Origin of the sequence: Paraburkholderia sp. 35.1 (genome assembly GCF_050436525.1) — a bacterium.
GTDB lineage: Bacteria > Pseudomonadota > Gammaproteobacteria > Burkholderiales > Burkholderiaceae > Paraburkholderia > Paraburkholderia tuberum.
Genome location: NZ_JBNDMJ010000002.1, coordinates 2,698,856 through 2,928,224 on the forward strand (window position 1 = coordinate 2,698,856; position 229,369 = coordinate 2,928,224).

Consider the following 229,369-nt stretch of genomic DNA (forward strand, 5'->3'; position numbering starts at 1 on the left):
TGACGATCAGCGTCGCGCCCGTATCGTGAGAATGCAGAACCGCGACGCGCGCGGTGCCGGAGAACACCCAGTCGTCGATCGTCAAGGACAAGCGTCGCTGCGGTGACGCGCCTATCGACAACACTGAACTGTTCATCTGAACGATGGACAATTGCGGCGCGGTAGACGGACCCAGTTGCAGAGGATTCGAAGCATTTTGCGCGGCAGGTTTTGCGCCCGGTTCGGACACCGGTGCGAACTCCGGTCCGGACGACACCAATGCCTTCGCAGTGCCGAGCTGGACATCGCGCGTCACGTCCACACTATAGTAATTCTCCATTTGCGCGAAGAACGGCTTGCCCTGATCCCCGTGATACTCCATCGCATAGCGCTGCTGCTCGAAGTAGTGCCGAGGCTCGGGAATCGGCGGCACGACTTCGACGGGCGACGCGACGATGTTGGCGACCATCATCGCTTGCGGCACATCGCCGAAGGGGCCGCCCGCAAACGCGTAGCCGCTCACCAAGACGAGTACCGCTCCGACAATCCTCTCGTTTTGGCACGTCATCGCATGCCTCCAGTGAAGGAATTGAAATGTCACATGACACGGCGCTCCCGTCGAACCGAGCGCCTTGCAGCGTCGCTTGCACTCAGACATTGTAGTCAGTCATTGGCGTACTGGTAGGTCAAAGTGTGGGGTATCTCGCGTGTGCGGCGAGCGCATGCGCCTTCGCGACTCAGCGCTGGAGTCGACGTCGAAGTGGACCGATTGAGAATGATTCCTGGCAACGCTCTCCGGCCTCGAAGACCGGCAAGAGCTTCTGGCGCAAGCCTCGTGAGTCGGTCGAACCCGGCAACTCTTGCGAGGTTTCGCAATCAACTACGCGGTTCGATCGGATACCTGCACCTTCAACCGTTGCAGCGTCAACGTTCGCGCTCGCGTGGGTCAGTCGACTCGTGTCGGCCGGCCATTGAATGCCGGCGCGATCTGCAAAACGATCGTTCGAATGCGCTTTCGCCAGGCGCGCGGCCATGCGAGAACGGCATCCGGCATGAAGCGCGCGACGAGCAGCAGCAACGCGAGCAGCGCTGGACACCAGCGCAGATCGGTCGGCACCGGTTCGCGGCGAGCGAAGCGCGCATCGAGCAGCGCATCGCCGAACGACGTCACGTTCAGCAGGCGCCGGTAGTCGAGGCCAGTCTGCCCCGCCACCGACGCAAGGTACTCGCCGTGCAATTCGGACAACTCCTCGTGCGTTTGCGCCTCGACACCGGAGCCTGGCGTCGGCGGCAGCTGGATCACGTCGTCGGCCTGCCAGTAGCCGATCCGGTTACCGTCGGCGTCGGTCTTCGGAATCGCTGCGGGCTGGTCGCCCCCAACGCCGATCAGCCAGCCCCTGATTCGCGCGGCATTGATGCCCTCCATCAGCGGGCGCGACGCCGATACCGGCGGCGCCTCCTGACCATCGGTGACGAACGCGATGGCCGCGCCGCCGCCGACCTCCTGCGCGACCCGCACGGCCGAATACACACCGCCCTCGGCAATGCGGCTCCAGTTGGTCCAGCGCATGCGCCCGTCGATGCCCTCGAGCGACACCAGCAGCGCGTCGTAGTTGCCACAGACTTCGAGCGGCGCCATCAGCAGCAACACCCGCTGCCCCGTGAACACGCTCCAGCCGACCTTCGAGCCGCACGGCAAGCGCCCGAGCGCGTCGCGCATCGCGGCCTGCGCGAATTTGAGCCGGCTGACCGGAGCGCCGTCGAACACCACGTCCTCGACGTCCATGCTTTGCGTGATATCGAACGTCACGAGGTAGTTAAACGTGTTGCGCGGCAAAGTGACGTCCGGCATCGCAACCGCCGCGATCAATGCGACGAGCGCGAGCGGCGTCAACGCGTGGCGCCATCTTGCGAAGCCGCGCTCGCGCGAGACGCCGCTCATGGCAAGTCCTGGCTCTGCGGGTCACGCAGCTTGACGTTGTGCTGCTCTTTCACATCGGGCCCGGCGAGCGCGGACGGCGTTTCCGGCGCAAGCCACAGCGCGCGCTCGAGGTTGTAGCGCGCGTCCCAATCGTCGGGCGCCGCGCGCAGCGCGAGCCGGTAGCGCGCCTTGGCCTCACCGATCATCGCGAGAGACCTGACCGTCTGCGCCGTGTCGCCGCTGCCTTCGCGCAGGTACAGGTTGCCGAGATCGAACAGCGCCGCGCGGCCGACTTCGTCAGGCGGGCTGCCCTCGGGGATCAGACCGTTATAGAGCCGCGCCGCCGCGTCATACGCGCCCGCTTTCGACAGCGCTATCGCGCGGGCCAGTTGGACCTCGCGCGCGTCGTCGCCGGCAGCCTGGTCGCGCGCAGCGGCGTTCGTCGCGAGAATGGCCTGATCGACGCGCTCCGCGTGCTGCAGACGAACGAAGCCAGACGCGGCCCACGCGGCGCAACCGATCGCCACGGTGCCGAACAGCGTGTGGATCAGCGTGCGCTTCATGCCCAGCTCCTGACCTGCAACTGGTGCAGCAGCACCAGCAGCGCCGAACAGAACAGCGCGAGCGCGAAACAGTACAGACTCAGGTCCTGGCGAGGCAGATGCTCGACGAACGTCGTCGTCGCGTTCTGCTGCCGGTTGATCTCCGCGATCGCCGCCATCATCGCCTTCGGGTCTTCGGCCTGAAACAGCCTATACGGTGTCCTGAGCGCCAGAAAGAAGCGATGCAGCTGCGCTTCGGCCGAGGTTCCGCTGACGGGCTGCGTCGCGTTCAGATCGGGACTGAAGACGCTGCTGCGCAAGTAGATGAAGTACAGGGCGATCCGGTTGCGTCGCAGTCCCGCCTCGATGCGCCGTTGCATCGTTTCGTCGAGCAACGCGCCGCCATCGGAGACCAGCACGATCGCGCGGCGGCCCGACGACAAGCGCCCGTCGAACTGCGCGATCGCCGCGAGCATGCCGCGATCGAGCTCGGTGTCCGGCATGCCACGGCCAATCGCCGTCGCCGCGACAGCGGCCTCGATCACGCGATGGTTGTACGTGAACGGCATCGCCAGCACGGGGTTGGTGCCGAACATCATGAACGCGAGCCGGTCGTTGGGCCGCTGCTCGACGAAGCGCGTCAACGCGGCGCGCGCCACGTGGTTCTTGGAGTCGCCGCGCGGCGCCTCGACGCCCTTGCTGCCCATCGGCTCGTCCATGCTCGCGCTGCGGTCCATCAGGATCAGGATCTGCGCGCCGCTGCCGGTGCGCAGCACCTGCAACTGCGAGCGCCCCGGCCCCGCCAGCCCGACGACGATCGCGGCGATCGCCAGTGCCGCGCCGCCGCGTACGAGCCAGCCGGCCGCGCGCCCGAGATCGTCGGCGGGCAGCCACGCGACGCTCGAAAACACCAGCGTGTCGCTGCGTCGCCGCAGCAGCGGCAGCGCGGCGAGCGGCAGCAGCACCAGCATCCACGGCAGGGCGAAATCGAGGCTCATGGTCATCGCTGATGGCGCCTCTCCGCCCGATACAACGCACGGCACAGCGCGTGCAACGAAAGCTCGCCGGGATTCCCGACGGCCTTCGGCGCCGGTGTGAAAAAGCGCTCGGACGACGCCAGATAGAAACGTTCGAGCTGCGCGCGCAGCGGTTGCAGATAGGGCGCGCGCGCGAGCAACGCGGATAGCGAAGCCGCATGCACGACCTGGCCGGCGGTTTCGTTCAGTGCGCGATGCAGGCAGACCCACGCATCGTTCGATGAAGCAGCGGGCGCCTCCGGCAGCCGCTGCATCTGCCGCCATGCACGCGCGAACGGCAGCCGTGCCGCCTCGCGTCGGTTGCGCGCCCACCACCAGCTCGCCCACGCGAGCAGGGTCGCGAGCAGCAGGCCGAGCGCCCACGCGATCTGCCGACGCCAGCCGGCCGTGCCCAGCATGGGTGCCTGACGATCGGGCCGCAGCGGCTGCAAATCCCCTGCGGCGAACGCCGTTTGCGGCGTCAACGGTCCGATGCTCGCCGGCCATTCGGCGACCTGCAATTGCGTGCCCGCCGCCGACGTCAACGTCAACGCGGGCAACGTGATCTGCGTGAGCGTCTGCGGCGCGTTGACGACCTGATACGCGATCACCATCCACTTGCGGCCGTTGGCATCGGTTTCGAGCGTCACGGGCCGGCGTTCGAGCCACACGCCCGTGCGTCCGACCGAAGGCGGCGTGACCGCGCCGATGTCCCGATCGTTGGCCTCCAGCAGCACGCGCTGCGTCAGCACATCGCCGAGCACATAGCCGAACGCGCGCGGCTCCTGAACGAGCGCGGTCGCCACGGCGGCGCTGGCCGTCGCGCTCGCGGCGCCGCAGAGCGACGTGATCAGCATAAGCAGCGCCGCCCGACGAGCGACGCCACCGCGCACACCGCGCGCGCTCATACCGTCATCTCCAGAAAGTAGCGCGACATCGCTTCCGGTTCGAACGCGCCTTCGACATAGAACGGCCGGATGCCGCGCGCGCCGAACCCCGCGACGAGTTCGTCGCGACGGCGCGCGACGCCCTCGCGCCAGCGCTCGCGCACATCGCGGGAAAGCCACACGCGACGCTCCTCGCCAGACTCCGCATCGTTGACGGCCAGCAGCGAGGCGTGCTGCGGCGGCGTGATCTCGGCGGCGTCCCACACGACCATCGGCACCACGCACGCATGCACCAGCATGTCGAGTACCGACGACAGTCGCGCGAGCGGCCAGTGGAAATCGGACACGACGAACACGAGCGCCTGGCGTCCAGCGATACGGATCGCGCAACGCCGCAATCCTTCGACGGCCGCGCGTCCGGCCTGACGTCCGGCCTGACGTTCTGCCTGACTATTCGCCCGACGATCAGCCGTTTCACCGGCGCGTTCGCGCAGCATGCTCGCGAGCAGCGAGCCCGTGCCCCGCCCCGTGCGCGCCGGCATGAACAGATCGTCGCGTTCGCCGCCATCGAAGGCCAGCATGCCGAGCCGGTCGCCGACCCGGAACGCGCTATGGCCGAGCGCTTCGACGAAATCGGCGGCGACCTCCAGCTTCGTTTTACGGCTGCCGAACCGCATCGACGCCGATACGTCGACGATCACGAACACCGGCACCGCGACGCGCTGCAAATGCACGCGCACGAGCCACTCGTCGCGCGCCGCGCGCAAGCTCGCGCGCAGATCGAGCCGGCGCGGGTCCGGGTAGTCGAACAACCGGCCGTGCATCGCGAACTGCTGACCCGAGCCGAAGCTCGAGCCCGGATGCGAGCCGGGCCGCGCGCCGGCCGCGCGCATCGGCAGACGGTAGTGGAATTCCGCGGTGTCGTTCATCGTGGTGCGCGCGCCGCCGGTCAGCGAGGCACGGCGACGTTCGCGACGATCCGCGCGATCAGCGCCTCGGCCAGCTCCTGGCGGCGCAGCTCGTAGATCGGCGTGAAGAACACGCGATGCCCCAGCGCCGGCAGCAGCACTTCGTGAATATCCTCCGGAAGCAGATGCGTGCGTCCCGCGAGCCACGCGACCACGCGCGCGGCCCGCAGCAGCGCGCTCATGCCGCGCGGACTTGCGCCCGCGAGAATCAGCTGCTCCATGTCGACGCCGTCGAGCGCGATGCCGAAGCGCGCCGGCGTTTCCGTCGCCTGCCAGATGTCGTGCACGTAGCGCTCGATCGTCTCGCTCGCCTGCACGCCCTGCTGGATCGCCGCGCCGATCCGGTTCAACTGTTCCCACGGCACGATCGACGGTGTCAGTTGCGCGAGCAGGCCGTCGACGTCATGGAACCTCGTGTCGAAGACGAGGCTGCGCCGCGCGTCCTCGTCGGTCGGCGTCGGCATGTTCAGCTCGAACAGGAAGCGGTCGCGCGCCGCCGACGCGAGCTCGAAGGTCTCTTCCTTCTCGACCTTGTTGCGGTCGGCGTATACGGTCATGTGCGGAAAGCGGTGCTCACGGTCGAACGCCCACACGGAACGTTCGGCCATCGCGCGCAACAGCAGCGATTGGACCTGCGGACGCGCGCGATTGATCTCGTTGAAGAAGAAGGTGGTCAGCTGCTCGCCGTGGCGCAGCAGCGGGCCCGGTTCGATGCGGGGCTTGCCGTCGGCATCGACGTAGGTGTGATAGACGAGGTCGCCCGGCATCAGATCGATCGTCCCTTCGACGCGCTCGAAGTCGCCGCCGACCACGCGCGCGAACGCCCGCAACACGGTCGTCTTGCCGACCCCGACGCCGCCTTCGAGCAGCACGTGGCCGCGTGCGAACAACGCGACGTTGATGAGTCTCAGCGTTTGCTGCTGACCGACGACGACTCTCGCGACTTCGTTTTCGATCCGCTGGGCGTGAGAACGCCAGTCCTGAAGCTGCTCGCCGGAAACCATCGCTGCGATCCCCTTCCGTGGTGGCTGGCGTTTATTTGCACGACGCTCGAACGTCGACGCGCTTCAAGGCTCGCCAGCCTTCCGTTCAAGCATGGTTTATGCCGATCGTGAGCACGGGACCCAGGAGTTAAATCGAATGCGAAAAGTTGGCAGCCTGTCACGACAGCCGGGTACAGACTGTGCCATCGACGCTGGCTGGGACGCGTCGTTCACCAGCAAGCCGACGAGCGCATGACGCTACCGCTGCGCGCCGACCGGCGGTTTCGCAAACACCCCGGCAAATTGCGCATATTCCTGCTCCAGATGCACAGCCGCATGCTCGAGCAGAAACTGCCGGAACATCATGCTGGTCGGCGAAAGCTGCTTCGTGCGCAGATGCACGACCTGCCACGCGCGTTCGATCGGCGTGCCGTTCACGTCGAGCAGCGCGATCTCGCCGGTGCGCAACTCCAGCTGCAACGTATGCAGCGAGATCAGACTCACGCCCATGCCCGCCATCACCGCCTGCTTGATCGTTTCGTTGCTGCCGAGCGTGATGGTTTTCGCGGGTGTGAACAGATGCTGCCGGAACATCGCCTCGGCGGCCATGCGCGTACCCGAGCCCGGCTCGCGCAGCAGGAAGGTGTCGCGGCGCAACTCCTGCAGATCGAAGCGGCGCGCGCCGCACAGCGGATGATCGAGCGGCGCGATCACCACCTGAGGATGACTCGCGAGCGGCTCGGCCGTCGTATCGAGTTCGGGCGGCGGGCGGCCCATGATCGCGAGATCGATCGCGTTGTCCTGCAACAGACGCAGCAACGCGTCGCGATTGCCGACCGAGAAGTGCACGTCGACCTTCGGGTATAGGTGCGAGTACATCGCCAGCAGTTTCGGCGCGAAGTAGGTCGCCGAACTGACGATGCCCACGTTGATCGAGCCGCTGTCGGCCTGCTTCAGCGACATCATCGCGTCTTCGGTGTCCTTGATTTCGCCGAGAATGCGGCTCGCGTGATGGGTCAGCACCTCGCCCGCTTCGGTCAGCGTGAGCTTGCGCGCGATGCGCTCGAACAGCCGCAGGCCGACCGCCTCTTCGAGCTGATGAATCTGCATCGACACCGCCGGCTGCGTCAGATGCAGCTCCTCGGCCGCGCGCGCGAAACTCGTATAGCGGCTCGCGACGACGAAAATCTGCAACTGCCGCAGGGTCAGCGTGCGAACGAAATTCAGCTTGACCCGGTTCGTCGCGAAACTCGCGTTCTGCATTTGATTCAGCGACTCGCTCGCGGCGCATTCGATGACGGTTTCGCCGGCGCCTTGCCCGAGGGCAACTTGTTCAGTGCCGATTGAAAGCTCAACGACTCCGTATGCGCCGGATGCGCAAAGTCGTTGTTGGGGCCCGGCACGTCGGTGCGGATCTGCACGACCTGGCCCGGCACGCCGTCGGCGAGCAGGAACGTGTAGCGCTTGCCCGTGTATTGCGCGAAGCGCTCCGCGTTCGGATCGTTCAGATAAGGCTGCACGACGATGCGCCGCGCGCTGACCGGCTTGCCGCCGACCTCGCTCGGCACGCTCTCGATCTGCGGCCCCGCGGCGAGCGCGAGACGTAGACGCTGCTGGAAATAGCGGCGCTGCCCGCCGGTGAGACCCTGCATCTCCGCGATGTCGTGTTCGAGAAAATAAATGATTGCCGGATTGCACTGCAGGCCGCCGATCGGCAGGTTCACGCTGCCGCTATGGTCGGACACCTGTGCGTCGCCTTTCGCGTTGTTCTCGCTCAGCACCAGCACCTTGACGACGTCGGCGCTGCGAGACGGTTGCCCGGAATCGATCAGCGCGTAGTCGAGTTCGGTCTGCGCGGCGACGCCGTGCAGATGATCGGTCAGAAAAATCAGCCGCTCGGCCGGCGTGATCTCGTCGCCGCCCGGCGCCGACGCCGGACTCGCCGCACACGCGGCGGCTGGCGCGAGGCACAGCACACACAGCGTCCCCATCAGCGCGGCGCGTGCCGCGCGCAGCCAGGCGCCGCCCGCGCGCGTCATTGCGACGCGTCGCCAGGCTTGCCCGCCGGCGCGTCGACCGGTTTGAGCATCGGCACCTGGTAGGTCGCGAGGATGCTGTCGATCTTGTCGTGATTCGCGCCGATCCATTGATCCACCTTGTCCTTCCAGTCCTTCTCGCCGTAGCGCACACCCATCGAAATCGTGTAGTCGAAGCGGATGCCCGGCCCCGGCGGGAACGGCACGAGTCTGACCGAATCACCGGCGCGCTTCGCGAAGTAGCCGGCGATCGGCCCCCACAGAAACACCACGTCGACCTTGCCCGCGCGCAGGTCGTGTTCGATCATCTGGCCCGGGTACACGGCCGGATCGCCGCTTTGCACCTGGTACGACACCGCCTGGTCGATCAGGTTGTGGCCGAGCAGCCAGTCCACCGCGGGGGTTTGCGAAAAGATGCCGAAGCGCAGCTTGTGCAGTTGATCGGGCGGCAGCTTCAGCAGGTCGTCGGGCGTCTTGATGCTCGCGAACTCGGGGCGGTTCGGCAGCACCATTGCGTAGGTCGAGCGCAGATACGGCTGCGTCGTCGACGTCATGTCATAGCCCTTCGGCACGCCGATGATCAGGTCGCACCGATAGCGCTCGCTGCCGTCCTCCTTCTCGCGCAGCGTGTGGCGCACGAAGCCCATGCGCTGTGGAAAGTACGTGTATTCAAGCTTGTAGCCGAAGTCGCTCGCCATCTGGGCCGCGATGCGGTTCTCGTAGCCCTCGCCCTTGTCGTTCGACAACGGCATGTTGTTCGGGTCCGCGCACACCCTGAGCACGCCATCCGCGCCGTCGTTGTTCGGCAGCGCGGGGCCGTCCGCCCGGACCGCGGCGCTCGCGAGCGCCGCGCCACACAACGCGGCCGCGATCACGCTGACATGCACGGACATGCTTCTCTTATCACGCATCGTGAGCCTCCGGAAGAATGACGGCACGGCGTTACTTGGCGTCGATGGCCTTCAGATCGCCCGGCTTGATCTGTCCATCGGAGCGCCCTTTCAGGTACGCGTAGAGGTTTTCCCAGTTCTTCTGCATCATCTGGCTCGTGCTGAAATCGGGCATGCCCTTGTCCACCCGGCCGCCGAACACCGTGCGATGAAACTCCGTCTTGTCCAGCGTCTTGAACGCGTCGATCAGCGACGGCCCGACCATGCCCTGCTGCTGCGCGCCGTGGCAGCGTTCGCAGGCGAGCGCGCGCCACGTCTTCCAGCCCAGCAGCGTATTACTGTCCACCTTGGTGCCGTCGACCACCTTGTACGCGACCTGCGCAATCGAAGGATTGTTCTGCGCGTATCCGACGGGCAGCACGACGAGCGCTGCGGGCAACACCGTGAGCAACAGGATAGATCGGCCTTTCATGCACATGTCTCCATCTGGGAATAAGCCGCGCCCCGATGCGTTTCATCGACGCATCCACCAACGGGCGCGATCCGGGGGTGAGTCAATGCTTGCGCGAGGCTGACGGGGCGGCCGTGCCTGTTCAAGCCGCCCCGCTGATTCAGCCTTTCATTTCAGCCGTTCGTTCAGCTCTTTTCGCCAGGAATCGCGAACACGAACAGCGTGCCGCCGAGCGCGGTGTACTTCGCGAGATCTTTGTAGCCGCCGACCGCACCCAGACCTTCGGTCGGCTTCTCCAGACCTGCCGCCATGCCGATGCCGGCCCAGCCGCCGATGCCCGAATACACGCCGACGTACTGCTTGCCCTGATACTCATACGTGAAGACGTTGCCGATGATTCCCGACGGCGTCTTGAAGCGCCACAGTTCCTTGCCGTCCTTGATGCGCACCGCCTTCAGGTAGCCTTCCAGCGTGCCGTAGAACGCGATGCCGCCCCCGGTCGCCAGCACACCCGACCACACCGAGAACCTCTCCGGCTTCGAGTAGACGATCTTGCCCTTGCTCGCATCCCACGCGATGAAGTTGCCCATCGCGTTGCCCTCGTTCGGGCCCGGATACATCGACAGCGTGGCGCCGACATACGGCTGTCCCGACACGTAGTCGACATCGAACGGCTCGTAGTCCATACAGACGTGGTTGGTCGGCACGAGGAACAGGTGCGAGTTCGGATCGTATGCCGCCGGTTGCTGGTCCTTCGAACCGAGTGCCGCCGGGCAGATGCCCTTCACGTTGTGATCGGAGCCGGCCGCCTGCGTCGAGTACGCCGCATTGCGAATCGGCAGGCCGCTTTGCAGGTCGACACGGTCGGCCCAGTTCACCGCCGGGTCGTACTTCTGCGCGACCAGCAGCTGTCCGGTTACGCGATTGAGCGTATAGCCGAAGCCGTTCCGGTCGAAGTGCACGATCGCGGGCACCTGCTTGCCGTTGATCGTCAGATCGGACAGGATCATTTCGTTGACGCCGTCATAGTCCCATTCGTCGTGCGGCGTCATCTGGTAGACCCATTTGGCCATGCCGGTATTCAGGTCGCGCGCGAAGATCGACATCGACCATTTGTTGTCGCCCGGACGTTGCGTCGGGTTCCATGTGCCCGGATTGCCGGTACCGTAGTACACAAGGTTGAGTTTCGGATCCCACGCATACCAGCCCCACGTGGTGCCGCCGCCGAGCTTCCACTGATCGCCCTTCCATGACTTCAGCGACGAATCCGCGCCCACCGGCACCATCTGGCCGTTGGAGTACGTCATCGTCTTTTGCGGGTCGAGCAGCATATCGTTGTCGGAGCCCGTGCTGTACGCGGTCCAGGCCGGTTTGCCGGTCTTGATGTCGTACGCGATCAGACGACCGCGCACGCCGAACTCGCCGCCCGAGATCCCGGTCAGCACCTTGTCGCCGAATACGTGCGGCGCGTTGGTGTTGGTTTCGCCGGCTTTCGGATTGCCGTTCTGCGCGGTCCACACCACGTCGCCCGTCTTCGCGTTCAGCGCGACGAGCTTGGTGTCGGCCTGCTGCAGGAAGATCTTGCCGTCGCCGTACGCGAGACCGCGATTGACGGTGTCGCAGCACATCACGGAGACGACCTGTTCATCCTGTTTCGGCTGATACTGCCAGAGGAACGTCTGATCCTTCAGATTGACCGCAAAGACCTTGTTCGGAAACGGGGAGTGGACATACATCGTGTCGCCGATCACGAGCGGCGAGCCTTCATGGCCGCGTAGCACCCCGGTCGACATGGTCCATGCGACCTGCAGTTTGCCGACGTTGTTCTCGTTGATCTGCTTGAGCGGGCTGTAGCGGTGATTCGCATAATCGCCCGCCTGGGCCGCCCAGTTGGCTGGATTTTTCATCAGCGCGTCGAGCTGCGAATCGGCCTGCGCAGCCAGAGAGCCAAAGGCTGCGGATGCGAGGATCGCGAGCCCAAGAACTACAGTGCGTAAGTTCATGTCTCCTCCAGAATTGTCCTGCTGTTCAACTCACGAATGACCCACGCTACCTCATCGCATCGTGCGCGCCTTCTCGAGTGCAGGTAACGATTAACGCGCTATCCCGATTCGATGTCGGGCTTCGCGACGCATGAACGGCCGACGCACATTCCATGCCGGAATAGCGGCAACGTTTGCCGCTATTGGCTGCGCTGGCCCGGCGACTCGGCACGCGCGAGGTGTCGCGGCACTCGGGCGTTGCACGCCGATGCTTGCATGGCGGTAAGCTGAAGGGCCTGCGTCACGCGATGCGGCACATACTGTGTCACTTGCGTGATACGAATCGTGTCCTTTGCGAATCACACGCCGCGGCACGGGCCTGTCACTTGCAACGATGCTTCGTTCGGCGATCGATTCGCGCATTCGAGGAGCAACAGCCATGGCAAACACCGAGCACGTCTATACCGACGAAGAGATCCAGCAGCGCCTCGTCGGTCCGCTGCAGCACTGGTATCTGGAAGATGGCTGGCTGCGGCGCAAATACCGCACCGAGGGCTGGAAGGGAACGCTGATGGTGGTCAACACCGTGGGCCACCTCGCGGAAGCCGCCTGGCACCACCCCGATCTGACGGTCTCGTACGCATTCGTGACCGTGAAGCTGAAGACGCACAGCGCCAAGGGCATCACCGACAAGGACTTCGCGCTCGCGACGAAGATCGAATCGGTGGTCCACTGGCAGCCCGGCCTCGAGGACGGTCCGCTCGAAGGCACGCCCGCCGACGATCAGCGCTTCCGCTATATCAAGTACGACGCGCCCAAACCCGCGCAAGGCAGTTGACACGCGTTCCTGTCGCCGGATGAAACAGCGCGTGACACAGTGCGCCTTCGGCGTCACACAGCGTCCATGCGGCGGCGAAACCGCGTGGGCGCGGCGTGCCCGTTTCGCGGTTCCAGTGGGCCAAACTCGCGGCGGCGGCCGTTGCGCGTGCCTGGTACGGCTTTCGCTTGACGTCGCCGGGCGCACTATCGCAGGAACCCGCGACGCGTTGCGGACGCCCCGCGGCCGAACCCGGTCTTGCGCACCCGCAAGGACACCTGAGGACACTCGAGATGCCGCTTCAGCTCCGCCGCCTGCCGCCACGCGCCCCCATCACGATCGATGCGCCCGCGCGGCTGCATCTGGGCTTTCTCGATCCGAACGCGTCGCTCGGGCGTGCGTTCGGCAGCCTGGGGCTCGTCATCGATACGCACGGCACGCGGATCGAAGCGCGGCTCGCCGAACGCGAGCAGATCGGCGGCGTGGTCAGCGAGGCCGAGCGCGAGCGCATCGCGCTGAGTCTCGCGCGGCTGCAGGCCGCCTATGGACCGGCGACACTCGCGATCGACGTGCTGGAGGCACCGCGCGCGCACACCGGCCTCGGCTCCGGCACGCAGCTGGCGCTGGCGGTCGGCACCGCGTTCGCGCGCCTCGTCGGCCAGCCGGCGAGGAGCGCCGAGCTCGCGAGTCTGCTCGGGCGCGGCGCCCGCTCCGGCATCGGCATACTCGGCTTCGAGTGCGGCGGCCTGCTGCTCGATGGCGGCCCGCCCGGCGATCTGCGCCAGAGCATGCCGCCGCTGCTGTCGCGCCAGCCGTTTCCGCAGCCGTGGCGCGTGCTGCTCGTCAGCGACAACAGCCGCGAGGGCTTGCATGGTACCGAGGAACGCAGCGCGCTCGCATCGCTCGCGCCGTTTCCGCAGCGGCTCGCCGCGCATCTGTGCCACCTGGTGCTGATGCAGATCCTGCCCGGCGCCGCCGAACATAACTTCGCGCCGTTCGCGCACGGCCTCACCGAGCTGCAGCAGACCATCGGCGAATATTTCGCGAGCGCGCAAGGCGGCGTGTTCGCGAGTCCCGACGTCGAGCACGTACTGCGCGCGGTCGCCGCCGAACGCACCGCCGGCATCGGCCAGACCTCGTGGGGCCCGACTGGCTTCGCGGTGCTCGCGAGCGCGCGCGAGGCCGACCGCGCGCTCGCGACCGCGCGCGCCGTCGCGAGCGCGCTGCCGCATATCGAATGCAGCGTCGTCGCGGGCCGTAATAGCGGCGCGGCGATCAGCGGCGCCGAGGCGCGCGCGCCGCACATCGACGCCGCATGATGCGCTGCACCTCTCAGGCCGCCGCTTACATAAGGCGCTGCCACGCGCGGCGCGGCCTTGCCTTGCGCCCCGTCCCCGAGATTGCCACTAAAACGAGCCCCTGCCATGTCAGAAACCCTTGAAAGGCCCTACATCCTGCACATGTTCACGGCCACGCCGCAGATGAGTCCGTTCGACGTCAACATGGCCGCCGACGCCGGCTATCAGGTCATCGTGCCGTATTGCAACGTCGAAGCGGGCATGGTCGCGAATCTGACGCAGGACGCGATCTTCTCGCGCGGCCCGAAAGGGGTGTCGCGCACCGGCATCTTCATCGGCGGACGGGACGTGATGCAGGCCGCCGACATGCTCGACACCGCGCGCCGCGCGATGGTCCCGCCGTTCGAGGTCTCGGTGTTCGCCGATCCGAGCGGTTCGTACACGACCGCGGCCGCGCTCGTCGCGCTGGTCGAGCGGCATCTGGGCAAACAGCACGGCGTGGAGCTGGGCGGCAAGCGCGTGCTGATTCTCGGCGGAACGGGCGCGGTCGGGCGCATCGCGGCGGCGATCGCCGCGTCGCGCGGCGCCGACGTGACGATCGCGAGCCACCACGACCGCAATCGCGCGCTCGGGGCCTCGGCCGAAGTCAACGAGCGCTTCGGCATCTTCACGAACGGCATCAGCGCCACGACGCCCGCCGAACTGCGCGGCGCGCTCGCCGACGCGGAAATCGTGCTCGCCACCGCCGTCGCGGGCGCGCAGGTGGTCGGCAGGGACGACCTCGTGCATGCGAAGCGCCTGCTCGTCGCCGCCGACGTCAACGCGGTGCCGCCCGAAGGGATCGCCGGCGTGAATGTGATGAACGACGGCAAGCCGATCGACGGCGTGCCGAACGCGGGCGCGGTCGGCATCGGCGCGCTGGCGATCGGCAACGTCAAATATCAGGTCGAGCATCGCCTCTTCGTGCGCATGCGCACGGGTGGTAAGCCGGTCTACCTGGGATTCCCGGAAGCCTACGACGAGGCCCGCGCGGTCGCGGCCGGTCTCGGCTGAGCGCGGTCGTCATGAAGTCGCACCGCCCGCTCATGCATGCGCCGTTGGTCGCGGTCGTCGGGCAGTCCGCGCGCTTGCTCGCGCAGTCCGCGGCGCGCGCCGGCCTGCATGTCGCCGCGCTCGATGTCTTCGGCGACCGCGACACGCGCGAGGCCGCCGAGCTATGGTTCGACATCGGCCGTGGTGATGGCGCGCTCGGGATCGACCGGGCGCGGCTCGTCGATGCGCTTGCGCGTGTCGCGCGCTTGCCGGGTTTGCTTGGCTGGATCGGCGGCAGCGGGCTCGAAGCTTTGATGCCTCAGTTGTGCCGCGAATCCGGCTTGCCGCGCTTTCTCGGCAACGCTGCCGAGGCGATCGCGGCCGTGCGCGAGCCGCGGCGTTTTTTCGCGCTGCTCGACGCGTTGCGGATTGCGCATCCGGCTGTGTCGTTCGAGCGGCCCGCGACAGCCGAGGGCTGGCTGTTCAAGCAGGCGGATGGTTGTGGCGGTACGCATATCGAGGCGGCCGACTCGTTCCATTTGACGACCGACTCCGCGCACGGCTACTTCCAGCGCATTGGCCAAGGCCGCTCGCTGTCGGCGCTTTTCATCGGCGCGCACGGCAGCGCGCATCTGATCGGTTTCGCTGAGCAATTCACGTGCGCGATCGGCGATCTGCGCTTCGTGCATGCCGGCTCGATCGGGCCGATCGACTTGCCGCCAGCGTTCATCGCGCGCGTGCAGCAAGCGCTCGAGGCGCTGTGCGCAAACACCGGCCTCGTCGGCATCAACAGCTGCGACTTCCTGTCGGACGGCGCCTCGTTCGACGTGCTCGAAATCAACCCGCGCCCTTCGTCGACGATGGCGCTCTACGAAACCGCGTCGCCCGATGCATGGCCGGCCGGCCTGCTCGCCTGCCACCTCGACGCGTGCCGCCACGGCCGCGCGCCGTCGGCCGCGAGCCTCGCGCTCGCCCGCGCGCCGCGCTGGCGCGCCGGTCAGCGCGTGCTGTTCGCGCAGCGGCCGTTCAGCGTCTCGGCCGCGTTCTCCGACGCCTGCCTGCGCGATCCGCAATGCCGCGACGTACCGATGCCGGGCACCCGCATCGACACAGGGCAGCCGGTCTGCACGCTGCAAGTGCGAGCGGCATCGGTGGACGCGGTGCTCACCGCGCTCGACGCGCAGCACGAACGCGTCGTCCAACGAATCGAAACCTGCGATGAACCCGACCATGCCTGCCTCCACGCCCACAGCTGAGACTTCCGCGCCCGCCGCGTTGCCGAGCGTGAACGCGCTTTCAGAGCGCCTCGTAGCACGGCTCGTCGATCAAGCGGCACAGCTCGGCGTCGCACTGACGCGCACGCGCGATGGCACCGTGATCGCCGACGCCGGCGTCGACGCGCGCGGCGGCCTCGACGCCGGCGTGCTGATCGCGCGCATCTGCATGGGCGGTCTCGGCCGCGTCGCGGTACGCGCGAACTTCGACGCCGCGCCGCTGTGGCCGACGATGCTCGAGGTCAGCACGTCGTCGCCGGTGCTCGCCTGTCTCGGCAGCCAGTACGCGGGCTGGAGCCTGTCGGCGACCAGGGAGCAGACCGGTGGCAAGAAATTCTTTTCGCTCGGCTCGGGGCCCGCGCGCGCGCTCGCGGTCAAGGAGCCGCTATTCGACGAACTCGGCTATCGCGACCGCCACGAGCGCGGCGCGCTGGTGCTCGAAGTGGACCGCCTGCCGCCGCAGGTCGTGATCGACAAGGTGCTGCACGATTGCGGCCTCGCGCCCGAACACCTGACGCTGATCGTCACGCCGACACACTCTGTCGCGGGAACGGTACAGGTCGTCGCCCGCGTGGTCGAAGTTGCGCTGCACAAGGTGCACGTGCTCGGCGTACCGCTCGATGAGATCGTCGCGGGGACGGGCTCGGCGCCGCTGCCGCCGCCCGCGCCCGACGGCATTCAGGCGATGGGCCGCACCAACGACGCGATCCTGTACGGCGGCCGCGTGCACCTGAGCGTCCAGCACGACGAGATCGCGCAACGTCTCGCCGACACCCTCCCCTCCGCCAATTCGCGCGACTACGGCCGGCCGTTCGCGGACGTCTTCACGGCCGTCAACTTCGACTTCTATCAGATCGATCCCGCGCTGTTCGCGCCCGCCGAGGTGTGGGTCAGCAGCCTCGAAAGCGGCACGACCTATCATGGCGGCCGGCTCGACGGCGGCCTGCTGCGCAAACAGTGGGGCGGCGAGTCCGTCGCGCGATGATGATCACATCAGGCGTGCGCATCGCGATCATGACCGACGAGACCGGCTGGCACACCGGCCGGCTGAAAAAGGCGTTCCGCGCGCGCGGCGCCGAAGCGCGTTGCGTCGATCTCGCGGATTGCCGCATCGACACCACGTGGCTGCCGCACGGCCTCGCGATCCCGGGCTTCGGCCGCACGCTGCCGGACGCGGTGTTCGTACGCGGCATCGCCGGCGGCAGCTTCGAGCAGGTGACGCTGCGGCTCGGCATCCTGCACGCGCTGCGTGAATCTGGCGTGCCGGTGTACAACGACGCGCGCGCGATCGAGCGCAGCGTCGACAAGTCGATGACGAGCTTCCTGCTGCATCGCGCGGGCGTGCCGACACCGGCCACCTGGGCCGGCGAATCCGCCGCGTTCGCGCAACGCGTACTGATGCGCGAAGCGGCCGCCGGCCGTCAGGTCGTGCTCAAGCCGCTGTTCGGCTCGCAAGGCCACGGGCTCAAACGGCTCGGCGCGCGCGGCGGGCTGCTCGCGCCATTGCCGTCGCTCGCGCGTTATCGGCAGGTCGCTTATCTGCAGCGCTTCGTCGCGAGTGGCCGGCCCGGTTTCGACTGGCGCGTGCTCGTGATCGGCGGTAAGGCGGTCGCGGCGATGCGGCGCAGCGGCGGCAAGGGCTGGATTCACAACGTCGCGCAAGGCGCGCGCTGCGAGCCCGCCGAGCTCACGGTCCCGCTCGCACAGACGGCAGTGCGCGCAACCGCCGCGCTCGGGCTCGACTACGCGGGCGTGGACCTGATCCCGAATGCCGACGACGCCGCGCTGCCCCTCGTGCTCGAAGTCAACGGCGTGGCCGCGTGGCGCGGTTTGCAGTCGGTCGTGCCGCTCGATGTCGCGGCGGCGCTCGTCGACGATCTGCTCGATCGCAGGCTGGCCGAGCAAGCCGCTAGCGCCGGGTTGCCTGAGCAGTCTCCGCAGCGCCGGGCTTGAGCGCGATGCCCGACACTCATGCGATTCCCGTCGAGCACGCGCGCGCGGCCTTCCTCGAAGCCTGCGCGCTCGACGTCACCACGCCGAAACCCGGCAACGTCAGCACCCAAAGCCCCGGCCACGGCATGCACGCGGCCCAGTTCCTCGCCAGCGCGGACGCGTCGCTCGACGCGCTATTCGCGCGCGGCGAGCGCGTCGGACAGCGCATTCTCGACGCGGTCAAGGGCACGCGCGCGGCCGTCGGCTGCAATACGAATCTCGGCATCGTGCTGCTGGTCGCGCCGCTCGCCGCGGCCCTCGACGAAACCGGCGAACCGCCGGTGTCGGCGCAAGCGTGGCGCGCGGCCGTCGGCGACGTGCTGAGCCGGCTCGACGTCGAAGACGCTCGGCTTGCTTACCGCGCGATCGCGCTCGCCAATCCCGGCGGCCTCGGCGACGCGCCCGAGCAATCGGTCCACGCACCGCCGACGATCGGCCTGCGCGACGCGATGCGGCTCGCCAGCGAGCGCGACAGCATCGCGCGGCAGTACGCGAACGGTTTCGCCGACCTGTTCGACACCGGCCTCGCCGCCTACTTCGAAGCCTCGAAACCAACGCCCGAACCCGCGCCCGCCGATCCAGGCGAAATCGCGATGCTCAACGTGTTTCTCGCGTTCCTCGGCGGCTGGCCCGACTCTCACATTGTGCGCAAGCACGGCCTCGCGCTGGCGCAGAGTGTCACGCTCGCGGCACGCGAACAGCGCGCGCGCTGGCGCCAAGCGCGATCCGCCGCGCGCTGCTCGGCAAGCGATCCGCAACTCGATGCTTGGGACGCCGAATTGAAGGCACGCGCGATCAATCCCGGCACCAGCGCTGACCTCGCGGTGGCCACGCTGTTTCTTGCGCGCTGCGTCGAAGGGCGCGGTTAACCCTGAATCGTCTGGACTGAAGAAGACCCGAACAGCCGCGTCAGCAGGCCTTTAGCGAGAACTGGCACGGAACCTGTTAGTTAGTACCGCCGTGCATTCCCGCACCGCTCTCGCGATGCTGATCCGGACGATCGCGGGCGGCGCCTCGTCAGCAGGTCCATACCTACTCTTTTGGAGGAACAGAATGGCCAAGATCAACCGCGTCATGATCGGTGAGTCGCTCGTCGGCGACGGCAACGAGGTCGCGCACATCGACTTGCTGATCGGACCGCGAGGTTCGGCTGCGGAAACCGCGTTCTGCAACGCCCTCACCAACAACAAGGACGGCTTCACGTCGCTGCTCGCCGTCGTCGCGCCCAATCTCATCACGAAGCCCAATACGATCCTGTTCAACAAGGTGACGATCAAAGGCGCCAAGCAGGCCGTGCAGATGTTCGGCCCGGCGCAGCACGCGGTCGCGCTCGCGGTGGCCGACAGTGTCGAGGACGGCACGATCCCGCAGGAAGAAGCCGACGATCTGTTCCTCTGCGTCGGCGTGTTCATTCACTGGCAGGCCGAGGACGACAAGAAGATCCAGCAGTTCAACTATCAGGCGACGCGCGAGGCCATCAAGCGCGCGGTCAGCGGCGACCCGAGCGCGGCTGAAGTGCTGGCGAAGAAGGGCAGCGTCGCGCATCCGTTCGCGCCGAACTGACGGCGCATGCAAGCGCAGGAGACGCGGCGCCGTTGCCGGCCCCGCCTCCTCGCGCATCCCGTCGCCTCGCGGCCGCAAGGCACGCATCTCGCGCAGCGGTTCGCGAAGCAGGCTCAATGCTTTCGCAGAGGCATTCAATGACCAACAGATGTCGCGCGCTTCTCGCCTTTACCTCGCTCCTGCTCGCCGCGCCGCTCGCGTGGGCGGGCGGCTACAACTATCCGACCGAGGGTCGCGTCGAATACGTGCTCAGTTGCATGGACGATAACGGCCACGATTTCGCGAACGTCTACAAGTGCTCGTGCGTGATCGACAAGATGGCCGCGTCGTTGCCCTACGACGAATTCGTCGACCAGTCGACCTTCTCGAAGTACGCGACGCTAGGCGGCGAAGGCGGCGCGGAATTCCGCGTCGACCACGCCAAGGCGCAAACCAGGCGCTTCCGCGCGCTGCAAACCAGCGCATATCAGGCGTGCGGACTCGGTCCGCAGAAGACGTCGACCGTGGCGAAATGACCACGGCCTGAAACGCGCCGTGCCCGGCTGGGCGCCCCCCTCAATTCGGCACCAGCCCCTCGCCCAGCGACGCGTACCGCGCGAGACCCACGGCCGCCGCCGAGCCATCGCCGCGACGCCGCTCGATCTGCACGCCGACAGCCGCGAGGTCGGCGAACTTGGCCGGCTTCGCGAGCGACACGCGCACCCAGTGCGCGCCGAAGTCGGCGATCAACAGTTGCGCGATCGTCTCGGCAAGCGCCTCCAGCAGCCGCACGCGATGCGACGCGAACAGATCGAGCAGCGCCTCGCGCACGGCCGCGTAGTTGACCGTATCTTCGATCCGGTCCGTCGCGCAGGCGCGGATCGCTGGCACGCCGATAGCCAGGTTCACACGCACCGGTTGCGCAACATGCAACTCACTGCTATCGATACCGATGACCGTCTGGCCGATGAAATTCTCGATGAATACGATGTCCAGGCGCTCGGGCAACGCGCCGACTTGCGGGCCGGGATTGGCGCCGAGGCTGGAAAATGCGGCAAGGCGAATAGTATCGAAACGATCCATGATTTGATCTCCGCCGCGGCGCGGCCCAGGATTGAACAGGCTGTGATGACGAGCGAAACGATGCAACAGTAGAACAGCAGAACTGAACGACGCGCGGCACACTCTGTGCCGAAGCTGCGACAGGCATGCAACCTGCAACCCGTTTAACGCGTCGCGCATCGAGAAAAGCAAAATCCGGGCACAGTGAGGTAAACCCAGTGTGACTTTCTGTTGAACCAATCCTGCATCGGGCGTACAGTTTTCAACACCCGCCTCGTAATAGGGCCGGTCGGGAGGGCGCAGGCGAACCGAGATTGCGCCGCGCCAGGGGCAGGCAGGCTTGATAAAGCGGCATTCGCGGCGTGCGAAGCAGTCACGCTTGCGAAATGACGCAACGGAGGCAAATCCCATGTCGTTGCTCGCTGACAGCAGTACGCACGTCCGGGAAGTTCTGAACGTGGTCAACCATCAGTTGACCACGCGCCCGACAAGCGAACCCGTAGCTCAGTCGTGGACGCGCTGCATCAACGAATTCCAGCTGGACCCCGCGCGTTTCGTGCCGCCGCCGGTGCTCACCGAGTACGAACTCAGCGCGCGCCGTGAGGCGCTCGGCGATCTGATCGCGTGTTCGAAGCTCGAGATGACGACGCTCTATCAGCAACTGGCCGATCCCGAGCTCGCGGTCGTGCTCGTCGATTCTGGCGGCGTGATCGTGCATCAGGTGTCGTCCGTGCCGTTCGCCGAGGCGGTCGCCGTCGACGGCTTTCGCGTCGGCGCACTGTGGAGCGAACGCGAAGCCGGCACCAACGGCATGGGCACCTGCCTCGCGGAGCGCGACTGCATCGCCGTCTGTCAGCACGAGCATTTCTATCCGCGCTATACGTCGCTGACGTGCTCGGCCGCGCCGATCTTCGACGACGGCGGCGAAATCGCCGGCGTGCTCGACGTCACGAGCCGCTCGAAGCTGCTGCAGCAGCACTCGCTGGTGCTGGTCGGCATGTCGCGGCAGATGATCGAAAACCGTCTGCTCGATGCGCGCTACCGGCACGCCAACATGATCCATTTCCACAGCCGCCCGGAATTCGTCGGCACGCTGCACGGCGGCAAGCTCGCGGTCGGCGACGACAGCACCGTGCTCGCCGCGAATCGCAGCGCGCTGTTCCAGCTGGGCTTCCGTTCGCTGAGCGAGCTGCGCGGCCGGCGCATCGAGGAAGCATTCAACGCGTCGCTCGAAGACATGATCGCGCGCAGCATTCGCGGCTCGTTCCATCCGGTCACCGTCTACAGCGCAAACGCGACGAACCGCTTTTTCCTCGTCGCGCAGACGCCGCAAAACGCCACGGGGCGCGTGACGCGCGTGCTCGTCCCCGACTCCGCCATGCGCGCCAACGCCGCCGAAAAACACGAGAAGCACGACAAACATCGGCCGGAGCCGAAGCTCGACGAGATCGCGCACCTCGAATTCGGCGACCCGCGCATGGCCTCGCAGATCCAGTTGGCCGCGCGAGTGATCCAGCGCAAGATTCCGATCGTGCTGCGCGGCCAGACCGGCACCGGCAAGGAAGTCTTCGCGCAGGCCTTGCATAGCATCAGCCCGCACGCCGACGGTCTGTTCGTGCCGGTCAACTGCGCGTCGCTGCCGGAGAACCTGATCGAGAGCGAGCTGTTCGGCTACCGCGCGGGCGCGTTTACCGGCGCGCAGCGCGAAGGACGGCGCGGCAAGATCGTGCAGGCCAACGGCGGCACGCTGTTTCTCGACGAGATCGGCGACATGCCGCTCGTGTTGCAGGCACGCCTGCTGCGCGTGATCGAGGAACACGAGGTCACGCCGCTCGGCGCCGAGACCACCGTCAAGGTCAATTTCCAGCTGATCAGCGCGAGCCACCGCAATCTGCTCGAACTCGTGCAAAGCGGGCAATTCCGCGAGGATCTGTACTACCGGCTCAAGGGCGTCGAGCTGAATCTGCCGGCGCTGCGCGAGCGCGTCGACAAGCTGCCGCTGATCCATCATCTGCTCGCGAACGAAATCGACGATCCGCCCGATCTGACGCCGGAAGCCGAACACGCGCTGCTCACCTACGCGTGGCCCGGCAACATCCGTCAGCTGCGTCACGTGTTGCAGATGGCCATCGCGCTGTCCGACGGCGAGCCGATCCGCTGCGAGCATCTGCCGCCCGAGGTCACGCAACGCACGTCGGCGGTCGACCTGCCGATCGCGCTGCGCCTCGCGAACGCGGACATGGACGGGCATCTCGCCGACGAGGCGGACATTTCTTCGCTGAACGCGATCCAGCTGAACGAGCGCGAAACGGTGCTGTCGCTGCTCGACGAGCACCGCTGGAACGTCAGCAACGTCGCGAAGGCGCTCGGCATCAGCCGCAATACGCTGTATCGCAAGATGCGCCGGCTGCATATCCGGCTGTCGCATGAAGGCTCGCCGGCCGACGGCATGCCGTTCGATCTCGACGCATGACCGGGTCGTCCCTCAGGTCCCCTAGCGAGTCTGCTCGCAAGGGCGCCCGCGATCTCGCCGACTTCAAGCCGGATGCGCACTTCGCGTGGTGCGTGACCGGCTCCGGTCATATGCTCGAAGAATCGATCGCGCTCGCGCGGCGCTTGCCGCGCGTCGATCTGTTTCTGTCCGCGGCGGCCGAGGAAGTGCTGCCGCTCTATGGCTGGTCGCTCGACAAGCTGCGCGAACAGTTTCGCGTACTGCGCGACAACAGCGCGAGCGGCGTGCCGGTCGGCATGCTGTATCACGGCGTGTATCACACGGTCGTGATCGCACCCGCCACCAGCAACACGGTCGCCAAATGTGCTTACGGCATCTCGGATACGCTGCCGACCAATATGTACGCGCAGGCCGGCAAGCAATGCATCCCCGGCATCGTCTTTGCGTGCGACACCGAACCGAGCGTGATCACGCATAGCCCGGACGAATGGGTCGAACTGCGGCCACGGGCGATCGAACTCGACAACGTCGAGCGTCTGGCGCGCTTCGAATACACGACGCTCGCGCGCTCGCTCGACGAACTCGAAGCGGCGCTCACCCAACGCCTCGCGACCCTCGACCTCGCATGGACCACCTCCTCTTCCTGACCGGCCGGCTTGCCGAACCGAGCCTGCGGCGCGTGCTCGACGGCATGGCGCCGACGCCGTTCAGTTGGGAGGTGCGCGAAATCGGCCTGCAAGTGGCCGGGTTGATGACCGCCGACCTGATCCAGCGCCGCGTGAGCGCGCCGCTCGCCGCCCAGCGCGTGATCGTGCCGGGCCGCTGCCGTGGCGATCTCGACGCGCTGAGCGCGCACTACGGCGTACCGTTCGAACGCGGTCCCGAGGAGGTCAAGGACTTGCCGCAATTTTTCGGCCGCAAGGCGAAGCCGTTCGATCTGAGCCGCTACGACACGGAGATTTTCGCGGAGATCGTCGATGCGCCGCGCCTCGACCTCGACAGCATCGCGGCAAGGGCGCGCGAGTATGCGGCCCAAGGCGCGGACGTGATCGACATCGGCTGCCTGCCGGACACGGCGTTTGCGCATCTCGAAGACGCGGTGCGGCGGCTGAAGGCCGAAGGCTATCGCGTCAGCGTCGATTCGATGCGCAACGACGAACTGCTGCGCGGCGGCCGCGCGGGCGCCGACTATCTGATGAGCCTGAACCTCGACACGCTATGGATCGCCGACGAAGTGCCGTCGACGCCGATCCTCGTCGCGCGCGAACCGGCCGACCCCGCTTCGCTCGACGCCGCGATCGACGCGCTGTCCGCGCGCGGCCGCGCGTTTCTCGCCGATCCGATTCTGGATCCGATTCCGTTCGGGCTGGCCGCGTCGATTGCGCGCTATGTGCGTTTGCGCGAGCGCTATCCCGACATCGCGATCATGATGGGCATCGGCAACGTGACCGAACTGACCGAGGCCGACACGAGCGGCATCAACGCGGTGCTGCTCGGCATGGCGGCTGAATTGCGCGTTGGCGCGGTGCTGGCGACGTCGGTGAGCCAGCATGCGCGGCGCGCGTTGCGCGAAGCCGATGTCGCGCGCCGCGTGATGCATGCCGCGCGCGATGCTCAGGTGCTGCCGAAGGGCATCAGCACCGAACTCGCGACGGTCCACGCGAAACGGCCGTTTCCGTACAGCGCCGAAGAAATCGACGAATTCGCGCGCGGCGTGCGCGACCCGAATTTCCGCGTGCAGATCAGCGCCGACGGCATTCACGTGTACAACCGCGACGGCCATCGTCGCGGCGACGATCCGTTCGCGCTGTACCCGCAGTTGAACCTCGAAACAGACGGCGGCCACGCGTTCTATATGGGCGTGCAGCTTGCGCGCGCCGAGATTGCATGGCGGCTCGGCAAGCGCTTCGATCAGGACCAGCCGCTCGACTGGGGCTGCGCGGTCGACCGGCCTGAAGAAGATCTCAGCGCATGGTGCGCGCCGGGCGAGACGATGAAAAAGCGCTGAAACAGCAGCGCCATCACTGCATGGCGGCCACCCCCGCGGGTTCGTCGACAGTAGCCAGTTCGCCGCGCATGCCGCGGATCGCCTGCGCGCGATCGCCCGCACCGAACACGGCCGAGCCGGCAACGAACACGTCCGCGCCCGCCGTGGCGACGCGCGCGATGTTCGACGCCTTCACGCCGCCGTCCACTTCGATCAGCAAGGGCCGCCCGGTGCGCTGCATCGTCGTGTCGACGCGCGCGCGCAGCAGCCGCAGCTTGTCGAGCGTTTCGGCGATGAATGCCTGGCCGCCGAAGCCCGGATTCACCGACATCACCAGCACGACGTCGAGCATCTCCAGCACGTGATCGAGCGCCGCGAGCGGCGTCGCCGGATTCAGCGCCAGCCCCGCGCGCGCACCGTGCGAGCGGATCAGGTCGATGGTCCGATGCACGTGCAGCGTCGCCTCCGGATGAAAACTGATCAGGTTTGCGCCGGCCTCGGCAAACGCCGGCACCAGCGGATCGACGGGCGTGGTCATCAGATGCACGTCGAACGGCAGCGTCGTGTACGGCCGGATCGCCGAGCACACGAGTGGGCCGACTGTCAGGTTCGGCACGTAGTGGTTGTCCATCACGTCCAGATGAATCCAGTCCGCGCCGGCCGCCGTCACGTCGCGAATCTCGTCGGCGAGCCGGGCAAAATCCGCCGACAGCAGCGACGGCGCAATCAGGAATTCGCGCATTGCGTTCTCCGTGGCAGTGGCGTTAGTGGTAGCGGCTCGCCATCGTGTCGAGCGGCAGCGGCTTGATGCGCGCCGCCTGACCCGCGCAACCGAACGCCTCGAATCGCTCGACGCAGATCGCGCTCGCCGCGGCGGTGGCGGCCTTTAATGCCGCGCGCGGATCGAACTCCGCGCGCGCATTGGCGAGCGACTTGCGCATGGCGCCGCTCATCGCGAGACGGATGTCGGTGTCGATGTTGACCTTGCGCACGCCATTCGCGATACCTCGGCGGATTTCGTCAACGGGCACGCCGTAGGTGGTCGGAATCTCGCCGCCATATTCGCGGATCACCGCGAGCCATTCCTGCGGCACCGACGACGAACCGTGCATCACCAGATGCGTGTTCGGAATGCGCGCATGGATATCGGCGATCCGGTCGATCGCGAGGATGTCGCCGGTCGGCTCGCGGCTGAACTTGTACGCGCCGTGTGAAGTACCGATCGCGATCGCGAGCGCATCGACGCCGGTCGCGTCGACGAAGCGCCGCGCTTCGTCCGGATCGGTCAGCAGGTGCTCGCGTGTGAGCTTGCCTTGTGCGCCGACGCCGTCCTCTTCGCCTGCCGTGCCGGTTTCGAGCGAACCGAGACAGCCGAGTTCGCCTTCCACCGACACGCCGACCGCATGCGCGGCGTCCACCACGCGCCGGCTCACGTCGACGTTGTAGTCGTACGCGGCGGGGGTTTTCTGATCGGGCAGCAGCGAGCCATCCATCATCACCGACGTGAAGCCCGAGCGGATCGCCTGCTGACACACCGCGGGGCTCGCGCCGTGATCCTGATGCAGCACGAGCGGAATGTCCGGGTGCGCTTCGAGCGCGGCGAGCACCAGATGGCGCAGATACGGCTCGCCGGCGTACTTGCGCGCGCCGGCCGACGCCTGCAGGATCACCGGGCTATCGGTGGCCTCGGCCGCGCGCATGATCGCGTGAATCTGCTCCATGTTGTTGACGTTGAACGCGGGCACGCCGTAGTCGTGTTCGGCCGCGTGATCCAGCAGTTGCCGCAGGGTGATGAAGGCCATTGCGTGCTCCTCGATATGAAATGAAATCTTGGCGAACGGCGGGCTCAACGCGCGCGGTCGGCGACGCGCCGCGCTTCGTCGAGCGCGAGCATGCGCAGCGCGTCGGCCATCGAGCGCGTGGCGGGTGCGTGAAGCGGTTGCGCGACTGCACTCATCGAATCTCTCCTTGCGAAATGAACCTCGGTATCCGTCTGGTGCCGCTCAGGCGCGCGAGCGTCGGTCGATCAGTTGCAAAATCATCGGCGTGAAGATCAGCTGCATCGCGAGTCCCATCTTGCCGCCCGGCACGACGATCACGTTCGGGCGCGACATGAACGAGTCGTGCAGCATCGTCAGCAGATACTGGAAGTCGATACCCTTCGGCCGCGCGAAGCGGATCACGACGAAGCTCTCGTCCGGTTGCGGAATCTCGCGGGCAGTAAACGGATTCGACGTGTCCACGGTCGGCACGCGCTGGAAGTTCACATGCGTGCGCGAGAACTGCGGGCAGATGTAGTTCACGTAGTCGGGCATGCGCCGCAAGATCGTGTCGACCACCGCTTCGTGCGTGTAGCCGCGCATCGTCTGATCGCGGTGCAGCTTCTGGATCCATTCGAGGTTGATGATCGGCACGACGCCGATCAGCAGATCCGCATGCCGCGCGATATCGACCTTCTCGGTCACCGCCGCGCCATGCAGCCCTTCGTAGAACATCAGGTCGGTATTGGGCGCGACCTCCTCCCACGGCGTGAAGGTGCCGCCGTCCTGCTTGTACAGTTGCGCTTCGCCCGCGTCGTGCACGTAGTGGCGAAACTGCCCGCTGCCGTTTTCGCCGTAGCGCGTGAACAGCGCTTCGAGTTCTTCGAGCAGATTCGCTTCCGGCCCGAAGTGGCTGAAATTCGGCACACCGTCGCGTTCGCGCTCCTGCATCGCCGCGCGCGCGCCGTTGCGGTCGTAGCGATGGAACGCGTCGCCTTCGACGATCTGCGCATTGATGTGCTCGCGTCTGAAGATATGCGTGAAACTCTTCATGACGGTGGTGGTGCCGGCGCCGCTCGAGCCGGTCACCGCGATGATCGGATGTTTGACTGACATGCGTTTGTCTCCGGATGACTGTGTTCTGTGCGCTGAGCGCGCCGTCGGTCGCCGATCACGCCGTGAAATCCGGCAGGAACAACGAGCGCGTGCCGAACAGCGGCGACGTGAACGGCTTGTCCTCGCCGCGGTCGTATTCGCCGTGATAGCGCGCAATACGCTCGACCTCGTTCTTCGAGCCGAGAATCACCGGCACGCGGCCATGCAGCGCGCGCGGCGCGACGTCGAGAATGCGTTCCCGGCCGGTGATCGAGAGACCGCCCGCCTGCTCGACCAGGAAGCTCATCGGGTTCGCTTCGTAGAGCAGGCGCAGGCGTCCTTCCATCGCCGGCGTTTTCGAGTCGCGCGGATACATGAACACGCCGCCGCGCATCAGGATGCGATGCACTTCCGCGACCATCGACGCGATCCAGCGCATGTTGAAGTCGCGCGCGCGGCAACCGCTGCGGCCGTCCTTGCACTCCTGCACGTAGCGGCGCACGGGCGGCTCCCAGAAGCGCTCGTTCGATGCGTTGATCGCGAACTCGCCGGTTTCCTCCGGAATCCGGATGTTCGAATGCGTGAGCACGAAGTTGCCGATGTCGCGCTCCAGTGTGAAGCCATGCGTGCCATTGCCGACCGACAGCACCAGCATCGTCGACGGTCCATACACGGCATAGCCGGCCGCGACCTGTTCGCAGCCCGGCCGCAGGAACGCGGCTTCGCTGGTTGCATCCTCTGCCGGGTCGCGCGTGCGCAGCACCGAAAAGATCGAGCCGACCACGCCGTTGATGTCGATATTCGACGAGCCGTCGAGCGGATCGAACGCGAGCAGATACTCGCCGCGCGGATAGTCCGGCGGAATCGCGTAGACGTGCTCCATTTCCTCGGACACCATCGCGGCCAGCAAGCCGTCCCACTCGCATTGCTGCACGAAGATCTCGTTGGTCGAGACGTCGAGCTTCTTCTGTTGCTCGCCGTGCGTGTTGAGCGTTTGCGCGGAACCGTAGTTGCCGCCTAGCGCGCCCTTGGTCAGCATCGCCGAGATCGACTTGATGGCCGCCGCTACGTCGATCAGCAGCGCGGAGAGTCCTGCAGTGTCGCGCGTGTCGTCCGTACACGGCGGGCGATCGAGCGTGTCGATCAGGAACTTCGAAAGTGTCGTGCGTCCGTCCTGCATGGCGTTCTCCGTCGATGGTGTCGTGATTCAGCCCGGCGGCGCCGTGACGGCGCGCGCGGTGGAAGGCGAATGCGAGGACTGCGGCGGCGCGTCGAACACGCGGCTCGCGCGCACGTCGGCGGCATCGATCAGCGTCAGCGTGGCGGCGTCGATCGGCTCGCCGCCTTGCAAGGCGCTCGCGAACAGGCGATTCGCCTGGCGCAGCCGCGCGCGGTCGAGCGCGTTGCGCACCGAGCGCGCGTTGGCGAAATTCGGTTGACGGATGCGGCGCGCCAGATAGTCGGCGAACGCGCGGCGCGACGTGGCATCGAAGCGGTAATGCATGGTGCCGAGCATCCGTTCGGCGATTTCGAGCAACTCCGTTTCCTCGTAATCGGGAAACGTAATGTGATGCGCGATGCGCGAGCGGAAACCCGGATTGCTCTCGAAGAACACTTCCATTCGCGACGCGTAGCCGGCCAGAATCACGACCAGGTCGCTACGCTGGTTCTCCATCGTCTGCAACAGAATTTCGATCGCTTCCTGCCCGTAGTCGCGCTCGTTCTCCGGGCGATACAGGTAATACGCTTCGTCGATGAACAGCACGCCGCCCATCGCGCGCTTGAGCACATCGCGCGTTTTCGGCGCAGTGTGGCCGATGTACTGGCCGACCAGATCGTCGCGTGTGACCGACACCAGATGATTGCGGCGAATGTAGCCAAGCCGGTGCAACACTTCCGCCATGCGCAGCGCAACCGTCGTCTTGCCGGTGCCGGGGTTGCCGGAGAAGCACATATGCAAGGTCGGCGCGCCGCCCGCGAGACCCAGCGAAGCCCGCGCGCGCTCGACCAGCAGATGCGCGGCGACTTCGCGAATGCGCGTTTTCACGGGCGCGAGCCCGACCAGATCGCGATCGAGTTCGCCGAGCACGTCGCCGATGCCCGAGTCGCGGTACAGTGCCGCGAGGTCGATGTGGGGCGCGGCGGCGTCGCTGAGCGCGGTGGACGCGGGCAGTGCGTCCACGATGGCGGCGTCTGTCATGGTTCCTCCTCGCTGCGGGTCGTCGTGTGCGTTGTTGCGCGATCAGCGGCGTCAGGCCGCCGCGCCGTAACGCTCGCCCGCTGGCCGGTCGCCCGCGTAGCCCGTCATGCTGTAGCGCTGCGTGCGCCCCTGCGCGTCCTGCCGCAATAGCCGGAAGCCCGGCTCCCCGTCCGGCCGGTTGACGATGAACGACAGGCGCATCGTCTCGAAGGTGCGCACCGAGTCGAACGCGTTGACCTTGATGTAGTGCTGCGGCCGCGCCTCGCGGCAAGCCCTGACCTCCTGCAACACGCCGGCCGCGTCGTGCAGGTCGAACATCGGCAGACCCCACATTTCCCAATACGTGTTGCGCGGATGCGGGTCGTCGGTGAATTCGACCGAACAGGCCCAGCCCTGGCGCAGCGCGTAGTCGATCTGCAGGCCGATTTCCTCGTCGGTCAGCTCGGGCAGAAAAGAAAACGTTCCTTGAGTAATACGCATGACGAACCTCGTGGATGGATGTCGCGTTCGGAACGGCGTCAACGGTGCCCCGCGCGGTGCCGTTGCACCGCGTTGCGGATGCGCTCGTGAGGCGCTCGCGGGAAAGGCTCGGTGTGGCTAGGCCGCCGTCGGCGTGGCGGCGAAATCGGGCGTATCGGTCGATGCGTAGTTGAAGCTCACGTCGCGCCAGGTATCGAGCGCCTGCTTGAGCGGCGTGCACCAGCGCGCGGCGGCTTCGAGCACGTCGGGCCCTTCGCGCAGAATGTCGCGGCCCTCGTTGCGCGCCTTCACCATCGCTTCGAGTGCGACGCGGTTCGCGGTCGCGCCGGCCTGGATGCCGGCCGGATGGCCGATCGTGCCGCCGCCGAACTGCAGGATCGCGTCGTCGCCGAACAGGTCGAGCAGCTGATGCATCTGCCCCGCGTGAATCCCGCCCGAGGCGACCGGCATCACCTTGCGCAAGCCGGCCCACGGCTGGTCGAAGAAAATGCCGCGCGACAGATCGACCGCGTTGTGCGCGTCGCGGCACACGTTGTAGTAGCCCTGCACCGACAGCGGATCGCCTTCGAGCTTGCCGACCGCGGTGCCCGCATGCGCGTGATCGACGCCCGCCATGCGCAGCCATTTGGCGATCACGCGAAACGAGATGCCGTGGTTGCGTTGCCGCGTGTAGGTGCCATGCCCCGCGCGATGCAGATGCAGGATCATGTCGTGCCTGCGGGCCCAGCGCGACATCGACTGGATCGCGGTCCAGCCGATCACGAGGTCGATCATCACGATGCACGAGCCGAGCTCCTTCGCGAATTCGGCGCGCTCGTACATGTCCTCCATCGTGCCGGCCGTCACGTTCAGGTAGTGCCCTTTGAGCTCGCCAGTCTCCGCCTGGGCGCGGTTCACCGCCTCCATCGCGAACAGGAAGCGGTCGCGCCAGTGCATGAACGCCTGCGAGTTGATGTTCTCGTCGTCCTTCAGAAAATCGAGGCCGCCGCGCAGGCCTTCGTAGACCACCCGTCCATAGTTTTTGCCCGACAGACCGAGCTTCGGCTTGACCGTGGCGCCGAGCAGCGGCCGGCCATACTTGTCGAGCCGTTCGCGCTCGACGACGATGCCGGTCGGCGGCCCCTGAAACGTCTTCAGATACGCGACGGGAATGCGCATGTCTTCGAGCCGCAATGCCTTCAGCGGCTTGAAGCCGAACACGTTGCCGATGATCGACGCGGTCAGGTTCGCGACCGAGCCCTCTTCGAACAGATCGAGTTCGTAAGCGATATACGCGAAGTACTGCGGCTCGTCGGCGCGAGACACCGGCACCGGCTCGACGCGATACGCCTTCGCGCGATACATGTCGCAGGCGGTGAGCCGGTCGGTCCACACCACCGTCCACGTCGCGGTCGACGATTCGCCGGCCACCGCGGCCGCCGCTTCCTCGGGTTCGACACCGGCTTGCGGCGTGATGCGAAACAGCGCGATCACGTCGGTGTCTTTCGGTTCGTAGTCCGGTTGCCAGTACCCCATCTCGCGGTATTTCATCACGCCCGCCGCGTACCGTTCGCGCGGATTGTGCGGATCGCGCGCTTGAGGTTCGGGCTGGATCGGCGGTTGACTGAAATCGTTCATGACGTGTCCTCGAAGGTGGCAAGCGCACTGCCGGAAGAACGAAGCGCTTGAGTTGCACTGTAGGCACGGACACGCCCAAGGTGAATTCACGATTTTATTTGGCAGACTTAACGGATCGGTTATCGCTATCACATCGTGAGGTTCTTTTTCGAGCCGTGCGACGCGAATCGGAGCAGAATGTGTCGGTGAGCGAGGCGGGCGCGGCGTGACAGCGCAATCGAATTAGCGAATCGCGATGGCACACTTTGCTTCGTTTTCGCCACACCGCGCGGCTCTTTGCGTCTGGCAACCCGCGCGAGCGCCACGGCGTGGCGCAATTCGCCGGGTGCTGTATTGGCCGTCGAATGCACGCACGCCTGGCCGGCCGGAACGCGCATGGGCACGGAGCTTGCATGATGCCGGCTGCCGTCGACACCGGGCATCACGCCGGGCCGGCGGCGCAACGCTGTTCCACCCGCTGTTTCAACCGAAGGAGAAAGCACGTATGCAATGGACGACTCCGAGCTACACCGACGTACGCCTCGGTTTTGAAATCGTGATGTATGTCGCTACGCGTTAAGCCCGCAACCGGGCCGCACGCCGCGGCCCCTTTGCGGTTCCCGTTTGTGTTCGACCTCTGCTGACGGCCGGCCTTCCGGCGCTGTCGGGACACACGTTCCCAGCCATGATCCACGAAACGATCGTCACCACGGCAGCGTGCGATGGCCGTCCTCATATCGCGCCAATGGGCGCGCGCTACGAGGGTGAGCGCATCATCCTTGCGCCGTTCCGCCCGTCGGTCACGCTCGACAACGTGATCGCGACGCGCGCGGCGGTGCTGAACTTCACCATCGACGTGCGTATCTTCGCGGGCTGCGTCACGCACTGCGCGACCGATTGGCCGACCGTGGCCGCGAGCCGCGTGCCGAGCGTACGTCTGGCCGAGTCGCTGGCCCACGCCGAGCTCGAACTCGACGAGCTGCGCGACGACGCGGAGCGCCCGGTGCTGGTGATGAAATGCGTGCACCGTGAAAACCACGCGCCGTTCGCGGGCTTCAATCGCGCGCAGTCGGCGGTAGTGGAAGGCGCGATTCTGGTGAGCCGGCTCTTCATGCTGCCGGCCGACAAGGTCGATCGAGAAATGGCGTATCTGCAGATCGCGATCGACAAAACCGCCGGCGACAACGAGCGCACCGCATGGAGCTGGCTCGTCGCCGCGATCGCGCGATATCGCGCGAGCCTCGCAGACGCGGCGCATCAGGCCGCCGCTTCGGCCCATCACTGAAAACCCTTTCTTCCGCGGAGAACCCCGATGACCGCATTGCTCGCGAGCGTCCGCTCGGCTGACGAAGCATTCGACGCCGCCCGCGCCGGCGCCGAGCTGATCGACCTGAAAGAGCCGGACGACGGCGCGCTCGGCGGCCTGTCGATCGGCGCCATCACGACCATCGCGCAGCAACTTCGCGCGCGCTACCCGGTCAAGCCGATCAGCGCGGCGATCGGCGACGTGCCGGCCGACGCGTTCGACGAGATCGCCGCGCGCGTGATCGACGTCAGCGATGCCGGCGTCGACTATGTGAAGGTCGGCGTCGCGCGCGGACCGGCCGCGCGCCGCTGCATCGAGCAGCTCGCGAATCTGCCGGCTAGCGTCGTGCCGGTGCTGCTATGCGACGGCGGCATGGACGACGAACTGGTCAGCCACACCGCGGCGCTCGGCTTCGCCGGCCTGATGTTCGATACCGCGAGCAAGGACGGCGGCACGCTGTTCGATCACGTCGATGTCGACTCGCTCGCGCGCTGGTTGCGGCTCGCGCGTCAGCGCGGCGCGATGGCGGGCATCGCCGGTGCGCTCGGCTGGGCGCAACTGCCGCAGATCCGCGCGCTGGCGCCCGACGTGGCCGGTTTTCGCACCGCGCTGTGCGCCGACGGGCGCCGCTCGCGGCTCGACCCCGAGCGCGTCGCGCAATGGGCGAGCGCGTTGCATCGGCCGGCTGGAGAGATTCGCGTCGATGGCGGCGCGCCGTTGCCGGGCTCGACGAACGCGACGCGGCTGTAGCAGCCGCTCACATCACCGGAATATTCAGCAAACGGTCGCGCATCAGCGCGACGTTGCTCTTGTCGAGCAATTCGACCACATAGTTCGCATCGTTCACGTAGTCGACGAACTTGCGGTCGATCACCCCCGACGCGGCCAGCGTTTCGAGCGGATCGTCGACGGCGATCGGACAGGATTTGACGACGACCAGCCGCTCCGCGTTGAGCATCGTCGATAGCCAGGCGGCGAGGCTGTCCGAGGTCGTGTCCCAGTTGCTCATCGCGTCGGGCGTGTCGCGCATCAGCGCGGTCGGCGCCCACACGGCCACATGACCGTCACGCAGGGTGCGGCGAATCTTCGCCTCGCTCGACGCGATTACCAGTTCGGGCGAAACGCCCTGCATCAGCAGCGCATATTGCGTCATCGCGAGCAGACACATGTTGTGCGCGGCCAGATCGTCGAAGTTCCACTCGCCCTGGTACTGGCGGACCTTGTCCGCGAAATCGCCGCCGCCGGGCACGATCACGACCCGTCCGCCGCCGACTTCGCATAGCTCACTGAGCCAGTGGCGCAGTGCCGGGTCGTGACTCAGGCTGCCTCCGATCTTGACCACCCACATGACTGTTGCCCTCGTGTCCAGTTGAGTGCCCGGCCGGGTCGCGTCGTTTCGCAACCTCGTTCATCACCGAACTTGTCCCGCTCGCCATATCGTGTCCCCTGCCCCTCTTTGCGCTACTCGTGCGCCGGCGCGCCGCGTCCCCGGATTGCGCGCCGCGAGCAGCGCGACCGCCACGCTCGGCGCGCAGGTCGCCGCCCATGCCGCGCAAGCATCGGGCACGCCCGCCAACGCGCCGAAGTCGATATAGCCGCGCGCCTCGTCGCGCGCCAATGCGGCGACGAGGAAGCGGCCGCAGCCGGCGCCCACCAGCGGCGCGGCCGCGAGCACCGGCTGCGCGGCGACCACCCGCATCAGGTTCGCGCCGATTTCGCGCACCTGCAGCGCGCGCCAGCGCCGCGCAAAGTGCAGCCATTCGACGTCCGACGCGTCGTGCGCGTCGTGCCCGATCATGCGCGCGAGCCGCGCGCGGCTCGCCGCCTGCGTCTTCGGCCCCTGGTCGGCGCTCGGCTGCACGTCGTGCAGCGGGTCCAGTTCGCCGGTCAGCCGGTAGACGTCGGCGGTCGTCGCAAACCATTCGTTCATCACGTTCAGCATGGCGCCGCCGAATTCGATCCGCTGCGCGACGCCGCACAACGGCGTGCGCACGACGCCGTGATACACGAGTTCGCCGGTCGCGAGCCGGCCCGCATCGGTCGCGGCACGCGCGACGACGCGGCCGTCGACGATCGGAATGATGTCGGTGGTGGTGCTGCCGATGTCGATCAGCAGCGCGTTCGCCATGCAGGTAGCGACCCAGCTCGCGGTCGCGAGCCAGTTCGCCGACGCGACGTGACGCCAGCCGGCCGCGCAGTCGGCGGCGGCGAGCCAGCCGGCGGCGCCGGCGTAGAAACGCAGTGATGGACCGAGCCGCTGCGCGAGCGCGGCCACGATCGCGCGCACGCCTTCGGCGCGATCCGCGAACAGGTCGACCATCTCGCCGGTCATCGTCACCGCATGCTGCGCGGCGTCCGTACGGGCCTGCGGCCAGCGCTCGAAAACGAGGTCGATCGTGCGGTGCAGATGGTCGAGCCCCTGCCAAAGCGGACACGGCCATTGCACGACGTCCAGCACGGCGTCGCCGCCGTCGACGAGCGACACCTTCACGTGCGCGCCGCCGACGTCCCAGCCGAACCGCGCCGCCGGGTTCGAACGGGCGGGGCTCAAGGGCGCACCTCGTACGTCGGCGAATTGGCGCGCGCCGCGCCGCAGCGCTCGATGCGCACGCCATGCGCGGCCAGCAGCGCGCGCGTCAGACCACTGCCGCGCGCCGCCGACAGCCCCGCATAAGCGACCGTCAAACGCGGATTCACTTCGATCACGACCGGCCCGAGTTGCGGATGCCACACGACATCGATGCCGACGAAGCCGCGCAAACCCGGGATGGCCCGCGCGACGCGATGCGCGAGCGTGTCGAGCGCGCGGCCCATGTCGCTGTGCTGGTCGATCTGATCGACCAGCACGCCGTCGAACTCGACGATCCGCGCAACATCACCCGACGCGTCGCCGCCGCTCAGCCCGATCTGCTGACGGTTGATGCTGAGGAGCTTGGTGGCGTCGCCGCGGCAGATCAGCGACAGGCTCAACGGCTCGCCATCGACCCACGCCTGCAGCACCGGATTGCGCGCCGCCGCCGCGCGCGCCTCGTACTCGGCGCAGGCATCGGCGAAACGCTCGTACACGATGGTGTCGAGGCCGCCCGCGCCGTCGTCCGGTTTGACCACCCAGCGGCCGTCGTGCTGCGCGGCTGAGTCGCCGGGTTCGAGCGCCGGCGTCGTCGCAATGCCATGCGCGGCAAGACACGCTGCGGTCGCGCTCTTGCTCGACGCGACGCGGATCGCTTCCTTCGCGCAGCCGAGCCAGCGCGCGGTGCCGACCGCATCGTGAAAGCGCAGCAGCAGCCCGTCGCATTCCGGCGCGACGACCCACGCGTAATCGTGCTCACGCGCCGCGCGCGCGACGAACGCCGTCATCGATTCGTCGGGCGCGGCCATACAATGGGCCTCGCCCGCCCCTGGCGTTTCGAAGCGCGAGGTCGCGAACGTGACCTGCACGCCGTCGAGTTCACGCAGAGCGTCGACCAGCGCGTCGCGCATCACGCGTCCTTCGACGATCAGCGCGCTCAAATCGGCGAGACTGCCCGGGCCGGCGAGCTGGGGGTCGATGCCGCCGCCGGTGAGATACTCGTAGACAAAGATTCTGGTCAAAGGAAAGCGCCCCTATGCAGGTGATACCTGTTCTCGATCTGCTCGACGGCCAGGTCGTACGCGCGGTGCGCGGCGAGCGGAGCGCCTATCGGCCGATCCAGTCCCGCCTCGTCGCGACGAGCGACCCACTTGCCACCGCCCGCGCGCTGCTCGAAGCCAGCGGCGCGCGCACGCTCTATATCGCCGATCTCGGCGCCATCCTGCAGCGCGGCGCGCATGCTTCGACGCTCGCCGCATTGCGGGCCGCGCTGCCCGGCATCGAACTGTGGCTCGACGCGGGTTTCGCGGACTACGCGTCGATGCGCGCGCTATTCGAGCGCATCGACGACGCCATCGATCAACACGACAGCCCTGCTGCCGCTTCCCACCTCGCGACTCTCGTGCCTGTGTTCGGCTCGGAGACGCTGCGCGATATCCATGCACTGCACGCGGCTCAGCGCGCCGGCCTTGCGCCGATCCTGTCGCTCGATCAGCGGGCGGGCGAACTGCTCGCCGCGGCCGCGCTCGACCGCTCGTCGGCGTGGTGGCCGCCGCGCGTGATCGCGATGACGCTCGACCAGGTCGGCAGCTACGCCGGCCCCGATCTCGCGACGTTCGAGCGCGTGCGCGCGCAGGCCGCCGCGCACACCACGCTGATCGGCGCGGGCGGCATCCGCGATCGCGACGATCTGGCCGCCGCGGCCGGTACCGGCGCAAGCGCCTGGCTGGTGGCCTCCGCGCTGCACGATCGACAGATCGACTACGCGCATTCCGATTCCGCGTAGGCCTTCCATACAATTTCCATGCCACGCGTTCTGACAGCGCTGTCGGTAAACGCAACACAAGCCGGACTGTTCGCGTGTGACACTCTGCTTGACACTCTGCTCCAGAACGGCACACATTTTGTATGGCGCAGCGGGCCTTTGACGCGCGCGCCGACGCAGGATCAGGCACGCTTGCCGCAGCGTCGAAAGATCGGCATGGAGCTTGCTAAACCTGCCCCATGCATAGCCCCTCCATCGATCCATCTCCCCCCAGCCCGAGCGCAACGCGCGCCGCGGCGCTCACACGCGACTGGATCTGTCCGTTCTGCCCTTTGCTGTGCGACGACCTGGCCGCCGCTGCCCACGACGACGGCACGCTCGATGTGCCGGACACCGAATGTTCGCGGCTCGCTCACGCGCTCGCACAGTACGGCGCAACGGACGCGCAATGCGCTTGCACCGTCGATGGCGACGAAGCGGACAAGGATGCCGCGCTGGCGAGCGCCGCGCAGTTGCTCGCGAACGCGCGCCGCCCGCTATTCGGCGGCCTCGCCACCGACGTCGCCGGCATCCGCGCGCTGTATCCGCTTGCCGCCGCCTGCGGCGCGATCCTCGATCATCTGCACGGCGATGCGCTGACGCCCGCGACGCTCGCTTTGCAAGACCGCGGCTCGTTCTTTACGACGCTCTCCGAAGTGCGCGCGCGCGCCGACCTGCTGGTGTTCTTCGGCTGTCAGCCGTCGCGGCGCTATCCGCGCTTTTTCACGCGCGCGCTGGCGGGCACCGAACTCGCGCGCGAGCTGGTCTTCGTCGGCTGCGAAGCGGACCCCGCCGCGGCCGGCTTCGCGCAAACGCGCATCGACACGCTGCTGCCGGACACCGATCCGTACGACATGCTCGCGCTGTGGTCAGCGCTCGCGGAAGGACGCGACGCCGCCGCGCTGAGCCACGGCGATGGCAGCGCAGCCAACGTGGCAACCGCGCTCGCGTCGTTGCACGCACGCATCGCCGGCGCGCGCTATACGGTGGTCGTCTACGAACCGGCCGCACTGCCCGCGCCGCACGCGGCGCTGCTGATCGAAGCGCTGAACCGGATCGTGAAGGCCGTGAATCGCACGACGCGCGCGGCATGTCTCGCGCTCGGCGGCGACGACGGCGCGTTGACGGTCAATCAGACCGTCACGTGGCTGTCCGGCTTGCCGCTGCGCACGCGCGTGGCGATGCCGGCGCACGCCGTGGGCACCGCGCCGCTCGATCACGATCCGTACCGCTATCGGACGGCTCGGCTGCTCGCCGAACGCGAAGTCGATGCGCTGCTGTGGATCGCGGGCTTCGCGCCGCACGCGTGGCCCGCGTCGCTCGATCCCGCGCTTGCCCTGATCGTGCTCGGTCATCCGGCGCTCGCCGATGCCGCCAGGGCACGCGGCGCGAACACCGTGTTCGTGCCGGTCGCGACACCGGGCGTCGATAGCGGCGGACATCTGTTTCGCATCGACGGCACGGTCGTGATGCCGCTCACCGCCGCGCGTGGTGCCGCGCTGGAGTCGGTGGCGTCGATTGCCGCGAAGTTGAGCGGGCGATTGAGCGGGCAACTGAGCGAACGCTCGAGTACGCGCGAGGATCAGCCATGACTCTGGTCCGGCTCAAGGGCGGCACGTTGTTCGACCCGATCCACAACGTCAACGGCGAGCGCCGCGACCTGACGTTGCGCGACGGCCGCATCGTCGACGTGCCCGCCACCACGCCCGTCGATCGTGAATACGACGCGACCGGCATGATCGTGATGGCGGGCGGCATCGACCTGCATTCGCATATCGGCGGCGGCAAGACCAATCTGTCGCGCCTGCTGCTGCCCGAGGACCATCGCGCCGATGCGCGGGGCGCCCATGCGCCGCGCGAGGCCGCCTACGAAGCCGCGCGCGACGACAACGGCCGCTACCTGCGCCTGCCGTCATGCGGCGTCTGCACGCCGGGAACGCTCGCGACCGGCTACCGCTACGCCGAAATGGGCTACACGGCCGCGTTCGAGCCGGCGATGATGCCGTCCAACGCGCGCCACACGCACCTCGAAATGGGCGACACGCCGATCATCGATCATGGCGCGTACGTGATGCTCGGCAACGACGAGCTGTTCCTGCGGATGCTCGCCGCGCGCGACGACTTCGAACGTCTGCGCGATTACGTCGGCTGGACGATCGACGCGAGCAAGGCGCTCGGCGTCAAGGTGGTGAACCCCGGCGGCATCTCGGCGTTCAAGTTCAACCAGCGCTCGCTAAACGTCGACGAGCCGCATGCGCACTACGGCATCACGCCGCGCGACGTGCTGCGCACGCTGACGCGCGCGCTGACCGAGTTGCGCGTGCCGCATCCGCTGCACGTGCACACGAGCAACCTCGGCGTGCCCGGCAACCTCGCCTCGACCATCGCGACGATGGACGCCGCCGACGGCCTGCCGATCCATCTGACGCATATCCAGTTTCACAGCTATGGCACCGAGGGTTCGCGCAAGTTTTCGTCGGGCGCGCGGCAGATTGCCGAGGCCGTGAACGCGCGGCCGAACGTGTCGATCGACGTCGGCCAGATCATCTTCGGACAGACCGTCACGGCCTCCGGCGACACGATGATGCAGTTCCGCAACGCGCCGCTCGCGCGGCCGCACAAGTGGGTGGTGGGCGACATCGAGTGCGACGCGGGTTGCGGCGTGCTGCCGTTCCGTTATCGCGAACAGAGCTTCGTGAACGCGCTGCAATGGATCATCGGCCTCGAAATCTTCCTGCTCGTCGACGACCCGTGGCGCGTCGCGATGACCACCGATCATCCGAACGGCGGACCGTTCACGAGCTATCCGCATCTGATCCGCCTGCTGATGGACAAGCCGTTTCGCGATGAGCAACTGGCGAAGCTGCATCCCGAAGCGCAGGTCGCCAGCGCACTGCCGGAGCTCAAACGCGAATTCTCGCTGTACGAGATCGCGATCATCACGCGCGCCGGTCCCGCGCGGCTGCTCGGTCTGCGCGATCGCGGCCATCTCGGCGCGGGCGCGGCGGCGGACATCGCCGTCTATCGCGACGAGCCGGACCGCGAGCGGATGTTCACGTCGCCGGCCTATGTGTTCAAGGACGGCGAGCTGGTCGCGCGCGACGGCACGCTGGTCGCGACGCCGACGGGCGGCATCCATTTCGTCGCGCCGCAATTCGATCGCGGCATCGAGACAACGCTGCGCGCGTATAGCGACGCGAACCTCGCGAGCAACTTCGCCCACGCCGCGATCAGCGACGACGAAGCCTGCCGCTGCTGCCGCGGCGGACGGCTATTGCCCGTCGAATGTCTAACCTGACGCGGCCACGATGAACGCTCCCGCCCCGCTCGACATCAACGGCACCGCGATCGACGCGACCTTCGCCGAAGCCTTTCCGATGAAGGCGACCCGGCTCGTGATCACCGCGCACACGCCGACGTGGGCGATGCACGCGGCGAACTCGCTGGCGGGCTTCGCGACCTCGGTGATCGGTTGCGGCTGCGAGGCGGGCGTCGAGCGTGCGCTCGCGCCCGCTGCCACGCCCGACGGCCGGCCCGGCGTCGCGGTGCTGTTGTTCGCGGTGTCGTCGAAGGAGCTCGCCAAGCAGATCGGGCGGCGCGTCGGCCAGTGCGTGCTCACCTGTCCGAGCACGGCCGTCTACGGCGGCATCGATCCGGCCACGAGCCGCGCGCCGCTGTCGGACCCGGCGCCGCTTGGCAGCGGGCTGCGCTTTTTCGGCGACGGCTGGCAGATCGCGAAGATGATCGACGCGGGGAACGGACCCACGCGTTACTGGCGCGTGCCGGTGATGGACGGCGAGTTCGTCTGCGAAGACATGGCGACGACGGTCAAGGCCGTCGGCGGCGGCAACCTGCTGCTGCTCGCGCGCGACCTGGGCGCCGCGCTCGCGGCGGCCGAAGCCGCGGTCGCCGCGATGCGCCGGCTGCCGAACGTGATCATGCCGTTTCCCGGCGGCATCGTGCGCTCGGGCTCGAAAATCGGCTCGAAGTACGCGGGCGCGACCGCGTCGACCAACGACGCGTTCTGCCCGAGCCTGATCGGCCTCGCGCGGCGCAGCGAGTTGAGCGCGGACGTTGGCTGCGTGCTGGAGATCGTCATCGACGGTCTGACCGACGCCGACGTCGGCGCGGCGATGACGGCCGGGATCGGCGCGGCCGCCGGACTCGGCCGCGCGGCCGGCGTGCTGCGCATTTCGGCGGGCAACTACGGCGGCAAGCTCGGGCCGTACCACTTTCATCTGCACGAACTGGCGGCGGGGCTCAACGGGAGTCACGCATGAGCACGACCACGTTGCGCGTGAAGACACCACCCGGCTTTCGCGTCGATGCCGCAGCGCTGTCACCCTCGGCGCTGGCCAGCATGAGCGTGGCCGAGATCGAGCGCATCGTGCTGCCGGCCGGCAACGAGCGCTGCGTGGTCGGCGACGTCTTCGAGGTTTCGCGCGACGACGCGCCTGCGTCCGGCGACGACATGGCCACGCTGCTGATCGACGGCGCCGCGCGGTGGCTCGACAGGCTCGGCGCGCAGATGGATGGCGGACGGCTCGTCGCGCGCGGCTCGGTCGGCGACTACAGCGGCTTCAGAATGAGCGGCGGCTTGCTTGAAATCGACGGCGACGCGGGGCATTTCACCGGCTGCGAAATGCGCGGCGGACGCGTGACGGTGCGCGGCGACAGTGGCGACTTCGCCGCCGGCGCACTGACGGGCGATATGGAAGGCATGAGCGGCGGCACGCTGACGATCCACGGCAACGCGGGCGCGCGGCTCGCCGACCGGATGCGCCGCGGCCTCGTGCTGGTCGGCGGCAACGCGGGCGACTTCGCGGCGTCGCGGCTGGTGGCGGGGACCGTCGGCGTGGCGGGGCAACTGGGCGCGCATTATGCCTATGCAATGAGGCGTGGCACGCTGCTGCTCGCGCAACGGCCAGAGCCACTGCCGCCCCCTACTTTCACCGGCGGCGGACACGGTTTCGACGTATTCTGGTCATTGCTCATACGCAGTCTCGCGGCCGAAATCGCGCCGTTTTCGCAGTGGCGCGCGGGCCGTCTGCCGGTCCGATTCACGGGCGACCTCGCGGTCGACGGCCGTGGCGAAATACTGATCGTCGGCTGAACCAGCTATGTCAGCCGCGACTGAAACGGTGTTCGGCAAAAAAGAAACGTCCCGCAACGATGTTGCATGGAGACAGGGCATGAGGACAGCGGATTCTGCAAACGCGAAGCCTGATATCGACGTCAACGCAAATGCCAGCGCCGGCGGCCCGCGCTATGCCGGGCTGCTGATCGCGCTGCACTGGCTGATCGCGCTCGGGATCGTCGGGCTGCTCGCACTCGGGCTTTATATGGTCGGATTGCCGAAGGGCTTGCCTGTCAAGGCGACGCTGATCAATCTGCACAAGTCGCTCGGACTGTCGGTTTTCCTGCTGGTGCTTTTGCGCATCGTCGCGCGGCTGGTCCTTCACCGGCCTCCGCTGCCGCCGATGCCACCGTGGCAACGCGCCGCCGCGCGCACTACGCAGGGTCTTTTATATGTCGGCATGGTGGCGATGCCGCTTGCCGGGTATCTCGGCTCGTCGTTCAACACCTACGGCACGCGCTTCTGGGGCATCCTGCTGCCGAAGTGGGGCTGGGACGACGCGCATCTGCGCGCGCTGTTCTTCGGCCTTCACCACGCCATCGGCTTCGCGCTGATCGTGCTGATCGTGCTGCACGTGGCGGGCGCGTTCAAGCATCAGTGGATCGATCGCGACAACCTGCTCGCGAGGATGCTGCCATGACGATGCGAAGCTTATCGCGCCACACGCAGGCAGCCGCCGCGCTCGAAGTCCATACGCTGCGCACGCGCGATGGCCATCGCGTGTGGTATGCGCTGGCCGGCGCGCGCGACGGCGTGCCGGTCGCGGTGCTGCACGGCGGCCCAGGCAGCGGCAGTCAGCCCGGCGTGCTGCGGCTGTTCGATCTGCAGCGCTTTCGCGTCGTGCTGATCGACCAGCGCGGCACCGGTGCCTCGACGCCGCACGGCAGCGTGCGCCACAACCGCACCGACTATCTGATCGCCGATCTCGAAGCGATTCGCGCGCGGCTCGGCTTCGCGCGCTGGGGCGTGCTCGGCGGATCGTGGGGCGCGGCGCTCGCGCTCGCGTATGCGGGGCAGTGTCCGCGGTCGGTGACGGGCGTCGTGCTGCGCGGCCTGTTCCTGACCTCCGCGCGCGAAGTGCGCGGTTTGTTCATCGGCTCACGCAAGCGCGCGCCGCGTGCGTGGTCGAGACTGCGTGCCGCTGCTCGCTGCGAGCAGCCCGCGAAACTGGCCGCGCGTTGCGGCGAGACCTTGCAATACGGCGCGAATGAAGCGCGGCAACGCGCGCTCGCGCTGGCCTGGCGCGGCTATGAAAACGCGGTGCTCGCGAGCGCATCGCCGCGAGGCGCCGCACAACGACGTGCGAACCTGCGAAACCCACGCGAACCCCAACGCCACGCGCGCAAGCTGATCGGCAAATACCGGATTCAGGCGCACTACCTCGCGCATCGCTGCTGGCTCGGCGAGACGCGTTTGCTGTCGCTCGCGCGCCGCGCAGCGGCGGCCGGGGTATCGATTGCGGCCGTGCATGGTGCGCGCGATCCGGTGTGTCCGCGCGGCAATCTGCGACGTCTGTCGCGCGCGGTTCCGTCGGCGCGCGTCGAGTCTGTCAGCGCGGCGGGTCATCTGGCGAGCCACCCCGCGTTGCATGCATGCGTCGCGCAGGCGCTCACCGCGATGTTCACGCCCACCGTCGAAGAGGGGCGCAGCAGCATGCGTCGCGCGGCATGAAGATCAAGGTACTCGGCTCGTCGGCCGGCGGTGGCTTTCCGCAGTGGAACTGCAATTGCCGCAATTGCGACGGCGTGCGTCGCGGCACGGTGAAGGCGACGCGCCGCACGCAGTCGTCGATCGCGGTCAGCGCGAATGGCGAGGACTGGCTGCTCGTCAATGCATCGCCCGATCTGCTCGCGCAGATCGCCGCGCATCCCGAACTTCAACCCGCGCGGCGCGCGCGCGACAGCGGCATCGCCGCGGTGCTCGTGATCGACGCGCAGATCGACCACGTGACCGGCCTCTTGATGCTGCGCGAACGCGACACCCCGCTGCCGCTATACGCGACCGATGCGGTCTGGCAAGACCTCCGCTCCGGCTTTCCGGTCGCGCCGATCCTGTCGCACTACTGCGGAGTCGAGCACCGCCGTATCGCGCTCGACGGCGCGCCGCTCGCCGTCGACGCGCTGCCCGGCATCCGCATCGACGCGCTGCCGCTGTCGAGCAAGGCGCCGCCGTACTCGCCGCATCGCGATGCGCCGGAGCGCGGCGACAACATCGGTCTCGTGCTGACGAACCTGCAATCGGGCCGGCGCGTGTTCTACGCGCCGGGGCTCGGCGCGATCGAGCCGCACGTGCTGGCGGCGATGCGCGAGGCCGATCTGCTACTCGTCGACGGCACGCTGTGGACCGGCGACGAAATGATCCGCCTCGGCCTGTCGAAGAAGACCTCGGCGGATATGGGCCATCTGCCGCAGAGCGGCGCGGGCGGCATGATCGAAACACTCGATTCGCTCGGCGCGAAACGCAAAGTGCTGATCCATATCAACAACACGAATCCGATCCTGATCGAAGACGGCCCCGAGCGGCGCATGCTGGGCGAGCATGGCATCGAGGTCGCGTACGACGCAATGAGCTTCGAGCTTTGAAGCGCGCAGTGAAGAGTACGGAGCGATGCGGTAACGAGGCGCGGCTGTGAACGACGATAAAACGGAGACGGCATGAACGCGAAAGACATTCAGGACACGACACCAACACGCGACGCGAGTACCACGGGAACTCAAGGCATCGACCGACCCGCCTGGAGCCGTGAAGAATTCGAGGCGCAGTTGCGCGCGAAGGGCACCGCCTATCACATCCACCATCCGTTCAACGTGAAGATGAATAGCGGCGGCTGCTCGCGCGAGCAGATTCGCGGCTGGGTCGCGAACCGCTTCTACTACCAGATCAACATTCCGCTGAAGGATGCGGCCGTGCTGTCGAACTGTCCGGACCGCGAGACGCGCCGCCGCTGGGTGCTGCGCATCCTCGATCACGACGGCTACGACGGCGCGGAAGGCGGCATCGAAGCCTGGGCGCGTCTCGCGGATGCGGTCGGCCTCACGCGCGACGAACTGTGGTCGCTCGAACACGTGACGCCGGGCGTGCGCTTCGCCGTCGACGCGTATGTGAATTTCGCGCGCCGCGCGCCGTGGCAGGAAGCGGTGTGCTCGTCGCTGACCGAAATGTTCGCGCCGCAGGTGCATCGCGACCGGCTCGCGAGCTGGCCCGAGCACTATCCGTGGATCGAAGCGGAGGGCCTCGCGTATTTCCGTTCGCGCATCTCACTCGCGCAGCGCGATGTGCAGCACGGACTCGAGGTCACGCTTGCCCATTTCACGCGACGCGATCAGCAGGAACGGGCGCTCGACATCCTGCAGTTCAAGCTCGACATTCTGTGGACCATGCTCGACGCGATCGAGAAGGCATTTCCGCAATGAACGACTCGACACGCGCCGACCCCGCCACGCCGCTCGCGATCGCTAAGCCATTCCGCCTGCAATGGGAGCCCGCGCAGAACGCGCACGTGCTGCTGTACCCCGAGGGCATGGTGAAGCTCAATCAAAGCGCGGGAGAAATCCTCAAGCGCTGCGACGGCACACGCGACATCGATACGCTGATCGCCGAGCTCGAACAGGCGTTCAACACGACCGGCATCGGCAGCGAGGTGCGGGCCTTCATCGCCGACGCGCATGGGCGCGGCTGGCTGGAGTAGCGCGATGACCGATCTTTCTCAAGCTGGCTCTCAGCCCGGCGCGCAAGTGCAAAGCGACGCGGCCGCCGTCGTGCCGCCGCCGCTGTGGCTGCTCGCGGAGCTGACCTATCGCTGTCCGCTGCATTGCGCGTTCTGCTACAACCCGCTCGACTACACCGATCACAACCGCGAACTGACCACCGGGCAATGGCTCGACGTGCTGCGCGAGGCGCGCGCGCTCGGCGCGGTGCAGCTCGGCTTTTCGGGCGGCGAGCCGCTGGTGCGCGACGACGTCGAAGTACTCGTCGAAGAAGCGCACAGGCTCGGCTTCTATACGAACCTGATCACGTCGGGCGTCGGTCTCACCGATCAGCGCCTCGGCGATCTGAAGGCCGCCGGGCTCGATCACATCCAGCTGTCCTTCCAGGATTCGACGCAGCAGTTGAACGACTTCCTGAGCAGCACGCGCACCTTCGAGCTGAAGCAGCGCGTCGCCGTCGCGCTCAAACGGCACGGCTTTCCGATGGTGATGAACTGCGTGCTGCATCGCTACAACCTGCCGCATGTCGACAAGATCATCGAGATGGCATTGGCTCTAGGCGCCGAATATCTGGAGCTGGCGAACACGCAGTTCTACGGCTGGGCGCGCGAGAACCAGGCGCAACTGATGCCGACGCAACAGCAGCTCGAAGAAGCCGAAGCGGTGGTCGCGCGCTATCGCCGCACGCATGGCGAGCGCTGCAAGATCTTCTTCGTCGTGCCCGACTACTTCGAGCGCCGTCCGAAGCGCTGCATGAACGGCTGGGGCGCGGTGTTCCTCGGCGTCGCGCCCGACGGCGCCGCGCTGCCGTGTCACGCGGCGCGCGGCCTGCCCGGCCTGACGCTGCCGAACGTGAAGGACATGCCGTTGCGCGAGATCTGGTACGACAGCGACGCGTTCAACCGCTTTCGGGGTTTGCAATGGATGAAGGAGCCGTGCCGCAGCTGCGAGGAAAAGGACCTCGACCTCGGCGGCTGCCGCTGCCAGGCCTACCTGCTGACCGGCGACGCGGCCAACGCCGACCCGGTCTGCGACAAGTCGCCGTTTCACGACACCGTGGTCAAGATCGTGCGGCGTGCAGCATCGGGATCTGCATCCGAAACCGGGGCGACAGCAGCGGCCCGCGAACAGCCGATCCTGTTCCGCAACGACGCCAACTCACGCAAGTTCGCGGCCGCTGCCCGCGAGCCCGACGCCGGCGGCGATAACCGGGCGTCACCCGGAGTCCAATCATGAGTGCCGACACCATCTCCGTTCTGCTCGTCGACGACCATGCGGTCGTGCGCGAAGGCTACCGGCGTCTGCTCGAAGTGAATGCCGACGTCGAGGTGCGCGGCGAAGCGGGCGACGCCGCGCAGGCCTACCAGCGTTTTTGCGCGCTGCGGCCCGACGTGGTCGTGATGGATGTGGCGCTGCCGGGCGCAAGCGGCATCGAAGCGATGCGGCGCATGCTCGCGCGCGAACCGGACGCGCGCGTGCTGATCTTCAGCGTGCACGAGGAATCGATCTTCGTGCGGCGCGCGCTCGACGCGGGCGCGCTCGGCTACGTGACCAAGGCGAGCGCGCCCGACGTGCTGGTCGAAGCGGTGCGCTCGATTGCGCGGCGTGCCCGCTACCTGAGCCCGGACATCTCGCAGGCGCTCGCGCTGCGCACCGCGTTCAACGAAGGGCCGCCGGGGCGTCAGTTGTCGGCGCGCGAGTTCGAGGTGCTGCGGCTGCTCGTGCAGGGCTATACGCTGCCGAGCATCGCCGAAAAGCTGGGCTTGAGTCAGAAAACGGTGGCCAACCACCAATCGGTGATCCGGCAGAAGTTCGGCGCCGACAACGGCGTACAGCTCGCGCAGATGGCAAGCCGCCTCGGGCTTCAGTTCACGGGCTCGGCCAGCCCCGCCTGAGCGGGCACGCGCGCGCAGAACAGAAAACCGCGCTGCGGCTCGCTCGCGACGTGAAATTCGCCGCCGAGCGCCTCGACGCGTTCGCGCATACCGATCAGCCCGAGCCCGCTGCGCGGCCTGGTCAGATCGGTGCCGGGGCCGTCGTCGGCCATCGTCACGACGATCTCGTCGATCTGCGCGCCGTTGTGTTTTCGCGGCGCGCGCACCATGAACAGTTCGACGCGCGAGCGGCGCGCGAACTTCGACACATTCGTCAGTCCTTCCTGCACGAGCCGGTACAGCGTGATCGTCAACGCATCGCTGAGGCCGCTGAAATCCCCTTCGATCGTCATCGAGAACGACGCCTCGGGCAAGCGCTCGCGCCAGCCGTCAACGCAATGTTCGAGCGCGCTCGGCAAGCCGAATTCGTCGAGACCGATCGGCCGCAGGCGGCGGATCATGCCGCCGATCTCGCGGTACACATGCGTCGCGCTCTGCATCAGCCCGAGCGCGATGCGATGAATTTCCGGCTCGCGCTCGCCCGATAGATCGCGGATGCGCGCCGCGTCGAGCGAGATCGCGTTCAGGTATTGACCCAGCTCGTCGTGCAGCTCGCGCGCCAGATGGCGGCGCTCCAGTTCCTGCGCCTGCAGCGCCTGACTGGCAAGGCGCCGGTTGTCGGCGAGCAGTCGTTCGGCCTGTTCCTCGAGCATGCGGCGATGGCGCAGTTCGCGGCGCGCATCGCGATAGCGGCGCCACGCGAACCACGCGAGCGCGATCGACAGCACGAACAGCGCGCCCGGCAACTCGTCGAGCTGGAAGCGCTCCATGCCACGCGTGAACCGGTAGACCTTCTCGCTGAGATCGAAGGCGGCGCCAAGCACCGCCGCGAGCACGGTCACGGCGACGACCCAGCCGAGGTCGCGCCATATCGGCGACGATGGCGGCGCTCGGTCAGCGGAAGAGGAATGGATCGGTTCGCTTGACATGACGCTTGCATTCTACTCAGCGCCGGCACGCGCAGCGGGTTTTGCGCGAGTTTGGGAACGCTTCCCCGGCAGATCGGGAAAAGCTCCCGCGCGTCTTACAGACGCGTATGCGAAGCTTTACACCAAGGTCAAACAACGCGCGACACGCGTACAAATCAAGCCGGCAGGAGACAATAACGATGAGCATGCGATCACAAGCACGCCGCAAACGCCGGCTTCAGCGGCGTGCCGGCATCACCTTCTGCGTCGGCGGCGCGCTCGCCGGTCTGTCCACGAGCGTATGGGCGCAGGCGGAGCCGCCAGTCGCGGCGTCGGCGCCGGCCTCGGCGCCGGCCTTGGCGTCTTCCGCTGCCTCTTCCGGCACAGCCGACGGCAACGCCAACAGCAACACGACACCCACCACGACCCTCGCGCCGATCGTCGTCGTAGGCACCACGCCGCTGCTCGGCATCGGCACACCGCTCACGCTGGTGCCGGCCAACGTGCAGACGGTCCACGCGGCCGACATCCAACGGCAGGGCCGCCAGACACTCAGCGACTACCTCGCGGCGAATCTGCCTAGCGTCACGATTTCCGACGCGCAGGGCAACCCGTATCAGATGAACCTGTTCTATCGCGGCTTCACCGCGTCGCCGCTGCTGGGCACGCCGCAAGGTTTGTCGGTATTCGTCGACGGCGTGCGCGTGAACGAACCGTTCGGCGACGTCGTGAACTGGGACCTGCTGCCGCAACAGGCGATCGACACGATGCAGCTGATCCCCGGCTCCAATCCGACTTTCGGCTTCAATACGCTCGGCGGCGCGCTGTCGATCACGACGAAAAACGGCAAGGACAACCCGGTCGGCGAGGCCGAAATACAGGGCGGCTCGTGGGGACGCAAGGCCGCGCAGATCGAACAGGGCGGCACGATCGGCCAGAACCTCGACTACTACTTCACCGCCAACGCCGCGAACGACAACGGCTGGGCCGAGCAGAACGAGAGCCGCATCCGCCAGGCGTTCGGCAAGCTGCGCTATACCGACGCCGACACGACGCTGTCGTTATCGGCCGGCGGCGCGGACAACGATCTGCACGGCGCGCAAACCATTCCGCGCTCGTTCCTCGGTAACCCCAGGCAACCGTACACGTATCCCGATCAGAATCAGAACAGCGCCGGCTACCTGACGCTGTCGGGCGATCATTACTTCAACGACAACGTCGAGCTGAGCGGCAACGCGTACTACCGGCACTTTCGCAATGCCAACACCAGCAGCAACGTCAACAACGACTACGGCACGATCAATCCCGACGGCACCGTCGACACGTTGCAGGCGACCAACGTACAGTCCACCGTGACGACCGACAGCTACGGCGCGAGCCTGCAACTGACGCTGCTCGGCAAGCTCGGCGGCATGCAGAACCAGTTCATCGCGGGCATGGCCGTCGATGCCGCCGACTCGCGCTTCACGCAGTCGTCGCAGGACGCGGCGTTTACCGATTCGCGCGCGACAGTCGGCATCGGGAATTTCGCACAGCAGACCAACGCGAACACGCACAACACGAACTACGGCATCTACCTGACCGACACGCTGTCGCTGACGCCGCAGTGGTCGCTGACGCTGTCGGGCCGCTACAACTGGGCCGATGCGACGATCGGCGACGAATCCGGCACGCAGCCGCAGCTCGACGGCCACCATACGTTCTCGCGCTTCAATCCGGCGGTCGGCATCAACTGGAATCCGACGCCGGCGCTCACCGCCTACGCGACCTACAACGAGGGCATGCGCTCGCCGACCGCGATCGAGCTGGCCTGCGCCGATCCGAACGCGCCGTGTTCGCTGCCGAACGACTTCATCTCCGATCCGTCGTTGCAGCCGGTCATTTCGAAGACCTATGAAGTCGGCGCGCGCGGCAGGATCGGCGGCAACACGACATGGAGCGCGGCTGCCTACAGCACGACGCTCGACAACGACATCGAGTTCATCAGCAGCACCGGCGCGGGCAGTTCGCAGGGGTTTTTCCAGAACGTCGGGCGCACGCGCCGGCAAGGCGTCGAACTGGCTGGGCAGACGAAGTACGGTCCGTTCACGGTGACCGGCAGCTATAGCTACGTCAATGCGACCTACCAGTCGACATGGGTCGAAAGCAGCCCCAGCAACTCGAGCGCCGACGCGAACGGCAACATCACCGTGCATCCCGGCGATCACATCCCGAGCATTCCGGCGACGACCGTCAAGCTGCGGCTCGATTACGCGGCCACCGCGAAATGGCGAATCGGCACGAATCTGACGTGGCGCGGCAGCATCTACGCGCAGGGCGACGAGAACAACCAGGACGTGAACGGCAAGATCTCCGGCTATCTGTTGATCGATATGGACACCAGCTACCAGGTGACGAAACAGTTGCAGGTGTTCGCGTCGGTGTCGAACCTGCTCGACAAGCGCTATGCGAGCTTCGGCGCGCTCGGGGAGAACTTCTTTACCGGACCGGGCAATACGTTCAACGGCACGGCGCCGGTCAACGAGCAGTTCGTCGGGCCGGGTGCGCCGAGGGGGTTCTGGGTGGGGATGAGGTATGCGTGGAAGTAGTGGTGCTTGGCGGGGGCGGATCATATTGAAGCGCGGCGGCCGGACGCCGCCATGTTTCACTTCGTGGAAGCTGTCCTGAGCACGGCAAACCGTCACGACATTATCCAGCCTGATTCGTTGGTCGAGGCCATTGCGCGCATTCGTGGCAAGCGGGGTTGCGCCCGTTAGTGATTAGCACTCGTTTTACCAGGCTTACTCATTAATTGGCTTTGTCAGTTCATCAAGCCGGTTCCTGGTAATTCTAGTCATGCAGTCCCAAAACTCGACGAATCGCAACGATGCCTGTCCAACCTCATACACGTCTGCATAACATTCGTTGTCGCGATAGAGCTTCCAGTTCTCCTGTCCTCTCCGAAAATAGGGAAGTGCCTCGGGTTCGCCACGCGTCCGAAGTTCCTTGTCGCCGTCAGCCATGATTCGCTCTATTGCGGATACTTTCTTTTCGAGCGTCTGTGCAACGCGCTCGAAATCGTGTTGAGCGCAAGCCGAAACGTCCATTGTTGCAAGGGCATCATTCTTGCAAAATCGTTGGATTTGTTCCTCAGTTTTGCCGGCGAAGTATTGACTAGTCGGCGTGGCTTTCGTGTAATCGAACGCAGAGCCATAGATCGAGCTTGACGAATATGCTGGCGAAGATGCCAAGAAAAGAAGAATCGCAATATTAGTGGCTCGCATCGTACATACCCGTTTCAAATAGCTTTGCTTCGGATTTTCGCCGCTTTGGCACTCGTTGCGCAATGAAAGATCGAATTACGTTCCCCATTTTTTGGCACTCTTCCCGGTTGAGGTACCCGGCGAGATGATGACACCGAGTTTCCGGATACCATGCGTCAACCTTGCTGTGGCTTTCACCCGCATTAAAAAGCACTGATACGAGGGCGTCGTATTCGTACTGATGCAGAAAGACCTTCACGTCACGATTGATTGCAGCTTCGACACCCATTAAGTTCTTCTTAAAGAAAGTCGCCCTCCCAGTGCCCCGGCAACAGCCGTTGCTCGATCTGCTCGGAGCGATACTGGATGCGCAAATCCTCGGGAACATAGCTGCCGCCAGCAAGCGTCGTGCGCCTATTTCCGCGCGCCGGTTTTTCCTGGCGCAAGGCTGCGATCATGGCCGGTTTCAGCGAGCCACGTGCATAGGTGTAAATGGCAGCGTAGACCGTCTCGTGGCTGACGTGCTGACTTGGGTCGTCTGGATACATGGCCCGCAGTTTGGCAGCGATTTGCTGCGGCGACCAGCGCCAGTAGACCAGGTGATCATGCACATGCCGATCAAGCGCGCTGCCTTCGATCAACTTGCGCGGCCGTACGCAGCGCCGACGACGCAGCCGATAGGCCGAGGCCGCCTGCGTCGCACAGTAGCGCGGCGCGTCCACGCTGCAATTACGCGCCAGTTCGCGCGACACCGTCGAAGCGCTGCGCCGCCCTTTTGATGTTCGATCATGATCGCCGCGCGTTCTTCCGCACTCAAATGCTTGTAGTTCTTCTTCATCGCAACACCCTACCTCATTCAAGGTGTTGCACTTGGAACTAGAGACTAAGGTGTCAGCCGTTCGCAATTTGCGGCTGACATCTGCCGGAAACACCGGCAGCCAGGCCTGGAAACCTGGTCACGCAACACCCCGCACGTCCGCAAGGGCGTGCGGCTACTTCCGCACGTCTATCGTTTTTGCCAATGGGCGGGCTGTGGTGGGGAGGCCCTCGGGCCTGCCGGTTTGGTGTTGCACCGGTTTTCCAGCCCTGTCATGTGCCCGCTCACCCACGCTCATAGGTGTGACCGGGCCATCCTTAACCATAACCCGGACCGCGTATGACCAAAGCTACCAGGCAACAGCCTTCTTCCCGCACCCCCGTAGATGCGCTTCAGTATGAACGTCTCGCGCTGGCTGCCTTCCATCTTTGTGAAAGGCAGGGACAGCAACTTCAACACCTGATTACGCTTGCGACTTCGTTGTTCAGGAATCCTTCTGCAACGCCTGAGGAAAGACACGACCAGCGGAATCTGCTTGAGGTCATGATCCATATCGGCGAAGACTACAGGCGCATGAACAATTGCGATCATGAACTGTTCACGGTTCTGGCGCTCGACGCCAAGGGTATTCCGAACCGTCGTCTCACCGCCCGCGATGCGGCAGACCTGCTGGCCGATGCCGCGCGAAGCGCTGAGGACAGACTTGCGACTCCTGGCACTACCACGACGAAGCACTAACTGGCTCTGTCAGCAACCCAATGAAGGCGGCTTGATGCCGCCTTTTTCAATTGCACGGCGTTAAGCAGACGTCTATTCGTTTTGCACATTGTGATTGCATATGTTGTCGTACGCGTCCATCAGATAGATCTTGTTTTCAGTTTTCGTTGTTGCTCTGCCCACGTTGACAATCTTTGACTTACTCGAGCAGTGGCTTGAGGTATTTTCGATACGTCAAAAAATACGCTACACAGAATGAATAAGAACATGTTCAGGCTGGTTTTCAGCCAATGTAGAGGTATGCTGGTCGCGGTTGAGGAAACGGCGAGCGGCGCACGCAAGACCGATCAGGAAGAAGTAGCAGGCGCGGCACATATCGCTCAATCGAGCGGGCGGCATGCTTTCCGGTTCGCGCTGCACCCTGTGGCATTTGCCGTGCTGGTGGGGCTGGGCGGCGCGTTGTTTGCCCCGATGCTCGCCCATGCGCAGATTGTGCCGGGTGGTACCCATGCGCCGTCCGTGATCCAGACACAGAATGGTCTGCCACAGGTTGACATTAACCGTCCGTCTTCGGCTGGTGTATCCGTAAATACATACGGACAGTTCGACGTACAGAAAAACGGCGCAATTCTCAATAATTCGCCCGTTATCACCGGCACGCAGCAGGCCGGGCAGATCAATGGCAACGCGAACTTCGGGGCGAACCAGGCCGCGCGCATCATCCTGAACCAGGTCAACAGCAGCGCGGCGAGTCAGATCAACGGCCATCTTGAAGTTGCAGGGCAACGCGCAGAGGTGGTGATCGCTAACGGCTCCGGCATTTCGGTGAATGGCGGCGGCTTTCTGAATACCTCGCGTGCCATTCTGACGACCGGTACGCCGAACTTCGCACCCGATGGTTCGCTCACTGGTTTTAGTGTAAGGGGCGGCAACATCACCGTGCAAGGCGCGGGACTCGACGGTTCGACTGTGGACCAGGTTGACCTCCTGGCCCGCGCGGTGCAGGTCAATGCGGAGGTGTACGCCGGAAAGAGCCTGAATGTTATCACGGGCGCAAACCAGATCGGTCACGACTCACTTGCGTTCACGCCGATCGCAGGCGACGGACCCGCACCAGCCGTCTCGATTGATGTGAGCCAGCTGGGAGGGATGTACAGCGGGCGGATTTTTCTGGCGAGCAACGAGTATGGCGTAGGTGTTTCGAACCAGGGCGTGATCGCCGCGCAGGCGGGCGACCTGACGCTGCAATCGAACGGTCTGTTAGCTCTCACCGGCAAGACGAGCGCAAGCGGCAATCTTGCCGCAACCGGCGGCGATATCCAGAACAATGGCACGACTTACGCGCAGCAAAGCGCGACGCTCTCGGCCAGCGGTACGGTCACGAACAGCGGCATGGTTGCCGCGCAGCAGAATACTTCCCTGAGCGCTGGCTCGGTGACTTCGACTGGCACGCTCGCGGCTGGCGTGAACGGCGACGGCTCGCTCGCGCAGACCGGCGACCTGGACGTAACGGCATCCGGCCAGTTGAACGCCAATGGCCAGAATGTCGCAGGTGGTAGTGCGTCGCTCTCAGGCAGCGGCGTGAATCTCGCTGGCAGTCGCACGTCGGCGAACGGCGCGCTTTCACTCGCTGCGAACAGCGGTGACCTGAACCTGTCGGGCGCAACCGCGACGGCGGGCGGAGCGCTTGACGCGCGTGCGGCCGGTACGCTCACGAACGACAACGGCGCAATGTCGTCGGGTGGTGCGCAAACCATCACTGCGGGCGCACTCTCGAACCACAATGGCCAGATCGTTTCGGGTGGCACGCTGACCGAGTCCGTTACGGGCGCAATCAATAACCAGGGCGGCACGATGCAGGCCGCAGGCGCGCTTTCTTCGTCGAGTGGTTCGCTCGATAACTCGGGCGGAACCGTCGCGTCGCTAAACGCAGACGGCGTTTCCATCACGACGACCGGCCTGCTCAACAACGGCGCGGGCGGCGCTATCGGCGGCAACGGGAACGTCAGCATCCAGTCAGGACAGGTCGCCAATGCAGGGTCTATCACTGCGGTCCAGAGCCTCATTGCGTCGGCCGTGCAGGCTCTGTTCAACAGCGGCACGTTCGCGACCAATGCGAACATGACGCTTTCGGCCGGCACGACGCTGACGAACACCGGCCAGTTTGGCGCGGCCCGCGCGCTCACACTTCTCGCCGCGACGTTCGACAACAGCGGCCGGACGACCAGCGCCGACCAGTTCACGCTGCACGCCGCTAACCTTGTGAACCACGGCGGCACGGTCACGCAGACCGGAACTGGCGCGACGACGCTCGACGTGACCGGCACGCTTGACAACTCGGCAGGCGGCACACTCCTGACCAACAGCACGGACCTGACTCTTGCACCAGCCGCGCTCGACAACGATGGCGGCACGATTACGCATGCCGGGACCGGCAAGCTGTCGATCAATTCGGGTAATGGTGCTGGCGAAGTATCCAACGTCGGCGGCAGGATTGCCACGAACGGCGAGGGCTCGATTCAGGGCGGCGCGCTCGATAACGCATCGGGTTCGGTGATCGCACAGAACGGCCTGACGGCAACAGTCGGCGGGGAACTGGACAACACGAACGGCAAGCTGCTGTCGAACACGGATACGAACATCACGAGCGGCACGTTCAACAATAACGGCGGCCAGATCGGTGCGGGTACGAAGGAAACCATCAGCACGGGCTCGCTGACCAATGACGGAGGCTCGATTGTCGCGCCCGACCTCACGCTGACGACGGGCACGACGCTCGACAATGACGGCGGCGATATTGAGGCAAACCAGCTCGCACTGAAAGCGACGGACCTGCTGAACCACGGCGGCACGATCACGCAGTATGGCCCGTCGTCGATGGGCTTCAGCATCAGCGGCACGTTCGACAATTCAAACGGCGGCACGCTGCAAACGAACAGCGTAGACTTCACGCTCGCGCCTGGTGCGCTCGTCAACGACTACGGCACTATTCTCAATGCCGGTACGGGCACGCTGACAATCGCACCCGGTTATGGCGCAGGCGTCTTTTCGAACATCGGCGGCCAGATCATTGCGGCGGGGCAGATCGCAGTGCTGGCGGCAAGCCTGAACAACCTGTATGGCGTGCTCGCGGCACAAGGCAATATCGCTGCGAACATCTCGGGCGACCTGAACAACACGCAAGGCTCGGTTCGTTCTCTCTCGTCGCTGTCTCTCGCCAGCGGCGGCACGCTGACGAACACGAACGGACAGATCCAGTCCGGCACGGGCGCGACGGGTGACGCGAGCACGCTCGCCATTCAGGCCGCGTCGGTCAATAACGCGAACGGTCTCGTCAGCAATCTCGGCACGGGCGACATGACCGTGCAAGGCGGCAGTCAGACCGTCAACAGTGGCGGCGTGATGACGGGCAACGGTAACGTGGCCGTCGACACGTCATCGCTCTCCAATACGCAGGGCGGTCAACTGAGCGGCGCGAGCCTCGCGGTTCAGGCGGACATCGTGGACAACAGCGGCGGCCAGATCGGCAACCTTGCCGGTTCGAATGGCGATGTCGCAATCACGACGACCGGCGCGCTGACGAATGCGAACGGCCAGATTGGCGCGACGCATGACCTTGCCGTGAATGCCGCGACGCTGACGGGCGGCGGTGCCTACAGCGCGGCCAATGACGTTGCAGTGAGCGTTCAGGGCGATTTTGCGCCCACGCCAGATGTGCAGTTCAACGCCGGTCATGACCTGTCCTTTACCCTGCCGGGCACGTTCAGCAATGGCGCGCTGGTTGAGGCGACGAACGACCTGAACATCAATGCCGCCGACGTCCAGAATAGCGGCGTCATGATGGCAGGCGGCACTCTCGCGACGCATTCGAACACGCTGGAGAACACAGGGACGATGGTCGGCGGCAGCGTCTCGCTAAACGCCACGCAATCAATTACAAACGTCGGGCCGACCGCACTGATCGGTGCGACGGGCAGTAACGGAACGCTCGAACTGCTGTCGAACGACATCGAGAACCGCGACGACACGACGACGACCGACACCCAGGCGACGACGGCGATTTACGGTCTTGGCAAGGTGGTACTGGCGGGCGGAAAGAATGCGGACGGCAGTTACACGAACGCTAGCCTGATCCGCAACCAGTCGGCGCTGATCGAGTCGGCCGGCGACATGGAACTGCACGCCGCTCAGGTGACGAACACGCGCACGACGATGACCACGACGGGCCTGAATCAGTCGGTCGATCCGGCCCTGCTCGCGCAGCTCGGCATCAGCCTGTCGGGCTGCACGGCGGTCGACATGGCCGCCTGCTCCGGTCAGGACATAGGCTGGGGCATCTCCCAGCCGGATAACCCGGCATTCCTGACCATGATTGGCGGTGTGTACACGATCCCGCCGCACGGCGGTCAGTGGAATAGCGGCTACCAGTACACGACCTATACGGGCGAAGCACTCGCGAACCTGATTGCGGGCATCAGTCCGCAGGCGCAAATCATGGCGGGCGGCAATCTGGACGCGTCGAAGGTCGGCCTGTTCCAGAACTACTGGAGCGCGGTCGCGGCAGTGGGCAATATCGCCGCGCCTACCACGCTCGACCAGAATAGCTGGCAGGGGCAGAGCGCGCCCGAAGTGCAGGTCACGTACTCAGGCTACTACCACTACAACAACTACGACAACACCGAACACAACTGGACGCTACCGTTTGGCGATGCGCCGTTTGTTGGCTCACGGCCGGGCGGCTATACCCAGGCGGCACCGGCTGATATCCGCTCTTACGCGCTCCCGAGCTACGAGTCGAGCTTCGTCGCGGGCGGAACGCTTTCCGGCACGGGCGTGAACATCGATAACACGGCGGGCAACGCGGGCATTCCGTCGCTCGGTCTTTCCCCCGGTCAGTCGCTGGGCGGCGTCACTGTCGGCGGCGTGAGCGGCAACGCGAATGGCGCGAAGGCCGGGGCTGCTTGGGTCAATGGCAGCGGCAGTATGGTCAATCCGGTCATCGCCAATGCGACTGCGCAGAACGTGCTGCAAAACCTCTCGATTCCCCAGGGCGGACTGTTCAGCCCCGCGACCGCACCGGGCGCAACCTACCTGATCGAGACCAACCCGGCGTTCACGAACCAGAAGACGTTCATATCGAGCGATTACTACCTGCAACAGCTTGGCCTGAATCCGCAGACGACGGAGAAGCGCCTGGGCGATGGATTCTACGAACAGCAACTGGTTCGGAACCAGATTACGTCGCTCACCGGCAAGGCGGTACTCGGTCCGTACACCGACCTTCAGTCGATGTATCAGGCGATGCTCGACGCGGGCGCGTCGCTGTCGAAGTCGCTTGATCTGCCGCTCGGCATGAGCCTGTCGGCTGAACAGGTGGCAGCGCTCACGAGCAACGTGATCATCATGCAGACCGAGACCGTCAACGGGAAACAGGTACTCGTGCCCGTCGTCTATCTCGCGAAGGCCAGCCAGCAGGACATGAACGGGCCGTTGATTGCGGCGACCGACATCGACCTTCAGAACACGCAGACCTTCAGCAATAGCGGCACGGTACAGGCGAGTAACACACTGTCGATTCAGGGCCAGCAGATCGACAACGCGTTCGGCAAGCTGCAAAGCGGCGGCCTGATGTCGCTGGCGACCACCGGCAATGTTGACCTGACCTCGGCCACCGTGAACGCGGGCAGCCTCGCGCTGAACGCGGGCGGCGACCTGTTGCTGAACACGGCGGTCAAGACCGTTGATCAGGTTAGCGCGACGGGTGCGACGCGCACCACGACGACGCTCGGCCCTGTTGCGAACCTGAACGTGGCGGGCGATGCTGTGATCGTCACGGGCGGCAACGTCGAGCAGAACGCGGGCAACCTGAGCGTGGGCGGCAACCTCGGTGTGGCCGTGGGCGGGAACTACGATATTGGTTCGGTACAGACTGGCGAACATAAGATCGTCGAGCGCGCGAACGGCGTGTCGAACACCAGCCTCAACCAGACGACAGGCAGTTCGATTGATGTCGGCGGCGTTTCGCAGATTGGCGTCGGCGGCGATCTGACGGCGACGGGCGCGAACATTAATCTCGCGGGCGGCGGCACACTTGCTGCGAATGGCAATGTGAACTTGCAGGCGGCAAAATCAACTTCAACAGTTGACAGCAACAGTTCCGGTAGCGATAGCCACGTTAGTTACTCGGAGTCGTCGCACCGCTCGGACGATACGCTCACGGCTACGACGCTCAATGCAGGCAATTCGCTGACCGTTGTATCAGGCAAGGATATTAATGTCACGGGCAGCGCGATCAGTCTCGACCAGGGAACCGCGACGCTCGCCGCAGCCGATAACGTCAACATCGGTGCGGCAACGGAAACGCACGTCGACAACGAACAGGAGCAGCACAGCCACAGCAATATCGTAAGCGGCAAGGAAGTGGCGAGTTCGAGCAACACCACCGCCACGCTCTCGCAGGGCAGCATGGTTTCCGCAGACGCCGTGACTATCGCCAGTGGCAACGACATCAGCGTCAAGGGCAGCACGATTGTCGGGACGAACGATGTCGCGCTCAGTGCCGCGCATGACGTGAATATCACCACGTCACAGGACACCATGCAGTCGTCCAGCACCTATGAGGAGACGCGAACGGGTCTGGGAACAAGCGGGTTGAGCGTCACGGTCGGCACCAACAAACTCGCGATGACCGATGAGGCATCGAGTGTCACGAACAACGCGAGCACAATCGGCTCGTTGAACGGCGACCTGTCGATTCAGGCGGGCAACACCCTGCACGTCACGGGCAGCGATCTAGTCGCAGGCGGGAACCTCGCCGGAACGGCGGCGAACGTCATCATCGACGCGGCGACCGATACCTCGCACCAGGCGCAGACGCAAAAGACGAGCAGCAGCGGCCTCACGATTGGTCTGGCGGGTTCGGTCGGCGATGCGATCAACAACGCGTATTCGGAAAGTCAGGCAGCGAAGAATTCGACCAGCACGGGCAACGAACGTGCGGCTGCGCTGCATAGCATTGCGGCGGCGGGCGACGTTGCCTTGACCGGCCTGACCTCTGCGGGCATGACAGCGGACGGCAAGCCCGACATCGGCATCAAGGTCAGCATCGGGTCAAGCAAGAGCGAAAGCCAGTCGTCGGAAGATCAAACGATGCAACGCGGCTCCGGCGTGCAGGCAGGAGGCACGGCAGCGTTCGTCGCGACGAATGGCGATCTGACGATCGCCGGCTCAAACGTGAACGCCAATGATGTCGTTCTGGCGGCCAAGAATCAGGTGAACGTTATTAACACGACGGACACCGATTCGACCCGTAGCTCGAACAGTTCCAGCAGCGCAAGTGTTGGCGTTCAGTACACGCTGGGCGGCGGCTTTGGCGTCTCGGCGGCGATGTCGAACGCGCATGGCGATGCGAACAGCGACGCGTCAATCCAGAACGCGTCGCATGTGAACGGCGCGAACAGCGTCACGGTGATATCGGGCGGCGACACGAACATCATCGGCTCGCAGATCAACGGCAAGCAGATCGCGGCCGACGTGGGCGGCAACCTCAACATTGTCAGTGTGCAGGACGTGACGAACAGCGCCGCGCACCAGAGCAGCACAGGCGGCGGATTCACGATCAGCCAGGGCGGCGGCAGCGCGAGTTTCAGCGCGCAGAACGGCCATGCCGATTCGAACTACGCAGGCGTCAACGAACAGGCCGGGATCAATGCCGGCGACGGCGGGTTCAACGTCAACGTCAACGGCAACACGGACCTGAAGGGCGCGGTGATTGCGAGCGATGCCGATGCGTCGAAGAACAGCCTGACGACGGGCACACTGACGTTCAGCGATATCGAGAACCAGTCGCATTACAGCGCGTCGAGCAACGGGATCAGCGCGGGTATCGGCGTTGGCAATACCGGCAAGGCGACAGGGCCGGGATCGGTGAGTGGCGCTCCTGGCGTTGTGCCGATGATCTCGCAGAACGAGAACGGTGACGACAGCGCGACCACGCGCAGTGCGGTCAGCGCGGGTGCTATCAATATCACGGACGGCGCGAAGCAGACGCAAGATGTGGCGGGGCTGAGCCGAGATACCACGGATGCCAACGGGACGGTCTCGAAAACGCCGGACGTGAACGCCCTGCTCTCGCAGCAGGCGGACACGATGGCGGCCGCGGAGGCGGCGGGCCAAGTGGTCGCGCAGGGGATTGGTGCGTATGCTGAGGCGAAACAGGAGGCAGCCGAAAAGGCTGGTGACACGGCCACGGCCGCAGCGTGGGCCGAAGGCGGTGACAACCGTGCACTGCTGCATCTGGCGGGTGGTGCGCTGATCGGCGGCCTCGGTGGGGGCAGCGCATTCGGGGCGATCGGTGGTGCGGCTGGTGCGGGCCTGTCTTCGAAGCTGGCGGGGCAGCTTGAGAGCCTGTCCAAGGGTGTCGCATCAGATACGGGCTCCGAACTGCTCGGCAACCTCGCTGCGAATGTGGCGGCGGGCGTAGGTGGCGCGCTGGTGGGCGGCACGGCGGGCGCGGCCGCGGCGTCGAACGTCGAGTTGTACAACCAGATGCTTCACCAGAAAAAGAAGGATCTGGTATCACAGGTATGCGGTGCGGGTGCGCAGTGCAGTGATGAGACGCTGAATGCTGTGATCCAGGCGCAGGGCGATCTTTACAATACTGCCCAGAATAACGTGCGGGACACGGGCGTCGCTGCGGGTGTCGTTGTCGGAAGCGTTGCTGCCGGTGTTCTGGCTCCAGAAGCGTATGCCGCATATAAGGCTGCGCAGGCGGGGTATTCTCTTGCGACGGCCGCGTTGAGTGGTGCAGCGGTTTCCGGCGGTACCTACACTGCCGGAGTCGGAGCAGGTGCATTGGTGTCGGTGTTTAAAGGCGGCAGCTTTTATGACACGTTCAATCAGAATTTCTCTTCCGCCGGGCTTGCCACTGCTGCTGTATTTGGCGCATACAGCAACATGGCTGCGGTGTCGATGTTTGGGTGGGCGGGTATTCCCAATTCGATCAGGAACTGGGGGACGATTCCGGGTGCGGTGATCCGCGGGAACGCGCTCGCAATCGGACAGACGGCGGGCAGGGCCGCACAGGCGATTGCAAACTCGGGTGATGCTAAAAACTAGCACAGGGGCGGTTATGTCAGATGAGATCGTAAGTGGCATTATTGGTGGCCTTTTTGGGCCGTTAATCGGAAAATTTCTTGGTAAATTTCGACTATGGAAAGTTTTCGTCGTCTCGATCATCCTTTTGTATGGGGCGGCCTTTGTGTTGGGCTTGGTCGTCGTTGGATTTAAGACCACGATAGCGAGATTCGGACAGCTTTTTTTACCGCTCCCAATGCTGATTTTTCTTTCTCTATCTGCCTGCGCAACCTTCGTGGCTTTCTTGGGCCGAGATGCCATTCGAAAAGCGGGCGAAGATAAGTCTTAGCATTCCATGTACTGCAGTCGGGTTTCTATCTCAACCAGCAATTCTCTGCGGTCGGTCTGGGCGCAGCAGCGAGTGTGGGAGCGGTAAACGGCATGTTCGCGACGTCGATGTTTAGCTGGGCAGGTGTCGAGAATTCGGTAAGGAATGTTGCCACAATCCCCGGCTTTGTGCTTCAGGTCAACAAATTGGTCTTGGGACAGGCAGCGGTAAAGCTGCCCAGGCCGCTGTTCAATCGCCTCAAGGATCATCAAGCAAGTGATGAGGAGCTAACAATGATCGACGGTTTTTGGAGCGGTGTTTTTGGCGGCCTGCTTGGACCAGCCATTTCGCGTTGGCTTGGTCGGTATAGATTCTGGAAGGTTTTTATTGTTCTTCTGATAGGGATATATGCTTCATTGTTTTTCATTGGAATAGCTAAAGTTGGCCTTGCTGATTCGGCAAAAAGAATCGTTGCAATGATTTCTACATTGCCGGGAATACTTGCGCCAGTTGGAATCGCAGCGGCGCTGGCATTCTGCGCGTTCCTCGGTGCGGCGTCAGCGAAGAAAAAGGAATAGCCCAGAGAGTCAGGTGATCTATCTGATAATTTTTCGAAGGGCGAAGAAGAGTCGAGAATTGCAGGTTCTTTTTGAAAAAATGGCGTATCGATCAAGCAGCAGTTCAGTCATCAACTAAAAGCAATTCGAATGAAAATCCGCAAGAGGCTGAAGGCATTACCGCTCACAGCCCTGATAACGCTCGCCCATGCGCAGCAGACTCCGACGCCTGCGGATACCGCAGCAGCGGCACACGCCAACGCCGAGCAGAACCAGCAGGTCGAGCAGCAACGCAATGCACAGGAACGTGACGCGACGGTCAATGCGCCGTCGGTACTTTCGACCATTGCACGCGTTTCAGGCTGGCCCGAATTGCCGGTCGAAACGCCGTGCTTCCGCATCAACTCATTCGTGCTTGATGTGCCCGCGACGCTGCCGGATGCCATACGCAAACAGGGCGCATCCGCGTTGCCGCTCGACCGCTTCGCGTTCGCCCGCGAATGGCTCGACCATTACCGGGGGCAATGCGTCGGCAAGGCAGGACTCGACACGCTTACCAAGGGATTGCAGCAGACAATTCTCGGTCGCGGCTACATCACGACGCGCGTATTGCTTCCCGCGCAGGACCTGTCAACCGGCACGCTGAAGTTTGCACTGGTGCCGGGTGTCATCGGCAAGGTTCGCTTTGCGGATCCTGCCACGCGCGGCACATGGAAGTCGGCATTCCCGACGCAAAACGGCAACGTGCTGAATCTACGCGACCTCGAACAGGGATTCGAACAGATGAAGCGCGTTAGCAGTCAGGACGTGGACATGAAAATCGAACCCACTGACGTACCTGGCGAAAGCGACGTTGTCGTCACGGTAAAGCGCGCGAAGCCGTGGACGGTGGTTGCGTCGGTGGACAACTCGGGCACGCGGGCCACCGGCAAGCTGCAAGGCAACCTGAGCCTTGGCATCGACAATCCGCTCGGGCTGAACGACATTTTCAACGTTGGTGTGAGCCAGGACCTCGAATTCGGCGACAAAGGTCTCGGTTCGCACGGCTGGAACGGCTTCTATTCGGTTCCGTGGGGCTACTGGACCGGCACGCTATCGGCCTACACGAACACGTACTACCAGCAGATTGCGGGCGTCAACCAGACGTTCGTGTCGAGCGGCAACGCGCAGACTGTCGATTTCAAACTTCAGCGGGTATTGATGCGCAGCCAGAACAACGTACTTGGTGCGCAGTTCCGCCTGACGAAGCGCTTCGGTGAAAGCTTCATTGAAGACACCGATATCCCGCAGCAGCGGCGCAACAACACGTTCATCGAGGCCGGCCTGACCGATCGCCACTACTTCGGCAGTTCGCAGTTCGACGGTAGTCTCGCGTACCGTCAGGGTGTGGACGGACTCGGGGCGACACCAGACTTCTACGAGAATGGCCCGACTTACCGCTTCTGCATGGCCATCCTCGACGCGAACCTGTCGGTGCCGTTCAAGGTCGCAAGCCAGCCATTGCGTTACGTGACGAGCGTGCATGGGCAGTTCACGAACAACACGCTGAACTATATCGATGACCTGACCATCGGCAGCCGCTACACGGTGCGCGGCTTCGACGGCGAAACGATGCTCGCGGCCGAACGCGGTTTCTTCTGGCGCAACGAGTTGCAGCTACCGGTTGGATCGACGGGGCAGTCACTTTACGCAGGCATCGATTACGGGCAAGTGTTCGGACCGAACGCCGCATATCTCGCCGGTACGCAACTGGCAGGTGCGGTGATCGGTGTGCGCGGTAGTGCATCAGCAAAGGCTGGCGCGCTCGCCTATGACCTGTTCGCCGGGACGCCAATCTACAAGCCGTCAGATTTTCCCACTGCGCGCGTGACGCTCGGTTTCCAGTTGACCGCTCAATTTTGATATTCACCCCGCCGACGCTATCCGGGTTTTCGGCGTTTCAACAAAGAGGAAAACAAAATGAAGTTATCGAAAACGAATGGGCTTGGAGCCGTTGCTGTTGCCGTTGTGGTGGCACTGGGCGGATGTGCAACCGAGTCGTCGCGCTCGCTGCCGGTGCCTCCCGTCGCCAGTGCGCAGAAGCCAGCGGTGGGCCAACCCATCGGCATTTCAGTCGGCAAGTTCGACAACCGGTCGAGCTATATGCGCGGCATCTTCTCGGACGGCGTTGACCGTCTGGGTGGTCAGTCCAAAACCATCCTGATTACGGCGCTCCAGCAGACTGGGCGCTTCAATGTGCTCGATCGCGACAACCTCGACGAAATCCGCCAGGAAGCAGGCTTCCTCAAAAAAGCACAATCGATCAAGGGGGCGCGCTTCGTCATCACCGGCGACGTAACGGAGTTCGGTCGCAAGGAGGTCGGCGACCGGCAGCTATTTGGCATCCTCGGCCGTGGCAAGAGTCAGGTGGCCTACGCAAAGGTCAGCCTGAACGTCGTCGACACGACGACATCGGAAGTCGTGGCGTCGAGCCAGGGAGCGGGCGAGTTCAGCCTTTCGAACCGTGAAGTCATCGGCTTCGGCGGAACCGCCGGCTACGACTCGACACTGAACGGCAAGGTGCTCGATCTGGCGATTCAGGAGGCCGTCAATCACCTGGTCGAGCAGGTCGATGCAGGCACGCTCAAGGCCGCACAGTAAGTGTGCCGGGCCATTGCGTTCCATCCACTTTCAACCGCATCTGCCATAAATATGATGACGCGATTCACGATGAAACATAGCCGCATGATGCGGGGAATCTGTCTGCCAGTAATGGCGACAGCCATGCTCCTCGCGGGATGCGCGGCGAACCGCCCCCAGCCGCTTTACCAGTGGACCGGCTACCAGCCGGCCGTGTACGACTATCTCAAGGGAGAAAAGGCTCCGCAGGAGCAGATCGATGCGCTGGAAAAGGCCCTCCAGGACATCAGCGGCAAGGGGCACACGCCGCCGCCGGGATTTCATGCGCAACTGGGCATGCTGTACGCGAGTGTCGGGAACGACACCCAGGCCATGCAGGAGTTCGAGTCCGAGAAGCAACTGTTTCCGGAGTCCTCGACCTACATGGACTTCCTGATGAAACATAAAACGAAACAGCCTTAAGCGAGCCGTCATGTCCAGATTCCTTTCTTTCAGACTTTGGTTTGCCCTCTCGACGTTCGCGTTGTTAGCTGCGTGTGCGCAACCCGTCAAGCATGCCGATTACACCGCTTTCAGGAACAGCCGGCCGCACTCAATCCTCGTTCTACCGCCAGAAAACGAGACGACCGACGTGCAGGCGACGAACAGCATGCTTTCGCAGATGACGATGCCACTCGCCGAATCGGGTTACTACGTGGTGCCAGTGGCGGTGATGGATGAGACATTCCGCCAGAACGGCCTGACCGTCCCGGCCGATATTCAGGCAACCTCCCCCGCGAAGCTTCGGGAGATCTTCGGTGCTGACGCCGCGCTGTATTCGAAGATCACACAGTACGGCTCCGTGTACCACATCGTCGACAGTGCAACAGTAGTAACGGCGTCCGCCAGGCTGGTCGATCTCAAGACCGGTGACGTGCTATGGCAGGGTAGTGCGAGCGCTAACAGCAACGAGGGCAACAACAATGCTGGCGGTGGCCTGATCGGCATGCTGGTCATGGCAGCGATCAAGCAGGTCGCGAATTCGCTGACGGACAGGGGGCACGATATTGCCGGAGTGGCGAGCTATCGGCTTCTGCATGCCGGGCCGCCGAACGGGCTGCTTTACGGGCCACGGTCACCTCAATACGGCACTGATTGAACAATCCTCGATCAGCAGGGACCGGCTGTGGCGGCAGATGGCTCGTACGGTACTACTGCGTAGAAAGTAGGACCTGGTCGGACAGACGATGTCAGATCGTCGGTCTCAGTGCGGCCATGAAGCGTCATTCGCCCGCACCATAGCTGGGACATTCGAAAGTCGGCTCCGCTCGGCGGATCCAACCGGTCGATGCAACACAATGAACGTCTCATGAGCGGCGCGAGTGTTGCAAATGAAACTGAGGCGCCGGTGCCTCTTCAGCTGCCGCAGCTCCGGTTTCGGCTTCGCGGCGCCAGACGCGGTTCTCGTCACACAAACGGGAGACGATCAGAGATCACGGCTCGTGATCTTTTCGCTAACTGGCGCAGCCTCGGGTCTCGGCTGGCCAAAATCTTGTCGTCTTCCGACTCCGCGATTTCGACGACGTCCCTGCAACTAACATCCATTTGTCCATTTCGATTCGACAAACGGGCAGTGAGAGGTCGAAAAACCATGGGAGAAAGCAATGGCAGGCGCGCCCCTCAATATTGACGATTCGGGCTGCAGCCTTGAAATCAGCGTCGACGAGACACCGGCAAGCTCACGTCGTGTCCGGGCCGGTGACAAGCAAAATGAAGCAGCATTATTTTGCAGTGAGTTTCTCTCTGTCGACATCGATCAGATCGTCAGCGATCTAAATGAAAATGGATATTACGCCTTCCCCTCGGCGATATCGCAATACACGCTGAAAACCATCGAGCGCGACGCGACACAAACGAGAATTGGGCTGAATGAAAACTCCATCAGCGGCGTCTACTCCGAGAAACAGTACTACCTGACCAATCTTCTCGCAGTTTCGAAGACCTTCTACAACTTTGCCACCTCGTCGTTAGTGCTCAAAATCTGCGAGCGATATCTGGGCAACGAATTCCGGCTGAAAGCGCTGCGTTATTATGAAACATATGGTGGACACCATATGCAGTGGCACACCGACAACAAGACTGACAAAGCATTCGCTCATATTCCGGGAATCATCTTTATTTTTTATGTCTCGGAGGTCGAGGATGGCGAGTTTCAATATATCGAAGGCTCTCACCTTTGGTCGGGCGAAAAGGCATATAGCGACTATACCGACGAGTTTATCGAAGCGAACTACGAGTCCGCGATCAGAAGCTTCAAGATGCCCAGTGGCTCCTTGCTGATCTACAACACATACGGCATACACAGAGCGAGGCCCGTCAACAACAAGAATTTCGTCAGGAAAAGCGTCTTCCTCCAGGTAGACAGCGAAATCCAAAGGTCCGAGCCGATTATCGTCAACACCGAATTCATCACCCGGTTGAATGACCAGATCTCGATGTTTTTGGGCTTTGGGCAACCGTCCGACTATGAGGTCTTTCCAAAAACCACGCTGAACTCCTTGCCCCTCGACAAGAAGATTATCCGCATGATGACGAGATATGTTTTGTATCGCCTCTCCCGCGGGGCTTTTTCCAGGCTCCCGCATTCTGTCCGACTCGCCGTCAGGCGGCTCATCAAAAGGTAGTCGGTTGCGCGGCGGCTCGCCTGCTCTCTTATATAGGTTGCCGACTTAGGGAGTCCTTCTTCTTGAACGAGCTCGTTGCATCGCTTGCGGATGCGACGAATCTCAACTGGACGTCAAGTGACATGGAAATTTTTAGCGGGACGGTGACCTTCTGGTTCATCGACCGGGCACTCGCGGCGGCGGTGCCGCGCGCGAACGTACCGGTATGGCAGGACCCGATAACAGCTCATTCGCCCGCCTCGCTCAATGCGATTCGATCGAGCCGTCGCTGTGCGGATACGTGACGATGCCCCACGCGAGCGGCAGCTCACCGATCTGCTTGAGCGGCTGATAGCTCTTCGCGTCGAGCACGTAGACCGCGTCGGAACGACCACAAGCGACCATCAGCTTCGAGCCGTCCGGCGTGAAGCTGAAATGCCAGCAGCGCTGGCCGACCGGCACATCGGCGACATGTTCGTACGTGTGACCGTCGAACACCTGCACCACCTTGTCGCGCGCGGCGGCCACGAAGAGCCGCTGACCGTTTGGACCGAACGCGACGCCATAGGGCCCGAGTTTGGTGTCGACGGTCTTGACTACCTCGAACGTGTGCGCGTCGATCACGACGAACTTGCTGAGCGACTCCAGCGTGACAACATAATGCTTGCCGTCAGGCGACAGCCGGATGCCGCGCGGCCGCCCGCCCGCCGCGAGCTTCACGGTTCGGATCGGCGCGCCGGTTCGTGTGTGATAGATCGACACCGTATCGTCGCCTTCGTTGGTGACCAGCATCATCTGGCCGTCGCGCGAGAATTCGATGCCCTCGGTTTCGTGGCCGCTCGTGACCGAACGGATCACGTGCCAGTTTTTCATATCGATGATCGCGATTTCGGCGGGCGGCTTGTTCGCGTCGTCGTCGTCCGCGCCGGGCTTGTTGCCCGCGTTCGCTGCGGGCTTATTGTCCCCCTTCGCGTCGGGTTTGGCTCCCGGCGGCCCGCCGTCCTCGCCGGGCTCGTAGGTCACGTACGCGTAGCCGTTGCGCACCCGCACATATTCAGGGTTTTTGCCGATCTTCACGCGCTGGACCACCTTGCCCGTGGCGGTGTCGATCACCGCGAGATCGTTCGTGTTCTTGTTGGCGACCAGCAGACGCGTGCCGTCTGCGTTCAGGCTCAGGCCGCGCGGGCCACCGGCGCCGACCGGAAAGGTCTGCGTGAGCGTCATCTGGTCGAGATCTATCACGCCGACGCCGGCCTTCTCGCTCGTCACGTAGGCGAGCGGCGCGGCCGCGGCATGCGCGGCGCTCGCGGCCAGCACGAGCGCGCAGGCCAGCGCGAGGGAACGGCGTGTTGGTCGGGGGAAAATCCGTGTCTCCAGCATCGTTGTACTCCGGGTTGATATGGCGGCGCCGCGATGGTTCGCGTCATCATTTCAAGGTAGCCCACCGGGCGATTGTTTGACAACGCGGATCGGCGGGAGATTTTCCCGAATTGCTTCGCGCCGGCCGTCGCGGGTTTGAAAAGCGGGGTCGGCGGGGGACAATGAGCGCGGAGGTGGCGATGATGCTGCAAGTTGCCATGGTGAACCCAGGAAGTCCTACGAATGCCGCGGCCGGTTACCGTCGCGCGGCCATCGTGCTGGGCGCCGTGATCGCCGCGCATCTGGTGCTGCTCGCCATCGCGTTGAGCGCGCGTAACCGGATCGTCGAGCGTCCGGTCGAGCCGCGCACGATCACCGCGTCGCTGCTGAGCCCCGAGCCTCCCGCTCCGGTTGTTTCACCTCCCGCGCCGCCCCCACCCGCCGCTGTCGTTCCGACGGCGCCAACGCCGCCGGTCACGCACCCCGCCGTGCGCGTCAAACCGGCGCCGCAGCCTCGCGCGCAGGTGCCACGCAGGGTGGAAAAGCCTGTGCCGACACCGTCTCCGACACGCGAAAGCACCGCGCAGCCCGTCACGCAAGCCGCCGTGCCAACAGCCGCCGCGCCGTCGGCGGCATCGGCTTCCGCCGTCCATCCGGCGGTGCCCGCGTCGACCGAGCCGCGCAACGTGTCGCACGTCGACTGCTCGATTCCGAAGCCCGACTATCCCGACATCGCGAAGCGGCGCGGCGAGCATGGCACGGCGATCGTGCGTTTTGTCGTCGGGCTGAGCGGGCATATCGAAACGGCGCGGCTGCAAACCAGCAGCGGCTCCGCGCGGCTCGACGACGCGGCGCTCGCCGCCGTCCATGCGGGCGCCTGCCAGCCGTACACCGAAAACGGCACGCCGGTGCGCGCCGCATACTCGCAGTCGTTCGTGTTCGGACTGACCGAGTGACGCGACAGGGTGAGCGCACCGCCAAACAGACCAGGGACACCAAACGAAGGAACTCGCCATGCAACACTACGGACTCGCAAACGTCTGGGATTCAGGTGATATCGTCACGCGCGGCATTCTGAGCGTGCTCGTGATCATGTCGGTGCTGTCGTGGACGGTGATCATCGTGAAGCTGTGGCAACTGATCCGCCTCAGGCGCGCAACCCGGAGCGACGCGCGCTTCTGGAGCGCGGACCGCTTCGACGACGGGCTGCGCAGCCTCGGCCATCCGGAATCGGGCGCGCACGACAACCCGCTGCTCGCGCTCGCGCTGGCGGGCCATGAAGCCGCGACGCACCATCGGCAGACGCAGCAGCATCTGCACGACCGCATCGACGTGTCCGACTGGATCACCCGGCGTCTGCAGGACACGATGGACGAGACGATCGCGCGCCTGCAAAGCGGCCTCGCGATTCTCGCGTCGATCGGCAGCACCGCGCCTTTCGTCGGGCTGTTCGGCACCGTGTGGGGCATCTACCATGCGCTGATCGTGATCGGCGAGACCGGTCAGACCTCGATCGATCATGTCGCCGGCCCGGTCGGCGAGTCGCTGATCATGACGGCGTTCGGGCTCTTCGTCGCGATTCCCGCCGTGCTCGGCTACAACGGCCTGACGCGCGCGAACCGCTCGATCGTCGCGCGCCTGAAGCGCTTCGCGCACGGCTTGCACGCGTACTTCGTGACCGGCTCGCAGTTGCCGTCGAGCGCCGGGCCGCAGATGCGCGTGGTGCCGCGCGGCACCAACGCGACGAACGCAAACCGCGACGGAGACCTCGAATGGCAATGAGCCCTTTCTCCGACGACGACGATCAAGGTTTGATGAACGAGATCAACATGACGCCGCTCGTCGACGTGATGCTGGTACTGCTGATCATTTTTCTCGTCACCATTCCGGCGCTGCAACACGCGGTCAGGATCGATCTGCCGCACGCAAGCAGTCAGCCGGAAGCGCTCAAGCCCGCGCACGTGGACGTCGCGGTGCAGGCGGACGGCACGGTGCTGTGGGACGGTCAGCCCGTGACCGACGACGGCTTACGCGCGCGCATCGCGCAAGCCGCCCTCGCGACGCCGCAGCCGGAGCTGCATTTGCGCGCCGATCGCAAGGTGGCGTACGAGCGTGTCGCGATCGTGATGTCGGCGGCGCAGCGTGGCGGGCTGACGAAGCTGGGCTTCGTGACCGATCCGCAGTTGGGCAAATGACGCGGCGCGGCGTGCGTGTTCGGTGCGTGCCGGCACACAAAGTCCCGCTTATCGGCGGCGAAAGAATCTCTGAATTTGAATCGGCGGACGGCTCGGCTATCGTGGTGCGTGTCTGAACGGCACCCCACCCTTGCGAGGACCGCACGATGCAAGCCCTCATCTTCGACGTCGACGGCACGCTCGCCGACACCGAGACTGCTCATCTGCACGCCTTCAACGCCGCGTTCGCCGAAGCGGGCCTCGACTGGTTCTGGGACGAAGCGCTCTATTCCAGCTTGCTGAAAGTGGCGGGCGGCAAGGAGCGTCTGCTGCATTACTGGCGCACGGTCGAGTGCGAGGAAGCCGGGGGCCCGCGAGCGCGAGAGGCCGTCGACGCGCTGCACGCGCTGAAAACGCGCCACTACACCGAGCGCATGCGCGAGCGCGGCGTGCCGCTACGACCCGGCATCGCGCGTCTGATCGACGAGGCGAACGAGGCCGGTCTACGCGTGGCGATCGCGACGACCACGACGCCCGCCAACCTAGACGCGCTGCTGCAGGCGCATTTCGGCGCCAGTTGGCGCCATCGCTTCGCGGCGATCGGCGACGCCGCCACCACGCCAGCAAAAAAGCCCGCCCCCGACGTCTATCGCCACGTGCTCGAACAGCTCGGCTTGCAGCCCGCGGCCTGTCTCGCCTTCGAGGACTCGCGCAACGGCCTGCTGGCGGCGCGCGCCGCGCGCGTGCCCGTCATCGTCACGCCGAGCGCTTTTACCGCGCACGAGGACTTCGATGGCGCGCTGGCCGTGCTGCCTCATCTCGGCGATCCGCACGCGCCGATCGTTGCGATGGTGCGCGGCGAATGGCATCGCTGGGTGGATCTGGCGACACTGCGCCGTTGGCATCAAGACGCCACGCGTCGTCCCGATTCGGCTGCGCACGGCGCACTGAACGCGGACCAGGCGAACGCGAGCGCGTCACGGCAATGAACCGCGACTACCACGCTGTCCTGATCGATCTCGACGGTACGATGGTCGATACCGCGCCGGACATCGTCGCGGCTGCCGGCCTGATGCTGACGGATTTCGGCGCCACGCCGCTGCCGTACGACAGGGTGACCGGCTTCATCGGCAACGGCGTGCGCAAGCTCGTGCAACGCTCGCTGGATGCGGCGGGCCTCGGCGAGCACGTCGAACTGGACCACGCGCAGGCCGTGTTCGAGCGGCACTACGCGGTGACCAACGCGGCGCTGGGTCGGGTTTTTCCTGGCGTGATGGCCGGGCTGCGCGCGTTGCAGCAGCACGGGTACCGCTGCGCGTGCGTGACCAACAAGCCGCAGGCGCTGGCGGCGGCGCTGCTCGACAAAACGGGGCTTGCCGCTTATCTGGACGGGCTGGTCGCGGGCGACACCGTGGCGAGCATGAAGCCGTCGCCCGAGCCGCTTTGGCACGCGTGCCGGCTGCTCGACGTCGAGCCCGAACGTTGCGTGCTGGTCGGCGATTCATCGGTCGATGTCGCGGCAGCGCGCGCGGCCGGTCTCCCGGTCTTCATCGTCAGCTACGGCTATGGCAGCGCGAGCGGCGCCGACCTGCCGCGCTGCGACGCGCTGATCGATTCGTTCGAGGCATTGCCGGCGATTCTGGCGCAAGCGCGGCCGGCATTGCGTGCGTGATTCGAGTCGCTAACCCGCCGACAACAACCCCGCGACGCGCTCCGACTTCGTCTGCACCGCGATATCTTTCGCCGTCATCCCGCGATTGTCCTTCAACGACCGGTTCGCGCCGCGCGCGAGCAACAGTTGGGCGGTCTCCGCGCGATCGTATCCCGCCGCCCACATCAGCGCGGTCAGTTCGTTCTTGTAGGTCCGGTTCACGTCGACGCCCGCATCGAGCAACTGACCGACGACCTTCGTTTGCCCCTGGCCCGCTGCGTATTCCATCGCGGTCTTGCCGACGCGATCGGTCGCGAGCGGCTCGGCGCCATGCGCGAGCAGCAGCGCGACGATCTCGTCGAAGCCGCCGTAGGCAGCGGCCATCAGCGGTGTATCGCCCGGCGCGTTCGCATGCTGCACGTTCGCGCCGCGCTCGATCAGCGTGCGCGCCATCGCCGTATCGCCCTTCTTGCACGCGGTGACGAGCGCGGTGTCGCCGATCCGGTTCATCGCATCGACCGACGCGCCGCGCTGCAGCGCCGCGACGACCGACTGCTGATCGTCGTCCTTCGCGGCCGCGAGCAGTTGGCGGTTGATTTCCCCCTGGTCCTGCGCGAGCGCCGGCACCCATGCGCCGAATGCGCTGGCGAGCAGAACGGCGGCCGCAAGCTGCCGAGTGAACATGTCTGTCATGGTGTCTTCCCCGTGCTAATGCAGATTGTTGATATAAGCGGCCAGATGATGGATGTCGTCGTCGGACAGATTACGCGTCACGCTGGTCATGTTGCCCGCATCGTTGGTGCGTGTGTGCGAGCGGAAGTCCTGCAATTGCTTGACGATGTACTGATACTGCTGGCCCGCGACGCGCGGAATCTCGTTCTGCCCGGAAAAGCCACCCAGGTGGCACATCGTGCACAACAGCTCGGCGGCCTTCTTGCGGCCCGCCTCGATGCTCGCGCCATCCGCGTTGAACGGCACCGATACGGGCTTCTGCGCGGCGAAGTAGTCGGCGAGGTCCTGCATGTCCTCGCTCGACAGGTTCGCCGCCATCGGCGACATGCGCGGATCGCTGCGCCGTCCCTGCTTGAAGTCCTTCAGCTCCAGATACAGGTAGCGCGCGGTTTGCCCGGCCAGAATCGGATAGTCCGGATTGGTCGAATTGCCCATCGGCCCATGACAGGCCACGCACACCTGCGCTTTCGCCTTGCCCGCCTCGGCGTCGGCGCGCGCGCCCGACGGCAGCCATGCGGCGATCAGTCCGCCGCACAGCAGCGCCACCCATGCAGCGCGCGCCCCACCCGGCGCTCCCCGCGGCGCCGGCCGCCTCATGGCACCGCGAACACGACGACGCTATTGCCGCGCTTGAAGTCGATCTGGGTATTGCCGCCCGCCGCGACCGCGATGTACTGCTTGCCGTTGACCATGTACGACACGGCCGGCGCGTTGACGCCCGCGCCGCACTGGAACTCCCACAGCTTCTTGCCGGTGGCGGCATCGAACGCGCGGAACAGGCCGTTGCCCTCGCCGTTGAACACGAGACCGCCCGCCGTTGCAAGTACGCCGCCGATCAGCGGCTGGTCGGTCTTGTAGTCCCACGCGATCTTGCCGGTGTCGACGTTGACGGCCGACAGCTTGCCCCATTGCGCCTCGGACGGAATCAGCTTGAAGGCGCCGCCGAGCCACAGCTTGCTGCCGCCCGGATAGGCGGCGTCCTCGACCTGGTACGTCATCGGCTGATTCAGGTTGGCCGCGTAGACGAGGCGCGTTTGCGGATCGAACGCGATCGGCGACCACTCGACGCCGCCGTTTGCGCCCGGCAGCATGCGCGCGCCGGCTGCTGTCGGCAGGGTCCACATGTTTTCCTGCGGAATCATCGCCTGCGAGAAGCGGATCAGACGGCCGGTCGCACGATCATGCACGTACACGTTACCGGTCTTGCCCGCATGCACGATGCCGGGGATCATCTTGCCGTCGTTGTCGCGCACGTCGATCAGCACCGGCGGGCTCACTGCGTCGAGGTCCCAGACGTCGTGCGGCACGTACTGGTAGTGCCATTTGTACTTGCCGGTGTCGAGATCGATCGCGACGAGCGAATCCGTATAGAGGTTGTCTCCCGGCCGGATCGCGCCATACAGGTCCGGCGACGGGTTGCCGACCACGAAGTACACCGTGTGCGTTTTCCGGTCGACCGCCGGCGTCATCCACACGCCGCCGCCGAGCGTCTTGTAGAAGTCGCCGCCCTTGTCGGCCAACTGCTTCTTCTCCGCGTCGATGTCGCGCTTCTCGTCGCGGCCGGTCGCGTCTTTGGTGGCCCACACGCCTTCCTGGCCGGTTTCCGGAATCGTGTAGAAGGTCCACAGCAACTGGCCGGAATTCGCGTCGTACGCCTTCACGAAGCCGCGAATGCCGTACTCGCCGCCGTTCGTGCCGATCAGCACCTTGCCGTCGACGACCGTCGGCGCCATCGTTTCCGAGTAGCCCTCGTCGGGATTGGCGATCTGGCTTTGCCACAGCACGTTGCCGGTTTTGGCGTCGAGCGCGACGAGCTTGGAATCGAGCGTGCCCATATAGAGCCGGTCACCCGAAATCGCGACGCCACGATTGTTCGGCCCGCAACAGAACGTCGTGACCGGACCCATCTTGTGCTTGTAATGCCAGAACTCTTTGCCCGTCGTCGCATCGATCGCGTACACGTGATCGAACGACGTGGTCAGGAACATCACGCCGTCCTTCACGATCGGCGCCGTTTCCATCGACTCGTTGACGGCCGTCTGGAAGATGAACGCCGGCCTGAGCTTCGCGACGTTCGTCCGGTTGATCTGCGAGCCGGGGTAATAGCGCGTCTGCGCGTACGAGCCGTTCGGATGGAGCCAGACCGCCGTCATGCTGCCGGCGCGATCGAGCTGATCCTGGGTCACAGGCTGAAGCCTCGATGGCACCGGCGCGGCGGTGGTGGTCGAGCTGTTCTGTACTTCGTCGGCGGCATGAGCCGCAGGCAAGCCGAACGCGATGGCGAGCAGTGGCAGGCCGACAATTCCCTGAATACGGTTGAATGGCATGAGCGTCTCCTAGCTTTTTATTGTTCCTATGAATTGCAGCGCAGGAGTGCGACATGGATCCACGCGGACGACAGCGTGAAAGAGCACGATGGCGCAACCCTCGCAGACGACAAAAGCGTACGACTTCGAATCGTTGTTAGCTTTGTCAGGACGGGTCGGCTTCGCAGAGAGGGGAGAAGTGATGCACGGGTCCGCGGAAAACCGGCTCGTTTAAGGGTAGGCGATGTGTTGTGGATTTTCTAGATTAAATCGTTAAGGAGTGGCGAGCGATCAGCGTGCACCGTTGTGGTCGCTGACCGCCGCCCTGATCGTCGCGTTTTCACCTGGGTCGCTTCGCGTTGCCGCCGCTCGTTGAGCCGATCAGAACCGGCCGCCGCGCGAATCGGCCCCCTGCTGATAGTTCCGGTTGGTCTGTTCCGGATTCCGGTTCACCAGCGGGCGCGCGTAAAGTGGGTGATGCAGGCTCCGTACTTCGTGTTCGAGCCGGAAGCAACGCTCTCCGGATGACAGATCGAGCAGGTCGGCAAACCGGTATTGATGCGGCTCTTCTCCATATACCAGACCTTTTTCGGCGAGCCGTGTGAACGGCCCCGAAAAAGCAGCGGTGTAAATGGCGATATGGTGTCCGTCGTATTCAGGAATGGGCTGGGTCGTTTCCGCGTACAGCAGTTGTTGATGCGTGCCGATATCGATCACCGCGCGGTGCAATCCATGCTTCTCTTCGATGTCGACGGTCGCATCGAACATATCGCGGTAGAAGCGCGCGATAGGCAACGCGCTGCCGACCGGCACATCCATCTTCACGAACGCGATGCCCAGATCGATGTCCGACCACGGAGCCGACGCGGATCGATTGAAAGGATCGAGGCACTCGTAGCGGTTGCCCCACGGACACGTCACTTCGACACTGCCTGCGCGCTCCGTCCAGCCGAACGCGGTGCCGGCGAGCAGCGGTTCAACCGAGCGCAGCCGCCTCACCAGCGCTTCGAGCTCGCCGACCACGAGACCGACACTGCCGCGCAGACGTTGCGCCGCCCCGTGCGGCAAGTGAATCTGCGACCGGCCGACGTTGATCCACATATTCTCGACCCCGGTCATCACGAACGGATCGCGCGTGAGCCCAAGGCCGGTGACGTAGAAGGCGGTCGCGAGAATCTGGTTGGGGATTTTCAGGTTGACATGTTCGAGCAGGATCAGATTGCCGGTATCGTCGTTAGCGTAAGAGTGTTCCATGTGTTTGCCTTGTGCATGAGCCGCGAAACGCTGGACAAATTATGCATCAACAGGGCAAATGGTACGTGCTCGTGCAACTCGGGCGGCGCGGCGACGCCGCCATGTTCGGAGGCGTATGAAGCGACACGCATGCGTTTATTGCTTCAGAATCTTCCACGGCCCATTGCCGGTTTTGCAGACGATCGGCGTCCACGTTTGGGTCTGTCCTTTCGCGACCGCGGTCAGCGTCGCGGTCCGGCAGGTTCGATCGCCGTCCTTCGTCGTGTCCTGCGGCGTGACCGTGCCCTTGATCGACACGGAATTGCCGGTGCCCGCATTGCTCCACTCGTACGATTCGCCATCCTTTTTTGTATCGAGCGCCTTTTGCGCCGCGTCGTTGAGCGCTTTACGGTCGGCCTCGCGCATGTAAGTAATGGGCGTGTCTTTCAGAAAGTTCAGGTTCGCTGCGTAACACAACATGGGGCTGGCGAGCAGCGCCGCTGCCGCAAGCCACTGCGTGATCGTGTGGGCGTACGCGGCGTCGAGTGCGGGCGCGCCCGCGCCAGGACGAAATTGACGTGACATGGGTTTCTCCTCGAGTTCATCCGCGATCCGCGTCGTCCGCGAAATCGCCGTTTTGCTGGAACGCGTCGACGACGTCGGCCACCGAGCCGCGTCGGCCGATGTGGCCGACACGAACCTCGAGCCCCTCGGCGCGCAGCATGTCGCGCACGTCCGCGTGCGCGCCGACGACCTTCATCGCGGCGCCCGCGGCCTCCAGCGCGCCGTGCATCGCTTCGAGCATGCGCGCGCCCGCCAGATCGACGACCGCCGATGCGGACAGATCGCAAATCACGAGCCGGACCGGTTCGGGTGCGGTGTGGATCATGCGCCAGATCGTCTCGCGCACGTGCTCGACATTGAAGTACAGCAACGACGCCTCGACACGCACCGCCAGCACATGCGCAATCGTCTCGTTCTCGGCATGACGTTCGAGATCCGAGAAATAGCGCGTGCCGGGAATACGCCCGAGCATCGCGACATGCGGATGCGCAGCGCGGTGGATGATCAGCAGCATCGACACGAGCACCGCGACGATGACGCCCTTCAGGATGCCCAACAACAGCACCGCCGCGAACGCCACCATCGAAATCGCGAATTCGAAGCGGCTCACGCGCCACACATGACGCAGTTCGCCGACGTCGACGAGGCCCTTCACGGCCACGAGCACGATCGCCGCCAGCACGACGTTGGGCAGATTCGCGAGCAGTCCGGTGAGGAACATCAGACAGAAGCCGATCGCGAGCGACGCGAATACCAGCGCAAGCGCACTTTTCGCGCCGGCCTTGTCGTTCACCGACGATTGCGAAAGTCCTCCCGCAACCGGAAAGGCCTGGAACAATCCCGCCGCCAGATTGGCCGCGCCGAGACCCAGCAATTCCTGGCGGGCGTCGATCTCGTAACCATGTGCCTGCGCGAGCGCGCGCGCGGCCGAAACGCTCTCGACGTATGCCAGCAACAGGCACGCGAACGCCAGCGGAACGATGCCGTCGACATCGCGCAGCCGCAGCCCCGGCAGACGGAATTCAGGCAAGCCTTGAGGCAGCGCGCCCACGAGCGTGAAGCCGCGGCTGGCCAGCGGCGTGACGGACAACACGACGATCGAGGCAGCGACGACGGCGAGCGCCACCGGACGCCCCGGCAAAAACTTTTCGCCGAGCAGCAGCAACGCGATGCAAACGAGGCCGAAACCGAGCACGCCGAGGTTGGTCAGCGGAAGCTGCCCCCACAGCACGGCGATCCGTTCGAAGAAGAATTCGCCGCCGCCTTTCACCCCGAACAGCTTCGGTAGCTGGGTCATCGCGATCGTCAGCGCGGCGCCCGCCTTGAAGCCGAGCAGGATCGTCTCGCTGATGAAGCTGACGAGCGAACTCAAGCGCAGCAGCCAGCCGATCACGCACATGCACGCGATCAGCACGGACGTGAGCGCCGCGATCGAAGCCCAGCGCGAGGGGTCGCCCCCGGCCATCGGCACGAGCGTCACGCCGACGAGCATCGAGATCGCCGAGGTCGGGCCGATCGCGAGCTGGCGCGACGAGCCGAACAGCGCATAACAGAGGCCGCCGACCAGATAGCCGTAGATGCCGTATTGCGGCGGCAAGCCGGCGAGCGACGCATAGGCGAGCGATACCGGAATGCCATAAGCCGCGAGCGTCACGCCGGCGACCGCGTCCTTCGCGAGCCATCGAGGCTGATAGCTTCGCAGCCACTGCGCGGGAGGAAACGCGCAGCGCCACCCGCGCGCGGGTGGCGTGGAAGACGCGCGGCCGGTGACGCTCTGTGGATGGTTCAACGTAGCGCCTCGAGTACGGAAGCGGACCTGACGGAAGCACGGGCGCGCTGTACGGCCTTCGCCTCAGCCAACCCGGAGCGGCTCAGAGCGAATCCTTGACGCGCTGCCACGTGTGATCCGGATTGAACTCGGTCACAGGCGGCGCGTGCGCGCCACGGTCCTTCTGGTAGATGACGCCGTTGTTGTTGACCACGAAGGTCATCACGCCGCTCGTGCCGTACCGCGCCGGGTAAGCGACCATCGCGAAACCCGCGATCATGTGGCCGTTGATCACGTAGCTGAACGCGCCGCCCGGCGCGTTCTTGCCCTGCCGCGTCAGGATGTGGAAATGGTAGCCCCGGTAAGGATCGCCCGCCGCGTGGCCTTTCAGATATTCGGAACTCGCGGCGACGAGCGGTCCGAACGGACTCTCTTCTTCGTCACTGTTTTCGTCGGTGGGCCAGTAGAGACCGTCCTGCTTGCCGGGTGTGCTGGCCAGCTTCTGCGCGTATTCGAGCAGGCCGTCGTGGTTCCGGTCGCGCGACGCGTATTGACGCTGCGCGCCGATATAAGCCTGCAGCACCTTGATCGCTTCGAGTTCGTTGGCGCCGATCCGTCGATTGATCAGTTCTTCTTCGCCCTGCTCGGTGGCGAAGCGCCAGGTGCCGTCCTCTTTGACGATCGGTATCGGCATCGGCCACGCCTCGTCGCCGACCAGCAGAATCCGCCGGTTCGGGCCCCTGTCGTCGAGCAGGTGATAGGCCTCGATCTCCTTGCTCGCCTTGGCCCAGTTCGCCTCGTTCTCCGCCTGATCCGGCGATACCACGAGGCTCTTGTGCGCTTCGCCGAAGATCGCGACGAGCGACGCTTCGTCGTCGGTCTTCAGTGCGCTGGACAGCGCGGCGACCGCGTCTTCCGGGGTGGCGAAAGTGCGCTGCCCCGCGGCGAGCGCGGCCAACGGAATCGACAGCGCGAGCACCATCGCGCACAGCCGACGCGATGTGGCCACACGTCGCCGCGAATCGTCGCGTGGGCGCTTTCCGGTGATGCTTTGTCCGCTCATGGCTGCTCCTTATCGCCGTCCGCCGCCGCGGCCGCCACCGCCACCGCTGGGCCGCGGCGAGAATCCACCACCGCCACCGCCACGGCCGGCACCGCCGGAGAACCCACCGCCACCGGAATTTCCGCCGCCACGCGTCGATTGACGGCTCGCCGCGCCGCGCGCGCTGTTGGCTTGCGCGTCGCGCGCCGAGCCGTAGCCGCTGAACGCATCGCCGCCGCCCCCAGGCGACGCGCGCTGACTCACCTCGCGTGTGCCCGCCGACGCCGTCGGACGCTGGGACGCCTGCGGCCGCCCTTGCGCGCCAGCACCGCCGCCCGCGAAGTTTGCGCCGGCGCCGCCACCCGCGCCGCCACCTGCATAGTTTGCGCCGCCGCGGTTGCCGCCCGCCAACCCACCGCCCGCGCCCGCGCCTGCACCCGCGCCGCCGCCGCGCGACGGCGGATCGCCGACCCGTTGCGTGCGCGCCGAGCGATCCGAGATACCGCTGACCTGGCCCGGCTTCTTGTCCGAGGTCCACGCGGAGGTGCCCCCTCCCTGCCCGCGTCCACCGCCGCGGTTGATGTCGCCCGTGTTGATATTGCCGCGCTCGACGTTCCTATCGCCGCGCTCGACGTTTCTATCGCCCCGCTCGACGTTTCTTTCGCGGTTGATGTTGATGTTGTTGTTGCCGCCGCCTCCGTAATGCGTTTCATAGTGCCCGCCGTTCCAGGCGGCGGTAATCGCCGCGCCCCAGATCAGCCCCGTCGCGAGCGCGGCGCCGGGCGCGTACGGATAGTAGTAGGCCGGATAGGGCGTGGGCGCGTAGGCGTAGGTCACGGGCGCGCTGGCCACCACGATGGTCTGCGGGTTGTACTGCGGCACGTAGATCACCTGCGGATCGGCCGGCTGGATCTTGATCACTTCCTTCTCGACCACCACGACCTGCTTGTCGTCGGATTTCAGATGCCCCGCCGACTGCGTTTGCCGCCGGAAGCGCTGAATCGCTTCGAGCACCGAGCCCTGGTCGGCAACGACGGCCTCGCCGAGATTGATCGTCCAGTCGAGATCGGTGCTCATGTTCTTGACGATGCTGGGGTAATTCAGCAGCGCCTTCACCGGATCGTGCCACGCGTCGTTGAGCTTGAGCGACTTATCATTTTTGTACTGGTCGAGAAAGCGATCGGCCTGCACGATTTCGACGGGATAGGTGGAGGCAGGAAGAATGATCGCGATCAGATCGTCCGGATATAGCGCGATCGGTCCGACGAGCTTGTCGAGCGCCGCCGCGGAAACGGGTGCGTTCGGGGCCGCGTTCGCCGGGGCGTTCGCGGCCGGCGCCTGCGCCAGCGACACCGCAGTGGAGAACGCGCCGCAGCACGCCAGAAGCGCGGCGCCCAGTACATGGCTGATGCGTCGCGCGCGCTTCGCCTCGTCGTCGAGCGCCGTTGCAAACGGGATGATGCGTGTACGAGCACGCGAATCGCGGTCCATCGATGCTTCCCCTTGCGCTTTGTCAGCGGCCCCGGGCGGCATGGCCATGATCTTTGACAGACAGTTGTCCGAAGCAATGAAAACGACCTGCACCTGTCGCATGAATACAGTTTGGAAACCATGGACGAAATTGCAAATACGACCTTGGTCCGATTGCGCGCGACAGGCCCGCGACACCATGATGAAAGCGAACCTGCCATTGCTGCGCATCCACCGCGCGGCAACCGGTCCCACCAGAATTCCCATTCACGGGTGCCGGTTGCGCCCTCACGCCTGAGCAAACAGGAAGCCGGCGACTCGCACCCGCGTGTGCCCACGCAAGGAGCTGTCGTGAACAAGTCTACGAAATATGCCGTGATCGCCGCGTTGAGCGCGTCGCTATCGCTGGAAGGCCTGGCGCAATCGAGGCCGATTGCCTATCCGGCCAGAGGGCAAAGCCCGCAGCAACAGCAGCAGGACGAAGGCGCCTGCTATTCGTGGGCGAAGAGCAATACCGGCATCGACCCGACCATGGTCGCCAATGCCCCGCCCCCGCCTTCCGGCCCCGCGGTGGGAGGCGGCGAGCGCGTGCAGGGCGCCGCGCGCGGCGCGGCCGGCGGCGCGATCATCGGCGCGATTGCGGGCGACGCCGGCAAGGGCGCGGCGATCGGCGCGGCGACCGGCACGATGGTCGGCGGGTCACGCGCGCGGCAGAACCGGCGCGCGGCCGCGACACAATCGCAGGCGCAAACGCAGGGCTCGATGGACACGTTCAATCGCGCTTTCGCCGCCTGCATGTCGGGGCGGGGTTACACGGTCAATTGATCGCGCAAGGAGAGCAAAATGATTAACCGCAAACTGATCATCGCGGCGGCGCTCGTGTGTCTCGCGAATACAGGATTCGCTCAGACGGAGACACCCGTCACGGTCAAGAGCGAGCCCGGCAAAGTCACTATGTCGGGCATGGTCAAAACGACCGCGACGGTCGTCGGCATCGAGCCGGCAACGCGCACCGTCTTGCTCAAGGACCCGAAGGGCAAGGTCGTGCAGGTCGTGGTCGGCGAGGAAGCGCGCAACTTCGATCAGATCAAGGTCGGCGACGTGGTCAAGGCCGAGTATTCTCAGGCTCTGACCATCATGCTGAAAAAAGGCAACGCGCCGCTGACCGCCAACGAAACGCAGACGCTCGAACGCACACCGGCGGGCGCGAAACCCGGCGGCTCGGCCTCGCGCGAAGTCACGATCATGGCTAACGTCATCGCGGTCAATCACCAGAGCGGCGCGGTCACGCTGAAAGGCCCGCAAGGCAATACGGTGGATCTGATCGTGCAGGATCCCGAACAGCTCAAGCGGATCAAAAAAGGCGACCAGATACAAGCGGTCTATACCGAGGCCGTGGCCATCTCCGTGGAGCCGGTCGCCGGCAAATAGCGGGCATGGCTCGCGTCAGATCAGGCGGTGCGCTTGCGCGAGGCCGCTAAGGGGAGGCGTAAAGTCCGCGCGTCGAAAACGCACCGTCGAGAAAACCCGTATCGCATTGGGACTCTCCGGCAGACGCGCAAGGCGAAACTCGATTTCGTGCGCGGGCCGCGTATCTCCCTCTTCCAGGACGACGTTCATCCGGTCGAGCCGGTACACGCTCCTGCGCACGTAGAAATGCGCATCCGGCGCCCCCAGTACACCGCACATCACGTCGAGATGCCGCTCCAGCGCCTCTGTCTTCAGGCCCAACTGCGCCAGAGCCTGATCGTTCTCTTCGATCTGCGCCTGCAGCTTCGCCACTTCCGCGTAATTCGACGTCGCGTCGCTACCAAGCAGCGAGCGCACGCCCGCCCCTTGCCGTTCGAGAATCGTCAGGCGCGTTTTCAGCAGCGCCCTTTCGCGTTGCAATTCGTCCTGCCGCGAGGTGTCGGCCTCGATCTTGCCGAGGGCTTCGAGCACGAGCTGATCGACGATCCGCAACACGATCTGGCGCCGCAACGCGGCTTCGGATTCTTCGCACACGCGCACCTGGTGATCGCTGAAGTTGATGGTCGTCTGCGCGAGATCGGTTTGCGTCGTTTCGCCGTGTTGCCCGACGCCGAAAATACGCCGCTCGTCCATGGCCATGCCGAGCACCGCGAATACCTGATCGGCAGCGGGATGGTCGCTGAAGAACGTGTTCAGCTCGTGTGAGCGGTTGAAGACCGGGCAGACGTCGTCGGGTGTGGCGAAAAAGGCGTGGATATACGGGTCTGTCGCCCACGCCGCCGCGTTCGCTTCGCGCGTCGGCGGCACTTCATCGGCGAGCCGGAGCAGATAGGCGGTCGTGTGTTGCACGGCGGGCCGCAGGCGCGACGCATAGTTGCGCGCGAGCCGCAACGACGGACAGAGCCCGACGATCCGCTCGACGATTTCCTTCGTCTGCTGATCGTCGCTCTCTTCGGAAGCGTTGCGCCTGGTCAGCCACCGCGACAGCAGACCCATGCCCGGCTCCCGTCGCCCGTCACGATTCGTCGCGCTCCGGCAGCAGCTGCGCGACGATCGTGTGGTTCTTCCAGAACAGGTTATGGACGCGGTTTTGCAGTATGCGCAGCCCGTCCGTGGGCACGTCGTCGAAGACGACCACCGCGCCTGGCCGCGAGCCCGTGCCGAGCACCCGCTTGATCGAGCTGAAGCGCGGGAACCCGTAGCGAATCAGGAACTCGCCGATATCTTCGTCGGAGACGCTTTCCTCGACGTTTCCAAGAAACAGTTCAGCCATGATGCTTACTCCTCCAGACCCTATGCGACGATGTTCAATCCGCCGTCGATATACAAGGTAGAACCGGACACCCGCCGGGCATACGGCGTGGCCAGAAACGCACAGGTATAGCCGACATCCATGATGTCGACGAGTTCGCCGAGCGGCGCGCGCTGCACCGCTTCGTTGAGCAGCAGCTCGAAATCCTTCAGGCCCGAAGCGGCGCGGGTCTGCAGCGGCCCCGGAGAAATCGCGTGCACGCGGATGCCCTTCGGTCCCAGCTCGAACGCCAGATAGCGCGCGCAGGCTTCGAGCGCCGCCTTGACGGGGCCCATCAGGTTGTAGTTCGGCACGACCTTGTTCGCGCCGTAGTAGCTCATCGTCAGCATGGTGCCACCGTCTTTCATTAGCGGCGCGGCAAGGCGCGCCATCCGCACGAACGAATGGCAGGAGATGTCCATCGCGCTCAGGAAGCCCTCGCGCGACGATTGCAGCAAGCCGCCCTGCAGATCCGCTTTCGGCGCCCATGCAACGGCGTGAACGAGAATATCGAGGCTTCCCCATGTCTTCTCGATCCGGTCGAACACGGCCTTCATTTCGTCCTCGCCCGTTACGTCGAGCGGCATGAAGATCTCGGCATCGAGTGCTTTGGCTATCGGTTCCACATAAGGAAGCGCCTTGTCGTTCGCATAGGTGAGCGCAACGCTCGCGCCGAGGTCGTGAAACGCCTTCGCGCATCCGTAGGCAATCGAATGCTCGTTGGCGACGCCGGTCACGAGGGCCTTCGCTCCCTCCAGAATCAAACGCGGTTGCTCGATCGTCATGGTGATACTCCTTTATGGGGCGATAGCGCGCGTATGACGGGCGATCATCAGTTCCTCGTTGGTGGGCACGACCCAGACCGGCAGCCTGCTCGAGGCGCGGGTGATCAGCGGGCCGCCCGCCCGATTGGCCGCTTCGTCGAGTTCGGCGCCGAGCCACGCGGCATCGCGCACGATGCGCTCGCGGATCGCGACGGCGTGCTCGCCGATGCCGGCCGTCAGCACCAGTGCGTCGAGACCTTGCATCGCCGCGGCGAGACTGCCGAGTTCGCGCCCGATGCGGTAGGTGTAGACGTCGATCGCAAAGCGGGCACGCGGGTCGTCGCTGTCGAGCAGCACGCGCATGTCGCCCGAGATGCCCGACATGCCGAGCAGCCCCGAGCCCTTGTAAATGAGGTCCGCGATCGACTGCGTATCCATCTTCAGCTCGTCGAGCAGATAGAGCATCACGCCGGGGTCGAGGCTGCCGCAACGCGTGCCCATCGGCAGGCCTTCCACCGCCGTGAAGCCCATCGTGCTCGCCACGCTCTTGCCCGCGACCATCGCGCACATGCTCGCGCCGTTGCCCAGATGCGCGACGACGGTGCGCCCCGCCGCCGCGGCCGGTGCGATCTCCGGCAGCACGCTCGCGATGTATTCGTATGAGAGCCCGTGAAAACCGTAGCGCCGCACGCCGCGGTCGGTAATCGACGGGGGCAGCGCATAGGCCTGCGCGGTCTCGGTCTGCGTGCGATGAAACGTGGTGTCGAAGCACGCGACCTGTGGAAGGTCGGGACGCAGCTGCGCGAGGATGCGGATCGGGGTCAGGTTATGCGGCTGATGCAGCGGCGCGAGCGGGCTCAGGCTGTCCAGCTGATCGATCACCTCGGAGGTCGCGAGGACGGGGCCGGCAAACCGCTGCCCGCCGTGCACGACGCGATGCCCGACCGCCTTCAGTTGATTGCCGCCGCCGTGGTCGTGCAAAAAACCGCCCAGATATTCGATCGCGCCCTGATGGCCGAGCCGATGGCCATCGCCCCATTCGTGCGAGCTGGCATTACCGTCGCGGTCCGTCACGCGAAAACGCGGGCTCGTGTAGAGCGCTTCGATCTGGCCGCGCAAAATGAGCTCGAGTTGCGCTTGTTGCACGTCGAAGGCGCTGAACTTGAGGCTCGACGAACCTGCGTTCAATACGAGGATCACATCCGCCATGACGTCACCCGACCACCTTGCCGGCCTCGCGCCGTGCCTTGGCCACCAACGCGGCGACCGCGCACGACGCGAGACGCGTCGACAGCGAATCCGCGCGGCTCGTCAGAATGATCGGCACGCGCGCGCCGAGCACGATGCCCGCCGCGTCCGCGCCGGCGAGAAACGACAGGCTTTTCGCGAGCATGTTGCCCGCTTCGAGGTCCGGCACCATCAATACATTGGCGCGACCGGCCACCCGCGACTCGATCTGCTTGATGCGCATGGCTTCAATGCTGATCGCGTTGTCGAGTGCGAGCGGACCGTCGACGAGCCCGCCGGTGATCTGCCCGCGGTCCACCATCTTGCACAGGGCCGCCGCTTCCACCGTCGATGGAATTTTCGGATTGACGCTCTCGGTCGCGGACAGGATCGCCACGCGGACTTCGTCAAATTTCAGCGCGTGCCCGAGATCGATCGCGTTCTGCAGGATGTCGACCTTCTCTTCGAGCGTCGGCAAGATGTTGATCGCGGCGTCGGTGATGATCAGCGCGTTCTCGTACCCGGGCACGTCCATCACGAAGCAATGGCTGATGCGCCGCTCGGTGCGCAGGCCGATGTCGCGGCGAATCACCTCGGCCATCAGCTCGTCCGTATGCAGGCTGCCTTTCATCAGGGCCTCCGCCTTGCCTTCGCGCACCAGTTGCACGGCTGCCGCCGCGGCGGCATGGCTATGCGGCGCATCGACGATCGTGAAGTTCGAAATGTCGATGCCGTGTTCGGCGGCAATCGCTTCGATGCGCGCGCGCGGCCCGACCAGCAGCGGCGCGATCAGTCCCATCCCGGCTGCTTCGACCGCGCCATTGAGCGAACTCTGGTCGCACGGATGCGCGACCGCTGTCGGCATCGCCGGCAGCGTCCGGCAGAAATCGATCAGACGCTGATACTTCGCGTGCTTTTCCATCTGCGTATTCCTCGTATGTACGGTGCGTTGGATTCGTGACGCGTGGCACGCCATGCTGACGGGAGCCGTGCATACGGGCGCCGTGCATACGGGCGCCGTGCACACGGTTCCGTCACGCTTGCGTCCTGCCGCGCATCGCGCCGGTTGCTCACGTGCGAGTGGGGTCGGGCAAACGTGCGTTGCGCTTGCGGCTCTCGCGCGAACCCAGCACCGCGCGGATGCGTTCGAACGCCTCCCTTTGCGCGGCGTCGGGCGCGGTGTTCAACACGCGCTCGTCGCTCGCCAGCTTGTCGAGCAGTTGTAGAAAGCGCTCGCGGTCCTCGCTGTGGGAAAGCAGCTTCGGCAACGTGGCTATCGCCTCGTCCGGTTCGAAGCTGACGATGATTTCCTGCTCGCCCCGGATCCGCCGCCAGTGATCGGGGCTGATGTCGGGCAGGTACTCCACGTAACTTTCGGCGATCTCCTTGCGCATCTCCAGGCGCGCGAGCGGCAACGACCCGCCCTTGCGCGACAACAGAAAGGCCGCGCGCCCGAGCGCCTCCGTGTAGCCGCCGTCGCCGATCGCCTGCAACGCCGTGCGCACGAACGGCAGCTCGCGCGGATCGATCGCGCCGGCTTGCGCGGCCACGCCATCGGCGCCCGGCTTGCTCAGATACGTCGCATACAGATTCGCGTACACGCTGAAGAAGCTGGCCTCGGTCCCCGCGTCGCGCATCGCGCGGTAATAGTCCAGCGACGCGCTGAACATTTGCGAGCCGTTGTGTTCGAGCTTGCTCCACGGGTTATCGGCGGCGGCCCGCTGGCGATTCTCACGAACCGACTGCGCGGCCGCCGGCAGCCAGCCAAGCCACGGGTTCATCGCGGACACGGCCCAGCGCTGCCAGCGCAGCGGATGAAACTGGCGCAGCAGGCGGGCGCTCGTTTCGTTCGACATCGCCTGCACGAACGGCCGCGCGAGCAGTTCATACATGCGCTGATTCAGATTGGACACCGCGGCGACCGCTTCGAACGGCTTTTCGTCGATGCGGCCGAAGCGGTTGAAATGCGCGGAAATCTCCTCGAGCCGCCGCTCATGAAATTCGACTTCGTATTCGATCTCCTCGGCCGCGTTCCTGGCCTCGTTGATGGTCATGCCGTAGAGTCCGGGCGGGAAGGTTTCGATGGTCTCGAGCACGGACATGATCTGCTTGTGCTCCTTCTTCGCGACTTTCCCGGACACGAAAATGCCCAGATGCCCGATGTTCTGGTGCGTCAGACCGACGATCACCTGGCCGCGCGACTTGATCTCCTCGGTGCTGCCGTAAAGGTCCGCCACCCAGTTGAACGCCTGTTGAGGCGGCGTGATGTTGTCCCCCATCGACGCGAACAGGATGATCGGCGAGCGGATTTCACGCAGATCGAAAGCCTGGCCGCTGCTGTTCGTCACTCCGCCCGACCACAGCTTGTTGCCGACGAACAGGTTGCGCGTGATCCATTCGATCTCCTCGCGATTCATCAGGTAGTAGCTGCCCCACCAGCGCTCGAATTCCAGAAAGCGTGGCGGCTCCGTATCGACGTTCGAGAACAGGTGGTAGTACTTGTCCCAGAACGTGTTGGCGGGATTCAGGTTCTCGAAGTTCTCCACCAGATACGCGCCGTCGAACTTGCCGTTGCCAAGATCCGCCGCGTACGACGCGAGCCACGCGCCGCCCAGCATGCCGCCCGCGTAACGCATCGGGTTGTCGCCCTCGCCTTCGCTCCAGGCCGCGCTCCAGTACGACATCGGCGCACCGTTGATGACGATCGGGCCGGTCTCCTCGGGGTCGGAGCTGGCGAGCATCATCGCCGCCCAGCCGCCCTGGCAATTGCCGATGATCGCGGGCTTCGGACTGTCGGGATGCAGCGCGCGCACCTTGCGCACGAATAGCTGCTCGGCGTTGCAGACGTCAAGCAGGGTCTGACCGGGCTCGGGGTCGCGAAAGAACACCACGAAGTAGACGGGATAGCCCGCGCGCAGCGCGATGCCCGCCTGCGAATCGTCCTTGAAGCCACCAATGCCGGGGCCGTGCCCCGCGCGCGGATCGATGATCAGATACGGGCGTTTGCGCACGTCCACGCCCACGCCTTCGAGCGGACGAAGTTGCAGCAGCGCATAGTTGACCGGCCGTTCGAAGGTGCGGCCGTCCAGCACCATGTCGTACTCGAAATGCAGCACCGGCGCGGGACCGCTGACGCTGCGTTCGACGAACTCGTTGCCGCGCCGGTACAGCGTGTCCCAGAACAGCAGCGAGCGCTGCGCGGCATCTACCGTGTATTGCCACGCACTGAGCGGATCGAATGGCGCGGGCATCGCGCTTGCGGTCGGGGCGCCATCGTGATCGAGCCCCAGCGTTTCGGTGACCCGTTCATTCAGATGCCGCTGGGCGATTTGCGTGCGCTTCTGCAGCACGTGGGTGATTTTTGAGGCAATGTCCTGGCTTTGTGACAACAGCGTTTCAGCGTCCATCGGAAGACTCCTGAAAGGTGCACGTCACGATCGGTGCCGAGGCACGCGCCGTGCATCGATTGAATCGTGGAGTTGGCCCAGAGCTCTAGCAATCGGACCAAGGTCTTATTGTGCGCGCGACCCGGTGCAGCGCACGGGTTCGGGCGCGGCGCGTGTCGACGTGACGCAGCGCGACGTCTCATTGAGCGGGTTTTGCCTGCACCGCTGCGGCGATATCGCGGCTCACCGAGGCGAGCGCGCGATCCTGGGCGGCGATGATCGGCTCGAATCCGGGACCGGACACGCTCTCGCGCGCGACCGAGCGGCCGGTGATGGTGATGGCGCGGACCTTGCCGGGCGGCCGCACGGTCCACAGCACATCGACGGTGACGTCGCGCCCCGGCACGGACTCGAAGCGCATCACGTCGATCCGCACGCGCCAGACGACGGACGGATCGCGTACCGCATCGAATACCGAAATCTGCTGCGAGTTCAGCAGCGCGCCGAGATCGGCCGCGATCACGCGGCCGATGTCGCCACCGAGCGGCTGCGCCCAGCGGTCGAATTCGTTGACCGCGACCTCGTTGTTAGCGATCCGCGTGACGATCTGCGGCCGGTCCACGATCTCGGGTATCGTGACCGGACCAATCACCGCCACGATCGGCCGGCTCGCGCCGGTGCTGCTCAACGACTCGTCGGGGCTCAGCGTGTAGAAGTTCGTCGCCGGCGACTTGCAGGCGCCGAGCAGAGCGCCGGCGAGCGCGAGCATCAGGCCCGCCGCGAAGCGGCGCATCACATCTGTCATGGCTTCTTGTCCTCGGACTTGCCGCGCACGAGCGATTCCGGATGCTGCGCCAGATAGTCGGCCAGCGTGCGCAACGAGGCAGCGGTGCGAGTCAATTCACGCATTGCGTCCTCCGTCGATTGCTGCAGCGACGAGTCGGGCTGCAGCGCGGCATTCGCGGAATCGAGCGTCGATTGCGCGGACAGCAGCGTGTCGCGCGCTTTCGGCACGACCTGCGTGTTGAGCTGCCCGAGCATCGCGTTGGTGGTGCGCAGCGTCGAGCGCGCGTCTTTGCCGATATCCTCGAACGGTATGTTGTTGATCTTGGCGAGCAGTCGCGTGACCGATTCCTGCAGCGATTGCAGCGTGCGCGGAATCGCGGGCATTTCGGGCGGCGTCTTGTTCCAGTCGATCGACGCCTTCGGCGCGTCGGGGAAATAGTCGAGCGCGAGATACTGCTGGCCGGTCAGCAGATTGCCGGTTCTCAACTGGAAGCGGAAGCCGTGCTCGACCAGATAGTTCGCGAGACCGCGCGGGTCGTTGGTGAGGTGTCCGCCGGCGCCGTCGTTCTGATAGCGCGACGTGAACCGCTCCGGATAGAGATTGATCTCGACCGGACTGCTGAAGCGGCGGGTGTCCGGATCGAAGCGCGTGTAGATCGCCGTCACTTCGCCGATTTCGACGCCGCGGAAATCGACCGGCGCGCCAACTGTCAGACCGCGCACCGAATCCGCGAAGTTCACCACGTATTTGACGACAATGCGATCGTGCATCTTCATCGCGTCGGCGCGCGTGGCGTACAGCTCGAACCGGGTGCTGGTAGCGGCGCTCGTCTCTACCTGTGAATCGGGCGGCGATTCGAACGCGATCCCGCCGATGATGATCGACACGATTGACTGCGTTTCGACGCGCAAGCCGCTGCTGTCGAACGACATGTCGACACCGCTGGCGTGCCAGAAGCGCGTGTCGGTTCTGACGAAGCGATCATACGGCGCGTTGACGAACACCTTCACCGTGACGCCGTGGCCGTCCGGGTCCAACTGGTACGACGCGACCTGGCCCACCTGAATTCTGCGGAAAAACACGGGCGTACCCACGTCGAGCGAGCCGAGTCCCGTGCCGTGCAACGTGTACTCGTGCCCCGGCACGTCGCTCGCGATCACGGGGGGCTCCTCGAGGCCGACGAAACTGCGGCGCGCTTTTGGCGAATTGCCGACGTCGACGTCGACATACGAGCCCGACAGCAGCGTGCCGAGCCCCGACACCGTGCCACCCGAAATGCGCGGACGCACGACCCAGAAGCGCGTGTTGTCGACGAGCAGGTCCGACACGTCGCGCGTCACCTCGGCCTTGGCCACCACGCGCTTGTGGTCCGGCGTCAGCGAGACCGCTTCGACCACGCCGATATCGACGTCCTTGAACTTGAGCTTCGTCTTGCCTGCTTCGAGACCGTCGCCGGTCTTGAAGCTGATGCTGATCTGCTCGCCGCGCTCCATCACCGCCTTCACCGCCAGCCAACCGCCGATCAGGATCGCCACGATCGGCACGAGCCAGACCAGTTGCATCCGCCAGCGCGAACGCGGCACCGGCTCCGCGGCGGGCAGCTCGGGCTCTTCAGTCGGAGTGGACACGTTCGGTCTCCAAAGCGTCCCACATCAGGCGCGGATCGAACGCCATCGAGGCAAGCAAGGTCAGCACGACGACCGCGCCGAACGCGATCGCCGCCGGGCCGGCCTTGATCGTCGCCAGCGCCTGGAATTGCACCAGCGCGACCAGCATCGTGATCACGTAGATGTCGAGCATCGACCAGCGACCGATCAGCTCGATCAGGCGATAGATCCGCGTGCGCTGCCCGGGCAGCCATTGCCAACGAAGCTGGGTCGACAGCGCGAGATACCCGATGCCGAGAATCTTCAGCATCGGCACGACGATGCTCGCGATGAACACGAGCAGCGCAAGCGGCCAGGAGCCCGATACCCACAGATAGACCACGCCGCTCAGGATCGTGTCCTTCTGTGTGCCGAACAGCGAACTCGTGTCCATCACGGGCAGCACGTTGGCCGGAATGTAGAGCACCATCGCGGCCACCAGATACGCCCACGTGCGCGACAGGCTCGCGGGCTTGCGCTGGTGCAACGGCGCCTTGCAGCGCGGACAGACGTGCTTGACCGCGCCGCTGGGCTGCTTGAGCAGCAGGCCGCATTCTTCGCACAGCACGAGCCCGTAGGCAGACGCCGTGATGGCGTTGCGGCGCACGCGGATCGGCGGCAACTGCCACGCCCGCGCGCCACGCGCTGCCGTGATGCGCGCCCACACCTCATGCGGATCGAAGGTCGCCGCCGCGGCCGCGAGCAGCAGCATCAGCGCGATGAACGACCACAGCGCAGTGCCCGGCACCACCTTGGCGATATGCGCGAGCTTGACCAGCGCGACCAGCAAGCCGAGGATCAGCACCTCGGTCATGCCCCACGGCCGCGCGAACTGAAACAGACGAAAGCACTCGGCCGGCCGCCACGGCACGCGCCCGAAGCGCAGCGGCAGCAGCAGCCACAGCATCGCCGCGGTTTGCAGCACCGGCGTGACGATCGTCGTCAGGCCGACCAGCAAGGCGAGCGGCCACGAGCCGTGGCTGTACAGCATGCGCACCGAACCCGCGAGCGTCGTCTGCACGACATGGCCGTTCAACGACAGACCGACGATCGGAAACACGTTCGAGATCACGAGCAGCACCGCGGACGCGCACGAGAATGCGAGCGCATACTCCGGCCCGTTCGAGCGTCCGCGCCTGAGCTCCGCGCGGCACCGCTGGCAGCGCAACGCATTGCCGGCGGCGGGCGGCGCGCCGAGCTGAAGCAGGTCGCACTCTTCGCACGCAATCAGCTCGTTGCCCATCATCTCGCCTCCACTGCACCCGACGTTCCAGCCGGCGCGGGCGCGTTCTGCGAGACCGGCGCCATCGCCGGCGAGTTTTGCTGCGCGGGCGGCGGCGCCGTCAGTTTTTCCGCCTCGGCCACCCAGCCACCGCCCGTCGCCTTATAGAGCGTGACGTACGAGGCCAGCACCGCGCCTTGAGTTTGCGCATAGGTCAGTTGCGCGTTGAACAGGCTGCGCTCCGCATCGAGCACTTCGATGTAGCTCGTATAGCCGCCTTCGTAGCGCTGCCGCGCGAGGTGCGCATAGGTGTGCAGCGCCTCGACCTGGAGGTTTTGCGCATCGAGTGCCTGATGCGTCTTCTGCACGGAGATGAGCGCGTCCTCGACCTCCTGGAACGCTACCTGGATCGCCTTTTCGTACGAGTACAGCGATTCCTGCTGGCGCGCTTCGGCCTGGTGCACCTGGCCGGTGATGTTGCCCGCCGTGAAGATCGGCTGCGTGACGCTGCCGGCAAACGACCACACGCGCGCCGGGCCGGTGAACAGATTCGAAAACTGCGCGCTGACCGAACCGAACAGCCCGGTCAGCGAAATCGACGGGAAGTACAGCGCGCGCGCCGCCCCGATCAGCGCGTTTTGCGCGACCAGCGTCTGCTCGGCCTCCAGCAGGTCGGGACGGCGTTCGAGCAGATCGGACGGCAGCCCCTCGGGAATCGGCGGCGTGCCCATCTGCGACAGCTCACGGCCGCGCAGTATCGCGCCGGGATTCCTGCCGATCAACACCGACAACGCGTCTTCCTGCTGGGCGATCTGCGCTTCGAGCTGCGGAATCGTGACTTGCGCGGCTTGATACTCCGACTGGCTTTGCGCGAGTTCCATCTGCGAGACCTCGCCGTAGCGGAAGCGCGCCTCGAACACGCGCACCGATTCCGCGCGGCTTTGCACGGTCTCCTTCGCGATCTCTAGCTGCCGGTCCAGACTGCGCAGATTAATGTAGGCCGACGCGACCGAGCTCACCAGCGTCAGAATCGTGGCGCGGCGGCCCTCTTCGCTTGCGAGCAGATTCGCGCGTGCCGCCTCGGTTTCCCGGCGTACCTTGCCGAACAGATCGAGTTCCCAGGACACCGCCAGCGTTGCGTCGAACTGGTTGTAGACGGGGCTCACGCCCGTCGGCACCGGCACGCCTTCGTCCTGCGAGACCCGTTGACGCGACGCGTCGGCGCCTGCCGAAAGCTGCGGGAACAGCCCGGAGCGCGTGGTCACGAACTGCCCGCGAAACTCGTCGACCCGCGCGGCCGCGACCTTCACGTCGCGATTGTCCTGCAGCGCGGCGGCGATCAGCTGATCGAGCACCGGGTCCTGAAACTGCTCCCACCACACGGCGTTGGCGATGCCCGCGGCCTCGCCCTGGGCGAAACGATAAGTGGCCGGCACGTCGACCGCCGGGCGCTGGTAGTTGGGGCCTAGCAGGCATCCGCTCAGCGCGAGCAGCATGACGGATGCGAGCAAACGCGCCGGTGCCGTGCCGCGCATCTCATTCACCTTCCTGCGGCGCGGACGGCGCCTCGCTCGACGCACCGGGCCCCGACACCGCCGAGGGTTCGCGTCCTGCGCCGCCGCTGGGCTCCACGCCCGGCGTCGGCTTTTTGCCTCCCTTCGAGCGCGACGACATGGATTCGAGCAGGTAATAGAACATCGGGATGAAGAATACGGCGATCGCCGTCGCGCCCAACATGCCGCCGATCACACCGGTGCCGATCGAATGACGGCTGTTGGCCGATGCGCCCGTCGCGATCGCGAGCGGCACGCAGCCGAGAATGAACGCGAGCGAGGTCATCACGATCGGGCGCAGCCGTTCTTCCGCCGCGGTCATCGTCGCGTCGAACACCGAGGCGCCGGTCTCGCGATTGAGCACCGCGAATTCGAAGATCAGGATCGCGTTCTTCGCGGCGAGCGCGACCAGCATCGTCAAACCGATCTGGAAGTAGACGTCGTTGGACAGGCCGCGCAGCATGATCGCGAGCAGCGCGCCGAACAGCGCGAACGGCACCGCCATCAGCACGCCGACCGGCAGCGACCACTTCTCGTACTGCGCGGCGAGGATCAGGAACACCATCACGAGACCGAATACGAAGACGAGCCCGGACGTGCCGCCCGACTGCCGTTCCTCGAATGCTTCGCCGCTCCATGCCACGTCGTAGCCTTCCGGCATCTGCGCGGCGATCTGTTCCAGCGTCGAGATCACCTGTCCGGAGCTGTAGCCCGGCGCGGCGTTCGCCGTGACCTTGATGGCCGGGAAATTATTGAATCGCGTGACGAGGTCCGGGCCCGTCGTAAAGCGGTAGCTTGCCACCGACTTGATCGGCACCATCGCGCCGTTCGTGCTGCGCACGAAGATCTGATCGAGATCACTAGGCTTCAGGCGATACCGCGGCTCCGCCTGCAGGATCACCTGCCACAGCCGGCTCGAACGATTGAACTGCGATACGTACAGCGAGCCGAACATCGTCTGCATCGCGCTATAGACGTCTTCGACCGGCACGCCGAGCGTCTCCGACTTGTCGCGATCCACGTTGACCAGCAGTTGCCGCGACGCCGCATTGAACGTCATCGTGACGCCGGTCAACTCCTTGCGCGCCCGCGCTTTCTGTACGAACTGGTCGGCCACGCCCGCAAGCTGTGTGATGGTCGCGTCGCCCTTGCTCTGAATCCACACCTCCGTGCCGCCCGTCGTGCCGAGCCCCGGAATCGACGGTGGGTTGACCGGCAGAATAATGCCCTCCTGGACGTTCGCGAAGTGGCGATACGCGTCGAGCAGCACCTGGCGCGCGTTCTGCGTCGCGCGGTTGGCGCGCGTATAGCGTTCGTCGAAGCTCTTCAGACCGACGAAGAAGGTGCCGGCATTGTTCTTGTTCTGGTTGTCGAGCAGGCTGAAACCATCGACCGTGGTGATGCTGCCGACCGCCTCCTGTTTCATGAAATAGTCAGTGATGACCGCCTCCTGTTTCATGAAATAGTCAGTGATGACTTGCGACACCTGGCCGGTGCGGTCGAGGCTAGCCGCGTCCGGCATGATGACCGCGCCGAGCAGATAACCCTGGTCTTCAGGCGGCAGGAACGCCGACGGAATCGAGCGCACCATCAGCACCGCCAGCGCGATCATCGCCGCGAAGAACACGAGCCCCATGACAAAGCGCTTGATGATGAGCTTGACCGCGCGTGTATAGCCCGACGTCATGCGGGCGAACTGATTGTCGAACCAGCGGAAAAAGCCCTTCTTCTCGTGGTGCGTGCTTTTAAGCAGCAACGCGGCGAGCGCCGGTGACAAGGTCAGTGCGACGATGCCGGACAGCACCACCGAAATCGCAATCGTGATCGCGAACTGCTTGTACATCTGGCCGGTGATGCCGCCGAGAAACGCGACCGGCACGAACACCGCGCACAACACCAGCACGATCGCCACGACCGGGCCGGCGACTTCGTCCATCGCCTTCTTCGAGGCCTCTTTCGGCGAGAGCTTGTACACCGTCATGTTGCGCTCGACGTTCTCGATCACGACGATCGCGTCGTCGACGACGATACCGATCGCGAGCACCATGCCGAACAAGGTCAGCATATTGATCGAAAAGCCCAGCAGCAGCATGAACATGCAGGTGCCGACGATCGACACCGGCACCGCGATGATCGGAATCAGCGTCGCGCGAAGGCTTTGCAGGAATACGAACACGACGATCACGACGAGCACCAGCGCTTCGAAGAACGTATGGATCACGTCCGAGATCGACGCTCGCGTGAACTCGGTCGTGTCCATCGCGATTTCGTAGGTCATGCCTTCCGGAAACGACTTCTTCAGTTCCGCGAGTGTCGTGCGCACCTGCTTCGCCACGTCGAGCGCGTTGGCGCCCGGCTGCTGATACACGGCGAGCACGGTGGCCGGCTTGCCCTGGAAGCGGCTGCGAATCGAGTAGTCTTTCTGGCCGAGCTCGGCGCGGCCGATGTCCTTGAGCCGCACGATCGCCGCGCCGCCGCTCGCGGCGCGCACGATGATGTTGTCGAACTGCGACGGCTCGGCGAGGCGTCCCGTGGTCGTGACCGCGAACGACTGCTGCACCGCTGAACCCGTTGGCGACTGCCCGATGCTGCCCACCGCGAACTGCTGGTTCTGGTTCGCGACGACCCGTTGCACATCGGCAGCCGTCACGCCGAGCTGCGCCATTCGGTCGGGCTTCAGCCAGATGCGCATCGCGTAGTCCGGATTGCCGAAAATACTCGACTGGTTCGCGCCCGGAATCCGCTTGATCGCGTCAAGCACATAGATGTTCGTAAAGTTCGCGATATACGTCGAATCGTAGCGGTTGGTGGGCGAATAGATCGCGATCACCATCATGAACGCCTGTGACTTTTTCTGTACCTGAATGCCCTGCGCCTGGACCGATTGCGGCAGTTGCGGCAGCGCGAGATTCACGCGGTTCTGCACGTCGACCTGGGCCAGTTCGGGGTTCGTGCCGATCTGGAAGTACACGTTAAGCGTCATACTGCCGGTCGACGAACTCGACGAGTTCATGTAGATCATGTTGTCCGCGCCATTGACCTGCTGCTCGATCGGTGCGGCGACATTGTTCGCGACGACCTCGGCGCTGGCGCCCGGATAGGTGGCGGACACCGTGATTTGCGGCGGCGTGATATCGGGGTACTGCGCGACCGGCAGCGAGAACATCGCCAATGCGCCGCCGAGCGTGATGACGATCGAAATGACTGACGCGAAAATCGGCCGATCGATGCAGTAGCGCGAAATGTTCATGGCGACTGCCCCGTCACTCGGCGGCGGGCGCTGCCGCGGCGCCTTGCGATGCAGCCGTCGCCACCGCCGCCTGGCTTTTCCCGCCGGCCGCCAGGGTTTTGATGATTTTCAGCTGCGAATCCGCGGTAACGCGCAGCGCGCCGTCCACGACGATGCGCTCGCCCGCCTTGAGTCCGTCGGAAATAAACCAGTTATCGCCCTGCCAGTCGCCGACTTCGACGACGCGCTGATGCGCCTTCGAGTCGCTATCGACGACCCACACGAAGTTGCTCTTCGCGCCCTGCAACACCGCGCGCTGCGGCACGAGCGTCGCATTGGGCCGGATCGCGCCGGAAACGCGGGCCCGCACGAACTGGCCGGGGCGCAAGGTGCCCTTCGGGTTTTCGAAGGTCGCGCGCACGAGGAAGGTTCCCGTTTCGGTATTGAACGCCGGGTTCGCGAAGTTGATCTGGCCTTGCTCGGCATAGGGCGAGCCATCGGCGAGAATCAGATGCACGGAGAAATTGTCGTGCGCGGGAAATCGCAGATGTCCTGCCGCGATGTCATCCCGGTACTTCAGCATCTCGTTCTCGGAGATGCTGAAGTTCACCCACATCGGATCGAGCTGGTACACGTAGGTCAGCAAACCGTTCGAGGTCGCCGTCACGTAGCTGCCATCCTGCAGACGCGCGAAGCTCGACAGGCCGTTCAGCGGAGACTTGATCGTCGTGTAGCCGAGGTTCAGCAGTGCGGTGTCGACTTCGCCCTGGGCGGCGATCACCGCGGCGGCGCTCTGCTTCTCGTTGCCGACCGCGTCGTCGAGATCCTTCTTGCTCAACGCGTTCTGCGCCGCCAACGGCACCACGCGCGCGAGATTGGCCTTGGCGACTTCGAGACGCGCCTGCTGCTGGGCCAGTTGCCCTTTCGCGGTCTGCAGCGCGGCCTCGAACGGCTTGCGGTCCATCTGGAACATCGTTTGTCCCGTCTTGACCAACGCGCCTTCGGTGTACATGCGCTTGTCGAGGAAGCCGTCGACCCGCGAGCGGATCTCGACTTCACGCGAACTCTGCGTTTGCGCGGTAAATTCGAAGTCGACCGGCGTGTCCTGTTGCGTCACCGTCATCACGGTCACTTCCGGCGCGGCGGCGACCGGCGGCGGTGGCGCCTTCTTGCATGACGCGAGCAAGGTGAGCAGCGTCAGCGCCGCGACGACGGCGAGCAATGGGAGGGCGCCGCGAGAATGTGGCCGCGGCGAGGCCAGGGAAACGGGTACGGTTTTCATCGCGCACTCCGCCTGATTACAAAGGCGTGCAGTTGCCGAACAGCACGAAGGCATCGTTTCTGTTCGCGATCGTCAGCGTCATCTCGCCGTCCGTCGAATCGACGACCAGCGTCCAGCCAAAGCCCAACTCATTGCCGAGGATCAGGAGCTGATCCGCCTCCTTGGTGACCGACAGCATCGGCGTCGTGCGCGCGGGACCGACGACCGCGCGTTTGTCGAAATCGAGAGTCAGGAATTTCGGCAGACCGAGATCCGCGGGCAACGCGCGCGTGCAGGCGATGCCCGGATCGCAGGCGTGCGCGTCGATCGTCGCGCAGATCAGCCGCTTGCTGCCGTCGAAGTCCGCCGCGCCCACCTGCATCGCAGCGGTACCGAGAAGAATCGCGAGACAAACCGAAATTGATTTCATCACGTGCGCTCCCGCTTTTATCCTTGAACGCTGCCGCACTCCGCGCGGCGCATCGCGCGCGCAAAGGCACGCACGCGCCGCAACCCGTCCGGTTTCGAATTCGGTGCGGCGCAGCCGGTGTCGGTTCGACGCGTTGACTGAGTTCAGTTTGGTGGTCCGAAGAAACGGCGACAATCGGACCTTGGTCTCATATCATCCGGCGCGAAGACGCGCGTTCAGGGTGTCGGCGGACCGCCGATGGCCACCTCGACCGCCTTGAACAGAATCGCGCTGGTGAAAGGCTTGCGCAGATACGCGGCCGCACCGGCCGCGAGCGCGGTCTGGCGGACGGAGAGATCGTCATAGGCGGTAATCACGATGACCGGCACGCCCATTTGCGCGAGCTGACGCTGGACTTCCAGGCCGTTGGTTCCCGGCATCTGGACATCCAGAATCACGCAGGCAGGCCGATACGACGGAATTGCCACAAGCGCATTCAAGAACTCGTCACCGCTGCAAAACGTCTCCGCCCTGATACCTTCGGAATGCAGCAAACGCTTGATGGCTCGGCACACCGACTCGTCATCGTCGACCACCGCAACGAATTGGTTAGGGTTGACCATATGACAGCGCGAACGCGCAGTCGCTCCGGAAAGTGGACCACTGATGCCTTAGCGTACTGGTTGAAACCCCGATGAGATATAAGACTTTGGTCCACTAGCGATGTCGGCCAGCGCCGCTGAAAGTGGCGGCACAACGCGGGAGTCGGCGCCTGGTTCGGGCGATTATTCTTCGTCGGCCCTACAAACGCCGCCCTTTCGCACCAGATGAACGAGGTCGACGATCGATCGGGCCTTCATCTTCTCCATCACGCGGGCCCGATGAATCTTGATCGTTTTTTCGGCCGCGCCCAGATCGCTCGCAACCTGTTTGTTCAGGCGGCCAGTCACGACGAGTTCCATGACTTCGCGTTCGCGGCGGGTCAGATGCCGCATCCGCTCTTCTATTTCCTCGCGTTCGTGGCGCCGCCTGCTTTCCACACACGCGCGCGCGAGCGCGCGATCCACCGCGGCGAGCAACAGCGAGTCGCGCACCGGCTTGGGCAGAAAGTCGACCGCTCCGCCTTTCATCGCGTCGACGCTCGAGCCGATGTCGCCGTGCCCGGTCAGGAATACGATCGGCAGCAGCTGATCGAGCTTGCGCTGCACTTCGAGTCCCGTCATGCCCGGCATCTGCAGGTCGAGAACGAGGCAGGCTGGCATGCTCGTCAGATCGGCTCGTTCGAGAAAGGCCTCAGGACTGTCGAAGCATTCGACCTGGTAGCCGGAGGCGCGCAGCAAGCGGGCGAGCGCGCTGCGCACGCTGTCGTCGTCGTCGACGATGAAGACGCGAGTGTTGGTCTGGTTCATGATGATCGGGGCACGAGTCTCTGTCGGATATCGGTCGCGACGGGAAGCGTGACGTGAAACGATGCCCCTTTGCCCTCGTTGTTTTCCGCCCACAGCCGGCCGCGGTGCGCCGTGACGATCGTGCGGCTGATCGAAAGACCCAACCCGAGCCCCTGCGGTTTGGTGGTGAAAAATGGCCGGAAAATCCTTTCCATGCTGTCGACGTCGAGGCCCTGGCCGCGATCTTTTACCGTTATCCGTATCAGTCCGTCCGCTTCCTCACGCGCTGTCGTTTCGACGAGGCGGTCCGCGGCAGGGCAATCCTTGACCGCGTCGAAAGCGTTGAGCAGCAGGTTCAGGATCACCTGCTGAAGCTGAACCTTGTCGCCGCAAATGAGCGCCAGATTGTTCGGAATGTCGAAGTTCGTGCGCACGCTGCGCGTCAATGCATCGCTGTGCACGAGCGTCGCGATGTCGCGCACGACGTTGCCGACGTCCAGCAACTGCAACTCGACATCGCCTTTGCGCACCAATGCGCGAATCCTTTGCAGCACGTCGTTCGCGCGGCAATTGTCGGCCACGATGTCTTCGAGCGCTTCGCGCAGCTCCACTACGTTGGTCGTCTCCGCATCCATGAATTTGCGTGCGGCTTGCGCGTTGAACAGGATCGCGGTAAGCGGCTGCTTCAACTCGTGCGCGAGCGATCCGGCGAGTTCGCCCAATGAAGAAACGCGCGCGAGATGCGCGAGATCCCTCGTATTTCCATCGACTTCGCCGCACGCACTGCAATCCGATATCGCGGTGATCCGCAATTCCTGATTGTGCACGCGGCATCGCGTGGTTTCCGCCTCCGCGTGAAAGCCGCCGCCATCGCGCCGCCGCGCGATCAGAATCTGCGTGGTCGTGACGCCGGGGATTTGTATCTTCGCGCCACGATTGCCTGGACCCGACCGATCGGCATTGATGCCGTCGATCGGAAACAGCTTGGCGGTCGGCACGCCGATCAGCTCTTCCCTCGTGTAGCCGAACAGTTGCGCCGCCCGCGCGTTCGCGAAGATGATCTGGTCCCGCTGGTCGATCGTGACGATCGGAACCGGCAACATTTCGAGCGTCTCGCACAGCGGCATGCTCGCGTCGAGGATGCGCCGCGTGCTGCTATCGCCTTCGCCTCGCAGCCACGACGCGCAAGCGGCGACACAGCGCCGCCATGCCGGCAACGCGTACGGCGGCTCGTGGGTATCGCGGGTACTCTGTCGGCTCGACACGCCGGGGATATTGCGAGCGCGCTGAAACCGGTGATGCCTGGGTGAAAACTGTCTGGAACGGTCGTGCCCGGATAGTGGAGGACCGTCGTTGCGCGCATTGTCGATCTGTGACGGGCCGCATTGACCCATGTGGCGCGGTTGCGCGTGCAGCGCCGTGAGAATTCCCGCTACCCCGATCGCCAGGTGTCTGCCGTACACGATCAGATTAATCATTGGCACCTCCGGGTCCAGTGCGAACGGATTCCGTACAACTGCGACGTCTTTATCTTTGGGCTTCGAACCACATAATCGACTTCACAATCGGTACTTCGCACGCCTGGTGGCTGGAAGTCAGTATAGGCTATCCAGAATCACTTACCGAAGGGTTACCTTAATTTATGCCGCTTACTCGGGAAACTACTCAATAGTGTTCTGCGTTGTCCGCCATCAATCGGAAAATGGCGACAGAGTTTGTTAGGCAGTTAATTATTACCGGGCGGGGCAGTGTCCCTGCCGTCCGTTTGCGCTCACAGGAAAGTTAGCAAACTGGCAGCGTCGCCGTAGAGCCGCATGTTCCCCTGCGCCGTGACGGATTTGCACTAGCCCGTGAAGTCCGGCGCGATAGCGCTTTCAGATGGAAACTTCCAACCGTAAAGCTTTCATGCATCGCGAATCGCAGAGTCAGCGGGTATAGCCAACGCTAATTCTCCAATTTAATTAATCTGCCGGCGATATTTCTTGACGCAAGTCAACGCTTTTATCGCCCGCCATTCCAGTGCGAATCATTTGCATTCATCGATCACAAAAAAATAAAATTATGCCCGGCAGATGGCTAAACGCAGCACCGCGGCGAGAACGCGTGTTTCGGCTTCTCTTTTCTACCGGTATTGAATAAACAGGAAGGTCAGTGCAGATTACAGGCAGCGTCGCTGCGAGTCGCGAGCGCGTCTGGCTCGCAGCGTTTCGAGGGAACAACGGGAGGGATGATTGGGAGGCTAAGTGGGGTGAGTCCGCCAAAAACTACCCGCTGCGCGTCGCCGTGCCAAGGCATGCGTAGCGTGTCGCGCGGCTTCGCTGTAACGAAACCGCAACACGCGATAGACGCGCCGCCGTGTGACAGCGCCATGACGATTCGATCGAATGCCGCTGCTTGCCGCGCCCTGTTACAGATTCATGCGCGTAACCTTGGTGCCGGCCAGCGACAGGTCGGCCATCAAGCCCGTATTGGTCAAGACCATCGCGACGACCTCGGCGGTCACCGACGAGGTATCGATCGCGCCGGTAGCGCCGACTTTCAGCAGTGAAACCGAAGCATCGACGCCCGCCGACCAGCCCTTCGCGTTGCGGAATTTATCGAGCGAATCTTTCGTCATGAACAGGAAGAACACGGCGGTCGACTGCGCGCCGGCCTGCAATCCGAACGATGCCGCAGTGGTACTGTAATAGCCCACCGTCGCTCCCCCGACGCGCAATGCCCCTTCACCGTACTCGCCACCGACGATGAACGCCGCCTTCCTCACCGAAGGAAACACCAGCACGCCCTGCGCCTTCGATACGAGCTCGTGCGAGCCTTGCACCGTATCGAACAATTTCGACAGCGCACCGTTCACGGCCGCGTCGATCTCCTGCCGTTTGGCGGCGTCGGTAGTGGCGCTCTCGCCACTGCCTCCGGTCGTCGTGCAACCCGCCAAAGCCAGACTCGCGGCCATGGATGTAAGCGCGAGCGTGTGCACAAAGTTCCGTCTGTTCACTATCGACTCCGTTCTGGTTACGATCCGAGTCGCCAGTCCTGATGGCTGGAAGCCTCGATCTTTTTTCTCCGCCGTGAAGCGGCATAGCCGCCCAAGGAACCATCAATGCCATCGCCGCGCGTCGATTTTCTTCGGTATCCGGATGCGACGACTACAACGCTTGCAGATACATGATGTCACGCTGAAACCGCCGCGGAATCGGACCTTGGTCTTACAGGAAGCGCGGTGTCGCTGATGAATGAAACGCGAAGCCAGCGAAGCTGATTGGCGGGGCCGACCTCGATCATCCGCCGAGCGCGATGATCGCTACGGTGAGCACGACGCCGACCGCCGCCATCGCAAGGCCGGCCTGCCAGCCGCGAAATCCCGCGTAATGCCCCAGCGCCATGCCGCTGCCGAATAACATCGCGATAGTCAAGACACGGGAGACGGTCAGCGCCGTCGGAACGTTCGCGAACAGCACGAAGGGCAACGCGACCGGGAATGTTGCGGCTACTACGAGCACAAAGATAGCCGCGGCGGCGGTGAAATCGTCGCGCACGAATACTGCTCGCTGCGGCAGATCCGGCCGCGCCGCAACACGCCTGCGGATGGACTCGAGCTCCGTATCGCCGATCAACGGTCTGAGCCACGCGGCCATTGCGCCGCGAAGCGTCCGAACGCCCGCGGCCGCATTCGGCTGGCCTCGCACGGAATGCGCAAGCGTCACACGCCTGCCGCGAGCCACCAGCGTACGCACGAGGAACATCACCGCGTCCGCGAGGCCCCATGCGAGATTGCAGCCGAGCGCGGTGTAGAACATCTTGTGCCCCGCGTCGGCACCCGCGCCGACGGCCGAGACGGTGCCGACGAACGTCAGCGCCATGAAGAGGCCGAAACACGACTCGCACACTCGATCGACGACATCGAGAACCGGCTCCCTATCGCCGAAGTTTTCCTGCTCCGTGTGACCCGTGGCATCCATGAGGCCTCCCGTGGCGATGACGTGAACCGAGCCCGCCCTTTGCTGGCATGCGGATGAGGTGCGACGAGGACAGTCGGATCGGGCAGGCGCGAGCAGACGCCCGCATCATACTGCGCGCCCTGTACCGGCGATATTGGACCAAGGTCGTATGGCCCTGCTTCGCGTCGCGCTCTACCGTGGGAATGGATCATTGCGTAGTACGCTGGAACAGTCCGCGCTGGGGAGAAGAGAATGGCCAAAACGAAGTCGGAAAACGAGCAGCCCGAGCAAGACAGGGCGCTGTCGTACAAGGAATATCGCAAGGCGCTTTTCGATCTGCATGTCGAACTCGTCAAGCTGCAGGAATGGGTCGTGCAAACGGGAAGCAAGGTCTGCGTCGTCTTCGAGGGACGTGACGGCGCGGGCAAAGGCGGCACGATCAAGGCGATGACCGAGCGCGTCAGTCCGCGCGTCTTCCGCGTCGTTGCATTGCCCGCGCCCAGCGAACGTGAAAAAAGCCAGATGTATATGCAGCGCTACGTGCCGCACTTGCCGGCCGCGGGCGAGATCGTCATTTTCGACCGCAGCTGGTACAACCGCGCGGGCGTCGAGCGCGTGATGGGTTTCTGCTCCGAGGAGGACGTGCAGACGTTCTTCAAGGCCGTGCCGCTCGTCGAGCGGGCGATCGTCGAATCCGGGGTCATCCTGCTCAAGTACTGGCTCGAGGTCAGCCCCGAGGAACAGACCCGACGTCTCGAGGCACGCATCCACGACGGTCGCAAGATCTGGAAACTGACCGAGATGGACCTGAAATCCTATAGCCGATGGTATGACTACTCGCGTGCCCGCGATGAGATGCTCGCGGCGTCGGACACCGACTATGCTTCGTGGTTCATAGCGAATTCAAACGACAAGCGGCGCGCGCGACTGAACATCATCAGCGACATGCTTCAGAGGATTCCGTACAAGCAGCCTGCCCGCAAGAAGGTCTCGCTGCCGAAACGGCAAAAGCCCGACGGATACAAGGAACCAGACTATCCGTTTAAATACGTGGCCGAGCGGTATTGATCAGGCAGGTGTTGCTCAAGCTGACTTTCAAACGTACGGCAGCGTTGCCTCGCAACCGGCTTCAACGAGGCTGCGGCGATAAGCGAAGGCCGCGAGCGGGTAGTCGAAGAAGAAGCGGCCCGTCTCCCGCTTCTCCACATAGAACGTTTCCGCCTCGCATTGCGGCGTCGCAATTCGCAGCGCGCGCGCCCATGCGAACGCCAGCAGCATCCAGCCAAGCATCGCGAGATAGTCGTCCGCGACCCGGTATGCCGTCTCCGGGTCTTGCGCGTGGCGTGCCTTGATCGACCGTGTCGTGCTCTCCACTGTCTGTGCTAGCTCCGCGAGCTTCGCGCCGGCGGCACGAACCGGCGGATCGGACTCCTGACACAGCCGCGCTTCCGCGCGCACGTGGCGAAGCAGCACATCGAACGCCACCGCCCCATCGGGCAGCACCTTCCGAATCAGCAGATCGATCGCCTGAATTTCGTTGGTGCCTTCGTACAACATCGACACGCGACTATCGCGCAACGTCTGTTCAATGCCGTACTCGTGGATGTAGCCGTAGCCGCCGAACACCTGCAGCGCGTTCGATGCAGCGGCAAAACCGTTGGCCGTAAAAAACGCCTTTGCAATCGGAGTCAACAGCGATGCGAGCTGCGCCGCCTGTTCCCGTTCGGCGGCATCGGCATGACGTGCGGCGATGTCGAGCCAATGCGCGGTCCAGTAACCGATCGCGCGCTCGCCTTCGACGATCGCGCGCAGCTCCATCAGAATCCGCCGCACGGCCGGATGAAACGCGATCGGCGCAGCCTTCCCCGGTGCGACGTTCGCACCGGGCGGCACGCTCACTGCACGCATCTGCGCGCGTTCCTGCGCGTAAGCGTGCGCGCGTTGCCACGCGGTGTGCGCATGCCCGAGGCCCTGCATCGCAACCTGCAGCCGCGCCGCGTTCATCATCACGAACAGGCACGCGAGACCGCGATGCGCTTCACCGACGAGCCAACCGAATGCGCGTTCGAAGCGCATCGTGCAGGTCGGGCTGCCTTTCAGGCCCATTTTCTTTTCGATGCCTTCGCAATAGACACCATTGCACGAGCGCCCACCGTCGCCGTCTTCCAGCCATTCCGGCACGACGAACAGCGACAACCCTTTCGTACCGGGCGGCGCATCGGGCACTCGAGCGAGCACCAGACGAACGATGTTCTCCGTCAGATCGTGCGCGCCGCCGCTGATAAAGATCTTGCTGCCGTCGATGAAATACCCGTCGGTGCCCGGTGCTTCAGTCGCGCGCGAACGGATCAGGCCGACATCGCTGCCGGCCTGGGGCTCGGTCAGACACATCGTCGATAGCCACTCGCCACTCGCGACTTTCGGCAGCAATGCCTTTTTCACGCGTTCGCTGCCATACGTCTGCAAGCATGCCATCGCGCCGTGCGTGAGCCCGGGCGACATCAACCATGCATGGTTGGCGCCCGCGAGCATTTCCTGAAGTGCGACGTCGAGAAGCTGCGGCAGGCCCTGTCCGCCGTGCCCGGTGTCGAGCGATAATGTCGGCCAACCCGCTTCGACGAATTCCGCGTAGGACTCGCGAAAGCCCGCGGGCGTCGTCACCTTGCCCGCGTCGAAACGACATCCTTCGAGATCGGCGCTCGCGTTGAGCGGCGCGATGCGCTCCTCGACGAAACGCGCCGCTTCCTCGAGCACCTGCTGCGCGGTCTGCGAATCGAGGTCTTGCCAGTCGGGCACGTCGCGCCACCACGAAGTGGCGTCGAGCCACTCGTCCATCACGAAGCGCATGTCGCGTAGCGGCGCCTTATAAGTCAACGTCATTTGTTCCTGTCCCTGGACTAGCTGCCTCTGCGCGCATGGATCACGGTCGCGTCGGCGGCATCGGCTTCGTGCATTGCTTCCACGCGCGCGGCCCGGTGCTGGAGCACGGCGCGCTGATTGATCGAGCCTTTGTCGGTGATCTCGCCGAGGTCGAGCGACGGCGGCACGCTCAGCAGGTGCATGCGGGCAATGAACGAGGCACTGCCTGTCGCACTCCGATTCAGCCGCGCGACGAGCTCGCTGAAGAAAGCGCGCACGGCGGCCGTGTTAAGCACGTCCTCGGCGCTCGCATCCGCGGGCGAACCCGCCAACGAGCGACACGCGTCGAGGCGCGGAAAAATCATCGCGCCCACTTCGTCGCGATTCATCCCCGTGATGACGGCATCCTGAACGTAGGGCGCCCCTTCGCTGATGATGCGCGCGCGCATCGGCCCGACGCTGACGAACGTTCCCGACGCAAGCTTGAAGTCCTCCGCAATGCGGCCATCGAACATCAGGCCCAGTTCGGGACGTTGCGGGTCGACGAAACGCACGGCGTCTCCTGTGCGGTAGTAGCCTTCATCGTCGAACACGCTGCTCTGAAGCGCCGGCGATGCTCGCCAGTAACCGCCCATCACGTGAGGGCCGCGAAAGCGCGCTTCGAATTTGTCATCGACGGGCGCGAGCTTGGCCTGGCACCCAGGCGGCGGCAAGCCGATATAGCCGGCGCACGATACCGGTCCCGTCGTGAACAGACACGACGGCGCGGTCTCGGTCATGCCGAGCCCGGCCATGATGCGGATGCGTTCTCCGCAATGTTCGAGCGTTACGCGCTCGAGACGCTCCCACGCCGCCTGCGACAGACCGGCGCCCGCGAAGAAATACATCTTCACGCGCGAGAAAAACCGCTCGCGCAGCGCCGCATCCTTTTCCAGCGCGATGGTCAGTTCTTCCCAACCCTTCGGCACGTTGAAGTAGATGGTCGGCGCGACTTCACGCAGATTGCGCAGCGTCTCGTCGAATTTGCCGGCCACGGGTTTGCCGTCGTCGATATAGAGCGTACCGCCGTTGTACAGCACGATGCCGACGTTGTGGCTGCCGCCGAAGGTGTGATTCCACGGCAGCCAGTCGACGAGGACCGGCGGCTCGATGCCGAACTGCGGAAAGGTTTCGAGCAGCATCTGCTGGTTTGCGCCCAGCATGCGATGCGTCGTCGGCACGGCTTTCGGCAGGTTCGTCGAGCCGGACGTGAACAGGAACTTCGCAATCGTGTCGCCGTTCACGCGCGCGTTGGCAGCGTCGACGTCGCGCGGGGCCGTGTCGAGCAATGTGTCGAAGCGCGTCACTCTCGACGCGTTTGGCGCGGGCACCGCGCTGACTCGTTCGACGTCGCTTCCCAGCGCGGCATCGAGCGCCGCTGTGTATGCCCCGATATCGTCCGCGTAGACCAGACCCGGTTTGAGCAGTTCGAGGACATGGCGCAGCTTTCCGTAATCGCCCGACATCAACGAATAGGCCGGCGAAACGGGTGCATAAGCGATACCCGCCCACATCGCGCCGAGCGCGAGTTGCATATGTTCGACGCTGTTGCCCGACAGGATCACCAACGGGCGTTCCGCGCTGAGATCGCGATCGAGCAGCGCCTGCCCGATCGCACGCGCGCGCTCGAGCATCTGCGCATACGTGATGCCCTGCCACGCGCCACCGGCATCGCGTCGTGCGACGAGCAGCCGGTCGGGATGCGCGCGTGCGCCGCTCAGCAGGCGGTCCGTAAAGCGCTCCGGAAACGGACCCAGAGGTTCAAGTGTCTCGAGGTACCAGCAGTCGCCGCGTTTCTCGATCCGCGATGAAGGTGCTCCGATGGCGACGCTCCGGTATCCGGTCGCCAGAGAGCTTGCGTGGCTGTGCTCCGATTCCAAAACCTGTCTCCTAGTTGTGCCATTTCATGCAAGGATGGGGCGGCCGCAATCGTTGCGGCCGGGAGCCGACGCCTAGATCGGATAATGACGCGGACTCGTCTGCACCGTGATCCAGCGCAACTCGGTGAACTCGGGAATCGACGCCTTGCTGCCGAAGCGCCCATAACCACTCGCCTTCACGCCGCCGAACGGCATCTGCGCCTCGTCGTGCACGGTCGGGCCGTTGATGTGGCAGATGCCCGACTCGATGCGTTTCGCGACGTTCATCGCGCGCGCGATATCGCGGCTGAACACGGCGGCCGATAAGCCGTACTCGCTATCGTTGGCGACCGTCAGCGCCTCTTCGTCGCCGTCCACGCGCTGCACCGTCACTACGGGGCCGAACGATTCATCGGCATAAAGCTTCATCTCGCGCGTCACGTTCTCGACGATCACCGGCTGCATGATCGCGCCTTTCACCTCGCAACCGAGCGGCAGCTTCGCACCCTTTTCGCGGGCGTCTTCGACCAGCTCGCGAATACGCCGCGCGGCGGCTTCGCTCTCGAGCGTGCCGAGGATCGAGCCCGGCTGTGTCGGATCGCCTGCCTTCAGCGTGCGCGCTTTCGCGACGAGCTTTTCGACGAACGCATCGGCAACCCTGCGATCGACGATCACGCGTTCCGTCGACATGCAGATCTGCCCTTGATTGAAGAACGCGCCGAACGCGATGCCCTCGACGGCAGCGTCGAGGTCCGCGTCGTCGAGCACGAGCACCGGCGCCTTGCCGCCCAGTTCGAGCAGCGCGGGTTTCAGATGGCGCGCGGACAGCTCGGCGACGATGCGGCCGACACGCGTCGAACCGGTGAAATTCACACGCTTCACGGCAGGATTTGCGACCAGACGCTCGACGATCGCGGGCGCGTCTTCCGGCGCATGCGTGAGCACGTTGACGACGCCTTCGCCGAGACCCGCGTCGTTCAGCGCTTCGCCGATCAGCGCATGCACGCCGGGACAACCTTCCGATGCCTTCAGCACGACCGTGTTGCCGCACGCGAGCGGCATGGCGAGCGCGCGCGTCGCGAGGATCACGGGCGCGTTCCACGGCGCCATGCCAAGCACGACGCCGCACGGCTGGCGCACGGCCATTGCGAGGCTGCCCGGCACGTCGGACGGAATCACCGCGCCGTCGATCTGCGTCGTCATCGCCGCGGCTTCGCGCAGCATGTTGGCCGCGAGCATGACGTTAAAGCCGTACCAGTTCGCCATCGCACCCGTTTCGGCCGCGCCGATCTCGATGAACTCGGCCGTGCGCGCGTCCATGCGCTCGGCGGCGGCTAGCAGGCGTCTGCGTCGCTCGGTAGGCGTAAGCGCCGCCCATGCCGGGAACGCGCGCGCCGCCGCGGCGACGGCCGCATCGGCATCCTCGACGGTGGCCGCCGCGGCGCGGGTGGCCACCGCGCCCGTCGCCGGATTGATGCGGTCGAAGGTCTTGCCGTTCGACGCGGCACGTTTCGCGCCGCCAATCAACAGGTTCGTTTGATGCATGTGTTCGTCTCCTCGGTCGTCCTGCTGAAGTGCGCCGCTTAGCGCTTATAGGTCTGCAAGCCCGGCTTGATGCTCTTGTCGTCGAGGAACTGCTTGAGGCCCTGTTCGCGGCCGCCTTCCGGATCGCGATAGTTCGCCTGGTCGAGCTTCGCGTACAGGTAGTCTTCGTTCTGCTCCCATGTGAGTTCGCGCGAACGCTTGAAGCCATGCTTCGCGTTGCGTAGCACGACCGGGTTCTTGTTCAGCAGCTTCGCCGCGAGAGCGATCGTTTCGTCGCGCAGTTGCGCGAGCGGCACGCTTTTGTTCACCAGACCCATCTTCGCGGCTTGCGGACCCGTGAAGGTGTCGCCCGTCATGATGTAGTACAGCGCTTCACGATGACCGACTGTATCGGCCATCGCCTTGCTCACGAGGTTGCCCGGCGGAATACCCCAGTTGATTTCGGACAGGCCGAACACGGCTTCATCCGCGGCGATCGCAAGATCGCAGGCGACGAGCGGAGAGAAGCCGCCGCCGAAGCACCAGCCGTTGACCATGGCGATCGTCGGCTTCGAGTACATGCGCAGCAATTGCCATTGCCAGCGGCTCGCGTCGCGGCGAATCCGCTCCTGCAGCACGTCCGGGCCCGCGTCCACTTCGCGGAAATATTCCTTCAGGTCCATGCCGGCCGTCCATGCACTGCCTTCGCCGGTCAACACGAGAACCTGGGCTTCGGCGTCGAGTTCGAGCGTCTCGAGAACGTCGATCATTTCCTTGTTCAGCGTCGGGCTCATCGCGTTGCGCTTATCCGGACGATTGAACGTGACCCAGGCGATTCCGCCTTCCACCGCGACCTTGACCGTTTTCCAGCGTCCTTCGTAACTCATCTGCTTCTCCGTATCAATGCCGCCCTCGCGGCCTAAACTCAATTTAATATCAGGTGCCCTGATAAGTAAAGTACAATATCGAAGTCTTGGTACAAACCCCTAACCGCCTATGCCGACGATCACAAGAAAGCCGTCAGGGTCCGAATCGACAGCTCGCGCAGCGCTCGTTGATCACGCCGCAAGCGGCCAGCGCGGTCGTCAAATCGATGGAAGCGAATGGATGGGTGACGCGCGTGGCCGGTCCGCTCAACCGTCGCGTCGGGCTGCTGTCGCTGACGAAGGCCGGCGAAACATTGCTGGCTCAGTGCGACGGTGCCGCTGACAGGGTCGAGCAACCGATGCTCGGCGAAATCGATGAACACGATTCACAGATGCTGAAAAACCTGCTGTCGACGTGCGTGCGCAATCTTCGCGCAGCCTGACGCATCAGCTTTGATTACACATAGGAGACCCCATTGAACATCGATCAACTGAAGGCCATCGACACCCACGTGCATGCCGAGGTGTCGTGCTGCCAACCACCGGACCTGTTTGCCAAAGAATTCGACGAAGCCGCCGACAAATACTTCGGCACCGTGCTCAAACAAGGGCGCCGCCCGACCATTCCCGAAACGATCGAGCACTATCGGGAGCGCAATATCGGCTTCGTGATGTTTACCGTCGACTGCGAAGCGAACATCGGGCGCCGTCGCATTTCGAACGAAGAGGTCGCGGAGTTCGCGCAGAAAAACGCCGACATCATGATCGCGTTCGCCAGCATCGATCCGCACAAAGGCAAGTTCGGCGCACGCGAAGCGCGGCGGCTCATCGAGGAGCACGGCGTGCGCGGTTTCAAGTTTCACCCCACGATGCAGGGTATCTTCGCCAACGACCGCATGGCATACCCGCTCTACGAAGTGATTGCCGAGTACCGGCTGCCGGCGGTTTTTCACAGTGGACACTCGGGCATGGGCTCGGGCATGCGCGGCGGCGGCGGTTTGCGCCTCAAGTATTCGGAGCCGATCTACCTCGACGATGTCGCCGCCGACTTCCCCGACATGAAGATCGTGATCGCGCATCCCTCCTGGCCATGGCAGGAGCAGGCGCTGTCGATCGCGCTGCACAAGCCGAACGTGTATATCGATCTGTCGGGCTGGTCGCCGAAGTACTTTTCGCCCGAGCTGGTCAAGTATGCGAACACGCTGTTGCGCAACAAGGTGCTGTTCGCATCCGACTTCCCACTGATCCGCCCGGACCGCTGGCTCGAAGACTTCGATACGCTCGACATCAAGCCCGAAGTAAAGCCGCTCGTTCTGAAGGAGAACGCCGTCAGGTTGCTTGATCTGCGGGCCCGAGGCACGACGAATCACGAATGACGCATGGAAAATGGCCCGGCGCGAAAACGCCGGGCCAGTTGGGTCCATCAACGAAGAGTTAGCGTTTCGCGGCGTTGGAGCGAATGACGAGCAATGCTGTAATCGCCGCGACGATCGTCACCGGCACGCTCGCGCCGATGACGAGCGCCGAGCTCTTTCCCATCGCAAGCAATTGCCCGGCGGCTACGGGGCCGACAATCGAGCCGACGCGTCCCACCGCCACCGCGGCGCCGACTCCCGTACCCCGCACGCTGGTCGGATAGCTGGCGGCGGACAGCGAATACAGCATCGACTGCGCACCGACGACGCCCATCCCGGCAAACAGCACGGCAACGGACAGCGTCTCGATGCTGGCGACTTGCGAAAGCGCGACCAATGCGCCGACGATGCACGCATAGATTGCCGTGACTGACAGGCCTTGTCTGAAGCGGTCCATCAGCAGACCGATGCCGAGTACGCCGATCACACTGCCGAGGTTGAAAAAGATCTGGGCAATCCCGGCCTGCGAACGGCTCATGCCGCGCCCCACGGTCAACGAAGGCAGCCAGTTCAGCAGGAAGTAAAGAACGATCAGCGTGCAGAAGAAGCTGATCCAGATACCGATCGTCGCGGCGGCGCGCCCCTCGCCGAACAGGACTTCGCGCGTCGAAAGGAGCGGCTTGTCCGCCGTCGTGAATTCCCGCGATTCGGTGGCGAATTCGCGCGACTCAGGCAGCAATGCCATCAGCAGCGGAATGATGATCAGCGGTCCGGCTCCGCCCACGTAGAAGATATGACGCCACGCGGTAGCACCCGCGCTCAGTACGGCGATCAATGCGGCAAGCGCGCCGCCGAGTGGCATACCGCAATACATGACGCTAACCGCGGTGTTGCGGTGACGCGCATCGACCGCCTCGGACGACAACGCGATCAGGTTCGGCATCGCGCCGCCGAGCCCGATGCCCGTCAGCACGCGAGCAATCAGCAGACTTTCGAAACTCCAGACTTGCGCGGTCGCAATCGAGAAGATGCCGAAAATCGCCATCGAGATCATCAGAACGCGCTTGCGGCCGATCCGGTCGGCGAGTCTGCCACCGATCATCGCGCCCGGCAAAAGCCCCAACATGCCGGCGCTGAAAGCGAGCCCCAACTGGCTGACCGACAAGCCGAACTCATGCGCCATTCGAGGCGCCGCAACGCCAGTGGACTGCAGGTCGATACCCTCCAACACCGCGACGAGAAAGCACAATGCCAACGTTAGTGCAGTACTGGAGCCCACCGCACTCGACCGATTAGCAACACTTGACATGACGTCTCCTTCACCTTTGATTGAATTGCCAGAGGCGAGCCACGCTTCGTTCTTCGACGAAGCGGCCATGGGAAGGAGAAGATTTCTGACAATGATCTTGCGCCACTTATCAGAATCCTTCCCACAGCGCCCCCGGAATTGATGATGAGTCTATTCTCAGGAGGCCTGATATTGAAAGTAGAATATGATATGCTTGGTAGAAACACCTAAGGCAACCTGATAATGATCAAGACAATGGAGAAGCGGCGAACGCCCCTTGCCAAACAAGCCGGTTCAACGAAAACCGGTGCGCCACCTTCCCGCGTTTCCTATGTGGTCGGCCAACTCGACCGCCTGCTCAAACGCAGTTTGATCGATGTACTGGGTGAATTCGGGCTGACCTTGCCTCAGTTCACCGCACTCTCCGTCATCAGCGCCAGCGGCGCGATGACCAATGCGAAACTCGCCGAACGCTCGTTCATCACGCCGCAGTCGGCCAACGAAGTTGTCAAGACGATGGAAGCCAACGGTTGGGTCGGACGCGTGGGGCATCCTACCCACGGTCGACTGATTCATCTGTTTCTGACCGACGAAGGGCGTCGGGTACTACAGGAATGCGATTCGGCGATCGACGCGCTCGAAGCGTCCATGCTGGACGGAGTAACGGAAATCCCGGTCGATACGCTGCGCAAGGTGCTGCAGCGATGTGTGTCGAATCTGCGCGGTTGAATCGACGTTCCCAATGATAAAAGAGTCGCACTCGAATGGAGCGCGACTCTTTTCTTTGCTCCACCTACCGCGATCGTCTGCCGCACTCGGGCTGAATTCCGTTCAGCTCAGTGAAATCCCTGGTCGGCATTTAGCCGCGTATTACCTGGCCCACTGCGTCGATCGCTATATTGCTTCTCAACGGCCGCCGCCTTCACACCGCGATAGCGCGTCCGCCTCGCCATTTCCCACCCCATTCGAGAGGAGACGAAGCATGTCAAAGCGCATTCTTATCATCGCCGGCGATTTCGTCGAAGATTATGAGCTGATGGTGCCGTTTCAGGCACTGGCGGCAGTCGGGCATTCGGTGGACGTCGTCGCGCCCGACAAGCGCGCGGGCGACGCGATTCGCACCGCAATCCACGACTTCGAAGGCGATCAGACCTACACCGAAAAGCGTGGCCATAACTTCACGCTGAACGCCGATTTCGCGTCGGTGAACCCCGCGCAATATGACGCGCTGCTCGTGCCCGGCGGCCGCGCCCCCGAATATCTGCGGCTCAACGACGAGGTGATCGGCTGGGTGCGCCAATTCGCCGAAGCGAAGAAGCCGATTGCCGCGGTCTGCCACGGCGCGCAACTGCTGGCTGCGGCAGGTGTGATCGAAGGCCGGCGCATCTCGGCGTATCCGGCCTGCGCGCCCGAAGTGAAGCTCGCGGGCGCGCAGTACGTGGCGCTCGACTGGCCTGACGCGATCACCGACGAGAACTTCGTCACCGCGCCCGCATGGACCTCGCACGTGAACTGGCTTGCGCAGTTCCTTGCGCTGCTGGGCACGCGCATCACGCATTGAAGGAGCGCGCCTCGACCGAGGCGCGGCATCGCGGGCGACCAACCGTGTTACGCTCGATCGCGACGGCATGAGCGCCCGCGCCGCGCGCTTCGCGTCCTGCGACGTCATCATTCGCGAGAAAGGCTGAACGTATGTGCAACGTCTATGTCAACGCTGATCCGATCCTCTACGAGTCGCGTACGCGCGCGCTGCGCATTCATGGCGTCGTGACCACGGTGAGGCTCGAAAATCTCTTCTGGGACGTGCTTCGGGAAATCGCCAACCGCGAGAACGTGACGACGACCCAGTTCGTCGTGAAGCTTCACGACGAACTGGTCGCCTTGCGCGGCGAAGAGTCGTTGAATTTCGCGTCTTTTTTGCGCGTGTGCTGCTTGCGCTATCTATCGACGAGCGCCGCCCGCAACGAGGCCGCTGGCGACGTGCCGCTCAACGCCCCGTTTCAACCCAGAGTCGTGAAGACGGCTGTTTGACGGCTTCCGTCGCAACGGCTGGCTAGCGCGGTGCGGTCCAGTCACGCGACGTACTGTCTCGACGCGTCAGTCAACCGACGCATCGCAGGCGCAATCAAGGGAAGCCGCCGTGGCCGGTCGTTCCAATACAGCAAGCCGTTGCAGTGCCACGAGGCCCAGTAGCGCGAGTCCAAGTCCCAGAGTGAAGTCAGCGTGAACGCCCGCACGGTCGACAATGGTGCCCCCCACTGCCGAGCCCACCGCAATCGCCACCTGGATGATGCTGACGAACATGGCCGACCCCGCTTCGGGCAGGTCTGTCGTGCCGCGCTGAATCCACACGCTCAAGCAAAGCGGAAGCGCTCCGAACGCGATTCCCCACAGCAGCATCCCCGCGGTCTCGCCGATCGGCGAATGTTCGAGCAGCAACATCGACGACATCGCGCCCAATAGCAGCAGAACCATCGCGGCGACGGATTTCTTTAGATGGTTCGAAATCACCATCGATGTCAACGCATTGGAGAAGAAGCCGATCAGACCGAATCCGAACAGCAACAGCGTGATGGCGCTCAACGAGAAGTCGTGTTCGAGCAGCGGCGCAATATACGTGTAGGTCGAGAAATGCGCGCCGAAGACGAGCGCGACCATCACCATGCTCAACCTCGTATGAGGCCGGACAAGCAGGGTTTTGAAATCGGCGATCCGCAACGCCGATGCCGACGGCAACGAAGGCACGAGGAACGCCTGCGCCAGTAAGGCGAGCGACACGAGGCCCGCGGTGGCGGCGAACGCCATGCGCCACGATGCAAACGACGCGATGAACGTCCCGAGCGGCACGCCGATCACGGTTGCGCAGGTCACGCCGGTCAGAATGGTCGCGGTCGCTTTGGCGGCATCCTTTGCTTGCACGAGTCGAGGAGCCGCCGCCGTCGCCAGAGTCCAGAAGCCACCCAGCGCGCCGCCAAGCAGAGCCCGTCCTACGAGCATGATCGCGAGGTTCGGTGCGATGGCACACACGACGTTCGCGATCAACAGTACCGCAGTGAGGAGCAGGAAAACGTATCGGCGGTCCATGCGGCCCGCGCTGACTATCAGCGTCGGCGCCGATATCGCGGCCATCACGCCGGGCGTGGTGACCATGAGGCCAGCGACACCGGTCGACACGCCGAGGTCGTGTGCGATTTGCGGCAGCAGCCCGACAGGCAAAAACTCGGCCGTGACGAAGGCGAATGCGCTTACCGCTACCGCTATGACGGAGAGCCATTGACCCGCGGAGGTTGAATGTCCTTCCAACGATGCCGGGATTGCAGGTGTATCGATTTGCATGACGACCTTGATGCCAGATTGAAGGCTCGTACTTTAGGCTGGGCCTCGTGTCGGAAAAAGAGTCGTCCGATGAAAAGACTAGAAGGTGTGGCTGAACAATGCCTCTGCGGCGATATCTCGCTACGAGTCAGCTAGTCTCGCGAAACGACCGCGTACGGCTCTTCCATATGCGTCGGCACGGAAGCGTTCGCCATCAGCAATGTGATGCGCATTGGCCAAACCATCGACGCTCCTACTGTTTTCTTGACAGTCTTCCACAATGTTACGAGGTCTCGTAAGTCGCGCCGCCGTGCGTTCTCAGGGCCGCCATAGAGGTATTGCAGCGTTCGCGGCGGTTTGAGGGCTTCGTTTTTTGCAGCGTGCAATGGAGCCCCCGTGATAGGTATGCCAACTGATCTGATCGCACCAGGGAGGCGGATGGCGATTGACTTGAAAGTGGGGGCCCGTCGGAGCTGCACGCTCTACACGCGGCACGAATATCGCGGCAACACGTCCAGCGACGAGGTGCGCACCGGCCGCCAGTTCATTCGTCACGCCGTCGCAGCTCTTCCGGCGCGCGCTGGCCGCCGTGCCTGCCGCGCGGTCATTCGAGCGTCCCATACTGCCGCGGCTGGCCGCCGACGATGGTCTCGCGATCTGGTACGCTCGCCCCGGCGACGTGCTACCCGATGGGACCATCGCCACGCCGGTCTCAACGCCGCTGGGCGATGCGCAGCCGTTCGAGTACTCGCCCAACCAGGTTGACGAAGGTTCATTCGATGTAGCCAAGACTCCGAACCTCGGAGACCCGGGAACCTGGTACACAAACCCAGGTAGCGGGCAAATGCGGCTGTACGGGGATGATAGAAAGCCGGTCGTTGATCTCGACTTTGACCATGTACACAACGGATTGAAGCCCCACGCGCACAATTGGGACAACGGTGTGCGAGATGGCGGCGATTATGTTGTTCCATTCAGCCCCTGGAGTCCCTGAAGGAATTACGCGATGGACCTTATCAAGAAATTCAATGCGTTCCACGACTGGTATTTGATGGGCGTATCCGCGGACCGTGAGGCAAGCATCGTTGAGCTTGCCTTGATGTTCGACAATAGGAAAGACCGGGTTCGCGTTCAATTCAAGGGCGCGACGCGCTGTCTTGCGAACGATTTCCTCATCCAGAACGTTATTTATGAAGTGAAGGTACTCACGGATTTCCAGTCCCCTGATTATCAGCGCGCCCTCCATGCGCTAGAAAAATCATATTTCGGGAAAGAGAACCGCCCCAATATGCCGATTGCATCCGTAGCCGCCTCGTTGGGCGCGGAATTGCTCATCGAGTTCGATACGGTGGATGTCGTCACGGATCTACTCTGAACATTAAGGGTGAGCGTCTTGTCGGGCCGCCGCCTTTCGCTAAACGGATAAAACACAGATCAATGAACGCGTCACACGCCAACTAATAAAGACCGCTCCATCTCCCGCCAGGAAATTGCAAATTTCAGGCGTTCCCGTCCGAAATCGTCTTGTCTTGCAATCTGCGCTCAGTAACATATGCTCTTTTTCAGAGCGCTTTCCGGGTCCTTTTTTCCGGGACCACGGTGCAAAGGGTTGCGCACGGGTGCGAGGCGGCCCGGCAAACGCAAACAGCGTCGTCGGAGCGCGCCTGACGTTTCTCCATTCATCCCGGTCGAGGCTGCGCGGGCGCACACGGGCGACGTGCGCGACCTTGTCTGGTTTCCCGAGTTTTTGTCACCGACGCTTTTGTAACGTGCGCCGCTCACAAGTGGGTGAGCGGCGTGAGCGGCAATGGTGCCGACCGCACGTGTGAATGTCGCGCCCATGCGGCTCGAGTCGAGCCACCTGAGGCGAGCGTCAATGTACAAGGAGTCTTGGCGATGAAAGCTCCTCAGCGTCCTCTGCGCATCGGGTTGATGGCACCACTGTCAGGCGTACTGGTTCCTCTCGAGAGCGTGCCCGATCCGGTCTTCGCCCAGAAGATGGTCGGCGATGGCGTGTCGATCGATCCGACCTCGGATGAACTGCTGTCGCCGCTTGCCGGCAAGGTCACGCAACTCCATAGCGCTGGCCACGCCACGACGATCACCGGCGACAACGGTCTGCAAGTGCTGCTGCACATCGGGCTCGACACCGTGTTGCTGCGCGGCGAGGGCTTCATGCCGTTGGTCAAGGAAGGCGACGCCGTCGCGACGGGCACGCCGCTGATCCGCTTCGACCCAATCGCGGTCGGCGCAAAAGCAACCAGCCTGCTCACGCAAATGGTGATCGCCAATGGCGATCTCGTCACGCGCTACGTTCCCGCGAAAGGGCTCGTCGTCGCCGGCACCGACGTCGCGCTGTACGTCGAGCTGGTCGGCAGCATGGAGGACAAGGACACGGCCAGCGCCACCGGCGCGATCTTCTCCGACGAGATCACGCTGCCGAATCCGGCGGGCCTGCATGCACGGCCCGCCGCGGTCGTCACGGTCGAGGCGAAGAAATTCAAGTCCGAGATCCGGCTGCTGCGCGGCGATGCCAGCGCAAATGCCAAGTCCGTCGTCGCGATCATGGGGCTCGCAACGAAGTTCGGCGACAAGCTGCGCGTCGAGGCCCACGGTCCCGACGCGGCGGAGGCGGCCAACACCGTCGCGCGTCTGCTTGGCGAGGGATCGGGCGAAAAGCCCGGCGATGCGCCCGCACCTGCGGCGGCTGCGCCGGTGCCAGCACCGACCGAAGCGGCTCCCGCCGACACCAACGAATTCATCGGCGTATCCGCTTCGCCAGGGCTTTCGGTCGGCAGGATCGTGCAGTTCCGCCAGCAGGTCATCGAGGTGAACGAAGCGGGCGAGTCGCCGCAACGCGAACGGGCGCAACTCGAAGCGGCCCAGCATCAGGCGCGTCAGCAGATCGAGGCGCTCAAGGCGACGCTCACCGATCCGTCGAAAGCGCAGATTCTCGACGCGCATCTCGAACTGCTGGACGATCCTGGCCTCAACGACGCCGCGATCAGCAGCATCAGCGCGGGAAAGGGCGCGGGGTTCGCGTGGCGCGATGCGTTCCAGCACCAGGCAAGCACGCTCGAAAAGCTCGACAATCCGCTGCTGCGCGAACGCGCCGGCGATATCCGCGACGTCGGCCGCCGTGTACTCGCGCTGCTCGCCGGCGTGAAGCAGGCGCAGATCGACGTGCCGGACGAATCGATCCTGATTGCCGAGGAGCTCTCGCCGTCCGACACCACGTCGCTCGATCGCAGCAAGGTGCTCGGCTTTTGCACGACGAGCGGCGGCGCGACGAGCCACGTCGCGATCCTCGCGCGCTCGCTCGGCATTCCGGCGATCTGCGGTATCGACGCGCGCGCGCTGCAACTCGCCGACGGCACGCCCGTCGTGCTCGACGGTTCGCGCGGCAGCTTGCGGCGCAACCCGAGCGCCGAGGAACTCGAGAAGGCGCGCGAACGCATCAGGCGCCAGGCCGCCAAGCGCGAAGACGAAAAGCTCGCGGCAACCAAACTCGCAATGACGGCCGACGGCCACCGCGTCGAAGTCGTCGCGAACATCCGCAATGCGCAGGAAGCACGCGATGCGGTCGCGGCCGGCGCCGAAGGCGTGGGCCTGTTGCGCTCCGAGTTCCTGTTCGACGCGCGAGACACCGCGCCCACCGAAGACGAACAGGCCGCCGAATATTGCGCCGTCGCCGAAGCGCTTGGCCGCGAGCGGCCGCTCGTGGTCCGCACGCTCGACGTCGGCGGCGACAAACCGCTGTCGTATCTGCCGCTGCCGAAGGAAGACAACCCGTTTCTCGGCCTGCGCGGTGTGCGCGTGAGCCTGGAGCGTCCCGACATCTTCCGCACGCAACTGCGCGCGATCCTGCGCGCGGCGCCGCTTGGGCATCTGCACGTGATGTTCCCGATGATCGCCGCGATCGAGGAGGTGCGGGCAGCGCGCAAGATCCTGCTCGAAGAAGCCGGCGATCGCGCGGCGAGCGTGAAAGTCGGCGTCATGATCGAAGTCCCCGCGGCCGCGCTGATCGCCGAGCCGCTCGCACGCGAAGTCGACTTCTTCTCGATCGGCACGAACGATCTCACGCAATACACGCTCGCGATGGACCGCGGCCATCCGCAGCTCGCGAAGCAGGCCGACGCGCTGCACCCGGCGGTGTTGCGTCTGATCGGCATGACGGTCGACGGCGCGCACAAGCATGGCAAATGGGTCGGCATTTGCGGCGGTATCGCGTCGGATGCGATGGCGGTGCCGGTGCTCGTCGGCCTTGGCATCGACGAGCTGTCGGTGAGCATTCCTGCGGTCGGTTCGATCAAGGCTCAGCTTGCACGCGTGACGACCGAAGAAGCCAGGAAGCTCGCCGCCGAGGTGCTGTGTCTGGGCACCGCCGCGGAAGTCCGCGCGCATCTGTCGCGCTTTGCCGAGTGAGCGGATCAACAGGAGATCAGCCATGTTCTCGCATGCCTTCGGAGTCTTGCAGAAGATCGGCAAATCGCTGATGCTGCCCGTCGCCGTGCTCCCGGTGGCCGGCCTGCTGCTCGGTCTCGGCGCCACCGACTTTCACGGTTACGTGCCGGCCGTCGTGCTCGCGCTGATGAAGAACGCGGGCGACGTGATCTTCGGCAACCTGCCGCTGATCTTCGCGATCGGCGTCGCGCTCGGCTTCACCGAGAACGATGGCGTCTCGGGCATCGCCGCAACGATCGGATATCTGGTGATGACGGCCACGTTGGGTGTGATCGGCAAGCTCCAGGGCGTCGAAACCGACACGATCATGGGCATACCGTCGATCCAGACCGGCGTGTTCGGCGGCATCCTCGCCGGTGGTCTTGCGGCATGGATGTTCAACCGCTACTACCGGATCACGTTGCCGCCCTATCTCGGCTTCTTCGCCGGCAAGCGCTTCGTGCCGATCGTGACCGCGATCGGCTCGATCGTGCTCGGCGCGATCCTGTCTTTCGTATGGCCGCCGATCGGCAGCGCGATCAAGGCTTTTTCGCATTGGGCGGCGGTTTCCGACCCGCGCACCGCCGCGACGGTCTACGGTTTCGTCGAACGTCTGCTGATTCCGTTCGGCCTGCATCACATCTGGAACGTGCCGTTCTTCTTCGAAATGGGCAGCTACCTCGACCCGACGACCGGCAGGACGGTTCACGGCGACATCACCCGTTTTTTCGCGGGTGACCGGACCGCGGGCATCCTGGCGGGCGCGTTCCTGTTCAAGATGTTCGGCCTGCCGGCCGCGGCGATCGCGATCTGGCATTGCGCGAAGCCGGAGAAGAAGGTGGCCGTCGGCGGCATGATGGTCTCGGCCGCGCTGACTTCTTTCCTCACCGGCATCACCGAGCCGATCGAATTCGCGTTCCTGTTCGTCGCGCCGGTGCTTTACCTGATTCACGCATGCCTCGCGGCGTCGGCGCAGTTCGTGGCGAACACACTGGGCATGCGCATGGGCTTCACGTTTTCGCAAGGCGGCATCGATTTTCTGATGTTCAACCTGATCGGTGGGAAGGCCACGCACGCGTGGTACGTTTTCATCCTTGGTCCAATTTACGCGGTGATCTATTACGGCGTGTTCCGCTTCGTCATCACGCGCTTCAACCTCAAGACACCCGGTCGCGAGGACGACGCGGCGGAAACAGCGGCGGTTGCCGCGAGCGGCGCGGGAGGACGTTCGCGCGAACTCGTGCTCGCCTTTGGCGGCCGCTCCAATATCACGAGTCTCGACGCTTGCATCACGCGGCTGCGCATCTCCGTGAAGGACCCGGCGGGCGTCGACGAACCCAAGCTCAAGGCGCTCGGCGCCGCGGGTGTGGTGCGCATGGGCAACGGCGTGCAGGCGATCTTCGGGCCGTTGTCGGAGAACATGAAAACCGACATGCAGGACTATCTGAAGACAGCGGGCGCCGAAGCGGATTTGCCGGCGGCGGGGGTGCCTGGTGTGGAAGGCGCAGCGGCGGCGGCTCCAGCGGCTGTGGCCGCCTCGGTGCAAAGCTCGCCGCAGGAAACGGAGCGCGCGGAAAAGATTCGTGCGGCGCTGGGCGGCGCGGCCAACATCAGGAAGCTCGACGCGCTGGCGGCCACGCGGTTGCGTGTCGAGCTATCGGACGCGTCGCGCGTCGACGCGGCCGCATTGAAAGCGGCGGGCGTGGTCGCGACACAAGCGTTGAAGAACGGCGCACTCGATCTGATCGTGGGTCTCGGCTCGGGCAACCTCGCAGGCGCAATGCGATAGCAGCAACGAGTATCGTCAGCAACTGCCGCGCGTCGAACGCGAGGCCTGCCGGTGGAAGCGCTCGGTCGCGTTGCTTTATCCACCTATAGGGGGCGGCATGGAAGCAGCCAGAACTTTCCTCGAAACTCAGCCGCTGTTCGCGCTTTTTCTGACCATCGCGCTTGGCTACCTGGTCGGCGAAATCACTATCAAGGGCGTGGCTCTAGGCTCGGGGGCCGTGCTGTTCGTTGGACTGGCGCTCGGCGCGTTCGCGCCGAAATCCGCGCCGCCGGCGTTGCTGGGCACGCTCGGTCTGCTGCTGTTTCTGTATGGCATCGGCATTCAGTACGGCGCGCAGTTCTTCCGCGGACTCACGAGCCGGGAAGGCATGAAGGCCAACGCGGCCGCATGTCTGGGCGTGATCGTTTCGGGTCTGGTGGCGTGCGCCTTCATCCATTTCGGCATCACGCTCGCCGATGCGCTCGGCATGTTCGCCGGCAGCGGCACCAGCACGGCGAGCCTGCAGGTTGCCATCGCATCGATGAAAAGCAGCGATGCCGCCGTGGCTTATAGCGTCACCTATCCGTTCGGCGTGGCCGGGCCGATCCTATTCCTCTATGTGCTGAACTCGGTCCTGAAAGCCAAAATACCGAAACCGCCCGCGAAGTTGCTGGAGACCGCGGAAATCGCGCTGCGCAATGCCAGTCTCTTCGGTCTCAAGCTGTCGGAGCTCTCGACTCGCCTGCCTGCCGGCGTAGTGATCGCGGCCGTGCGGCGCGCGCATCACAATCAGCTGCCCAGCGACGACTTCACGCTGCGCGCCGACGACGTCCTCCTTGCCACCGCCACCGAGCGCCGCCCGCTCGACGAAGCAACGGCGCTATGCGGCGAGCTACAGCCCGGGCGTATCTCGAGTCATCGGGAAGACCTGGACTATATGCGCGTGTTCGCGTCGAGTCCGTCAGTCGTCGGCACGGCGCTCGGCAATCTGCGCTTTCCGGATGGCGTGAACTGCGCGGTCGCGCACGTGCGGCGCGGCGACGCCGATCTATTGTCGACGCCAGACCTCGTTCTCGAAGCTGGCGACCGCGTCGGCCTGCTCGTCAGTAGCGCGCATCGCGCGAGGGTCCGCGCGTTTTTCGGCGATTCGATCAAGGGCACGGCCGACCTCAGTTTCATCTGTCTTGGCATCGGCGCGGCAGCGGGGCTGCTGGTCGGCGCGATCCCGCTGCGCGCGCCCGGTCTCGGCGTGTTCAGCCTGGGTCTCGCGGCGTTGCTACTGGTCGCGCTGTGCCTCGGCAAGGCGCGCCGCAGCGGACCGTTCGTGTGGGTGATGCCGCTCTCTGCAAATCTCGTGCTGCGCAATCTCGGGCTGACGATTTTTCTCGCGCAGGTGGGCCTGTCTTGCGGACCCAAGTTCGTCGCGACCGTCGGCACCGCCGGACCGCTGCTGCTGCTTTATGGCGTGATCACGCTGCTGGTGCTGGTCGGCGTCACGGCTGCGTGCTGCCTGTGGGTCTTCAGACTGTCTTTCGATACATCGGTCGGCGTGATCTGCGGGGCGACCGGCAATCCCGCGATTCTCGCCTTCGCCAACCGCATCGCGCCGACGGATCAGCCCGACATCATGTACGCGATGATTTTTCCGTCGATGACCATCGTCAAGGTGCTTTTCGTGCAGATCGCCATCGCGATCGCAGCCGGCTAGGCGAGACCGTTATCGACCTGCCGCTGTTCGACCCTAAAGCTTCCGTCATCGTAGACAGCGGCCAACCGCGGAGCGGCGGACAGCCGCAGACTTCCGCGAATATCAGGAACGCGGCTTGCGCCACCTGGAGCCGCGCGACGTAGTCTGGAACCATGATGCGCGGACGGCTCGGCGATGGAGGCTAGATGAAAGGACGAGTGGCGAGTGCAGGCGTGGCCGTTGTTCTGGTTGCCCTCATGGCCGCATACGGCGGACCCACCGCGCATGCTGGGGAGCCCGCGCCGGCTGCCATCACCGCGCCCATCGCGGCCGGCAGCGATACCGCGGCCGCGGCGCGCGGCGCGAAGCTCGCGGCCGTTGGCAATTGCGTCGCGTGCCACACCGCGACGGGCGGCCTGCCCCTCGCGGGCGGACTGCCACTGCGAACACCCTTCGGCATCATTTACTCGACCAACATCACCCCGGACAACGAGACGGGTATCGGGGGCTGGTCGCTCGACGCGTTCGCGCGCGCGATGCGGCGCGGCGTGTCCAGCGACGGCCATCTGCTCTATCCCGCGTTCCCCTATCCGCACTTCACGCACATCAGCGATGCCGATATGGGCTCGCTGTATGCGTGGCTGATGAGCCGCGCTCCCGTCAAGGCGCCTGCGCCGCACAACGAGCTGATCTTCCCGCTCGGCTTCAGGCCCCTCATCGCCGTGTGGAATCTTTTTTACCTGCATACCGGTACCGAAGCAGCGCCGGCCCCGCCCGAAGCGCCGGACGTCGCACGCGGACGATACCTGGTCGAAAGCCTCGGTCATTGCGGTGCGTGCCACACGCCGCTCGACCGCCTCGGTGCCGAGCGCCGCGACCGCGCGCTGCAAGGCGGCACGATCGACGGATGGGATGCGCCCGCGCTGACGGACCTCGCTTCACGCCCCACGCCCTGGACGCGGGCACAGCTCGTCAGCTATCTGCGCACGGGCCTCGCGAGCGCCCATGGGGCGGCGGCGGGTCCGATGCGCCCCGTCACGCGCATGCTCGCCGACGCCTCCGCCTCCGACGTAGAGGCGATTGCCGCGTATCTGCTGGCGTTGCCGTCCGGGGGCCCAGGCATGCCGGAGCATCCGGTCGCCTCACCCTCCGCTTCCGCCGCGCCCGTGTCCACCGCGCCCGGCGGCGGCGCGAATCTATTCTCCGCGGCCTGCGCATCGTGCCATGCCGAAGGCGCGCCGATGTCGAGCGGGGGCGCTCGACCGTCGCTGTCCCTTTCCACGGCCGTCAACGCCGACAGCCCGCGCAACATGGTCCGTATCATCCTCGATGGAATCGACTGGCACGAAAGCGATAGCGCGCCCTTCATGCCATCATTCGCCAACACATTCACGGATGCCCAGATAGCGGAGCTCGCCAACTACACGCGCGAACGCTTCACCGCACGCGACGCGTGGCCCTCGCTCGACGCCGGCGCGGTCGCGCATTTTCGCAAGGACGGCCCGCCACGATGATCACGCTCAACGTCAACGGAGTCAGTCATACGGTCGATGTCGACCCGTCAACGCCGCTGCTCTACGTGCTGCGCAACCAGTTGCAGCTCGATGGCGCGAAGTTCGGCTGCGGTCTCGGTCAATGCGGCGCATGCACGGTCAGCGTCGGCGGCGAACCGGTGTTCTCGTGCCTCATGCCGGTCGTGGCCGTTGGCGACCGGCCAGTGCGAACCGTCGAAGGACTTGGCAGCGCGGAACATCCGGGACCACTTCAGCAAGCCTTCATTGACGAGCAAGCCGCGCAATGCGGCTATTGCATCGCCGGTATGATCATGCGCGCGCACACGCTGCTGGAGCAAACCCCGCACCCGGGCGATGAACAGATCCGCCGCTACATGCAGCCGAACCTGTGCCGCTGCGGCACGCACATGCGCATTCTCGCGGCGATCCGGCAAGCCGCGACGGGTTCGCCGCGAACGGACGAGGGAGCGCAGTCGTGAGCGACGGCCGCCCGTCCTCCGTCGCTCACGGCAGCGGCCCCGATGACCCCGCGCGGCGCCGCTTCCTCGTTGGCGGCTCGCTGATGGTGAGCTTCGCGATCGTGCCCGGCATGGCCGCGCTTGCGCAAACCACCACCGAAGCGGGCACCTTCAACGCGAGCGCCCCGAAGCTGCCGGGCAGTCTCAAGAGCACGCCGTTGCTCGATGCGTGGATCAAGGTCGCCCCTGACGGCCACGTGAGCGTATTCACGGGCAAGGCGGAGCTTGGCACGGGCATTCGCACCGCGCTGCTGCAGGTCGCCGCGGAAGAGCTGGATCTCGCGCCTCATGCGATCGAGCTGATCACCGCCGACACCGCCGCAACGCCGAACGAAGGCTACACCGCAGGCAGTCACACGATGGCGGACAGCGGCACCGCGATCCTCAACGCCGCCGCTCAGGTACGCGCGCTGCTGGTCGCGAGCGCGGCGTCGCAGTTGGGCGTCGACGCAGCGGTCCTGACGACGCGCGACGGCGCCGTCATTGCCGCCGACGGAAGACGCGTGAGCTATGGCGAAGCCGTGCGATACGCGGACCTCCATCAGAACGCGCAGCCCGACGCGCCGAAAAAGCCGCCATCGGCCTACGCGCTGATTGGGCATATGCTGCCGCGCGTGGATATACCGGGCAAGGTGACGGGCAGCGCGAGCTACGTCCAGGACCTGCGGCCGCGCGGCATGCTGCATGCCCGCGTCGTGCGGCCGCCGTCTTATGGCGCGAGCCTCGTCGCAGTCGATAGCGGGCGCGTCGAGGCGCTGCCCGGCGTCATCAAGGTCGTGCGCAACGGCAACTACCTCGCGGTGGTCGCCGACGACGAATGGCGCGCGATCCTCGCGATGCGTGAGCTTGCGCTCGCCGCGCAATGGCAGGCCGGGCCGCCGCTGCCCGATCCCGCGAACGTTCACGCCTTGCTGATGAGTCTGCCTTCACAGGAAATCGCGGTGGCCGATCAGGGCGCGGCGCCGGGCGCGGCCGCGCCTGTGGCGACGCTGCGGGCGCGCTATTCGAGGCCGTATCTGACGCATGGCTCGATTGGGCCATCGTGCGCTGTCGCGCAGCTCGACAACGATGTGATGACCGTGTGGACGCACACGCAAGGCGTCTATCCGCTGCGTGCGGGCATCGCCGAAATGCTCGCGATGCCACCCGACAAGGTGCGCTGCGTCCATGTGGAAGGTTCGGGCTGCTACGGACACAACGGCGCGGACGATGTCGCGGCCGACGCCGCCCTCGTTGCACGCGAGCTGCCTGGCCGCCCGGTGCGCGTGCAATTGATGCGCGAACAGGAACACATGTGGGAGCCGTTCGGCCCGGCCATGACAGTCGAGGCGAATGCAACGCTCGATTCCGCAGGCACGCTTGCCGACTGGCGTTACGAGCTATGGAGCAACACGCATAACGACCGCATCGAGAATGCGGGCCGCCTGTTGCCCGCGCAGCTCCTTGCGCGACCGTTCACCCCCGCGCCGCCGAAGCCGATTCCGATGCCGGAAGGCGGAGGCGACCGCAACAGCATTCCGCTTTATCGCGTGCCCAGCCTGCACGTGCAGCATCATTTCGTGCCGACGATGCCGATACGTGTCTCTGCCATGCGCTCGCTCGGCGCGCACATGAACGTGTTCGCGATCGAGAGCTTCATCGACGAGCTCGCCAGAGCCGCGCACGCCGACCCCGTGGCGTTTCGCCTCAAACATCTCGATGATCCGCGCGCGCATGGCGTCATTAGCGCCGTAGTCGATCAATTCGGCTGGCGAGCCCGCAGCGCGCGAACGGGCGACTCGAGCCCGCGCTCGCACGGTACCGGCTTTGCGTTTGCCCAATACAAGAACCTGATGGCCTACCTTGCCGTCGCGATGGACGTGACGGTCATGCGCGATACCGGCGAGCTCAGCATCGAGCGTGTCGTAGCAGCCGTCGATTGCGGACAGATCGTGAATCCGGACGGCGTGCGCAATCAGATCGAAGGCGGCATTTTGCAAACCACGAGCTGGACGCTCTATGAAGAAACGCATTTCGACCCGCAACGCATCACGAGCTATGACTGGAGCACTTATCCGATCATGCGTTTCTCGTCCGTACCCAAACGCGTGGACGTGCTGTTGATCGACCGGCCGGGCTTGCCATTCCTCGGGGTCGGAGAAGCAGCGCAAGGCCCGGCCGCCGCGGCGCTCGCGAATGCGATCGACGACGCGACCGGTGTGCGGATCCGCGACTTGCCGTTGCTCGGGACGAAGGGGAAGAACGTGCTCAAGGCATGAGGCTTTCGTTCCGCAAAAGTACAGATACTGGCGTGTAAAAGCCAAATAAGCCTATGGCTGGGTCTAGGCCCCTTGCCAAACGAACGCGACGCGCGCGACCTTCGGCGCGGCGTCGGGACCGCGCTCAGTGGGTGGACGGAAACGCGAACGTCGCACGCGCGCTGCCATTGCCGCGGACGTTCACGGTCTCCCTTCTGGTCACGCTGCCGTAAGTGGCGTTGACCGTATAGCGCCCTTGAGGCAGGCGCACGAGCATGTACGGCCCCTTCGACGTGGCCTCGAACACGGTCGCGCCGCCAGCCTTGGCAATCTTCACCTGGACGTCGGCCACATAGCTCGCCCCGGGACCGGTGAACTGCAGAGACAACGGCCACTGCCTTCGTGCCTGCCGCAGCGCAGTCGACTCGTCGCGACCGACTCCGCCGGTCACGAACGATATGTCGCCCTGCTGCTGCGTCTCGGGCATGCCGGTCCTATGCATATCGCTGGCGCTCTGCGGAGCAGCCGTCTGCGACACCGCGACGCCTGCCTGAGCCAGTGTGAACGCCGCGGCGAGCATCATGGACGCGATCCGGGGAGCGTTTCGTTGCATTTTCATCTTGACTGCTCCTTACAGTATTGCCGACGGTTCGTCGGACGGAAGAACGCTTGCAATAGGTTGGAAACACATCGCGCGCCGGGTATCGGCCACGAGCGAGGGTGCCTCACGACTCGAGTAAGAATACCCGTCAATTCTGTTTGGCGTCTTCATGGACCGGAGTTGGGGGGCCGCCTGCCGTTGAGGTCCCGGCTTGGGCTGGAGGGACGCGTGGCATGCGGATACCCGCGTAGGCGATCGCCACCGTCAGCAGCGGACTCCCCTCCGAATGCCAGTGCCGTGATGATCAGCCAGATAGTATTCAACATGCTGTCCATACCGCCGCGAGTGAGGAGCGTATCAAGCACTGGATTTCCAGTCGTGGACCTGTAGCCGCTCCCAAGCGCAAGCCATACACCTTTGAGCATCGCAATCGGGATCGGCACGCCCTCTCGCGCGGCGGCAAATGCGAGGACTCGCGCTGGCTCGACGAAAACGGCAACCACGCCACCCGCCAATGCGCCAAGAAAGATCGTGGTAAATGGCGGAAGCCGGAACAGCGTCAGCACGACGACAAGAATGAGCGGCAGGAACAGCACGGGCGATATGTAGAATGCGCTCTGCATTGCAGCAACCTCCGCGCTCGCATCGAAGGCGCCCGGGCGGCGAAGCAGATAAAACACGGCCAGCGTGATGACAATCGCGACGAGCGATGTCAGCAGCGTCTCGCGCACGTGTTGATACAGATCGACACCGGCGGCAGCGGCCGCAAGATTCGCGGTGTCCGAGAGCGGCGAAGACTTGTCGCCGAAATACGCGCCGGAAATCACTGCACCGGCCGTTATGGCGGGGCTCAGGCCCATGCTGTGCGCAATGCCCATCAGGCCGATTCCGATCGTACCCGCGACAGTCCACGAGGTTCCAATGGCGAACGAGATCACCGCGCAGATTCCAGCCGCCGTGACGTAAAAGTAGTCCGGGCTCAGCAATTTCAGCCCGTAATAGACCATGGCGACGATCGTGCCGCTGAGCGCCCACGTGCCGATCAGCGCGCCGACTGCGAACAGGATGAGAATCGCGCCAATACCGGAACTGACACTGGCATTCGCGGCCTCGCGCAGCGAAGCGAGCGAATGACCGCGACGCCAACCGACAAATACGGCCAGCATGGTCGCCACGACGAGTGCCACCTGGTTCGGCCCGTTCGCACCACCATCGCCGAACAGGTAGAAGGACAGACTGACGAGAAAGACGAGGCCAGCGATCGGTATCAGTGCTTCGAGCATCGTGACCGGCTGGGGCGACTCGCTCCGCTTCATCGCCACGCTCCGTTCGTTTGCCAGGTAGTCCAAACGTTGCCATCCAGACCGCCCGGTAGCCGGTGAATCATCGAAACATGCGCGAACGGCTGCTTTGATTCGATGTCACGGCGCAGGCGTGCGGCCCCCGGTCCTGCGACTCGGCAATGGCAGCTCCGGCGGGCTCGCCGTTGCTTAAATCATAGGAAAGAATCGTTGCTGCGTGAAGAATTGCAGGATTCGTGCCGAACATCCCGCCTGCGGTTACAGGCTGCCGTACCTACTCTCGCTCAGCGCGAGACCTGCAGTCAACGGCAGCTCACCAGGCGTAGCGAAAACCGACGTCGCCCCAGACGCTCCGCGACCGCTGATCTCGGGCGAGCTCGTCCCCGCGATGGCGCCGACAATCGTCTTCCCGCTGATCGTCACAGTGCCGTTGGACTTGATCTGCAAATCCGCAGTCCCGCTCGAACTGGAAACGGCACCGCCATTTGTCACGCTCAGTTGCGCAGGTCCGCTGTTCCCAATAATAAAAAAGCCCGCGTTCGTATACATCGATCCTTCATCGGCAACGGTGAGTACACCGCTGCTGCCCGGGTTGTAACCGACGTAGCTCTGAGAGGCGCTGAAGACCGTGCCGCCGGCGCTGACGTTCAGCGTTCCCGATCCGTTAAAACCGATGTAATACTGCGACTGCGGGTTTGTCGTCGTAATGTTCCCGCTATTCACGGTTTTGAGGCCACTACTGTTGGCTGCAAAACCAGCAAAAAGGCCACTCAATGTAACGTTCGCACCTGTCGGCACGATGAATGTTCCGCCTGGAACGCCGAACCGATCACGCGATACTGTACAAACGTAGTTCCCTGCATTTACGTGCACGGCCGGAGCGAATTCTTTTGCCGCAGAGTCGTGACCGGCCGCAGACATAAACGGTATTTGCGGACTCCCTTCCGACTGCAAGTCCAAGGCTTGCCGCCGCTACACCACCCAACCGAGGTTTCAACTTTTCATAACCGATCGTGGTTATTCATGCCTTGCAAGGATTATGGTTTTTCGTTAATTAACTGTGCGCTGATTGTGTGGGTCTACCCCGCGTAGACAGAACAACGACGGAAGAATCCGACACTAATTCGAGAAAAAACGACCGTTTTTTCACCGGCAGACGTGAATATCCATCCCTTCCACCAAACCGATGCGCGCTGCAGCTGGCGTTGGAGAGTCGCAGACACCGTGTTGTGCTCGCGGAGAACGGATGGGACGCACTGCAGAAGGCCCACACGGATTTTCCGGAACTCGTTATCACCGATTTGGAGATGCCGGAAATGGACCGCAAGGAGCTTTGTCGGCGTCTGAAGTGTCAGGCGGTGTTTTCCGGCTTACCGGTGGTGCTGCAGTCGGCTATGCCGGAACCGACGGAAGAGATTCGCTGCTGGACAGCGTTCCTGCGAAAGCCGGCCTCGATAGCGGCGTTGCTTGACGCCGTCGACAGGTTCATTGCAGCGCGCCTGACCTATGCGCGGGCGGCAACAGCGCTCGCTTATTGTTCGCCACTTCCTCCGGGCATGCCTCATGCTGCACGCGGGTCAGAGATGCGAAAGCAGTTCCCGAACCGGAGACGATCGTGAAGTTGATAATGGCAGGAATCAGCGCAATTTCCATCATCGCTAGCACTTGCGCATTTGCGCAGACCAACACCGGCAACGCTGCGCCAGCACACAGCGATACTCAAAACGCGCAGCCGGGTGCCGCTGGCCAGAGCATGGGCCGTGCTGCGGACGCCGGCAACAGCAAGCCCGCCAGTGGCACATTGATGCAGAAGCGTGAGCAGGCGATGTCGCCTCAAGGCGCGTCAAACTCGAACGCAACTGGCGCGATGAAACAATGATGGCGACGCGAGACCCCCATGGCGGCGACTGTCACCTTGGTTCTTCCCGCTTCAGCCGTTGCGATCCTTGCTGCGCGGTCGGGCACTTCCAGGCCGAATGCCGTGAGCCGGAGTTCGTCCGCGCAACTCCATCCTGCCCTTCCTGTTGCCACGATGCTGCGGATTTGCTTCATGCAGTCGTGGTCGGTCTGTGAGGACCGGCGATGGAACAGGCGCGTCTCGGCAGGTGTAAAACCACCAGCAGATCCCCACATAATTCGTGGCATGCCCGTTACCAAGCCTGGCTCGCCTGCTACGCCCGGCGCGGCAGACGTACGGCGAATGCGGTCTCTTCTTTATCCGACCGCGCCTCGATCGCGCCGTGATGCGCCTTGGCGATTTCGCTCGCGATATACAGCCCGAGCCCAAGGCTGCCTTGCGCGTCCTCGTTGATTTTTCGCTCTGGACCTCGCTGAAGCGGATCAAAGATGCGCTCCAGCAACAGTCCCTCGATGGCTGGTCCGCTATTGCAGACTTCGAAGCGCACCTCGGCCTCCTCGCCAGTCACCACGACGCGCACGGGCGCGTCTCGCGCGCCATATCTGAGCGCATTCAGAACGAGATTGCCGAGCAGTTGCTGCAGACGCGGACCGTCCCAGACACCCTGAACGTCACCGTGCACCTCGAGCTCGATCTGCCGGTCTGGATGGACTGCGCGCAACTGGTCCAGCTCATCGGTGAACACGTTCGTCAGATCAACGGGAGCAGGTATGACGTTAATACCTAGCCCGAGCCTTGTTCGGTTGAAATCGCACAGATCATCCAGAAGTGCCTGCATCCGGGCGCCGCTGCGCACCAGACGGGCTGCAGCTTCTGAAACGCGCTGCCCCGCATTGAGCGCGGACAGATATGAAGCTGTCACCTGGATCGTCTGCAGCGGGCTCCGCATGTCGTGTCCGAGCATCCCGAGCAACAGATTGCGAGCCTGCTCGACTTGTGTGCTGAAAAAACCGAGTGATTCGGCCAGCGCCTGATCGATGGCCTCGTTGAAGCGGATGATGTCATCCAGATGAGGCGCATCGGGCTGACACTCATCCATCCACAAACGCAGCACGCTTGCACGCAAAGCGCGGTATTCCGCGGCCAGCTGGTTGATGTTGAAACCGCCTCGAGCGCGCAGGACCGCATGGGATTGCGCAGCTGTCTCCGGCGCATCCGTCAGCCGGGGTGCCCTCCCCAAGGATTTTTCGTGCTGCGCTTCCCTGGTCTGCGAAGTCTGCAAATCCCTCGCTACTGCTTCCAGAATCTGCTGCGCGTGGTCGCGCAACGCGAGGGTGCCCATGTTGCCAGCGGCTGGCAGCAGCGTGGCGGCAAACGCCTCCCACTGCGCCAGAATGGGCTCCATTTCCTGCACGATAAAATCGGACAGTCGCATGCCTACTCCGGCGAAGAAATTGAGGAGATTTTTAGCCGAACCGATATTACGCGTCAGTTCGTCGCGGGATCCATCGGGTTTACACCGTCTTGGACTACCTGGAGGTAGTCCATGTACTTGTAATGAACCGCCTGGATTTTCTGGACAGTGGTGAGCGTTCCTGTCCGGCCTTTCATGAAACGCCACAACGATTCGCCGCACGCCCCTGAGCGGGGAGAACTGGAGCGGCAGGTCGAATCGCTTCGACGCGATATCCGCCGATTGCAGCTTGAACACGACATCCTGGAGAAGACCAATCAATTGCTAAAAGAGACCTGGGCGTCAACCTGCAACTCCTGACCAACCGGGAGAAGACGTTGCTGGCCGGGGTGGCTCTCATGTATGCACGAGGCGAAACTGATTCGGTCGATGTCGCGCAAAGGGTGCTCGCCCGACAATGTGGCCCACGCAGTCTCCGACGGCTCTTTCTCTTTAGACCGCTTAGGTGGTCCGATGTCCGTACGGCCCCCTGCTTTTCGAGTTCTACTCTCTCGGGTACTGTGGCCGTCAAGCGGAGGCACCGGTTTACCAGAACCGATGGGCAAGCGATTGGATCGAAACGCGTGACCAACATCCCGCTGCATCTTCCTCTGATCGCGAATGGCCGGCCTGCACGCCAATCCCTCTCTCGTTGCTTCCGTAGGTGCGACGTCTGTCACCCGAAGCGCGCGTGCAGCCAGTCTTGCGCCCAGTTCTTCGCATAGGCTATCGCGTCCTCGCGTGCGTCGAAGCCTGCCAGATCGCCACTCGAATGAATCTCGTACCCGGTGCCGTCGGCACGGCTGCCGCTGATCCGTGCGTGGGCCATGTACTCGCCGTCGGCCCGCCGGGGGGTCGGGTCGATAACGATCAGGGTGGAATTGAAGCGCATGGTATTCCTTTGGGGTTATCGCTCGATTGCGACTGTCGCAGAGGGGCGTCGAAAAGCGCGACCTAGGTGCTCAGCATGGCCATGATTTGTCCGGCCTCGCGATCCGAATCGCAGCTTTCCATGCCGCGTTCGCATAGAAGCGCACGAATCGACATGAACATCAGAAACGCGCCCGCATCGATCTCGTGACGGCGGTCATGGATGAGACCATCCAGTTCGCCCTGCGCGCCGGGCGGCAGAAACCGATCGACGATGTCAGCACCATCGCACCGAATCCATTTCAGCAGGTCGTTTCTTTCCATACCACACTCCAATGATTGCAACGGCTATGAGTCAACCACCAGCGGATGAAGTTCGAGCCCGCGGTAGAGACGGGGAACCGGTTGTGATCGGTACCTTTGAGGCCGTCTCATTGTGTAGCGGAAAAGACGAAGCGTAGCGACGCGGCCACTGCGTCCGCTGCCGTTCAGGAGGTCGGCCACGTTTCGGTTTTGGGTGAAAGCGGATCTCCGGTTCCGTCGGGTAAGCAGCTTGGCGACGCGAGGACCGGTCGCAGGTCGAGTGACCATTTCATGCTACGCCCATTGATGGATTTGTACAGAAAAACCCGTGCTCCAGGCGCCGTCAGAGACGCACAGGGAACATGCAAGTCAACCCGGCACTTACGTACCGCAGCGCCGGTAGGCGGCGGCGATCCGAAGATCCACATCGGACTGCCTTTCTTCTCCGGTTCATCATGTGGCGACGCAGAGTGCGCCTCCGACATGCGCGGCAAGCAGTCTCGACGTCAACAATTCAACCACGGCGAAACGAAGCGCGCGAAACTGCATTGCAGCCCCGTCCGCCCTTTTTGGCGGAAATCGATTCACCCTTTCGTCAGGTAATAAGGAGTTCCAGCGTTACCCGACCGCCTGCGAGGAGACCGATGCGGTGTTTGCGCCTCTGGCTCGACGCGGACGCACCCGCAACCACCCGATTGCCGAGCGTGACACGCAACGGCTATCCGGACCGGCTTCATTTCGGGGGTACGTGTTCGTCGCGGAACAGTTGGAAACGCGTGGCCCGATTGGGCGACGAGACGGCGTGAGCCAGCGACGCCAATTGCTGCTCGACTTGCAGGTCTGCGGTACGTTTTTGCAGCCGGCCACATCGAATCTTCGGGGAAGGCAAAATCGCGAATCGTTCGGGAGGATGATCGCCGGCGAGCGTCCCGAGCAGCACGTCGATCGCAGCCCTGTCCCGCTATTGCGGCAGCCGCCTTTTATGTGCGAGCGGCGATCAGATCGGCCATCAGGCAGACAGCAATTCGTCGCACGATCGAGCACATCGATGGATGCTGTCCGTCAGCGGCGTTTTCATATGTCGATGACCGAAGCGCCGCTCACCTTTCCGTCGACGATGTCCTTTCCCTGCTGCCGGGCGGCTCGCCTTGCCGTACCGAAGTCAGAGAATGTATGCGTTTGGTTCAGCCTGAAGACCCGGCTTGCGGAGGGAATTGCTGTCGCCGCCGGACGACATATCCGTACTGCAATTTCGTAACCTTCCGCGTAACGGGAATGTCCGTCAAAGCGACTGAATGTGCGGGGAAAGACAAGGGGATGAAGTTCGTACCCCTTGTAGAGAAGAATCGGGTGTGTCGACATGATGGTCACTCCACAGGGTATGGCTCACTATACGCTGGAACGGGTTACATCGGGCGGCGCAGACGCAGAGACTGTTACCAGAATTGTATTGACCGATAGTACTGTCGCGCGTACCTTGAAACGTGGGGTCGGCAAAGCGGGGCACTGCCCGGATTGTCATAGCGTTGGCTTAGATGGCCGGCGACGGCTGTCTGCCTGGTTCCACCTCTGCGCTTACGTTGCAAACCCTCCAAGAACACCACGATCAACAGCGTCTGCTTGCCACGCGCGATGAGGCTGGCCAAGGATACGGGAGCGACCCACTTCGTGACTTCGGGACAGTGTGGTGCCCGATCGGACAAACGTGAGCGGAATGCCGGGTGAGGAAACGCTTGCGGATGTTAAGCACGAAGCTCGGGTATCCGCGTACCGGACAGCTAGCCAGGAAACTTCGTTCCGGTCGCCTCGTCGGTGTGGCTCGGGGGCGTATCTCCTTCGGCCAAACCTGCACAACGATCAAAAACGTGCTGCTTGCTGCGGCCAAAAGGAGTGACCTGATGACAACCATTCGCCATTATCGCGGCCTCGATATTTCCCTACTCGTGTATCCGCATCGCACGACTCAACCAGGATATGGTCACAATTACGAGGAAGGATTCGATGCGTCGATTCGCATCAGCGACCCGGATTCCATGACGGACAACCCGCGAAGCCGCTTATTCCGTGTGCCCGGCAAGAGGCCCTTCGTGAATGCCGGCGACGCAAGGCGCGCGTCGGTGGCCTACGCCGAAATGCTGATTGATACTGACGGCTTTGATCGCGCCATCCTGGAATCCCCCTAAGCGCTAGAGCCAGAACCCGAGTCTATGCGGAAGGTACCCGTGTTCGCGCGCGCCAGCGGCACGCCATCAACAATGTATGTGATAAAGAAGTTGACCTTCTGATCGTCAGTCGCCACATGCTCGGCAGGCTATGCCAGTGCGACCGCATTGCTGCCAGTTCCGGTCATCGCCTCCTCAGGCGTCGACCACGAAGTAGATACCGTCATGCCCGAAGGGAAGCCATGTCCATTCCATCTCGGCCGCATAGTGACCGATGGGTGATTGCCGTCCGCCCGCGCCTGCGTTCACACTTCGACCCATTCTGAAAGCTCAAGAGCGTCGTCGACTTCCATGCCGTGCGTAGAATGCCGAAGACGTCGATAGAGAAAATCCAGAAGTTCGCACTGAGCGCGGCTCAAACCGAAAGGTAACCAATCGATCGCGCGTGATGTTTGCGCGCGCCTTATCGCATGCGTCCTGATGCCTGAGATGCGTTGAGCGTGCAGATCTGGGGCGTCGCCGTTAACCGCGCGTGTCGACCCAGTTGCGTGCCCAGCGTGTCGAGTGCTGCAACGCCTGCTCCTCACTCGTGAAGTAATCGAGCGAATAGAACTGGTAGCGGCCGTCCGCGCGCCCGCTATCGGCGCGTTCTAGCAGCAGGTTGGAGGAAAAACTGCCGTCGGGCAAACGATGCGCCGAGGGCTGGACGGCATAGCCGTTGTATTGTTGAGTTTGTTTGTTCTGCATTTTAGTTTTAATAATGTCGAGTGCGCGCGTGCCTTGCGAAATGTGCACAGGTACGCCGATTCAAAGGCATCTCAGGCCGAATCTGAAGCACTCGGAAAGCGAAGACGTGGCGCTAATGCCAGAGGGGAAAATGAGCGCAATGAGACGTATGGCGCTTGGCAAGCTGCCGGCGAAACCGATGCAGCCAGGAGCGAACGCGCCACTTCAGGAAACAACGCTCCGTAAGGATGTGCCTGCAACCCGGCGTCCGTCGCGGAACGCCGGGCTCTTCAAACTTTACAGCGGCTTGATGTTAGCTGCCTGCAGACCCTTCGGGCCTTGCTTCGTTTCGAAGCTCACCTTCTGATTTTCAGCCAGCGTCTTGAAGCCGTCGCCGCTGATTTCGGAGAAGTGAGCGAAAAGGTCATCACCGCCCTTGTCCGGGGTGATGAAGCCAAAACCTTTGCTATCGTTGAACCACTTAACAGTACCGGTATCCATGAAGAATCCTTGAGAAAAAACGGGAAAATGTGCTCCGTTGAAGAGCGTATGAAGCGTCAAGGAGGGAGAGGACAACGAATACCGCTGAGGAGCGAGCAATTGATGAACAGCAATCGAACTTCTTGAACTTCATGCGGCACCTTAACCGCCAAGTGGTACCAGCGTCAATACTTATCTTGTAACTGTTCCACGGGGCGGGGCCGTTTTGCAGACGAAGCGATCCAAAGACCGGGTGCGCTGCACGAAGCTGCGAACCGGCACGCCTCGATCGATTTACGGATTGGCATACGATTTCGCTGTGCCTAAATCTGCGAACGTCCCAAGCTGGACACAACGCATACACCTTCTGAATTTTTGAATTCGCGCAGTCACAGCTACTGCGCCATCTGCAGATCCACGATCGCCGCGGCGAGAAACCGTGCTGCTTCGCCGCCCGTGACGACCCGATGGTCGAACGTCAGACTAAGCGGCAAGATCCGATGCACGGCCGGAACGCCACTTACCGCCACGACCTGCTCGTGAATGCGCCCCGCTCCGAGGATCGCGACAGTGGGCGGCACGACCACGGGAGCTGCGTATTTGCCGGCGATCATGCCGAAGTTCGACAACGTGATCGTATTGCCGCGCAGTTCCTCCGGTGGAATCTTGCGTGCCCGGATGTCGACACGCATCCGGTCGAGGCCGCCACGCAGATCCGCTGCGTGGCGGTGCGCAACGTCGCGCAATACCGGTACAAAGAGGCCATCCGGTAGATCGACGGCGATGCCGAGGTCGATCTTTTCCAGTACGTGGCGCCGTCCCGCATGTCCGTCGAACCATGCGTTGAGCCCGGGTTCGGCGCTGCATCCTGCTACCAGCGCACGGATCAGGCGGATCGTCACATCGGTATGTGGCGGCCACTCGTGAATGTCGGCGTCGTCGATGACGGTCGCGGCCGCCACTTCGCTCTGCGCGCGCGCCATGTTCTGCGCCATCGCGCGCCGCACGCCGCGCAGCACTTCGGGCGGACCGAGCTGAGCGAGTATCTTCGCGACGCGCTGCACGTCAGCCGCCGTGATGACACCCTCCGCCCCCGACGGTGTCACCATCGCAAGATCGACATCAAGCTTGCGCGCGAGCGCCCGCACCGCCGGGATCGCCTTGATTGTGCCGACACCCGTGCCGGGGCTGCCGCCGAGCGCCGCCGGCGCTTCGTGCACCACATGCTGGCCGACCTCCATATGACCGACCACGGTACCGGCATCGGCTTCGTCGGCCGCTCCTTCGAATGCGACGAGCGGCGCCCCCAGATGCACGATATCGCCGGGCTGGCCGAACAGCTTCGCGACTCGGCCGGATTGAGGCGACGGAATATCGACGATCGCCTTCGCCGTTTCCACCGACAACAGCCGTTGATCCGCGCGAATGTCTTCGCCGCTCCTGACGTGCCACTCGACGATCTCCGCTTCCTGCAAACCTTCGCCGAGATCAGGCAGTTTGAAGATTTTCATGGCATCCCTACGCTTCCAGCGCCTGCCTGACCGCGCCAACGATGCGCTCAGTGCCTGGCATGTATTGATTCTCGAGTCTGTACAGCGGCACCACCACGTCATAACCGGTGACGCGCTGCACCGGTGCGAGCAGCGAGTACAGTCCGCGCTCGGCGATGTTGGCGGCGATCTCCGCGCCGACCCCTCCGGCATGCGAGCCCTCGTGCACGATCACGCAGCGTCCGGTTTTCGCCACCGACGCGAGAACGGTGTTCATGTCGAGCGGCTTGAGCGTCGCCACGTCGATCACCTCGGCCATTACGCCTTCCTGCGCGAGCAGATCGGCCGCGGCCTGCACGTCTTGCAACGCCCCGCCCCAACTCACCAGTGTGACGTCTGCCCCATCGCGCAACGTAAAGCAACTGTCGAGTGGCAGCGCTTCGCCGTCATCCTCCACCGGCTGCCTGAAGAGCCGGTACAGCCGCGTCGGCTCGAAGAAGATCACCGGGTCCGGGTCCCGGATCGCCGCCAGCAGCAAGCCGTACGCGCGTGCTGGCGACGACGGCGTCACGACGCGCAGCCCGGGTATGTGGGTGAACAGCGCTTCAGGGCTTTCGGAATGGTGCTCTGGTGCGTGAATGCCCGCGCCGCATGGCGCACGGATCACCAGCGGACACGTCAGTCGTCCGCGCGTTCGATGCCGCAGACGCGACGCATGATTCAGGATGTGATCGATGGTCGGATAGACAAATCCGGCGAACTGGATCTCCACGACGGGCTTAACGCCCATCGCCGCCATGCCGATCGCGCAGCCGGCGAGGGCGGTTTCGGCCAGCGGCGTGTCGATCACCCGCTGAGCGCCAAAGCGCGTCTGCAACCCGACGGTCGCGCGAAATACGCCGCCGTTCACGCCAATGTCCTCTCCGAGCAGCACGACGGCAGGGTCGTGCGCCAGTTCATACGCGAGCGCCTGATTGAGGGCCTCGACCATGTTGAGGTCAGCCATCGCCGTTCCCCTTAGCCGGCGCGAAACGTTGCGCCATCGCCAGTTGCTCACGCATCGCTGGGGGCAACGCCTCATACAGGTGATCGAACATCGCGGATGGGCCCGCAGGCGGTATCGCCAGGTACGCGTCGACGGCCTGCTCGACCTGCGCACGGCACGCCTTACCGAGTTCCTCGTCCTGCGCCTTGGTCCAGACGTTCACGTGCATCAGGTAGGTGCGCAAACGAAGCAGCGGTTCGTATTCCCATTGCTTGCCGATGACCTCGGCGTCGCGATAGCGCGTCGCGTCATCGGCCGTCGTGTGATCACCAAGGCGATAGCTGAGCGCCTCGATCAGCGTCGGGCCATCGCCGCGGCGAGCCTTGGCGAGCGCCGCGTGGACAACCTGATGCACGGCGATCACGTCGTTGCCGTCGACCTGCAGCCCCTCTATTCCTGCAGCGATCGCTTTTTGCGCGAGCGTTTGCGCAGCGCTCTGGTGGCTGCGTGGTACCGAAATCGCCCACTGGTTGTTATTGACGACGAGCACAAGCGGCGCCTGCCAGACACCGGCCATGTTCATCGCCTCGTAGAAATCGCCCTTGGATGTGCCGCCGTCGCCGAAGATCGCCACCGCAACGCGCGGCTCGTGACGCAGCAGGAACGCGTAGGCTGCGCCGGCCGCATGGCACACCTGTGTGCCGATCGGCACACAGTTCGGAAAATCGTTACGGGGCACGCTGAAATCGCTGCCGCGCTCGTCGCCGCCCCAATACAGGAGACTTTCCGTCATCGTGACGCCGCGCAGCAATTGCGCAGCGTGATCGCGATACGAAGGGAACAGCACGTCGTCGGACTGCATCGCGCTGGCGACACCGACACCGATCGCCTCCTGGCCGACCGACGACGCAAAGGTGCCGAGCTTGCCGGTACGCTGCAGCGCGACCGCCTTCGTGTCGAACGCCCGTGTCAGCACCATCGCGCGATAGAGCGCAATCAGCGCCGCCGGGTCACGTGCGAAGGCTGGCAATGACTGGACAGGCTCGCCATCGGGGCCAAGGTATTGCGTATAGCCGATATGAAAGCTGACAGCCGTCGTCATGTCCGCCCCCCATGTTCTTTCAGATTTCAAATACGTGCCGGAGTTCGCGCGCGAGCGCTACCGCGCTCGTGCCGTCAGAGTTCGGCGCGTACCAACTTGAGTTTAGGCAAGGGAAACACGTACAGGGGGCCAATTCCTCGCCGCCTCAACCACACGCGGCACGGCAACCAGGAATACGAACGCCCGATTGTCGCAATGCAGCAGCGGGTGGCTGGTTGCGCGGCCCCGGAAGCAGACGGGAATTGGGCCGGCATCCCGCCGGCCGCGTCCGCTCCAGGCGAATATCGGCCGGGCAGAATCGGACGAAGACCGGAACGCGCTCGCTCAAAGCACCTTGCATCCAGCGAGGAAGATGCGGACCGCCTGACGCGCGATTCTGTTGCGCTCCGATGCGCCGGGGCGCCTCCTGGTGGCGCCAAGCAGCAGCCGCGCGCGGACCCCGCCGAGTACCAGGTGTAGAAACTGCTCGGTAGCCAGCGCAACGTCATCGAGTTGCAATGCGCCATCGGCGACTGCCGAACGAAGATAGTCCGAAAGCGGCTCCATGCCGCGTAGTCCACCCGCCTTGTTGTAATACCCGCTGATGAGTTCGGGAAAACGATAGGCCTCGGTCAGAAGCAGGCGATGCAATGCGATCATGTCAGGCCGCGTGCACACATCCAGCAGATGGAGCGCGACCTTCTCGAGGACGTGCTCCGGACGGCGCGCATCGAGCACGATATCGCCGAGCTGCGTGATCCATGAACGACGCAGCGTCTCGACGATTGCGCTGAACAGGCCCGCCTTGCTGCCGAATCGATCGTACAGCGTTTTTTTTGCAATACCCGCCTCTCGCGCGATGCCTTCAAGGCTGGTCTCGCGATATCCAGCGGCAAGAAAATGGCGCTGCGCAACATCGAGCAGGCGCTGCAGACGAATTTCGGACTCTCGCAGCGTAGGACGCCCGCCTGATCGGATAGGTTGAGTCTGTGTTTCGCGCGTCACGATCCAGGCCTATTGACAATGTCTACCGACGGCGGAAACTATACCGGCGCGTTTCCGTCAAGCTACCTGGGACTCGGGGCGAGGTCAATGGTCGATTTCTTTATCGAGCGTCCGATCTTCGCATCGTCGATCGCCATCATCATGGTGCTCGCGGGGCTCATTGCCTGGTTCAACCTGCCGGTGGAGCGGTTTCCGCAGATCACGCCGCCACAGGTTCTGGTCAAGTCGACCTATACGGGTGCGAGCGCGCAGGTCGTGGCGGACACCGTCACCGCGCCGCTCGAAGAGCAGATCAACGGCGTGCCGGGTATGAGCTACCTGTCGTCGGTGAGTGCCAACGATGGCACGTCCACGATCACCGTCACGTTCAACGTCGGCTACAACATCGACATCGGCGCGGTCGACGTGCAGAACCGCATCTCGCAGGCGACGGCGCAGCTTCCCAGCATCGTCAATCAGGCCGGCATCACCATCCAGAAGCAGAACCCGAACTTTGTTCTGGCGGTGAATCTCTATTCGCCAGACGGCTCGATCGATCCTGTCACCCTCAGCAACTACGCTTATATCCAGCTCGTCGACTCGCTCAAGCGCCTGCCCGGCGTGAGCGATGTCACGATCTTCGGCGAACGCCGCTACTCGATGCGCATCTGGCTCGACCCCAACAAGCTCGCCGCGCTCGGCATGACAGCCAGCGATGTCCAGCAAGCGATCGCCGAGCAGAATGTGCAGGTCGCCGCAGGCAAGTTCGGCGAGGCGCCGGCGCCGGCGGGCACGACGTTTCAATACCAGATCAACACCCACGGCCAGTTGGCGGACGCGCAGCAATTCGGCAATATCGTGCTGCGCGCCGGCACGGCGAGCGACGCAACTGTGTATCTGCGCGACGTGGCGCGCATCGATCTGGGCGCACTTCAGTACACCTCTAGCGCCTCCGTGAACGAACACCCGGCGGCGCTGCTCGCCGTCTTCCAGTTGCCGAGCGCCAATGCGCTCGACCTCGACCAGCGTGTCAAGGCCACGATGCAGACGCTTGCAAAGCGCTTCCCGAAAGGGATGGCGTGGGGCATCACCTACGACACCACCATGTTCGTGTCCGCTTCGATGGTCGAGGTGATGAAGACGCTTAGCTTTGCGCTGCTGCTGGTGCTGGGCGTCGTGTTCCTGTTCCTGCAGAGCTGGCGGACCACGTTCATTCCGATGATCGCCATTCCAGTGGCGCTCATCGGTACCCTCGCGATCATGCTGGTGCTCGGCTTTTCGCTGAACACGGTCAGCCTGCTCGGCATGGTCCTCGCTATCGGCCTCGTCGTCGACGATGCGATCGTCGTGGTCGAGAATGTCGAACGCCAACTCGAGAGCGGGCTGACGCCCATGGCTGCGGCCAAGGCGGCGATGCGGGAAGTGACGGGGCCGATCGTTGCCACCTCGGCAGTGCTCGGCGCCGTGTTCGTGCCGATCGCCTTCCTGCCGGGCGTGACGGGCCGCCTCTACAATCAGTTTGCGTTGACCATCGCCATTTCGGTGGCGCTCTCGGCGTTCAATTCCCTGACGCTCAGTCCGGCGCTCTGCGCGTTGCTGTTGCGACGGGACAGGCCGCCACGCTTCATCCTGTTTCGCAAGTTCAATCAAGGCTTTAACTGGGCGCGCAGCCACTACGCGAATTCGCTGCGCGGCTTGATCCGGCTGCGCTGGCTCGCGCTGGCGGTCTTCGCGTGTGGCCTGGGTGTGACCTGGCTGCTCCATTCGACGATCCCTTCCGCCTTTTTGCCGGTTGAAGATCCCGGCTATTTCTATGTGATTACGCGACTCCCGTATGGCGCTTCGCTGCAACGCACCGAGGCCGTAATGGAGAAGACCCGCGCGATCCTGAGGGCGACGCCCGGCGTGGCGAACGTGCTGTCCATCAGCGGTCTGAATTTCATCACTCGCAGCACGACGTCGAACAGTGCGGCCCAGTTTGTGATCCTCAAGCCGTGGGACGAGCGAGGTGCGAAGCAGAGCGTCGCCAACCTCATCGCCACGGTACAGCCGAAGCTCAATCAGATTCCGGAGGCGGTGGCGCTTGCACTGATTCCACCGACTATTGCCGGCCTCGGCACCTTCGGCGGCTTCGATTTCGAAATCGAGGACCTGAGCGGCCGGGGCAGTGCCGCACTCGGCGAGGCGACCCAAGCCTTTCTCGCCCAGGCGCGGCAACAGTCTGAACTCGAACGGCGCACCCTGCTCACCAGCTACAACACGTCGACGCCGCAATACGATTTCAATCTCGATCGCGTGAAGGCGAAGCTGCTCGGGCTCAACCTGAGCGATGTGTTCAATACGATGCAGATCTATCTCGGCTCGCTGTACGTGAACAATGTGACGCTGTTCGGCCGCACCTTCGAGGTTTTGCTCGAGGCCGACGACAACGCCCGCGGGAACCGCAGCGACCTGTCGCGGCTCTACGTGCGCAACGCCGCGGGAAGCATGGTGCCGCTGGGCACGCTCGGCCGGCTCGAACCGACGGTGGGGCCGGACACGGTGCCTCATTACAACCTCTACGGTGCCGCGGAGATCACCGGCAGTGCGGCGCCGGGCTACAGTTCGGGCCAGGCGATCGCGGCGATGGAGCGCGCGGCGCGCGTTTTGCCGGCGGATTTCGGCTATGACTGGACGGGCATTACCTATCAGGAGCTGCAGGCCGGCTCGGTCGCGGGCCTGGTCTTCGCGCTCGCGCTGTCCTTCGTGTTCCTGTTCCTCGCCGCGCAATACGAGAGCTGGACGTTGCCGTTCACCATCATCCTCACGGTGCCGCTAGCCCTGTTCGGCGCGCTGGGGCTGCTATGGCTGCGCCACATGCAGGTCGACATCTATGCGCAGATTGGTTTCGTCCTGCTGATCGGGCTGGCGGCGAAGAACGCGATCCTGATCGTCGAATTTGCCAAGCGGCGCCGCGAAGCCGGCCTCGATATCGTCGCGGCGGTGACCGAGGCGGCCCGCCTGCGTCTGCGCCCGATCCTCATGACCGCGTTCGCGTTCATCTTTGGCGCCGTCCCATTGATGATCGCCTCCGGCGCGGGCGCCGCGAGCCGCCGCTCGATCGGGACGACGGTGGTAGGCGGCATGCTCGCCGCCACCCTGCTCAGCCTCGGATTCGTGCCGATCTTCTACACGGTGATCGAGCAGTTGCGTGAGGCCGTGCTCAAACGTATCGGTCGCGCGCCTCGCGATGGCGGCGAGGCGGCGTCCGGGGATTGATCGGGGAGCAACGGCGCAATGAGAGTCGGCAAACTTCGCGTTGTAGCCCCGGGCCTGGCGATCGCCGTAGTCGTCTGCGTCCTGTCGTTCACGGGTGGGGGAGCGCGACAGGCTACCGGCAGCCCGCCCGCGCCGGACCCAGCCGCCCCCACCGAGGTGCCCGTAACCCAGGTGGTCGAGCAGACCGTGCCGGTTTACCTCGAATATGTCGGCACCACGGACGCGATCCGCACCGTCACGCTTCAGGCGCAGGTGACCGGCTACCTGGCGAAGCAGGGGGTGTCCGATGGCTCGGACGTGAGCAAGGGCACACTCCTGTATGAGATCGATCCGCGCAGCTATCAGGCGGCGCTCGATCAGGCGAGGGCGCAGGCGGCAAAGGATGCGGCTGCGCTCGACTATGCCATCGCCAGCCATCGCCGCAATACGCTGATGAGCGAGACGGGCGACGTGTCGATCGATACGCTGCAGCAGTCCGCGAGCACCGAGCATCAGGACCTGGCCGCGCTCGCGGCGGATCGTGCGCTCATCGAGACGGCGCTGCTCAATCTCGACTTTACGAAGATCCGCGCGCCGTTCTCCGGGCGTCTCAGCCTGAGTCAGGTGCATGAAGGTGCGCTCGTCAGCAGCACGGGGACCCAGCTCAACACCCTCGTGCAGCTCGACCCGATCTATGCCACCTTCAATCCGCCGGACACCGATCTCGCCACTATCCAGCAGGATCAGGCAAAGGGGACCATCGCGGCCGAGGTCATCGTCGGTCAGGGCGCGAGCCCGCAGTACCGTGGCAGGCTCACGTTTCTCGACAACAACGTGGGGCGCAGCAGCGGCACCATCACCGCGCGCGCGACCGTCGAGAACCCGGATCACACGTTGCTGCCGGGGCAATTCATCCGCGTGCGCCTGCACGTCGCGGACGCACCCAACACGCTGCTGGTGCCACAAGTGGCCGTCGGCTCCAACCAGCTTGGCAAATACGTCTACGTCGTCGGCGCGGACAAGCGGGTCGAGCAGCGCTACGTGACCCTCGGCTCGGACTACGGGCCACTTGTCGTGGTCAGGAAGGGCGTCGTTCGGGACGATTCGGTCGTGGTCGGCAATCTCCTCAAGCTCAGCCCCGGTATGGCCGTGAAACCGGTTGCGGCGAAGCCTTCCTAAACGGCCCGTAACATGAGGAGCGCGCAGCAATGACATCGAACCCCGGCTTTGCGCGTCACCCCCGGGCAGCATGTTGCCGCAGCGCCGCCTGCGCGGCGCTTTCGGCGGCGACGCTGCTTGGCGGCTGCGAAGTCGGACCTGACTTCGCGCCACCCGGGCCGCCGCAGGTCAGCGGCTATACGCGGGAGCCGCTGCCGGAGCGAACCGTCGCGTCGGACGTCCACGGCGGCGAGGCGCAGCGCTTCGTGCAAGCTCTCGACATTCCGGGGCAATGGTGGACGCTATTCCACTCGGCTGCGCTAAACGCACTCGTAGAACGTGCGCTTGAGGCCAACCCGAGCCTGCAGGCGGCGCAGGCCACCCTTCGCGAGGCCAACGAAGCGCTTTACGCAGCACAAGGGGCGCTGTTCCCGACGGTGAGTGCGGACATCTCGACTGCTCGCGAGAAGATTTCGGGCTCGCCGTTCGGGATCTCGACCGCGGTGCCGGTCTTCAGGCTCAACAACGCCTCGGTGAGCGTCACCTACCTGCTCGATATCTGGGGCGGTACGCGCCGGCAGATCGAATCGCTCGCCGCGCAAGCCGAGTACGAACGCTTCGAACTCGAGGCGAGCTATCTGAGCTTGACGTCGAACGTCGCCACGGCCGCCGTACAGGAGGCTTCGTTGCGGGCGCAGATTGCAGCCACAGAGGAGATCGTCGACATCGAGACGCAGCAACTCGCGGGATTGAAACGGCAATTCGCGATCGGCGCCGTCGCCAATGCGGCGGTACTCGCGCAGGCGGCCACGCTGGCGCAAACACGCGCGCAGTTGCCGCCGCTGCAAAAGCAACTGGCGCTGACCCGCAATCAGCTCACGGCCTATCTTGGCCGCTTCCCGAGTGACGAGCTGGTCGAGACGTTTGATCTCGCGTCGCTACAGTTGCCCGACACGTTGCCGGTCAGCCTGCCGTCGACACTCGTCGAGCAGCGTCCGGACATTCGCGCGTCGAAAGCGCAACTGCACGCCGCAAGTGCAGAGATCGGCGTCGCCACCGCCAATATGTTGCCGCAACTCACGCTCAGCGCCGCCTATGGCAGCGAGACCAACGATGCGCTGTTTTCGCCGGGAAGCGCGATCTGGAACCTGGGAGCGGGACTCACGCAGCCCCTCTTCGAAGGTGGAACGTTGCTGCACCGGCGCCGCGCCGCAATTGACGCTTTCGATGCAGCAGCGGCGCAGTATCGCAACACCGTCATCTCGGCGTTTCAGAACGTGGCTGATGCGTTGCGAGCGCTGCAATCAGATGCGGACGCAGTGGTGGCCGAGGCAGCAGCCGAGCGGGCGGCGGCGGACAGCCTCGCTGTGTCCCAGCGCGAGTTCCACGTTGGCGCGATCAGCTATCTTGCGCTGCTCGACGCGCAGCGGACGTACCAGCAGGCGCGCATCAGTCTCGTCCAGACTCAGGCCACCCGGTATTCCGATACCGTCGCACTCTTTCAGGCTGTCGGCGGCGGATGGTGGAACCGCAGCGATGTGGTGCGTGAGCGCGGCTAATGATCCTCATCGCGGGCATGCCCTTCCGTCGCCCGGAACCATGCGGCACAGTCATGGTCCTGGCAAGCCATTCCGGACCGCTCGGATTGACATCCTGTCGGCCCGCAATGAGACCGTGGCAAATCTGGTTCGAGTGGTTCAGAGTGGCCGTAAGTGGAGGGTCGACCTTCTCTATAGCGGCCGTTCGCTGCCACGAAAGCCTGACGTTCTGCAACGGGGCGCCGGGTGCTTTCCAAGGCAGCGCCCACCTCTCGGAAGACTGGACGCATCACCGCGGACAAAAAGCAAATCGTGGCGCCCAGTGAAAGCCGAAGCAGGAACGCCATGCTCACCGCACGACGATCCGGGAATCAAACCTCAATCGGCGTTCGTGCCATCAAACTCCACGAGTTCAACCCAGTTCGCGCCCTTGCCGACCGGATACTGTCCGATCGCACTCAGCTTGCCAGTCTTGCGATCGATGTTGTAAACGCTAAGGCTCGTCGATAATTGCCCGACAGCCAGCAAGTACTTGCCGGACGGATCGATATTGAATCCACGCGGTTGCTTTTCCGTCTGGTACGTACCGATACGCGTCAGCTTGCCAGAGGCAGCGTTCACCTTGTACGCCGCGAGCGTGCTCGATGTGCGCTCCGATGCAAACAGGAATCGCCCGTCCGGGGTCAGGTGGAGATCGGCCCCCCATGGCTTGTCGCCGGAGAAATCGGGCGGCAGGATCGAGACCGTTTCGACCGGCCTGACGGTGTCGCGGGTGCTATCGAAGGCAAGTACGTGCAGCTTGCCGTCGAGTTCATCGATCAGGTACGTGAAGCGATGATCCGGCGAGAATACGAAGTGACGTGGTCCCGATTTCGGCGGCAACGAATAGGCGGGCGCGGTGTCCTCGGTCAACTGCCCATTCGAGGCGTCGAACTTGAGACGGAGCCAGGCATCCGCGCCGAGAACCGACGCGAATACGAAACGGTTGTCCGGAGCGTTGCGGATCGCATGAGCCATCGGGCCGGTCTTGACGGTCTGCTGTACGTTGCCGACCACACCATCCGCGCCGATCTGGTTCACCGCCAGAAGGTTGCCGCCATATGACGCGGAAAAGAGGTAACGGCCGTTTGCGTCCGTCGAGATATACGCCATGCTATCCGCAAGCGGCGCCCTGCCGAGTTCGATCAGCCGGCCATCGAGCGGATTGACCGCAAAGCTCACCACGCGATAAGGCTTCGAACGCAGTCCTGCGTAGAGCCGAAGGTGATCCGGCGAAAACGCCATCGGCATCACCGTTGCACCGACAGACACAGTCTCCACGGACGCAAGCGAGCCGTTCGACTTGTCGAGACTGAAAACCGAGATATCCTGACTATCTGCATTCGATACATATGCATACGTCGCGGCCTGTGACATGCAGGAGAGGGAAGCACCGGCAATCAGAATTGCGGTGGCGCCCAGCACGCCTTTAACGTTCATATTCATACCCCAGTTAGAAATGATTTAGATTGTCTGAATCGACCAGCGCTTTGCGTCGGTCAATCGGAGCTTCTATTGCGCGGCGAGGCGGAATGCCGAGACTGCATCCGTCATTGACTGCGCCTGCTGTTCGAGCGCGCTCGCGGCAGCGGCGGCTTCTTCGACGAGTGCCGCATTCTGTTGAGTCACCTGGTCCATCTGCGTAACCGCCTGGCCGACCTGTTCGATGCCCGTGCTCTGCTCGATCGTTGCTGCCTTGATTTCATTCATGATGGTGGCCACGCCGCGCACGGCGCTAACAATCTGCCTCATCGACTGACCCGCCTGCGCGACCAGGCTATTGCCGTTAGCCACGTCCTCGACCGAGGCGCCGATCAAGGTCTTGATCTCTCGGGCGGCGTCCGCGCTGCGCAGAGCTAGACTGCGAACTTCGCTTGCGACCACGGCGAAGCCGCGTCCCTGCTCACCGGCCCGTGCCGATTCGACCGCCGCATTCAGCGCAAGGATATTGGTCTGAAATGCGATGCTGTCGATCATCCCGGTGATCTCGGCGATCCTACGCGAACTCTGGCTGATTGAATTCATTGTCTCGATGGCGCGCTCGACCACTTCGCCGCCCTGCTCGGCGACATCGGCTGCGCTCGAAGCCTGTGCACTTGCCTGCTGCGCGTTATCCGCGTTCTGTTTGACGGTGGACGTCAATTGCTCCATGCTGGCCGCGGTTTCTTCCAGTGCCGCTGATTGCTGCTCTGTGCGGCTCGACAGATCCACATTGCCCGCGGCAATCTCGCGCGCGCCGCCGTAAATGGCCTCGCAATTGTTGCGCACGTTCGCCACTGTCCGAGCCAAACCACGCTGCATCCGCTGCATCGCCGCGAATAGCTGACCGATCTCGTTGCCGCTCGCCTCGGGGATGCGCGCTGTCAGATCATTCGCCGCGATTCGATCGAGCAGATTGGCAGCGTCGTTCAGCGGAGTCGTCACGATGCGCCGCAGCGCGAAATGCGCAGCGACGATCAGGACCAACGCCGCGCTCACTCCGAAAATGACCAGGCTGACGACCCACGTATATTCGCGATCGACCTGCGCGATGGCATCGTTCGACAACCTGTTAGCCATGCTCTGGAATTTCTCGACATTCACCGAATACGCCATACCGGTTGACGTAATGTCGTGATCGTTGATAGCGGCGTAGGCGTTCGTATCGCCGGCACGCAGAGCATCGGAGGCTTTCTTCAGAATCGCGGCGAGGTTGACTGACGATTCGATCAACTGCTGCTTCAACCCGTCGTCCTGGCCACGAAAAACGGCAGCGCTTCGAAACGACTCGGTTTCCGCAGCCGCCCGGTTCATCGTCGTTTCGGCGCTCTTCAATGCCGAGTCTCGCGTCGTCTCGTCGTTGCGCTCCTTTAGAGCTGAGTAGGCTCGTGTCAACGCGGCTCGAGTGCGTGTGGAGTCCTTGTATGCGTCGTTGACGAGAATTTCCTGCGTCGCAATCTGATGGATGCGGTTGAGACTGGCGTTCGCGCGGCTGAGCGTGGCGACACCAATTACGCCGCCCAGCAAAATCATCGCCGCAAAGATCAGGAAGACAGTCAGGAGACTATTTCGAACCGATACGTTTCTCATGCCGCTTTTCAACCCGGTGTTGTACGATGACCTCTTTATCGGCAGATTCCGCGATCTCTTTAGAAAATGGGCATGCAGATAGGCTTTATGCCGGGACATCAGACTTCTGGTGGGGCGCTTCAACGGTCTTCGTTGCCCCCGTGCGGCGCTTTGACCAGCGGACCGATGACAGTGCGACCCTCCGCGTGACACCTTGAAACCCGCTCGCCCGGGTATTGGGAGGATTGACAGGCTCAGACATGGGAAAACTTCTTCAGATACCGTCTTCGGCTAACGTATGCAGTTCGTGGGAAACTGCGATGGCGACAGTCAGATACTCGTTCTCTCGTACCTGCGCAATTGCTACGCCTGATTCGCCTCGCCAAATCGACGCGAAGGGTTGCCCTGCCAATACAGGTAGCCTGTAAGCCGAGATGCGCCGTATCCCTTCGCCACTCGGCGCGCTTTTCAGCCCACCATTTAGCGCTTATCGAATCAGGATTTCATAGCCGACATGCGAAACGCGCCATACATCAAAAGCCGATTGCTGATCGTCGCGGCGTTCGCATTGCCAGCGTTCGTGTTCACCAGCGGCTGTAAGTCCACGGTGACGCCGCCCTTGACAGCGCCGGGGAAGATCGCCGCTGACGACGCTGCGCTCGCCGCCCGGGTGAAGCAGGCGCTCGTCGCGAACCCGGAACTGAGATCCTTGCCGATGAGCGTCGCGACGTATCGAGGCGTCGTGCAGTTGTCAGGATACGTGGATTCGGAGGCACAGATTCAGAAAGCGCTTGCCGTGACGCGCGGCGTGCCGGGGGTGCAATCCGTGAGCAACGATCTGCACCTCAGGCCGCAATGACGCGCGTTTGCCGGAAAGCAGATGAACCAAGGCGCGGACGACCTGGACGAACATCGACAGATCGTTCGGATCGAGCGCGATATTTATCCAGGGCCGAGCAAAGGGGCGATTGGCATGAACCGCAATTCGACGGCCATGCCAGTGCCAGACAGGTGCCGTTTCCTGTAACGCGGGTCAAAATCGGCCCCGCTAAGTTACCAGAAAATTTGGCCAGGAAAGCACAGCGGAAAGTGACGCTTTGCTGCCCGACGTACCCCGCCCGATACGGTGGCTATTGCTGGACCAGATCGTACGCCGCAAGCGCCGCAATCTGCGTCACGCCACCGTCCACGGGTAAGCACGTACCGGTAATGAATCGCGATTCGTCGCTGGCGAGAAACAGCGCGGCGGCCGCGACGTCCCATGCATCTCCCTCCAATGGGAGGGGCGCGATCTTGCGGCGACGTTCGCGAGCCTTATCGTCAAGCATGCTTTCCACCATTGGCGTAAAAATATGCCCCGGAGCAATCGCGTTGGCACGAACCTGATCGCGGCCGTACATCACCGCGAGTTCACGCGTAAAGCCGACCATTCCCGCCTTTGACGAGCCATACGCGGCCGACCCGTGGCTGCGGATGCCTGCGACCGAACCGATGTTGACGATGGCCCCGCCCCCGCGCGCCACGATCTTCGGCACCGCACTTCGGCTCATCAAGAACGCACTTTTCAGATTGACGTCGATCACACGGTCCCAGGACGCTTCGTCGACGTCCTGCAATCGCCCCGGCGCGCCTGAGATACCGACGTTGTTGATGAGAATGTCCAGACCTCCATACCGCTGAACGGTCTCTTCGACAATGCGCGCACAGACAGCGCCGTCCGTGATATCGCCGGTCGATACGAACGCTCTGCCGCCCGCTTCCGTGATCAGCGCGAGCGTTTCCGCCGCCCGCTCGTACTGCTGATCGACGAGACAGACGGACGCGCCCTCCGTCGCAAAAAGACAGGCAATGGCCTTGCCCGTGCCAAAACCCCGACCGAGCGATCCTGCGCCGGTCACGATCGCGATCTTGCCGCTCAAACGTTGATGAAAGATTTTCGGAACAGGCATGCTGTAATCGGTCGATGAAAGTCGATTGTCATCTTGAACGTTCGCGCGAGCAGCTGCACGTTCACGTTCAAGCCATAACTCGCCAGCAGGCTGCCGATGGTCGAGCTTAGTCTCGCGAAGCCAATAATGCAACATATGGTTGCATTATTGGCCTGGATCATGTCGATTCGCGCACCGTGCCGTGATCCAACAATGCCGCGCCAAAGCGTGCCGCATACGCGGTGTTCACTGCTTCGGTCTGGAAGCGGGTTTCGTTAATCGCAAAGATGAAGTATCCATACGCGAGATCGCGTCGATAGTCGTTCCACGCTTCGTCGAAATCGGGCGCCTCGACCCCGCCAATCGCCAGCTGCGAAAGATAGTGTTCGAGCAGCGACCGCTCCCATGAGCGACGGTCCTCGATATCGAGTGCGCACCCTATGTGATAGGCAACCTCGAGGCTCCAAGGTGCCCGACTGACCTGGGCATCGAAAAAACCTGGCGTCCCGTCAGCTTCGACGTACAGATTTCCCAGATGCGTATCGCCGTGAATAAGGCATACCGGTTTGCTCTTATGTTCGCGCGCAATGCGCGCGAGAGATGCCATCATCCAGTCCCGATCGTGCAGATACCGGCTTACTGCCGCTCCTCTCGGCAGCGATATGTAGTGGGCCCAGACGTCCGGTTCGAGGTATCGGTTCTGGTATTCCAGCGACCAGTCCGAAAAGCGCTCTCCCACCCATTCGAGCCGACCGCCCTTGTCGAACTCCCGGCTGTTCCATGTTTGCGCGTGATAGCGCGCCATCGCACTCAACCGTAGGGCGACTTGTTCGTAGCCCTGCGATTGCTGGGCACGGCAAATCTGAACGTTACGCTCGCTCAGGTCTTCCATCACTACGACCGATTGCCAGGCGTCAGGATCCGTGCCTGCAAAAAAGCATCTAGGCGCGTTCATGTTGATGAACGGTAGAACGTCGCGATAAAACCGCATTTCGTTGCGGTACATGTCTCTCATCGAAGGACTGTGATCCTCGAAACCGCCCTTGACGATCATGCGCGCCGGCAGCGCCATTGCCCGTCCCGCCTCGTTGTACTCGAGTACGACGCGTACCTTGGTCGACGTACCCGGCAATACCTCCACGTGCCGGCACGAAGTTACTTCGGCGCCGGGAAAGCGGAACGCGATCGCGGAGCTTAGCCACTTTGCGGTCACTTCCTCAACAGCGACAGGCAACGCCATGTCACTTACCACACCAGATTCCGACAAGGTTCCTCCCGAAGATTGCAAACAAAAAGACGCATGCGCATCGTCGCGCATACCTGCTCCCCGTCGCAACATGGGGAAAACCACACCTCGCCTATCGTTGCATATTTTGAATGCCGTGCATATAGTTGCTTGCAAATGCAGCTACTTTTTTGGCAGGAAATCGACGCAAAGCTCGCTGCGAGCGAGCTTTCAGCAATACAGTGGGGAATCCTGAAAGCACTGTACGACGGACGTGCTCGCACACCTACCGCCTTGTGCCGGATGCTACTCGCTGACAGCAGCATCATGACCCGCAAGCTCGATTCGCTTGAAAAAAGAGGATTGATCGAACGAATTCGCAGCACTTCCGACCGACGCTGTGTCGAGCTCACACTGACTGCGAACGGCCGCCAGTTGTTTCGCGGAACCCCGCCGCACATCGTCGATGCAAGCAATCGGCAGCTTCGCGGCTTCACGGTCGAAGAAGTCCGAACCGTCAAACATTTACCCGATCGGATGATCGTCAATCTGAGCTGACTAGCGATAGCAAGCTCGGAATGGACCAGCGTCTGCGCCCCAGGTCAACGCGTATCGATATTTGAAAGGAGCTTTTATGGAGCACCCCGAAACAACGGAAAGGCAACGCGGGAACCCGGCGCAGGAGCCCAGCCTCGTGCCGCTGCCGGTTCCTCACGTATACCGCGGTCGCACTGTCACCGGAAGCGCCATCAGGCACGTGTCGCGTGATCTTGGCCAAGGTTTCTGCACGCCCAGGATCGACCTTGACGACCTCGTGTGGCCGCGAGCTGAGTCAGGCCCCGCCTTCGATATGCCGATTGCGAAGGTTATCGACTTTCTTGTCGAGCTGGGGCCGCGTTTGCATCTGGACGTCAATCCGCTGATGCAGGCCGCGCTCGAGTCAATGATCAAAGTGAGTCCGCTCGGGCGACGGATTCTTGAAAACTGTTATCGCGACATTCCCAACCTTTTCGCACGCGAGGTGATCGAGGACGAGTTGCGCGTAAGTCTTGGCGACGCGCGCCTCGTCGACGGTTGGGTGGCACGCACGCTGCGCGGGCGCCCGAGTCGTCTGCGCGCGTTTCCTCCGCGCCTCGTACATGTGCTCGCAGGCAATTCGCCGATGGTGGCAGCCATGACGGTCATGCGCGCGGCGCTGACGAAAGGCGTCCACCTGCTCAAGCTGCCTTCGAACGATCTTTTCACGGCCACTGCAATTCTGCGCACGATGGCCGACATCGACCCGGATCATCCGGTCACCCAGTCGTTTTCGGCTGCGTATTGGCGCGGTGGAGACGAAAATGTCGAGTCGATTCTTTATCGTCCGCAGTACTTCGACAAGATTGTCGTATGGGGCGGCGACAGCGCGGTTCGGCACGTGATGCGCTACGCTGGCCCCGGGCTCGAGCTGGTCGCGTTCGATCCGAAGGTATCCATCTCGCTGGTCGGCCGTGAAGCCTTTGCCTCCGACGAGGTGCTGCGCGACGTCGCGCGTGCCGGCGCGGCCGATGTGCTGTCGTTCAACCAGGACGCGTGCAATGCGAGCCGGTATCAATTCATCGAAGGCGACGAAGACGACGCCGACCGCTATGCCGAGCAACTGGCGCTGGCACTCGGCCAGGACTTTCGCTATGGCGACGGCCAGGGCCCGCTGGTGCCCAGCGACATTCGCGAAGCGGTTGATGTGCTGCGGGAGATGGAGCCGCTCTACCGGGTGTTCGGCGGATACGACGGCAAGGGGCTCGTCATTCGCTCGGAAGAAATGGTCGATTTTCATCCCATCTGCAAGACCGTCAACGTCGTTCCCGTGGCAAGCCTGCGCGACGGTGCGCGCTATGCGACCGTCGCCACGCAAACGGTCGGCATCTATCCGCCGCACCGGGTCACAGAGGTGCGCGACGCGCTCGCGTGCGCTGGCGTGCAACGCATCGTGGCGCTGGGCGAGTCTATTTCAGATGGGGTTGGCGGCTATCCGCACGACGGCATGTTCCCGATCCATCGATTCATGAAATGGGTCTCGGAGGAATCGGGCCCGAATCCGGAGGAGACGCAATAATGCAAGCCCTTGCCACGCTGCTTCAACTCACGGATCTTCAAGACCCCTTCCGCAACGCGCCGGAAAGCCTCCATGCCGCGCAACTGCAAGCCGTGCGCGAGCGCTTCGCGCAGCGCCGGCAGCAGATTCGCATTCTCGACAAGCGAGCCAGCGAGGCCGGAGTGACGGAAGTGAAGAGCATGAGCGACGCCGTGCCATTGCTTTTTGCCGACTCCGTCTACAAGAGCTATCCCGATTCGTTCATCGAGCAGGGAAAATGGCGCCACCTCACGGCGTGGCTTCAAACGCTCACAACCCGCAAGATCGACGGACTCGACTACGGCACGATCGCCGATCTCGACGACTGGATCCATGCCCTGCGTCGAAACGGCCACTATGTGATGAGTTCGAGCGGGACCTCGGGCAAGCAGTCCTTCATTTACCAGAGCGAAGCCGACCGCGAACTCGGCTGGCGCCTTCTCTCCCAAGGCATTCGCTGGGCGGCGAGCGGCATGCGCGATCCGTCGCGTCGCTATCCCGTGTTCCTTCTGACGCCCTCCTCCGGCTCTTACACCGGAACCGAGCGCATGGCGAAATTCGCCGAATCGATTGCGACGCCGGGCGACCTTCATTACATGTCGAATGTGCCGCAAAGCGCCGCGCACACCACGCGCATGGCGCGCATGCGGCGGGCCATCGCGGACGGCACCGTGCTCCCGAGTGAAATCGAAGCCTTCCAGAACGAAAGTCGAGAACGCAGCGAACGCGTACAAGCCGATTTCCGGCAGTTCATCGACCAACTGCTCGAACGGCGTCACGAGCCCATGTTCATCATGGGCATGATGGGCATGCTTTATCAGATCGTCGCCACGGCGCGCCAGCGTGGCATTCCCGACGCCGACTTTCACCCCGACACGATCATTAGTATCGGCGGCGGCAAGAAAGGTGCGAACCTGCCAGAAGATTTCCAGCAACAGTGCGAGCGCTTCTTCAACTTCAACGCGACCAACTTCAACGACGGCTACGGCATGGGCGAAGTATCGGGCTTTTGCCCGTGGTTTCACGAAGCGAAGGCGTGGACGGTCCCGCCCTGGCTCGTCCCGCTGGTGCTCGACTCGACCGGCGAACAACTGCTCAATCCTGCGGACGGGAAAGGCATCGTCGAGGGACGGCTCGCTATGATCGACCTGCTCGCGGATGGGCGCTGGGGCGGCGTGATCAGCGGCGACAAGGTCACCGTGGAGTTCGGTCACGGCATCGACGGCGTACGCACGCCCATCATTCGCGACGTGGTGCGCTACAAGGATTTGCCCGGCGGCGACGACAAGCTGTCCTGCGCGGGAACGATCGACGCCTACGTCCGCGGAGAGATCGCCGACATGACCGAGGCCCGGACCGCCAACTAAATCGATGTTTGCTACTCATCTGAAGGCCAATCGACAATGACTGAAACACATGCAAGCCCAGCCGTGTGGTTCATTACCGGCGTTTCGTCCGGCTTCGGCCGTTCGCTTGCGCAGGCGGTCCTCGCCCGTGGCGACAAAGTGGTCGGGACCGTTCGGAATGACGCACAGATCACGCCGTTCGAAAATCTCGCACCCGGACGCGCGCACGGTGTGCTGCTTGACGTGACCGACGCAGCAGCGGCGCCTCGCGCCGTCGCGCAGGCCATCGAGCGCGCGGGACCGATCGACGTACTCGTCAACAATGCGGGCTACGGTCTGTTCGGCGCATTTGAAGAGGTCTCCGACGCGGAAGCACGTCAGCTGTTCGATACCAACGTGTTTGGAACGGTCAACGTGATACGCGCCGTACTGCCTCATTTTCGCGAGCGCGGCCGCGGTCATATCGTGAACTTCTCGTCGGTCGCCGGCGTGATCGGCATTGCGGGCTGCAGTTTCTATTGCGCTTCGAAGCATGCGATCGAAGGGCTTTCGGAATCGCTCGCTCGTGAGCTGAGCCCGTTCGGGATTCGTGTGACCGTGGTCGAGCCGGGCGGCTTCCGCACCAATTTCGCGGGCGGATCGCTGAAGTGGAGCGAGGTCGAATCACCCGTCTATACGGAGACCGTGGGCAAGATGCGTCGTTACATGAGCAGCTACCACGGCACGCAAACGGGCGATCCGGCCAAGGCTGCCGACGCCATCGTGCGCGCGGTTTCCGCAGACGTCCCACCGCTGCGGCTACCGCTAGGTCCGGACGCCGTCGACCTCGTTCGGAAGAAACTTTCGTCCGTGCAACACAACCTCGAAGCCTGGCTCGACGTGTCGAGTTCCACCGACTTCGACCACTGACGCCTGGCAACTCAAGCCCTGGAGACGACATGTCCGCTTTGGACCCGTTCTATGCAATGCTGCGCGGTGAAAGCGACCCGTTTCGCAAGCACCCCGAGAACCTTCGCGAGCTTCAGCTCGCTGCCATGAAAGAGCGCTTCGCCGAGCGCCGCGAACAGATCAGGCTACTGCGTCGCAGAGCGGAAGATGTCGGCGTCAACGAGGTGACCCGCCATGAAGATATGGTGCCCCTGCTGTTCGCGCATCAGATCTACAAGAGCTACCCCGAGTCATTCATCGACAACGGCCGCTGGAAGCATCTTTCGGCATGGCTGCAAACGCTATCGAGCAAACGGGTAGCCGAAGTCGATCTGGACGGCTTGGACAACGTCGACGCATGGATGGACCGTCTGCGCACAGCGGGACACCATGTTTTCAGTTCGAGCGGCACATCCGGCAAGTGCAGCTTCATCAGTCAGACGCAAGCCGATCTCGACAATGTCACCGAGTCGTGCGTGAAGCTGGGCGTCTACGGCAACGCAATGATCCGAAGAGATTTCGGCAAGCGCCCGGCTTTCCTCATGATGCCGCCTGCCGGCGCGCATCGCCATATCGAACCGGTACTGAACGCAGCGCAACGGCTCGGCGCGGAAACCACGCTGATGTTCGACGAACCGGTGCTCGCATCCGCAACGATTTCGATGGGCCGCATGCGCCGCGCAATCGCCGACGGCTCCGCGAAACCGAGCGAGGTCGCGGCGTTTCAGGAGCAGGCGGTGGCGCGCCAGCGTCATACCGGCAAGATGATCGACCGGTTTCTCGACAAGCTAACCGCGCAGCGCGAAGTTCCGGTGCTCGTCCAGGGCAACTGGTCGTTGCACTGGACGCTCGTCGAGCGCGCCCGTCAGCGCGGCAGCGCCGATGGCATCTGCCATCCGGATACGGTAATCACCACCGGTGGCGGCTTGAAGGGCACCTCGGCACCCGCCGACTATCGGGAGCAAATCATCCGCTTCTACGGTATTCGTGCCGAGAACGTCCAGAACAGTTATGGCATGTCCGAGATGATCGGGACCGGCCCCTGGTCGGAAGTTGCGCAGGGCTATGCAATCTGCCCGTGGATCGTCCCGTTCGTCCTCGACAAGGCGGGAGTGCAACTGCTGAATCCTGCGGATGGACTGGGCGTCGTTGAGGGGCGCTTCGCGTTTTTCGATCTGCTGGCCGAAGGATACTGGGGTGGTTTCATCACTGGCGACAAGGTCGTGGTCGACTTTTCACCGGCGGGGAACACCGACGGCCTGCAGGGGCCGCTGGTCCGTCAAGTCGGCCGCTATGCCGATCTCGAGGAAGGCGAAGACAAGCTCTCGTGCGCAGGCACGATGGAGTCGTATGTACGTGGCATGATCAACGTTTGAGCCCTGCTGCGCTCGGTCCGAGCCCCAGGGGCGCCATTACTGGCGCCCCCCTGGGCTCATGAGTATACTGATGTCCTGATTCCGACATCCAACACTCCCCGATGTACAAACCTATGTCAGTTCAGGCTCCCAACGGAGCCTCGCGGCTCGCTGCGGCGGACAAACCTCGAACGGCTGGCCGGCCCACCCACGACGATGCAGTTCAGTTGCGCGAGCGGCTGCTCGACGCCGCCAAATCCGTGTTCATCAGAGAAGGTTTCGGCGCCGCCAGGGTCGAGGAAATCGCATCGCTGGCTGGCGTCAGCAAAACAACCGTGTATCGCCAGTTCGGCACGAAGGAAGAGCTTTTTCGCTCCATCGTCTGGCGCGGGATGGCCGATCTGCGGGGCAAGATCTCGGAGCACCTGGAACCGGGCCGCGATTTTTCGACGAACATGGCATCCCTTATCGATGCTCTCGTCGAACACATGGCAATACCGGACAGCATGCACACTTCACGCATGGTCATTGGCGAGGCGATTCGCTTTCCCGATGTCGCAAAGCAGTTTCTGCAGTTCGTGGTGACGATGCTGGAGCCGCTAACCGGCGTTCTGGAAGCCGCCGCGCTCAGCGGCGTAATCGCCATCGACGATCCCTCGAACGCGGCGCGCGATCTTCTCACACTGGTCACAGGCGCGCCCGAAGTGCACCTCGCGGTTCAGACCACTCGTTCCGAACGGAAACGCCGGGCTGAGCGGATTCATCGCCTTCTGTTGACCGCGTGGAGGTACCGTGCGGCACTGGATAAGGTTCGAGCCCGGTCAATGCCGTAACGTTCGTGCGGCCATCCAGGTCTCGCCGACGCACTAGCTGTCAATTTCACCCATCACCTGGAATTGCCCCGACGCCTGGGCGATGCATTTCGCATTCGCCCAGATCCGGCAGTCGGAGAAAATCACCCGCTTTCCCGAACGTAGAACGTCGACGTGTGCTTCCACCCAGTCGCCCGGCTCCGCGTTCCCCATGAAATTGACCGTCAAGCCCGTCGTCAACACCCTGACGGCTGGTTGACGCGAATACTTGCTCGCCCACGTGATGGCGGTGTCTGCCAGCATGCAAACAGCGCCCCCGTGCATCATCTGGCCAAGGTTGCGATGCGCTTCGCGAACGTACATGCCGACGACGTGTCCGCGTTCGCTCTTGCGAAAGTAGGTAGGTCCGAACATCCGATGGAAGGGACCGAACTCCGGCATCAATGCAAAGCTTTCCGGGATGAGCTTTGCGCCGCTCTCTTCGAGCGCGTCTACCGCCAATGAGTCTGCTTGCTCCAATGCAATCCTCCTGTTCAACGCCGCCTGCGAGACGGCGCCAATATTGCTTTTTCATCGATAGAACATAGCGTATCATTATCCGCACACAAGTCAAATATGTGAATGCCCATGGATACCGCTTCGCTCTTTTCACCCCTCACCGTGCGCGGGGTCACGCTTGCCAACCGTATCGTCATGTCACCCATGACTCGCGGCTTTTCGCCGAACGGATTGCCCGGTAGTGACGTCGCCGCCTACTACAAGCGGCGTGCGCAGGGCGAGACAGGCCTGATCATCACAGAAGGCGTCGGCGTCGATCACCCGGCGGCGCTCGGCGAAGCCGGACTCGGGGAAAATTCGATTCCCATGCTCGCCGGAGAGGAATCAGTTGCCGCGTGGCGACGCGTGACGGACGAAGTTCACGCTAGCGGCGGAATCATCTTTCCTCAGTTGTGGCATATGGGACCCATGAAAGAGGCGAATACGGGCCCCTTCCCAGCCGCTTCGCCACTGCGCCCATCGGGACTGTGGGGACCGGAAGGACGAACGACATCGCTCAACGCAGGTTACATGGAGCGCGTCATGCCGCCAACGCGCCCGATGACCGATGCCGAGATCGCGGACGTGATTGCAGCCTATGGTCGAAGCGCGCGCTATGCGACGGCCGCCGGCTTCGACGGCATCGCGATTCACGGAGCTCACGGCTATCTGATCGACGCTTTTTTGTGGGCGGAAACCAATCAACGCACGGATCGATGGGGCAAGGATCTCACGGCCCGCAGCCGCTTTGCCGCCGAAGTTGTCCGCGCAATCCGCGAAGCGATTGGCGCGACGATGCCGATCACGTTCCGCTTCTCCCAGTGGAAGCAGCAGGATTTCCGCGCGCGTCTCGCCAACGACCCGCACGAACTCGAGCACATTCTCGCGCCGCTCGCGGATGCTGGCGTCGACATCTTCGAGGCGAGCACCCGCTATTTCAACCGGGCGGAATTCGCGGGCTCAGAGATGAATCTCGCCGGTTGGGTGAAGAAGGTAACCGGCAAGCTTTCGATGACCGTTGGTGGGATCGGCATTAACAAGGGCTACTACGATTCAATGGCCGGGGCCGCGACAGCGGCGCAGCCCGACCTCACTGCCCTGCTCGATCGTTTCTCACGCGGCGAGTTCGATCTTGTTGGCGTGGGACGCTCGCTTCTACATGATCCGAACTGGGCGCGGCGCGTACGGCTTGGCGAGCCGTTCCTCGGGTTCAGCAACGACTCGCTCGCACACCTCACCTGAAACGCGATTTGCAGTTGGCGCCTTGACTCGGGCACCAACTGCTATTTCCGGTTCGGGATCTTTACGTACGCCCGGTGACAGGAATCAACGCACCGGTCACCCCCGACGCGGCGCCAGACGCGAGAAAGAGAATCACCTCGGCAATTTCTTCAGGCCGTACCCAGCGGGAAAAGTCAGCGTCGGGCATATCCTTGCGGTTCTGTGGGGTATCGATGATGCCTGGCAAGATAGCGTTGACGGTAATGGAACGGCCTTTGAGTTCTTCGGCCAGCGCCTCGGTCAAACGCATCACCCCTGACTTCGAGGCCGCATACGCTCCCATGCCCGCGCCCGCCTTCACCGCAGCGCCGGCTCCAATATTGATGATGCGTCCGCCCTCCGCGCTGCCGGCAATATGGTCGAGTGCCGCTTTCGACGCAGTCGCCGCCGTGCGCACGTTCGTCCGGTACATCAGATCCCAGGTGTCGAGACTGCCGTCCGCCAGCGTTTCCCAGCGAAAGCCTCCCGCTACATTGACGATCGCATCGAGCCTGCCAAGCTGCTCGACGACCGCGGAGAGCGCTGAGCGCGCCGCATCGAGATCAGTCAGCTCGACGCCTCCTCGCCACCAGAAAGCGTGCAGTTGCTCCGCGCTCGCCTTCTCCGGCTCGAGCGCCTTGTCGATCAGCGCGACCTTCCAGCCGTTCTCGGCAAACACGCGACCAACCGTGCGCCCAAGCGTGCCGAATCCACCCGTTATCGCCACTACCCGTTGCATGTGCATCTCTCCCTCGCCGCGCCCAGCGCCGCCTGTATCGCTGGCGCCGGACACTGTAAAAGCTCAACGTCCCTTGAACACCGGCTCGCGTTTCTCGCGAAACGCGTTGACCGCCTCTTGATGGTCTTCCGTCAGGTTCGACAGCGCCTCGTATGCAATCGACGCGTCGAGAATGGCATGCGCAAGTTGCTTCAGGCCGATGTTGATCGACGCCTTGGTCCACTGGATGGCGCGCGAAGCGCCGTTTGCGAGACGCTTCGCCATCGCGTCGACCACGGCATCCAGCTGGTCGGCCGGTACGGCATGATTGATGAGACCCAGTCGTGCCGCCTCTTCCGCGGTGACGAGATCCCCCGTCAACAGGTATTCCTTGGCCTTCGCATAGCCCACGAGCTGCGGCCAGATCACCGCGCCGCCATCGCCCGCCACGAAGCCGACTTTCACGTGCGGATCGCCAATCTTTGCATGATTGGCCGCGTAGCTCAGATCCGAGAACAGCGCGATCGTCGCGCCGAGACCAATTGCATGACCGTTGATCTTGGCGATGACCGGCTTCGGACAATCCAGCATCGAGAAGACAATTTTCTTTGCACGCTGCATGCCTTCGAGGAACAGCGTGGGGTTGTCGATGACCTGCTGCATATGCTCGATATCGCCGCCCGCGCTAAAAGCCCGCCCTGCGCCCGTCAACACCACGACATGGGTCTCAACGTCCTCGGCGACATCCAGAAAAAGCCGTGACATCTCAATGTCCATTTGCTCGTCGAACGCGTTCAACGTTTCCGGGCGGTTGAGCGTAACGGTCAAGACGCCGCCTTCGCGTTCGAGCAATAGCGCCTGATAGTCCGAAATATTCATGGCTAACCTGTTCATAATGAAGAAATCGCGCGGGACCGACAGACCGTCTGCCGCCGTCGACCGGTGCAAGGCCGATCACACGTGCAGCGGAATGAACCGGCGGCCGTTGTCGTACATGATCTTGCGCGTATCTTCTTCCGAGAGCTCATTGCATGCTTCCGACGCGAAGTCCTTCGGTTCGGGCACGCCTTCCGCGTGCGGATAGTCGGAGCCCATCAACAGGAAGTCCGACGATCCCGTTTGAGCGATGATCTGGGCGATGTCGTCCTCCGGATACGCGACCACGAAGACATTTTCCTTGAAGATCTGGCTCGGGCGTTTCTTCAGCTGACCGCACGGCCAGTAGCCATTCTTCGCCATCCCCCGGCACTTGTCCATTTTGACGAGCAGCGAAGGCACCCATTCGGCACCGTTTTCGGCGCTGCACAGCTTGACCCGCGGGAAACGCTCGAAGAAGTTGTAGAAGATGAACGACGACAGCGTTTCCATGACCGGCCGCTCGCCGTAACCGTGCATCCAGACAAAGGCGGTCTGACGCTGGCGCGACTGCTGCACGGGCTCGCCCCACACCGCCATATGATCCTTCATGTAGATCGCTTCCGACACATGGAAGGTGACGCGCACGCCCGCTTCGTTGAGGACCGACCAGAACGGATCGAAGTACGGATCGGCAGGTGCACGGCCATTGAACGGCCCCATCGGCATCAGGATCACCCGCACACCGTTCGCAACCAGCCACCTGGCCTCGGCGACAGCCGCATCGAGATCGTCGAGCGTGACGACCGGCGTCGTGTAGATGCGGTCTTTGTAGTTGAAGCCCCAGTCGTCGAGCATCCACTGGTTATACGCATGCAACACCGCATTTGCCGCAACGGGCTCGTTGAGGTAGGAAATACACGCGACCATTTCGCCGATGTACATCGTGCAGGCTTCAACACCGAAATCGTCCATCTTCTTCAGGCGCGCGTCGCGGTTGAACATGTCCGGCGTCGGCGACACCCGCATATCGACGTTATCCTTGCCATCCTTCATCGCGCGCAGCCATTCATGCAGCTTGCCCGGCGGCGGAACGTGCCCCTCGGCCGATGTGTAGCCCTCGCTGATTTCCACCTTCCGGTCGCCCACATACATGCAGCGGTTGCCGTCTGCCGTGACACGGCTGGTAAACGACCAGTCCTTCCTGAACTTCTCGGGCAAATGACGGTTGAACGCGTCCTCGACTTCGTAGAAGTGCGTGTCGGCGTCGTAGATCTTCCCTTGATACGTTTGCATGGTCTCGCTCCTGATTGTGGGGAGCGCTTCAGAACGTGCGCCCTTGAGAGAAGTATCGGGTCAAGCCATCGACCAAAAAACTCTCATATCGAACTCGAAAACGTCGATATCGATTTGATATCGGGCGGTGGCCTCGCGACCCTTGCGGTCCGCATCGAATTCTCCAAAAAACATCAATACGAACGACGTTCGTATATAAGTATAATCGAAACGAAGACACGCAACCGGAGACGTTTATGCAAGCCGAAGTACTCTCCCAGCCGGCACACCGAGCGCAACCCGTGGTGGGTCCACCGCGCGGGTTCACGATGGCGATCCTGCTTGCCGCGGTAGCGGCCTCGTCCGGCATCACCGTCATCTACACCGTGCTGGTCACGCTCTACAAGGCTTTTCCTGCGTCGAACTTCGTGAGCTGGACCGTCACCGCGTACTGGCTCGGCTCGGCCGTCTTTGCCGCCGTGAGCGGGCGACTCGGCGACCTGTTGGGCTACCGCCGCATCCTGCTCGTGGTGATATCGGTCGCTGCGGCGGGCGCAGTCGTGGCCGCATGCGCGACCGATGTCGGCATGCTCGTCGCGGGGTGTGCGATGCAATCAATCGCGGCAGGCATTACGCCACTCTCCATCGGGCTGGTTCGTGAGAATCTGCCACCCGCCAGGCTGCCTGCCGCGGTAGGGTTGATCAGTGCGGCAGGCATGGTGTCGGCGGGGCTGATCTACATCTGCGCGGGCGTTGTCGTGGATCACTACTCGTGGCAGGGCGGCTTCTGGTTCAAAGTCGCGCTGTGCGTCGTGGCCGTCGCGGCGGTACGCGCGTGGGCACCGCCGTCGCCACCGAATCCCGGCGTACGGATCGACTACGTTCGAGGTCTCGCGTTCGCTCCGGCGCTTTGCGCCATCCTCTTCGCCGTGCAGCAAATCCGCACGTGGGGGCTCGGCGATCCGCGGCTGTGGGGCTTGATCGCTGGCGGGATGATCGTGCTCGGACTCTGGGCACGCCATCAACACGGGGCGCGTCATCCGCTCATCAATGTGCGTCTGCTGAAGAGGCGCGAAGTCATGTTGGCCAATGCATGCATGGCATTCCTCGCGGCAGGCGCCATGCAACTAGGACAGGTCTTCTCGCTGCTCGCCCAGCAACCTGCCGGCACGCGCGCCGGATTCGGGTTGAGCGCGACGGCAGCCGGATTACTGATGTTCAGCATCAACATCGTCGCGCTGGTCGCGAGCCCATGGAGCGGCCGGGTTGCGGCCCGCTACAAGGCCCGGCCCGCTGCCTTGATTGGCATGCTCATACTGGCCTTGGGCTGGGCCTCGCTGATCGTGCTTCATCGCAGCCTGCTGCTCTTCGTTCCAGGTGCGGTGCTGTGCTCGTTCGGCCTCGCCTTCGCAAGCACGGCGCTGTACAACCAGATCGTGGAAGCGACGCCTGCACATCAGACAGGCGAGGCAACGGGCATGCTCTACGTTTTCTTCTCGTGTTTCTTCGCGGTAGGCGCCCAGGCGGTATTTGCGCTGCTGCGCAGCGCGACGGCGGGACACGACGGTGCATCGTTTCCGGCCGAGAGTGGCTATGTTTCGGTATTCGTCTACATCGCCTGCAGTTCGATCGCCGGACTGCTGGTCGCCTTCCTGCTGCCGAAGCGTCGTACACACTGACGGTCGTTGCGACCGATCCGTGGCGCGCGGGTACGACGCTTCTTCGACCGCACCGCGACCGCGGCGCATTGAAGCACCCGCTTCACTGCGCCGCCGGCCGACTGGCGAGTCACTCCTCGTCTGCCTGACCCAACGCGGACGCCCGCTGGGCGACTCTGATCATGTTCTCTTCGAGCCGGTGACGTTCGCGGTCGAAGCGTTCGAGCGGCGCACCAATTGCCATCGCCGCGATGACATTGCCATTCGGTCCGAAGATCGGCGACGACACGCCGGCCGAATCCGGCAGTAGTTCACCGCGACTCACCGACAGGCCGCTTTCGAGGATGTGGTCGAGTTCGTCACGCAACGCCTTCTTCGTTGCGATCGTTTGCGGGGTGCGGCGCTCCAATTTGACCGTCTTCATGTAGTCGGTAACGAAAGCATCCGGTGCATGGGCGAGCAGCACGCGGCCCGCAGCCGTGCAATAGAGCGGGCGACGCAAACCGATGTGCATTGAGTAGCGCACCGATTGCTCGCTCTCGATCACGTCGACATAGGTGATCTCTTTGTGTTCGACGTCAAGGACACCGACATACACGGTTTCATTGGTGCTCTTCGAGAGATCCACCAGGAACGGGCGCAGTATCTTCGAAAAATTCCACGCGGCCATCACGCCTGCCGACAACCGGAAGATCGACGGTCCCAGGCGATAGCGGCCTACGTCGTGCATCAAGTACCCTTCCGCCACCAGAGGTCGCAGCAGATTGAGCAGGCTGCTCTTCGGTGACTCGAGAGCGACATTCAGTTCTGCTAGCGACATCCCGTCCGGAGACTTCGCCAGCACATCGAAAATTCCGAGGAGTCGGGTCAGCGAGCGCGGCCCGCTGACGTCCCGGTCCGCCGGCGCTGAGGTCTCTTTCAACATGATTTTCCCCATGAATTGACTGTATCGATTATACGTGAACTATTCACATAGTTTTACATCGATCAAAATTTGGCACACTTTTGCACCACCCGAATTCGGGAATACGCCAGGGCGCTCCCTCACACAGCTTGAGATATATTTGAACATCGTTCGAAAAACTGAAATGTGGAAGCATCATCTTCCAGACCATTTACGCAATACGCTCGCGCGTCGAACAGCAACATCAACCTTCACTTCTGGATTCACTCATGTACACGAAAAAACTGGCAGAAAAGGTCGCCATCGTGACCGGAGGCGGCCAAGGCGTTGGACTCGGCATCGCCCTTGCGCTTGCCACCGAGGGGGCGAGTCTGGTCCTCACTGGTCGCACGGAGGCCAAACTCACGCGGGCTGCTGAGGAACTGAGCGCCCTCGGTTCGCAAGTGCTGGTCGTGCCCGGCGATACGCGCAATCGCGCCGACGCCGTGCGGACGGTCGAGCTGGCCGTCGAGCGATTCGGACGTGTGGACGCACTCATCAACAATGCCCAAAGCAGCAACCCGGGGGTGCCGCTCGAATCCGTTACCGACGATGACTGGAGCAACACGCTCGAATCGGGCTTGTACGGCACGCTGTATTTCATGCAGGCCGCATTGCCGCGGATGAAGTCGCAGGGCCGCGGCGCCATCATCAACTTCGGCTCGCGCACCGGCATCGAAGGCCTCAAGGGATTCGGCGCGTACGCCGCAACCAAGGAGGGCATTCGTGGGCTCTCGCGTGTTGCCGCGCGCGAATGGGGCGTCTACGGCATTACCGTCAACGTCATTTGCCCGGCAGCGCTCACACCTGCCGCCGAAGCCTACCTCGAAGCCAATCCTCAGGAACGCACTCGCTATCTCTCTGAAATTGCGCTTGGCCGCTTCGGCGATCCTCAGCGCGATATTGGACGAACAGTTGCATTTCTATGTAGTGACGACGCTAATTTCATAACCGGGCAGACTATCAGTGTGGACGGCGGACAGTCAATGCTCTAGTGCGTCTGTTTGAACACGGTGCAACATATGAAACGTCCAGTTGCATTATCGCGAGCCTCGATCCGAGGAGTGAGCTTCCCGCCGGGCGCGTACCACGAAGCTTGAAGAGCGATCAGGCGTTTCTCCTCTCACACACTTCGCGAGAGCGTGTGCGCCCACGGCGGTGTACGCGTCGTCGGGATAGCTCGCGCCGGCGCCCGCGTTTCCGCGGGTATTCCGATGTGCATCAAAGAACCTCTGATTACATAAGCGTGATACGAAAATACCGACGAGGCCGCTACGGGATGCGGCAATCATTCAACCGTCGAACGAAAAGCGCGTCCAGGCAAGTTGCGCGTCGCAGGCTTTGTCCTTTCTATAGAATTTTCTTTTCGCGCAGGATATCGATATCCGACTGCGACATACTCAGCACATCACGCAGCACGTCGTCCGTATCTTGTCCGAGCATCGGCGGCGCCCCGTACGAATCGATAGGCGTGCCCGACATCTTGACCGGGTTGGCGACCATCCGAACCGCCTTATCCGTGAGCGGGTGCGCAACTTCGACGCACATCGCGCGTGCCTGCACATGCGGATCTGCGAACACCTGCTCCAGATTGTTGATCGGTCCGGCCGGCACCCCGGCGGCGTCGAGTGCTGCGAGCAGTTCATCGCTCTGCCATTGAAGGATCAGCGGCTCGAACACTTCGCCCAGCGCGCGACGATTCTTCACGCGCAGCGCAATCTCGCTGAATCGTGGATCGCTAGTGAGCTCGGGGTGCCCCAGAACGTTACACATCCGCGCATATTGCTCGTTGTTGCCCGCCACGATCATGATGTCGCGATCGGCGCAGCGGAACATGCGGGACGGCATACCACCGTTGCCCTCGGTACCGCGCCGAATGGGAATCTGGCCGGAAACGAGATACTGGCTTGCATAGTGCGATGTGGCAGCAATCATCGCGTCCAGCAACGCCAGGTCGATGTACTGCCCCTGCCCGGTACCGCCTTGCGCCGCGTCGCGATGATAAAGCGCTGCGATGATCGCCGAAGCGGCGTACTGACCACACAGGATGTCCGCAAGACTGGGCCCGGTTTTCATTGGGCCGCCGCCCGGCACGTCGTCGCCGTTTCCGGTCACGCTCATCAGGCCACCCATCGCCTGGAAAATCGAGTCGTAGCCGGGGCGCGGGCTATACGGTCCGGTCTGACCGAATCCGGTTATCGAACAGTAGATCAGGCGCGGATTGACCAGCTTTAGGCTGTCGTAGTCGAGCCCGTAACGCTTGAGGTCGCCAACCTTATAGTTCTCGATCAACACGTCGCAGTGCGCCGCCAACGAGCGGATCAGCGCCTGGCCTTCGGCCGTGGAGATATCGCACGTGATCGACTTCTTGCCTCGGTTCGCGCTGATAAAAAACGTCGACTCGCGCGTGACCTTTCCCTCCCGATCCATCAGGAACGGGGGGCCGAATTGCCGCGAATCGTCGCCCTTGCCGGGACGCTCGACCTTGATGACCTCCGCGCCGAGATCCGCCAGCATCTGAGCCCCCCAAGGCCCGGCGAGAATACGGCTCAGGTCGAGTACGCGAACACCCGCCAACGCGCCTTTTGTCATAGCAAACGGTCCCCTTGAATTCACACCGGCTGCGCCGGAAGCCTTGCATCAGCGTCCGACGAACTTCGCCGTACGTTTTTCGATGAAGGACTGAACGCCTTCCTTCGCGTCTTCAGTGTTGTAGAGAAACTGCTGGGTCGACTGAATCGTCGCGTAAGCATCCTGCCAGCCTTGTCCCAGCGAAACGCGCGCGTTCTGCATCGTGGCCTGCACGGCTAGCGGTGCCTGCGCCGCGATTCGCTCGGCGATCGCGAGCGCCCGGTCGAACTCCTGCCCCGCAGGCACGACATCCTGCACGAAGTTCATGTGCCGTGCCTCGTCTGCGGTGAATTCGTCGCCGGTAAGCAGTACCTTCATTGCGTTGCCCCAGCCGGCTCGCTGCACCATGCGGAACGTCGCACCACAACCTGCCATGATCCCCCGCTTGACTTCAAGCTGGGAGAAACGGCAGTTGTCGGCCGCAACAGCCACTTCCGATGCAAGCATCAATTCGACCGCGACCGTGAAGCAGATTCCCTTCAGCGCAATGACGACCGGCTTGGTACGCAGCGGCGCGCGCAAGTTGAACGGATCGACCTCGCCTTCAGGAAGCAGCGGTTTCCCTTCGCGGCGCAACGGCGCGACCTTTGGCATGTCGAGCCCTGCCGTAAAGTGATCGCCTTCGGCGTATACCAGCCCGCAAAAAATATCGCTGCTCTTCTCGAGCTGCGTGTAAGCCATGGCAAGCTCTCCGAACATTTTCGGCGTGAAACCATTGCGCTTTTCCGGCCGGTCAATGCCCATCAAGAGCAGGTTCCCACGCTGCTCAACGCGAATCTGTCCGTCCTCGTGACGAGTGGTCATGCAGTGTCTCCTCGCGGTGTTTTCCGTTAGCAATTCTGACCTCGCGCTCAATTGACAAAGCGGGGTCACACATTCAGAATCATAAACGTCGTTCATAAAATTGGCAACGCACGATACGCTCCGACGCTGCCGCGCGGCGCACCGCAGACATGCAAATCATCGGCGAGCAGGCCCCATTCGGGCCTAGGTGTTCACCCTCATTCGTTCAAGGAAGAACCATGGCCTACGAGACGATCGTCGTCGTCGAAACGCACGGAAAAACCGGCTTGATCAGGTTGCACCGTCCGCAAGCCTACAACGCACTGAACAACCAGCTGATGGACGAGCTGACGGCGGCACTCGACGACCTCGAAACCGACCCCGCCATCGGCGCCATCGTGATGACCGGTAGCGAAAAGGCGTTCGCCGCCGGCGCCGACATCAAGATGATGAACGAATGGACGTACATGGACGTGTACAAGAATCAGTTCATCACGTCGAACTGGGAACGCACGTCGCGTTGTCGCAAGCCGGTCATCGCCGCGGTCGCGGGTCTCGCGTTAGGCGGAGGCTGCGAACTGGCCATGATGTGCGATTTCATTCTCGCCGCCGACAACGCCCGTTTCGCCCTGCCCGAAATCACGCTCGCGACCATTCCCGGCGCCGGCGGCACGCAGCGCCTTACGCGCGCGCTCGGCAAATCGAAGGCGATGGAAATGATCCTCACCGGCCGCAGGATGGACGCCATTGAAGCCGAACGATGCGGCCTCGTGAGCCGCATCGTGCCCGCCGACACGCTCGTCGAGGAAGCGTTGAAAACGGCCGACGAGATCGCGCGATACTCGCAACCCGTCGTAGCGATGGCCAAAGAGTGCGTCAACCGCGCCTACGAATCGAGCCTGGCAGAAGGCATCCTGTTCGAGCGGCGTATGGCGTATTCGACCTTCGCCACAGAAGATCGAAAGGAAGGCATGGCGGCCTTCGCCGAAAAGCGCAAACCCCAGTTTCGCGATTGTTGAATTGCTCAAAAGCGCCACGCTGTCGTGGCGAACAAAGCCCGCCAGGTCACGCGCGTCACGCGCATTTCTCTGGCACCCATACTTCCTATCCAGGCTACAGGCGCGCGATGAAACCGTATGTCAATCGCATTACTGAATTACTCGGCATTCAATATCCCATCATTCAAGGCGGCATGCGTTGGGTGGCGCGAGCCGAACTGGCGGCGGCCGTGGCCAATGCGGGCGGTCTCGGCTTCATCTCCGCGCACACCCATGCAAGCGCCGATGCACTCGCGCGCGAAATCGACAGGGTGCGTTCGCTCACCGACAAGCCCTTTGGAGTCAACCTGACCGTTCTCGGCGCCAATGTCGGTCTCGACTATGACGCGTATGTGCGCACGATCGTGTCTCAAGGCGTCCAGGTCGTCGAGACAGCAGGCAGCAATCCGGCGAAATACATCGCCGAGTTCAAGGCGCACGGCGTCAAGGTCGTGCACAAGTGCGTGACGGTTCGCCACGCGATGAAGGCCGAATCGCTCGGCGCGGACGCCGTCAGCATCGACGGGTTCGAATGCGCGGGGCACCCTGGCGAAGACGACATCCCTGGACTGATCCTGATTCCCGCCGCCGCCGACAAGCTGAAGGTGCCGATTCTCGCGTCCGGCGGCTTTGCCGATGGGCGCGGGCTGATGGCGGCTCTCGCGCTCGGCGCGGACGGCATCAACATGGGAACCCGATTCATGCTCACGCAGGAGTCCCCCGTCCACCCTGCGATCAAGCAACAGCTGCTGGAAGCGAGCGAGCGCGATACGGTGCTGGTTGGCCGCTCGATCGGCGATTCAAGCCGGGTGGTCAGGAACAGCGTGAGTCTCGCCGCGCTCGAACTCGAGCGCGCCGGCAACGTGACGCGCTCGGACCTCTACGCGCTGACCGGAGCACAGCGCTGGATGGACGCATTCGTGACAGGAGAAGTGGAAGGCGGCGCCTTCCCCGCCGGTATCGTGACCGGCCTCATTCACGACTTGCCGACCTGTGCGGAATTGATCGGTCGCATCGTGAAGGAAGCCGCCGCGATTGCGCAACGCCAGCTCGGCTTCGGCGCTGCTCTGGCATGAAACTGACCGGCCTTCGCGTCGTGGACCTGTCGCAATTCATGCCGGGTCCGTTCCTCGCCGCCAACCTCGCCGATCACGGCGCGCACGTCGTCAAGATCGAACCGGTCACCGGCGACCCCACCCGCGGCGCACCCGGCACCGACGGCGCGTTCTTCGCCGCGATCAACCGCGGCAAGCGCAGCATCGCGCTCGATCTGAAACATCCGGACGCACGCGAGGTCGCGCTCAAGCTGATGAACGAGGCCGACGTCGTGATCGAATCGTCGAGGCCGGGCGTGGCCGCTCGGCTTGGCATCGACTACGACACGATCAGCCGGACGAACCCGGGAGTCGTTTATTGTGCGATTACCGCATTCGGCCAAACCGGCCCGCTCTCTCAATTGCCCGCACACGATCCGGTAGTTCAATCGCTTGCAGGCACGCTGCCGCGCGATGGCCGGGGAATCCCAATTGCCACGGGGCCGTCGCTCGCTGCGCTGGCCGGTTCATTGACGGCGTTGTCCGCCGTGTTGATGGCGCTGCTGCGCGCGCGGGAAACGGGACGCGGCGACTACATCGACATGGCGCTTTTCGATGCGGCGCTCACCTCGCAGCCGTATCTGAGCGGCCGCTTGCTCAACGCGCCGGACAGCCAATTGCGAGGGCCGACTGAAGGCGACAGCGGGCTCGCGTTGCTCGACACCTATGAGACCGCCGATTCGAAGTGGCTCTGCCTTGGCGGCCGGGAACACAGCTTCGCAACCAACCTGCTGACACCACTCGGCCGTCCGGATCTCGTCGCCGACGCGATCGGCCCAGCCGGTGAAGGCCAGATACGCGTCCGGGCGTTCCTGACGCAAATCTTCCTGACTCGCACACTCGATGAATGGCTCTGCTGGTTCGAAGGCCGAAACATCAGTGTGGCGCCGGTGCTCTCGCTCGCCGAAGCGCTCGACCATCCGCATGCGCACGAGCGCGGGATGCTCCAGAGGGATCCGTCCGGACGCAACCACGTTGCAAGCCCGATTCACTTCCGTTTTGAGCCTGGGTCGCCACCGCTCGCCGTTCCACACCTTGGCGAACACACAGAACTCGTGCTGCGGAGCCTCGGCTACAGCGAAGAACGGATCGCGGAACTCGTCGCGACAGGCGCAGTACGTGGGCAGCACGATGAAGCCCAGGCCCTTGCGCAACCCGCCACCTGACGCAAACCACACCATGCCCTTACAGCTAGAGGCGGACGCCGTCGATTTCGCGTCCATCATCCGCCCCGGCGATACCGTCGCATGGGGCCAATCGAACGCAGAGCCCGTTGCGCTCACGCGCACTCTACTTCAGCAGCGGCACAGCATCGGCGCGTTCCGGGTCTTTCTCGGCGCCGGCAACTACGACACGTGCCGGCCTGAGCACGCGGACTGCATCGATTTCGTTTCGTACTGCGGGAGCGGCTCCAACCGCGCACTGGCCAAGGCTGGCGCGCTTGATATCCTGCCCTGCCATTATTCGCAGTTGCCAGAGATGATGGAGTCGGCTCAGCTATCGATCGACGTCCTGCTGCTGCAGTTGGCGCCACCCGACGCGCACGGCCGCTACAGCTTGTCCGTCGCGCATGAGTATCTGATCCCGGCGCTCGAGCGCGCGCGCGTCATCATTGCGGAAGTCAACGAACAGGCACCCTGGACTTACGGCGAGCGATATCTTCGCGACGACGACCTCGACTTCATGGTCCCGACGTCGCGCGCTTTGCCCGAGAGTTCGCCCAGCGCCGTCAGCCCGACGGAGCTGGCGATTGCACGGCACACGGCCGCTTTGATCGAAGACGGCGCCACCATTCAAGTCGGCCTCGGCGCGATTCCAGAAGCGATCCTCGCTTGCCTCGGCGATCGGCGAGACCTTGGCATCCATTCCGGCACGATCGGGGACAAAGTCGCCGATCTGATGGAAAGCGGCGTGATCAACAATGCGCGCAAGACCATCGACACGGGCAAGACCATTGCTGGCGTGATGATGGGGGGTCGCCGCATACACGAGTTCGCGCATCGAAACGACGCCGTGCAGTTTCGTTCGACCCGCTACACGCACGATCCGAACGTGCTCGCAAGCATCGACCGCTTCGTCGCCATCAATTCGGCGGTCGAGGTCGATCTGAGTGGCCAGATCAACGCCGAAATTGCCGGTGGCCTGTATGTGGGCGCGGTGGGCGGCGCACTGGATTTCCTGCGCGGCGCGCGGCGCTCGCGTGGCGGCGTTCCTGTCATCGCATTGCCGTCCACAGCGGGCAAGGGCGCGACCCGCATCGTCGCGTCGTTGAACGGACCGGTCAGCACGCCGCGCAGCGACGCCGCCATCGTGGTGACCGAATACGGCGTGGCCGATCTGCGCGGCCTGACGCTGCGCCAAAGGCGCGAACGCATGCTGGCAATCGCCCATCCGGACCATCGCAGCGCTCTCGATCAGATGGCGGGCGTCCCGCCTTCCAATCGCTTAAGAAGCGCGACGCTCGTCGGCTGATTGCAACCGCACCCGAATCAGAACTTCAAACTTTGCAAGGAAACGTCCGATGAAACGCGCGGCAATTGTCTCCCCTGTACGAACGCCCGTCGGCACCTTTGGCGGTAGCCTGCGCGGCGTTTGCGTCGAAGATCTCGGCGCGCTCGTCGCGAATGAAACGATCCGGCGCGCAGGACTCGATCCCGCTCGCATCGACGACGTCGTCTTCGCGCAATCGTACGCGAACAGCGAAACACCTTGCGTGGGCCGCTGGATTGCGCTGCAGGCGGGCCTGCCGGTGGAGGTGCCGGGCATGCAGCTTGACCGACGTTGCGGCGGCGGCCTGCAGGCGCTCGTCACCGCCGCGATGATGGTGCAGACCGGCGCCGCCGAGGTGGTGTTGGCCGGCGGCGTGGAAAGCATGAGCAATATCGAGTACTACAGCACGGACATGCGCTGGGGCGCACGGTCAGGCTCCGTCCAGTTTCACGACCGGCTCGCGCGGGGCCGCGAGCGCTCACAGCCGGAATCGCGCTTCGGCTTCATCTCCGGCATGATCGAGACCGCGGAAAATCTGGCCACCGACCATGGCATCAGCCGCGAGGCCGCCGACGAGTTCGCGCTGCGCAGCCATCAGCGCGCGGCCGCCGCATGGGAGTCCGGCCATATGACCGAAGAGGTCGTGGCGGTCAGCGTTCCTCAGAAAAAAGGCCAGCCGCTTCTGTTTTCCAAAGATGAAGGATTCCGCGCCGACGCCAGCATGGAAAGCCTCGGCAAGCTTCGCGCGTTGATGCCGGGCGGCACAGTCACCGCAGGCAACTCCAGCCAGCAAAACGATGCCGCTGCCGCTTGCCTCGTCGTCGCGGAAAACCGCCTCGAAGCGCTCGGACTCGAACCCATGGCCTGGCTGACCGGCTGGGCCGCAGCCGGATGCGAGCCATCACGCATGGGCATTGGGCCCGTGCCCGCAGTGCGGAAGCTAATGACGCGCATCGGGCTTACGCTCGAGCAGATGGATCTTGTCGAAGTAAACGAAGCATTCGCGTGTCAGGTGCTGGCAGTCCTCAAAGGCTGGAACTGGAACGATACCGACCGGCTCAACGTGAACGGCTCTGGCATATCGCTGGGCCACCCGATTGGCGCAACGGGCGTGCGCATCATGACAACGCTGTTGCACGAGCTCACGCGCCGGAAAGGACGTTATGCACTCGAGACCATGTGCATCGGCGGTGGCCAGGGTATTGCCGCCGTGTTCGAGCGCGCCTGATCCTGAGCGATGAAGCGCACGGCCTTGCGCCGTGCGCGCGCCCGCACGCTCAGACCTCCACTTCGAACATCACGAAGTCGGCCTTGGTCGCACCGCACTCGGGGCATGCCCAGTCATCCGGGATGTCTTCCCAGCGAGTGCCAGGCGCGATGCCGTCCGCGGGAAGTCCCGCTGCTTCGTCGTAGTAAAAACCGCAAAAAATGCATTGCCACTTTTTCATGATCGTCGATGAGTCGTTGAGGGTGGGGATACTTCAGGGCGCTACGTCCCAGACGAGCGGCAGATAGAGCATGCCGTTGACGGAGCCCGAGCCGCATCGCGGCTTGTCGCCCTCGCGAATGCGAAAATCGGGAATGCGTTTGAGCCACTCCTGGAGAAAAACCTTGATCTCCGTACGCGCAAGGAACGACCCCGGGCAGCGATGCGGGCCGTTGCCGAACGCTGCGTGCAGCACTGGCTTGCGCGTCAGGTCGACGGCGAGCGGATCGCTGAACTTGCGCTCGTCGAGGCCAAACAGGGAGTTCGGCAATTGCATCTGGTCACCCTTCCTGAACTGGATGCCCTTGTATTCCATGTCCTGCGTGATGAGCCGCGCGGTGTTCGCCACGCCAAAGCGCCGGATCAGTTCGTCGACCGACGACACCATCAGATCGGGATTCTCGATCAGCTGCCTCCGGTGCGCCGGATTCTCCGCCAGAAAGCGCGCGATGAAACCCATCATCGACGCGACGGTATCGAGGCCGCCAAACAGCACGACGATAAACATCCCGAACATGCGCTCGGGGCTGATCGGCTTGCCGTCGATCTGCGCGTTGGCGATGAGGCTCACGAGATCGCCGCCCGCCTCTGCCTTGCGCTGCTCCACCCAGGTGGAGATATAGCCAATCAGCCGGTGCTGGGATTCGTTGCGCTGCTCGACGTTGCCGCGCACGGCCCATTCCGCCCATTCGAGCAATTGTGCTCGATCGCTCAACGGAAGATCGGCAAGACGCAGGAAAATCACGATCGGCAGGATCTTCGAGAACTCCGAGACGAACTCGCATTCGCCGCGTGGAGCGATTTCTTCCATCAGCTCGATTGCGAGGCTGCGCACGTCGCTTTCCAGCGAGGCGATAGCTTGCGGCAGGAAAGCGGGCGTAATCAGGTTGCGGTACGCGGTATGTTCGGGCGGGTCAAGCTCGAGCGGCACGAGCTGCGTCTCGTTGAGCGGCGGGATGTTGACACTGCGATGCGAAAAATGGGTGTGGTCCTTCTGCATCGCCTCGATGTCTTCGCCGCGCGTGGCGATCCAGTGGCCGCCATGGTACGGGGACCAGACGATATCGGGCCCGGTGTGCAGCGTCTTCCACGCCATATGAACATCGTCTTGCACGCCTGGCGGATTCATATAGTCGAAATCGACCACGAGTTCTCGCGGAACATGATCCGGCACGGTCCAGTCTTTCGTAGGGTTCATCTCGCGTCTCCTATCATTTGGTCGTCTTCGAATGGATCAATCGTCACACTTTGCATCAACGTGCCAGCGTTCATATTATGCAACGCCGTTCAGTTTTGATATTATACCGAAGCGAGCTTTTTTACATCAACGCCTATCGAACGGAGACAAGAGTGAGCGATTTCGTCAAGGACAAGGTGGTAGTGGTAACGGGTGCGGGTGCCGGCATCGGGCGCGATTTTGCGTTGCAATTCGCGGCGAACGGCGCAAAGGTCATCGTCAACGACCTGGGTCGCAACGCCGAATCCGGCCAGTTCGCCGCAGAGCGCGTCGTCGAAGAAATCAAGGAGGCCGGCGGGCAAGCGCTTGCCTCGACGGATAGCGTCGCCGAATGGAATTCCGCGCAGAAGATCGTGCAGGCCGCGCTGGATACGTTCGGCCGCATCGACTGTGTGGTCAACAACGCCGGCATCGTGCGTGACCGCATGTTCTTCAACATGAGCCTCGACGAGTGGAAGGCCGTAGTCGACGTGCATCTGAACGGGTCGTTTTTCGTGGCACGCGCGGCGGCTCCGCATTTCAAGGCACAAAACGGCGGCAGCTTCGTTCACATGACCTCCACCTCGGGTCTGATCGGCAACGTCGGACAGGCCAACTACTCCGCCGCCAAAATGGGGGTCGTCGGTCTGTCGAAGTCGATTGCCCTCGACATGGCGAAATTCAACGTGCGCTCGAACTGCATTGCGCCGTGGGCATGGACCGCAATGACGGCCTCGATCCCCTCGGAGACGCCTGAGCAAAAAGCACGCGTCGAAATTCTCAAGCGCATGGAATCGCGCAAGATCGCGCCGCTCGCGGTCTACCTTGCGTCCGACCAGGCCGCAAAGGTTTCGGGTCAGATCTTCGGCGTGCGCGCCAACGAGATCTACTTCTTCAACCAGATCCGCATGATCCGCTCGCTGCATCGCGACGGCGGCTGGACGCCTGAAGCGATTGCCGAGCAGGTCATGCCGGCGTTCGAATCGAGCTTCTTCCCGAACCTGCCGTCCATGGCGCTCACGCCCTGGGATCCGGTGTAAGCGATACCGTGTCACGCCCGCGCCACATGATGCGGTGGTGGCGCGGGCGGTGCGGCGCTCACCCGCCACACCACTCACCCTTCCTCTGAACCTCGCACGCTTTCAGACAAGCCAACGATGCGTCTTGCCTTGAGCAATACCGGCAAGTCCACCATCCGTCCATCTACGGACACCGCCCCGCCTTCTGCCCGCTCATACGCGTCGACGATTCGCCGCGCCTTGGCAATTTCATTCGCGCTCGGGCTGAACGCCGCATTGACCGCTGCAACCTGGCGCGGATGAATGCACAGCTTCCCGCCAAAGCCCAGCGATCGCGCCTTCGACGAGTCGTGCGCGAGCTGTCGTTCGTCATCGATTGCCACGCTAACGCCATCCACGGGAGACTGAATGCCCGCTATGCGGGAGGCCAGCACAATACGCGAACGCGCGAGCAACAACGCGTCCCATGAACCGTCACAATCCAGATCGAGTTCGAAGTCAACCGAGCCGAATATGAGTCGCTCGACGCCGGGCGTGCGCGCCACGTCCAGTGCGTTCCAGACGCCCTCGGCAGATTCGATGATCGGCAATATGGGTTTCGCCGTTGCCGCCGCGACAGCGGTCAAAGCAGCCGGATTCTCTGCCTTGGGCAACACCACGCCATCGATACCATCGAACGCTGCGAGTGAGAGGTCCTGCTGGAACCACTGCGTACCCGCTCCATTGATGCGCAACAGTACGCGAACCGCCGATGCCGAAAATGTTCGTACCGCACCGGCAACACGTGCACGCGCCGACGTTTTGTCCGCATCTGCGACAGCGTCCTCCAGGTCCACGATCACCGCATCGGCGCCTGCCGCGAGCGCCTTGGCGAATCGTTCAGGCTTGCTGCCCGGCACAAAAAGAAACGAACGCATAAAGTCTCCCATTCAGCGTGCGGTCCGGCTATGGCGACCCCGCCAGCGGACCGGCTCGACGATCAGATCAGAACAGCCGTGGCTTCCATGCGCAACGATCCATCGCTGCCGGCGATCCACAAGCTCGCCTTGCTTTGGTCCGATTCGTGTTGCTTTCCGCAAACATAGAAAGGCGAAGTGTCCACCACCGGTTTGATCGCGCGGAACGAAAACGCTCCGACGCGCGCGCGCGGCAACTCCGATCCGAGCGAGTCCATCAGTAGCGTGGCGAGCAGCGGGCCATGCACGACGAGTCCCTCGTATCCCTCTGCGCCGATCGCGTAAGGCCGATCGTAGTGAATGCGATGACCATTCAACGTAAGCGCTGAGTAGCGAAACAGCAGCACCGGATCGGGATTGACCTCGCGTGCCCATTGAGCGCCCATCGGCGCGGCCTGGAATGCTGCAGGCTTTTCGCTGGCAGCCGGATGATCGCGATACACGATATCCTGGCGCTCGACGATCGCAAGGCCATTTGCGTCGCTGATCTCGTGCTTGACCTTCACGAACACGAGATCGCCGGTACGTCCATGCTTGTGCGCAACACTCTCGATGCATGAAAGACGCGTGATCGCGCTACCCGCTTTCAGCGGCCGTAGAAACTCGAGTTGACTGCCCGCCCACATGCGGCGAGGCAAATCGACCGGCGGCAGAAAGCCGCCGCGTTTCGGATGACCGTCCGCCCCCACCATCGACTGGCGATGAACCGGCAGAAAATAAAGCCAGTGCCACAACGGCGGCAAGTCATCGCCACGTGCTGAAAGCGCGTCATCGTGGTCAAGCACGGCGCTGAGAGCCGCCATCGGCGTGGAGGTGACCTGGTCCCGCACTTCCTCAGTGCGCCCAGTCCATTGCTGCAAATACTCGATATCCATGCGCATCGTGCCAATCACTTCAGATCCAGTGCGTCGCGAATCGCCGCAGCGATCGGAAGCAGCGGATCTTCTTCCGGCGTGGCCGGGTTGAACAGCTTGTTATGGCAGATCGCGACGGCGAGCCCGGTATCCGGGTCCGCCCAGCCGATCGAATTGCCCTGCCCCGGATGGCACAAAGCGCGCGGTGAACGTGCCGCCGTCACCGGCGGATGGTTGCCGCCGAACCAGAAGCCACCGATCGTGATTGGAATCGGAAAGCCGAACATCACCGGGTCGGGTTCCTCGCTATTGGCGCGTGGCGTGTTCAGCGTGGCGACGAGCTCCTTGGAGAGGATCCTCACGCCGCCCAACTCGCCTCCGCATGCCAGCATTGCCCAGAAGCGCGCCTCGCTGCGTGCATTGAAGATCCCGCCAACGCCCGCCACTTCCGCGCGCCGCACGTCCGGGCGCTCGAACACTTGCGGCGCCAATGCGACCTGTTGCGGCATCGAGCGCAGGAACAGCGGCGGCAGGTATTCCGCGGGAACCGGCACCATTGCATCGGTGAGACGTGCGATGCGCGGCTCGACTTCGTCGGGAATGCCGATCCATAGATCGTCGATGCCGAGTGGCATTGCAATCTCCTCCCGGACAAAACGGCCCAGCGAGCGCTTCTTCGGATCGGCGCGCCGCACCAGTTCGCCAACGATCCAGCCGAACGTCATCGAGAGGTACAGCGTCTTCGTCCCCGGCTCCGCAAGCGGCTCAAGGTTGGCGATGGCGCTGGTCATCCACTGCCAGTCACACATCAGCTCCGGTGTGACGCCTTCGGGCATTTGCGGCACACACGCGCGATGAGTCAGCACATCGCGCACCGTCGTTTTCTGCTTGCCGTGGGCACCGTACTCTGGCCAGTAGCGCGTCGCCGGCGCGTCGTATTCGATGAGCCCGCGGTCGGCCAGGATATGCAACGCGGTTGCTGCAACCGCCTTCGTCACCGAGTACACATTGAACAGCGTTTCGCCGTCGACCAGACGGCCGGTGGACGGATCGGCCACGCCGCTCCATGCGTCGATCATGAGCTTGCCGTTCAGATAGGCCGCCACCTGCACGCCGACCTCACCGCCTTCCCGCGTGGCGCGGTCGAGCGCCTGCTGAACGATAGCGTTGCGCTCCGTTGATGCTTGCACTACCAAGGTCATATCGTGTCTCCCATTCGTGAACATTCGCGTTGACGGGCTACCTCTTGCCGGACTGCGCGGTAATGCCGGCCAGTCCTTCTAGCGCGAGCCCGTAGCCCAGTTCGTCGACCATGCGGCGCTTGAACGGCTGCGTGAAGACCGCGCGCGTGTATCGCAGCGTTTCGATCGGCTTCGCCGCGAGTTCGTGCGCCATTTGCCACGCACGTTCGAGCAAGGTGTCGTGCGCGACGACTTCGCCGACGACGCCGAGCTCCCACGCGCGCTGCGCCGTGATGCGCTCGCCGCTGAGAAGAAAGTAGCGGGCGCGGTTGTGGCCAATCAGCATCGGCCAGACGATCTGCACGCCGTCCGCCGGCACGACGCCGTGAACGAAGTGCGCCTGGTCCGAGATGTCGGCGCGACTGGAGGCCAGCACGATATCCGACAGCACGAGCAACTCGGCATGAATGAGTGCCGGCCCGTTGATCGCGCCGATAACCGGAACCGGAATGTCCAGCAGTTGCATCAGCAGGTCCTGCCCCTCGCGCTGCAGGCGCGGCCAGACTTGCACAAGCGGCTCCGCCGGCAACTCGGCGTCATTCATCGCGTCGCAGAACGAATCGCCGGTACCGGTCAGGATGACTACGCGATTATCGAGGTCGCGTGCGATCTGGTAGAACGCCTCGCCTAGCTGGCTGTGAATGCTGCGATCGAGCGCGCCCCACTTGAGCGGGCCGCCATCGGTATGCAGGCGCACTTGCAAAACACCGTCGCGTCGCTCGAAGTCGATGTTCGTAAAGCGCCCACTGTAGTCTTCAAGGCGGCTCATCGCGCGTCCTCCAGGATCAGGCCGGCGGCGCGCCATGCCATCGCCATCATGGGGCCATTCGTGTTGCCGGAGATCATCGTGGGTGTTACGGAGAGATCCATCACGCGCAGGCGTTCGACACCGCGCACGCGCAGCCGCGAATCGAGCACGGCAAGCGTGTCCGATCCCATCTTGCAGGTACCGCAAGCGTGATATCCGGATTGGCCTTCACGCCGGTAGAGGTCGAGAATCTCGTCATCGGTCTGGACGGCGGGGCCTGGGCGTGTCTCCCCTGCCAGCAGGCTGGCAAGCGGCTCGGCGGCCAGCACGCTGCGCATGAACCGGAATGCGTTGACAGCCGTCTGCCGGTCGTACGGATCGGCAAGGTAGTTCGCGACGACTTCGGGCGGCACGCGGGGGTCCGCGGACTGGATCCTGACGTGCCCTTCGCTGCGCGGGCGCAGCGGGTAGCTGAAGAGCTGCATGCCTGGGAACGACTCGAACGCGTAACCGGCCGCGCCGAAATCCATCGAGTACGGCGCCATCATCAGTTGAACATCGGGACGCATCGCATCCGCCGCGGTCTTGACGAAGCCGCCCACCTGGTACGAGCCGAGCGACATCACGCCACGGCGGAACAGCAGATACTGCATCGCGTTGCGCCATAAGCGCATGCCGCTGAACTGCCGATTCTGCGAATCGCGCCAGTGCCGCAGGCGGGCCTGCAGCATATATAGATAGTGCTCGCGCAGGTTCCGTCCGACCCCCGGACTCGCCGCCACGACAGGAATGCCAAGCAACTGCAGATGGCCGGGATCGCCCACGCCCGACAACTGCAAAAGCCGCGGCGACTCGATCGCGCCCGCCGAGAGCACGACCTCGCGACGCGCACGGTAAGCGATCTGCTGCCCCGCGCTTTCGCCCTGCACGCCGACGGCGCGCGTGCCGTCAAACACGATTCGCGCGGCTTGCGTGCCGGTAGCGACTGTGAGGTTCTTGCGCGCCCTCGCGGGCTTCAGAAAGGCTTCGGCCGAGCTTTGCCGACGACCGTTGCGTATCGTATAGATCAGATAGGCCACGCCCTCATGATCGAGCCTGTTGATATCTTCCACGCGCCGCACGCCGAGCGACCGGCACGCTTCGAGTACGGCCTCGCCGATTCGATTGCGCTGCGCGTACGGTGACACTTTCAGCGGGCCGCCCTCTCCACGCAGCTCATCGGCGCCGAGCGCGTGATCTTCGATGCGCCGGAAGCAAGGCGCCAGGTTCTGCCAGCTCCAGCCCTCGACACCCAGTTCGGCCCATCCGTCGTAGTCCTCGGGATGACCTCGCATATACACCATGCCGTTGATGCTGCTGGAACCGCCGAGCATCTTGCCGCGAAACCAGATTTCGTTGCGATGCCCGTTGCCGTGATCGGGCTGCACCGGAATGAACCAGGCATGAGCCGGGTCGCCCAGCAGCTTGCCAAAGCCTTTTGGCATCCGGATCAACGGATTGCGATCTTCCGGACCTGCCTCGATGAGTAGCACGGTATGGTGCCCGCTCTCCGAAAGACGATTGGCTAGCACGCAACCCGCCGCACCCGCGCCAATCACGATAAAGTCAAACTCGGTCATCTATGCGTTCTCCACCGTCCGTGCCTTGTCGGCCAGCCCCATCCATTGCACGCGAGGCCGGCGTTGTTCCTGTTAGCCGAAGATGACGGGAATCGAATGCGGAACGCGCATCATGATCCCGTTGATCGGTGGAGCTGGCGCGGCCGGATCGAGCCGAAGATTGGGCAGGCGATCGAGAATCGCGTTGAGCGCACGCGTCATTTCCACGCGCGCCAGGTGCTGGCCGATGCACACGTGCGGGCCATAGGCGAATGCAAAGTGCCGGTGACCCGCCTTGCGATAGATGTCGAACCTGTCCGGATCGGCGAAACGGCTGGGGTCGCGATTGGCGCTGCCCGCCACCACGTCGAGAAATGCGCCGGCAGGAATCTCGACACCGCCGAGCGTGACATCACGCGTCGCCATACGCGACTGCATCAGCACGGGGCCGTCCCAGCGCAGAGCCTCTTCGATCGCCGCCGCGACCAGCGTGCGATCCTGGCGCACCGCTTCGAGCTGTGCCGGATCGCGCAGCAACGCAAACAACAGTACGCTGGTCGCGCGATAGGTCGTGTCGCCGCCCGCATTCACCAGCTGGCGAAGAAACGAAATGACGACCTCGTCCGGTAGCCGCTCGCCGTCCACCTCCGCGGTGGCCAGCGAGCTCACCAGATCGTCGCCGGGATTACTGCGGCGCTCGTCGACAAGCCGCGCGAAATAGGTGCCCAGCTTCGTCGATGCCTCCACGCCATGCTCGACATCGATCGAAACCAGCGTCTGTGCGATGGCGAGCTTGTGAAAGATCTTTACGTCTTCCGGCGGCAATGCCAGTTGCCGATAGATGATGTTGAACGGGTAGTGAAGCGTGAACTCGTTGACGAGATCCGCATGTCCGCGATCCATGAACTTCGACATCAGCTCGCTCACCACCGGGTCGACCAGCGTATCGCCCCATGCCGCGACGGTGTGCGGCAAAAAGGCCTTCTGGAAGATGCGGCGGTAGCGCGGGTGCTCGGGCGCATCCATCGTCGAGATACTGCGCCCGAAGCTGATGCCGAGATTGCGCTCGTAAGACTTGTTTGAAAACGTTGCCGGGTCGCCAAGCACCTTCGAGACTTCGTCGTATCCGAATACGGAATAGTGCGCGACATCGGACATGGTCAGGTCCGCCGCGCCGCCCATCAGCACACGGTAGTCACCTTCCTGAACCGCAGCCTGTTCCCGCAGTTCCGCAATGCGTGGATAAGGGTCCGCATCGGCACCGTAAGCGAGTGAATCCTCGAAAAAGGGGTTGAACTCAGGATCGTCGAAGTCCTCAAGTCGCAGCGCGCCGGCCATGGTTCCTGTCTCCGTTGATCGTTGGTTTGCAGGCACCTCTGCTTTTGCGCGAGGTACCAATAGTTGAACTATGTTCTATTTTGCACAAGTGTGCAAGATCGATTTATCATTCGCGGAAGGGGATGTTGCGCGCTTTCTGGCTCGCGCCCGCCATCAAAGGGAAACCATGCCGTCCAGCACTACGCACGCCGCCAGCAGACGGGCAACTGCCGACAACGAGCCGCGTGCCACGGCGCGCAGCACGACGCCAGAGCGCATTCTCGATACGGCCGAGCGGCTGTTCGCGGTGCACGGCTACTTCGGCACGTCGATTCGCGACATCATGCAGAGCTGTGGCATGGAGCTGAGCCTCGCGCGGTACCACTTCGGCAGCAAAGACGCGCTGTTTCAGCAGGCGATCGGCCGTCGCGCCGCGGTGATCAGCCGGCAGGTGATCGAATCGCTCGAGGCCGAACTGGCACCGCTGCAAGGCAAGCGTCCCAACGTGGAAGCAATCGTGACCGCACTTTCCGCACCAGCCTTCGCGCATCTGAAGAGCGGCGATCCGGGGTGGCGAAATTACTTGCGCCTGCTGACCCAGATTGGCTGTCTTCTGGAGCGCCCCGATCTCACGGCGCCGTTTTATGACCAATACGCACCTGCGGCCGCGCGCTACCGTGACGCCTTCGCCAAGGCACTTCCCCGCGTCACGCGGGAGACCGTCGAACTGGTGCAGCATTTCGTCGAGTCCGTGTTTCATCTCGTGCTCAACGAGCTTTACGCGCAGGAAGCGCGCTCCGGAGCCAAGGCACTTACGACAGCACATATCGAGCGCATGCGCACCTATTTGATTCGTTTCGCGGTTGGCGGCATCGAGGCGATGGTCAGCTCCGGCTCGGCCCAACGGGGTTCATGAGCATTGACAGGCGCAGCGACCGTCGTTCACAATTTAGAACATTATTCAGACTTACTGTGGCCGCAGCGAGCCTGCGGCCGTGCGAGATGGAGTTAGCCTCATGACAGCTGGAGACGCAGAGAACATCGCGCTGATCGTCGGGGCGGGTCACGCAGCAGGAGAATGCGCGACCGCGATCCGAGAACAGGGATGGACGGGACGCATCGTGATGGTGGGAGAGGAACCGCATTTGCCCTACCAACGGCCGCCGCTCTCCAAGGCATTCCTGTCGGGCGAATCGACCGCCGAGCAGCTGTACCTGAAACCGCTGTCGACGTACGACAAAGCGCGTGTCGAGTTCATCCCGAACACGCGCGCGCAGCACATCGACCGTGACGCGAAACGGGTCACGCTGTCCAACGGCAGCGAAATCAGCTATACGAAACTGGTTCTGGCCACCGGCGGCCGCGCGCGGCGCCTCGCGTTGCCGGGTATCGAAGCGACCGAGAAGCTGCAGAATTTTCACTACCTTCGCACGCTCGATCACGTCGCGCGGATTCGAAACCAGTTTCATGCCGGCTCGCGCCTCGTGATCATCGGCGGTGGATATATCGGGCTGGAAGTGGCCGCCGTAGCCGTGAAGCGCGGCTTGCGCGTCACCGTGCTCGAAGCGTTGCCGCGCGTCCTCGCGCGCGTCACGGCTCCCGAGCTTTCCAGGTTCTACGAGGAAGTTCACCGCGAAGCCGGAGTCGACATCCGTACCAACGCGATCGTGAGTGGGTTCGAACTCGACGCATCCGGCGACGCCGTTGCCGCCGTGTGCTGCGCGGACGGCACGCGCGTCGCCGCGGATCTCGTCATCGTCGGCGTGGGACTGGAGCCCGCCACCGAACTCGCGCAAGCGGCCGGCCTTGCTGTCGACAACGGCATCATGGTCGACGAACACACGCGCACGTCCGACCCGGACATTTTTGCGGTCGGGGATTGCACCAACCACCCCAACCCTTCCCTTGGACGGCGCCTGCGTCTCGAGTCGGTCCCTAACGCGCTGGAGCAGGCCCGCACCGCCGCTGCGTCGTTGTGCGGCAAGGAGCGTGTCTACAACAGCGTGCCGTGGTTCTGGTCCGACCAATACGATCTGAAGCTCAAGATGGTCGGCTTGTCCTTCGGCTACGACGAGTTCGTCCTGCGCGGCGATCCCAAAGCCCGCTCTTTCTCGGCGTTTTATCTCAAGGACGGCGTCATGCTCGCGGCCGATACGGTCAGCCGTGTACCCGAATTCGTGCTGGCCAAGCGTTTCGTTGCCGAGAAAATTCCGGTCCGCGCCGCCGATCTCGCCAACGAATCGATCCCGTTGAAAAGTCTGCTTCCCTAGTCCAATTCATTTTTCAGAGGTTCACAAGCCATGCCGCTCATTCGATTCATCCAGCCGGACGGCAGCGAGGCCGCCGTAAGCGCCAACGTTGGCGATTCAGTCATGCAAACAGCGGTGAACAATCAGATCCCAGGCATTCTCGGCGATTGCGGCGGCAGCTGCAGCTGCGCAACCTGTCACGCGTATGTCGACGACACCTGGAGCAGCCACATGCCAGCGGCGGAATCCTATGAAGTCGACATGCTCACCTGCGCGATGGACGTGCGCGAAAACAGCCGTCTGACATGCCAGATCTTCATGACGCCGGAACTGGACGGGCTGGTGGTGCGTCTGCCCGATCTGACGGCGTAAGCGCGAGGAGCAGGGAGGCCTGCCGCACGACGCCGATCTCCACGATGCGGAAGTTTGCGCGGCCCTCACTCCTTGCATTCCTCGCCAGTCCCACGAATGGCTACGTGGCGGGGCCAGGAGCCGAAGACGAGACCGCGCTTACGGCGCTTTCGTCAACGCGTCGATCGCGTGCTGTTCGCTGTTGCTCCAGAACGCCGCCCACGTCGGAAATCCTTGCGGAAGACGCGGCTGATACCGATCGCCTTCATACTTGCCGGGCCAGTTCTGCAAGCGCGGCGCACCGGGGCGAGCGAGCCAGTCCGTCGAATACCAATGCTGTTCGTCGCGACGCTCGAAGCACCACTGCCCGTCGCGCCGCACGTAGTGATCGAAGTAGCAGATCGCCATCACCACCCACGCTCCGTTGTCCTCGTGCTCCGCGCGACAATAGACGCTTCCCGTCGCATGGTCGGCATCGATGAAATCGACGACGTGGCCGCAGATCTGGTGAATGCTGCGATAAAAGCCACGCAGAATATGCTCGGACCCGTAGAACGTCTTCAATGCCGCGCGCCCTACGCCCCATCGGCCGCAATCGACGTCTTCGGCGAACAGTTGCACCAGGCTGTCCAGATCGCGCGAATCGACCGCGAGCGCGTATCGGACGGGCAACTGTTGGATGGCGAGCTGCGCCTCGATGCGCTCGATACGCGCGAGCAGCGCTGAATCCGTCGTCATGCCTTCCCCTTCGTAGCGTTGGCCATCGCGGCCGGGCGCGCGCGGATTTCGTCGGCATAGTAAGGCTGGTGTGAAAGAAGTCCGCCATCGACGTTGAACACCTGGCCCGTGACGAACGCCGCCTCATCCGACGCGAGATACACCACCGCGTGTGCAATGTCTTCGGGCTGCCCGAGGCGAGGCGTGAGATGGTGGCTCAGCATCATCTCTCCGGTCTCCCCCGCGTAGTACGCCTGGGTCACCGGCGTGACGATCAGGCCCGGAGCGATCGCGTTGCAGCGTATGCCCTCCTTGCCGTGCTGCGCGGCGACGTAGCGCGTCAGCGCCTCGATACCGGCCTTGCAGACACCGTACGCGCTGTACCCCAGCGCGCCCGCCTGAGCGGCACCGGAAGAGGTATTGATAATCGAACCGCCGCCTCGTGCGCGCATCAGCGGCAGCGCGCACCGCGAGGCCAGCATGGTGCCGCGAAGATTGATGCGCATCGTGTCGTCCCAGACCCCGACGTCGAGTGCCTCGACTGCCGCATCGACCGTACTGGAAAGCGATGTGGCCGCGGCGTTGTTATGCAGGATATCGAGCCCGCCCCAAGTCTTGAGCGTCAGATCGAACAATGCATCGATCGAACTTTCGTCGCCGATATCGACCTGTGCCGGGACCGCGTGCCCCCCCGCTTCGTTAATACGACGAACCTGTTCCTGCGCGCCTTCGAGATTCAGGTCCGCCACGACGAGCAAGGCGCCCTCCTGCGCGAGCCTGGCGGCACAGGCAGCGCCGATACCGGATGCGGCCCCGGTCACGATGGCAATCTTTTGCTTCACGCGTTGCATGATCTGCTCCCTGTCTCAGGTCGTTATCGGTGTCCGGCCGCCTGCCGCAACGCGGTCGAGATGAAAGTCGATATCGCCGAACATCTTCTCCATCATCGTCATCTTGCGGAAGTAGTGCCCTACCGGATATTCCTCGGTGAGCCCCATGCCACCGTGCAACTGGATGCCCTGCGCGCAAACGAAGCGATTGGCGCGCGCGGTAACGGCTTTGGCCGCCGAGATGACGCGGCTGCGTTCGGCCGCCGGGCCGTTCAGGTGCGCGATCCCGCAGTACAGCATCGAGCGCGCTTCCTGCGTGGCGACGAACATCTCAGCCATGCGATGCTGCAACGCCTGGAACTTGCCGATCGGCTGGCCGAACTGCGAGCGTCCCTTGATGTACTCCGAGGTGATCGCCATCACGGCTTCCATCATGCCAAGGCTCTCGGCCACGCTCGCGAGACTGGCGAGTTCCGTTGCCTGCGTGAGCACCTGCAGCGAGCGTTCAGGTCCGACGATCAATGCATCTTCACTGAGCTCGACGTTATGCAGGTCGATATCCGCGGCACGCGATCCATCGAGCAAGCGGTACGACCGGCACGTTACGCCCGCGCCCCGGCGATCGACAAGAAAAATGCCCACGCCTTGCGACGCGCCTTCGACTCGCGCGGTCACGAGCAGTTGGTCCGCCGACGCGCCGGCGATCACCAGCGTCTTCGCGCCGCTGATCAGGTAACCCGAGGCGCTCTTGAGCGCGTGCGTTTGCGCGTGGCACCCCAGCTTGTATCGGCTGCCCGCTTCGCTGTCCGCGAGCGACAGCAGCAGCGTGCCGTCGATGACGGCGGGCAGCAGCGTCTCACGCCGGCGCCGCGCATCGCCTCGTTCGATGATCGTGGCGCAAAGCAGCGCCGTCTGCACGACCGGCTCGAGCGCCATACCGCGGCCGAGCGCCTCCATCACGATCGCCGTTTCAACGAACGAGCACCCGAGACCGCCGACGTCTTCCGGCATCGTCAGCCCCAGCCAGCCAAGTTCGGCATAGGCGCGCCAATGTTCGCGGCTGAAACCCTCTTGCCCCGATGCGATGCGCGTGCGCGCCTCGAATCCATACTCCTGCTGAACGTAGCGCTCTGCGCCGTCCTTCAGCATCAATTGTTCTTCGGAGAAGTTGAAGTCCATGGCTACAGTCCAAATGCCAGCTTGGCAATGATGTTCTTCTGCACTTCGCGCGCGCCGCCATAGATCGTGGAGGCGCGTGCGATCAGATAGCCCGACGTGCGGCCGCCCATGTAGTCCGGCCAATTTTCGTCGACCGCCAGATCACCCTGCGGCTCGCCGTGGTCGTCGAAACGCATCGCGCGGGGACCGAGTGCGTCCATTTGCAGCTGCGTCACGCGCTGTTGCATCTCCGACCCGCTGATCTTCAGCGCAGAGACGACCGCATCGAGATTGCGCTCGCTCTTCTCTTCCGCAAGGATGCGGAGCACCGACCATTCGAGCGCCATCAGGTCCGCTTCGACCTCCGCGACCTTGCGCGCGAACCCGGGTGTATCGATGAGCCGCACGCCGTCCTTCCGCTCCTGCTCCGCGATATCTTTCGCGCGCTGCAGCTCGCGTTTGTTGAAGTACAGGAACGCGCTCGCCGTGCGCTCCTTCTCGAGGAGGTACTTCGCATAGGTCCATCCCATGCCGGCCTCGCCCACGAGATGCGACTTCGGCACACGCACGTTTTCGAGGAACACTTCATTCAGGCCCTTGCCGCCCTCGATCGAAACGATCGGACGCACCGTGATGCCCGGTGTGTCCATGTTGACCAGCAGGAAGGAAATGCCTCGTTGCGGCTTGACGCTCGTATCGGTCTTGACGAGGAAGAAGCCCCAGTCGGCAATCGTTGCGTCGCTGGTCCAGATCTTCTGGCCGTTGATCACGTACTCGTCACCGTCGAGCACGGCCGTGGTCTTCAGTCCAGCCAGATCCGAGCCCGCGTTCGGCTCCGAAAAGCCCTGGCACCAGAACTCGTCGCCACGCAGAATAGGCCCGAGAAAACGCTCCCTCTGCCAGTCCGAGCCGAACGCGATGATGACGGGCGCCACCATCTGCGTCGACTGCCACCCATAGTCCATGGCATCGGCGTTGTACAGCTCTTCCATGAAGATATGCTTGCGAAGCCCGCTCCAGCCGGTGCCGCCATGTTCGACGGGCCAATGGGGCGCACCCCAGCCGCGCTCGTACAGAATGCGCTGCCATCTGCGGATGTCATCGCGCGCAGGCGGATGCACGCCGACACGCCAGCGGCGTGAAATGTCGGCCGGCGCATGCTCACGGAAAAACGTTCTGACTTCCCGACGAAATGATTCGTCTTCCTCGCTATAGCCCAAATGCATGCCTGACTCCTGAATCTCTTGCGCCCTCGTTGTCTGCTCTGTCGCGCCACTGCGCCGCGCTTGTGCGGGTGCTCCGCCTAGCGGCCTCTGAAAGCCGGGGCGCGTTTTTCTCTCGCGGCGAGCCGGCCCTCCGCGGCGTCCTCGGAGTTCACCGCGAGCGCCACCGCGTTCAGTTCCTGCGCAAGAAACTCTTCCATGCCACCGGGGTTCAACCTGAACAACTGCTTGGTCAGCCCGAGCGAGAAAGTCGGGCCAGCCGCCAGCTCGCCAGCCAGCTTTTCGGCGGCCGCGTCAAGCTCGCCGTCCTCGACGAGATGGCTGGCAAGACCCATATCGAGTGCTTCCTTGCCGCTCAGCCGGCGATTCAGATACATGATTTCCTTGGCGCGAAACTCGCCGCAATGACGCGCAAGCAGATGCACCATGCCGCCTTCAGGTAAGGTGGCGCGCATCAGGAAGGCGGGAATGAACTGCGCCGTATCGGAAACGATGAGCTGGTCCGCGCACAGCGCAAAGCTCCATGCAATTCCCACCGCAACCCCGCGTACCGCCGCGACCATTGGCTTGTTCAGGTTGTACAACCGAAGCGCGATCTTCTGATACACCGCCATCGATGCGCGCGCGTGCGCCACACTCATCTGCGGTGGCGCGGCGCCGCTGCCCTTGATGTCGGCACCGGCGCAAAATGCGCGGCCTGCGCCAGTGAGAATCACCGCGCGAATCTCCGGATCCTTGTCGATGCGATCGAGGTGGCCGAGAATCAGATCAAGCATTTCCGGCGTCAGCGCGTTGAGCTTCTCGGGGCGGTTCAGACACAGCGTCGCAACCGCGCCGTTCAAAGTGAGTTCAACATCCATGATGTTCGGCTCTTCGTCTGAGTTTGGTTCGTCCGTTCGACGGTCTGGTCAACTGCCGCGAGCATGCAGGCGGATCATCCCGTCGCCGAACGGCTCGTCGCGGCGCTTGAGCGCTTCCTTCAGGCCAACCGCTTCCATGTCCGCCTTGAACTGCGAGCGGCGCGGCCCCAGGCTCTGGTGAGCCCGTGAGTCGTTTTCCACCGCGAGCCGCTGAAGCGTGCGCGAACCGGCCAGCTCCAGCCCGATGTTGACAATGCGCTTGTTGGCCGCAAGCAGATCGGCATCGACAAACGACAGACGGCGTGCCAACTCGCCCACCTCCGCTTCGAGCTGCTCTGCCGGCACCGCATCCATGACGAGCCCGATCTTCGCGGCGTCGCGGCCCGTCAGCGAGTCGCCAGACAGCAGCAGGCGCTTCGCCCACTGCGGGCCGACGTGATAGAACCACATGTGCGCAGGTGGCGAGCCGTTCGCGCGCGTGGCGGGAAAGCCGATCCTTGCGTTGTCGGCGGCGATCACCATGTCGCACGCCAGCGCGAGATCCGTGCCGCCCGCAAGACAGTTGCCATGCACCTGCGCGATGATCGGCTTGTGGATATCGGCCATCAGATTGACCGTCTCCGATTGCCGCTCCATCGACCAGCAGTCGTCGTCGAAGCTGCGAATCGTTCCACGATAGTCACCCGGATCAGCGGCGTCCGCGGCCCGATCCGAATACGTCGTCACCAGATCGTAGCCTGCGCAGAAGTCGCGGCCAGCTCCCGACAGCACGATCACGTTCACCGATTTGAGGTCGTCGGCTTCGAGCAACGCGGCCTTGAGTTCCTGCAGAAGCGGATTGTTGATGGCGTTGCGCTTGTCCGGACGACTCAGCGTGATGCGCGCAACGCGTTGCGCCACTTCAAACTTCACGCACTCCGATGTTTTCAGCCATTTGGCCATGGTCGATTCCCTCCAATTGAGGCGATTGCCGTTCACCGGGCAAACTGCGCGCGCAGACTGACCTTGCTGATCTTGCCCGTCGGCAGCCTCGGCAATTCGTCGACGAATGCAATGGCTTTCGGACATTTGTAGCTCGCGATCAAGCCGCGACAGAACTCGATCAATTCGGCTTCGCCCGCTTGCTCGCCACGGCGCAACACGACGATCGCCTTGACGCACTCTCCCCACTTCTCGTGCGGCACGCCGATCACCGCCACGTCGATGACTGCCGGATGCTGGAGCAGCGCATCTTCGACTTCACGGCTGTAGATGTTCTCGCCGCCGGAAATGATCATGTCCTTCTTGCGGTCGACGAGGAAAATGTAGCCCTCCTCGTCCTGGTAGCCCATGTCGCCCGAGCGATACCAGCCATCGCGCAGTGCTTCCACCGTCGCCACGCTGTTGTTCCAGTAGCCACTCAACTGCGTCTGCGAGCGCAGCCAGACCTCGCCGGTCTGGCCTTGCGGCAGATCGTTGCCTTGATCGTCGACGATGCGCAGGTCGATGCCGGGGCACGGGCGCCCCACCGATGCGAGACGCCGTACCTGTTCCGGAGACCCTTTGGGCTTGACCTCGTGCGCAGGCAACCAGCAGGCGTTGCTCTCGGTCATGCCGTACTGGACCGAAAACACCGGGCCGAGCACCTGAATGCCGCGCGACAGCAGCGGTGCAGGCACCGGCGCTGCCGCCGTGACGATGTTTTCGATGCTGGACACGTCATAGCTCGACAGTTCGGGCACATCGAGGACCGCCTGAAGCATCGCGGCAACCATGAACGTGAAGGTGATGCGTTCTTCGGCGATCGTCTCGAGCATTTGCTTCGGCTCGAAGACGCGATGCACGACCGTCGTGCCGCCCATCCAGGCCACCGAATTAACGAAGCCAATTCCACCGACGTGGAACGCCGGGGTCGTCTGTAGCACGCGGGTATTGCCCGAAAACTCCGTCACCAGCGCGCAGCTTTCTGCGGTGACGCACATGGCATGGTGCGTGCGCACGACGCCCTTGGGACGCCCCGTGGTGCCGCTCGTGTACATCAGGTACGCGTAGTCTTCCGGTTTCGAACGGATCGGCGGCCCTTCCACTGGGCCGGCTTTCATCACCGCCTCGAACGAAACGGCCCAATCCGGTGCGTCGCCAATGCAGATGTACTGCTCGATTTCGGGCAGTTGCGAACGCAGTCCGTTCACGACATCGGCATACTGAGCCTCGAATACGAGCGCCTTAGGGGCCGCGTCCTTAAGAATATAAAGAATCTCCGCGGGGGCCAGCCTGAAATTGACGGTTGCCAGAATGAAGCCGGCCCATTCGCATGCACGGTAGCTCTCGTAGTACTCCGCGCAATTCATCGCGAGGATCGCAACCCGGTCCTGACGCCGCAGGCCGCGCTCATATAGCGCTCCCGAAAAGCGGCGTGCACGCTCCGCCAACTGACTGTGCGTCAGACGCCGGTCGGCGTACACGAGCGCCGTGTGGTCGGCATGCAAGCGAGCGTTTCGCTCGATCATCTCGCCAAGGGTTCTCATCTCAATCCCGTCGTTGTTTTGTCAGATCGACTGTTAGCCAGCGAGCGTCTGCGGATCGGCCAACACGGTTCCAATGAATGCGGCGAACCGCGCCGCGTCGGCTCCGTTGATCACTCGATGGTCGTAGCTGAGCGACAGGGGCAGCATCTTGCGCCAGCTGACGCCGCCGTCGTCCGCCGGCGCGGCTACCAGCCGGGTTTTAGTCACGCCGAGAATCGCCACCTCCGGCGCATTGACGATAGGCGTAAAACCAGTACCGCCAAAGCCGCCGAGCGAACTGATCGAAAAGCACCCGCCCGACATCTCTGCCATCGATAAACCCTTTTCGCGAGCCTTCTGCGAAATTGCCGCAAGTTCCACCGAGAGTTCTTCGACGCTCTTCCTGTCGCAATCGCGCAGCACCGGCACCAGCAATCCGAAGCGCGTGTCCACGGCGACCCCGATGTGGAAGTACTTCTTCAAAACGATGTTTTTGCCGTCACCGTCGAGCGACGCGTTGAATTGCGGGAACTCCTGCAAAGCCCGCACCACGGCTTTGATAAGGAAGACGAGCGGCGTCAGCTTAACCACCGTGCCCGCCTCGTTACGGGCCTTGCGATAAGTTTCGAGCGACGTAATATCAGCGTCGTCGTGGTGGGTCACATGCGGGATCGTCAGCCAGTTGCGCGACAGGAAGGCTCCTGTGAGCTTCTGGATGCGCGACACCGGCTTGACTTCCACCTCGCCGAATTCGGCGAAATCGACCTGCGGCCAAGGCGGCAGATTCGCGCCGAAAGCGGGGACTGCAGCCTCGTCGGGGCCGGTATTCACATCGGACTGCGGTCGCGTAGCAACGGATTCGACACTCATCGCGGATGCCTCTTCGAACGACTGTTGGACAGCGTGACGGCCTGCGGCCAATCAGACGATTTCCGCCAGCACCGTGCCGACGGGATACACTTCGCCAACCTGGGCAACGATGCGCAGCGTGCCCGACGCGGGCGACTCGACCTCCTGAATCGATTTGTCGCTTTCGAGCGCGTAGAGAATCTGCCCTTCGCTCACGGTTGCGCCGTCGTCCGCCAGCCATTCGGCTAGCGTGCCTTCGTTCATGGAAAAGCCCAGTTTGGGAAGCAGCACTTGTGTGGTCATGACCTTGCTCTATTGATGATGGAATTCCGGGCGTTCGTGCCTGTCATTTCAGCGTCGCGCGAACCGCCGATTCGATTTCGGCCACGCCCGGTACGAACGCGTCTTCGAGCGGCTTCGAGAACGGCACGGGGCAGAATTGCGCGCCTACGCGCTGCACGGGCGCCTTGAGCTCGCGAAAGAGGGCTTCGTAGATACGGGATGCGATTTCCGCACCCACGCCGAACGGTTTGACGGCTTCGTGCACGACAACGGCGCGCCCGGTTTTTGCAACCGAAGTCAGGATAGTTCCGGTATCCAACGGAGAGACGGTGCGCAAATCGATCACTTCGCAGGCGACACCATCTTTGGCCAGCACTTCGGCAGCAGCCATGGCTTCCTGCACGCGGCGGCTGTAGCTGATCACCGTCACGTCGGTACCCGCGCAAATCACGTTGGCTTTGCCAAGCGGAATCGCCACGCCGCGCTCCGGCGCACTGCCCGGATTCCAGTAGGTCGGCATGTTCTCGATGAAAAGGCAAGGGTCGTCATCACGGATGCAGGACAGCATCAGGCCATACGCATCGGCAGGATTCGACGGTGTGACGACCTTGATGCCGGCAACGTGCGCAAACCAGGCCTCGAGGTAGTCGGCGTGCTGACCACCCGTGCCGAAGCCCGCACCCGTCATGGTGCGGATGACGATCGGCACATGGGTCTGTCCGCCCGACATGAACCGCAGCTTCGCGGCGTGATTCACGATCATGTCCATCGCGACGGTCGTGAAGTTCATCAGCATGATTTCCGCCACAGGACGCATCCCGACCATCGAAGCGCCGATTGCCGCACCGATGATGGCCTGCTCCGAAATCGGCGTCGAACGCACCCGCGACGTGCCGTATTTCGACGACAGTCCCTTCGTTACGCCGACAATGCCGCCCTCCTGGCCGTCGGCAACGTCTTCACCCAGCACGATTACGTTGGCGTCGGCGGCCATCGCGTCGTCGAGCGCGAAGTTGACCGCCTGGATGGTGTTGATGTTGGTTGGCTGCTGGCTCATGCAAGTACCTCGTCCTTGAAGATGTCGCGCCGAAGCTCCGCGACATCGGGATATTCGCTCGACAGCGTGAATTCGACCGCAGCGTCGATCTGCGCCTCGTGGTCGGCTTCCATCGCAACCAGTTGCTCCTCGGTCGCATGCTTCGCATCGATGAGCCACTGACGGAACAGCGGCACCGGATCCTTCGCGAGCCAGGCGGCCTTTTCGTGCTTGTCCATATAGGCGTCGGGGTCGCCGAACACGTGCCCCTGAAAGCGGAACGTGTTCGCTTCGATCAGCGTCGGGCCGCCGCCGTTGCGCGCGCGTTCGACCGCTTCGTGCGCCGCCTTGTGCATCTGAATCGGATCGTTGCCGTTCACCGTGATGCCCGGCATCTGGTACGCGACGGCGCGCTGGGCGATGTTCGGCACGGACGTGCCATACGCGTATTTGGTGTGCTCGGCATAGCCGTTGTTCTGGCAGACGAAAATCACCGGCAACTTCCACACGGACGCCATATTCAGCGACTCGTGGAAGGCGCCAATGTTTGATGCGCCGTCACCGAAGTAGGCCACGGCCACGCGCGACTCACCGCGAATCTGCGCGGCGAGCGCAAGCCCATTTGCGATCGGCATCGAACTGCCGACAATGCCGGTCGTCACCATGACGCCCGACGCGGGATGCGTGACGTGCATCGGGCCGCCCTTGCCTTTGCACGTGCCCGTCACTCGCCCTCCGAGCTCGGCCCAGAGTTCCTTGAGCGGCACACCTTTGGCGATCATGTCGTGGACGCCGCGGTAGATCGTGCAGATGTAGTCGTCGTCGGTGAGACACACCGACATCGCCGACGGAATCACTTCCTGGCCGCGCGGCGAGTAGTACGGCATCACCAGCTTGCCGGCCTTGATAACGGCGCGAAAGCGCTCATCGTTCTGCTTGATGAGAGCCATGCGCCTGTAGATGTCGACCAGGACTTCGCTGCTGGGCGGCTGATAGGCATTCATTCGTCACTCTCCTGTGTCACCAGATCTTTTGCGCGCCGCTCGCATGCAGCGCCGCGATGTAACCGAACACGAACGATGCGCCGATGCTGCTGCCGGCGCCCGGATAACACCGGCCAACCACGGATGCCGTGCAGTTGCCGGTGGCGTACAGTCCAGGGATTTGCGAACCATCGTCCTTCAGCACGCGCCCGTATTCGTCGGTCACGAGACCGCCTGCCGTGCCCACATCGCCTGGATACATGCGCACGGCGTAGAACGGCCCCTCCTCGATCGGCCCGAGATTGGGGTTCGGTTTGATGGTCGGGTCTCCATGACAGCGATCGAATGCGCGCGAGCCGCGACCGTAATCTTCGTCGACGCCCGTTTCGCAGAAGCCGTTGAAGCGCTTGACGGTCTCGAGCAGCCCAGCACGGTCGATACTGCATTTCGCGGCCAGTTCTTCGAGCGTGTCAGCCTTGATCATGTATCCGCTGTCGAGCCACTTCTGCGGAATCTGGCCCGGCATCGCCGTGCCCCACGGGTAGTACTTACGCTGCCGGCTGTCCATCACGACCCATGCGGGAACGGCCTTACCCGTCTGCTTGTGGCGCTGGTACATGCGTTGACCGATTTCCATGTACGCTCCCGCTTCGTCGCAAAAGCGCTCGCCGTCCTGATCGACCATGATCGAAAACGGCAGCGACAGGTCGAGGTGATGCATGAACGGCAGCGGCGAGCCATCCGGTGCGCGTGCACCTTCGGGCAATTCCTCGTTGGGACCGAGCGACGTCACGACCCACCACGCTTCCTCCATGCAGTCCACTGCGCCGCCGAGCGCAATCGCGGCTTGCAGGATTTCACCGGTATCGCCCGGATTCGCATTGGTCCAGTCCGCGGACGACGGCTGCGGCTGGTACCTGCGGCGCATTTCCGCGTTGTGTGAAAAGCCGCCGGTATTCAGCAGGACGCCTTCGCGAGCGCGCACGCGCAACTCGCGGCCGCTGCGTACCGCGACGATGCCGGTCACGCGTCCGTCCTCGACGATGAACTCGCGCACCGGCGTGTCCGTCCAGATCGGCACGTTCGCGCGCAGCGCCATCTGCAGCATGCGCCCCTGAATCGCCGCGCCGTTGGCCACGAGCTCCTTGCCGGTGATCTTCTGATAGAGCATCCGGCCACCCAGTTGCATCGCCTTGCGCTTGCCGCCCCACGTCCGCTTCATCAGAAACAGTTGCGGATACTCGTCCGAGTTGGCCGGCATCGACGGGCCCTTGTAGCGCGACAGACGCGGCGCCCATTCGCCCAGTTCCTTCACGTCGAACAACCTGGCCAGCAGCGACCGGCCACGCGGCTCGCCGCCGGGCAGCGTGTCGTAGTAATCGGACCAGCCGTCCGCGTACACGAACTGCATCCCCTGCTGCTCGAGAAACTCGGCCATCTTCGGGCCGGTGCGCAAGTAAGCCTCGCGTCGCGCGTCAGAAGTCCCCGGCCCTTGATAAGTAACCGCCGCATCGAAGTACTGGCGCGCGCGTTCATAGGAATCGCTGACGCCGTGACGCTTCATCACATGATTGTTCGGAAGCCACCAGACCCCGCCCGAATATCCGGTCGAGCCGCCGACCTTCGCCTGCTTCTCGATGATCAGTGCTTCTTTGCCGACCGACTTGCAGGCAAGCGCGGCACACATCGAACCCCCACCGCTGCCGACCACCACGAAGTCGTAGGTTGCGTCCCAGTTCGTCGACATCACTCATCCCGCGCGATGAATTCGCGCAGCGCGCGATGGAAGTTCGAAACCGACGATTCCTGCAGCGGATTGGTGCGCAAACCCTTGAAGCCGCGCGACTTCATGCCCTGCTGAACGTTGGTCATGTTCTGGAAGTCCTGCCACAGGATCAGGCCGAAGTTCTCCTGCGCGTTCTCCTTCCAGTCGTCCGCGCCGTAATAGAACTCGCGCTTCAACGGCGGCTCCGCCCCAGGCGCGACGCGCTGCAGCGACCAGATGTCGTAGATGCACGAATCCGGGTTGTCGCCATCCGGCCGCGCGCGATAGAACAACGCGCCGTCCGGGTACGGCAGGAACACCAGATTCGGAAACACGTGCCAGTCCGCTCCCGCGCGACCCAGTTGCTCGAAAGAGATCTCGGGCCAGCCCGCACCCTCGGCGATGGCCGCCTCGCGCTGAAATTCCATCGCCTTCCCAAGGACTTCGAACTGGTTACCCGACGGCGACATTTCGGTCATCAGGCGCTTCGCGGCTTCGTAATCGCGCGCGGTATTGATCGCCTTCAGAGTCTCTTCCATTGCCCGGAAAAAGTTCACGAGCCCCTGGCGGACGTCTTCCGGCATCGGCTTGCCGGTCCGCGGTGAGGGCGCGCCGATCATCCGCGTCGCCGTCGAATAACCAAACATCCCATGGCGGCCATAGGAGAAACTGCGCGTCACGTCATCGCCGGCGACGTCGAGCAGTTGCGGATGGGTTGCCGCTACGTGATAACCCTCGTTGAACGCTTCGAGTGCAACCTTCCAGTTGCACGGCAGACGAATCGACTTGTACCAGCGGTAGCGCATCTTTTCGAACTCGAAGCAGTTCGTGATCTCCGGCACCGGGTGGAGAAATTTCGCGAGCGGCTCTGCAGCCGGATCCATATTGATGAACACGAACCCGCCCCACGTATCGACCAGCACGTCCGTGAGACGAAGGTCCCCGTCAGCCATGTCCGGGCAACCTTCCCAATCTTGCCTGTCGAGCACACGCGCAAGACTGCCATCCAGATTCCACTGCCAGCCGTGATAGGCGCAGTGAAATTTCGCGGCCTTGCCACAGCCATTAGTCAGGCGCCGGCCACGGTGCTGGCAGACGTTGAAGAAGGCCTTGATCTGATCTCCCGCGGTTCGCACCACGATGATCGATTCGCCGGCCACGTCGAAGGTCACGAAGTCGCCCACGTTGGGAATCTCTTCCAGACGGCAGGCGACCTGCCAGATTCGCGGCCAGAGGCGCTCTTTCTCGCGCTCGAGAAACTGCTTCGACAGGTAACTGTCCTTCGGGACAAAATCGAGGCGGACAGTGTGCTCACACGAATCGGGACTGGTGTTACCCATTGTTATCTCCTTCGTCATATGGCCGGCGTAGGCACCGGTTCCCGCTTTTTATGTGGCGGCCGCGCGGTCGACGGCCTTATTGCAACTAGCTGTTCAATTATCTTGAACAGCGTTCTGGTCGGTGTCAATCCGGGCGAACGTCAATCGAGCGCCGCGGTCAGTGCCGGGACAGCGTCGAAAAGGTCGGCGCTCAGACCGTAGTCGGCCACCTGAAAGATCGGCGCCTCGCTGTCCTTGTTGATCGCGACGATGACTTTCGAGTCCTTCATACCGGCGAGGTGCTGAATCGCGCCTGAGATACCCACCGCGATATACAACTGAGGCGCGACGATCTTGCCGGTCTGGCCGACCTGATAGTCGTTCGGCACGAAGCCGGCGTCGACCGCGGCGCGCGACGCGCCGACCGCGGCGCCAAGCTTGTCCGCGAGCGCGTCGAGCAGTTTGAAGTTGTCGCCGTTCTGCATGCCTCGGCCGCCCGACACCACGATGTTGGCTGCCGCAAGCTCCGGCCGGCTCGATTTCGTCAGTTCCTGGCCGACGAAACGGGCCTTGTCGAAAGCCGCTGCGGATGCGACGGCGCGCGACGGCGCGGCGGCCGAACCGGTCGCGGCCGCATCGAAGGCGGTCGGACGAATCGTGACGACCTTGATTGCGTCGGACGATTGGACCGTGGCGAGTGCATTGCCGGCGTAGATCGGACGCACGAACACATCGGGGGCCTTGAAAGCGATCACGTCGGAAATCTGCGCGCTGTCGAGCAGCGCGGCTACCCGCGGCATGAAGTTCTTGCCCACGGCCGTGGAGGCCGCGATCACGTGCGTATAACCGCTAGCCAGCGAAACGACGAGTGCGGCCAGATTTTCCGGCAGCCCATGCGCGTATTCGGGTGCATCCGCGACGAGCACTTCGGCGACGCCGGCAACGTTCGCGGCCTGCTCTACCACCGCCGACGCGCCGTGGCCTGCGACCAGTACATGAATGTCGCCGCCCGCAGCGCCCGCCGCCGTGATGGCGTTGAGCGTGGCGCGCTTGAGGCTTGCGTTGTCGTGTTCGGCGATAACGAGAATAGTCATGATCAGATCACCTTCGCTTCGTTACGAAGCTTTTCAATCAGCGCTGCAACATCGGGAACCATCACGCCGCCCTTACGCGCCGGCGGCTCGGTCACTTCGAGAACCTTCAGACGAGGCGCAACGTCGACCCCCAGCGCGTCGGGGCTCAGCGTCTCCAGCGGCTTCTTCTTCGCTTTCATGATGTTGGGCAGCGTCACGTAGCGCGGACTGTTCAGACGCAAGTCCGTCGTGACCACCGCCGGCAGATCGAGCGCGACACGTTCGAGTCCGCCATCGATCTCACGCGTGACGAGTAGTTGTTGACCGTCCACTTCCGTCTTGAACGCGAACGTGGCTTGCGGCCAGCCGAGCAACGCGGCGAGCTTCTGGCCGGTTTGTCCCGAGTCGTTGTCGATGGCCTGCTTGCCGAGCAGCACCAGTTGCGGAGTCTCCCGCGCGGCCACGGCGGCCAGCAGCTTGGCGACCGCGAGCGGCTGCAGATCCGCATCGCTTTCCACCAGCACCGCGCGATCAGCCCCCATCGCGAGCGCCGTACGCAGTACCTCCTGCGATTGCGCGGTTCCCGCCGACACCACGACGACTTCACTCGCCGCGCCCGCTTCCTTGAGGCGCACCGCCTCCTCCACCGCGATCTCATCGAACGGGTTCATGGCCATTTTCACGTTGGCCAGATCGACGCCAGAACCATCGGACTTCACCCGAGGTTTCACGTTGTAGTCGATCACGCGCTTCACCGCGACCAGTATTTTCAATTTGACGCTCCGAACGCTTTGTTGAACAATGTTCTATATTCTGAACTCATCTTTTTGTAGCTGTCAACGAGAAGAATGAGGAGAACGTCGCTTGTCGCTCAATTCGACGCCCTCGTTCGACACCATGGAGACGACCAATGAAGCTCTATCGATGTGAACGGTTTGAAGGTATTGCGGGTCTGGCACTACGCGAGGAACCCGATCCAGCGCCGCCCGACGCTCATCAGGTCCTGGTACAGGTCAATGCGAGTTCGTTGAATTTCCGCGAGTTGCTGCTGATCAACGGTGCGTATCGCGACTGGATGGCGCCTAACTTCATTCCGGCCTCGGACGGCGCGGGCGTCGTGCTTGCCGTCGGCCCAGGCGTGCAGCGCTTCCGACCCGGCGACCGGGTGATGGCCAATTTCGCGCAGAACTGGCACGGCGGCACCCGCCCGCAACACGCGGATACGCTGGGCCGCGGCGCTATCGTCGAAGGCATGCTGCGCGACAAGGCGGTGCTGAGCGAGGAAGAACTGGTTAGCGTTCCGGATCATCTTTCCGACGAGGAGGCCGCAACGCTGCCTTGCGCCGCGCTCACCGCATGGAACGCGCTGTGCCAGCATGCGCCGCTGCTGCCGGGCCAAACCGTGCTCGTACAGGGCTCTGGCGGGGTATCGCTGTTCGCTCTGCAGCTCGCCCGTCTGTTCGGCGCGCGCGTGATCGCGACTTCGTCGAGCGAAGCGAAGCTCAAACGGCTTGCCGAACTCGGCGCCGACGCCACGATCAACTACCGCGACACGCCGAATTGGGATGACGCCGTGCTGCGCCTGACCGATGGCTTTGGGGTCGATCTGGTCGTCGAGGTGGGCGGCGCCCAAACCTTCGGCAAGTCCATTGCCGCCACTCGCGACAGCGGGCGCATCAGCGTGGTCGGACTGCTGACCGGCGCCCCTTCTCCCGGCGAAGGATTCTTCACGCGCGGACTGTCGATCGCGCCGATCCGCGTCGGCTCCCGTCAGGATTTCGAAGCGATGAACCGCGCGATCGGACTGCACAAGCTCAAGCCCGTCATCGACTCGGTTTATGACTTTGCGCGCGTACCGGATGCGCTGCGGCACCTCGAAAGCCAGCAGCATTTCGGCAAGATCGTCATTCGCCACCGGTAACCAGCCTTCGCATGATCCACGGAGTCAGACTATGAAACTCTTTTCACTGGAAGGACAGATTGCGCTTGTCACCGGCGCGTCGCGCGGCCTCGGTTTCGCCATGGCTGACGCGCTGGCTGCAGCGGGTGCGACGGTAATACTGTGCGCGCGTTCGCGCGCGAGCCTCGAAACCGCTGCGGAATCGATTCGTAAAGCGGGCGGCGACGTCGATATCGAACCGTTCGACCTCACCGATCAGGGCGCAATCAGAAACGGCGTTCGCAACGTCCTTGCACGCCACGGACGCATCGACGTCCTGCTCAACAATGCCGGCATTTGCGAGTGGAGTGATTTTCTGCAGTCGAACCTCGACATGTGGCAAAGAACGATGGATACCAACGTTACGGCCGCCTACGTGATCGCGCAGGAAGTTGCGCGCCAGATGATCGAACGCGGACACGGACGCATCATCAACGTCGGGTCTTATGTGTCGGTGCTCGGTCGCGAGAAGCTGCAGGCATACGTGGCCAGCAAGCACGCGATTGCCGGACTGACGAAATCGCTCGGCGCGGAACTGGGCCGACACGGCATTCGTTGCAACGGCATCTGCCCCGGCTACTTCCTCACCGAAATGGCCGAGCCTGTCACGTCCAACCCGCGGATGAAGGAAATCGTGCGCTCGCATATCTCGGTGGGACGCTGGGGGAACCCCGAGGAACTCGGCGGCGTCGCGGTTTTTCTCGCCTCCGAAGCGAGTTCCTACATGAATGGGCAAATGCTGATGGTCGACGGCGGGGTCTCGGAGATCCTGAGCTTCTCGATGTCCGTGGTGTAGCGCAACGAGCGGTTCGCCCCAACGCGCCGCGTGACCTGCAGGCAACCCGGCCCGCTATCTCCACAGATAGCGGGCCAATTCTTTTGTCCTGCCAGGGTGCCGCTTGAAGAGCGGCACCCGTTCGCAGTCACGACCGCAGCGTTGCCTCACCGCTACAGGCCTCGACCTTCGTGGAACCGGCGGCGCCGCCCTTCGCCACAGCTTTACGCGAAATGCCTTGCAGCAGGAAATGCGACAGCGCCGGAATGAGGATCAGCGCGCCGATCATGTTCCACAGGAACATGAACGTGAGCAGGATGCCCATATCGGCCTGGAACTTGATCGGCGAGAACGCCCACGTTATGACGCCGGCAGCCAACGTCACACCGACCAGCGCCACGACCTTCCCGGTGAACTGCACCGCGTGCCGATAGGCTACACGCAGCGGCTGCCCAGCGCGCTGATACGCGAGCTGCACACTCAGCAGATAGAGCGCATAGTCGACGCCGATGCCCACGCCCAGCGCGATCACCGGCAGCGTTGCCACCTTCACGCCGATGCCGAGCTTGACCATCAGCGCCTCGCACAGCACCGACGTGATCCCGAGCGGCACGACCGCCACCACGACCGCGCGCCAGTTGCGGAACGTGATGAAGCACAGCAGGATCACCGCTGCATACACCATCAACAGCATCGTGCGGTTCGCCTTGGCAACAACGACGTTCGTCACCGCGTCGATGCCCGCCGACCCGGCGACCATCAGGAACTGATGATCGGCGTCGCTATGGGTTTTCGCGAACGCCTCTGCAGCCTCCATCACGCGCGACAGCGTCGCCGCTTTGTGATCGGTCAGATAGGCGATGACCGGTGCGGTGCCGCAGGTCTGGCTCAGCAGATCAGGATGATCGAGCAGGATCTGCCACACCGTCTTGTTCACGATCGAAGGCACGCGGTCGATCGTGTACCACTTCGGGTAGCCCTCGTAGAACCCGGCCGTCACCCAGCGCGCGAGACCGCCGACCGAGGTGGTGGTCTGCACCCCCGGCACGCCCCGCAGTGCGGTTTCGAGCCGGTCCGCCTCGAGCACCAGCGGGAAGTTGTTGGCGTCGCAGGTGCGGTGCGACGACTTGCCGATCACGACGAACAGGTCGCTCGACAGACCGTAGTGCGCGTTGGTGTACGCGTTGTCGAGGTTATAACGCGACTCCGGCCTGAGTTCCGGCGCGCCCGAATCGAGGTCGCCGATCTGCAGGTGCTGACTGATCGACCAGCCGAACACCGTGAGCGCCGCCGCACAAACGATCGCACCGACAGCCCAGCGGCGCTCGGTGAAGCGATCGAGCAGATTCCACAGCGCGCCCGCCGACGAGGTGCCGCGCGCGTCGTTCTGCTCGCCACGCACGCTGCGTCGTGCAGCCGACGGACTCACACCAATGTATGACAGTAGTACCGGCAGCAGCAGCAGGTTGGTGAAGACCAGCACGCCGACGCCAACGCTCGCGGTAAATGCCAGATCCTTGATTACCGGAATGTCGATCACCATCAGCACGGCAAAGCCAACCACGTCCGCGAGCAACGCCGTGAGACCGGCGAGGAAAAGCCGCCGGAACGTGTAGCGCGCCGCCACGTAGCGATGCGTGCCACGCCCGATGTCCTGCGTGATCCCGTTCATCTTCTGCGCGCCATGCGAGACGCCGATCGCGAAAACGAGAAACGGTACGAGCACCGAGTACGGGTCCAGCACATAGCCGAGCGTGCGAATGATGCCGAGCTGCCAGACCACCGCAATCAGCGAACACCCCACCACCAGCAGCGTGCTGCGATAGCAGCGCGTATAGAGAAAGATCACGACGAGGGCGATCCCCGCGGCCACGCCGAAGTACATCGCTACCAGCTTGAGTCCGTCGATCAGGTCGCCGATCAGTTTCGCGAAGCCCACCACGTGAACCCGGACCTCGCCGCGGCCCTCCGCTTTGATGACCTCGTCGATCCGGTGCGAGAGCTTCGCGTAGTCGAGCGGCTTGCCGGTATCGGCGTAATGATCGAGCAGCGGCAGCTGGATCATGCTCGAATGCAGATCGTTCGACACGAGGCTGCCCGCGATGTTGGCGCGGGCAACGTTGGTGCGCAGCTGTTCGACTGCCTGCGCGGACCCGTCGAAGCCGTCCGGCATCACCGGTCCCCCTGCGAAGCCGCGCTCCGTGACCACGTTCCAGCGCACGATCGGCATCCAGAGCGACTTCACGCCAGGCCGGTCGACGCCCGGAATCAGGAACAACGCGTCGTTGATCCGCCGCAGCGCCGCGAGATATTTCGGATCGTAGATGTCACCCGACGGATTCTCGACGACGATCCGCAGCGAATTGCCGAGTCCTTTCAGATCCGCCTTGTTGGCGAGGTAGTTTTTGATGTACGGATGCGACAGCGGAATCATCTTCTCGAAGCTCGCATTCACATCGAGCCGCAGCGCCTGAAATCCCAGCACCGCCGTGATGATCGCGCAGATGATGATGAGCCACGGACGCCGGTTGAAGATCAACCGCTCGAGCGCGTTACCCGAGCGCGTATCGAAGCTGGCAAGATCCGCCACCACGGGCATCTTGTCGAATTGGGCATTGTTGCCGCCAGCCATGTCCTGCTCCCCCTTAGTGCAACTTCGACAATGCGATCCGCGACAGGCCGGCCGCACCGGCCAGCACCGCGGTGTCGCCGCGCAGCGCCATGGCGAAGATGCCGCCCGGCTGGCTCGCGCCGAGTGTATGAAACGTTGCCCCCTGGTCGACGCTCTCGAGCAGCTCGCCCGCCTGAGTCGCGAGAATAAGGTGACCGTTCGGCAGTTCAGCCGAAGCGAGAATGCTCGCGCCGGTCGGCAGCGTGATCTTGTCCCACGTCGCGCCGCCGTCGGTGGAGCGATACGCGTTGCCGAGCAGACCGTAGACGATCAGCGCGTTGTGCGTGGAAGCGAGACCGAAGAAGCTACCCTTCGACGGCGTAGGCACCGCGACGAAACGCTGCTTGTCGGGATCGAGCTTGAGCAGCAGCCCCTGTTCGCCCGCGATATAAAGCGTGCCGTTGATGCGGCGCATCGCATGCAGATTCAGTGCGTTGGGATTGTCGACGCGGTCGAACCAGGGCACCCAGCTCTTGCCGCCGTCGTCGGTATGAAAAATGATGTTGAACGAACCGATGACCCAGCCGGAACGCTCGTCATCGAACCAGACGTCGAGAAACGGACGGCCTCCCTGGTCTGCTTCAAAGCGCTCGGCCTCTTCGCGCGATGCCTTGAGATCAGGTGAATCGCCCGGTTGCTTCGCGTAGTACTCGCTCATCAGCCTGGCCGCCTGCTGGCCGTCGAGCTGTCGCGTCCAGCTATTGCCACCGTCGGTGGTATGGAGCACCTCGCCGTCGTGTCCGACCGCCCAGCCCAGCGCGGCCGACTTGAACGTAACGGCCACCAGATCGGAACTCACCGGCACCTGTACCTGGCGCCAGTGCACGGCGGCGTCGTCCGATACGAGAATTGCTCCGCGCGGACCTACCGCGACCAGGCGCTGTCCCGCCTGCGCCAGCGCCATCAGCGGTTCATGCGCGGCCTGCGGGTTGATGACGGCGGGCGAGCGCATCGGGTCGGCGAATTCGGCGTAGGCCGACCCGCTCGCGGCGCATGCCGCGGCGACGATTGCCAGCCAACGAAACAGGGTCTTGCGCATTGTGTCTCCTTCACAGTAACTGGCGATCGATCACGCGAACAGTCCTGAGCTTTTTATGAAAACTTCTTTGTGCGCCATGCCATAGCCGGCACGGCGCACGTGCTGCGCCCTTCCTTGTGCCCGCCAGGCAAGCCCGGCAGGACGCATCACTCAATACCTCATCCTCAACTCGGCCCGCAATTAGCGCACACCCGCGGATTGCATACGCTCCGGCGTGAAGTAGTCATTTGGGAAATTCACGTTGAAGAAAATCCCGGGCGAGTCCGCCGGATGGCTGCCGAAGATATAAATGCCGCTGTTGAAGTCGTAGAACCAGTTACCGAGCGAATACGGCACCTTGTAGTCGTACGCTGGAACCGTGGTCTCAAAGCCGGCGCGATAGAGCTTGCCGGACTGGTCGTAGGCATCCATCATTCCCCCGCCGCCATCCTCGTCGAAGTACAGCGTCTTCCTGCTGTAGATGTGACGCGCGCCCGGCTTGAGCGTCAGATCCACGACCCATACGCGGTGCAGCTCCCACCGGACATAATCGGGATTCACGAAATGCGGCGTGGTGATCTTGCTGGCCGGCGTGTCGTACTGCTGCTTGTAGTCGTTGTACGGAATGTACATTTCCTTCTTGCCGACCAGCTTCGCGTTCCAGCGATCGATCTTGCCGTAGAACAACTGGATGTCGTCCATCGTGATCGCGCCCGAATAGCCGGGGTTCGGCGTGTCGTAGGCGAGATCGGGCGCCACGCGCACGCGGCGTTGGCCCGGGTTGTATTCCCACGATTGCTGATCGTGATCGGCCGAATCCGTGAAGTACCAGAAGAGCGTCGTGTCGCCAATCAGGCGGGCCGGTGACGCGTAGTCGTTATATACCTCATACCAGATCGCGAGGGGGCCCTTCTTGCGAAACTCCGCTTCGTCCTTCGGCTCGAAATACGGATAGAGCAGCGAACTCTTGAACTGCGCAGCAAGAATCGGCGTGCCGCTCGAATCGACGAGCCACGTCTTCACGTTGTTTTTCTGGGCCGTTCCGACGTAGCGTAATTCCCAGTCCCACAGCGCCTCCTGACCGTTTTTCGGCACCGGGAACGGCTTGCCGCCGAACGCCCCATCGATATAAAGGCCGTTTTTTTCGAGCTTGGCACTTTCCGCGTCCTTTTCCGAGTTCTGGAGATACCAGTCCGGATACGAAACCGAGCGGTGCGTCGGGTAAACGTCCATCCGGTAAGTCGGATAGCGCTTGAACAGCTCGATCGAGGCGGCGCTCAGTTTGTCGGCGTATTGCTGATAGTTCTGAGCCGTGATTTGCAGAACCGGCTTTTCACCAGGAAACGGGTCGGCCCATTTTCCGGAGTCGGCCTTGAACCCGGTCGGAAAGTCCTTGATGCCCCCCGTGTATGCCGGAATCGTGCCGTCCTTGTTGCCGGCAATTTCCGCGCCGAACGGCGTGATCCCACTCTCGATTGCCAGCGTATACGGCGAGGCCCAAACCGCGGCGAGTATCGCCAGCGCCTTAAGAAGCTTTGGGAATCTTTTCACACGTGCCTCCATCATCAAAACGTTGTCTGATAGGTGATGCCGATCCACGACTTGTCGCTGTACGGTGCACCGAGCGCCGTCGCGGCTCCCGCCGTCGAGTACCCCTTCTTGTTCATGTAGTAGGTGTAGGTAATGTCCACCTCATGCTTGTTGTAGATCGTGAAATCAAGCCCGACCACGAAGGTGTTCTGCCCCTGTGCTTCGGCCGCTGGCGCGATGACAGATGAGTAGCCCTTCAGATTCAGATTAACGAACAGCGGCATCGTCAAATCAACCCCAGGGAATACCTGATACCACTGCGGGCTCGCACCAATGCCGATCCCGGCCCAGAAGCGCGTCGAGCAGTTGTTAAACGCGGAGTTGCCCGATGCCGAACATTGGCCCGTGGTGTCATAACTGGAGTTGGCAAAATTCCGCGCATTCGATTGCACGCTTAGCAGCTGGTTGAACGCGAATTCCGCCTGCAGGAACATGTTGTCCCACATGGGCGTCTTGCCGAACGACTGCGTGACGTTCAGCAGACCGTGCAGCGTGCGACCCGTCGGCGCATCGTTGACCGTCGTCGTGTTGACGGCATTGAGTGGCATGTTCCAGCGATACGACAGCTCGCCTGCCACTGCCGAGCTGCCGATCGCACTGTTGAAGCCAGCGCCGATCAGGTTCACGTCGTTGCCGTACTTCGCCGTAACACCGGGAAGGTTGGTGCCCGGGAAGAGTTCGGGTCCGGCACCCGGGAGTAGCACCGCCGCCCACGGCATCTTCATGGCGAAGTGACGGTACGTAAATTCATAGGTCGTTGCGATCGAATCGACACGCCACTTGCCGTCGATGCCGATATCGCCGATCTGGCCTTTCGTCGGCGCGATGCGCGGAATCGCGAATGTGCCCAGCCCCGGAATGTTTTGATAGCTGGCGATCGGAGGTCCGTAAAGAATAGGATCGGCACCGCCGAAATATGTGCCGCCCTCAGGCAGCCGATCGTGATTCCATTCGAACGTGTACTGCGCGCCGAGAGAGAACGTGTCGGTAATGTTCGTCGTCACGTCGGCCTGAGCCGTCGGCAACACGATTTCCTTGAGCGAAGCGCTCGGGCTCTGCGTCAGTTTCATCAGGTCGAGCGGCTGCTGACCGATGGCCACCGAGTTCGCGCCACCCAGCGTAGCAAACGCCGACTGCCCCCAGGTGACTGCCGTCCGGCCGAGCTTGACGTTGACAGAGTGACCACCGAGGTCAAAAGTGTGGAACACGAACGCATCACGCAGCTCCGCGCTCGGCCCCTGGTAGTACTTCTTGATGTAGCTGGTGTACTCGTTGTTCGGATAGTTCGGAGGAAATGCAGGATTGCTCGTATTGTGATTCTTGAACGTCGGGTCGTACCACGCGTCCATACTGATGCGGAAGCCGGACGTGTCCTTGTACTTGAAATCGAATTCGCTGTAGAGGTTCAGCATCGACTGGATCGTGCTGAACTTCGGCGTCGATAGATCGCCTTCGTCGTAGGTCGGGCTGTTCGTGTAGAAGTGGCTCGGGTTCTGAAGCCGGATGCCGTAGTCCGCACGCACCGTGTTGTCCCATTCCATGTCGATGTCCGGGTTCGGCACATCGAAGTGGAAGGCGTTGGCGTTCGCGCTCCACAACCCGCACGCTGCAGCGATGCAGGTCGCGTGCACGCCAAGGCTGATCGCACTTGGCTTTAGACTCTTCTGTTTCATGCGTCTCCTCTTGTCTTTGTCGCGCTGCCGCAGAAAAGGCCCAGGCCGTTGGACTGCCGCAGACTTTTGCAATGAAGCGAAACCGGCCTCCCTACCTCGTCAGCATCGCGCCTCGGATACCTCCGACAGCGTCACCAGAATGCGAATGCTGTTCGGAAAGATAAACGCTCGAAACTCGACTGTCAACGCTCGCTCACCCCTAAGTGATGCAATTTTCCGAACGACGTTCAAAACGCGGGGTAAACGTGGATTTGAGTTTGGTGATGAACTCGAAGCGGTCCGCGCATGGCCGCGTGACGCTGACGAGACAGTGGCGACGCTTGCATTTGCGAGGTGTCCGATTCGACTGCGCAGATTGACGATGCAAACCATGGATGGCTTTCGGAAAACCGTCCGAGCCGACGATGAATCAATAGCTTGTGCGATCGGATCAGTTTCCTTTGCAGTCCTTTTGTATAGGCTGGTCATGGACCGCGATCAGACGAATCCCTTATCCCGTTCCTGCGTAGAAGTGCCTTTCTGGTTTGCGGGGAGGAGGCGGGAACACGCGCCATGCCCCGTCGTCGTGCCGAAAGAAGAATATCGCGAGGGAGTTCTCAGCGGCGGACGACCGCGCAAGTACACACCTCGTTTGGCCTGAATTTGCGAAAGTACATCGGGTGATGTGCACCGAGGTGGTTGCAGTGGGCGCAATCCACTTGTCGATCAGCCAACGCAAAGAACCTTCCCCAACCTTCATGTCCAGCTCCTTCTACGACCTGTGCGCGCTGCTGACATCACAACCACGAACGCAAATTGGCGACTCTAACGGGCCAACCCCAAACCCTGCGAATCCGCTGCTTCGGCTTGCGATACAGCGGGAATGGTCGGGTTCCGGCGTAATGTGTCGATTGACTAAATAGTAGTAGTCAGCCGACCCATTATCAAGCCCAGATGACACTAGGGGAAATGCTGGTATGGACAAATCTACCCTTTATTCGGGTAGGATATGTGATGTCGCGAGGGACTGGATCAGACTTTATCTAAAAGCTAATTAGTCAGAGGACGCATATTTATTCGTCATCTGACTATCATCAGATTAATGCCGGCGCTGCCCGATCAGGATCGAACGGCGCTCGTATCAGGCGGGGTATAGCCCGCAGATACACATCCCGGACTGACAACGAGCGAGAGGACAGCAGACGCCAAGGAGAGCACAACAGATGAAAGACCTGACCATCTCATCGGCAGACCTCGGCAACACGGCAGCAGACGGGCCCAAACGGCGCGGGAACAGAACGACCCGCGTGCCCGCCATCATCGAAGTGGCGATCGAGGTCTTCGCATCCGAAGGTAACGCTGGTTTCACTCAACGCCGAATTGCCAGCGAGGCAGGGATTCGACTGAGGACCTTGCAGCACTACTTCAGCACCCGCGAAGAACTATTGCGGGCCACGATCGAGGCATACACGGATCGCTATTTCGAGCACTATCGGGCGATCGCCCAAGACAAATCCCGGTCACCGGAAGCGCGACTGGATGTCATCGTCGACGAGGCGTTCTCCGTACTGACGGCGAGTGGCGGAAACCGCGTTAGCGCCTTCGTGCTGGAATGCTGGAGCCTCGCAGAGCACGAGCCCTTTCTGCATGCCCTGATGGCGAAATCTACCGCGGATTTTCAGGGTCTCCTGGCGGAACTGATCGCGCAGATCAACCCAACCTTGCCCTCGGGAGAATGCACGTTGCGCGGCGCCCTGCTCCTTTCACATCTGCACGGTCTGGTCGTCTTTCTTCGCCGGTCCGGCGCGGACACAGTGAATGCGGACTCGTTCCGTCACGCCATGAAGGTCGTCTGGCGAGCGTTGAGCAAGGCATCTCCATAGAACTGCAAGGCAGGTTCTTGTGCCAGAATCGCGCCCGGATGGAGCGGTCGGCGCGCCATGTGGCGGGCGCACCGAGCCGCAGATCGCCTTCTACAGACGCACATGATCACAATGGCCAGCTCAGGCCATTGTGATCGATCCTCAGCGGACCACGTCCCAGACAAGAGGCAAGTGGTATAGCGTGCCGTTCACACCTCCGTGGACACCCGCTTTCTCGCCAGGCCTGATCTGGAAATCGGGAATCCGCTTAAGCCATTCCTGAAGGAAAACCTTCAACTCCACGCGCGCAAGGAACGAGCCGGGACAACGATGCGCGCCATTGCCGAACGTCGAATGAATCGGCGTGGGCCGAGCGAAATCGACGCTCAGCGGATCGTCGAACTTCCTCTCGTCCAGACCGTGCAGTGTGGTCGGCATGATGATCATGTCACCCGCCTTCATCTGCACGCCCTTGTACTCGAAATCGTGTGTGATCCGCCGCCCTTGATTGACCACCGGGAAGCGCCGCAGAAGCTCGTCCACGGCCTTCTGCGTCAGTTCGGGGTTGTCGATGAGCTGCTTGCGGTGGGCGGGGCTGCCGGCGAGGAATCGCGCGATAAAGCCCATTGCCGAGGCAACCGTGTCGAGGCCGCCAATCAGCACGAGACCACAGAGCCCCCGCACTTCTTCGTCGGTGAGCGCGCGCCCGTCGATCTTCGAATGGACAATCTTGCTGATGAGATCGTCACCCGGGTTCGCGCGGCGTTCCGCAATCCTCACCCCCAGGTACTGAAAAATCGCACCGAGCGCCTTGAGCTTCTCGTTCGCATCGACCGGGCGGACCATCTTGTCAGCGAGGCCGAGCAAGTACTCGCGATCCTCGGCGGGCAGCGCCACCATGTTCATGAAAATGCCGATCGGAAGATGCTGCGCAAACCCCGATACGAATTCCACCTCGCCCTTAGGATAAAAGCCGTCGATCAGTTCGATCGCCATTTCGCGCGCCTTCTCCTCGAGCTTGCCGATTGCCTGCGGCATGAACGCCGGCGCGATCAGCGCGCGATAGGCGGTGTGCTGCGGAGGATCGAAAAAGATCGGCGGCAACGGTTGATGCTCGACGAGCGGCACTGTCAGCTGCTTCGACGAGAAATTCTCGTAGTCCTTGAGGATGTGATAGATGTCATCGCCGCGCGTCGCGATCCAGTGTCCGCCGTTGCGGGGTGTCCAGAGAATGTCGGGAATGCCTTCGGCGTGCAACTGCTTGAGCGAGAGATGGTAGTCGTCTTCGGCACCCGGCGGATTGTAGATATCGATGTCGAACACTCGTTCAGGCAATACGTGCGCGGGAATTGGCGCCAGATCCGGAGTCCCGCCATGAGCAGCTACTGACATTAGTTGTCTCCTTTCTTCGAATCGACCGGCATGGGCGGCCGGGACCATTCTCGTCGTCTGATTAACTGCAATTACAGGAACGCACCGTACAGTTCGAGATGGTGTTCGGTGTTTCCCCAAGTCATGTCGATGCAGGTGAGCCGCTTCACGTACCACCCCACCGCCAGTTCGTCCGTCATGCCCATTCCGCCGTGCAGTTGCACCGCTTGCTGAGCGACGAAGCGTGCACTACGGCCAATCAGCGCCTTTGCGGCTGTAACAGCACGATGGGCTTCCAGGTCATCGTCCTCGCCAAGTTTCGCGGCAGCAAAGAAGACCATCGATTTCGCCTGCTCTACCGCGGTCAAAATATCGGCGGCGCGATGCTGCAGCGCCTGGAATTTGCCGATCGGCGAACCAAACTGCTTTCGCGTGCGCAGGTATTCAAAGGTCAGATCGCTCAGCCGCGACATCGCGCCGACCGCTTCCGCGCACAGCGCGAAAATGCCTTGATCGACGGCCCATTCGAGCAACGGGTAGCCCTGATCGACGGCGCCGATGACAGCAGTTACACCGACGTGTACGTCGTCCAGCACTACCTCGGCGACACGCTGCCCGTCGAGTGCCGGAAATCCTTTGACGCTCACACCTTGCGTTCGCGCACCGACGGCGAAGAGTGTGATGCCGTGCCTATCGGTCTGCTCGCCTGCGCTACGCGCCGAAACCAGCAGAATGTCCGCGCTGTCGCCGTGCAGTACAACGCCTTTGCGTCCATTCAGGATGAACCCGTCACGCGTTGGCTCGGCCCTCGTCGCGACGTTCCACAAATCGAAACGCGCACCAGGTTCGAGCGTCGCGAGCGCGGTCTTCAGGCTGCCGTCGGCGATACCGGCCAGCAGCTCGGCCTTGCGCGACTCGTGTCCTGCGCGCCCGATCAGCTTCGCGCCGATCACGGCCGTCGAAACAAACGGCTCCAGTACGAGCCCACGGCCGAAGGCCTCCATCACGAGCATGGTCTCGACCGGCCCCGTGCCAAGGCCGCCATGATCCTGCGGCACGTTCAGCGCCAGCACGCCCATTTCGGCCAGCGTAGTCCAGTGCGCAGCCGACCAGCCCGCGGGCGTAGCGGCGAGACGGCGCCTCGCCTCGAAGTCGTATTCCTTTTCGACGAAACGGCCGACCACGTCGGCCAGCATCTGTTCCTCTTCAACCAGCGTGAAGTCCATGGCGTGTCCTCAGATGCCGAGCGCCTGCTTGGCGATGATGTTTTTCTGCACTTCAGTCGAGCCGCCGTAGATCGAAATCTTGCGCCAGTCCAGGTAGTGCGCGGCCAGCGCGTTGAGCAGCTCGCCGTTCGCGGTTTCGCCGCGCCAGTGCGCCTCCAGCGCTTCGCTTACAAAAGGCACCGCATAGGGGCCTGCGCATTCCATGATCAGCTCCGTAAGCTCCTGCTGAATCTCCGAACCGCGGATTTTCAGCACCGAAGCCTCCGGTCCGATCGGACGTCCTGCAGTTTCGGCTGAGACGACGCGCAGCAGCGACCATTCTTGCGCGATCAAATCGATTTCCACCCTGGCGATGCGATCGCGAAAGCGAACGTCCTCGATGAGAGGCTTGCCGTGCTTACGCTCGGTGCTGGCAATCTCCTTCAGACGTCGCATGAAACGCTTGCAGTTGCCGAGGCCGGCGATATTGGTCCGCTCGTGGCCGAGCAGATACTTGGCGATCGACCAGCCGCGATGCTCCTCGCCGACGAGATTGCTCACTGGCACTGCCACATTGTCGAAGAACACTTCGTTGACGTCGTGGCCGCCGTCAAGCGTGCGGATGGGTCTGACCGTAATGCCGGGCGTCGACATACCGATCAGCAGGAACGAGATGCCTTCCTGTGGGCGGCCGCTGCCATCCGTGCGGACCAGGCAGAAAATCCAGTTCGCCCATTGGGCAAACGAGGTCCAGATCTTCTGGCCGTTGACGACGTAGAACGGTTGACCGTCGCGCTCGACACGGTCCGCACGCGTCTTGAGCGACGCCAGATCGGAACCCGCACCCGGCTCGGAGTAACCCTGACACCACCAGTCCTCCATCGAGATGATGCGCGGCAGGAACCGTTCGCGCTGCGCGTCGGTGCCGAACTTCTGGATTACAGGTCCAACCATCGAAAGGCCAAACGGCATCTGGCGCGGCGCGCCGGCGGTAAAGCATTCCTCGTCGAAAATGTTGCGCTGCGCGGCATTCCAGGCGGCGCCGCCGAATTGCGCGGGCCATGCAGGTGCGCCCCATCCCTTCGCGGCCAGAATGCGTTGCCAGCGCACGTAGTCTTCGCGCGGCACATGGCGGAAGTTCAGCACCCGTTCACGCATGTCGTCGGGCAAATGAGTCGCTACGAATTCGCGCACCGTGGCGCGAAATTCCTTGTCGGCGGGACTCTCTTTCAGGTCCATTTCAGCCTCCCGCCGGGCCGCCCCCAAGGGAGGCTGAAGCCCCCCCGGGGGGCCGCGAACAACAGTGAGCATGGGGGTCGTTTCATTTCAGGCTCCAGTCGCGGCCCGGCAAAGCACGTCGGCGCTGCCGGGCGCGGTTTCAGGCAATCTCCACGATTCCGTTGTTCAGCACCACCACATCGCGTGCGTCGACGCGCGCCCGCAGATGCAGACGCGTGTCACTGTCCCGCCAGAACTGGAAGCGCACTTCTTCGCCGGGGTACACCGGCGCAGTCAGGCGCAAGGCGAGTCGCTTCAGACGCTTTGCGTCGTTGCCCGCGAAGGTGCGAATCGCGGCGTAACCCGCCATGCCATAGGTCGCGAGGCCGTGAAGAATAGGCCGGTTGAATCCGGCTTTCGACGCCACCTCCGGGTCCGCGTGCAAGGGATTGGCGTCGCCCGAAAGGCGGTAGATCAACGCTGCATGCGCGCCGGTCGAAAACACGTATTCCGCGTCCGGGGCGCGCTCCGGCACAGCCGGAAGCGCTTCGGGCGGCGCGTCGCTCGCGCCCGACCCGGCGCTGAACCCTCCGTCGCCGCGCAGAAAGGACACCTGCCGGACTTCGGCAAGTTGTTCGCCCGTCGAGGCGTCGATGATGTCACGCTTGAGTTCGACGATCGCGCCCTTGCCCGCGCCCTTGTCCGAGATGCGGCTCACCCGCGTCTTGCTGACGATGGTCGCTGCAACCGGCATCGGGCGCATGAAGCGAACGTCCTGCTCACCGTGCACGAGCTTCAGGTAGTCGATGCCCGTACGCGAATCGCGCATCCACGATTTCGGCCACGCGAACGCGGCCGCGCAAGTCGGCATCGCTTGCAGGTCCTTTTCATAGACGTAGCGTAGCTGTTCTGCGTCCAGCGGGTCTGCGCCCAACCCGAGACCCAGCGAATACAGCATCACGTCGCGCTCGCTATATGTCTGCGTGACATCTTCGATCGGCCAGTTCTTGACGACTTCGTAGTTCAGCATGAGGTGGTAGTCCTATGTGTGCTCAGTAGTCCGTGAAGTTGGGCTTGCGCTTCTCGAGAAAGCTCGCCATGCCTTCCTTGTAGTCATCGCACTGGTTGGCGATCGGCATGTCCAACCCGGCGTGTATCACCGCCTCGTGGGGCGTCTGGAACGGCACCTCCCAGACCTGCTCCTTCATGATGCGCATCGAGCGCGGCGAGCAGTACTCCGCCATTTCACGCGCGTACGCGTAGGTCTCCTCGACCAGCTTGTCCGCCGGAATTGCCCGATTCACGAGTCCCATACGTTCGGCTTCGCGCCCCTTGATCTTGCGTCCCGACAGCAGCAGGTCGAGCGCGTGTGCCTGGCCGACGTGACGCGCGAGTATCCAGGCCATGCCGTATTCCGCGCTCAGGCCGCGGCGCGCGAATGCCGTCGTGATGGTCGCGTCTTCGGACGCAAAGCGGATGTCGCAGAAAAGGGCGTGGATCAGGCCAATGCCGACGGTGGCGCCGTTGAGCATCGCGATCACCGGCTTCGGAATGGCCGGGTAGTAAGAGCAGCGCGTTTGCCAGTCGGCGCGCTTGCGCATATCGAACGGACGCGGGAGCTTCGTCATGAGCGCGGCGGGATCACCGCCGAAGCTGTGAATATCGCCGCCCGCGCAAAACGCCTTGCCCGCGCCGGTGAAAACGATCACGCGAACGCCACGGTCCGAGCCGGCCGCCTGCATTGCCTCGTACACCTCGGTCGCCACCTGGTCGTTCCAGGTGTTCATGTGTTCCGGGCGGTTCAGCGTGATCGTCGCTATCCGGTCCTTGACGTCGTACAAAATGGTCTCGAAGCGCATGATCTCCTCCTCGAAGTTCAGAATGAACGCGGCAGGTCGAGCACGTGCTCGGCGACGTAGGACAGGATCAGGTTCGTCGAAATCGGCGCCACCTGATAGAGCCGCGTTTCGCGGAACTTGCGTTCGACATCGTATTCGCAAGCGAAACCGAAGCCGCCATGGGTCTGCAGACAGGCATTCGCGGCTTTCCACGAAGCCGTGGCCGCGAGATGCTTCGCCATGTTCGCTTCCGCGCCGCACGGTTGATGGTTGTCGAACAGTTCGCAGGCCTTGTAGCGCATCAGATCCGCCGCGCGCACGTCGATGTAGGCCTCGGCGATCGGGAACTGGATGCCCTGGTTCATACCGATGGGCCGGTCGAACACGATACGCTCGCTGGCGTACTTCGACGCGCGCTCGACGAACCAGTAGCCGTCGCCAATGCACTCGGCCGCGATCAGTGCGCGCTCGGCGTTGAGTCCGTCGAGGATGTACTTGAAGCCCTTGCCTTCCTCGCCAATCAGGTTCTCTTCAGGAATCTCCAGATTGTCGAAGAACAGCTCGTTCGTCTCGTGATTGACCATGTTCGGAATCGGCCGCACGGTCAGGCCATTGCCGATAGCCTGGTGCAGGTCCACGAGAAAGCACGACAGCCCCGCCGACTTCTTCTTCACGTCCGACAACGGCGTGGTGCGTGCGAGCAGGATCATCATGTCCGAATGCTGCACGCGTGATATCCACACCTTCTGGCCGTTCACCACGTACCGGTCGTCTCTTTTTACAGCAGTGGTCTTCAGCTTCGTCGTGTCCGTTCCGGTGGTCGGTTCGGTCACAGCCATCGATTGCAGACGCAATTCTCCGCTCGCGATCTTCGGCAGGTATTTGCGCCTTTGCGCCTCCGAGCCGTTTCTGAGCAGCGTATTCATGTTGTACATCTGGCCATGACAAAAGCCAGAGTTGCCGCCGTTGCGGTTGATCTCCTCCATGATCACGGACGCCTCGGTCAACCCGAGACCTGAACCGCCATACTCCTGAGGGATCAGCGCGGCCATCCAGCCGGCCTTCGTCAGCGCGTCCACAAACGCCTCGGGATAGACGCGCTCGTGATCGATACGGCGCCAGTACTCGTCGGGGTACTCCTTCGAGAGGTCGCGCAAGGCGTCGCGCAGTTCCTGATATTGATCGGGTGGGGAAATTCGGCTCATGAATGGTTTCCGTTTGCTTGGCTGGACGCGCGGCTCACGCTGCTGCATCGATCAGTCCGCCTGCATTGGCGAGCTGGGTCAGATGATGTTCGGTCGAACCGAACTGGATATCGATCACGCTCAGGCGTCTCAGGTAGTGACCGATCTTGCACTCCTCGGTCATCCCGATGCCGCCGTGCAATTGCACGCCTTGTTGACCGACGAAGCGGCCCGAGCGCCCGATCTGCACTTTCGCCGCCGACATATTGCGATCGCGTTCCGCCGGGTCCGGCTCCTCGCTCATCATGGTCGCGAAGAGCGCCATGCTGCGCGCCTGCTCCACCATGACGAGCATGTCGACTGCACGATGCTGGAGCGCCTGGAATGATCCGATAGGCACCCCGAACTGCTTGCGGACCTTCAGGTACTCCACGGTTTCTTCGTGCGCAGCTGCCATTGCACCTACGGCTTCCGCGCTCACTGCCGCGATCGCGTGCGCAACGACCGTTTCGATGAGCGGCAATGCAGCGCCCGCCAGGCCCAGAACGTCGCTATCCGGAACGCGCACCCGCGACAACTCGACGTCGGCCGCACGCAGCCGGTCTTGCGTCGGATACGGGTGGCGCGTCACGCCCTGCGCGTCGGCCCTGACCACGAACAGCCCGATGCCGTCACGCTCGCGCCTCCCACCGGACACGCGCGCCGACACCACGAGAAGGTCGGCGCTACCGCCGTGGAGGACAACGCGCTTGGCGCCGTCGAGCACCCAGCCGGCGGCTTCGCGTCGTGCGGTGGTCGCAACGTCCGCGAGGTCGTACCGCGCCTGCGCCTCGCTGTGCGCGAACGCCATCTGCGACTCGCCCTGCGCAATCTGCGGCAGAATCGCCGCGCGTTGCGCCGCGTTGCCGCCAAGCCGCACCAAGCCGCCGCCCAGCACGACCGTCGCAAGATACGGTTCGACCGCGAGAGCGCGGCCCAACGCCTCCATCACGATCATCGTTTCGACAGGGCCGCAGTGGCTGCCGCCGTATTCCTCGTCAAACGAAAGGCCCAACAGACCCATGTCGGCGTAACGCGCCCAAAGCTCGCGGCTGAAACCGTCCGGCTCAGCGAGATACTTCGCGCGCTGCTCGAACCCGTACTCGTCTTTGACGAGCCGGTCGACGCTGTCCTTGAGCATGCGTTGCTCATCGGTGAAATCAAAGTCCATATCTGAAGCTTCTCCGCAGTTCGCCCGTCGCTCAAAGTCCGAGTACGGACTTGGCGAGAATGTTCTTCTGAATCTCGTTGGAGCCGCCCACGATCGAGACATGACGCGCGAAGTAGTGATTCGGCGCAACGGTGAGCGCCCATTGGGGTTCGCGAACCGGATCGGCAAGCCCCCGCAGGAAGTCGAGGTCGAGCGGTAGAGCATCCGGCCCTGCCACCTCGAGGAGCAATTCAGCTGCGAGTTGCTGCAGCTCCGAACCCTTGATCTTCAGGATCGAAGTCTTCGGGTCGGGCACGTGGCTCTGCTGCGCGCTGCTCTCGGCGATCACGCGCATCTGCGTCATCTCCAGGGCCTTCAGCTCGACCTCGACTGCCGCGACACGTTCGCGAAAACGCGGGTCGTCCCACAGCACACCGTCGCCGCAGGGCACGCGCTTCGCAAGATCCTTCGCGTGACGCACGCGCATCTTCGAAACGCCCACGCGCGCAATGCCGCTGCGCTCGTTGCCGAGCAGATACTTGGCGTAGTCCCAACCCTTGTTCTCCTCGCCAATGCGATTCGCAACCGGCACCCGCACGTTGTCGAAGAACACCTCGTTGGTTTCATGGTGGCCGTCGATCGTGATGATCTGGCGGACGGTCAGGCCCGGTGTCTTCATGTCGATCAGCAGGTACGTGATGCCCTGCTGTTTCTTGCCGCTCGAATCCGTGCGTACGAGACAGAACATCCAGTCCGCGTGATGCGCCGTCGAAGTCCAGAGCTTCTGGCCGTTGATCACGTAGTGGTCCCCGTCGCGCACCGCCTGGGTCCGCAGCGCGGCCAGGTCCGAACCGGCTCCGGGCTCGGAGAATCCCTGGCAGAACCAGTATTCGAGGCTCGCGATGCGAGGCAGGAAATGGCGCTTCTGCTCCTCGCTGCCGAACGCGATCAAAACCGGACCGATCATGTTCACGTTGAATGACAGCGTCTCGGGCGCCGGGGCCATGTGCAGCTCTTCCTTGAAGATGTATTGCTGCACCGCGCTCCAGCCCGTCCCGCCCCACGCCTTGTCCCACGCTGGCGTCGCCCAGCCGCGCTCGTAGAGCATGCGTTGCCAGCGGCGCAGGTCGGCCGCCGAATAGCGCTGCCCCAAGGTAGCTTTGCGTCGGATGTCGGCCGGCAGCGCTTCCTTGA

Annotated in this window: 204 protein-coding genes and 2 pseudogenes (2 of these 206 cut by a window edge); 87 read left to right on the top strand and 119 right to left on the bottom strand. The window is 63.5% G+C overall.

The features are described 5' to 3' along the window. The 12 genes from OKW27_RS18260 to OKW27_RS18315 all read right to left on the bottom strand — a co-directional run. Positions 1-547: the 5' portion of a hypothetical protein gene (locus OKW27_RS18260; RefSeq protein ID WP_429334314.1), read on the bottom strand. The gene continues 14 nt to the left of window position 1, outside the view; only the first 547 of its 561 coding nucleotides appear in the window; it begins with the start codon at positions 545-547; its stop codon lies beyond the left edge, outside the window. A 378-nt stretch (positions 548-925) separates the two neighbouring features. After that, a complete protein-coding gene (locus OKW27_RS18265; protein WP_429334315.1) occupies positions 926-1,921 on the bottom strand; it encodes an MxaL protein in 996 nt (331 codons plus the stop codon). Continuing rightward, complete coding sequence (locus OKW27_RS18270; RefSeq protein ID WP_429334316.1) at positions 1,918-2,463, bottom strand: tetratricopeptide repeat protein; 546 nt, start codon at positions 2,461-2,463, stop codon at positions 1,918-1,920. The genes OKW27_RS18265 and OKW27_RS18270 overlap by 4 nt, the downstream gene beginning before the upstream one ends. After that, positions 2,460-3,446 carry a vWA domain-containing protein gene (locus OKW27_RS18275; RefSeq protein ID WP_429334317.1) on the bottom strand — a complete coding sequence of 329 codons (987 nt, stop codon included), beginning with the start codon at positions 3,444-3,446 and terminating at the stop codon, positions 2,460-2,462. Before OKW27_RS18275 ends, OKW27_RS18270 begins: the two co-directional genes overlap by 4 nt. Then, positions 3,443-4,366 carry a calcium incorporation protein MxaA gene (locus OKW27_RS18280; protein ID WP_429334318.1) on the bottom strand — a complete coding sequence of 308 codons (924 nt, stop codon included), beginning with the start codon at positions 4,364-4,366 and terminating at the stop codon, positions 3,443-3,445. The genes OKW27_RS18275 and OKW27_RS18280 overlap by 4 nt, the downstream gene beginning before the upstream one ends. Next, on the bottom strand, positions 4,363-5,274 hold the full coding sequence (locus tag OKW27_RS18285) for a DUF58 domain-containing protein (RefSeq protein ID WP_429334319.1): 912 nt from the start codon (positions 5,272-5,274) through the stop codon (positions 4,363-4,365). The genes OKW27_RS18280 and OKW27_RS18285 overlap by 4 nt, the downstream gene beginning before the upstream one ends. Before the next feature lie 20 nt (positions 5,275-5,294). Continuing rightward, positions 5,295-6,317: an AAA family ATPase gene (locus OKW27_RS18290; RefSeq protein WP_018424618.1), complete on the bottom strand. Its 1,023-nt coding sequence runs from the start codon at positions 6,315-6,317 to the stop codon at positions 5,295-5,297. Between the two features lie 237 nt (positions 6,318-6,554). Beyond that, positions 6,555-7,559 (bottom strand): LysR family transcriptional regulator, encoded by a 1,005-nt coding sequence (locus tag OKW27_RS18295; protein ID WP_090809103.1) that lies wholly within the window; start codon positions 7,557-7,559, stop codon positions 6,555-6,557. A gap of 5 nt (positions 7,560-7,564) precedes the next feature. Further along, on the bottom strand, positions 7,565-8,335 hold the full coding sequence (locus tag OKW27_RS18300; RefSeq protein ID WP_429334320.1) for a hypothetical protein: 771 nt from the start codon (positions 8,333-8,335) through the stop codon (positions 7,565-7,567). Then, on the bottom strand, positions 8,332-9,243 hold the full coding sequence (locus tag OKW27_RS18305; RefSeq protein WP_429334321.1) for a substrate-binding domain-containing protein: 912 nt from the start codon (positions 9,241-9,243) through the stop codon (positions 8,332-8,334). Before OKW27_RS18305 ends, OKW27_RS18300 begins: the two co-directional genes overlap by 4 nt. A 31-nt stretch (positions 9,244-9,274) precedes the next feature. Next, complete coding sequence (locus tag OKW27_RS18310) at positions 9,275-9,694, bottom strand: c-type cytochrome (RefSeq protein WP_090810412.1); 420 nt, start codon at positions 9,692-9,694, stop codon at positions 9,275-9,277. Positions 9,695-9,858: 164 nt separating this feature from the next. After that, positions 9,859-11,676 (bottom strand): methanol/ethanol family PQQ-dependent dehydrogenase, encoded by a 1,818-nt coding sequence (locus OKW27_RS18315; RefSeq protein WP_090809097.1) that lies wholly within the window; start codon positions 11,674-11,676, stop codon positions 9,859-9,861. A gap of 418 nt (positions 11,677-12,094) precedes the next feature. On the opposite strand from OKW27_RS18315, the gene OKW27_RS18320 reads away from it, so the two are divergent. The 9 genes from OKW27_RS18320 (at position 12,095) to OKW27_RS18360 (ending at position 20,146) form a co-directional block, all read left to right on the top strand. Continuing rightward, positions 12,095-12,493, top strand: coding sequence for a 4a-hydroxytetrahydrobiopterin dehydratase (locus tag OKW27_RS18320; RefSeq protein WP_090809095.1), 399 nt, complete (start codon positions 12,095-12,097; stop codon positions 12,491-12,493). A gap of 272 nt (positions 12,494-12,765) precedes the next feature. Beyond that, on the top strand, positions 12,766-13,791 hold the full coding sequence (locus tag OKW27_RS18325) for a beta-ribofuranosylaminobenzene 5'-phosphate synthase family protein (protein ID WP_090810411.1): 1,026 nt from the start codon (positions 12,766-12,768) through the stop codon (positions 13,789-13,791). Between the two features lie 105 nt (positions 13,792-13,896). Continuing rightward, positions 13,897-14,823, top strand: a complete 927-nt coding sequence (locus OKW27_RS18330; RefSeq protein ID WP_184051994.1) for an NAD(P)-dependent methylenetetrahydromethanopterin dehydrogenase — start codon at positions 13,897-13,899, stop codon at positions 14,821-14,823. Positions 14,824-14,834: 11 nt separating this feature from the next. Then, positions 14,835-16,058 carry an ATP-grasp domain-containing protein gene (locus tag OKW27_RS18335; RefSeq protein ID WP_429334322.1) on the top strand — a complete coding sequence of 408 codons (1,224 nt, stop codon included), beginning with the start codon at positions 14,835-14,837 and terminating at the stop codon, positions 16,056-16,058. Then, positions 16,021-17,061 carry a methenyltetrahydromethanopterin cyclohydrolase gene (gene mch / locus OKW27_RS18340; RefSeq protein ID WP_429334323.1) on the top strand — a complete coding sequence of 347 codons (1,041 nt, stop codon included), beginning with the start codon at positions 16,021-16,023 and terminating at the stop codon, positions 17,059-17,061. The genes OKW27_RS18335 and mch overlap by 38 nt, the downstream gene beginning before the upstream one ends. Then, the gene (locus tag OKW27_RS18345) at positions 17,058-18,029 is read left to right on the top strand and encodes an ATP-grasp domain-containing protein (protein ID WP_429334324.1); all 972 of its coding nucleotides are present in this window, start codon (positions 17,058-17,060) and stop codon (positions 18,027-18,029) included. The genes mch and OKW27_RS18345 overlap by 4 nt, the downstream gene beginning before the upstream one ends. A 5-nt stretch (positions 18,030-18,034) precedes the next feature. Next, the gene (locus OKW27_RS18350; protein WP_429334325.1) at positions 18,035-18,937 is read left to right on the top strand and encodes a triphosphoribosyl-dephospho-CoA synthase; all 903 of its coding nucleotides are present in this window, start codon (positions 18,035-18,037) and stop codon (positions 18,935-18,937) included. Between the two features lie 184 nt (positions 18,938-19,121). Further along, positions 19,122-19,631, top strand: coding sequence for a formaldehyde-activating enzyme (gene fae / locus OKW27_RS18355; protein ID WP_090809086.1), 510 nt, complete (start codon positions 19,122-19,124; stop codon positions 19,629-19,631). 137 nt (positions 19,632-19,768) lie between these two features. Continuing rightward, entirely contained in the window at positions 19,769-20,146 is a 378-nt protein-coding gene (locus tag OKW27_RS18360) for a hypothetical protein (protein ID WP_184064719.1), read from the top strand. Positions 20,147-20,186: 40 nt separating this feature from the next. Here the strand turns inward: OKW27_RS18360 and OKW27_RS18365 are convergent, their stop codons facing one another. Beyond that, positions 20,187-20,693, bottom strand: a complete 507-nt coding sequence (locus tag OKW27_RS18365) for a dihydroneopterin aldolase (RefSeq protein ID WP_429334326.1) — start codon at positions 20,691-20,693, stop codon at positions 20,187-20,189. Positions 20,694-21,081: 388 nt separating this feature from the next. Here OKW27_RS18365 and OKW27_RS18370 point away from each other — a divergent pair, with 388 nt between their 5' ends. From OKW27_RS18370 to OKW27_RS18380, 3 genes are read left to right on the top strand one after another with little or no spacing between them, the layout of a single operon-like run. Then, complete coding sequence (locus OKW27_RS18370; protein ID WP_429334327.1) at positions 21,082-23,145, top strand: sigma-54-dependent Fis family transcriptional regulator; 2,064 nt, start codon at positions 21,082-21,084, stop codon at positions 23,143-23,145. After that, entirely contained in the window at positions 23,142-23,771 is a 630-nt protein-coding gene (locus OKW27_RS18375; RefSeq protein WP_429334328.1) for a flavoprotein, read from the top strand. Before OKW27_RS18370 ends, OKW27_RS18375 begins: the two co-directional genes overlap by 4 nt. After that, the gene (locus tag OKW27_RS18380) at positions 23,750-25,132 is read left to right on the top strand and encodes a DUF6513 domain-containing protein (RefSeq protein WP_429334329.1); all 1,383 of its coding nucleotides are present in this window, start codon (positions 23,750-23,752) and stop codon (positions 25,130-25,132) included. The genes OKW27_RS18375 and OKW27_RS18380 overlap by 22 nt, the downstream gene beginning before the upstream one ends. Before the next feature lie 13 nt (positions 25,133-25,145). Here OKW27_RS18380 and rpe read toward each other — a convergent pair whose 3' ends face one another. The 7 genes from rpe to OKW27_RS18415 form a co-directional block, all read right to left on the bottom strand. Continuing rightward, positions 25,146-25,853, bottom strand: coding sequence for a ribulose-phosphate 3-epimerase (gene rpe, locus OKW27_RS18385; protein ID WP_429334330.1), 708 nt, complete (start codon positions 25,851-25,853; stop codon positions 25,146-25,148). A 22-nt stretch (positions 25,854-25,875) separates the two neighbouring features. Then, a complete protein-coding gene (fba, locus tag OKW27_RS18390) occupies positions 25,876-26,913 on the bottom strand; it encodes a class II fructose-bisphosphate aldolase (RefSeq protein ID WP_429334331.1) in 1,038 nt (345 codons plus the stop codon). Positions 26,914-27,114: 201 nt separating this feature from the next. Further along, the gene (locus tag OKW27_RS18395; protein ID WP_429334332.1) at positions 27,115-27,987 is read right to left on the bottom strand and encodes a phosphoribulokinase; all 873 of its coding nucleotides are present in this window, start codon (positions 27,985-27,987) and stop codon (positions 27,115-27,117) included. A gap of 55 nt (positions 27,988-28,042) precedes the next feature. Then, on the bottom strand, positions 28,043-29,146 hold the full coding sequence (locus tag OKW27_RS18400) for a class 1 fructose-bisphosphatase (protein ID WP_429334333.1): 1,104 nt from the start codon (positions 29,144-29,146) through the stop codon (positions 28,043-28,045). Between the two features lie 27 nt (positions 29,147-29,173). After that, a complete protein-coding gene (gene cbbX / locus OKW27_RS18405; protein WP_429334334.1) occupies positions 29,174-30,166 on the bottom strand; it encodes a CbbX protein in 993 nt (330 codons plus the stop codon). A gap of 51 nt (positions 30,167-30,217) precedes the next feature. Continuing rightward, positions 30,218-30,646, bottom strand: coding sequence for a ribulose bisphosphate carboxylase small subunit (locus OKW27_RS18410; RefSeq protein ID WP_429334335.1), 429 nt, complete (start codon positions 30,644-30,646; stop codon positions 30,218-30,220). A gap of 117 nt (positions 30,647-30,763) precedes the next feature. Then, positions 30,764-32,263 carry a form I ribulose bisphosphate carboxylase large subunit gene (locus OKW27_RS18415; RefSeq protein WP_429334336.1) on the bottom strand — a complete coding sequence of 500 codons (1,500 nt, stop codon included), beginning with the start codon at positions 32,261-32,263 and terminating at the stop codon, positions 30,764-30,766. A gap of 484 nt (positions 32,264-32,747) precedes the next feature. On the opposite strand from OKW27_RS18415, the gene pqqA reads away from it, so the two are divergent. From pqqA to OKW27_RS18430, 3 genes are all read left to right on the top strand, one after another. Continuing rightward, positions 32,748-32,822: a pyrroloquinoline quinone precursor peptide PqqA gene (gene pqqA, locus OKW27_RS18420; RefSeq protein ID WP_113062024.1), complete on the top strand. Its 75-nt coding sequence runs from the start codon at positions 32,748-32,750 to the stop codon at positions 32,820-32,822. Positions 32,823-32,927: 105 nt separating this feature from the next. After that, the gene (locus tag OKW27_RS18425; protein WP_429334337.1) at positions 32,928-33,527 is read left to right on the top strand and encodes a DUF447 domain-containing protein; all 600 of its coding nucleotides are present in this window, start codon (positions 32,928-32,930) and stop codon (positions 33,525-33,527) included. Positions 33,528-33,554: 27 nt separating this feature from the next. After that, positions 33,555-34,298: a (5-formylfuran-3-yl)methyl phosphate synthase gene (locus tag OKW27_RS18430; RefSeq protein ID WP_429334338.1), complete on the top strand. Its 744-nt coding sequence runs from the start codon at positions 33,555-33,557 to the stop codon at positions 34,296-34,298. A gap of 7 nt (positions 34,299-34,305) precedes the next feature. On the opposite strand, the gene OKW27_RS18435 is transcribed toward OKW27_RS18430, so the two are convergent. From OKW27_RS18435 to OKW27_RS18445, 3 genes are all read right to left on the bottom strand, one after another. Then, a complete protein-coding gene (locus OKW27_RS18435) occupies positions 34,306-34,896 on the bottom strand; it encodes an aspartate/glutamate/uridylate kinase (protein ID WP_018424588.1) in 591 nt (196 codons plus the stop codon). A gap of 63 nt (positions 34,897-34,959) precedes the next feature. Then, positions 34,960-36,099 (bottom strand): hydantoinase/oxoprolinase family protein, encoded by a 1,140-nt coding sequence (locus tag OKW27_RS18440; RefSeq protein ID WP_429334339.1) that lies wholly within the window; start codon positions 36,097-36,099, stop codon positions 34,960-34,962. Beyond that, positions 36,096-37,139: an ATP-grasp domain-containing protein gene (locus tag OKW27_RS18445; protein ID WP_429334340.1), complete on the bottom strand. Its 1,044-nt coding sequence runs from the start codon at positions 37,137-37,139 to the stop codon at positions 36,096-36,098. Before OKW27_RS18445 ends, OKW27_RS18440 begins: the two co-directional genes overlap by 4 nt. A gap of 14 nt (positions 37,140-37,153) precedes the next feature. Here OKW27_RS18445 and OKW27_RS18450 point away from each other — a divergent pair, with 14 nt between their 5' ends. The 12 genes from OKW27_RS18450 (at position 37,154) to OKW27_RS18505 (ending at position 48,660) form a co-directional block, all read left to right on the top strand. After that, positions 37,154-37,903 carry a HisA/HisF-related TIM barrel protein gene (locus OKW27_RS18450; protein WP_429334341.1) on the top strand — a complete coding sequence of 250 codons (750 nt, stop codon included), beginning with the start codon at positions 37,154-37,156 and terminating at the stop codon, positions 37,901-37,903. A 218-nt stretch (positions 37,904-38,121) separates the two neighbouring features. Continuing rightward, positions 38,122-39,513: a formylmethanofuran dehydrogenase gene (locus OKW27_RS18455; RefSeq protein WP_429334342.1), complete on the top strand. Its 1,392-nt coding sequence runs from the start codon at positions 38,122-38,124 to the stop codon at positions 39,511-39,513. Beyond that, on the top strand, positions 39,510-41,219 hold the full coding sequence (locus tag OKW27_RS18460; protein ID WP_429334343.1) for a formylmethanofuran dehydrogenase subunit A: 1,710 nt from the start codon (positions 39,510-39,512) through the stop codon (positions 41,217-41,219). Before OKW27_RS18455 ends, OKW27_RS18460 begins: the two co-directional genes overlap by 4 nt. A 10-nt stretch (positions 41,220-41,229) precedes the next feature. After that, positions 41,230-42,201, top strand: a complete 972-nt coding sequence (gene fhcD / locus OKW27_RS18465; RefSeq protein ID WP_187611476.1) for a formylmethanofuran--tetrahydromethanopterin N-formyltransferase — start codon at positions 41,230-41,232, stop codon at positions 42,199-42,201. Then, on the top strand, positions 42,198-43,034 hold the full coding sequence (locus tag OKW27_RS18470) for a formylmethanofuran dehydrogenase subunit C (RefSeq protein ID WP_429334344.1): 837 nt from the start codon (positions 42,198-42,200) through the stop codon (positions 43,032-43,034). Before fhcD ends, OKW27_RS18470 begins: the two co-directional genes overlap by 4 nt. A gap of 79 nt (positions 43,035-43,113) precedes the next feature. After that, positions 43,114-43,698: a cytochrome b gene (locus tag OKW27_RS18475; RefSeq protein ID WP_429334345.1), complete on the top strand. Its 585-nt coding sequence runs from the start codon at positions 43,114-43,116 to the stop codon at positions 43,696-43,698. Beyond that, the gene (locus OKW27_RS18480; RefSeq protein ID WP_429334346.1) at positions 43,695-44,729 is read left to right on the top strand and encodes an alpha/beta fold hydrolase; all 1,035 of its coding nucleotides are present in this window, start codon (positions 43,695-43,697) and stop codon (positions 44,727-44,729) included. Before OKW27_RS18475 ends, OKW27_RS18480 begins: the two co-directional genes overlap by 4 nt. After that, on the top strand, positions 44,726-45,640 hold the full coding sequence (pqqB, locus tag OKW27_RS18485) for a pyrroloquinoline quinone biosynthesis protein PqqB (protein ID WP_184052047.1): 915 nt from the start codon (positions 44,726-44,728) through the stop codon (positions 45,638-45,640). The genes OKW27_RS18480 and pqqB overlap by 4 nt, the downstream gene beginning before the upstream one ends. A 72-nt stretch (positions 45,641-45,712) precedes the next feature. Further along, a complete protein-coding gene (gene pqqC, locus OKW27_RS18490) occupies positions 45,713-46,471 on the top strand; it encodes a pyrroloquinoline-quinone synthase PqqC (RefSeq protein WP_090809035.1) in 759 nt (252 codons plus the stop codon). Beyond that, positions 46,468-46,746, top strand: a complete 279-nt coding sequence (pqqD, locus tag OKW27_RS18495) for a pyrroloquinoline quinone biosynthesis peptide chaperone PqqD (protein WP_187611479.1) — start codon at positions 46,468-46,470, stop codon at positions 46,744-46,746. Before pqqC ends, pqqD begins: the two co-directional genes overlap by 4 nt. A gap of 4 nt (positions 46,747-46,750) precedes the next feature. Next, positions 46,751-48,001: a pyrroloquinoline quinone biosynthesis protein PqqE gene (pqqE, locus tag OKW27_RS18500; RefSeq protein WP_429334347.1), complete on the top strand. Its 1,251-nt coding sequence runs from the start codon at positions 46,751-46,753 to the stop codon at positions 47,999-48,001. Beyond that, on the top strand, positions 47,998-48,660 hold the full coding sequence (locus OKW27_RS18505; protein ID WP_429334348.1) for a response regulator: 663 nt from the start codon (positions 47,998-48,000) through the stop codon (positions 48,658-48,660). The genes pqqE and OKW27_RS18505 overlap by 4 nt, the downstream gene beginning before the upstream one ends. Here the strand turns inward: OKW27_RS18505 and OKW27_RS18510 are convergent. After that, positions 48,630-49,628 (bottom strand): histidine kinase, encoded by a 999-nt coding sequence (locus tag OKW27_RS18510; protein ID WP_429334349.1) that lies wholly within the window; start codon positions 49,626-49,628, stop codon positions 48,630-48,632. The genes OKW27_RS18505 and OKW27_RS18510 overlap by 31 nt on opposite strands. Positions 49,629-49,807: 179 nt before the next feature. On the opposite strand from OKW27_RS18510, the gene OKW27_RS18515 reads away from it, so the two are divergent. Further along, the gene (locus OKW27_RS18515) at positions 49,808-52,195 is read left to right on the top strand and encodes a TonB-dependent receptor (protein WP_429334350.1); all 2,388 of its coding nucleotides are present in this window, start codon (positions 49,808-49,810) and stop codon (positions 52,193-52,195) included. Between the two features lie 192 nt (positions 52,196-52,387). Here OKW27_RS18515 and OKW27_RS18520 read toward each other — a convergent pair whose 3' ends face one another. The 3 genes and pseudogenes from OKW27_RS18520 to OKW27_RS18530 all read right to left on the bottom strand — a co-directional run. Continuing rightward, on the bottom strand, positions 52,388-52,870 hold the full coding sequence (locus OKW27_RS18520) for a lysozyme inhibitor LprI family protein (protein ID WP_429334351.1): 483 nt from the start codon (positions 52,868-52,870) through the stop codon (positions 52,388-52,390). Beyond that, on the bottom strand, positions 52,857-53,237 hold the full coding sequence (locus OKW27_RS18525; RefSeq protein ID WP_429334352.1) for a glycoside hydrolase family protein: 381 nt from the start codon (positions 53,235-53,237) through the stop codon (positions 52,857-52,859). The genes OKW27_RS18520 and OKW27_RS18525 overlap by 14 nt, the downstream gene beginning before the upstream one ends. Beyond that, positions 53,152-53,687 (bottom strand): annotated as a pseudogene (locus tag OKW27_RS18530) (IS30 family transposase); the annotation flags it as partial. The gene OKW27_RS18525 and the pseudogene OKW27_RS18530, both read right to left, overlap by 86 nt. A 318-nt stretch (positions 53,688-54,005) precedes the next feature. Here OKW27_RS18530 and OKW27_RS18535 point away from each other — a divergent pair. The 9 genes from OKW27_RS18535 (at position 54,006) to OKW27_RS18575 (ending at position 69,625) form a co-directional block, all read left to right on the top strand. Next, the gene (locus tag OKW27_RS18535) at positions 54,006-54,404 is read left to right on the top strand and encodes a hypothetical protein (RefSeq protein ID WP_429334353.1); all 399 of its coding nucleotides are present in this window, start codon (positions 54,006-54,008) and stop codon (positions 54,402-54,404) included. A 234-nt stretch (positions 54,405-54,638) separates the two neighbouring features. Then, positions 54,639-63,500, top strand: a complete 8,862-nt coding sequence (locus OKW27_RS18540) for a hemagglutinin repeat-containing protein (protein WP_429334354.1) — start codon at positions 54,639-54,641, stop codon at positions 63,498-63,500. A gap of 13 nt (positions 63,501-63,513) precedes the next feature. Next, the gene (locus tag OKW27_RS18545) at positions 63,514-63,807 is read left to right on the top strand and encodes a hypothetical protein (RefSeq protein ID WP_429334355.1); all 294 of its coding nucleotides are present in this window, start codon (positions 63,514-63,516) and stop codon (positions 63,805-63,807) included. 92 nt (positions 63,808-63,899) lie between these two features. Then, positions 63,900-64,364 (top strand): hypothetical protein, encoded by a 465-nt coding sequence (locus tag OKW27_RS18550; RefSeq protein WP_429334356.1) that lies wholly within the window; start codon positions 63,900-63,902, stop codon positions 64,362-64,364. Between the two features lie 129 nt (positions 64,365-64,493). Continuing rightward, positions 64,494-66,245, top strand: coding sequence for a ShlB/FhaC/HecB family hemolysin secretion/activation protein (locus OKW27_RS18555; RefSeq protein WP_429334357.1), 1,752 nt, complete (start codon positions 64,494-64,496; stop codon positions 66,243-66,245). A gap of 57 nt (positions 66,246-66,302) precedes the next feature. After that, a complete protein-coding gene (locus tag OKW27_RS18560; protein ID WP_184061842.1) occupies positions 66,303-66,983 on the top strand; it encodes a CsgG/HfaB family protein in 681 nt (226 codons plus the stop codon). Positions 66,984-67,067: 84 nt separating this feature from the next. Further along, on the top strand, positions 67,068-67,424 hold the full coding sequence (locus tag OKW27_RS18565) for a DUF4810 domain-containing protein (RefSeq protein ID WP_429334630.1): 357 nt from the start codon (positions 67,068-67,070) through the stop codon (positions 67,422-67,424). A 10-nt stretch (positions 67,425-67,434) separates the two neighbouring features. After that, positions 67,435-68,100, top strand: coding sequence for a DUF799 domain-containing protein (locus tag OKW27_RS18570; protein ID WP_429334358.1), 666 nt, complete (start codon positions 67,435-67,437; stop codon positions 68,098-68,100). 505 nt (positions 68,101-68,605) lie between these two features. Then, positions 68,606-69,625 carry a phytanoyl-CoA dioxygenase family protein gene (locus OKW27_RS18575; protein ID WP_429334359.1) on the top strand — a complete coding sequence of 340 codons (1,020 nt, stop codon included), beginning with the start codon at positions 68,606-68,608 and terminating at the stop codon, positions 69,623-69,625. A gap of 243 nt (positions 69,626-69,868) precedes the next feature. On the opposite strand, the gene OKW27_RS18580 is transcribed toward OKW27_RS18575, so the two are convergent. Further along, positions 69,869-70,984 (bottom strand): beta-propeller fold lactonase family protein, encoded by a 1,116-nt coding sequence (locus OKW27_RS18580; protein WP_429334360.1) that lies wholly within the window; start codon positions 70,982-70,984, stop codon positions 69,869-69,871. A gap of 179 nt (positions 70,985-71,163) precedes the next feature. Between OKW27_RS18580 and OKW27_RS18585 the strand changes: the two genes are divergently transcribed. The 5 genes from OKW27_RS18585 (at position 71,164) to gph (ending at position 74,809) form a co-directional block, all read left to right on the top strand. Beyond that, a complete protein-coding gene (locus OKW27_RS18585; RefSeq protein ID WP_429334361.1) occupies positions 71,164-71,919 on the top strand; it encodes a TonB family protein in 756 nt (251 codons plus the stop codon). Positions 71,920-71,977: 58 nt separating this feature from the next. After that, complete coding sequence (locus OKW27_RS18590) at positions 71,978-72,745, top strand: MotA/TolQ/ExbB proton channel family protein (protein WP_090809011.1); 768 nt, start codon at positions 71,978-71,980, stop codon at positions 72,743-72,745. Further along, positions 72,736-73,158 (top strand): ExbD/TolR family protein, encoded by a 423-nt coding sequence (locus tag OKW27_RS18595; RefSeq protein WP_429334362.1) that lies wholly within the window; start codon positions 72,736-72,738, stop codon positions 73,156-73,158. Before OKW27_RS18590 ends, OKW27_RS18595 begins: the two co-directional genes overlap by 10 nt. A 146-nt stretch (positions 73,159-73,304) precedes the next feature. Then, on the top strand, positions 73,305-74,126 hold the full coding sequence (locus tag OKW27_RS18600; RefSeq protein WP_429334363.1) for an HAD family hydrolase: 822 nt from the start codon (positions 73,305-73,307) through the stop codon (positions 74,124-74,126). Continuing rightward, positions 74,123-74,809 (top strand): phosphoglycolate phosphatase, encoded by a 687-nt coding sequence (gene gph / locus OKW27_RS18605; RefSeq protein ID WP_429334364.1) that lies wholly within the window; start codon positions 74,123-74,125, stop codon positions 74,807-74,809. The genes OKW27_RS18600 and gph overlap by 4 nt, the downstream gene beginning before the upstream one ends. A gap of 9 nt (positions 74,810-74,818) precedes the next feature. Here the strand turns inward: gph and OKW27_RS18610 are convergent, their stop codons facing one another. The 8 genes from OKW27_RS18610 to OKW27_RS18645 form a co-directional block, all read right to left on the bottom strand. Continuing rightward, entirely contained in the window at positions 74,819-75,481 is a 663-nt protein-coding gene (locus OKW27_RS18610) for an ankyrin repeat domain-containing protein (RefSeq protein ID WP_187611501.1), read from the bottom strand. A gap of 15 nt (positions 75,482-75,496) precedes the next feature. Then, positions 75,497-76,117 (bottom strand): c-type cytochrome, encoded by a 621-nt coding sequence (locus OKW27_RS18615; protein WP_090809001.1) that lies wholly within the window; start codon positions 76,115-76,117, stop codon positions 75,497-75,499. Continuing rightward, positions 76,114-77,847 carry a pyrroloquinoline quinone-dependent dehydrogenase gene (locus OKW27_RS18620; protein ID WP_429334365.1) on the bottom strand — a complete coding sequence of 578 codons (1,734 nt, stop codon included), beginning with the start codon at positions 77,845-77,847 and terminating at the stop codon, positions 76,114-76,116. Before OKW27_RS18620 ends, OKW27_RS18615 begins: the two co-directional genes overlap by 4 nt. A gap of 360 nt (positions 77,848-78,207) precedes the next feature. Continuing rightward, positions 78,208-79,080: a VOC family protein gene (locus OKW27_RS18625; RefSeq protein WP_090808997.1), complete on the bottom strand. Its 873-nt coding sequence runs from the start codon at positions 79,078-79,080 to the stop codon at positions 78,208-78,210. A 135-nt stretch (positions 79,081-79,215) separates the two neighbouring features. Continuing rightward, positions 79,216-79,644: an RT0821/Lpp0805 family surface protein gene (locus tag OKW27_RS18630; RefSeq protein WP_429334366.1), complete on the bottom strand. Its 429-nt coding sequence runs from the start codon at positions 79,642-79,644 to the stop codon at positions 79,216-79,218. 16 nt (positions 79,645-79,660) lie between these two features. Further along, positions 79,661-81,412 (bottom strand): SulP family inorganic anion transporter, encoded by a 1,752-nt coding sequence (locus OKW27_RS18635; protein WP_090808993.1) that lies wholly within the window; start codon positions 81,410-81,412, stop codon positions 79,661-79,663. An 82-nt stretch (positions 81,413-81,494) separates the two neighbouring features. Further along, complete coding sequence (locus OKW27_RS18640; protein ID WP_090808991.1) at positions 81,495-82,454, bottom strand: DUF2950 domain-containing protein; 960 nt, start codon at positions 82,452-82,454, stop codon at positions 81,495-81,497. A gap of 9 nt (positions 82,455-82,463) precedes the next feature. Then, on the bottom strand, positions 82,464-83,924 hold the full coding sequence (locus OKW27_RS18645; protein WP_429334367.1) for a DUF3300 domain-containing protein: 1,461 nt from the start codon (positions 83,922-83,924) through the stop codon (positions 82,464-82,466). Between the two features lie 330 nt (positions 83,925-84,254). Here OKW27_RS18645 and OKW27_RS18650 point away from each other — a divergent pair, with 330 nt between their 5' ends. After that, the gene (locus OKW27_RS18650; protein ID WP_090810400.1) at positions 84,255-84,728 is read left to right on the top strand and encodes a glycine zipper family protein; all 474 of its coding nucleotides are present in this window, start codon (positions 84,255-84,257) and stop codon (positions 84,726-84,728) included. An 18-nt stretch (positions 84,729-84,746) separates the two neighbouring features. Beyond that, positions 84,747-85,334 carry a hypothetical protein gene (locus OKW27_RS18655; RefSeq protein ID WP_090808989.1) on the top strand — a complete coding sequence of 196 codons (588 nt, stop codon included), beginning with the start codon at positions 84,747-84,749 and terminating at the stop codon, positions 85,332-85,334. 15 nt (positions 85,335-85,349) lie between these two features. On the opposite strand, the gene OKW27_RS18660 is transcribed toward OKW27_RS18655, so the two are convergent. From OKW27_RS18660 to OKW27_RS18745, 18 genes are all read right to left on the bottom strand, one after another. After that, positions 85,350-86,369, bottom strand: a complete 1,020-nt coding sequence (locus OKW27_RS18660) for a hypothetical protein (RefSeq protein WP_429334368.1) — start codon at positions 86,367-86,369, stop codon at positions 85,350-85,352. 19 nt (positions 86,370-86,388) lie between these two features. Beyond that, positions 86,389-86,646 (bottom strand): hypothetical protein, encoded by a 258-nt coding sequence (locus tag OKW27_RS18665; RefSeq protein WP_090808984.1) that lies wholly within the window; start codon positions 86,644-86,646, stop codon positions 86,389-86,391. Positions 86,647-86,666: 20 nt separating this feature from the next. After that, positions 86,667-87,449: an enoyl-ACP reductase FabI gene (gene fabI / locus OKW27_RS18670; protein ID WP_429334369.1), complete on the bottom strand. Its 783-nt coding sequence runs from the start codon at positions 87,447-87,449 to the stop codon at positions 86,667-86,669. A gap of 12 nt (positions 87,450-87,461) precedes the next feature. Next, positions 87,462-88,637, bottom strand: a complete 1,176-nt coding sequence (locus OKW27_RS18675; RefSeq protein WP_429334370.1) for an acetate/propionate family kinase — start codon at positions 88,635-88,637, stop codon at positions 87,462-87,464. A gap of 4 nt (positions 88,638-88,641) precedes the next feature. After that, positions 88,642-89,631, bottom strand: a complete 990-nt coding sequence (locus tag OKW27_RS18680) for a phosphate acetyltransferase (RefSeq protein WP_090808979.1) — start codon at positions 89,629-89,631, stop codon at positions 88,642-88,644. Between the two features lie 94 nt (positions 89,632-89,725). Then, entirely contained in the window at positions 89,726-92,062 is a 2,337-nt protein-coding gene (locus OKW27_RS18685; protein WP_429334371.1) for a DUF3141 domain-containing protein, read from the bottom strand. A gap of 178 nt (positions 92,063-92,240) precedes the next feature. Then, complete coding sequence (locus OKW27_RS18690; protein WP_429334372.1) at positions 92,241-92,846, bottom strand: PqiC family protein; 606 nt, start codon at positions 92,844-92,846, stop codon at positions 92,241-92,243. Next, positions 92,843-94,456: an intermembrane transport protein PqiB gene (locus tag OKW27_RS18695; protein WP_429334373.1), complete on the bottom strand. Its 1,614-nt coding sequence runs from the start codon at positions 94,454-94,456 to the stop codon at positions 92,843-92,845. The genes OKW27_RS18690 and OKW27_RS18695 overlap by 4 nt, the downstream gene beginning before the upstream one ends. After that, complete coding sequence (locus OKW27_RS18700; protein ID WP_429334374.1) at positions 94,440-95,720, bottom strand: paraquat-inducible protein A; 1,281 nt, start codon at positions 95,718-95,720, stop codon at positions 94,440-94,442. The genes OKW27_RS18695 and OKW27_RS18700 overlap by 17 nt, the downstream gene beginning before the upstream one ends. After that, complete coding sequence (locus OKW27_RS18705) at positions 95,717-97,231, bottom strand: efflux transporter outer membrane subunit (RefSeq protein WP_090808969.1); 1,515 nt, start codon at positions 97,229-97,231, stop codon at positions 95,717-95,719. Before OKW27_RS18705 ends, OKW27_RS18700 begins: the two co-directional genes overlap by 4 nt. A gap of 1 nt (position 97,232) precedes the next feature. After that, the gene (locus OKW27_RS18710; RefSeq protein WP_429334375.1) at positions 97,233-100,499 is read right to left on the bottom strand and encodes an efflux RND transporter permease subunit; all 3,267 of its coding nucleotides are present in this window, start codon (positions 100,497-100,499) and stop codon (positions 97,233-97,235) included. Between the two features lie 13 nt (positions 100,500-100,512). Beyond that, positions 100,513-101,760: an efflux RND transporter periplasmic adaptor subunit gene (locus OKW27_RS18715; protein WP_429334376.1), complete on the bottom strand. Its 1,248-nt coding sequence runs from the start codon at positions 101,758-101,760 to the stop codon at positions 100,513-100,515. Between the two features lie 16 nt (positions 101,761-101,776). Beyond that, on the bottom strand, positions 101,777-102,169 hold the full coding sequence (locus tag OKW27_RS18720) for a hypothetical protein (RefSeq protein ID WP_090808966.1): 393 nt from the start codon (positions 102,167-102,169) through the stop codon (positions 101,777-101,779). A 215-nt stretch (positions 102,170-102,384) separates the two neighbouring features. Then, positions 102,385-102,771, bottom strand: a complete 387-nt coding sequence (locus OKW27_RS18725; protein ID WP_090808964.1) for a response regulator transcription factor — start codon at positions 102,769-102,771, stop codon at positions 102,385-102,387. 162 nt (positions 102,772-102,933) lie between these two features. Continuing rightward, positions 102,934-103,557 carry a response regulator transcription factor gene (locus tag OKW27_RS18730; protein WP_090808962.1) on the bottom strand — a complete coding sequence of 208 codons (624 nt, stop codon included), beginning with the start codon at positions 103,555-103,557 and terminating at the stop codon, positions 102,934-102,936. After that, the gene (locus tag OKW27_RS18735) at positions 103,554-105,014 is read right to left on the bottom strand and encodes a PAS domain-containing sensor histidine kinase (RefSeq protein ID WP_429334377.1); all 1,461 of its coding nucleotides are present in this window, start codon (positions 105,012-105,014) and stop codon (positions 103,554-103,556) included. The genes OKW27_RS18730 and OKW27_RS18735 overlap by 4 nt, the downstream gene beginning before the upstream one ends. A gap of 929 nt (positions 105,015-105,943) precedes the next feature. Further along, the gene (locus tag OKW27_RS18740; RefSeq protein ID WP_429334378.1) at positions 105,944-106,531 is read right to left on the bottom strand and encodes a BPSL1445 family SYLF domain-containing lipoprotein; all 588 of its coding nucleotides are present in this window, start codon (positions 106,529-106,531) and stop codon (positions 105,944-105,946) included. Positions 106,532-106,814: 283 nt separating this feature from the next. Beyond that, a complete protein-coding gene (locus tag OKW27_RS18745; RefSeq protein WP_429334379.1) occupies positions 106,815-107,495 on the bottom strand; it encodes a hypothetical protein in 681 nt (226 codons plus the stop codon). Positions 107,496-107,726: 231 nt separating this feature from the next. Between OKW27_RS18745 and ppk2 the strand changes: the two genes are divergently transcribed. Then, entirely contained in the window at positions 107,727-108,542 is an 816-nt protein-coding gene (gene ppk2, locus OKW27_RS18750) for a polyphosphate kinase 2 (protein WP_187611524.1), read from the top strand. 27 nt (positions 108,543-108,569) lie between these two features. Here ppk2 and OKW27_RS18755 read toward each other — a convergent pair whose 3' ends face one another. The 4 genes from OKW27_RS18755 to OKW27_RS18770 all read right to left on the bottom strand — a co-directional run bounded on the left by OKW27_RS18755 (position 108,570) and on the right by OKW27_RS18770 (position 114,642). After that, a complete protein-coding gene (locus OKW27_RS18755; RefSeq protein ID WP_429334380.1) occupies positions 108,570-110,354 on the bottom strand; it encodes an acyl-CoA dehydrogenase family protein in 1,785 nt (594 codons plus the stop codon). Between the two features lie 17 nt (positions 110,355-110,371). Next, the gene (locus tag OKW27_RS18760; RefSeq protein WP_429334381.1) at positions 110,372-112,252 is read right to left on the bottom strand and encodes a feruloyl-CoA synthase; all 1,881 of its coding nucleotides are present in this window, start codon (positions 112,250-112,252) and stop codon (positions 110,372-110,374) included. Positions 112,253-112,324: 72 nt separating this feature from the next. Next, entirely contained in the window at positions 112,325-113,776 is a 1,452-nt protein-coding gene (locus OKW27_RS18765; RefSeq protein WP_429334382.1) for an aldehyde dehydrogenase, read from the bottom strand. Between the two features lie 38 nt (positions 113,777-113,814). Continuing rightward, entirely contained in the window at positions 113,815-114,642 is an 828-nt protein-coding gene (locus tag OKW27_RS18770) for a p-hydroxycinnamoyl CoA hydratase/lyase (RefSeq protein ID WP_090810398.1), read from the bottom strand. Positions 114,643-114,728: 86 nt separating this feature from the next. Here OKW27_RS18770 and OKW27_RS18775 point away from each other — a divergent pair, with 86 nt between their 5' ends. After that, complete coding sequence (locus OKW27_RS18775) at positions 114,729-115,064, top strand: MarR family winged helix-turn-helix transcriptional regulator (protein WP_429334383.1); 336 nt, start codon at positions 114,729-114,731, stop codon at positions 115,062-115,064. A 33-nt stretch (positions 115,065-115,097) separates the two neighbouring features. Beyond that, positions 115,098-115,997 (top strand): amidohydrolase family protein, encoded by a 900-nt coding sequence (locus tag OKW27_RS18780; RefSeq protein ID WP_429334384.1) that lies wholly within the window; start codon positions 115,098-115,100, stop codon positions 115,995-115,997. 58 nt (positions 115,998-116,055) lie between these two features. Here OKW27_RS18780 and mhpT read toward each other — a convergent pair whose 3' ends face one another. Further along, positions 116,056-117,285: a 3-(3-hydroxy-phenyl)propionate transporter MhpT gene (gene mhpT / locus OKW27_RS18785; protein ID WP_429334385.1), complete on the bottom strand. Its 1,230-nt coding sequence runs from the start codon at positions 117,283-117,285 to the stop codon at positions 116,056-116,058. 222 nt (positions 117,286-117,507) lie between these two features. Between mhpT and OKW27_RS18790 the strand changes: the two genes are divergently transcribed. The 3 genes from OKW27_RS18790 (at position 117,508) to OKW27_RS18800 (ending at position 119,295) form a co-directional block, all read left to right on the top strand. Beyond that, on the top strand, positions 117,508-117,993 hold the full coding sequence (locus tag OKW27_RS18790) for a MarR family winged helix-turn-helix transcriptional regulator (protein ID WP_090808939.1): 486 nt from the start codon (positions 117,508-117,510) through the stop codon (positions 117,991-117,993). Positions 117,994-118,246: 253 nt separating this feature from the next. Then, complete coding sequence (locus OKW27_RS18795; protein ID WP_090808937.1) at positions 118,247-118,825, top strand: DJ-1/PfpI family protein; 579 nt, start codon at positions 118,247-118,249, stop codon at positions 118,823-118,825. 131 nt (positions 118,826-118,956) lie between these two features. Continuing rightward, positions 118,957-119,295 carry a ribbon-helix-helix domain-containing protein gene (locus OKW27_RS18800; RefSeq protein WP_429334386.1) on the top strand — a complete coding sequence of 113 codons (339 nt, stop codon included), beginning with the start codon at positions 118,957-118,959 and terminating at the stop codon, positions 119,293-119,295. 66 nt (positions 119,296-119,361) lie between these two features. Here OKW27_RS18800 and OKW27_RS18805 read toward each other — a convergent pair whose 3' ends face one another. Next, entirely contained in the window at positions 119,362-120,600 is a 1,239-nt protein-coding gene (locus OKW27_RS18805; RefSeq protein ID WP_429334387.1) for an MFS transporter, read from the bottom strand. Positions 120,601-121,585: 985 nt separating this feature from the next. Between OKW27_RS18805 and OKW27_RS18810 the strand changes: the two genes are divergently transcribed. The 7 genes from OKW27_RS18810 (at position 121,586) to OKW27_RS18840 (ending at position 132,767) form a co-directional block, all read left to right on the top strand. After that, positions 121,586-121,954 carry a hypothetical protein gene (locus tag OKW27_RS18810; RefSeq protein ID WP_429334388.1) on the top strand — a complete coding sequence of 123 codons (369 nt, stop codon included), beginning with the start codon at positions 121,586-121,588 and terminating at the stop codon, positions 121,952-121,954. A gap of 521 nt (positions 121,955-122,475) precedes the next feature. After that, positions 122,476-125,004 carry a phosphoenolpyruvate--protein phosphotransferase gene (ptsP, locus tag OKW27_RS18815; protein ID WP_429334389.1) on the top strand — a complete coding sequence of 843 codons (2,529 nt, stop codon included), beginning with the start codon at positions 122,476-122,478 and terminating at the stop codon, positions 125,002-125,004. Positions 125,005-125,026: 22 nt separating this feature from the next. Beyond that, entirely contained in the window at positions 125,027-126,811 is a 1,785-nt protein-coding gene (ptsG, locus tag OKW27_RS18820) for a PTS glucose transporter subunit IIBC (RefSeq protein ID WP_429334390.1), read from the top strand. Between the two features lie 97 nt (positions 126,812-126,908). Beyond that, positions 126,909-128,498 (top strand): aspartate:alanine exchanger family transporter, encoded by a 1,590-nt coding sequence (locus tag OKW27_RS18825; RefSeq protein WP_429334391.1) that lies wholly within the window; start codon positions 126,909-126,911, stop codon positions 128,496-128,498. 185 nt (positions 128,499-128,683) lie between these two features. Then, positions 128,684-129,991 (top strand): c-type cytochrome, encoded by a 1,308-nt coding sequence (locus OKW27_RS18830; protein WP_429334392.1) that lies wholly within the window; start codon positions 128,684-128,686, stop codon positions 129,989-129,991. Next, complete coding sequence (locus OKW27_RS18835) at positions 129,988-130,470, top strand: (2Fe-2S)-binding protein (protein WP_429334393.1); 483 nt, start codon at positions 129,988-129,990, stop codon at positions 130,468-130,470. The genes OKW27_RS18830 and OKW27_RS18835 overlap by 4 nt, the downstream gene beginning before the upstream one ends. Continuing rightward, positions 130,467-132,767, top strand: a complete 2,301-nt coding sequence (locus OKW27_RS18840) for a molybdopterin cofactor-binding domain-containing protein (RefSeq protein WP_429334394.1) — start codon at positions 130,467-130,469, stop codon at positions 132,765-132,767. Before OKW27_RS18835 ends, OKW27_RS18840 begins: the two co-directional genes overlap by 4 nt. A 124-nt stretch (positions 132,768-132,891) precedes the next feature. On the opposite strand, the gene OKW27_RS18845 is transcribed toward OKW27_RS18840, so the two are convergent. The 3 genes from OKW27_RS18845 to OKW27_RS18855 all read right to left on the bottom strand — a co-directional run bounded on the left by OKW27_RS18845 (position 132,892) and on the right by OKW27_RS18855 (position 135,446). Next, complete coding sequence (locus tag OKW27_RS18845) at positions 132,892-133,365, bottom strand: carboxypeptidase regulatory-like domain-containing protein (protein ID WP_429334395.1); 474 nt, start codon at positions 133,363-133,365, stop codon at positions 132,892-132,894. A gap of 149 nt (positions 133,366-133,514) precedes the next feature. Next, positions 133,515-134,696: a Na+/H+ antiporter NhaC family protein gene (locus OKW27_RS18850; RefSeq protein WP_429334396.1), complete on the bottom strand. Its 1,182-nt coding sequence runs from the start codon at positions 134,694-134,696 to the stop codon at positions 133,515-133,517. A 210-nt stretch (positions 134,697-134,906) separates the two neighbouring features. After that, positions 134,907-135,446, bottom strand: coding sequence for a hypothetical protein (locus OKW27_RS18855; protein WP_429334397.1), 540 nt, complete (start codon positions 135,444-135,446; stop codon positions 134,907-134,909). A gap of 431 nt (positions 135,447-135,877) precedes the next feature. Between OKW27_RS18855 and OKW27_RS18860 the strand changes: the two genes are divergently transcribed. Next, positions 135,878-136,267: a response regulator gene (locus tag OKW27_RS18860; RefSeq protein WP_429334398.1), complete on the top strand. Its 390-nt coding sequence runs from the start codon at positions 135,878-135,880 to the stop codon at positions 136,265-136,267. Continuing rightward, on the top strand, positions 136,264-136,527 hold the full coding sequence (locus tag OKW27_RS18865) for a hypothetical protein (RefSeq protein ID WP_429334399.1): 264 nt from the start codon (positions 136,264-136,266) through the stop codon (positions 136,525-136,527). The genes OKW27_RS18860 and OKW27_RS18865 overlap by 4 nt, the downstream gene beginning before the upstream one ends. Positions 136,528-136,819: 292 nt before the next feature. Here OKW27_RS18865 and OKW27_RS18870 read toward each other — a convergent pair whose 3' ends face one another. After that, the gene (locus OKW27_RS18870; protein WP_429334400.1) at positions 136,820-137,941 is read right to left on the bottom strand and encodes a sensor histidine kinase; all 1,122 of its coding nucleotides are present in this window, start codon (positions 137,939-137,941) and stop codon (positions 136,820-136,822) included. Positions 137,942-138,115: 174 nt separating this feature from the next. Here OKW27_RS18870 and OKW27_RS18875 point away from each other — a divergent pair. Beyond that, a pseudogene (locus OKW27_RS18875) lies at positions 138,116-138,303 on the top strand (IS3 family transposase); the annotation flags it as partial. A gap of 332 nt (positions 138,304-138,635) precedes the next feature. Here OKW27_RS18875 and OKW27_RS18880 read toward each other — a convergent pair. From OKW27_RS18880 to OKW27_RS18890, 3 genes are all read right to left on the bottom strand, one after another. Continuing rightward, a complete protein-coding gene (locus tag OKW27_RS18880) occupies positions 138,636-138,851 on the bottom strand; it encodes a hypothetical protein (RefSeq protein WP_018424494.1) in 216 nt (71 codons plus the stop codon). A gap of 62 nt (positions 138,852-138,913) precedes the next feature. Then, positions 138,914-139,153, bottom strand: coding sequence for a hypothetical protein (locus OKW27_RS18885; protein ID WP_429334401.1), 240 nt, complete (start codon positions 139,151-139,153; stop codon positions 138,914-138,916). Positions 139,154-140,206: 1,053 nt separating this feature from the next. Next, positions 140,207-140,494 (bottom strand): hypothetical protein, encoded by a 288-nt coding sequence (locus OKW27_RS18890; RefSeq protein WP_090810393.1) that lies wholly within the window; start codon positions 140,492-140,494, stop codon positions 140,207-140,209. Positions 140,495-141,030: 536 nt separating this feature from the next. On the opposite strand from OKW27_RS18890, the gene OKW27_RS18895 reads away from it, so the two are divergent. Next, positions 141,031-141,315: a hypothetical protein gene (locus OKW27_RS18895; RefSeq protein WP_090810391.1), complete on the top strand. Its 285-nt coding sequence runs from the start codon at positions 141,031-141,033 to the stop codon at positions 141,313-141,315. 501 nt (positions 141,316-141,816) lie between these two features. Here OKW27_RS18895 and OKW27_RS18900 read toward each other — a convergent pair. The 6 genes from OKW27_RS18900 to OKW27_RS18925 form a co-directional block, all read right to left on the bottom strand. Next, positions 141,817-142,041, bottom strand: coding sequence for a hypothetical protein (locus tag OKW27_RS18900; protein WP_184061902.1), 225 nt, complete (start codon positions 142,039-142,041; stop codon positions 141,817-141,819). Between the two features lie 276 nt (positions 142,042-142,317). Continuing rightward, positions 142,318-142,521, bottom strand: coding sequence for a cold-shock protein (locus tag OKW27_RS18905; RefSeq protein WP_012428559.1), 204 nt, complete (start codon positions 142,519-142,521; stop codon positions 142,318-142,320). 374 nt (positions 142,522-142,895) lie between these two features. Beyond that, the gene (locus OKW27_RS18910; protein WP_429334402.1) at positions 142,896-144,011 is read right to left on the bottom strand and encodes a dihydrolipoamide acetyltransferase family protein; all 1,116 of its coding nucleotides are present in this window, start codon (positions 144,009-144,011) and stop codon (positions 142,896-142,898) included. 7 nt (positions 144,012-144,018) lie between these two features. Next, positions 144,019-144,996, bottom strand: a complete 978-nt coding sequence (locus tag OKW27_RS18915; protein WP_429334403.1) for an alpha-ketoacid dehydrogenase subunit beta — start codon at positions 144,994-144,996, stop codon at positions 144,019-144,021. Continuing rightward, positions 144,989-146,077, bottom strand: coding sequence for a pyruvate dehydrogenase (acetyl-transferring) E1 component subunit alpha (gene pdhA, locus OKW27_RS18920; RefSeq protein ID WP_429334404.1), 1,089 nt, complete (start codon positions 146,075-146,077; stop codon positions 144,989-144,991). The genes OKW27_RS18915 and pdhA overlap by 8 nt, the downstream gene beginning before the upstream one ends. Positions 146,078-146,401: 324 nt before the next feature. Continuing rightward, a complete protein-coding gene (locus OKW27_RS18925) occupies positions 146,402-147,061 on the bottom strand; it encodes a TetR/AcrR family transcriptional regulator (RefSeq protein ID WP_429334405.1) in 660 nt (219 codons plus the stop codon). A gap of 87 nt (positions 147,062-147,148) precedes the next feature. On the opposite strand from OKW27_RS18925, the gene OKW27_RS18930 reads away from it, so the two are divergent. The 3 genes from OKW27_RS18930 to OKW27_RS18940 are packed head-to-tail and all read left to right on the top strand — an operon-like array spanning position 147,149 to position 152,994. Next, positions 147,149-150,298: an efflux RND transporter permease subunit gene (locus tag OKW27_RS18930; RefSeq protein WP_429334406.1), complete on the top strand. Its 3,150-nt coding sequence runs from the start codon at positions 147,149-147,151 to the stop codon at positions 150,296-150,298. Positions 150,299-150,316: 18 nt separating this feature from the next. Further along, on the top strand, positions 150,317-151,456 hold the full coding sequence (locus tag OKW27_RS18935) for an efflux RND transporter periplasmic adaptor subunit (protein ID WP_429334407.1): 1,140 nt from the start codon (positions 150,317-150,319) through the stop codon (positions 151,454-151,456). Between the two features lie 29 nt (positions 151,457-151,485). Continuing rightward, positions 151,486-152,994 (top strand): efflux transporter outer membrane subunit, encoded by a 1,509-nt coding sequence (locus tag OKW27_RS18940; RefSeq protein ID WP_090808890.1) that lies wholly within the window; start codon positions 151,486-151,488, stop codon positions 152,992-152,994. 357 nt (positions 152,995-153,351) lie between these two features. Here the strand turns inward: OKW27_RS18940 and OKW27_RS18945 are convergent, their stop codons facing one another. Continuing rightward, positions 153,352-154,458 carry a lactonase family protein gene (locus OKW27_RS18945; RefSeq protein ID WP_429334408.1) on the bottom strand — a complete coding sequence of 369 codons (1,107 nt, stop codon included), beginning with the start codon at positions 154,456-154,458 and terminating at the stop codon, positions 153,352-153,354. 66 nt (positions 154,459-154,524) lie between these two features. Then, entirely contained in the window at positions 154,525-156,081 is a 1,557-nt protein-coding gene (locus OKW27_RS18950; protein WP_429334631.1) for a methyl-accepting chemotaxis protein, read from the bottom strand. 493 nt (positions 156,082-156,574) lie between these two features. Between OKW27_RS18950 and OKW27_RS18955 the strand changes: the two genes are divergently transcribed. Further along, entirely contained in the window at positions 156,575-156,919 is a 345-nt protein-coding gene (locus OKW27_RS18955) for a BON domain-containing protein (RefSeq protein WP_090808886.1), read from the top strand. A 21-nt stretch (positions 156,920-156,940) separates the two neighbouring features. Further along, positions 156,941-157,087, top strand: coding sequence for a hypothetical protein (locus tag OKW27_RS18960; protein WP_167368751.1), 147 nt, complete (start codon positions 156,941-156,943; stop codon positions 157,085-157,087). Between the two features lie 103 nt (positions 157,088-157,190). On the opposite strand, the gene OKW27_RS18965 is transcribed toward OKW27_RS18960, so the two are convergent. Both OKW27_RS18965 and OKW27_RS18970 read right to left on the bottom strand, forming a co-directional pair. Then, positions 157,191-158,009 (bottom strand): SDR family NAD(P)-dependent oxidoreductase, encoded by an 819-nt coding sequence (locus OKW27_RS18965; protein ID WP_429334409.1) that lies wholly within the window; start codon positions 158,007-158,009, stop codon positions 157,191-157,193. 157 nt (positions 158,010-158,166) lie between these two features. After that, positions 158,167-159,306 (bottom strand): phosphotransferase, encoded by a 1,140-nt coding sequence (locus OKW27_RS18970; RefSeq protein WP_429334410.1) that lies wholly within the window; start codon positions 159,304-159,306, stop codon positions 158,167-158,169. Between OKW27_RS18970 and OKW27_RS18975 the strand changes: the two genes are divergently transcribed. From OKW27_RS18975 to OKW27_RS19000, 6 genes are all read left to right on the top strand, one after another. Continuing rightward, a complete protein-coding gene (locus tag OKW27_RS18975) occupies positions 159,289-159,771 on the top strand; it encodes a MarR family winged helix-turn-helix transcriptional regulator (RefSeq protein WP_429334411.1) in 483 nt (160 codons plus the stop codon). The two genes, OKW27_RS18970 and OKW27_RS18975, sit on opposite strands and share 18 nt — an antisense overlap. A 292-nt stretch (positions 159,772-160,063) precedes the next feature. Continuing rightward, positions 160,064-161,308, top strand: a complete 1,245-nt coding sequence (locus OKW27_RS18980) for an acyl-CoA reductase (protein ID WP_429334412.1) — start codon at positions 160,064-160,066, stop codon at positions 161,306-161,308. After that, positions 161,308-162,693 carry a hypothetical protein gene (locus OKW27_RS18985; protein ID WP_429334413.1) on the top strand — a complete coding sequence of 462 codons (1,386 nt, stop codon included), beginning with the start codon at positions 161,308-161,310 and terminating at the stop codon, positions 162,691-162,693. The genes OKW27_RS18980 and OKW27_RS18985 overlap by 1 nt, the downstream gene beginning before the upstream one ends. Positions 162,694-162,729: 36 nt before the next feature. Then, a complete protein-coding gene (locus OKW27_RS18990; RefSeq protein WP_429334414.1) occupies positions 162,730-163,581 on the top strand; it encodes an oxidoreductase in 852 nt (283 codons plus the stop codon). Between the two features lie 29 nt (positions 163,582-163,610). Next, complete coding sequence (locus OKW27_RS18995; protein ID WP_429334415.1) at positions 163,611-164,975, top strand: hypothetical protein; 1,365 nt, start codon at positions 163,611-163,613, stop codon at positions 164,973-164,975. A gap of 113 nt (positions 164,976-165,088) precedes the next feature. Further along, complete coding sequence (locus OKW27_RS19000; protein ID WP_260321262.1) at positions 165,089-165,787, top strand: TetR/AcrR family transcriptional regulator; 699 nt, start codon at positions 165,089-165,091, stop codon at positions 165,785-165,787. 33 nt (positions 165,788-165,820) lie between these two features. Here the strand turns inward: OKW27_RS19000 and OKW27_RS19005 are convergent, their stop codons facing one another. Continuing rightward, positions 165,821-166,285 (bottom strand): PaaI family thioesterase, encoded by a 465-nt coding sequence (locus OKW27_RS19005; protein WP_429334416.1) that lies wholly within the window; start codon positions 166,283-166,285, stop codon positions 165,821-165,823. 108 nt (positions 166,286-166,393) lie between these two features. Here OKW27_RS19005 and OKW27_RS19010 point away from each other — a divergent pair, with 108 nt between their 5' ends. Next, complete coding sequence (locus OKW27_RS19010) at positions 166,394-167,545, top strand: NADH:flavin oxidoreductase (RefSeq protein WP_429334417.1); 1,152 nt, start codon at positions 166,394-166,396, stop codon at positions 167,543-167,545. Positions 167,546-167,606: 61 nt separating this feature from the next. Here OKW27_RS19010 and OKW27_RS19015 read toward each other — a convergent pair whose 3' ends face one another. The 3 genes from OKW27_RS19015 to OKW27_RS19025 all read right to left on the bottom strand — a co-directional run bounded on the left by OKW27_RS19015 (position 167,607) and on the right by OKW27_RS19025 (position 170,432). Continuing rightward, positions 167,607-168,302: an SDR family NAD(P)-dependent oxidoreductase gene (locus tag OKW27_RS19015; RefSeq protein ID WP_429334632.1), complete on the bottom strand. Its 696-nt coding sequence runs from the start codon at positions 168,300-168,302 to the stop codon at positions 167,607-167,609. Between the two features lie 63 nt (positions 168,303-168,365). Next, positions 168,366-169,160, bottom strand: a complete 795-nt coding sequence (locus tag OKW27_RS19020) for an enoyl-CoA hydratase/isomerase family protein (RefSeq protein WP_429334418.1) — start codon at positions 169,158-169,160, stop codon at positions 168,366-168,368. A 75-nt stretch (positions 169,161-169,235) separates the two neighbouring features. Beyond that, the gene (locus tag OKW27_RS19025) at positions 169,236-170,432 is read right to left on the bottom strand and encodes an amidohydrolase family protein (protein WP_184050312.1); all 1,197 of its coding nucleotides are present in this window, start codon (positions 170,430-170,432) and stop codon (positions 169,236-169,238) included. 236 nt (positions 170,433-170,668) lie between these two features. Here OKW27_RS19025 and OKW27_RS19030 point away from each other — a divergent pair, with 236 nt between their 5' ends. Next, a complete protein-coding gene (locus tag OKW27_RS19030) occupies positions 170,669-172,090 on the top strand; it encodes an MFS transporter (RefSeq protein ID WP_429334419.1) in 1,422 nt (473 codons plus the stop codon). Positions 172,091-172,199: 109 nt separating this feature from the next. Here the strand turns inward: OKW27_RS19030 and OKW27_RS19035 are convergent, their stop codons facing one another. Next, positions 172,200-172,994, bottom strand: a complete 795-nt coding sequence (locus tag OKW27_RS19035) for an IclR family transcriptional regulator (RefSeq protein WP_429334420.1) — start codon at positions 172,992-172,994, stop codon at positions 172,200-172,202. Positions 172,995-173,242: 248 nt separating this feature from the next. Here OKW27_RS19035 and OKW27_RS19040 point away from each other — a divergent pair, with 248 nt between their 5' ends. Further along, positions 173,243-174,007 carry an SDR family NAD(P)-dependent oxidoreductase gene (locus tag OKW27_RS19040; protein ID WP_429334421.1) on the top strand — a complete coding sequence of 255 codons (765 nt, stop codon included), beginning with the start codon at positions 173,243-173,245 and terminating at the stop codon, positions 174,005-174,007. Between the two features lie 355 nt (positions 174,008-174,362). Here the strand turns inward: OKW27_RS19040 and OKW27_RS19045 are convergent, their stop codons facing one another. Both OKW27_RS19045 and OKW27_RS19050 read right to left on the bottom strand, forming a co-directional pair. Then, a complete protein-coding gene (locus tag OKW27_RS19045) occupies positions 174,363-175,604 on the bottom strand; it encodes a CaiB/BaiF CoA transferase family protein (protein ID WP_429334422.1) in 1,242 nt (413 codons plus the stop codon). Between the two features lie 48 nt (positions 175,605-175,652). Beyond that, complete coding sequence (locus tag OKW27_RS19050; protein WP_090808860.1) at positions 175,653-176,447, bottom strand: crotonase/enoyl-CoA hydratase family protein; 795 nt, start codon at positions 176,445-176,447, stop codon at positions 175,653-175,655. A gap of 218 nt (positions 176,448-176,665) precedes the next feature. Here OKW27_RS19050 and OKW27_RS19055 point away from each other — a divergent pair, with 218 nt between their 5' ends. The 5 genes from OKW27_RS19055 (at position 176,666) to OKW27_RS19075 (ending at position 182,275) form a co-directional block, all read left to right on the top strand. Beyond that, the gene (locus tag OKW27_RS19055; protein ID WP_429334423.1) at positions 176,666-177,445 is read left to right on the top strand and encodes an enoyl-CoA hydratase; all 780 of its coding nucleotides are present in this window, start codon (positions 176,666-176,668) and stop codon (positions 177,443-177,445) included. Positions 177,446-177,552: 107 nt separating this feature from the next. Next, positions 177,553-178,539 (top strand): NAD(P)H-dependent flavin oxidoreductase, encoded by a 987-nt coding sequence (locus OKW27_RS19060; RefSeq protein ID WP_429334424.1) that lies wholly within the window; start codon positions 177,553-177,555, stop codon positions 178,537-178,539. Next, positions 178,536-179,723, top strand: a complete 1,188-nt coding sequence (locus tag OKW27_RS19065) for a CaiB/BaiF CoA transferase family protein (RefSeq protein WP_429334425.1) — start codon at positions 178,536-178,538, stop codon at positions 179,721-179,723. The genes OKW27_RS19060 and OKW27_RS19065 overlap by 4 nt, the downstream gene beginning before the upstream one ends. A gap of 13 nt (positions 179,724-179,736) precedes the next feature. Beyond that, complete coding sequence (locus OKW27_RS19070; protein WP_429334633.1) at positions 179,737-181,029, top strand: acetyl-CoA hydrolase/transferase family protein; 1,293 nt, start codon at positions 179,737-179,739, stop codon at positions 181,027-181,029. Between the two features lie 49 nt (positions 181,030-181,078). Beyond that, positions 181,079-182,275 carry an acetyl-CoA C-acetyltransferase gene (locus tag OKW27_RS19075; protein WP_429334426.1) on the top strand — a complete coding sequence of 399 codons (1,197 nt, stop codon included), beginning with the start codon at positions 181,079-181,081 and terminating at the stop codon, positions 182,273-182,275. A gap of 49 nt (positions 182,276-182,324) precedes the next feature. Here the strand turns inward: OKW27_RS19075 and OKW27_RS19080 are convergent, their stop codons facing one another. Beyond that, on the bottom strand, positions 182,325-182,495 hold the full coding sequence (locus tag OKW27_RS19080; RefSeq protein WP_429334427.1) for a rubredoxin: 171 nt from the start codon (positions 182,493-182,495) through the stop codon (positions 182,325-182,327). 33 nt (positions 182,496-182,528) lie between these two features. Further along, positions 182,529-183,731 (bottom strand): cytochrome P450, encoded by a 1,203-nt coding sequence (locus OKW27_RS19085; RefSeq protein WP_429334428.1) that lies wholly within the window; start codon positions 183,729-183,731, stop codon positions 182,529-182,531. A 152-nt stretch (positions 183,732-183,883) separates the two neighbouring features. Here OKW27_RS19085 and OKW27_RS19090 point away from each other — a divergent pair, with 152 nt between their 5' ends. Beyond that, positions 183,884-184,789: an SDR family NAD(P)-dependent oxidoreductase gene (locus tag OKW27_RS19090; RefSeq protein ID WP_429334429.1), complete on the top strand. Its 906-nt coding sequence runs from the start codon at positions 183,884-183,886 to the stop codon at positions 184,787-184,789. 74 nt (positions 184,790-184,863) lie between these two features. On the opposite strand, the gene OKW27_RS19095 is transcribed toward OKW27_RS19090, so the two are convergent. The 6 genes from OKW27_RS19095 to OKW27_RS19120 form a co-directional block, all read right to left on the bottom strand. Beyond that, complete coding sequence (locus OKW27_RS19095; RefSeq protein WP_429334430.1) at positions 184,864-185,685, bottom strand: HpcH/HpaI aldolase/citrate lyase family protein; 822 nt, start codon at positions 185,683-185,685, stop codon at positions 184,864-184,866. 62 nt (positions 185,686-185,747) lie between these two features. Continuing rightward, a complete protein-coding gene (locus OKW27_RS19100; protein ID WP_429334634.1) occupies positions 185,748-186,605 on the bottom strand; it encodes an FAS1-like dehydratase domain-containing protein in 858 nt (285 codons plus the stop codon). An 8-nt stretch (positions 186,606-186,613) separates the two neighbouring features. After that, complete coding sequence (locus tag OKW27_RS19105; protein WP_429334431.1) at positions 186,614-187,768, bottom strand: serine hydrolase domain-containing protein; 1,155 nt, start codon at positions 187,766-187,768, stop codon at positions 186,614-186,616. A 49-nt stretch (positions 187,769-187,817) separates the two neighbouring features. Continuing rightward, entirely contained in the window at positions 187,818-188,588 is a 771-nt protein-coding gene (locus tag OKW27_RS19110) for an enoyl-CoA hydratase/isomerase family protein (RefSeq protein WP_429334432.1), read from the bottom strand. Further along, on the bottom strand, positions 188,585-190,186 hold the full coding sequence (locus tag OKW27_RS19115; RefSeq protein WP_429334433.1) for a GMC family oxidoreductase: 1,602 nt from the start codon (positions 190,184-190,186) through the stop codon (positions 188,585-188,587). Before OKW27_RS19115 ends, OKW27_RS19110 begins: the two co-directional genes overlap by 4 nt. 72 nt (positions 190,187-190,258) lie before the next feature. Further along, entirely contained in the window at positions 190,259-191,503 is a 1,245-nt protein-coding gene (locus OKW27_RS19120) for a cytochrome P450 (RefSeq protein WP_429334434.1), read from the bottom strand. A gap of 88 nt (positions 191,504-191,591) precedes the next feature. Here OKW27_RS19120 and OKW27_RS19125 point away from each other — a divergent pair, with 88 nt between their 5' ends. The 3 genes from OKW27_RS19125 (at position 191,592) to OKW27_RS19135 (ending at position 194,103) form a co-directional block, all read left to right on the top strand. Beyond that, the gene (locus OKW27_RS19125; RefSeq protein ID WP_429334435.1) at positions 191,592-192,398 is read left to right on the top strand and encodes a TetR/AcrR family transcriptional regulator; all 807 of its coding nucleotides are present in this window, start codon (positions 191,592-191,594) and stop codon (positions 192,396-192,398) included. 100 nt (positions 192,399-192,498) lie between these two features. After that, a complete protein-coding gene (locus OKW27_RS19130; protein WP_429334436.1) occupies positions 192,499-193,752 on the top strand; it encodes an NAD(P)/FAD-dependent oxidoreductase in 1,254 nt (417 codons plus the stop codon). 30 nt (positions 193,753-193,782) lie between these two features. Further along, positions 193,783-194,103, top strand: a complete 321-nt coding sequence (locus OKW27_RS19135; RefSeq protein WP_090808834.1) for a 2Fe-2S iron-sulfur cluster-binding protein — start codon at positions 193,783-193,785, stop codon at positions 194,101-194,103. A gap of 138 nt (positions 194,104-194,241) precedes the next feature. Here OKW27_RS19135 and OKW27_RS19140 read toward each other — a convergent pair whose 3' ends face one another. From OKW27_RS19140 to OKW27_RS19210, 15 genes are all read right to left on the bottom strand, one after another. Then, complete coding sequence (locus OKW27_RS19140; protein ID WP_090808832.1) at positions 194,242-194,820, bottom strand: nuclear transport factor 2 family protein; 579 nt, start codon at positions 194,818-194,820, stop codon at positions 194,242-194,244. Beyond that, positions 194,817-195,650, bottom strand: a complete 834-nt coding sequence (locus tag OKW27_RS19145; RefSeq protein ID WP_090808830.1) for an SDR family oxidoreductase — start codon at positions 195,648-195,650, stop codon at positions 194,817-194,819. The genes OKW27_RS19140 and OKW27_RS19145 overlap by 4 nt, the downstream gene beginning before the upstream one ends. A 15-nt stretch (positions 195,651-195,665) precedes the next feature. Then, complete coding sequence (locus tag OKW27_RS19150) at positions 195,666-196,808, bottom strand: acyl-CoA dehydrogenase family protein (protein WP_429334437.1); 1,143 nt, start codon at positions 196,806-196,808, stop codon at positions 195,666-195,668. A 2-nt stretch (positions 196,809-196,810) separates the two neighbouring features. Then, positions 196,811-198,013 (bottom strand): acyl-CoA dehydrogenase family protein, encoded by a 1,203-nt coding sequence (locus OKW27_RS19155; protein WP_429334438.1) that lies wholly within the window; start codon positions 198,011-198,013, stop codon positions 196,811-196,813. Between the two features lie 77 nt (positions 198,014-198,090). Then, a complete protein-coding gene (locus OKW27_RS19160) occupies positions 198,091-198,870 on the bottom strand; it encodes an enoyl-CoA hydratase/isomerase family protein (RefSeq protein WP_429334439.1) in 780 nt (259 codons plus the stop codon). 48 nt (positions 198,871-198,918) lie between these two features. Beyond that, entirely contained in the window at positions 198,919-199,812 is an 894-nt protein-coding gene (locus OKW27_RS19165; protein ID WP_429334440.1) for a crotonase/enoyl-CoA hydratase family protein, read from the bottom strand. Between the two features lie 32 nt (positions 199,813-199,844). Continuing rightward, on the bottom strand, positions 199,845-201,377 hold the full coding sequence (locus tag OKW27_RS19170; protein ID WP_429334441.1) for a class I adenylate-forming enzyme family protein: 1,533 nt from the start codon (positions 201,375-201,377) through the stop codon (positions 199,845-199,847). A gap of 33 nt (positions 201,378-201,410) precedes the next feature. After that, positions 201,411-202,226 (bottom strand): 2-oxo acid dehydrogenase subunit E2, encoded by an 816-nt coding sequence (locus OKW27_RS19175; protein ID WP_429334442.1) that lies wholly within the window; start codon positions 202,224-202,226, stop codon positions 201,411-201,413. Between the two features lie 51 nt (positions 202,227-202,277). Continuing rightward, on the bottom strand, positions 202,278-202,508 hold the full coding sequence (locus OKW27_RS19180; RefSeq protein ID WP_018425497.1) for a biotin/lipoyl-containing protein: 231 nt from the start codon (positions 202,506-202,508) through the stop codon (positions 202,278-202,280). A 43-nt stretch (positions 202,509-202,551) separates the two neighbouring features. Next, positions 202,552-203,544: an alpha-ketoacid dehydrogenase subunit beta gene (locus tag OKW27_RS19185; RefSeq protein ID WP_429334443.1), complete on the bottom strand. Its 993-nt coding sequence runs from the start codon at positions 203,542-203,544 to the stop codon at positions 202,552-202,554. Then, positions 203,541-204,527 (bottom strand): thiamine pyrophosphate-dependent dehydrogenase E1 component subunit alpha, encoded by a 987-nt coding sequence (locus OKW27_RS19190; protein WP_090808816.1) that lies wholly within the window; start codon positions 204,525-204,527, stop codon positions 203,541-203,543. Before OKW27_RS19190 ends, OKW27_RS19185 begins: the two co-directional genes overlap by 4 nt. A 16-nt stretch (positions 204,528-204,543) precedes the next feature. Beyond that, complete coding sequence (locus OKW27_RS19195) at positions 204,544-206,253, bottom strand: FAD-binding protein (RefSeq protein ID WP_429334444.1); 1,710 nt, start codon at positions 206,251-206,253, stop codon at positions 204,544-204,546. Then, on the bottom strand, positions 206,253-207,611 hold the full coding sequence (locus tag OKW27_RS19200; RefSeq protein ID WP_429334445.1) for an aromatic ring-hydroxylating oxygenase subunit alpha: 1,359 nt from the start codon (positions 207,609-207,611) through the stop codon (positions 206,253-206,255). Before OKW27_RS19200 ends, OKW27_RS19195 begins: the two co-directional genes overlap by 1 nt. A gap of 140 nt (positions 207,612-207,751) precedes the next feature. Continuing rightward, complete coding sequence (locus OKW27_RS19205; RefSeq protein ID WP_187611697.1) at positions 207,752-208,684, bottom strand: electron transfer flavoprotein subunit alpha/FixB family protein; 933 nt, start codon at positions 208,682-208,684, stop codon at positions 207,752-207,754. Positions 208,685-208,686: 2 nt separating this feature from the next. Further along, positions 208,687-209,436 (bottom strand): electron transfer flavoprotein subunit beta/FixA family protein, encoded by a 750-nt coding sequence (locus OKW27_RS19210; RefSeq protein WP_429334446.1) that lies wholly within the window; start codon positions 209,434-209,436, stop codon positions 208,687-208,689. A gap of 137 nt (positions 209,437-209,573) precedes the next feature. On the opposite strand from OKW27_RS19210, the gene OKW27_RS19215 reads away from it, so the two are divergent. Both OKW27_RS19215 and OKW27_RS19220 read left to right on the top strand, forming a co-directional pair. Beyond that, complete coding sequence (locus OKW27_RS19215) at positions 209,574-210,584, top strand: zinc-dependent alcohol dehydrogenase family protein (protein ID WP_429334447.1); 1,011 nt, start codon at positions 209,574-209,576, stop codon at positions 210,582-210,584. A gap of 31 nt (positions 210,585-210,615) precedes the next feature. Beyond that, entirely contained in the window at positions 210,616-211,398 is a 783-nt protein-coding gene (locus tag OKW27_RS19220; RefSeq protein WP_429334448.1) for a glucose 1-dehydrogenase, read from the top strand. A 127-nt stretch (positions 211,399-211,525) separates the two neighbouring features. On the opposite strand, the gene OKW27_RS19225 is transcribed toward OKW27_RS19220, so the two are convergent. From OKW27_RS19225 to OKW27_RS19240, 4 genes are all read right to left on the bottom strand, one after another. Next, entirely contained in the window at positions 211,526-214,009 is a 2,484-nt protein-coding gene (locus OKW27_RS19225) for an efflux RND transporter permease subunit (protein WP_090808802.1), read from the bottom strand. 13 nt (positions 214,010-214,022) lie between these two features. Next, positions 214,023-215,087 (bottom strand): WD40/YVTN/BNR-like repeat-containing protein, encoded by a 1,065-nt coding sequence (locus OKW27_RS19230; protein WP_429334449.1) that lies wholly within the window; start codon positions 215,085-215,087, stop codon positions 214,023-214,025. A gap of 180 nt (positions 215,088-215,267) precedes the next feature. After that, positions 215,268-216,617, bottom strand: a complete 1,350-nt coding sequence (locus OKW27_RS19235) for a DUF1329 domain-containing protein (protein ID WP_090810376.1) — start codon at positions 216,615-216,617, stop codon at positions 215,268-215,270. Between the two features lie 14 nt (positions 216,618-216,631). Next, positions 216,632-218,329, bottom strand: a complete 1,698-nt coding sequence (locus OKW27_RS19240; protein ID WP_429334450.1) for a DUF1302 domain-containing protein — start codon at positions 218,327-218,329, stop codon at positions 216,632-216,634. 1,202 nt (positions 218,330-219,531) lie between these two features. Here OKW27_RS19240 and OKW27_RS19245 point away from each other — a divergent pair. After that, positions 219,532-220,191, top strand: a complete 660-nt coding sequence (locus OKW27_RS19245; protein ID WP_429334451.1) for a TetR/AcrR family transcriptional regulator — start codon at positions 219,532-219,534, stop codon at positions 220,189-220,191. 141 nt (positions 220,192-220,332) lie between these two features. On the opposite strand, the gene OKW27_RS19250 is transcribed toward OKW27_RS19245, so the two are convergent. From OKW27_RS19250 to OKW27_RS19285, 8 genes are all read right to left on the bottom strand, one after another. Continuing rightward, positions 220,333-221,562 carry a cytochrome P450 gene (locus OKW27_RS19250; RefSeq protein ID WP_429334635.1) on the bottom strand — a complete coding sequence of 410 codons (1,230 nt, stop codon included), beginning with the start codon at positions 221,560-221,562 and terminating at the stop codon, positions 220,333-220,335. 71 nt (positions 221,563-221,633) lie between these two features. Then, complete coding sequence (locus OKW27_RS19255; RefSeq protein ID WP_429334452.1) at positions 221,634-222,767, bottom strand: acyl-CoA dehydrogenase family protein; 1,134 nt, start codon at positions 222,765-222,767, stop codon at positions 221,634-221,636. A 9-nt stretch (positions 222,768-222,776) separates the two neighbouring features. Further along, a complete protein-coding gene (locus OKW27_RS19260; protein ID WP_429334453.1) occupies positions 222,777-223,985 on the bottom strand; it encodes an acyl-CoA dehydrogenase family protein in 1,209 nt (402 codons plus the stop codon). A gap of 139 nt (positions 223,986-224,124) precedes the next feature. Next, complete coding sequence (locus tag OKW27_RS19265; protein ID WP_090808783.1) at positions 224,125-224,994, bottom strand: MaoC/PaaZ C-terminal domain-containing protein; 870 nt, start codon at positions 224,992-224,994, stop codon at positions 224,125-224,127. A gap of 22 nt (positions 224,995-225,016) precedes the next feature. Further along, the gene (locus OKW27_RS19270) at positions 225,017-225,823 is read right to left on the bottom strand and encodes an enoyl-CoA hydratase (protein WP_429334454.1); all 807 of its coding nucleotides are present in this window, start codon (positions 225,821-225,823) and stop codon (positions 225,017-225,019) included. A gap of 17 nt (positions 225,824-225,840) precedes the next feature. Continuing rightward, entirely contained in the window at positions 225,841-227,007 is a 1,167-nt protein-coding gene (locus tag OKW27_RS19275) for an acyl-CoA dehydrogenase family protein (protein WP_429334455.1), read from the bottom strand. Between the two features lie 34 nt (positions 227,008-227,041). Beyond that, on the bottom strand, positions 227,042-228,196 hold the full coding sequence (locus OKW27_RS19280) for an acyl-CoA dehydrogenase family protein (protein ID WP_429334456.1): 1,155 nt from the start codon (positions 228,194-228,196) through the stop codon (positions 227,042-227,044). 31 nt (positions 228,197-228,227) lie between these two features. Then, positions 228,228-229,369 carry the 3' portion of an acyl-CoA dehydrogenase family protein gene (locus OKW27_RS19285; RefSeq protein WP_429334457.1) on the bottom strand. 58 nt of this gene lie beyond the right edge of the window, so only the last 1,142 of its 1,200 coding nucleotides appear in the window; the start codon falls outside the window, past its right edge — the gene reads right to left on this strand; the stop codon is at positions 228,228-228,230.

What these genes read in the sequence shown, in the direction of transcription:
- OKW27_RS18265 (WP_429334315.1), bottom strand. Translation starts at nt 1,921, where the DNA reads ATGAGCGGCGTCTCGCGCGAGCGCGGCTTCGCAAGATGGCGCCACGCG.
- OKW27_RS18270 (WP_429334316.1), bottom strand. Translation starts at nt 2,463, where the DNA reads ATGAAGCGCACGCTGATCCACACGCTGTTCGGCACCGTGGCGATCGGT.
- OKW27_RS18275 (WP_429334317.1), bottom strand. Translation starts at nt 3,446, where the DNA reads ATGACCATGAGCCTCGATTTCGCCCTGCCGTGGATGCTGGTGCTGCTG.
- OKW27_RS18280 (WP_429334318.1), bottom strand. Translation starts at nt 4,366, where the DNA reads ATGAGCGCGCGCGGTGTGCGCGGTGGCGTCGCTCGTCGGGCGGCGCTG.
- OKW27_RS18285 (WP_429334319.1), bottom strand. Translation starts at nt 5,274, where the DNA reads ATGAACGACACCGCGGAATTCCACTACCGTCTGCCGATGCGCGCGGCC.
- OKW27_RS18290 (WP_018424618.1), bottom strand. Translation starts at nt 6,317, where the DNA reads ATGGTTTCCGGCGAGCAGCTTCAGGACTGGCGTTCTCACGCCCAGCGG.
- OKW27_RS18295 (WP_090809103.1), bottom strand. Translation starts at nt 7,559, where the DNA reads ATGCAGAACGCGAGTTTCGCGACGAACCGGGTCAAGCTGAATTTCGTT.
- OKW27_RS18300 (WP_429334320.1), bottom strand. Translation starts at nt 8,335, where the DNA reads ATGACGCGCGCGGGCGGCGCCTGGCTGCGCGCGGCACGCGCCGCGCTG.
- OKW27_RS18305 (WP_429334321.1), bottom strand. Translation starts at nt 9,243, where the DNA reads ATGCGTGATAAGAGAAGCATGTCCGTGCATGTCAGCGTGATCGCGGCC.
- OKW27_RS18310 (WP_090810412.1), bottom strand. Translation starts at nt 9,694, where the DNA reads ATGAAAGGCCGATCTATCCTGTTGCTCACGGTGTTGCCCGCAGCGCTC.
- OKW27_RS18315 (WP_090809097.1), bottom strand. Translation starts at nt 11,676, where the DNA reads ATGAACTTACGCACTGTAGTTCTTGGGCTCGCGATCCTCGCATCCGCA.
- OKW27_RS18320 (WP_090809095.1), top strand. Translation starts at nt 12,095, where the DNA reads ATGGCAAACACCGAGCACGTCTATACCGACGAAGAGATCCAGCAGCGC.
- OKW27_RS18325 (WP_090810411.1), top strand. Translation starts at nt 12,766, where the DNA reads ATGCCGCTTCAGCTCCGCCGCCTGCCGCCACGCGCCCCCATCACGATC.
- OKW27_RS18330 (WP_184051994.1), top strand. Translation starts at nt 13,897, where the DNA reads ATGTCAGAAACCCTTGAAAGGCCCTACATCCTGCACATGTTCACGGCC.
- OKW27_RS18335 (WP_429334322.1), top strand. Translation starts at nt 14,835, where the DNA reads ATGAAGTCGCACCGCCCGCTCATGCATGCGCCGTTGGTCGCGGTCGTC.
- mch (WP_429334323.1), top strand. Translation starts at nt 16,021, where the DNA reads ATGAACCCGACCATGCCTGCCTCCACGCCCACAGCTGAGACTTCCGCG.
- OKW27_RS18345 (WP_429334324.1), top strand. Translation starts at nt 17,058, where the DNA reads ATGATGATCACATCAGGCGTGCGCATCGCGATCATGACCGACGAGACC.
- OKW27_RS18350 (WP_429334325.1), top strand. Translation starts at nt 18,035, where the DNA reads ATGCCCGACACTCATGCGATTCCCGTCGAGCACGCGCGCGCGGCCTTC.
- fae (WP_090809086.1), top strand. Translation starts at nt 19,122, where the DNA reads ATGGCCAAGATCAACCGCGTCATGATCGGTGAGTCGCTCGTCGGCGAC.
- OKW27_RS18360 (WP_184064719.1), top strand. Translation starts at nt 19,769, where the DNA reads ATGACCAACAGATGTCGCGCGCTTCTCGCCTTTACCTCGCTCCTGCTC.
- OKW27_RS18365 (WP_429334326.1), bottom strand. Translation starts at nt 20,693, where the DNA reads ATGGATCGTTTCGATACTATTCGCCTTGCCGCATTTTCCAGCCTCGGC.
- OKW27_RS18370 (WP_429334327.1), top strand. Translation starts at nt 21,082, where the DNA reads ATGTCGTTGCTCGCTGACAGCAGTACGCACGTCCGGGAAGTTCTGAAC.
- OKW27_RS18375 (WP_429334328.1), top strand. Translation starts at nt 23,142, where the DNA reads ATGACCGGGTCGTCCCTCAGGTCCCCTAGCGAGTCTGCTCGCAAGGGC.
- OKW27_RS18380 (WP_429334329.1), top strand. Translation starts at nt 23,750, where the DNA reads ATGGACCACCTCCTCTTCCTGACCGGCCGGCTTGCCGAACCGAGCCTG.
- rpe (WP_429334330.1), bottom strand. Translation starts at nt 25,853, where the DNA reads ATGCGCGAATTCCTGATTGCGCCGTCGCTGCTGTCGGCGGATTTTGCC.
- fba (WP_429334331.1), bottom strand. Translation starts at nt 26,913, where the DNA reads ATGGCCTTCATCACCCTGCGGCAACTGCTGGATCACGCGGCCGAACAC.
- OKW27_RS18395 (WP_429334332.1), bottom strand. Translation starts at nt 27,987, where the DNA reads ATGTCAGTCAAACATCCGATCATCGCGGTGACCGGCTCGAGCGGCGCC.
- OKW27_RS18400 (WP_429334333.1), bottom strand. Translation starts at nt 29,146, where the DNA reads ATGCAGGACGGACGCACGACACTTTCGAAGTTCCTGATCGACACGCTC.
- cbbX (WP_429334334.1), bottom strand. Translation starts at nt 30,166, where the DNA reads ATGACAGACGCCGCCATCGTGGACGCACTGCCCGCGTCCACCGCGCTC.
- OKW27_RS18410 (WP_429334335.1), bottom strand. Translation starts at nt 30,646, where the DNA reads ATGCGTATTACTCAAGGAACGTTTTCTTTTCTGCCCGAGCTGACCGAC.
- OKW27_RS18415 (WP_429334336.1), bottom strand. Translation starts at nt 32,263, where the DNA reads ATGAACGATTTCAGTCAACCGCCGATCCAGCCCGAACCTCAAGCGCGC.
- OKW27_RS18425 (WP_429334337.1), top strand. Translation starts at nt 32,928, where the DNA reads ATGATCCACGAAACGATCGTCACCACGGCAGCGTGCGATGGCCGTCCT.
- OKW27_RS18430 (WP_429334338.1), top strand. Translation starts at nt 33,555, where the DNA reads ATGACCGCATTGCTCGCGAGCGTCCGCTCGGCTGACGAAGCATTCGAC.
- OKW27_RS18435 (WP_018424588.1), bottom strand. Translation starts at nt 34,896, where the DNA reads ATGTGGGTGGTCAAGATCGGAGGCAGCCTGAGTCACGACCCGGCACTG.
- OKW27_RS18450 (WP_429334341.1), top strand. Translation starts at nt 37,154, where the DNA reads ATGCAGGTGATACCTGTTCTCGATCTGCTCGACGGCCAGGTCGTACGC.
- OKW27_RS18455 (WP_429334342.1), top strand. Translation starts at nt 38,122, where the DNA reads ATGCATAGCCCCTCCATCGATCCATCTCCCCCCAGCCCGAGCGCAACG.
- OKW27_RS18460 (WP_429334343.1), top strand. Translation starts at nt 39,510, where the DNA reads ATGACTCTGGTCCGGCTCAAGGGCGGCACGTTGTTCGACCCGATCCAC.
- fhcD (WP_187611476.1), top strand. Translation starts at nt 41,230, where the DNA reads ATGAACGCTCCCGCCCCGCTCGACATCAACGGCACCGCGATCGACGCG.
- OKW27_RS18470 (WP_429334344.1), top strand. Translation starts at nt 42,198, where the DNA reads ATGAGCACGACCACGTTGCGCGTGAAGACACCACCCGGCTTTCGCGTC.
- OKW27_RS18475 (WP_429334345.1), top strand. Translation starts at nt 43,114, where the DNA reads ATGAGGACAGCGGATTCTGCAAACGCGAAGCCTGATATCGACGTCAAC.
- OKW27_RS18480 (WP_429334346.1), top strand. Translation starts at nt 43,695, where the DNA reads ATGACGATGCGAAGCTTATCGCGCCACACGCAGGCAGCCGCCGCGCTC.
- pqqB (WP_184052047.1), top strand. Translation starts at nt 44,726, where the DNA reads ATGAAGATCAAGGTACTCGGCTCGTCGGCCGGCGGTGGCTTTCCGCAG.
- pqqC (WP_090809035.1), top strand. Translation starts at nt 45,713, where the DNA reads ATGAACGCGAAAGACATTCAGGACACGACACCAACACGCGACGCGAGT.
- pqqD (WP_187611479.1), top strand. Translation starts at nt 46,468, where the DNA reads ATGAACGACTCGACACGCGCCGACCCCGCCACGCCGCTCGCGATCGCT.
- pqqE (WP_429334347.1), top strand. Translation starts at nt 46,751, where the DNA reads ATGACCGATCTTTCTCAAGCTGGCTCTCAGCCCGGCGCGCAAGTGCAA.
- OKW27_RS18505 (WP_429334348.1), top strand. Translation starts at nt 47,998, where the DNA reads ATGAGTGCCGACACCATCTCCGTTCTGCTCGTCGACGACCATGCGGTC.
- OKW27_RS18510 (WP_429334349.1), bottom strand. Translation starts at nt 49,628, where the DNA reads ATGTCAAGCGAACCGATCCATTCCTCTTCCGCTGACCGAGCGCCGCCA.
- OKW27_RS18515 (WP_429334350.1), top strand. Translation starts at nt 49,808, where the DNA reads ATGAGCATGCGATCACAAGCACGCCGCAAACGCCGGCTTCAGCGGCGT.
- OKW27_RS18520 (WP_429334351.1), bottom strand. Translation starts at nt 52,870, where the DNA reads ATGCGAGCCACTAATATTGCGATTCTTCTTTTCTTGGCATCTTCGCCA.
- OKW27_RS18525 (WP_429334352.1), bottom strand. Translation starts at nt 53,237, where the DNA reads ATGTTCCCGAGGATTTGCGCATCCAGTATCGCTCCGAGCAGATCGAGC.
- OKW27_RS18535 (WP_429334353.1), top strand. Translation starts at nt 54,006, where the DNA reads ATGACCAAAGCTACCAGGCAACAGCCTTCTTCCCGCACCCCCGTAGAT.
- OKW27_RS18540 (WP_429334354.1), top strand. Translation starts at nt 54,639, where the DNA reads ATGAATAAGAACATGTTCAGGCTGGTTTTCAGCCAATGTAGAGGTATG.
- OKW27_RS18545 (WP_429334355.1), top strand. Translation starts at nt 63,514, where the DNA reads ATGTCAGATGAGATCGTAAGTGGCATTATTGGTGGCCTTTTTGGGCCG.
- OKW27_RS18550 (WP_429334356.1), top strand. Translation starts at nt 63,900, where the DNA reads ATGTTCGCGACGTCGATGTTTAGCTGGGCAGGTGTCGAGAATTCGGTA.
- OKW27_RS18555 (WP_429334357.1), top strand. Translation starts at nt 64,494, where the DNA reads ATGAAAATCCGCAAGAGGCTGAAGGCATTACCGCTCACAGCCCTGATA.
- OKW27_RS18560 (WP_184061842.1), top strand. Translation starts at nt 66,303, where the DNA reads ATGAAGTTATCGAAAACGAATGGGCTTGGAGCCGTTGCTGTTGCCGTT.
- OKW27_RS18565 (WP_429334630.1), top strand. Translation starts at nt 67,068, where the DNA reads ATGATGCGGGGAATCTGTCTGCCAGTAATGGCGACAGCCATGCTCCTC.
- OKW27_RS18570 (WP_429334358.1), top strand. Translation starts at nt 67,435, where the DNA reads ATGTCCAGATTCCTTTCTTTCAGACTTTGGTTTGCCCTCTCGACGTTC.
- OKW27_RS18575 (WP_429334359.1), top strand. Translation starts at nt 68,606, where the DNA reads ATGGCAGGCGCGCCCCTCAATATTGACGATTCGGGCTGCAGCCTTGAA.
- OKW27_RS18580 (WP_429334360.1), bottom strand. Translation starts at nt 70,984, where the DNA reads ATGCTGGAGACACGGATTTTCCCCCGACCAACACGCCGTTCCCTCGCG.
- OKW27_RS18585 (WP_429334361.1), top strand. Translation starts at nt 71,164, where the DNA reads ATGATGCTGCAAGTTGCCATGGTGAACCCAGGAAGTCCTACGAATGCC.
- OKW27_RS18590 (WP_090809011.1), top strand. Translation starts at nt 71,978, where the DNA reads ATGCAACACTACGGACTCGCAAACGTCTGGGATTCAGGTGATATCGTC.
- OKW27_RS18595 (WP_429334362.1), top strand. Translation starts at nt 72,736, where the DNA reads ATGGCAATGAGCCCTTTCTCCGACGACGACGATCAAGGTTTGATGAAC.
- OKW27_RS18600 (WP_429334363.1), top strand. Translation starts at nt 73,305, where the DNA reads ATGCAAGCCCTCATCTTCGACGTCGACGGCACGCTCGCCGACACCGAG.
- gph (WP_429334364.1), top strand. Translation starts at nt 74,123, where the DNA reads ATGAACCGCGACTACCACGCTGTCCTGATCGATCTCGACGGTACGATG.
- OKW27_RS18610 (WP_187611501.1), bottom strand. Translation starts at nt 75,481, where the DNA reads ATGACAGACATGTTCACTCGGCAGCTTGCGGCCGCCGTTCTGCTCGCC.
- OKW27_RS18615 (WP_090809001.1), bottom strand. Translation starts at nt 76,117, where the DNA reads ATGAGGCGGCCGGCGCCGCGGGGAGCGCCGGGTGGGGCGCGCGCTGCA.
- OKW27_RS18620 (WP_429334365.1), bottom strand. Translation starts at nt 77,847, where the DNA reads ATGCCATTCAACCGTATTCAGGGAATTGTCGGCCTGCCACTGCTCGCC.
- OKW27_RS18625 (WP_090808997.1), bottom strand. Translation starts at nt 79,080, where the DNA reads ATGGAACACTCTTACGCTAACGACGATACCGGCAATCTGATCCTGCTC.
- OKW27_RS18630 (WP_429334366.1), bottom strand. Translation starts at nt 79,644, where the DNA reads ATGTCACGTCAATTTCGTCCTGGCGCGGGCGCGCCCGCACTCGACGCC.
- OKW27_RS18640 (WP_090808991.1), bottom strand. Translation starts at nt 82,454, where the DNA reads ATGAGCGGACAAAGCATCACCGGAAAGCGCCCACGCGACGATTCGCGG.
- OKW27_RS18645 (WP_429334367.1), bottom strand. Translation starts at nt 83,924, where the DNA reads ATGGACCGCGATTCGCGTGCTCGTACACGCATCATCCCGTTTGCAACG.
- OKW27_RS18655 (WP_090808989.1), top strand. Translation starts at nt 84,747, where the DNA reads ATGATTAACCGCAAACTGATCATCGCGGCGGCGCTCGTGTGTCTCGCG.
- OKW27_RS18660 (WP_429334368.1), bottom strand. Translation starts at nt 86,369, where the DNA reads ATGGGTCTGCTGTCGCGGTGGCTGACCAGGCGCAACGCTTCCGAAGAG.
- OKW27_RS18665 (WP_090808984.1), bottom strand. Translation starts at nt 86,646, where the DNA reads ATGGCTGAACTGTTTCTTGGAAACGTCGAGGAAAGCGTCTCCGACGAA.
- fabI (WP_429334369.1), bottom strand. Translation starts at nt 87,449, where the DNA reads ATGACGATCGAGCAACCGCGTTTGATTCTGGAGGGAGCGAAGGCCCTC.
- OKW27_RS18675 (WP_429334370.1), bottom strand. Translation starts at nt 88,637, where the DNA reads ATGGCGGATGTGATCCTCGTATTGAACGCAGGTTCGTCGAGCCTCAAG.
- OKW27_RS18680 (WP_090808979.1), bottom strand. Translation starts at nt 89,631, where the DNA reads ATGGCGTGCCACGCGTCACGAATCCAACGCACCGTACATACGAGGAAT.
- OKW27_RS18685 (WP_429334371.1), bottom strand. Translation starts at nt 92,062, where the DNA reads ATGGACGCTGAAACGCTGTTGTCACAAAGCCAGGACATTGCCTCAAAA.
- OKW27_RS18690 (WP_429334372.1), bottom strand. Translation starts at nt 92,846, where the DNA reads ATGACAGATGTGATGCGCCGCTTCGCGGCGGGCCTGATGCTCGCGCTC.
- OKW27_RS18700 (WP_429334374.1), bottom strand. Translation starts at nt 95,720, where the DNA reads ATGATGGGCAACGAGCTGATTGCGTGCGAAGAGTGCGACCTGCTTCAG.
- OKW27_RS18705 (WP_090808969.1), bottom strand. Translation starts at nt 97,231, where the DNA reads ATGCGCGGCACGGCACCGGCGCGTTTGCTCGCATCCGTCATGCTGCTC.
- OKW27_RS18710 (WP_429334375.1), bottom strand. Translation starts at nt 100,499, where the DNA reads ATGAACATTTCGCGCTACTGCATCGATCGGCCGATTTTCGCGTCAGTC.
- OKW27_RS18715 (WP_429334376.1), bottom strand. Translation starts at nt 101,760, where the DNA reads ATGAAAACCGTACCCGTTTCCCTGGCCTCGCCGCGGCCACATTCTCGC.
- OKW27_RS18720 (WP_090808966.1), bottom strand. Translation starts at nt 102,169, where the DNA reads ATGAAATCAATTTCGGTTTGTCTCGCGATTCTTCTCGGTACCGCTGCG.
- OKW27_RS18725 (WP_090808964.1), bottom strand. Translation starts at nt 102,771, where the DNA reads ATGGTCAACCCTAACCAATTCGTTGCGGTGGTCGACGATGACGAGTCG.
- OKW27_RS18730 (WP_090808962.1), bottom strand. Translation starts at nt 103,557, where the DNA reads ATGAACCAGACCAACACTCGCGTCTTCATCGTCGACGACGACGACAGC.
- OKW27_RS18735 (WP_429334377.1), bottom strand. Translation starts at nt 105,014, where the DNA reads ATGATTAATCTGATCGTGTACGGCAGACACCTGGCGATCGGGGTAGCG.
- OKW27_RS18745 (WP_429334379.1), bottom strand. Translation starts at nt 107,495, where the DNA reads ATGGATGCCACGGGTCACACGGAGCAGGAAAACTTCGGCGATAGGGAG.
- ppk2 (WP_187611524.1), top strand. Translation starts at nt 107,727, where the DNA reads ATGGCCAAAACGAAGTCGGAAAACGAGCAGCCCGAGCAAGACAGGGCG.
- OKW27_RS18755 (WP_429334380.1), bottom strand. Translation starts at nt 110,354, where the DNA reads ATGACGTTGACTTATAAGGCGCCGCTACGCGACATGCGCTTCGTGATG.
- OKW27_RS18765 (WP_429334382.1), bottom strand. Translation starts at nt 113,776, where the DNA reads ATGCATCAAACGAACCTGTTGATTGGCGGCGCGAAACGTGCCGCGTCG.
- OKW27_RS18770 (WP_090810398.1), bottom strand. Translation starts at nt 114,642, where the DNA reads ATGAGTTACGAAGGACGCTGGAAAACGGTCAAGGTCGCGGTGGAAGGC.
- mhpT (WP_429334385.1), bottom strand. Translation starts at nt 117,285, where the DNA reads ATGTCAAGTGTTGCTAATCGGTCGAGTGCGGTGGGCTCCAGTACTGCA.
- OKW27_RS18790 (WP_090808939.1), top strand. Translation starts at nt 117,508, where the DNA reads ATGATCAAGACAATGGAGAAGCGGCGAACGCCCCTTGCCAAACAAGCC.
- OKW27_RS18795 (WP_090808937.1), top strand. Translation starts at nt 118,247, where the DNA reads ATGTCAAAGCGCATTCTTATCATCGCCGGCGATTTCGTCGAAGATTAT.
- OKW27_RS18800 (WP_429334386.1), top strand. Translation starts at nt 118,957, where the DNA reads ATGTGCAACGTCTATGTCAACGCTGATCCGATCCTCTACGAGTCGCGT.
- OKW27_RS18805 (WP_429334387.1), bottom strand. Translation starts at nt 120,600, where the DNA reads ATGCAAATCGATACACCTGCAATCCCGGCATCGTTGGAAGGACATTCA.
- OKW27_RS18810 (WP_429334388.1), top strand. Translation starts at nt 121,586, where the DNA reads ATGGACCTTATCAAGAAATTCAATGCGTTCCACGACTGGTATTTGATG.
- ptsP (WP_429334389.1), top strand. Translation starts at nt 122,476, where the DNA reads ATGAAAGCTCCTCAGCGTCCTCTGCGCATCGGGTTGATGGCACCACTG.
- ptsG (WP_429334390.1), top strand. Translation starts at nt 125,027, where the DNA reads ATGTTCTCGCATGCCTTCGGAGTCTTGCAGAAGATCGGCAAATCGCTG.
- OKW27_RS18825 (WP_429334391.1), top strand. Translation starts at nt 126,909, where the DNA reads ATGGAAGCAGCCAGAACTTTCCTCGAAACTCAGCCGCTGTTCGCGCTT.
- OKW27_RS18830 (WP_429334392.1), top strand. Translation starts at nt 128,684, where the DNA reads ATGAAAGGACGAGTGGCGAGTGCAGGCGTGGCCGTTGTTCTGGTTGCC.
- OKW27_RS18835 (WP_429334393.1), top strand. Translation starts at nt 129,988, where the DNA reads ATGATCACGCTCAACGTCAACGGAGTCAGTCATACGGTCGATGTCGAC.
- OKW27_RS18845 (WP_429334395.1), bottom strand. Translation starts at nt 133,365, where the DNA reads ATGAAAATGCAACGAAACGCTCCCCGGATCGCGTCCATGATGCTCGCC.
- OKW27_RS18870 (WP_429334400.1), bottom strand. Translation starts at nt 137,941, where the DNA reads ATGCGACTGTCCGATTTTATCGTGCAGGAAATGGAGCCCATTCTGGCG.
- OKW27_RS18880 (WP_018424494.1), bottom strand. Translation starts at nt 138,851, where the DNA reads ATGCGCTTCAATTCCACCCTGATCGTTATCGACCCGACCCCCCGGCGG.
- OKW27_RS18885 (WP_429334401.1), bottom strand. Translation starts at nt 139,153, where the DNA reads ATGGAAAGAAACGACCTGCTGAAATGGATTCGGTGCGATGGTGCTGAC.
- OKW27_RS18890 (WP_090810393.1), bottom strand. Translation starts at nt 140,494, where the DNA reads ATGTCGACACACCCGATTCTTCTCTACAAGGGGTACGAACTTCATCCC.
- OKW27_RS18895 (WP_090810391.1), top strand. Translation starts at nt 141,031, where the DNA reads ATGACAACCATTCGCCATTATCGCGGCCTCGATATTTCCCTACTCGTG.
- OKW27_RS18900 (WP_184061902.1), bottom strand. Translation starts at nt 142,041, where the DNA reads ATGCAGAACAAACAAACTCAACAATACAACGGCTATGCCGTCCAGCCC.
- OKW27_RS18905 (WP_012428559.1), bottom strand. Translation starts at nt 142,521, where the DNA reads ATGGATACCGGTACTGTTAAGTGGTTCAACGATAGCAAAGGTTTTGGC.
- OKW27_RS18910 (WP_429334402.1), bottom strand. Translation starts at nt 144,011, where the DNA reads ATGAAAATCTTCAAACTGCCTGATCTCGGCGAAGGTTTGCAGGAAGCG.
- OKW27_RS18915 (WP_429334403.1), bottom strand. Translation starts at nt 144,996, where the DNA reads ATGGCTGACCTCAACATGGTCGAGGCCCTCAATCAGGCGCTCGCGTAT.
- pdhA (WP_429334404.1), bottom strand. Translation starts at nt 146,077, where the DNA reads ATGACGACGGCTGTCAGCTTTCATATCGGCTATACGCAATACCTTGGC.
- OKW27_RS18930 (WP_429334406.1), top strand. Translation starts at nt 147,149, where the DNA reads ATGGTCGATTTCTTTATCGAGCGTCCGATCTTCGCATCGTCGATCGCC.
- OKW27_RS18935 (WP_429334407.1), top strand. Translation starts at nt 150,317, where the DNA reads ATGAGAGTCGGCAAACTTCGCGTTGTAGCCCCGGGCCTGGCGATCGCC.
- OKW27_RS18940 (WP_090808890.1), top strand. Translation starts at nt 151,486, where the DNA reads ATGACATCGAACCCCGGCTTTGCGCGTCACCCCCGGGCAGCATGTTGC.
- OKW27_RS18945 (WP_429334408.1), bottom strand. Translation starts at nt 154,458, where the DNA reads ATGAATATGAACGTTAAAGGCGTGCTGGGCGCCACCGCAATTCTGATT.
- OKW27_RS18950 (WP_429334631.1), bottom strand. Translation starts at nt 156,081, where the DNA reads ATGAGAAACGTATCGGTTCGAAATAGTCTCCTGACTGTCTTCCTGATC.
- OKW27_RS18955 (WP_090808886.1), top strand. Translation starts at nt 156,575, where the DNA reads ATGCGAAACGCGCCATACATCAAAAGCCGATTGCTGATCGTCGCGGCG.
- OKW27_RS18960 (WP_167368751.1), top strand. Translation starts at nt 156,941, where the DNA reads ATGAACCAAGGCGCGGACGACCTGGACGAACATCGACAGATCGTTCGG.
- OKW27_RS18965 (WP_429334409.1), bottom strand. Translation starts at nt 158,009, where the DNA reads ATGCCTGTTCCGAAAATCTTTCATCAACGTTTGAGCGGCAAGATCGCG.
- OKW27_RS18975 (WP_429334411.1), top strand. Translation starts at nt 159,289, where the DNA reads ATGCGCATCGTCGCGCATACCTGCTCCCCGTCGCAACATGGGGAAAAC.
- OKW27_RS18970 (WP_429334410.1), bottom strand. Translation starts at nt 159,306, where the DNA reads ATGCGCGACGATGCGCATGCGTCTTTTTGTTTGCAATCTTCGGGAGGA.
- OKW27_RS18980 (WP_429334412.1), top strand. Translation starts at nt 160,064, where the DNA reads ATGCCGATTGCGAAGGTTATCGACTTTCTTGTCGAGCTGGGGCCGCGT.
- OKW27_RS18985 (WP_429334413.1), top strand. Translation starts at nt 161,308, where the DNA reads ATGCAAGCCCTTGCCACGCTGCTTCAACTCACGGATCTTCAAGACCCC.
- OKW27_RS18990 (WP_429334414.1), top strand. Translation starts at nt 162,730, where the DNA reads ATGACTGAAACACATGCAAGCCCAGCCGTGTGGTTCATTACCGGCGTT.
- OKW27_RS18995 (WP_429334415.1), top strand. Translation starts at nt 163,611, where the DNA reads ATGTCCGCTTTGGACCCGTTCTATGCAATGCTGCGCGGTGAAAGCGAC.
- OKW27_RS19000 (WP_260321262.1), top strand. Translation starts at nt 165,089, where the DNA reads ATGTCAGTTCAGGCTCCCAACGGAGCCTCGCGGCTCGCTGCGGCGGAC.
- OKW27_RS19010 (WP_429334417.1), top strand. Translation starts at nt 166,394, where the DNA reads ATGGATACCGCTTCGCTCTTTTCACCCCTCACCGTGCGCGGGGTCACG.
- OKW27_RS19015 (WP_429334632.1), bottom strand. Translation starts at nt 168,302, where the DNA reads ATGCAACGGGTAGTGGCGATAACGGGTGGATTCGGCACGCTTGGGCGC.
- OKW27_RS19020 (WP_429334418.1), bottom strand. Translation starts at nt 169,160, where the DNA reads ATGAATATTTCGGACTATCAGGCGCTATTGCTCGAACGCGAAGGCGGC.
- OKW27_RS19025 (WP_184050312.1), bottom strand. Translation starts at nt 170,432, where the DNA reads ATGCAAACGTATCAAGGGAAGATCTACGACGCCGACACGCACTTCTAC.
- OKW27_RS19030 (WP_429334419.1), top strand. Translation starts at nt 170,669, where the DNA reads ATGCAAGCCGAAGTACTCTCCCAGCCGGCACACCGAGCGCAACCCGTG.
- OKW27_RS19035 (WP_429334420.1), bottom strand. Translation starts at nt 172,994, where the DNA reads ATGTTGAAAGAGACCTCAGCGCCGGCGGACCGGGACGTCAGCGGGCCG.
- OKW27_RS19040 (WP_429334421.1), top strand. Translation starts at nt 173,243, where the DNA reads ATGTACACGAAAAAACTGGCAGAAAAGGTCGCCATCGTGACCGGAGGC.
- OKW27_RS19045 (WP_429334422.1), bottom strand. Translation starts at nt 175,604, where the DNA reads ATGACAAAAGGCGCGTTGGCGGGTGTTCGCGTACTCGACCTGAGCCGT.
- OKW27_RS19050 (WP_090808860.1), bottom strand. Translation starts at nt 176,447, where the DNA reads ATGACCACTCGTCACGAGGACGGACAGATTCGCGTTGAGCAGCGTGGG.
- OKW27_RS19055 (WP_429334423.1), top strand. Translation starts at nt 176,666, where the DNA reads ATGGCCTACGAGACGATCGTCGTCGTCGAAACGCACGGAAAAACCGGC.
- OKW27_RS19060 (WP_429334424.1), top strand. Translation starts at nt 177,553, where the DNA reads ATGAAACCGTATGTCAATCGCATTACTGAATTACTCGGCATTCAATAT.
- OKW27_RS19065 (WP_429334425.1), top strand. Translation starts at nt 178,536, where the DNA reads ATGAAACTGACCGGCCTTCGCGTCGTGGACCTGTCGCAATTCATGCCG.
- OKW27_RS19070 (WP_429334633.1), top strand. Translation starts at nt 179,737, where the DNA reads ATGCCCTTACAGCTAGAGGCGGACGCCGTCGATTTCGCGTCCATCATC.
- OKW27_RS19075 (WP_429334426.1), top strand. Translation starts at nt 181,079, where the DNA reads ATGAAACGCGCGGCAATTGTCTCCCCTGTACGAACGCCCGTCGGCACC.
- OKW27_RS19080 (WP_429334427.1), bottom strand. Translation starts at nt 182,495, where the DNA reads ATGAAAAAGTGGCAATGCATTTTTTGCGGTTTTTACTACGACGAAGCA.
- OKW27_RS19085 (WP_429334428.1), bottom strand. Translation starts at nt 183,731, where the DNA reads ATGAACCCTACGAAAGACTGGACCGTGCCGGATCATGTTCCGCGAGAA.
- OKW27_RS19095 (WP_429334430.1), bottom strand. Translation starts at nt 185,685, where the DNA reads ATGCGTTCGTTTCTTTTTGTGCCGGGCAGCAAGCCTGAACGATTCGCC.
- OKW27_RS19100 (WP_429334634.1), bottom strand. Translation starts at nt 186,605, where the DNA reads ATGCGCATGGATATCGAGTATTTGCAGCAATGGACTGGGCGCACTGAG.
- OKW27_RS19110 (WP_429334432.1), bottom strand. Translation starts at nt 188,588, where the DNA reads ATGAGCCGCCTTGAAGACTACAGTGGGCGCTTTACGAACATCGACTTC.
- OKW27_RS19115 (WP_429334433.1), bottom strand. Translation starts at nt 190,186, where the DNA reads ATGACCGAGTTTGACTTTATCGTGATTGGCGCGGGTGCGGCGGGTTGC.
- OKW27_RS19120 (WP_429334434.1), bottom strand. Translation starts at nt 191,503, where the DNA reads ATGGCCGGCGCGCTGCGACTTGAGGACTTCGACGATCCTGAGTTCAAC.
- OKW27_RS19130 (WP_429334436.1), top strand. Translation starts at nt 192,499, where the DNA reads ATGACAGCTGGAGACGCAGAGAACATCGCGCTGATCGTCGGGGCGGGT.
- OKW27_RS19135 (WP_090808834.1), top strand. Translation starts at nt 193,783, where the DNA reads ATGCCGCTCATTCGATTCATCCAGCCGGACGGCAGCGAGGCCGCCGTA.
- OKW27_RS19140 (WP_090808832.1), bottom strand. Translation starts at nt 194,820, where the DNA reads ATGACGACGGATTCAGCGCTGCTCGCGCGTATCGAGCGCATCGAGGCG.
- OKW27_RS19145 (WP_090808830.1), bottom strand. Translation starts at nt 195,650, where the DNA reads ATGCAACGCGTGAAGCAAAAGATTGCCATCGTGACCGGGGCCGCATCC.
- OKW27_RS19150 (WP_429334437.1), bottom strand. Translation starts at nt 196,808, where the DNA reads ATGGACTTCAACTTCTCCGAAGAACAATTGATGCTGAAGGACGGCGCA.
- OKW27_RS19155 (WP_429334438.1), bottom strand. Translation starts at nt 198,013, where the DNA reads ATGCATTTGGGCTATAGCGAGGAAGACGAATCATTTCGTCGGGAAGTC.
- OKW27_RS19160 (WP_429334439.1), bottom strand. Translation starts at nt 198,870, where the DNA reads ATGGATGTTGAACTCACTTTGAACGGCGCGGTTGCGACGCTGTGTCTG.
- OKW27_RS19165 (WP_429334440.1), bottom strand. Translation starts at nt 199,812, where the DNA reads ATGGCCAAATGGCTGAAAACATCGGAGTGCGTGAAGTTTGAAGTGGCG.
- OKW27_RS19170 (WP_429334441.1), bottom strand. Translation starts at nt 201,377, where the DNA reads ATGAGAACCCTTGGCGAGATGATCGAGCGAAACGCTCGCTTGCATGCC.
- OKW27_RS19175 (WP_429334442.1), bottom strand. Translation starts at nt 202,226, where the DNA reads ATGAGTGTCGAATCCGTTGCTACGCGACCGCAGTCCGATGTGAATACC.
- OKW27_RS19180 (WP_018425497.1), bottom strand. Translation starts at nt 202,508, where the DNA reads ATGACCACACAAGTGCTGCTTCCCAAACTGGGCTTTTCCATGAACGAA.
- OKW27_RS19185 (WP_429334443.1), bottom strand. Translation starts at nt 203,544, where the DNA reads ATGAGCCAGCAGCCAACCAACATCAACACCATCCAGGCGGTCAACTTC.
- OKW27_RS19190 (WP_090808816.1), bottom strand. Translation starts at nt 204,527, where the DNA reads ATGAATGCCTATCAGCCGCCCAGCAGCGAAGTCCTGGTCGACATCTAC.
- OKW27_RS19195 (WP_429334444.1), bottom strand. Translation starts at nt 206,253, where the DNA reads ATGTCGACGAACTGGGACGCAACCTACGACTTCGTGGTGGTCGGCAGC.
- OKW27_RS19200 (WP_429334445.1), bottom strand. Translation starts at nt 207,611, where the DNA reads ATGGGTAACACCAGTCCCGATTCGTGTGAGCACACTGTCCGCCTCGAT.
- OKW27_RS19205 (WP_187611697.1), bottom strand. Translation starts at nt 208,684, where the DNA reads ATGACTATTCTCGTTATCGCCGAACACGACAACGCAAGCCTCAAGCGC.
- OKW27_RS19215 (WP_429334447.1), top strand. Translation starts at nt 209,574, where the DNA reads ATGAAGCTCTATCGATGTGAACGGTTTGAAGGTATTGCGGGTCTGGCA.
- OKW27_RS19220 (WP_429334448.1), top strand. Translation starts at nt 210,616, where the DNA reads ATGAAACTCTTTTCACTGGAAGGACAGATTGCGCTTGTCACCGGCGCG.
- OKW27_RS19225 (WP_090808802.1), bottom strand. Translation starts at nt 214,009, where the DNA reads ATGGCTGGCGGCAACAATGCCCAATTCGACAAGATGCCCGTGGTGGCG.
- OKW27_RS19230 (WP_429334449.1), bottom strand. Translation starts at nt 215,087, where the DNA reads ATGCGCAAGACCCTGTTTCGTTGGCTGGCAATCGTCGCCGCGGCATGC.
- OKW27_RS19240 (WP_429334450.1), bottom strand. Translation starts at nt 218,329, where the DNA reads ATGAAACAGAAGAGTCTAAAGCCAAGTGCGATCAGCCTTGGCGTGCAC.
- OKW27_RS19245 (WP_429334451.1), top strand. Translation starts at nt 219,532, where the DNA reads ATGAAAGACCTGACCATCTCATCGGCAGACCTCGGCAACACGGCAGCA.
- OKW27_RS19250 (WP_429334635.1), bottom strand. Translation starts at nt 221,562, where the DNA reads ATGTCAGTAGCTGCTCATGGCGGGACTCCGGATCTGGCGCCAATTCCC.
- OKW27_RS19255 (WP_429334452.1), bottom strand. Translation starts at nt 222,767, where the DNA reads ATGGACTTCACGCTGGTTGAAGAGGAACAGATGCTGGCCGACGTGGTC.
- OKW27_RS19260 (WP_429334453.1), bottom strand. Translation starts at nt 223,985, where the DNA reads ATGGACCTGAAAGAGAGTCCCGCCGACAAGGAATTTCGCGCCACGGTG.
- OKW27_RS19265 (WP_090808783.1), bottom strand. Translation starts at nt 224,994, where the DNA reads ATGCTGAACTACGAAGTCGTCAAGAACTGGCCGATCGAAGATGTCACG.
- OKW27_RS19270 (WP_429334454.1), bottom strand. Translation starts at nt 225,823, where the DNA reads ATGCGCTTCGAGACCATTTTGTACGACGTCAAGGACCGGATAGCGACG.
- OKW27_RS19275 (WP_429334455.1), bottom strand. Translation starts at nt 227,007, where the DNA reads ATGAGCCGAATTTCCCCACCCGATCAATATCAGGAACTGCGCGACGCC.
- OKW27_RS19280 (WP_429334456.1), bottom strand. Translation starts at nt 228,196, where the DNA reads ATGGACTTTGATTTCACCGATGAGCAACGCATGCTCAAGGACAGCGTC.